Genomic DNA, 230686 nt, shown 5'->3' with positions numbered 1-230686 from the left:
CTACTATAGCAGGTGACCAAGTTCCGGTAATTCCGTTCAAAGAGGTCAAAGGTAGCACAGGAGCAGTATCTCCGCTACAAATTGGTGCCGGAGATAAGAAAGTTGGGGTAACCAAAGGATTAACCGTTATATTTCTAACCACAGCTGTAGCACATTGACCTGCATCTGGAGTAAAAGTATAAGTTCCGGATTGCGTATTGTCTATGGTTACCGGATTCCAAATACCGGTTACGGTATTGTTAGATGTTGTTGGCAATACCGGGGCTGTTTCTCCGTAACATAAGGTCGGAATGGCATCAAAATTTGGATTAATGGTAGGATTAATCGTGATAGAAACCGTAACGGGAGATGAGCATGAGTTCGTGTCCGGTGTAAAAGTATAACTTCCCGATTGAGTGTTATTGACCAAAGCCGGTGACCAAGTTCCTGTAACACCGTTGTTAGAAGTGGTTGGTAAAGCAGCAATTGTTTCGCCTTCACAATAAGGGCCGAAAGTATCAAACACCGGCGCGTCATCATTACTCACTGTGATAGTAACAAAATCTGATACGTCTTGAGGACAAAGTGCGTTACCATCGGTTGAAGTTGCCGTAATGGTGTAAACTCCGGCAGCAGTTGGCGTAAAGGTTACAGCGCTACCGGTAGTGGCACTAAGACCGGTTGTTGCCGGCAAAGAAGTCCAATTGTATGTTCCGTTTCCTCCTGTGGCGTTTAGGGTTGTATTTTCCCCTAAACAGATAGTATCGTCTGAAGTAGTGGCGTTAACCTGAGTTTGAATACCACTATTGGCGGCAATAACATAATTACAAACATCACCTCCAAATCCATCAATCATGATGTAATAAGTATTTCCGACAATCAATCCATTAGCTGAAATATTAGTAGATCCTGAAGGAACGTTGCCCGGACTCCAACAAGTAAAGTTGTTGACTGTACCTGAGCAATTGGTGGCACTAAAAATCATAATTTGAATACCGCCGTTTTCTAACGAGCTTGTTACCCAAACATCGAAAGAAATCGTAGTTGATGTTGCTACAAAAGTCAGGAAAGAGTTGTTTTCAATTGAACCGCAAAAGGCAGTGTTTAATTGTGACCAATAATCTGCAGTATAAGTAGAAGAAGTACTTCCGCAATATCCATTTAAATTACATATAGGTGTTGCCGTTTGACATGTATTTCCGGCCGGCTGATTGTTGATACAAGTCGGCGGTGGTACCGGAGTAGTAATACAAATGTTAAAGGTTGAATTTTGATTAGGTGTTGAAGTATAAGAATAAATTCGAATATAGTAAACTTGTCCTACAGTCAAATTACTGGCTGTACTTGTATTAGGATCACTACAATATAGTTGGGTTAAATTACCGCAATTACCTGTGTATAAAACATGAAATAAATCTTGAGTAGAACCTACAATGTTTTGTAATGAGATGATATGTTGAGTGCTGGTTGCGGTAAATTGGAACCAAACATCATCATCATCGGTTCCGAAACAAGTATTTCCTTGGGTCGAAGCCGTAGCACCGGTTAATGTACCTGAAGCGGTCAAAGTACAAAAAGTAGCCGGGTTAACAGGGACTATTATGGCATTAGCACATTCATCATTAGTGATCAAAGTGGTGAAAGTTACTTTGTTTGACCACAAACTAATATCAGTTGTACTACAAATGGCTCTAACATAAACGTCATAAGAAGTGGCCGAAGTCAAACCATTGGCTTGGTATGGGTTGTTTGTTGTAATAATTCCCGTAGCAGAAGCTAGTGGTGCAGGCGAACCTGCCGGTAATAACAAAACTTCCCAGGTCGTTGCGGTTCCGACTTCTGTCCATGCAATATTAGCACTGTTTTGTCCAATAGCGGAAATAGTAACTGCTGTTGGTTTCGGACAAGTTGGCGGTGGTAAACATAAAATAGTAGCGTCCCATCCGGCCAAAGTTACAGAAGTATCGGAAGTGAAAACAAAAGTCAAACAGCCGTTGACAGCACTTGAAGTAAATGAAGGTGGTAATGTAGCTCCGGTAAAAGTACCTAATAAGGTTCCGGCGGCACTATTTCCATCATAAATCCTCAAATAATCAAATCCACTTTCAAGGTTGAAGGTATTGAAGATAACTGTAATTTGATCACCAGGCGTATCAGGACAAATCACAGTAGTAACATTGGCACTGTTATTATAAACCCCAGTTGCACCACCGGTATCATAAAAATGATTTCCGGCACAATAATTTGCCGCTGTTGAAAATAAAAACGGACCAGACCAAGCACTAAAAGTACCGTTGCCGCAATCAGCTCTTACATAAAACTGATAATTGGTTCCTGATGTTAAGCTCGAAATCGGATTGGTAGTATTACTGCTGGTTTGGATTCCAGAACCTGATGGTATGGCCGAACCTGCCGTTTGCACTACGTATTCCCATGAAGTCGCACCGCCCGGATTTGCCCAACTTATATTAGCTCCATTTTGGCTAATACCGGTTGCACTTAAAGTAGTTGGCGGCGGACAGTTAACTGTTTGTAAGGTTAAAGTATAGCCGGTAGTTTGCGGCGAAGCCCAAGTTGAAATTACAATATAGTAAGTGGTACCTGCAGTAACTGTTAAATCAAAATTTCTAACACCCGTTCCCGAATTACCAATTCCGGCAACACAACTCACCCCAATGTTCGCACAACTGTTATAAACAAATATACCCGAATAAGTCGCAGTAGGTGTCATCGTAACGTTGATTACCCCATTTGTAGTAGCGGTGTAAGCATAGACAACATCGTTTCCGTTGAGGTATCCGTTGGTGGCACCGCATGTTGTTCCCGGTACACCTTCGATAGTGGTGTTATCACTGTAGTTTGCCGTGTTGTCTGTAGTCGTGTAAGGCAAAGTGCCAATAACAATAGGAGCTGAACAACTAATCCCTGGAGATGAAGTTGAAAATAAAAATGGTCCAATCCATAAACTGTTTCCACCATTAGCACAAAGTGCTCTTACATAGTATTTGTAATCTGTTGAAGGTGTAAAAGGAGTTCCTGTAGCTGTTGCGGTAGCGGTGTAAGGAAGTATTCCATTGTAAACTACTCCAACTCCGGTAAAGGTTCCGGCAGCCGGTAAAACTTCAATTTCCCAAGAAGTAGCACCACTTGGATTTCCCCAACCTAAATTAGCTGAGGTTTGTGTAATTCCGGTAGCACTTAATGTTGTTGGATCTAAACATTGCTCAATGATACTTACATTATCTACTAACCAGCGGTCACCGTCTAATGTTGTGAGTGGTTGGGTGTATATTTTTACAAAAGAAACATAAACCTGTTGTCCGGCATAAGCTGACAAACTAACCACTTTTTCTTCATAAATATTATAGGCTGTTGTCAAATCAACTTCAGACCATTGCTGAACTAGAGTATAAGCTCCGGGATCGGTTTGTGAAGCACTGGCTGGTGCTACTTTAATTTGGTATATGGTACCTTGATTACCGGTTGTAAAACTTCTGGTGTAAAAATGAAGCTGACCGTTGGTAGGGATGTTTACCAATGGTGTAGCCAAATAATCTTCTGAAGTATTTCCTTGACCTATGTTTTCTCGGTTAACATAGGCAGCATTTGTTCCTTGATAAACTATTGGGGGAGTCGGAGGTGTAGTTACTGAACTGTTGATACCCCATCGTTGCCCAAGGCCAACTCCATTGTCAAAAACAGCCCAGTTTCCAGTTCCCAGTGTCCAAGTGGTTGATGGTAAGTTGTCAGGTCCGGTGGTTGATTCAAAACCTTCCACCGCTAATTGGGAATATCCTTTCAGCGAGAGGAAGAGGATTAATACTAGTAATGTAATTTTTTTCATACGGGTTGGTTTTAGGTTGGGTAATTAAAAAAATTATACTTTAAAAATGCCTCCAAAGGCAATGATTCTTTGTAAAAAATAAAAATGCTGCGATGCTTTATCAGCAGTACTTTTGGTTGTTCTGATGTCATTCATGTCAATGTAACCTCCTTTCAATTCGGCTTGAATAAAAAAGTGTTTGAAAAAAGTAAGGTTCAATCCCATTTTAGCTGAAACACCATAACCTGCTGCGTGAAATTCGTCATATCTTTCCTTTTCCAGTAACTTGGTGTTGGTTTTGGGATACAATAATCCGGCACCTAAACCTTCTGTAATATTGACTTGAAATTTATCGGTATTTCGAATTTTAAAAAGTTTTGAAATATCATCTACTCTCGAGAATTCGGTATTTATATAATTCAATCCATCTGTATGCTCAAACGTTAGGAAATCATCGGTTAAGGTGATAGGTTCATTATTATAGTTTCCGTCAAACGCTGTTCCGTCATTGATATTTCCGGAAATGTTAACGACTTGATCCTGATTCATAACATATTTCATGTGATCAATTCCAATAGAAATATTGTAATGATCATTGATAAAATAACCGATTCTCAAATTGGTTTGTGGTATAGTCATTCGGGCCGGATTTACATAGTCTATTTGCCAACCCTTCGGTTTATCTCTTGCGGTAACATCATGCAGCGTAAAATTGTAATTGTCTCCTTTGAAATGAATATCAGATTTTGAATAATTTTCTCTATTTCCGCCCCAAAAAACATACATTTTTCCCTTGTTATGGGCAGTGTATTTATTCGGATTGGCTGATTTTTCTTGTGCTGAAACTGTTTGCGTTAAGGCATAAATCATTAAACATGAAACAAAAAATATTTTTTTCAAGGCTTGTATAAATTTTAAAATTAAAAAGAATTGATGGTTTTTCTGATGGCTACCAATCTAGTCATTAAACCTTCGAAATAATCTAAGTGCAGCATATTGGCACCATCACTTTTGGCATTGGCCGGGTCAAAATGGGTTTCGATAAAAATCCCGTCAACACCAACCACAATACCGGCTTTGGCTATTGTTTCAATCATATCCGGTCTTCCGCCGGTTACACCGGTAGTTTGATTAGGCTGTTGAAGCGAATGGGTAACATCAAGAACAGTAGTAGCGTATTGTTGCATGGTCGGAATACCTCGAAAATCAACAATCATATCTTGGTAACCAAACATGGTTCCTCTATCAGTAACCATAACGTTTTGATTGTTGCAGTCTAAAACTTTTTGCACCGCATGTTTCATACTTTCCGGACTCATGAATTGTCCTTTTTTTAAGTTGACGGCTTTTCCGGTATTGGCTGCAGCTACAACCAAATCGGTTTGTCGTACCAAAAAGGCCGGTATTTGTAAAACATCAACATATTGAGCGGCTCTATCGGCATCTTCATTGGTGTGAATGTCTGTAACTGTAGGAATGTGAAAAGTTTCCGAAACTTTGCGTAGAATTTTGAGTGCTTTCTCATCACCAATCCCCGAAAAGCTATCAATTCTGGAGCGATTGGCTTTTTTAAAAGAACCTTTAAAAACGTATGGGATTTCTAATTTGTCAGTTATGGTAACTAATTTTTCGGCAATTCGCATCGCCATTTCTTCGCCTTCAATGGCACACGGACCTGCAAGCACAAAGAAATTTCCACTATCGGTATTCTTGATTTGTGGAATGGTATTTATATTCATAAAATTTCAGGTTTTAAAAACCGCTAAGTTATGAATAATTTGATTATGTTATATAGTTATTTTGTTAAGTTATTTTTTGATAGTAAGCCCAATAGGAACAAGTAAATATCCTCTTTCATAAATGTTTATGTAAAGTTTTATCGGACTCTTTTGACCTTCCCAAGTCAACTCGTAAATGTCTAAAAAACCGGCGCCAATTTCTGTTCTTTTGGTTGGAAAAGGACAGCAGCTTTCTAATTTGGTATAAGTTATTTTTTCTCCGTTTGGTCCGGCTAAAGCTCTAAGGTATCTTTCGGCGTTGAGGTTTTCGTCTTTGGTGTTTTTGTAAAAAACATTCACGGGATAATCCGGATCGAAACCATATTTTTTGTCTTTACTGTATTCGGTTAAAACAAAAGTATCTCCTTTTAAGGTAGGAATAGGTGCGTTGTCATCTACATTTTTTAAAGTGGAACGCGTACTGACACAAGAAGTAGTCAAAGAAGTCAGTAAGGCAAAAAGAGTGAGTTTGGCCAATATTTTCATGATGGATTGTTTTTTTTTCGATAATACAATAACCGTGCAATTTATTTTTTGTTTCGAATAATTAAGGCAATAATGGCTCCGGCTATTGTTCCCATAGAGAGCACAGTGTAAATACTTTCAATGATAAAACTTCTTAAATTGAAATATTGTCGGGCCGCTTCTAACGTCATATGGTACTTGAGTAACGGACTTTTGGTTTTGTATTCAATGGCAGTTTCAAAAAAATGTGGGGTTATACTTTTATAGATAACCAACTGGGCAAAAGGAATTAATAAAGCAATAAAAAAAGACAGGATTACGCCGCTGATAAATCCTTGTGACCAGGTTATTTGGTTGTTAAAGAAGTACTTCTTTTTTTCTCTTAAGGCCAAATAGAAGAACAAAAATGCCGGTAGTGCGAACAGATTAGTGTAAATGATATATTTATCAATATGCTTATCGTGAAGTCCGATAAACTTTTCGCCGATTGCCCAAGCTAATACCAGAAGGATGAAGCGAAGCGTCCATTTTATTTCTATAGAATAGTTTTTCATTTTTAGGGTTTGTTTGATGGTCAAAAATACTTTATTTCAATAAATTTTATACCGACAACACTTTAATATTTCTATTTTTGTAAAAAAAAATCAGATGGAATTGATTACGCATACTTGGCATTGGGCCGTTTCAGGATTTTTAATCGGATTGGTGATGCTGACACTCAATTATTTCGGAAAAGTGTTTGGCATGTCTTCTAATTTACGCTCTTTGTGTGCCATGACCGGTATTGGCAAAAAAGTACCTTTCTTTGACTGGGATTGGAAATCCCAACGTTGGAATTTGGCCGTGGTAGCTGGAGCTATGATTGGCGGTTATGTAGCAGTAAATTTTTTGAGCGATGCTTCCAATGTGGCAATCAATCCAAAAACCATAGAGCAATTGACTGCAATGGGTATTGAGGCTCCTAACGGGAAAGTATTGCCGGATGCTCTTTTCGGGAGTGAAATTTTTCAATCTCCTAAAATGATTTTTATACTAATCGTAGGCGGAATTTTGATAGGATTTGGCTCGCGTTATGCCGGAGGTTGTACTTCAGGCCACGCTATTTCGGGTTTGAGTAATTTACAGTTGCCGTCTCTCAAAGCAGTTGTAGGTTTCTTTATTGGCGGATTGATTATGGCACATTTTATTTTACCTTTAATTTTCTAGAAATGAATTTATTAAGATACGTTGTAGTGGGCTTTATTTTCGGGATTATTTTAACCAAAGCTGAAGCTGTTTCTTGGTACCGAATTTATGAAATGTTCCAATTCCAATCCTTTCACATGTATGGCATCATAATGGTAGCGATCATTACAGGTTTAGTTGGAATTCAGTTCATCAAAAGAAAACAAATCAAAGACATAGACGGCAATCCAATTTACATCCAAGACAAAGAGAAAGGAAATGCACGCTATTGGATTGGCGGAATTCTTTTCGGATTAGGTTGGGCTATGGTTGGCGCTTGTCCGGGACCTATTTTTATATTGTTGGGCGCCGGTTTTTTAAGTGTGGGATTAATTCTCATTGGAGCCGTTTTAGGTACTTTTCTTTATGGTGTTCTAAAAGATAAACTACCACATTAAATCATAATCGCCTCAATTATTGAGGCGTTTTTTTTTTGTTCAATTCCTTACTGTTTTGACAATTCTTCACTAAGTGATACATTACCTAAAAGCATTCTTAGTTAATTTGAAAACAAACTAAACTTTAGGAGGTAAAACTTGTTTTTTGTTAAACATTTCATAATAAAATAGCTTGTATGGCTGTTTTAAATAGATAATATTTCGATAAAAGTCAAAAATACCCCATTAAATGCAATAAACTTGCAGTTTGTAGATTTTTTTGGTCAAACGTCGGAAAGATTGTAGGATTAGTTGCTCAGGGTTTAATTTTGTTGTGTTTTACATTCCAAATCTAATAAAACACTATTATGAAAAAGATTTTGCTGCTATTAATTGTTATTTTAAATTTTTCCTATAAAGCCTCCGCTCAATGTACTATTTCAGGCTCACCTAATGTGAATTCAAGTACAGTTTCTTGCAGTTCTTTTAGTGCTTGTACTGTTATCTATGTTGGTGACGGTGTGAATCCTACCAATTTGGTAATGAACCAAAATTTAAATTTTGGTTGTTTAGGACCAATTCAATTTGTGATCAGAAACAATGCAAATATTGATTTCTCCTCCGGAAACTACGATTTATCTCTTCCCGCCGGATCTTCAATTGTTGTTGAATCTGGTGGAAACATAGGAGCCGGAAGTAATTGTAGTGCTTCGGATTTGATTAAAATTGGTAGTATTAAAGTAGCTTCTTGTAATGGTGGCGGTGGTGCCATAACCGACTTTCCTACCTTAGTTTCAGGTGGAGGTTATAATGTTGCTATTGCTTCTGCCACTTCAATTTGCGGATCGGGAACTTCAACAATAACAGCTTCTAAAAATCCGGCACCAACATCATCTACCACATTTAAATTTTACACTGTGGCTTCAGGCGGTACTGCGGTTTACACCACTACTACTAATACAAGTCCGTATACAGTAACTTATACCACACCGGTTTTATCTGCTACAACAAATTACTATGTTGAAGCCATTACTAATTCTAACGGTGATACTACTCCGAGAAAGTTGGTTACCGTTACCGTAAATACTATCCCAACGACACCAACCGTAACGGTGACTCACCCTACTTGTAGTTTAGCGACAGGAACAATCACTGTAAATAGCCCAACTGCCGGCGGTATGACTTATAGTATTAACGGTTCTACTTATACCAATACGTCAGGCGTTTTTAGTGGTTTGTCTGCCGGAAGTTATAATGTAACAGCAAAAAGTGCAGCCGGTTGTATCTCATCAGTTGCTGTTGCAACAGTAAATCCCCAACCGACAATACCGGTGCAACCCACGCTTGGTAGTTTGACCCAACCAACTTGTAATGTTGCTACCGGGAGTTTTGTAATCACCAATTATAATGCTTCCTACTTTTATTCAGTAACTCCATCAGCAGGTGTTTTAATTTCAGGTGCTACTGTAACTGCGCCGGCCGGAACTTATACCGTTACGGCAACCTTATTGCCTTGTAGTTCAATTGAATCGAGTAGTATTACAATTTCATCTCAACCAAGTAATACTTGGAATGGTTCTGTATGGTCTAACGGCGTTCCTACATTAGGACAAAGATTAGTATTTTCAGGAAATTATTCTTCTACCGGAAATGTATCAGGATGTTCCTGTCAAGTAACTTCGGGTACAGTGGTTTTCAATGCCGGACATACTTTGACTATTGCTCATGAAGTTACAGTAAACCCCGGCGGATTATTAACTTTTGAAGACACTGCAAGTTTGGTTCAAATTAATGACACTTCAGTAAATTCAGGAAATATTACTTATAAAAGAAATACAACTCCAATGAAGCTTTATGATTATGGTTATTGGTCTTCACCAGTGAGCAATGCCACACTAAGTCAATTGGCCGGAGATTCTTATTTCTATTCATTTAGCCCAATTACTAATAGTTATGTTTATCATACCGCAGCAACCAATATGGCTCTTGGGGTAGGTTACCTTTCCAGAACACCGGAAAATTTAATTTATAATCCGACTTTGATTTTGCAGTCTACTTTTGTTGGTACGCCTAACAATGGTGTAATTTCTACTCCGATTATCAAATCAACGGCTACCAATAATTTGATTGGAAATCCTTATCCATCTGCAATTGATATAGATTTGTTTTTAACAGATCCGGCGAATTCCGGAATAGTAAACGGAACTATTTTCCTTTGGACACACAACACAGCCATTACCAATAATAATTATTCAGTGAATGATTATGCCAAATACAATTTAACCGGTGGTGTAGCAACGGCTTCAGCAGCCTTAAGTGGCGGAGCTGTGCCAACCGGTAAAGTAGCAGCCGGACAAGGCTTTTTTATCGAGGCCAATACAGCTTTAGCCAACGGAACTTATTCGGCTACTTTTAAAAATTCGATGAGAATTTCAGGAAATAACAATCAGTTTTTCAGAACAAGCAATAGCAATACGGTAAATAGTAATGATGGTGGTTCAGTTTCTCAGTCTTTAGAAAAACACAGGGTTTGGCTTTCTGTTAGTAATAATGAAGGTGCATATAACGAAATGTTGGTAGGATATATCCAAAATGCCACTAACGATTTTGATGCGCTTTTTGACGGAAAAACCACTGTGGTAGGCAATCCGGTTTCAATTTATACCACTGTCGGAACAACAGATTTAGCTATTCAAGGGAAAGCTTTACCTTTTTCGACAGAAGATGTGGTGCCTTTCGGATATGCAACAACTTTTGATGGTGAATTAACCATCAGTTTAGAGAAATTTGACGGTTTATTTGATAATCAAAACATATATTTGTTAGATAAATCAACCGGACTGTATCACGATTTAAAAGCAGGAAATTACAATTTCACAACACTTAGCGGTACTTTTAATGACCGATTTGAATTAAGATTTGACAACCAAGCTTTGGGAATTGATACGAATACAGTTTTTAATAATGATGTCAAAGTAGTTTCAAATAATCAAGGATTATCGGTTTATTGTGCATCAACTCCAATAAACAAAGTAGAAGTATTTGATGTTTTGGGCAAACTTTTATTCAGCCAAAACAATTTAGAAACCAATGCTTTTGAAGCCATTCAATGGCAAGGTGTGTCTCAAATGTTGTTGGTAAAAGTTACTTTAGAAAACGGGCAAACGCATACAAAGAAAACGTTGATACAATAACTAACCCTGTTATCTTATCAGCTGCCACCTCTATCGAAAGATTGGGGTGGTTTTTTGTTTTTTAAATAGAAAGGAATTAATCCGCTATACGACGAAGTTTGTTCTTGTCGACGATTTTGATTTTTTTACCAATCAAATCAATCCAACCGCTTTTCTTGAGTTCCGAAAGTAATCTGATACAGCTTTCGGTAGCAGTACCAATCATACCGGCTAATTCTTCACGAGATAATTGTAAACGAAGCGAACCATCGGAATCGGTGCCAAAAGTTTCTTCCAAATAAATTAAAGTTCCGGCCAAACGCTCTTTAACACTCTTCTGAGCCAATTCAACCATATGATCATCGGCCTCTTTCAAATCGCCACAAATGGTTTTCATCACACTCATGGAAAATTGATTGTTTTGGGTAAAGAACTGGATAATTTCTGCTTTTGGGATAAAACAAACTTCCATATCTTCTAAAGCCACGGCACTCAAATTGGCCGGTTCTTCACTAATCATGGAGCGTTGTCCCAACAATTCGCCCGGTTTGACCAATTTTACAATCTGGTCTTTGCCATTGGAACTCAATTTGGAAAGTTTACAAACACCGTCTTTAACACAGTAAATACCATTGGTAGTCTCTCCTTCTTCAAAAATAGGATCTCCTTTTTTGATGGTGTAAGAGGTTTTACAATCGGCCATTTTGAGCAACTCATCTTTGGTCAATGTCTTTAGCGAGCTGAATTGTCTCACGATACACTGTTCACATTTACTCATACGATGTTTTAGGTTTGTTTCTACAAAGATATTGAAAGTATGACAAATATCATATTTTAATTTTTAGACTTTTGTGACCTTTGCTTCAGGTAAAATGAGCAAATTATGAATACATCACAGTGTTTCCATTGTGGTAATGAAATCATAAAAAAAGACGAAATTCTTTTTGATGACAGGAGTTTTTGTTGCAACGGTTGTAAAACAGTCTACGAAATCTTTAGTCAGAATGACTTGTCGTGTTATTATGACTTTCAATCAGCGCCCGGCGCAACACCACTCGATATTAAAGGCAAATATGATTTTTTAGCCAATGAAGAAATTGTCAACAAACTCCTCGAGTTCCAAGAGCGTACAACACATATTGTTTCACTCTACATTCCTCATATACACTGTAGTTCGTGTATTTGGATTCTGGAAAATTTACAAAGGCTTCAACCGGGAATAGGTGCTTCTCAAGTTAATTTTCCCAATAAAAAAGTCCGCATCACTTACAATCCCGAACAGACCAATCTCAAACAAATTGTAGAGATGCTTTGTTCCATTGGTTACGAACCTTACATCAGCTTAGAAAATTTTGACGAAGGCAAAAAGAAAGTCGACAGAACACTGATTTACAAATTGGGCGTTGCTTTTTTCTGTTTCGGAAATATTATGTTGTTGTCGTTTCCGGAATATTTTGAAGTCAATGAGTTTTGGATAGAGCAATACAAAGGCTTTTTCCGATGGCTGACATTTGCATTGTCATTACCCGCGTTTATTTATTCCGCTTCGGGTTATTATGTAGCCGCTTGGAAAAGCATCAAACAAGGTATGTTAAACATCGAAGTTCCCATTGCTTTGGGTATAGTGGTGATGTTTATCCGAAGTACAGTAGACATTGTTTTCGGTTACGGACAAGGTTTTTTTGACAGCATGTGTGGGTTAATTTTCTTTATGTTGTTAGGGAAGTTGTTCCAACAAAAAACCTATGATTTTCTTTCGTTCGAACGCGATTATAAATCCTATTTTCCTATTGCAATCACCAAAATTTTATCTGATGGAAAAGAAGAAGCGGTTCAAGTATACGACATCAAAAAAGGAGATAGGCTGTTGATTCGCAACCAAGAATTAATTCCGGTAGACGGTGTTTTGATTTCCGAAAAAGCTTCCATCGATTACAGTTTTGTAACCGGAGAAGCGGTTCCGATTGAGAAAAAATCCGGAGACAAAATTTTCGCCGGTGGTAAGCAATTGGGCAAAGTCATCGAAATGGAAGTCTTGTTTTCAGTCTCACAAAGTTATTTAACCCAATTGTGGAGCAATGATGTTTTCCAGAAGAAAGTCGACCAAAAACACAAATCCATCACTGATAAAATCAGCCGCTATTTTACACCGGCGCTATTGCTGTTGTCTGTGGTGTCTTTTGGCTATTGGATTTTTATAGATGTGGCTACAGCGTTTAATGTGTTTACCGCCATATTAATTGTGGCTTGCCCGTGTGCGTTGGCTTTAACAGCTCCGTTTACTTTAGGCAATGTATTGCGCATTTTGGGCAACCGAAAATTATACCTCAAAAATGCCATCGTAATCGAGCAACTGGCCAAAGTGGATACCATAGTTTTCGACAAAACAGGGACAATCACCACCAATAAAAAGACATCCATTACTTATGAAGGCGATGTCTTAAATGATTTTGAATTAAAATTATTAAAGAATGCTCTCAGAGGTTCCAACCATCCGTTGAGCCGAAGATTGTACGATTTTATTCCGCCTCAAGATAAAATGGAGGTAAACCATTTCGAAGAAATCATTGGTAAAGGTGTTTTTGCCGAATTGGGAGAAAACAAAATCAAATTAGGTTCTTCTCAGTTTTTGCAGCACATGAGTGAAAATACCCATAAGAAAACCAAAGTCCATGTTGAAATCAACGGCGTTTACAAAGGCAGTTATGTTTTTAACAACCAATACCGAAAAGGATTGGAGCAGTTGTTCGAAAGTTTGGACAAAAAATACAATCTCATCGTATTGTCGGGTGACAATGACGGAGAGCGCAAAATATTGGAGAAAATGCTGCCGGAAAGTACCGTTTTAGTATTCAACCAAAAACCTGAACAAAAATTAGCCTATATCGACAACCTTCAACAACAAGGTAAAAATGTGTTAATGATAGGTGATGGTTTGAATGACGCCGGCGCTTTGGCACAGAGTAATATCGGAATTTCTATTTCGGAAAATGTCAATGTGTTTTCACCGGCTTGTGACGGGATTTTAGACGCGAGTCAGTTCTCCAAAATAGCTTTCTTTTTGAAATATGCTAAAAACGCCATGATAACCATTTACCTGAGTTTCGGATTGTCATTGTTGTATAATGTAGTCGGCTTGAGCTACGCGGTTACCGGTAATTTATTGCCTATAGTAGCTGCGATTATCATGCCTTTGAGCACAATAACCATAGTAAGTTTTGTAACCATTATGAGTAATGTCTTTGCCGGCAAGAAATAAAACCCGAAGTATGACAAATGTCATGTTTTAAGAATAATCGCAGAAGTAATTTTGTCTAACACAAATTAGAGGTATGAGTGTCATTTATATGTTAATCTCGATAAGTATTGTAGTCGCAGTATTCTTTCTCTATGCTTTCATTAAAGCAGTAAGAGGCGGACAATATGACGACGACTATACGCCATCCGTCAGAATGCTTTTTGACGACGAGCTCGTAAAAGAAACTAACAAAAATCAAATTAATATAACCGAAGAAAAACAATTATAATTATGGAAATGCAACAATTTCAGTATGACAACAAAATTGTAAGGAACTTCATTTATGCCAGTATCGTTTTTGGTATTGTAGGGATGTTGGTTGGGCTAATATTAGCATTTATGTTTTTATTTCCCAATGTCACCAGTGGAATTCCGTTCCTGAGTTTTGGACGTCTCAGACCTTTACACACCAATGCGGTGATTTTCGCATTTGTGGGTAACGCCATGTTCGCAGGAGTATATTACTCAATGCAACGTTTGCTTAAAGCCAGAATGTTTAGCGACTTATTAAGCAAACTGCACTTTTGGGGATGGCAATTAATCATAGTAGCAGCGGCCATTACTTTACCGTTGGGTTACACCACTTCAAAAGAATACGCCGAATTAGAATGGCCGATTGATATCGCTATCGCTTTGATTTGGGTAGTATTCGGTATCAATATGATTGGTACGATTATCAAAAGAAGAGAACGTCATATTTATGTAGCGATTTGGTTCTACATCGCGACCTTTGTTACTGTTGCAGTACTTCACATATTTAACAGTTTTGAATTACCGGTTTCTGCCATGAAATCTTACTCGGTGTATGCCGGAGTACAAGATGCCTTGGTGCAATGGTGGTACGGACACAACGCGGTAGCATTCTTTTTAACCACACCGTTTTTAGGAATGATGTATTATTTTGTGCCAAAAGCAGCTAATCGTCCTGTTTATTCATACCGACTTTCTATCATTCACTTTTGGTCTTTAATTTTTATCTATATCTGGGCCGGACCTCACCACTTGTTGTACTCTTCTTTACCGGATTGGGCACAAAATCTGGGGGTAGTGTTCTCCGTAATGTTAATAGCACCGTCTTGGGGTGGTATGATCAACGGATTATTGACCCTACGTGGTGTTTGGGACAAAGTAAGAACGGATTCCGTTTTGAAATTCTTCGTAGTAGCCATTACCGGTTATGGTATGGCCACTTTTGAAGGACCAATGTTATCCTTGAAAAACGTAAATGCCATTGCCCACTTTACCGATTGGATCATTGCCCACGTACACGTTGGTGCTTTAGCTTGGAACGGATTCTTATCCTTTGGTATGATTTATTGGTTAATCCCAAGAATGACGAAATCAAAATTGTATTCTGAAAAATTAGCCAACTTCCACTTCTGGATTGGTACTTTAGGGATTATTCTATATGCATTACCAATGTACGTAGCCGGATTTACTCAGGCTTCTATGTGGAAACAATTCAAACCGGACGGCACTTTACAATACGGTAACTTCTTAGAAACTGTAACCCAAATTATGCCAATGTACTGGATGCGCGCCATCGGTGGTACTTTGTATTTGGTTGGGGTGATTGTTTTGGTTTACAACATCATAAAAACCGTAAAACAAGGTTCTGCTATTCAAGACGAACCTGCTGAAGCGCCTGCTTTGGCAGTCATTAGTCCAAACCGTTTGAAAGGGGAGAAATGGCATGCTTGGTTGGAAAGAAAACCGGTTAGATTCATGGTTTACACTACCATTGCTATTTTAATTGGTGGTTTAATTCAAATTTTACCAACGATTTTAGTGAAATCTAATATTCCTACTATCGCTGCGGTAAAACCTTATACTCCGCTTGAATTACAAGGTAGAGATTTGTACATCAGAGAAGGTTGTGTAAGCTGTCACTCTCAAATGATTCGTCCTTTCCGTTCAGAAGTGGAACGTTATGGTGAGTATTCTAAATCGGGCGAAAATGTGTATGACCATCCATTCCTTTGGGGTTCTAAACGTACCGGTCCGGATTTAGCAAGAGAAGGTGTTCCGGGCAAACCGTTCAATGGCGGTAGAGATGACGTTTGGCATTTCAATCACATGTATGATCCGCAAAGTATTTCTCCGGGTTCTATCATGCCAAGATACCAATGGTTGATTAAAAATGAATTAGACAATTCAACTTTACAAGCCAAAATGGAAGCGATGGTCACTTTAGGTGTTCCTTATTCAAAAGAAGAAGTGGCCAATGCGGTTAAAATTTCTGACGAGCAAGCGGCTAAGATTGAAGCCAGGTTATTGGCGAATGCCGATATCAAAAAAGCTTTCGGAAACGCAACTGTTCCGTTAAAAGACAGAGAAATTGTAGCCTTGATTGCTTATCTGCAAAGATTAGGTACTGATACCCAAGTTAAATCTAAAAAATAAGTGCCATGTTAAAATATGTCAAACACAATTTAGAGACGATTACAGGGGTAGAAATTTACCCTATCATTTCACTAACGATTTTCTTTACGGCTTTTGTCTTGTTCACCGTTTGGGCCATGACCTACAGCAAAGAAACCATCAAAAGAGTAAGCAGCCTTCCGTTAGAAGACTAATAACGCAACATAAAAAGTATAAAAATGAAAAAATTATTTCCATCATACGTAAGAGTTCCGTTGATTTTCGCCTTTGTTTTTGGCGCCTTGGAATATTTTATAGACTCAGGCGACCGTCCGGCTTTTATCAAGTTTCCTATGGTAGCCTTGTTTTTAGTAGTCTTCTTATTCTTGTTGGTAGCCATAGAAATTGTGGTTAGCGCAGTTGACAGAGTGACTTACCACATGTTGACCGATGAGCAACGTAAACAATTAGAAGAAGCGCAATCTGTTTCTTTTGCAGATAGTAAATGGGTTCAGAACCTGATGAAGAAAATGACCCGTTCCAAATCTATAGAGCAAGAAGCGGATGTGATGTTAGACCACGATTACGACGGGATCAAAGAATTAGACAATGTCTTGCCACCTTGGTGGGTGAATTTGTTCTATGCTACGATTATTTTCGGGGTGATTTATTTGGTCAGATTCCATGTTATGGATGAGTATACCCAAGCCCAAGAATACGATCAGGAAGTGGCAGCCGCCAATATTGAAATCGAAAAAAACAAATTGAATTCGCCTAAAGAAGAAATTACTTTTGATAAGGTAACATTGTTAACCGATGCCGAAAGTTTGGCCAAGGGAAAAGAAATTTACACCAATGCCTGCGCCGCTTGTCACAAAGCTGATGGTGGTGGAATAGTGGGACCAAATTTAACCGATGACCATTGGATTAACGGTGGTGGCATCAAAAACGTCTTTAAGTTGATTGCCGAAGGAAGTAAAAACAACCCAACGATGGTAGGTTGGGCCAAAACATTAGGTACTAAAGAAGTACAAAAAGTAGCCAGTTATGTGTTAAGTTTACAAGGCACAAAACCTGCCGGAGCTAAAGCAGCAGAAGGAGAAAAATGGGTGGAAGAAGCAGCTCCGAGTACTGATGCTGCTACAGTAACCGATAGCACTAAAGTAGCTGTAAAATAAAAATAAGGAAAGGTTTTGGACCTTGTTCAAAACCTTTCAAAACAAACCGAATTAAATCATTAATTCAAAAACAAAATGGCAACACACAATCCTGATGAAAGTTTTAGAGATAGTATCGCTACTATTGATGAGAAAGGGAAAAGAGCATTCATTTATCCTAAAAAACCTTCGGGTCCTTTTTTTGATAAGCGAAAAATACTCAGCTATTTTCTGTTGGCCTTTTTGTTATCAGCGCCGTTTGTTAAAATCAATGGCAATCAGTTCTTACTTTTTAATGTAGTCGACAGAAGATTCAATATTTTCAGCTTTCCGTTCTGGCCTCAAGATTTTCACCTTTTCGTTATCTCTATGATTATTGGAGTAGTGGGATTGGCGTTGTTTACCGTGGCATTCGGACGTATTTTCTGTGGTTGGTTTTGTCCGCAAACTATTTTTATGGAAATGGTTTTCCGTCGAATAGAGTTTTGGATTGATGGTGACAGAGCTCAGCAAATGCGATTAGCAAAACAAGCTTGGGATGCCGAAAAAATAAGAAAGCGTGTAACCAAATGGATGGTGTTTTTCATCATCTCATTTATCATTGCCAATGTTTTCTTGTCTTATTTAATCGGAAGTGATGAACTGATACAATTCATTAAAGAAGGTCCGGCTCAAAATACCAGCACATTAGTAGCCTTGTTAATTTTTACCGCCGTTTTTTACTTCATTTATGCCTGGTTCAGAGAGCAAGTTTGTATCATCGCTTGTCCTTACGGTAGAATGCAAGGCGTTTTATTGGATAACAAAACTATCAATGTCGCCTATGACCATGTTCGTGGCGAAGGCGAAACCGGTAGAGCCAAATTCAATAAAAACGAAGACCGAAAAGCTTTAGGTAAAGGAGATTGTATCGATTGTAAAGTCTGCGTGCATGTTTGCCCAACCGGAATCGACATTAGAAACGGAACACAATTAGAGTGCATCAATTGTACGGCATGTATCGATGAATGCGATTCGATTATGGAGAAAGTCGGTTTGCCGAAAGGTTTGATTCGATATGCCAGTGAAGACGAAATCGTAAAGAAAGAACCGTTCAAGTTAACCAACAGAATGAAAGGTTATATAGCAGTTTTAGCGATTTTGATTGGTGTTTTTATCGGAATGTTATTCCTTAGAAATGATGTAGAAGCGACTGTCTTACACACGCCGGGACAACTGTTTCAACGTGATGGGGATAAAATAAGCAACATTTACAATTATGATATCATCAATAAAACTGAGAAAGAATTTGAACACGTTACTTTCAAATTAATTGAACCTAAGGGTGAAATTAAACTTGTAGGCAGTCCGTTTGCCAAAGTACAGAAACAAGGCATTAGCAAAGGAACTTTCTTCGTCAAAATCTTGGAAAGCGAATTAAAAGATGAGAAAGTAGAACTTAAAATTGAAGTCTACAACAATAATAAATTAATAGAAACAGCAACCACCAATTTTGTTGGTCCGAGAAGTTTCAACTAAAAGACAGGAATTATGAAAATGAATTGGGGAAAAGGAATTGTTATAGCGATTGCGCTGTTCATGAGCTTCATTTTATACTTTGTGTTCAAAGTACAATCTGATAGTCAATACGATAACGAAATGGTTACCGAGCAATATTACAAAAAAGAAAAACTGGTTCAAGGCAACATTGAAAGCATCCAAAATGCTAATAATCTTGTCGAGAAAGTTGCCATTACCAAAACAGTTAATGGAGTAGTGGTGAATTTCCCAAAAGAATTCGATTACTCAAAGATAAAAGGAAAAGTATCCCTGTATAGACCGTCCAACCAAAAGCTGGATTTTGAAATCCCTATTTCATTATCAGCTTCCGATTTGCTCATACCTAAAAACAATCTGGTTGGCGGTCTTTGGGGTATTACTGTGGCTTGGGAATACGAAGGTAAAACCTATTTGAACAAAGAAGAAATTTATTTCTAAAAGATCTAAGAATCTAAGAAGTCTAACAATCTAAGAAGTCTAACAATCTAAAAATGCTTTACACCGCGCTCATCTTCGGCTTAGTATCAAGTTTGCACTGCATCGGCATGTGCGGACCGATAGCGATGATGTTGCCGGTTGATCGAAATAATCCAACCAAAAAAGCATTGCAAATTCTATTATACCACGCCGGAAGATTGACTTCCTACGCGACTTTGGGTTTGCTGTTCGGATTGCTGGGCAAAGGGTTGTATCTCGCCGGTATGCAGCAGCGATTTTCAATTGTTTTGGGGATTTTAATGATTTTGATAGGGATAATTCCGGAAAGAGTCTTAATTAAGTACAACTTTTCAAAACCGATTTATCGCTTAATTTCAAAAGTAAAAAGCAGTTTAGGAAACCAATTCAAACGCAAAACAGCTGATGCTTTTTTTACTATAGGCGTGTTTAATGGTTTTTTACCCTGCGGATTGGTATATGCTGCACTCTTTGGTGCTATTGCCATGCAAAATGTTACTTTGGGCGTAACTTATATGTTGCTTTACGGTTTAGGAACCATTCCCCTAATGAGTGCGGTGGTTTATGTAAGTAGCATTTTATCGATGCCTTTCAGAAATAAACTGCAAAAAATGGTACCTTTAATAACCGTTATCATCGGGCTGTTATTTGTTCTCAGAGGCATGGGTTTAGACATTGCTTATGTGTCACCAAGTAACATGAACTTGTTTGTTCAGGCTGAAGCCAATTGCCATTAGCCAACTAACTTTTTAAACCACTTTAAAAAATACAAATACTTAAACCAATTACTCATGGAAAAACACGATTTACTACACGAATTCCCGGAACATAAAGAAAGAATTCACGAACTTAAAATCTCAGATGCTCATTTCAGAAACCTGTTTGATGAATACCACGAAATAGAACATCAAATTCACCGAATCAATATGGGTTCAGAGATTGCGAATGATAATTTTGTACATGAATTAAAAGCCAAATTGTTATTTCTCAAAGATGAAATCTATACACATTTGAATAAATAAATGCAGGTTTGTTGAGTAAGTTACCGCGTCGAAAGACGTGGTTTTTTTATAGCTTTTGGATGGTACTGAAAGCGGTAATTAAACCGGTAATGAGTATCAAAATTAAGACGATTTTTTTGAACTGTGCTTCTGATATTTTTTCCAGTATTTTTTTTCCGATATAGGTGCCAATGATACTCACCACAAACAATATCGGAATCAGGTACAAATCATCTTTATGAATAAAACCATTGAGTCCGTAAACCACGGTCCGACTCCCGTCAATGGCCAAATCAATTACAGCTGAGGTGGCAATAAAAACCTGCATTTTCAAATTAAAAGCCGCTAATGTCATCCCTCGAATAGCGCCACCGGTACCAATTAATCCGGCAATGAAACCCGAAGCTATACCACCGCTTACACTATTGAAAGTGGTAGGCTTAATCACCACAGTTTTAAAAATCAAAAAGAAAAGACTCAACCCTATAAGAAAAACAGCTAATCCCATTTCGAGCCATTTAGCATCAATAAACCGACTCAAATAAGCACCCAATACTACAAAAACTACGGCCGGAATTCCCAAACTGACCAGCAACTTCTTATCAACACCTTGCCTAAAAAAACCGATTTTGGTAAGATTACTCAATACATGAAACATAGCTGTAACACCCAACACCGAATGAAAATCGAGAAAGTAACTGGCTATCGGTACAAAAAATAACGAGGAACCAAAGCCACCCACAGTGCCCAAGATTTCCGCCAATAAGGCCAAGAGAATAAAGTAAATAAGATAGTCCAAATGGCGTTGATTTAGTATTTAAAGATACATAAAAAAGCTTACTGTTTTTCTTCTTAATGATAGTTATAGCAATACAGGCAATTTGTCAGTTGTCATTTCGCCTATTGGGCAGTCAACCTTTTTTTGAGCAGTGTAATTTGCCCCAAATGATAATAACTATGCTCAATCATGGCCTCAATATTACGCTCATAACTTCCGTATTTTTCTTCAACAAAGGCACTTTTTAATTTGTCTTCAGACATTTGTTCTACCAAAACAGCAAATGCTTCGGCATCTTTCCAAAATCGAATCAAAAAAGTATCCCAATCTTCTTGTGAAGTAATAGGAGGAAAGTCAAAACTGTAGCGGTCTTTGATGTCGAGTGTTCCCCCTCGAAAGACTTCATTCAATCCTTGAATATAATAATGAATATGTTGGGCCAAATCCGCTATGGTATTCAAAGTATCCAACTTAGTGGTGACCATTTGCCAATCGGTATTGTCTAATTGCGCTTTAAAATTAGTGTTGGCCACCCAAGTTCCGTTTAAAATAACTTCTCTGAATCTATTGGCTATTTCTGATGGTTTCATGTGGAGAGAATTTTAACCATAGCTAAAATACTAAAAATTCGTTAAGCAGATTATGTTGCTGAGGGAAAAGGGATAAGGGAAAAGGGAAAAGCAGACAACCTTTTAAACCGTCATCGAAAACAATTGTGTCTGTGGTGTTTTGCGTTTTAGTCTGAGGTCAAATGCCATACAGATATTGCGCACAAAAGCTTTGCCTTTTTCGGTTACCACCAAACTGTTGGGTTTAATTTGCAGCAAACCGTCGAGCTCCATTTCGTGGAGTTGGGACAATACTTCGGGTAAATCGTCAAAGTACAAATCATCGCTTTGCCAAGAAGTGCTGAATTGGCACATCAAGTTTAAAATATGTCGGCGAATAATCAAATCTTCTTCAGTCAAAACATGACCGCGATATACCGGCAATTCGTTTTGGGACAAACGGGCATAATAAGTTTCGAGCTCTTTTTCATTTTGAGCAAAAGCATACCAACTGTCACTGATAGAAGAAACACCTAAGCCAATCATCAGTTGGGTTTTAGATGCGGTATAACCCATAAAATTGCGGTGCAATTTTCCGGCTTTGAAAGCCTGGTACATGGCATCGTCTTCTAAAGCAAAGTGATCCATTCCTATTTCGTGGTAGCCTTTGTGTGACAGCAAGGCTTTCCCCACTTCATACAGCTTGCGTTTCTCCTCATCTTTCGGAACATCTTCGTCTTTAAAGCCGCGTTGTCCGTTGCCTTTAATCCAAGGTACGTGCGCATAACTGTAAAACGCCAGTCGGTCAGGAGAAAGCGAATTGGTTTTTTCAATGGTGTCAATTACGTTATCCAGTGTTTGAAAAGGCAATCCAAAAACCAAATCATGTGAGATGGAAGTATAGCCAATTTCTTTGGCCCAAAAAGTCACTTTGGCCACATTGTGAAACGGTTGGTGTCTGTGTATAGCGGTTTGTACTTTTTCGCTGTAATCCTGTACGCCAAAACTCACTCTTCGAAAACCTAAATCATATAGTGTTTGCAGATGAATGCGTGTGGTATTGTTAGGATGACCTTCAAAACTAAATTCGAATTCCGATGCTTTTTCAGCTTTGCTGAGAATGCCGTTGATTAATTGTTCTAAATGTTCCGGAGAAAAAAAAGTAGGTGTACCGCCGCCCAAATGAATTTCTTTGATGATGGGTTTGGCCGGAAACAAATCGCAGTAAAGTTGCCATTCTTTCAGAACGGCTGCTATATAGGGATTTTCTACTTCGTGTCGCTTGGTAATTCTTTTATGACAACCACAAAAAGTGCATAAGCTTTCACAAAAAGGCAAATGGATATACAAACTAATGCCTTCAGTCGTATTACTTTCAGTAAAACTTTGAATAAACGTTTCTTTCCATCGATTCGGGGAAAAAGAGGCTTCATCCCAATAAGGAACTGTCGGATAACTGGTGTATCTCGGACCGGGAACGTTATATTTTTGGACTAATGAAACGGACATATGACTACTTTACAAGGACAAAAGTAGCGCTAGTTTTTTCCATTAAAAATGACAATTGTCATGTGAACCTATTATTCCCGTACTATTTTGAGGGTTTGCTGATTGCATTTTAAAAAATAAGTTCCGAGGGCTATTTCACTCAAATCGAGTTGGGTTTCATTGGCCGTAATCTCAAAGCTTTTTAATTTTTGTCCCAAAATAGAATACAATGTTGCCATTCCTCTATAGCCGTTAGTTTTGAGCGTTATAAAATCTTTAGTCGGATTCGGATAAGCCACCCATGAAGTTGAGTCATTTTCCGGAAGTTGTAAAGTGGTTTGGTTTAATTTGGCCAAAAAGGGATAGTATTGAAAATTGTCCGTTCCGGCTTGCCAAGTGTCAAAAGTAATAACGTTATTGGCCATACCCGAAACCACAACACTGCCATCACTCAAAACACTAATACCATCAGCCCGGTCTTCCGAATTGCCACCGGCCGTTTTGGCCCAAAGTACTGTGCCTTGTGGAGAATATTTTAAAATTAATACATCTCTGTTAGAACCGGTTTGGGTTTGAGAACTCACATTGGCATTCCATTGAATTGCACCTTGAGTTTTACCGGTCAAGTAAATATTTCCCTGTGGGTCTAGTGCCAAAAAGTTGCGCATCCCAATTTCGGCACCACCGGTACCCGGAACTTCTCTAACCCATTGTACTGAACCGGTTGTATTAAATTTTGCCAAAAAGAAATCGGTATTATTGGTCGGACCTTCAGTAGTTATGCCACCAACAGAAAAGCCATCGAATAAGTGCGAACTAAAATACACTTCATCCGGTGTGCGTGCCAAAACCATGGGTTCCGGGCAAGTAATGTCTTCCACATAATGCATCCATTGCATTTGCCCTGTCGCATTGTATTTGACTACATAAACGTTGTATAAAAATGGTGCCGGCATTGCAGTGCCGTTGAACACAGCATTGATTTCGGCACAGGAACCTGCCGCATAAATATTACCTTCGCTATCTACACTTACGGCGCTAATAAGCTTTACTTCGCTTTGCGTAATCAATTGAAGGGTATTGCCATTGCCATCTATTTTTTCGATAAATGAATTTTGATAGTCATCATAGCCGATAAAAACGTTTTGCTGGCTATCAATAGCAATCGCATTGAAATGTTGGGTAAAATCTCCCGGAATCACCTTATGCCAAAGCAATTCGCCATTAGCATTGAATTTTAACAGCAAAGGATTCACGCTCTGTAAATTGGTGGTCAAATTAAAGTTTCCGATAGTGATTGTGGTCAAATAACCAACTGCCATATAAAGATTTCCGGCATTATCTGTGGCTAGCTTATAAGCATGAACATTCCCGTTGATGTTTGTAGTGGAAACCAAAGTACCGTTCGCATCATATTTATGCAAAGCAAGATTTCCAAAAATATCAGTATAGGAGGTAGCATTGTCTTTAAATCCGCAGATATAAGTATTGCCTAAAGTATCAGAAGCCGTCGGGTAACTAATCATCCCCGGATTCATATTAAAAGTAATACTCGGAGTACGCAGCCATTCAAAAGTTTGAGCAATTAATCCCGGTGAAAATAGGAGAACAATAGCAAGGAAGTAATTCTTTTTACTCATGCTAGAAAAATTGTTTTTTTGGTATTCGTGACTCGAGCCTGAAAGGCGAACTGATGTAATAATCTTCGATTTCATGATTTTTTTTTTGATGATTGATGTTGTAATGATGCTTAAAATCAAAAAAGGTTGCTTGGATTACGCCACGATTTAAAGTTACGAATGTAAATTTAATTTAAACAAAATTGTGAAAACTAACAATTAAGCCATAAGGCAAGTCATTTACTCAATTCTTTTGAGATAAAAAAAGGCATTCCAAACGGAATGCCTTTTCTCGGTTTTTAGTTAAATGGTGTTATCGTCTTACTACGCGAACGGTTTGTATGTTTTCACCTTGTGAAACAATAACGTTGTATACTCCCGAAGGATATCTTTCTCCGATAGGCGCTTTTTCTAAGTCGCTTACTTTTACCGTTTTCTGTTCAACCAATCGGCCTACCATGTCATACACTTTGATTTCAATTAAGGCTGTGTCAGCAGTGGTAACATCAATCATAAAGTTGTTGGTGTACGGATTCGGATAAACAGTTGCTTTGAAAGGAGTCGTTTCAATTATTCTGGCTGCCATTGGAGTGGTTACGGTACATTCTTTATCATAAGGGACAAAAGTGCCATACAATAGCATAGAAACCGCAACATTATAAGTGGTATCAGGAAGCAATCCGCTAAACATACTTAGGGTAAAGTTTGGAGTCGGACTGTCTTGGTATTGCTCATAATCTAAATCGCCAAATTCATCATAATGCGTCAACAAGAATCGGTAAAGCGTTGCTCCGGCAAATGGAGTTGCATTAATCACTTGAGTATAACTACTGGCTACCAATTCACATTGTGAGGCAATGACTGATGAGGTTGGCGGTGCAGGCGTAAAGATGGAACAAACTTGTCCATACTGTGACCAAGCAATTACATTAGCCAATTTAATTTTGATTTGAACATCTACTTTGTATTCTGTATCATAAGTTAGGAAACCTACAGGTGCAGTCAACATGGTCAAATTAAAGTTTGGTAAATTGCGCTCACCGGTATAGTAGTAAGTCGAAGGTGCATCAGCACGAGCCACTCTAAAACGATAGGTAATCGCAGAATTCACCGCATTGGCATTGATAGTAGAATTCATAAACAATAGTGTTGAACCACACTGAGAATTCACCACTTTCGTTGTGGCTACGTTAGTTGTGGTTAGGGTACAAGTATTGCCATTATAGCCTTGAACTTCACCATTAACAATGGCGGCTACTTGAATAGAGTAGGAAGTTCCGTAAGCATAAATGTCTGTATCGGTTAATTTGAAATGGTGCTGAACGGTATCAACATAATCCACTTGTCCGGTAGACAAATTAGTTACTTTAAAGCGGTAACCAATGACAAATCCTTCACCTAAATCTATTTCTGTACAGTTAATAGTATTATTCAAACCGTGATTAATACCGCCACAACTAGGAGAAAGAACATTTACCACTATTAGCGGATGACCGTCATACAAAGTACCATTACAGTTGTTGTCAATATTGTCAAAAGGAATCTCTGCAACACTTGGGTTGATTTCAAAAACCAAATCGTTACAATCATCATCATTTACAGAATAGTTAGATTCCGGTGGTGTGTCCCCATCTACAGCACACAATTGAACCGCAGTAGAACCCTCGGCACCATAACCGTCACCATCCGCATCAACAAAGAACGGGAAGGTTTCATGTCGGTCTGCCAAAGTATCATCACAATCGGTTCCGTCAACGCTGTAGCCTTCCGGGGCATTGTTAGCATCGTCAGAACACAATAGTACTGATGGTCCGGCACCATAGCCATCGTCATCATTATCCGCATAGAACGGATAAGTCAGGTAAACAACCACAGTCGTTTCAGCTGAAGCCATAGATGGACAAACACCACTTTGTACAATAGCTCTGAATTTGGTTGTTTCAGCTAAAGGTCCTGAAGTATAAGTGTTGTTGTTATTTCCAATTGGATTCCAACTTAGGAATGGTGCGGTAGAACTTTCCCATCCTAATATCATACCGGTATAATTACTTAAGGTTAGTAAAGCACTGGTTTCACCCGGACAAATCGAGGTTCCGCCACTTACGACTCCACCAACGGTTGTCGGACTCACATTAAGTGTTCCGTTGACAAAATTGGTTCCATCCCAAAATAATCCGCCGCCACTACTATAACCGCCATATTGCCATAAGCAACCATTAAGTCGGTAACGGAAAGTATAGTAATAGGTTCCGCTGGTTGGCGGTGTGAAATTATAAAAGTATTCGTCATTGGCATATCCTCCTCCAAATTGGTTGAATGAGGCAGTACTCCAATTTGACCAACCTGAAGGATTGGTATTGGTTGAACTGTATCCAAATTGTACTTCTATACCGGCGCCTTGTAAACCGGCACCCGGAGTAACACCGCTTTCATATACTTGTCCGTAAGCTGTCATACTCGAGCCTTGACAAATGGTTGCATTTGGTGGCCATTGTAAGTTAGCCCAATCCAAAGATTGAACGGTCAAAACACCACTTACATAATTGGTACCATCCCAAGTGCCGCCATCCCATTGTTGGAATCCGCCATATTGCCAAGTACAACCATTTTGTCGGTATCTGAAAGTATAATAATAAGTACCGGGAACGTTGGAACTAAAGTTATAAAAGTATTCATCATTATTTGGACCACCACCAAATTGGTTAAAAGAAGCCGGTGACCAATTGGTCCAAGTTGAAGGATTGGTATTAGAAGAATTGTAACCAAAATGTACTTCAATATTAGCGCCTTGTTGGCCATTAACAGTGGTTACATTGGGCTCATAAACTTGTCCGTAAGCCGTAAAAGTACCACCGGGACAAATAGCAGCATTAGGCGGCCATTGTAAGTTGACATGATCTAACAAATCTACTGTTACGGTAAAAGTACAACTGGTTGTATTGCCATGTCCGTCATCTGCAGTAGCCGTAACGGTTGTTGTGCCTAAGGCAAAGAATGAACCTGAGGCCGGACTGTAAGTAATGTTAGACGTACCACAATTGTCTGAAGCTGTGGCTGCAAAAGTAACTACAGCACCACATGACCCCGGATCCATATCAACATTAATATTGGCAGGACAATTAATTACCGGTGGCTGAGTATCATTAACCGTAACGGTAAAAGTACAACTCGTTGTATTGCCATGACCGTCATCTGCTGTAGCCGTAACGGTTGTTGTGCCCACTGCAAAGAAGGAACCCGATGCCGGACTGTAAGTAATAGTAGCTGTTCCGCAATTATCACTTGCAGTAGCGGTAAAACTAACATTGGCTCCACATTGATTGGCTGTATTATTCACCGTTATATTGGCCGGACAAGCAATTGTTGGTGCTTCGGTATCATTAACGGTTACCGTTTGATTACAAGAAACCGTATTACCGGAAGCATCAGTAGCTGTCCAGGTTACAGTAGTATTTCCAAACGGGAAGGTTGGCGGAGCATTGTTGCTGATGAATTGACGATTGATGGAAATGTCATCAATAATAAATCCAACGGTACCACCCCAACCGGCTGATGGTTCAAATTTTAATTGGTGTGTGGTTTGTGTGGCCACAAAGCTGATGGTTTCCGGAGTCAAACTGAATAAACCATTAGAACGGCTGACAGTTGTATTTAATGCCCCACCATCAATCGTGATTATGGTACCTACTGTTGGCGGCGCACCTGATCTTCTGGATGCTCTGAAGGTTAGCTGATAGGTTTGACCTACCACAAAACCGCTGATGTTTTGACAAAGGGTTACCGGCTCATGATCAATTTCTGCTACGGCATTAAAAGGGTTTGAGCCACCATATCCGGCTTCTGTACCATAGGCCTCTACATTATTGCCACATTGGTTCCATTGGTCACTTCCGGACGAAAAACTTCCGTTAAGGGTCATTTGCGGAGCAACAGCACAATTATCTGTAACAACAGGTGCTGTTAGTGTAGCAGTACCCGAGCAAAGTCCGGGGGTGTTGCTGATTGTGACAGGTGCCGAACAAGTTATACTTGGTGCTTCCGTATCATTAACTGTTACGGTAAAAGTACAGCTTGTCGTATTGCCATTGCCGTCATTGGCTGTAGCAATAACAGTGGTAGTTCCAACAGCAAAAGTTGATCCGGAAGCCGGACTATAACTTAAGTTAGCAGTACCACAATTATCGGAAGCCGTTGCTTCAAAAGTGACAATTTTACCGCATTGACCTGTTGTATTGGTGGTCACAATATTGGCCGGACAATTTATGGTTGGTGGTTGCGTGTCGTTTACGGTCACCGTAAACGTACAAGTAGAACTTCCCACAGTATTGGTTGCAGTGGCGGTTACGGTTGTTGTACCTACCGGGAAAAGACTTCCCGAAGCAGGAGAATAGGTAATGGTTGAAGCCGGAATACCGATTGTTTCTGTAGCGGCAAAACTTACGTTGGCACCACATTGATTCGCAGCAGTATTTACTGTAATGTTGGATGGACACGTAATTTGTGGAGGAACAGCAACAACGGTTACGTTAAACGAACATTGAGCTGTTAAACCGGCTGCATTGGTTACTTGATGCGTCACTGTTGTTGTTCCAATCGGGAAGGTTGAACCGCTGGCTAAACCGGCAATTCTTGTGGTTGTTGCACCACTACAATTGTCAAATCCCAAAGGTGTCGGATAGTTTACAACTGCTCCATTGACACTGGTAGCCATAACTCCGGTAATATTCGGCGGGCAATTTATAATTGGAGCCGTTGTATCAATTACAAGAACGTTAAAAGTACAAGAGTCAGTATTTCCGGATGGGTCAGTTGCATTTAAAGTCACGGTGTGATTACCGGGCGCCAGAGGTGTACCGGGAAGAGGTGATTGCGTGACGGAAACACTGCAATTATCTGTAGCGGCAGGACAGTTTGTAAATGCTCCTGTTGAAGTTATAGTAAAACTAACAGTTCCCCAGCTGGGTGCGGAACTTGGAATTGAAAGGGTATAAGTAGCACTTGTTCCGGGCGTCGGAGCAGGATAAGATTGGCAAACCTCTACTAAACAAGTTTCATTCACAATGCAAGCCACTCCATCATCCTCAAACACTCTAAAACATACTATTACACTGGCAGGATAGTCATTACTGCAATTATAAGATTGATTATATTGAATATTTGGCGTATTGGCAAAGCAAATTCCACTGGAAGGATAGGTTACCCAACCTTGATTATTAACATTAACTCTCCAATGTGGTTCGGGCGCACCGCCTAAAAATCCATCCACACAACTCGTCGCGGCAGAGCCACTGTTGACTCTAACGGAGAGATTTACGGCTGAAGTTGTAACATAGTCAGGTAAAGATACCAAACAATTGGATCCGACGGGTAAAGTTTGATTACCGGGACAGGTCACTACAGGAGATTCCGTATCGTTTACGGTAACTGTAAAGGTGCAAGTATCAGTTCCACAAGCATTGGTTGCTGTTGCCGTTACTGTTGTTGTACCCACAGGAAAGAAACTTCCGGAGGCCGGAGAGTATGTTAATGTTGGTGCTAAACTACCGGTTGCCGTTGCGGCAAAAGAAACATTGGCACCACATTGACCTGTTGCATTTGAAACAGTAATATTAGCCGGACAAGCAATGACCGGAGCTGTGCCAATAACAACAGTAATGTTAACCGTGGTACTGGCTGAGGGGTTGAAATTATCGGTAAAAACAAAACTAATGTTATGCGTACCTTCATTACAAGCGTCACCGGCTATAGTGACCGTCGCATTGGAAGAAGTTCCACTTGTCGTAGTTTGAGTAGTATTACACAATCCTCCGGTATTAACCACCACGGAAACGTTTTGACCCACTTCCGGAGGCAAGGCCGTTAAGTTGATAGTGCCGGTTTCTCCACAAGCAATATTAATTGTATTATTAGCCGGAACTCCTGAGACTGCCGGTTGTAAATTAGTAAGTGAACCTGCAGTTAACGGATAACAGCCAAAGTCAAGATAACTAATACCGCTTGTTCCGCTTAATGGTCCGCCGTAAGTGGTATTATTTTGATTAAAGCGACCAATCTGTATGAAGTTAATACCATCTCCTTTGTTAATTCCGGCTGTAGCAGGAACTCCTCCAAAGCCTCCGCTACCGCCATTTGACGATGCTTCTCCTGTAGTCCATTGCATATCGCCATAATAAAAGGCAACATTATTTCCTAATCCTATCAAAGGATCATTCCCATTGGTTATTACTACCTGAAAGGTATTCAGCTTGCTGATATTTTGATTATAATAACCGACTCCCGGCCAGGTAACGATTAAACTGGTTGGACTTATTTTATACTTTACGGTGTTTCCTACTCGAGTATCAACATCTGCCCAAAATGGGGCAACCATTGGTATATTAGTTGGAAACCCAACCGGATCGAATGAACCGGAGGGCGCTGTAAAAGTTAGATTTCCATTGTTATTGATAAAGACAACATTATAGTTTGTTCCGTATAAACTAAATTGAAATGGTAATGCAATTCCAACTGAACCATCATCATTTCCGGGGAAATTAGTATAAGTGGCATCTGGTGGAATGTAGCAGTTAACAGCAGTAGATTGGGCTACATTAGTGTTTGATCTGCTACTCAAATTGAATGCTTTATTCAATTGTTCGGGATTATTGGTGTTTGCCTTAATAATTGGCGTAGTGCTGCTCTTCGATGAGGAAGCTTTTGAGGCATAATGTTCCGGACCGGGCTCAATGATAGTTTGAGCATTTGATTTGTTTATCATGAATAAACAAAATAGGGTCATTAAAAAAATGTTTGGGTGTAGTTTTGCCATAGTTTGTTAATTTAATTTACCTACTCTTTGAAGGGATTTTCGGTTTCTTCCCTAATGCATAATAGAAATTAAGCCTCACTAAATAAACAAAGTGAAACACGACATGAGGAATAATTCAAACACTAGCAGTGTTCAAACAACCATTAGTAGGCACGCGAAAAAAATGTAGGTTGAAACGAAATCAAGCATCAATTTATTGGAGGAAATTGATTTCCGTTGACAGAATGAAATAGAATTAAAGCAGTTGTTTAATTCTGAAAATAAATTTAACACTACTTTGGTGGTTAAACAAAACAAATCCGATAAACTGCATTTTATCGCCGTTAAAATGACAATATTTTGTAGAACAAATGTTAATGGTTTTATAGAACTAACAGAAATTTCAAAGCTATAGCTACTCAAGAATGAAGCATAACATAAAAAAACCGCCATGATCCCTCATGACGGTTTACCTTTTTTATGTCAAAGCATTGCGGTTATCGGTTAGGACCAAAAAGGGGCTTTTGGTGAATATTTTCTTCTCTTGACCCGATAACATTGCTTATTGTGATAACAAATTTGGCACTTTTTAACCGAACTTGTGTTGCATAATTTTGGCTAATTGTTACATGATTATCATTCGCTAAACTGCTCTTGCTTATTGTTTTACGAAATATACTCAAGATTCCCAAAACTAATTGACCCTGCCGCTGCCGTGGCAAGTACCACAACTGCCCACACTGATGGTGCCGTTGCCGCGACAATAAATACAAGTGCCTTTGCCGGCATAACGACCAAAACTATCTACCTTCATCCAGGTTTCAGACTGACCGCTTCCTTTACACATAGGGCAAGTGTTGACATTATTACCGCTACCGTTACAACTGCCGCAAGTGCGACCTTGACTATAACTTTGTTGTTGCTGTTGCTGTTGAGCCGTTTGATTTTTAGCATCGTCAAGGCTTTTCATCATTACTTTAAAATCGGCTATATAATCTTTGGATGAAAACTCCCTTTTTTTAAAGTCATATTCACCAAAATATTCGGTGCCATCTGCTTTGTAATAAGTACAGCCTACAGCATATTCATGGTGAAAATAACTGCTTTCAATACGCTCTCCATTGGTGAAAAAGTATTTCCCGGCGCCACGCATTCCGGTTTCGTTGAATTCGCCTTCGTAACGTTCTTTGTTGGGGAAAGTCATACTTCCGTTTTTAGGTAATTCGTTTTGGTAGCTTCCGTTAAAAATCCGACCGTCTTCAAAGGTTTCCATCCCACTCACTTTTATCCCTTGGGCATACTTTCCAACGAAACTGGTTTTGCCGTCAACGGTGGCCTCCATATAGTCGCCATCCACTAAATAATTCACCAGTTTTCCTTTGCCATAGGCTATTACGTTCAATTCGTGGTCATAGGTGGTTCGGGTGGCATCGCCTTGTAGTTGTCCGTCTTTAAAAGTGCCTTTGGTGATGTAAAATTTGGGTATGTAATTCCAATCCGTTTCAAATAATTCACAATTACCGTTGACCCCATCGCCTTTGTAACAATACACCACATTGCCGTTTTTATTCACCTTGCTAATCGACGGTGCAATCATTTTATTGTTGATAAAAAAGGCTATTTGTGCTGTTCTTTCTAATGGGGTTACATCTACTACACCCAGTAGTTTTCCTTTGTTAAAGTAGGCACTTTGCACTTGTTCGTTCTTTTGGTTGTAGCCAAGCCACCAACCATCAGGAAGGCTTTTGGATAATTTTCCTTTGTAAGTAACTCCACTGGGATGGTAATAGTTTACATAACTGTTAGGGAGCAAGTTTCTGGTTTTATGGCTAATAGAACCATAATAGTGAGCGCCTGTTTTAGGGTAAAAATGAAATCCCACTTCGTCATCATAATAGTCAACCACGCATGAATCTCCGTTTTGGTAATGATAAACTCCTTTTACATTCTCGTAGTACTGAATCTTACCGGGTTGGTGTGAAAATACCAGCTTAATACCGTTCTTAAAAAGATATGTACCGTTGGTATAATAAATCCCGCTGTTATTGGTAAAATCGCCTTGGTAAACATCGCCGTTGGTAAACGTATAGGTTCCTTTTTTGAGTTTAAATTCTTTCTCTTTCTTATTATACATCACCACACTGCCTTCATAAGTGCCGTCGCTGAATTTAACCTTAGCCGGTTTGCTTTCTTTTAAATCGCCTTCTATGGTTATAGCCGTGTTGCCTTTGCGCACAAACATATACGGATTTTTCAATTGTCCGGGCATTTCAGGTGTTTTGAGGTTGTATAAAAAGTCAAACATTCCGCCTTCGGGGGTAGCAGGATCTTGGGCATAATTACTGTAAAAGATACAGCAAAAGAGTAGGGAATAAAGTGTTTTCATGACAAACAAATAGGAGTAAAACTATACACCCAAATATAGTTTTTTTCAGTTGATGTTACATAAGGCAAATGGCGTATTTTTAGGGTAGGAATGTTACCCCAACTCAAAACTGGTAATTCCAAATACTTTTTCGACAGCAACTTTAGGTGGCTTGCCATAATACATTCGGGCACATTCAAAGACATAAGTAGCTTTGTATTGTTGTACCAAATTCACGGCGGCTTCGTTACAAACCGGGATGTCTAAATATACGGGCTCGTCAATCGCTTCAGTAAGACAGCGCTCGTAAAGTGCGGCCGCAACAGTCTCATTTTCGGCAAACAAAGGACCAATTTTATAACCGGTTTGGCATGGTCTGATTACGGCAAAGCCTAATAAATGATTGTGGTCAGTATACTGAAAAGCCTTAGCATTTGAAGCCTCGAGCCAAAGTTTTAAAAAGCGGGTACGTCCTACGCCAAAACATTCCAAGTCTAAGGCACAGATAGCTTCCCAATCTTTTTCGGTAACCTTTTGTACCAATGGATTAATAGGATAGGGCTTTCCTGTTTTTTCATAACGCTCATCGCGATAAGCAATTTCAAAACCGCCTTTTTGGTAAAAGGGTTGCATGGCTACCACACCGTCCATCCCTATGGAAGCATCGGGTTGCAAGCGCGACAACAAAGTATCTCGACGTTGTTGCCAAAGTGTTCGCCCAATGCCTTTTGCCCTGTAATTAGGATGCACTATAAAGAAACCCATAAAACCAAACTGTCCGTCATAAGCAACAATAGAACCACCGGCAATGAGTGTTTCCTTGTCAAAATAACCGTAAAACCCTTCCGGGTCAGTGGCCCAAAAAATAGCCGCATCCTCCAAACCGGGATTCCATCCCTCCAAAGCCGCCCATTGCACCAGTGTTTGAAACTCCTCAAAAGTAAGGCGTCTGAAAAGTAGTTCGCTATCATTCATAGGCTAAAATTATCAAAAATCTTTCAAATAAACCTAACCTTTACTTCGAGTCTTCTGATAGCTATAGTGATGTATGGAGAAGCCTCGTTTTCACAACGGTTCTCGATACTCTCGAGACTTCGGGATTATTCCACTGCGTTCCATAAAAACCACTCGAACTGACGAAAGGTGTATAACATGATAAAAAAGCTAGACCGTCACTTCGAGTGATTTATAAATATAAAAACGCTAGTTTTTGTATTTGTAAATTGTATCGAGAAGCTCGCATAAACAACGGTTCTCGATACAATTTTTTATTCCACTGCGTTCCATAAAAAACCACTCGAACTGACGGTAACTGCTAAATACACTATAAGTCTTATAACCTCAGGGCAGTCACTTCGAGTGATTTTTAAAGTTAAAAGCGACAGCTTTTGAGTTTAAAAATAATATCGAGAAGCCTCGTTAAAATAAATTATTTCTTACTTTTACAATATGCAACAATCCTACGTATACATATTAAAATGTTCCGATGGCACTTATTATACAGGAGTGACAAGTAAACTTACCCAAAGATTATTCCAACATGATATAGGTTTTTATCCCGATTGTTATACCTGTAAAAGAAGACCGGTTACTTTAGTTTTCTACGCCGAGTTTACCGATATAAACTTTGCCATAGAAAAAGAAAAGCAAATTAAAAAATGGTCAAAAGCTAAGAAAGAAGCTTTGATAAAAGGTGATTATGATGATTTACCTAATTTGGCAAAAAAAAAGTTCAATTGAAACAACGGTTCTCGATACTATTTTAAAAACTGAAAACTAGCGTTTTCAGTTTTTAAAATCACTCGAACTGACGGGACAATGCAACGATAGTAACTTTAGTTTAAACCACTCGAACTGATGGGACTGTGCCGGGTTAGGGACTTTAGTTTAAACCACTCGAACAGACGTTAAGTGCATAACTTGATAAAACAACCAAACCGTCACTTCGAGTGATTTATAAATATAAAAACGTTAGTTTTTGTATTTGTAAATTGTATCGAGAAGCCTTGTTCGCACAATGGTTCTCGATACTCCCGAGACTTCGGGATTATTCCACTGCGTTCCATAAAAAACCACTCGAACTGACGGTAACTGCTAAATACACTATAAGTCTAATAACCTCAGGGCCGTCACTTCGAGTGATTTTTAAAGTTAAAAGCGACAGCTTTTGAGTTTAAAAATAATATCGAGAAGCCTTGTTTGCACCACGGTTTTCGATACTCCCGAGACTTCGGGATTATTCCACTGCGTTCCATAAAAACCACTCGAACTGACGGGACTGTGCTGGGTTAGGGACTTTAGTTTAAACCACTCGTCTTCAACGCGTCACTTCGAGTGTTTTTGCGCAGCAAAAATGTATCGAGAAGCCTCGCACAAACCCAACGCCTTCCTCACGTCACTTCGAGTGATTTTTAAAGTTAAAAACGCTAGTTTTTGTATTTGTAAATTGTATCGAGAAGCCTTGTTTGTACCACGGTTCTCCATTTCCTTCGGCAGTCGGCTTCGCCTCGTGTGCTTCGCTCAATTCAGCTAAAGCTTCGGGTCACTTTTTATTCCACAAATACGACAAAAAAAGGGTCAATAATGACCCTTTTTTTACTCAATGTTATTCCTTTATTGCTTTAATGTGTTGCACACTTCCATCTTGCAGGGTCATCGTCAAAATATAGAGCCCCGAATTTAAATCGCCTAAATAAATCGCCTCTTGCGGTTGTTGGATAGTTTGTACCAATTTCCCTGTGAGGTCTGTAACAGCAATAGCGTTGACCTCTTGCGCATGATCAAGATGAATGACATCGGTAAACGGTATCGGATAGATTTTAATTTTTGGCGCTGTCACATCTATTGTCGATAACGCTTGCGTTAGGGTAACAGTGATTTTCCAAGTGTTGTTGTCAACCCTGTTATAATCAGCATTGCAACCGGAACCGCCATAGGTTCTCCAAGCCCTAAGGTCGAAACTAACCGTGCCGGTAAGACCATTGGCAATCGTTAATCCGGTTCGGTTATAAGCATACGTTCCTGTTGTAGTACCTACACCCGAAGCAATTGCGGCCTCCGTAGTATTGTTAGTATTACAAACTAAAAGTGTTCTTTGCTCACTCATCCAACCATTGCTGGCTGTGGTCATGGTGTAAGCAACATCGGTTGACGCAATTTGAAACCCTGCCGGAATGTTTAAAGACAATGTCCCCGGACAGGCAGTACTACTAGTGATAGTTGGTCCTGTTGAAAACTCGGTATTGATATCCCCAACAGTATAAGTAGCTTCCATTTGTCCGGTAGTAAACATTTTCATTTGCCAAAAACCTTGCAGGGTATCACAATTGGATCTTACCCAAAAGTAATAAGTAGCTCCCATAGTAAGCCCTGTAAGCGTTGCTGTAGTTACTCCGGCAGCCACACTCCCGGTTGGAGTAGTAGAAGCTGTTGGCGGTGTTGCAGAAGCACTGTAATAATAGTCATAACCCATTGATGGCGCACTTGTCGGTGCCGTCCAGTTAAAAGTACCCCCGTCATTAGATGAGGTAAAAGTTATGTTACTGGGAGCAGGACAACTGGTATACGCATCTACCGAAAAAGCAAAGATGTTAGGAATTCCCCCTCCGGCTTTAGTCACAGTAACACTTTGTACCAATTTAGCTTGATTGGCTACACTGATGGCCAACGGAATTTGATAGAGTCTCGGATTGGTTCCCCCTCCGGTTTCTAACACATCATTCGTAATGTTGATTCTTCCAATCCCTTGAATGGCAAAATTAGCACCGCCATACCAGTCGGCAATAGCAATCCCGGTAAAGGTTTCAGAAGTAGCATCGGCAAAATTAACGGTTGCGTTTACCGTACAAGCACCACTTCCTCCGGTAGCCAGCATGTATAAATTAACAGCCGCTATGGGAGTGGTAAAGGTCAAAGTCCCCGAGTCATTAACGTTTTGAAGTCGCAAACTGTTATTGCCACTATAAGACGCCAATTGAAAACTAAGCCCGGCAGGTGCCGCAACCACACTATTAATCAGTCCGTTTACAGGTAGCCCATAAGTTAAGGGTGTACTGCCCGTAGTCAATTGAAAGTCTCTCGAGATAAAAGCATAGTTTACTCCATCAACATCCGTTGAGGTCGAAGATGCCGAGGTTCCTACACCATTAGCCACCACATCGGCATTAAACCCACTTTGTATAGCAACAGTTTGTAGATTTTGTGCCATCGCTTTTTGAGTCATAAACCCAAAAAACAATATAGCCACAATAAATAGTAATGTTTTTTTCATAAAAAAGGTAGTTAGATTAATTAGCCACCTAATTTACAATTTATCAGCAAACAAATCAAGTGTTTTTTAAAAATAGGGTGGTTATTAAACCCAAAGGGCTAACTGCGTAATACCTTAACCCTGAGTGTCTGGTCTTTTGGGACGAGCTGTATCTAGAAGCTAATCCTCATCCTCAAAAAAGTCATTGATATCAAAATCAGTATCTTCATCACTAGGCGGAATAGCTCCCGAAGGATTAAACAAACCCCAATCATCCCAGAGGTGATTGTTGGTATCAAAACTTTCAACCCATTCAATAAAAAGTATTCTAAACTCCTCCAACTCTTTGCGAATAAGTTTTATATATTCTAAGTCCTTGTAATTGTCATGAAACGCTAAGCTGCCTACTTGAACATACAAGTGCATCGCATATTCCCTGATGAGTGCTGCATTTTGCATCCTGATGCTGTATAAATCACCGGCTTCTGCACCTACTATTTTAGCAGGGATAATCATAGCATCTTCAAGCATCAGGTGTTTGGTGTCTTGAATGTAGTCATCATCCTCCGGTAAAGATGCTACTAAACTTTCTACCAATTGGAAAATCAATTCCGCTTTTTGGTAAATGGGGAGGGATTTGTATCGGTCAATTTGTGACATGATTTATCGTTGTAAAGGTTTTGTTTTTTAGTCTTAAATTTAGTAGACTTTTTGAAGATAACGTTTTGTTACTCTAATTTTATCGTTTGTGTGCATTTAGGGTAATTGCTGCAACCTAAAAAATCACCAAATTTTCCCTCGCGAAGTATTAAGCGGCCACCGCATTGAGGACATTTGTCTTCTCGAATTGAATTTTCTCGTTTTTCAATTCTTTGTTTAATGGATTTGATATGTTGGCGTTTGTCATAGGTAGCAATCCTATTCAAACCACTGATTTTACTAAATATATTTTCTTTTTCGATTTCAGTGAGGTTGGTGTCTGAGTATCGTTTGATGGTGCTAACAAGTTGGGATGAATATATAACATCTGTTACCGTATTAACTTTAATGGCTGCTCTTGAAGAAAAAACAATAATCGATTTGTATTCTACATTAGAATGTTCACTCAAACATTTTCTCAAAGTTTTAATGTGACCTAAGTTTTGTCGTATGGGATTATACAGCTTTTCTTTGCGTTTGTATATCACTTGAGTCCAATATTCAGAGTGTTCATTGCCAAGAATCCAACCTTTGTAATTTTTGGTTTCTATGACAAAAACGCCATAATCTGAAATGACTATGTGGTCAATTTGTGAAGTATAGTCGCCCGATTGCAGTACTACATTATTAATAACTTTATACTTTGATTTGTCTAAGAAACGTAAACGTAAAGAAATGTTTTGCTCTCCAATGGCTCCTTTAATGTCCGCTTGGTAGATTTTTAATAATACAATTAATGTGATAAACAATATTAAGAGTACTAAGGGCATAATGATTATTCTTTTATTGTAATTCTAAATGTTCTGGCTGCGTCACTTCGAGTGATTTTTTAAGTTAAAAGCGCCAGCTTTTGACTATAAAAATTGTATCGACCCGAGCGTAGCGAACTGAGCGTAAGCTAGAAGCTCGCTAAAGCTAACAGCCCGTAAAGGGGTAAGCATGATAATTAAATTATTTAATTGCAAAGTTTTTTTACCGCGAGATAATCCTCATCGGCTTGAAAGTGCCGGTTGGTTTCTACCTTGAGTTCTTGTGCTTTTTTAAAGTTTTCACAAGCTTTGGCTTTGTTGCCCATTTTCTGGTAAATTTCTGCACGGTTCAAATAGCCCAAATCATAGTCGGGTTTAATTTCCAGTGCCTTGTTGATGTCGGCCAGGGCTTTATCAAATTGTTTTAAATCAGAGTACAAATTAGCTCTGTTGTTGTACACTATGTGCAGGTCTTCGGCATCGGGAAAATCTTTTAATAACCTTTTATAATCGGCTAAAGCTTCCTCTTTTAAATCGAGTTGTTTTTTCAAGTTGATTAGATTGGCTAACGATTTAAAATCTTTTGGAGTCAGTTCCAATTGCTTCTCCATATCGCGCATAGCCTCTTGATATTTTTTTTGCATGATATACGAATAAGCCCTGTCAAAATAGATATCACTAAACGTAGGTTCTAGATTGATGATGGCGGTATAATCCGCTTGTGCCTTCTCATACTGCTCCATATCCATATAGGTATTGGCTCGGGCATAGAGTACCTGTATGTTGGGATACAAAGCATAGGATTGGGTATAGTCACTTACAGCTAATTCAAATTGTCCTTGTTGTCTGTACACATGACCACGGTTGGAATAAGCACTCGAAAAGTTAGGGTCTAAAACGATGGCTCGGTTAAAGAAGTCAAAGGCGGTTTTAAGGTCTCCTTTTTGGGCCCATTCAATTCCCTTGGTGTTGAGTTCTGCACTGGTTTGGGCCTGAAAGGAAAGGGCAACTAAAAGGAATAAAGCGGTTAGGGTGGTTTTCATAGGGTGGTTGGTTTTAGAGGGGTTAATTTATAGCTGATGGTGTTAAGATTAATTTATGTGTTAAAAATCTTTGCTGTCTTATTTTATTAATATTTCTCCCCACACTTAGGACAAGCAACCCATTCCTCTTTCATTGGAGCGTGACAGTTTTTACACTCATTTTGGCGGAAATTTGTTTTGGTTAGTTGTTTGCTCTTTGAAGTGTATTCAGCCGGAATTTCATTAAGAAAACTCGATTCGTTTCCTCTTTCGGTAATTAAATAGAGTTTTTCTTTGGCTCGGGTAAGTGCTACATAAAAGAGCCTTCTTTCTTCTTCCAATAACAAATTGTAGTCGGCTGTCTTAATAATTTGGAATAGTCTGTCTTCTAACCATACATCAGGAAATCCTCCTTTGCCATCAGTCAATCCAACAATAAAAACTACTTTAGCTTCCAATCCTTTGGAGGCATGAATGGTTTTTCCGTTTACATAAAACTTATGTTGCTTAAACTCTTCTCTATATTTATAAAACATATTATTCCTGCGGTAAAGGAATAAAATATCATCCTTAGCATAGCCTTCTTCCAATAACTCTTCTACCTTTTCGACACAATACCTAACATTATCTTCCTCATTGTTACCATGCTGAATAATGATTTTTTGCTGGGTGTCCTTGGTGGCTGAAATATCTTTTTCAATCTTGTGCTTGTTGTATTTGATTACTTCGTTACTGGCCTCAACTATATTTCGCTCACTTCTGTAATTCTGGTTGAGTTTGATAAGTTGTGCGTTTGAAAAGTACTTTTCAAAATTGATAATATATTCTACATTAGAACCTCTGAAGCCATAAATACTTTGCCAATCATCACCTACACAAAACAATTGTGTCGATGGTTTAATAATTAGCTTTATCAATTCTACTTGAAGGTTGTTTACGTCCTGAAACTCATCGACTAAAATATATTGGTATCTGTCTTGATACCGTTGTCTAACATCTTCATGGTTGGTAAATAGATTAGCTGTTTTTAGAATCAAATCGTTAAAATCCAAATATGATTTATTGGTAGTATATTCGATGTAATCTTTAATTATTGGAATGGCTAACTCATAAAACACTCTAACTCGCTCATGCTGGTCTTTTGCCGCTCTTGCGATTACTTCATCTAAAGTGATATTTTCCACCTTTATCATATCGCAAATCCTTATGATTTGTCGAACCAAATCTTTTACCTCTTCATAATAACCATTAAACTCCTCCAAATAGTTTAATTTTTTATCACGATGGAAATCCATAGGTAATCGGCTCTTCACAATTTGATCTAGCGTATGATTAAAAATAGCAGAATCTTGTGTATTCCGTTCAAATGTTTTAGCATACAAGATATTTCCTTTGGCAAACTGTTTTTCTTTGTCTTCCATTGGGTAACTTAAATCACTTACGTGTTCCAAGTACAAATTGGCATCAGGAATAAAAAAATCAGGGTGAAAATCAAAATCCTTCACATTTAAAAGGGGTTCGTATACAAAGGGTATACTATGACGATAAAGCCAATCAGCTATATATTGTTCCGACTTAGATTTTACTTTTGTACCATTTAAAGTAGTATAAAATTTTCCATCAGTAATTTTAGGCGATTCATATTCTTTTGGGATATGAATTTTATCCACCAAATAGTCCAGTATGTAACGTTTGGTTTTTAATAAAAAATCATTGCTTTCGCATTTTTCAATAAACAAACGGTGGAATACTTCAAAGACAGTTTCACTGGCAATGCGGTTAGAGATGTCATCTATATCGGTTGATTTTTCATCGCCAATAATCTTGAATTTGTTGTCAAACTCTTTCACGCCGTCAGTTCGCAAAACAGTATAACAAAAGCTGTGAAATGTTCGAATAGTTAATCCTTCAATCCACTTATACTTGCGCTTCCAGTTTCTGCGCTCTGCATCTTTTTCTAACTTCGTTAATTCTTTACTGAAAATAATTCGTTCATAAAAACCACTACTATCTGCCGAAACTATCAAGCGGTCTATCATTTCGTTGGTGGCATTTTTGGTGAATGTGATAGCCAAAATATTTGAAGGTTGCACTTTTTTTTCTTCTATTAAATAGATGATTTTTTGCAAAAGCGTTTTGGTTTTACCCGAGCCTGCTCCTGCTAAAACCAACAGTCGTTTGTTATCACTAACCACAGCTTCTTGTTGGCGGTCGTTTAATCCTTCTAATATAGTATCGCTTTGACTTGACATATCGTTTTATTTTCTTCCAAAATCAGCAGGGTTTTCTCCCCAAGCTTTCGTTTCCCATTTTAAGATTGGGTTTTCATATTCGTTGGTTTGTAGCCATTTTTCGGCTCTGCCAAGTATATCAAATAATTTCTTATTCTTATCGCTGACAGCATGTTTAGTCTTTGCTCTTTTATCTTTTACCCATCGAATAGCAGTTTTACTGTCTGTATAAATAGGTACTTTCCAATGCCATTCTTTACACAATGCCAAAGCATGTACAATAGCCAAAAATTCCACAATGTTGTTGGTGCCGTCTTCATATGGCCCTTGATGAAATAAAACTTCAAAGGTCTTATTATATATACCTTGATATTCTACCATTCCAGTTTCAGTATTCCAAGCACCATCTACAACAATACTGTCTTCAATGGGGTCTCCAATTAATTGCTTTTCCTCATTAGACAATTTATTTTCTGCTGTCTTTTTTCTTCTAATATAATTTGAACTTTCATCTGCAAAGGCTCTTTCCGCAGTTTCTCTAGATAAAAATGATTTAAAGACTGCCCCATGAAAACCTGCAGTCTGTAGCTTACAAGCTTCCCAAGAGTCAAAAACTCCAGTCTCACGTCCCTGCCATACAACGTAATATTTGGGTTGTTTTGCCATAACAACTCAGTTTTATTTTTTTACTTAACCTAAAAAAGTATAGTAAACACTTAAACTAATTTAATATACTTTTCATAAACCAAACGCATCTTTTTTTTAGAACCTACTTTATCTCCCTCATATTTCTTGATTAAATGCATAAAGGTATTTAGTGATTTACCCAATTGTATTTTGCCGTAATCTTTATGAATATTGTCAAGAAAACAATCATAAGTATAACTGCTTAAACCCCACAAAGATCCTTCGCCGCTAATTAAAACTTTAAACAGTTTAGGATAATCTTTTGCCGAACCCACTTTTATACCATGCTTCTCGTGTATTTTATAGGTTGCTTCATCTGAAGTTATTTTTCCTTCATAGGCAGCTTTGGCATATTTGTAACAATCAGGAATTGTTTCTTTAGGGATTTTCATGTTTTAATGATTAAAATTTTACAACGAAAAATAATATTCCTTAATCTTTTGCGCCATCAATTTGCGTCGTAGTTCCAAGAAGTGATTGTAATCCTCAATGCCCATAGTCATAATTTCTTGTGGGACACAATTGGCCTTTAAATTATCTTGTAACTCTTGGTGGGTTGATAAACCACTAACCAATCTGTTATCCTTCTCCATTTGTGAAACTATTAATTCAAAATAGTCTTTAGGGGGTTTGTTACCCACCTTGATATTGATTTCCGATTGCATGAATACATAGTTAGCAATTTGATTGTATTTTCCTCTTTCTAATCCGTTCTTTTTTAGGAAATCTCTAGGGAATAAGTGGTGTATATCTCCTCTAAGCGAAATCAAATCACTCACCAATACATCTTTGGATAAAAAGCCTCTATCATTGGCTTTTACTTGTGCTGCTAAGAACACATTAAAATAAGGGCTACTGGCTACCGAAGTATCTAAACTTTGTATCAGAGAGGCATTCCAAAAACCATCGGATAGTTCGCCTTCTTCTTTTTCTTTTAAGTACTCTTCAAATGGTCGGTTGTGTATTTGTTTGATGTCAAAGTCAAATACCGATTCAGGAGAACCGGAATACCTCCCGGTTAGTACCGAAAACACAAACCAACGCTTAACATAGCTTTCAATAGCTACTGAATTCACGCCAAGCTCTCTTAACTTAAGGTATAAGATGTAAGCAAAGTTCAACGCATTTTGAGAACGTATTAATTTTGGCGAAATAAAACCAGCCGATTTGATAATCATCAAGAAGCGTTTGAAGTTGGTTTCATTCATAAAGTTCATTACACCCATCTTTAATTTTTCAAACGATTGTTCAGCTATAGCATCTTCAAAAGTTCGGGTTTCAAAGTTTCTACCGGAGAGTAAACTCACCAAATCCGATAAGCGACCGCGATTGAATTGCGAGGTAAATGCTACGCGAATCAAATCGGTATATTCGGGGTCGTATAAGTCCTCGTTTTCTGATTTAAGCCATTGCATTTTACTAAAAAACTCTGTCGCAGCAAATTCTTTGTCATTGTCCACAATGTGTTTGTAAAACTCTGGCGATATGGCCAAATGACAAAAATAGTCAATGGCTTTGCGTAAAGTGTTCCCTTGATATTCAGTATTGGAAGCTATTTTACTCATGGCAAAATCGGCCTGACTTAAAACCACTCCTTTAGAGTTGATGCGGATGAATATTTCAGTAACTGTCTCGATGTCTAAATCGTGTGCCAATTCAATAATCCCAATTTGTTTTTTCGGGATATTGATTAAGTTGGTAAAAGCTTTTTCTACTTGATCTTCATCGGCTTCAGGATTAAACGATAAATAGTTTCGCACCAGTTTTAAAATACTGATTTCCCCACTTATAGCTTCGGATATGTTGGGTATCCAACTGTGGTCTTTTAAAATAGCCGGGTTTTGCACCTCAAACCTTTCTAAAATAGGGTTAAAAGCTATTTTAATTTTTACCCTTTGATAGGTTTTGTCAATCACATATTCGCCCAGTAGGGCAGCGGTTAATGCTGTAACACGTTGTTGACCGTCAATTAATATTTTTTTGCCCTCGCTTAAGCTACCGTCTTTTAATCTCACATTAGGATTACGCCACGCTATAACATAGCCTACCGGAAAGCCTTGGTACAAACTATCCATTAAGTCCCTTACTTTAGAACTGTCCCAAACAAATGGACGTTGGATTTCGGGGATGGCTATTTCGCCCGACTTTACCCAGGTTAAAAGCGTTTCTATTAAGTGTTGGTTTACGGAGTATTTTTGCATTTTGTATTGTATATTTTTATTTTTCTGTCATACTAATTCATTTCAACATCTCATTACTAACTAATCTAACGCGAAAGTATTCTCGCAAAAACTAGGGGAAATGTTAACAGACATTATTCGTCCACTCTGTTTTAGTATCATATTAGTTTTTTTAAATCTCGAAATCACCCCATTCAAACAATTCTCCTTCACCTGGTTTAATTGAATTTATAAAATTTTTAAAGTGTTCTCTTGCAGGTTCTGCATATTTTACCTTGTTAATTGGTAAATTATGAAGCATTCTATATTTTGTTAAATATCCTTCATTTTCCCAATCTTTTCCAAACCCTATTCTATAATTATAATATAACATAAGTTGTTCATCATTTGACATTTGGGATCTTAATACTTTCAAGTATTCTCTTGATTTATCATAAGTAATTAGACCTTCTTTTTCTTTATTAACAACATATTTTACTGTACTATAAAGATGTCTATAATAATGTCCTAATCTGTTTTCATGACCTGTAAAAGGGCTATATTTTATATAAAGTTCAATTTTTTTGTTTAATCCAGAAAAAACATTTTTTCTACTATATGAATCCCTATGTCTTTTTCTATACTTTTTAAATTGTTTTTTTACTTCTTTGATAAAATCATCTTCAATTTTATCAGAAACAATTAAATCAGAATTGGAACCAAAGAAAAATATTCTATATGCTAATTTTAGTAAATCATCTTTCTCATGCTTAATTTTCCAAGTACTATTTATCAGCTCTAAAAATTCATAACAGCAAATTAATTCAACCACCATTGAAACAAAAACTTTTCTCCCTTCAATTATTTTAGTGTTATGTGACCTAGTTATTTCTAGAATTTCTTTTCTATGATTTAATCTTTCTTGTGTAACAGAATCATAACCTGATATTTTCATTTCATTAATGTTTTCTTTATGGAGTCTTAACATTTCATAGAACTGACTTTCAAATTGTTGAATTTTAAATTGGTTTTTAATATCATCGTTTGCAATTTTTTGAATATAGAAAGCTATAAATGTCAATACAGCTCCAGCAAGTGCAATGAATGGATTCATAATGCCACCAAGAGTATCACCAGTCCAACCTGTTGTTGCATCAAATACTAATGACTCCCCAATTTCTTTTTTAGTAAAGTAATATGGCGAAAGAAAAGAAATGATTATTAAAATTACACTTATTACAATTAATGGTGTAATGATATAGTTTTTATTTACCCGTTTAAAATAATTATCTATAACATTTTTGAAGCTTAACATTGATAAAAGCAGAAAAACAAATATTATTAAAATACAGGTTAGTAATATGTTGTATGTACTCATAAAACCCTAATTATTAAGTTTTATAAATCCATCCTTTTTATCTCTCCACCTAGCTCTTACTAAATCCTTGTCAAAATCTGCATTTATTAATTTTAATTTATCTGCGTGATCGGTTATGATTATTTGAGGTTCAATTCCTGTTTCTAATAAAGTGTAATTACAAAATTCAACCAATTTATCAAAAAGATTTGTGACTGCATTTATGTCATCATCGTATTTAGTTTCTTCATTTGATATTTTTTTTAACTTTTTTCCATCAAAAACTTCGTCATTATCAATTTCAGTTGGAAAATAAACTTGACTAGGCTGGTCTAAAAACAATATTGTAGGAATTAAAGATTTATCCTTTAAACTACACGAATAATATAATAAACTAGTAAAAAGTGCCACATGGCTTGAAAGCCAATTAGCACCACTACCCATAGACCTTAAATAAACCTTTTTATCAGGATACCCTTTAATTAAAGTCTGTTGATACAATTCAAATGTCTTTGAATCAAATTTTAAATTTAAATTATCTTTATATATTTCTTCAAATTCTAACTCTTTACCAATTCTAATCATTTGTTGATTAATTTGACGCTCTGCTAAATTTAATTTATTATCAACATTATAATCAGTTTTCAAGTTTTGCTCAATAATTGAAATTGAATTTTCTAAATTATTAATTTTAGTTTCAATTTCTGTCAAACTATTTGTCTTAATTGTTTCTAGGAAAGCTTCTATTTGGATAACTACTTTGGTAGCTTGATATTCTATGCTTTTATTTTTTTCAAGTGAAGTAATAACTTTATCTAATACGTTTAGTTCATTTTTAATCAAATTAGCTTCAACCATTAATTTTTTCAGTTTTACTTCGTATTCTTTTTTATTACTAACAAAAGATTCAATAGTATATTGCGATTTATCCATTTCGCTATTAAACCATTCTATAGCTTCTTTTAGTTTGTTTTGTTTATCTATTAACTTAATGTTTTTATTTCCACAAAAAATACATTCACAATTACTTAAACTAGATTCATTAGCATGAGATATATTTGATTTTTGTTCGACGAAATCTTTTGCATAAATAATTGAAACATCTATTTCACTAATGATATTTTGAATTTTTCTAATATCTGAAACAATCTTATTATAACTAGTCTGTAAATCATTTTTCTTCTTTATATTCTGATTTGAAAAATCATTACTTATAATATTTTCTTTACTAGAAATAAAATTGTCTAAATATTCTAAACTTTCATTTGGTCTATGTAGAATTGAGTCAATATTTTTTTTAAAAAGTCTTTTATTTGTAATAAGTTCAAATTCCTCTAACAAAAATTTTAATTTTTCTTTGTTCTCGTTAATGTACTTTTTAGTACTTTCTTTTATAAATTCTAATTGCTTTAATTCTCTATTTAATTCAGCTAATCTTTGTTTTAATGGGAAGTACTCAGAATCAACAAAACTTAAAAAAATTTTAAATTGTTCAATTACTTGTTCTTTTTTTTCTTTTTCATCAAATCTGTAAAAAAGAGCATGTTTATTAGCAATTAAATTCTGATGTTGAAGCATGAAAGAAGTGAAATTTCTGTAGGATGGAGCAGCTTTTTTTGCATTATTATTTCTAAATTTTCTATCCTCTAAATCTTCATCAGTATCATCAATGTCAATTTTAAAATATTTATTTAATTCTTTTCTAAAATCTTTTAAAGTATATTTATCTAACGAATGAAAATATTCAATATTAAAATTACTTATGTTTTCAATAAATGAATTATCAGATGTTGAAGCCAAAAAACAATCTTTTTTGTTCTTGCTTCTACCTAATATTAAATAAATTTCTTTTAACTTTAATACGACAAAATAAAATACAGTATTATTAGTTATTACACCATCTGGAATTATAAATTCTGAACTTCCAAAACAATAATCGAAAACTTCTAAAATCGCACTTTTACCCGTAGATGAGCGTCCTGTAATAACATTTACACCTTCTTTAAAATTAATGTGATGAATTTTTTCATCATAAGTTATTACTCCTATATATTTTATAAATGCTTTCATATTTTTTTTATACCTAATCTCATATAAACATGAGTGATTTTCTCATTTTTAAATATTAATGCTAAATTTTGTGAAGCCTTAAAGTTTTCAATTAATGTTTTATCAACTTTAAAATCATTTTTAATAAATGTTATTGATAAATCTTTATTCAATCTTAAAGAGCCTGTATCAAAAGCATATTGCAAACATAGATTTGTTAACTCTTTAAAATCTTCAACTCTCCCAGGCAAACCATACAATTTATCACTTTTTCTAATTTCAGTTTTATTATTTTTTATATCTTCTTTTTGAACAAAATTTATAAATGTTCGCAATTCTTTCTTTTTATTTTTTAAAACTATCTTGCTATATTCATATAAGACTAATGGTAGTATTAAATATGCGAGAAACATATCTTTACCTTGTTTTCCTTCATATTTTTCATAAAACGTTATTATTATAGGTGTTAATATGAAAGGATTATTATATAAAATATTTAAATTTTGAATCGCTTTACTCATTTGATTTATTTTTTAATTTCCATATAATTTCATCTTTTTCATCTGCTAAAATATGATACATACCTTTTTTAAATATAAGAGGTGTATTATTAAAAATATCTATATTAATTATCTCTTTTTCCATTATAATATCAAAGAAATCTTGAGATTTACTTTCAATTTCTAAATCATTACAATTTCTTGACATACGATCATAAACACTAGAGTATTCATCTATTAATTCGTCTTGAAATTGCAGAAGTGATTCAACTCGTTGTGTTCTTGTTTTAAATTCATTATTAATAGTATTAAATGTAAACCAATAATGGTTTAAGCTTCTTGGAATAACAGATTCATAATTAATTTCCTTAATTTTTTTAATAAAATCATATTCAACAAATTCCTTTTTTTTACTTTCTGGAATTATTGTTAACTCTTTATCATATGGAAACAACACTGAATTAATCTTATATTTATTATTTAAATCAATTAGTTCTTGTGAGAAATTATCATAACTAATCTCCCAACCTTTATTATATTCCTCACTTTGTATAATATATCCCAATAAAGAATTTAAAACACTTTCTCTATTTTCTTCATCAAAAGATTTTAATTTAACATTTTTTAATTTAACTATTAACTCATTTCTTTTAAGAACTGAACTATCTATATATACTTTATCGATTATATCAAGTAATTTATCATCATTAGAAAAAACTAATCTCATTAATTTTAATGATTCTGGGATACCAGCTTTATCATCTTTTGTAAAAGCTTTTTTGTATCTATTTTCTGCATCTGTCAATATATTATTTAATATTTCTAATCTTTCATTTTTACTTGAAGTATTCCATTTTTGAAGATATGAATTGTTTCCAATTTCTTGAGTAGTGGCTAAAATTAAAAATTTGTATTTTTTGGAATCAAAATTTGATGACAACCAATTATTTAATGTATTCCAAAAGTTTAAATGTGAATCGGTAAGATTATCTTTTTCTGAATACTCTTTTAGTTCTGTTTGTATTCCATTTTCTTTATCAATTCTATTTATTAAACTAACATCACCATCCTTTTCAATATAAATACTTTCATTTTTATCCATATCAAAACATTTCTCAAGTGCTAAATAGAATTGAGATATTATTGCTCCTGTTGGAGCTGGTGATGAAAATTTAACTTTTTTTCCCATATTTAACTATTTTCAACAATAAGAATCTCCTCCTCACTCAACCCATACAACTCATAAACCATAAAATCAATTTCACGCTCTAAAGCTGAGGTATCGGCTTCAGGGTTGTCTAATTTATGAGACATTATATTATTAACAAGTTGAGTTAAGATGTTTTCATAATTATTGTTTAAAAGAAAGGGAAGGTTATCTATTTCATATCCATTAACATTACTGCTAGTACTTCTAGTCTTGAATAAAAAATTATATAATTTAGAATTTAATAATGCTACCAATAATTCTAAACTATAGTCTTTTGGCTTTAGTATATAGTTACAAGAATTAGCGAGAAATGAATTTTCATTTACAATAACAGCTTTTATTCTTCTTCTTTCATTAACACCTGTTAATCCTTGTAGAGCAATTCTTTTGGTATAAGAATCATTAAGTTTTTTTTCTGAAACTATAGTTTTTAAAACATCTAAATTTATGTACTCAATTTCACCTTGAGATATCTCATGATTTTCAGTTTTTAAAATAAATCTGTCTAATTGAACACCTTTAATCAAAATTGGTTTTGAGTTGTCCTTTGTTAATGCTGGTTTACCAAAAGTCATATCAATTTCACCTGTTAAACAAGATGATAGTTTACCCAGCTTAACCAAATCTTCATTTTTATAAATTTTTGAAAGTAAAGCAAATGATTTTGAGTCAGTTAAAGGTATTTGTAATAGTTCTGAATTCAATTCTTTTAAGTCACTTACAGTAAATTTTGACCGATTCTTCTGTATGCTTCTTTCGTAAGAAATACCTATGTCAAATTTGTTTACGTTATCAATTTTAGTAGTTAAAATTATAGCTGTGGACATTTTTACATCTTCAAAAACTCTTCTACTACTATTGTCTCTCTCAGGAAACGCATCAACTTTTAACAAAGAATTTTTCTCAAAAATATATTTTCTTAAATTGACAGAAGTAGTGTCAGTTAAAATACCATAGGGTATAATCATACATTGGAAACCAGATTCTGAACTTATAGAAAATCCTAATGCATAAAATATTTTTGCAGCATTTATAATTCCACCACTCGCTTGTGGAAAATTCTCTTTTAGATATTTTATTGAAAGTTCATCAGTTTCTAATGAGATTTTTTGGTTTTGTTTTTTATTGAAAAGACCATAAGGCGGATTCCCAATCACCACATCAAACCCTACAAAATCTCCTGTATCGTTTAATACTTCAGGAAACTCAAAGCGCCATTCAAAGGCATTTTCATATATCTTATTGCTTTTTATTTCTTCGAGCTCGGTTTCTAATTTTTTAACATCAGCCGCTAAGGTGTTGGTGCGCTTGTTCCATTCGGTTTGCTCTTTTTTAGATAGCTCAAACATACCCACTTGTTGGGTTTGGTTAAAGAGTTGTCCTTTCAGTTTTTCCAGTTTTAATTTTTTAGGGTCGTTACTGGCTATTTCGCTTCTAAAATTGCCTTTAATGTCGGCAATCAATTCCTCCATAGTGCGTTTTTGCTCTTTACTTTCCGCATTGCGGTAGGTTGCTACGGCCAGTTTGTAACTTTCAATATTCCATTTGCTTTGTTTTAGTGCCTTTTTTAAATCGGCATCCAAAGTAAAGCGCGAGATTAACGAGTTCCCGCATTTAATGTTGATGTCAATATTCGGTAAGGTTTCTAATTCGGTTTCGTTGCGGTAGTAAGCATTTTTCAACAACTCAATCCACAAACGCAAACGGCATATTTTAACAGAGTTTGGGTTAATATCTACCCCAAACAAACAATTTTCTATAATGGTTTGCTTTTCATGAAACAAGGTTTCTTGCAAGCGTTGGCTTTCTTTGTTTTTTGGGTTGTAAGTAAAGGGTAGACCGTCTTCATCGGTGACAATTAACTCATCGTTTACAATGTCTACTTGGTATTCTTTTAGACGTTTGCCTTCGCGGTCAACCAACACTTTTAAGTCGTGCTTAATCGCAATCATTTCATTCAAGGCAGAAACCAAGAAGTGCCCGGAACCCACTGCTGGGTCGCATATTTTTACGCTATTGATAATGGTGTTGGCTTCATTTAAGGTAAAGTCTTTGTTTTGTAATTCTAAAAAGTCTTCACAATTCCAACCTTTAGTTTCATTAAACTTTTGGACCACCGCACGGCGTATAGTTTCTTTACACATATACATGGTAATGAAACTAGGGGTATAAAACGAACCGTCCTTATAGCCATTAATCTTTTCAAAAATTAATCCTAGTACCGAGGCGTTAATTAAGGTTTTGTTGTCTTCTTGTATTTCCTCACTGCCTTCGCTGGCAAAATCGTAAGCGTCTAAAAAGTCAAAGAAATAATCAATGGCTTTATGCGTGCCGGTTAATTTTTTACCGTTGACATCCTTTATAACTGTTCCGCCTAATAATTGTAAAGGGATGTCGTCTTCTAAACCGGAAATAAATAAGGTTTGGTGCTCTAACTCGGTAGGCTCAAACAACGAACTATTCAAATAAGGTACTTTAGCAAACACCGTTTTAACTCGGTCGTTGCGTTCTTCGGGTTTCTTGGCTAACACCATAAAGAACAAGGCATTCAAATTGTCATAATCGTGCAGCAAGCCTTTGTGCAGAAACGCATAACTTTTGTCGCCTTTGTGGTAACTAATCAACTGAGCTTCTAACAACTTTAAAAACAGAATACGATTTACCCACGTAATGCACAATTCTAAACCAATCGTAAACAAGCGTTCTTCGTGGGTGTCGCCATATTGTTTTACATTGGGTAAACGCGATAATTTATCCAAACTATCCAATTGGTTAATCACATTTTCCAATAATGAACCGGCATTCCTTTGTCCTGCTTTAGAGCGTTCAATGAGTTTTTTACCACCTTCTTTGGTTTCGGTTAAACCAATCAAATGCAGTAACTCGTTGTAAAAGTTTTTGTCTAAGGAGTTGCTGTCATTGGCAAACGATAATTTTAATAAATGCTCGGGTGACAATAGTTTGTATAATACAATCAGTTTAGTATCATCGGTTTTGTCGGCATTGCGTAAAATTTTATCGTAAGTTGCTAAATCAAAATAAGTATATTCCAATTTATCCAGTACGGTATCAATGAAAGGTTTGGCAATTTCTTTATAGAAAAAGTCGGTATTGGTCCCCGAAAGTTTACCTTCTTCAAAATCTTGAAATTGTTTGACTAAACCTTTATTCTGAGCAAAAAGTTTATCGAATAATTGAGCATCAAAAATGTACCATTCGTTTACATTGGTAGCGACAACATTTTTTACTTCAAGGTTTTTATGGGTAATGCGCTCGCGCAAGAAATACAAAACCATTTCTTGCAATGCTTTACTGTTGATGTTTTTTTGAGAAAGCATTTCTGCTTTATTCGAAGGGCTTTTGGCTTCTATAATAACCCCAACATTGGTTTTGGCTTCTTTGCCGGTATGAATTACTAGGTCATTTCTTCCTTTAGTATTGATGAAATGATTAGGCGAATAATAGGTATTCTTTAAAAAATCAGAAATTAAGTTCTTATGAAACTCTTCCGATTCTTTTTCTTTGATGCTGTCTAAAAGAAGAATTAAGTTTTGTTTAAACAACTCAATCCCAGTTCTATTGGGCTTTATTTTTAAAAAGGCCTTATTAAGTGCTTTTCTTGGTTCTATTAACATTTGTTTTATTTTCTTGAGTCTTCCAAACATACCAAATTTCCCACACATAAACAATCCCCATTAATGGGGATTATCAACAAGTATTCTAAAATAAAATTCTTACGAGTAGCTTGTTTTGGGGATGTTGGAAGGTAAATATACTTAGGTAGCTTGTTTGGTTTTTACGGTTTTCCGTATTACGAGTAAATAATCATGGGGCTATTCACAACTCGAACTTTCAACCCGCATCTCATTGTGCATACTTTTCCGTTTTGAAAAACATGCACACGATAAAAGTGCATACTTTTCACTTTTGAAAAACATGCACACGAGTCAGGTGCATACTTTTCCGTTTTGAAAAACATGCACACGATAAAAGTGCATACTTTTCACTTTTGAAAAACATGCACACGAGTCAGGTGCATACTTTTTCGTTTTGAAAAGCATGCACACAATAAAAGTGCATACTTTTCCGTTTTAATAAACATGCACTTCCCTTTTATGGCTTGATAATTAGGGTACTAACCAAAGATCTATGAGGAGAAAATCTCAGGAAATTAAGGGCTTGCTGGGGTTTTCCCAAGAGGAAATGGCCCAGATTTTACAGCTTCACCGCAATACCGTGTCTCGTTTTGAGTTGGGTCACACTATAATCCCACAATCTTCAACCATACTATTGGGCGCTATGTTGCGGTACAGCCAATCGCCCGAAGCCAAGGCTGCCCTGCCCGCAGCGCTGGAAGAGCAGGAGCTAAAGCAGGCGACAAAGCTTCAAAAACTGATTAAAGAAAACGAGTACCAATACGAGCGGTTGAGCCGAAAACTGATTAAGGCCCAGGCTGCTTATGCTAATAATGAAAATGCTGTGAAGCTCCTGTATTTCCTGCGGGAACGCGCTGCAGAGCTGCCCGAAGTCTCCCCCGAGGTGCTACAGATGTTGGAGAATAGGGTGGAAGCTTCTTTTAAAAAACTGAGTAAGGACGATGTGTTAGCTTTGGAATTGCAGGTTGATTTATTGGTTTACCAAAAAATGCTTTTGGAAAGAAAACAATACCAAATTGGTGCTAAGGCTAATGAGAATAATGCATTACAAAATTTAAAAGATTAATAAATTGATAGTTTTTATGTTAAAATAATGATAAATAATTCTTAAAATATAATTTTCGGCACAGTGTTCGTCAATGGGTTTTGCATTATTAATCATTAAATTTTTAAATCATGAATTATTCAATTTCAAATTTAACGTTAGTTGCCGATTGTAACTCGTTATTAGCCTGGGCGGCCAGAGAAAAAGCCGACTTGAATTACAAGAAGATTACTATTGAGCGTGTGGCTCAGAAATATGCCGAGACCTCGGTAGGACTGGATGCCGAAATCCAGGGAGTGATTGCGGAGATTGCCGCTAACGACACCATCATTTCGGTTTTACCCGAAGGGCCTACTAAGGAAGAAGCGTTAGACAAGAAAGTCAGACTCGAGTACAAAAAGTTTGTCTTAGAAAACCGTAAAGAGAATTACGGCACTGTAGCGTTGCTGCAGAAAGAATCAGAATTGGGTCGTATAGACCAGCAAATTCTTGAAGTTGACGCCTTTGTGGCGGCAGTAGAAGCCAGAGTACTTGCCTTAGCGGCTTAAGTTAGAGGAGCGCCCCCCCGCGGGGGGCGCTTTTTTTTATGTAAAAAAGTATCCATCCTAAATTATACTATTATGAACCAATCCCTAAACATAAGAAAAACACTGGGAATTAGCCAAAAGGAGTTAGCCGATATTCTGAATATCAGTTGTAAGCGCCTATCGCAATATGAAAATGAAACCGCAGTAGTACCCAAGGAATTGTATAACGAATTAGACCTCATTTACAGCTATATGAAGTTGGCCATATCCTACAGGGTTGATTTAAACACCATGTCCGACTGTATGACACAGCGTAAAGCAGTAGAACAGCTGCTTAAAGAAAATAAAAAGCAACGCGACCAGATTTCAGACCACTTGACAAAAGTGGAACTCAAGTACAAAGAGGAGTTGGCTAAAAAGAGTATGCTTTGGCTGTTTGCAAAAGATAAAAAAGACCATCTTTTCTCTAGTTACCAAAGGTTAGAGGATTACTTGAAAAAGCCCTCCGATTTTCCTCAAACGGAAGTTATGATCTACAAGACTAAATTAAACGTTCTGAATTTCGAAAAGGGAAAGCTAGAGGCACAGTGGCGCATGTTAGAATCGAGCATTGAGTACTTGGAAAGTAATCCTGACGTTGATGCGGCAGGGGCAGGGAAGTGAAAAAGGGATATATAAAAATGGGTTTAGATTGAAAAGGGTTGTCCGAGAGGGCGGCCTTTTTTTGTGTTCTCGGTTCTCGATACATTGCTTCGCAACACTCGAACTGACGATAACTGCTTAAAGCAAGATAAGTTTAAAAACCTCAAAACCGTCACTTCGAGTGATTTTAAAAATTAAAAGCGCTAGCTTTTGAGTTTAAAAATACTATCGAGAAGCCTCGCTCGCACAACGGTTCTCGATACATTGCTTCGCAACACTCGAACTGACGATAACTGCTTAAGACAAGATAAGTTTAAAAACCTCAAGACCGTCACTTCGAGTGATTTTTAAAGTTAAAAGTGCTTAGCTTTTGAGTTTAAAAATACTATCGAGAAGCCTCGCTCGCACAACGGTTCTCGATACATTGCTTCGCAACACTCGAACTGACGATAACTGCTTAAAGCAAGATAAGTTTAAAAACCTCAAAACCGTCACTTCGAGTGATTTTAAAAATTAAAAGCGCTAGCTTTTGAGTTTAAAAATACTATCGAGAAGCCTCGCTCGCACAACGGTTCTCGATACATTGCTTCGCAACACTCGAACTGACGATAACTGCTTAAGACAAGATAAGTTTAAAAACCTCAAGACCGTCACTTCGAGTGATTTTTAAAGTTAAAAGCGCTTAGCTTTTGAGTTTAAAAATACTATCGAGAAGCCTCGCTCGCACAACGGTTCTCGATACATTGCTTCGCAACACTCGAACTGACGATAAGTGCAAAACACACCATAAGCGTAAAGACATCAAAACCGTCACTTCGAGTGATTTTAAAAATTAAAAGCGCTTAGCTTTTGAGTTTAAAAATACTATCGAGAAGCCTCGCTCGCACAACGGTTCTCGATACATTGCTTCGCAACACTCGAACTGACGATAACTGCTTAAAACAAGATAAGTTTAAAAACCTCAAGACCGTCACTTCGAGTGATTTTTAAAGTTAAAAGCGCCAGCTTTTGAGTTTAAAAATACTATCGAGAAGCCTCGCTCGCACAACGGTTCTCGATACATTGCTTCGCAACACTCGAACTGACGATAACTGCTTAAAACAAGATAAGTTTAAAAACCTCAAAACCGTCACTTCGAGTGATTTTTAAAGTTAAAAGCGCTAGCTTTTGAGTTTAAAAATACTATCGAGAAGCCTTGTTAGCACAAATGGCTTCCCTCAACAACTGTAATTTACTTTGGTACATATTTATCAATGATGTACTTAGTAATAGGACGTAACGATTTATTTAATACAGGATGGTACCCGTCTCCACTGCCGTTGAAATAGTCAATTTCAGTATCACTTATTTTGCAATACCAAACAATGGCTTTTCCTTTCTCAAAAAAGAGTGTTTTGTTGTTGACTTCAATCTTTTTAAAGTCTAAAAGCTTTTCATCTATAGGTTTGATGCTGTTTGTGGCATACAAGCTATTCACTTTGCTATCACATTCCATTACTTCATAATGATCTTTTTGCCATTGCATGCATTGTTTTTCAGGGGCAATAAAACTTTTTAGAACATATCCAATTGATAACAAGGATATAAAACCAAGAATCAGGTACAATACTCTTTTGTATAATGTTGTCGTGGGTTTATTTTCCTTTTCAGTAAATACTTGGTTTGTTGGTAATGGGGTACGGCTTACTTTTCCATCTTTAGCCATTCCCAGATATTTGGCATAGGGTCTTGGGTTAAAATCAATAATGATCGCAGCAAGTCCAACCCGGATTTGGTTTTCGGTATCTTTTTCTCTTTTCAAGAAAGAAATTATGGGTTTGAACTTATCAATATTACAACGAGATATGGAGTGCTTTAAACTTTCATCAGGCTTTGTTTCAAAAAACGCTTTCATCAATTCTTCATCCGCCTTAGTCAAATCCTTATCACATTTCATACTACAAAAATCCCTTAACTGAGCCGGTGTCGGCGTCGCTAAAATCCCTGAAAGATCTTCGAGTTGAGCCAGAGAGTATCGCTCTAAAATAGCTTCTTTATAAGATTTAAAAGTATTTTTTTTCATAAAAGAAATTGAATTTTCGGAATTACACGGAAACATCGGAAATACCGGAATTCCCTATAAACACTGCAACAAAAACCCCATTCCTTTGCTTCAGAATTAGTTCTTGTTCTGTTTCGCGATAAGAACAAATGTACAAAACTAGTTCAAACAAAGTGACGCTATACAGTGCCGAATTTTTATTCGGGAAGTATAAAATGACGGTTCTGTAGCAGCGCACTTCACTTCCCAAAACGGTATTTCAAATACAATGATTCCGCAATGGCATTTGCCTTTGCCAAGGCTTCGGGCAGCACCCGAACAGCCACTCCTATGTCAAATTTTTAACAAACAAGATTATGAAAAAAATACTTTTATTTTCGTTTTTTATCGTGTCATCATTGGGAATGACTTCGTGTACAACAGACTCAGTTGCTGAAACCGCACCTGAACTAACTACCACAGCGGATGATACGGGAGGGCAATCCGGAGGATTATTACCACCGCCTCCACCAAAACCGTAATTTTTCAGCAGAAATTATAACGGTCTGAATTAAATTGAATAATTTCGGGAAATGATACTCAAAAGGTTAATTTTCCCGATTTTTTTATTTGGTATGCTGATGCTGTCTTGCGATGGTGGTAATACTGTAGTGCCTAATGAGGAGAAGGAAAGCTATAGTCAATTGGTCGAAAAGGCTTTTCTTCAATCAAATGCCCAAAAATACGACAGTGCTTTCTACTATTTTGAAAAAGCCAATGGCGTCGCTACCAGTAAAGAACAAAAGGCCTATGCTTTGTATCAGATGGCAGAATTACAAAGGTTTTTTTGTGATTTCTCCGGTGCCGAGACTACTGCTACAGCAGCCTATGAAAACTGTGATAGTCCAAAGTATCTACCTTATGTATACAATACTTTGGGGATAGTGTACCAAGAGTTATACAACTACGATGAGGCCATTAAATATTTCAACAAATGTTACAATGACACTTTGAATGAAGTCAATAAGTGTATTGTAAAGAATAATATTTCTCTTGTTTATCTTGACAAAAAAGATTTTAAAACAGCCATCAACATTCTAACGCCCATCTCTCAAAACGATTCTCTTGTAAACGAAAAGTTGGTTTATGCCAAAGTACTCGACAATTTGGGATATGCTTATTTTAAAACAAATAATCCCAAAGCTAAGGATTTGTTAAACCAATCTTTAACCATTAGGGATAGTTTAAACAATGCCCTCGAGTTGACTTCGTCTCTAATGCACATGGCGGAATATTATCAAAAAAGCAATACAGCACTCGCGTTTGATTTTGCCCAAAGAGCATATGATGCCGCACAAACGGTACAAAGTCCCGATGATAAGCTCGAAGCGCTAAAGTTTATGATTTCAACCAGCGAACCCGGTAAAGTTAAGGCATTGGCATTACAGCAAATTGAGCTGTCGGACAGTTTGACCAAAGTGAGGCAAACCGCTAAAAATCAGTTTGCCAAAATTAAATACGATTCCCAAAAGGCATTAGAGGAGAAAGAAAAATATAAAACCCAGAAAGAGTGGTCTATTGTGATTGCTATGTTTGTAGTGTTGGCATTTATGGGCCTTATTTACTTCATCCGAAAACGAAACAAAAAAAGAGTATTGGCTTCTGTACATGAAACCGAAAATAGGATTGCCAAAAAAATTCACGACGAATTGGCGAATGATGTCTTTCAAACCATGACTTTTGCCGAAACCCAGGATTTGCAAAACCCGGAGAAAAAAGAGTTGTTGATAGAAAATTTAGACGCTATTTATGGCAAGGCAAGGGATATTTCGCAAACTAACAGTGAGATTCCTACCGATGAAAGATTTGGAGCTGTTTTACTCGATTTAATTACCGGATTCAACAGTGAAGAAGTCAATATTATTACAAAAAACAGCTCGGCAATTGATTGGGGTAAAATCAATCGGGAGTCTAAAAATGCGGTATACAGAGTTATTCAAGAGTTGTTGGTTAATATGAAAAAACACAGCAATGCTGATTTGGTAGTATTGGTTTTTTCGAATGAGCCTAAGAACATTGCAATAAAATATACCGACAACGGAAAAGGATTGGCCACGGCAGAAATCAACAAAAAAGGATTGCAAAATGCGGAAAACCGTATTCATGCAGTAAAGGGAACCATTATTTTTGACCATGAAATCAATAAAGGATTCAGAGTTATTATCCAAATACCCAAGTGATTATGTTTAAAAGAGTATTAGTTGCCGAAGATATTGACAGTATTAATATAGCCGTAATGCAAACCTTAACCGATTTGCAAATCGAGCATATTGACCATGTTAAATATTGTGACGATGCGCTACTCAAGATAAAAAAAGGGCTCAACAGCGGCGAACCCTATGACCTTTTTATTTCGGATTTATCCTTTGAACCCGATCACCGAGAAGTTCGAATCCAATCGGGCGATGTGGCTATTGAGCAAATCCGTGTGCTCCAACCCGAAATCAAGATTATTGTTTATTCTATAGAAGACAAAGGCTTCAAAATAAAATCGTTATTGGAACAAAGCAAAGTGAATGCATATGTCCACAAAGGACGCCACAGTATCGACCAATTAAAAGCGGCTATTTTGCAAGTCTCAAAAAGTGATGAGATTTATTTGTCACCCCATTTGGCCCACGTTCTAAGAGACAAATCCACCAGAGAAATTGATGATTTTGATGTGGAATTGATCAAGCAACTATCCATAGGGATCACCCAAGACGAATTGGAAAACCGATTCAAAGAGTTAGGCATCACCCCCAATAGTAAAAGTACTATTGAAAAAAGATTGAGCAAACTCAAAGACCACTTCAGAGCCAACAATACGGTTCATCTTATTGCTATTGCTAAAGACTTAGGAATAGCGTAATTACCATTTCTTGATTTATTATGCTCTTTACGGAAATCCGTAAGGAATACTTTTTTATTAGCCATAAGTTTGATTATTAATTCAAATAATCAACGACATGAAAAAAATTACTTCCCTATTATTGCTGTGCCTTTTGGCATCGTGTAACGTAGTTACAACTTATTATCAGATTTATGAAACTAAATCAGAAACGGTAAAAGCTTCAGGAAATGCAATCGTATTTGAAGATAACAATTGCAAAATAAGCTATAATCTTTGGTCTGAAAGTGGAAATGCTGGCTTCAATTTTCACAACAAAACCAGTGAAGTGATATACTTACAACTTGACGAAAGTTTTTATGTAATCAACGACAAAGCCTACGATTATTACCAAAACAGAATCTTCATAAACTCGAGCAATACAGCTTCTAAAACAACCAAAACAACTGGCTTCTCACAATTGGGTTGGTTGGCTTTGTCCGGTTATAACTCAACTACTTTGGCTACCAACAGTACAAGTGGAGTAGAGGTAATAGAAGTGAAGTCAATAGCTGTTCCTCCAAAAACTTCAAAAACCATATCCGAATTCAATATCAATCAAACAGTTATCAGAGATTGTGACTTACTTCGTTTTCCATCTTCAAAACAAACAAGTACCAAAACATTTTCAGAACAATCAACCCCAATTCGTTTCTACAACAGTATCACCTATAAGTTAGGCGATAAAGTCAACAAGGTTAAAAACGATTTTTATGTTTCACAGATTACTAATATAGCGTCAAAAGATGCTGTTAAACTAGAGAAGAATGCTTTTTGTAATCAAAAAAATGGCGGTGAAACAAGCGTTTTTAAAGATAGTTCTCCTGCTAAATTCTATGTTACTTACACTAAAACCCAAGCTGACACTTGGAAATATTAGTTTTCGATTGATGAAAATAAGACAATTGCTGATAGGACATTTACTGATGCTTTGTCTTGGTAGTTTTATCTATATATTTTTTAGGACCACCGATTTAAAAATGTTTCAATGGATTGATTACATCGGTTTTTCAAAACAGTTACAAGAGATAAGACAAACACTAGCTCCGGTTAAAATGATAATTCCGGAATGGATACTCTTTGCTTTGCCCGATGGTCTTTGGATGTTTTCTTATATGAGTTTAATACTATTGGTCTGGGAAAATAATATAAGCAAAGAAAACATAGTTTGGATATTTATTATCCCTTTTATTGCTCTACTTTCAGAAGTATTACAGATAATAGAGATAATACCGGGAACCTTTGACAAGCTCGATTTAGCTATGTATTTACTGGGGGTAGGCTTGCCATTTATTTTTTATAAAAAAACAATAACACTAAAATTAAATTAAGAATGAAAAAAAGAATACAGCATTTAGGTTCTGCCCTAATTTTCGTTGCATTTTTAGTAATGGCTTTTGGAAGCGAAGATGATAAGCAAGATAGTTTCAACTCGGACGGAACTCCCAAGACCGAAAGACAGATTGAATTAGAGAAACAGTTTAGCGCGTGGGATGGTTCACATCCTGGACTTACTAAAATGATTAAAGAGGCAATGAATGATCCCGATAGTTACGAGCATGCAGAAACTAAATATTGGGATATGGATGATCATTTAATTGTCTTGACTACATATAGAGGGAAAAATGCATTTGGAGGCGTAGTTAAGAATTTTGTAAAAGCAAAAGTTGATTTGAATGGGAATGTAGTTGAAATAATAGAGGAAGGACCATAATGTTTTTTTGTGTTTACGGATTTCCGTAAAGAATACATTTTTATTGGATTTAGGTTTGTACAACATCCAATGGTTAAAAACGCTTAATCCATATTGAAGTCATAAATCAAGGTTAATATGAACAGAAAACACAGTACAGACCGTAATGGCGCACCTTGGTCAGAGGAAACCAAGCAATTAATATGGAACAAGGCCACAACCATTCCCAATTATCCGCCCGAATTATGGCGAAGAGACCTTTGTGGCTTTGCCATTCGATATACAGACCATGGCGATAGAGACTCTATGTATGGTTGGGAGATTGACCATATTTACCCGGTAGCTATGGGAGGCAATGATGATTTAAATAATCTTCAAGTCCTCAACTGGAAAAATAATGCCGAAAAAGGAGACAGCCTTATTTGGTCGTGTCCCCGATAATATAATTGTGGATGCATTTGTGCCGGGATAGTTATGCATACGGCTGTTCCGGTGGCAAGTGCTAAAGAATTTAATACTAACTTTTAATACACAAAAAAATGAAAAAAATCATAACCATTCTATTGATTGCATTACTCACGTCAATAAGTTCATACGCTCAGGATGTGAAAAAAGAAATCGAAAAGGAAAAAACAAAAATGGATGTGTTTGCTTCTAAAACTGGAACGATTATAAAGTTTACCGACTATAATCTTAACAGAATTAAAACTTCTTATGCATCTTCTGAGGCGAGAATTAGAAAAATTAGCTCTGGAACTTCTTCAACTTATTTTTTTCAAATTGTAAAATCCGGACAGTATAGTAATTCAACAGCATCAATTGAATACTCAGATTTATTAGAGGTCATAAAAGCCTTAAGTTCTTTAAAAAATGAGGTTGAAAAAGATATTACTGCTAATCCTGATTATTTAGAAAACAAGTTTACCACTGTAGATGGCTTTAAAGTTGGGTATTTAATTAGTAAAGGAAAAGTAACTTGGTATATCCAATTAGAAAAATATGGTTCAGATAATACTTTGTTTATTGATAAAGTAGAAACTATTGAAGCCTCATTTGAAGAAGCAAAAAACAAAATGGAAGAACTTAAAAAATAACAATATGTATTTATTCTTTGACACAGAAACAACAGGTTTGCCCAGAGATTGGAAAGCACCTGTAACAGATTTAAACAATTGGCCTAGATTGGTTCAGTTAGCTTTTTTACAATACGACAATAATGGTAATAAAATTTCAGAAGGAGATTTTATCATTAAACCTAATGGATTTATGATACCAAAAGAATCCTCTGATATTCATGGAATTACTCATGAAAAAGCGCTGAATGAAGGTGTTGATTTACAAAGTGTTTTAAATCATTTTCATTCTCTTATAAATAATTCAGAAACATTAGTGGCTCATAATATGAGTTTTGATGAAAAAATTATGGGTTCAGAATTCTTACGATCCGGTATGAATAATAGCATACCCGCAAAAAAGAAAATTTGCACTATGCAAAGCACTACAAACTTTTGTAAAATAGAGGGCTACTATGGCTACAAATGGCCAAAATTATCAGAGTTACATTATAAATTGTTTAACTTTGATTTTGATGAAGCACATAATGCTGCTGTAGATATTAACGCTACTGCAAAATGTTTTTGGGAGTTAAGAAGGCAAGGTATAATTTAATAACAAGGTAATGAAAAATATAATTATCGAAGCAGGTCGGAACTTAAAAACTATATTAATAGATTATACAGAAAAAGATGGTTCTAATGAAGGCTGGAGAGAAGTTGAACCATACAGTTTTAGAGAGAAAAATGGAGTTTATTTTTTTTATGGTTTTGACATTAAGAAGAATGGAATCAGAGGATTTTTATTTGATTCAATAAATGATGTACAGATTACTGAAAATAGTTTTAAACCGAGGTGGGAAGTTGAATTTTAATAATTAGTAATTTTTAATGGAAAGATATAGAAATTCAAGTGGAAATTCTGGAGTGTACGGTTATGAAATAGGAAATGATTTTATTAAAGTCAAATTCTCATTTTCTTCTAAGATATATATCTAAAATTTTGGAAAAGCTGTAAGCTATCATGTCGAAAAGATGAAATTTTTAGCAAGAAATGGATCTGGCTTAAATTAATAAATTAACAATTTTGTAAAATACAATTATGATTAAAAGGATTGAAAATATTTCAAATTTTGGCATTTACAAAAATTTCAATTGGAACTCAATTTCTGGTTTGGTAGATTTTAGCCAAAAAAACTTATTCTATGGTTGGAACTATTCTGGAAAGACTACACTATCAAGGATCTTTAGCTCACTTCAAAACAAAAAAATATTTGATAGTTATTCTTCAGGTGATTTTAAAATTATAACTGACACAAATTCTTTTAATAAAAGTAATTTAGAGACATTTCCTTTTAAACTATTGGTTTTCAATTCTGACTACATAAAAGAAAACTTAAAATGGGAACTTGACAATAATATAAATGCCATTTTCTTTGAAGTTGGTGAAAAAGCAAAAATTTCAGAAAAAATTAATGTGTTAGAACGGGAAATTTTAAAAATAAATGGAAGTGATGAAGTAAAAGGAGAACGGGAAAAATTTAATAATGATATTAATGCTTTTGAAATTTTTGAAGACAATCTATTTACAAATGAATCAAGAAGAATTAAAAATGAGGTGTTCTCAAGTCTAATTGAGTTTAACAAAGGGCATTTCAAAAAACAGTTGTCACTCGTTGCACAAAATATAAGCAGCTTCAATTTAAAAAAGGATGAAATTGAAAGGCTAAATAAAATTGTGAAAATTGAGAAACCAAAACCTGAAATTGATACAGTTGTTTTTGATTTTCAAATAAACTATCTAATTGATGAAGTAAACAAAATGTTAATTTCAGAACCTAGTAAACAAGACGTTTTGCAAATATTAGATAATAGTTCAGATGCTTTTCAATGGGTTAAAAAAGGATTAGAAATAAACAAGGAAGATGAAAAATGTTTGTTCTGTGATAATATCATTTCTAAAAATAGAATTGATATTCTTAATAGATATTATCAAAATCAAGCTGCTAAACTAAGAAATTCCTCTCAGCTAATACTAGAAAGAATTAAGGTAGAAAAAGAAAGTTTGAAGAATATAAATTTTCCCAAAAGTATTCAAGAAATTAATGATGGATATCAAGAACAATATGCAAAATCAAAAAAAGTTATAGATAAAGAGATTACAAAATATATTAAAGAATTAGTAAAGGCAGAGAATCTACTAAGCCAAAAAATTGAAAATAAAATTTACGAGAAAGTTCATCCTTTAAACAATTATGATATTGCTTCCATCCAAAAAGCAGCAGAAAATATTAACGAAATATTAAATCAGAATAACAAATTTTCTAGAGAATTCGACGATCTGATTCAATCTGAAAGAAACAAATATATTAATCATCTAGTTGGACGGTTTTTAAAAGAAAATCAATATCTATCGAAACAACTAAAATATGAGAAGTCATTAAAAGAAATTGAAAAACTAAATGCTAAAATAGATACTAATCAAAAGGAAATTGAAAGATTAAAGGCCCTGAGGAATAGTGCAGAAGAAGGCAGTTTACAATTCGATTATTTCATTCAAAGTTTTTTAGGGAAAGAAGATATTAGAATTAAATATAACGAAAGTGTACAAAAATACAATCTATATAGAGGTGATGAAATAGCAAAACATTTAAGTGAAGGTGAAAAAATGGCAATTTCATTTTCACATTATTTAGTTACCCTTAAAAGTCTTGAATTAAAAAATGAACTAAAAGACACAATTTTATTTATTGATGATCCTATTTCAAGTTTAGATGGAAATCATATTTTTCAAATAAATGCATTATTGAAAGACTTTTTATATAAGAAAGTAGATGACCCTAATAATGTTAATCAAAAAATGTGGATTCAGAAATGCAAACAACTATTTATATCGACTCATAACTATGAATTCTTTAATCTTTTAAAGGAAATGCCAACTCAAAAAGGTTATAGATATAAACGTGATGAATCAAGATATTTTATTTCTAGAAAATTAAATGAATCAGGAATTGTAAATCTTCCAAAAGTTTATGATGATTTTAAATCAGAATATCATTATCTTTTTAAGTTAATTACTGAGTTCAGTGCTGAATCTACTTCGGAGAACGTTCTTATTATGCCAAATGTTTTAAGAAGATTTTTAGAAATTTATACTCTTGCAAAATATCCTAGTACTGAAGAAGTAGATGATAGAGCTACTGAAATATGGAATACTGAAATTTCTAAAAGAATTTGTAAACCTTTCCACTATTTCAGTCACTTTAACAATATTGACAGAATTGGTCAACATAGCGAATTACTAGCTGATATAAGTCAATCTTGTAAGGAACTCATTAAGCAACTCAAAAAGGATAAAACACACTATAAAGCGTTACAAGCAACATTATAATTATGTCAACAATAAAACTCAACCAACAACTAAAACGTCTCGAAATACAGGAATTCGAAATCGAAAACCAAATCGTCTTCAACTATTTTGACAATTTACCATCAAATGAAAGAGATGACAAACTTCTGCGTGCTATTTATATTGGTGTTTTAGCATTAATGGAAGACCGAATTTCAGCCTTCCTTGCTAAAACCAATAACGAACTGGGTACAGAATTGGAAAGTCTCAAAATGATTTTCGAGATGAAAAAGGAATTGTTCTATAAGTCAACAATTAAAGGAGCACTGGCTGAAGATGATATTGCAGAGTACTTGAATAACTATTTCACGGAAAAGCGATTAAAAGATCGGGCTTTTTTAACTGGAAATGCAGCGGGTAATTTGTCAAGGAACAAAACAGGTGATATCATTTGTGAAGTAAATGGTTCCTCAGATTTAAAGATAGCCATAGAATGTAAATTTGATAAAAGCATCCGTTTCGGTGAGATTGAAAATAAAGAAATTTTTACCCGTAAAACAGATACCGCTTGGAGTCAGTTGATAGAAGCACAAGCAAATAGAGACGCAAAAGTCAGCATGATTGTTTTCGACATTTCATTGGTTGACAATTCTATTCTCAAAAATTTTGACAACGTCGGTTATATACCTGAAATAGGTTTTGTAGCTATTATCAATTCTCAGAAAGGCGACTACTCCAATCTCGCAATTGCCTACATGTTGGCTAGGGACATTGCCCTTAATGCAAAAAATGTCGAAATAGAAAAAGATGTTTTGGCAATGATAGTAAACCGTATCATAAAGGATATCAATCAAATACTCTCTGTTAGAACATTGGTCCATGCTAATATCGAAAACAATAAAGAAATATTAAAGCAACTGGAAAAATCGATGTTGCTGATGGAATTTAATCAAGAGTATTTAAAACGGTTTTTAATTCAAGGCACTTTGACAAAAAAGGACTTATTGGATTTTTACATGGGTGATGATATTAAAGATAAATACAAATTAATTGAGAAAGATATTGATGGATTGTAGATTTGTAAATGAGAAAAAATCTTTTGATTACAAGCTATGAAAATCAAATTACTATTTCTTCACCTTATACTCGGGATTTTTGCAAACGCCCAAGTCAAAATCCTAACTTGGAACGTTGAAAACCTCGGCAGCTCTAAGTCAGACAGCACCATTACCTATATCGCCAACACAGTTAAAGATTTTGATATAGTCGCCTTGCAAGAAGTAGTTGCCGGCTACGGCGGTGCTCAAGCGGTTGCCAAACTAGCTGACGAACTCAACCGTAAAGGCGCCAAATGGGATTATGCTATTAGTGACCCAACGAGTAGCTCAGCCTACAAAACAGAGCGTTATGCTTTTCTTTGGAAAACGGCTAAAGTTAGATTGGTTAATAAACCTTGGTTGGAGGAAAAATTCAGTTTGTTAATTGACCGTGAACCCTATTATGCCACGTTTGAATACAATAAAAGACAATTCACCTTAGCTAATTTCCATGCTATAACCAAAAGCAAACAACCCGAAACTGAGATTAAACATTTCAAAAACCTTCCTTTGCAATACCCCAATTTAAATATTGTTTTTGTAGGTGATTTTAATTGCCCACAATCACACACTGTTTTCAATCCATTAAAAAAGATGGGATACAAACCTGCTTTTGAAAACCAAAAGACATCACTAAAAAAGAGCTGTGAAAATAATAATTGTCTTTCCAATGAATTTGATAACCTCTGGTACAATAGCACTAAAATAGCGGTAAAGAACCCCAAAGCCATTCATTTCTATAAAGATTTTAATGATTTTGCCAAAGCCAAAGCCGTTTCAGACCACATTCCTTTGTCACTGGAGTTAGAAATTAAGTAAACCATTTGACATGATAAAAACAATACACAACTTAACTCGAGTCATTATAATCATTGTCTTGTTTACGCTTTTTAGTTGTAAACAAAAAGAGCAGGAACAAAGACAAGGCTTTGTACCCGCTAACTCAGAAGAATTTACCGATGAAGAATTAAAAACGGTTCATGTAGACAGTAGTTACAAATACGAATACAGAACCGGAACTAGTGGTGATTACGGTTATAATTATGACGTTTCAGGCTATGATGCAAATGGAGACGAAGTTACCGGTAATGTAAGTATGGAAGATAAATATGGTACCGGAACCATTACCAATACCGATGGCGAAGAAATTGACGTGGATGTTGAATGGGTTGATTATGGCGAATTAAAAGCAACAGACCCAGACGGAAACGAATACGAACTCACTGTTGATTAAATTCTTATCTTTATAAAACTTTAAAAGTCGTCCAATGAAAAAAGCAGTCTTACTTTTGGTTTTCGTAACCTTAACTTCATTTAATGGTATTGCTGATAATGTATACATCTGTAACAGTAAAGGAGCCAAGAAATACCATTTAAAGGAATTCTGCCGAGGATTGAGTGCTTGCAAGCATGAAGTCATCAAAGTGACTCTTAAAGAAGCCAAAGAAAGAGGATTAGATTTATGTGGTTGGGAAGATTAGTAATGTTCTTTTCTAATCTAAAGTTATCAAAGTAGCTCCAATAGCTTCTCTCAGTTTAGGGGTCACTTTGGTTTCTTCTGCAAAAGAAGCCCAATTTTTTATAACATCACTGGTTTGCTGAATGATATCAGACGCTTTTTTAATATTCATTGATTTAGCCACAGTCAACATATCCTCTTTCATAATATTACTTCTTTTCCCGTTAATGCTCAAGGCATGTTGACTTACCCATTCGCTACCCGGTCTGTAGGCGTGGCAAATGTCATAGGCTGGAGCTAATTCCCAAGCTTGGTCTTTTTTCATACGAAAAGCAAAATTTTTGGTATGGTCATCGCAGTTGCGTGCCATAACATTAAAGACCATTCTGCGGAACATTTGTTCGGCTTGAGGATAGGGAAGTCGCAACAGTCGCATGGTTTGGAACAGTTGTTCGTAGCTGTAGCTATTTACATTGTTGAAGTCAAAGTGTTGCATGGCACAAAAGGTTTGAATGTGGTGTTTTATATCGCCGTCTTCACGGTCAAAACGTTGTGTCATGAAGTGTGCTCTACCATTTTCTTCTAACAATCGGCAGGCTGTCATTTCAATTTTGCAGGCTTTGGCCATAAGATAATAGGCCATTTCTACGCGACCATATCCTGTTGAAGCGCCAAATTGACTATCGCTTACACCATCTAATTTGATTAACCAATGGTTGAATCCTTTGGGTGCTTTTGCTTGCCCTGATTTGATTACTCCCGTTTTTTCATTGTAGGCAATAATGGCTTTTGGCCGAGCACCACCGGCAGAAGTTCCAATTTTCAGGATGTCCATTAACGCTTTTTGTTCATCGTTGTTCAGGTTGGTTTCAAAATCATTCCGGTTGTTGACCACTTCTTGTGTTATTTTGACCAAGTTGTCCATTTCGATAGTGAAGGCAGTTTGATTGGATTTGAAGTTTACCGGTTCAAACTCTAAAGCACCCATCCCACGCGTACCAATAAAACACAATAACTCCACCGGATTTAAACTGTTTTCCGGACGGCCATTTTGTGCTAACCATGCATTTATTAATTGATTCCCATATTTGTCGGGCATTACATCGGCGAGTAATCCCGGTAATCCTTTGAAGGTTGCATTTCTAACTAAATCAGGGAAGGAAAAAATTCGGCTTGCTTGGTTTAATGGCATTTTTAAAGGAGCCACTTCCCAATTGTTTGCTATGAATTTTGGATCATATTCGAAGTTGGCCGTTTGGGTGTTGGCATCCCATGCTACAGCGCCCACCCGTTCATTCCAAAGATTTATAAAGGCGGTTGTAATCATTACCAGTCGGATTTATTGTCGTTAGAATTATTTTTGCCTCTAGCCCTTTGTCTTTTGTTTTGTTCCAATTTGGCCAACTGCAATGGACTAACTTGTTCTTGCACTTTAAACACGTCCATGATGTAGAGTAGATTTAAGACTCTGAGGACTTGCAGTAGGGATTGCAGTGTTATTTTCTCTCCTTTTTCGATTTGGGTTATGGTTGAACGGTTGATGCCTGCTTCTGTTGCCAGTTGCTGTTGGGTTTTATTTTGTAACAAACGATGATGTTTTACAAAAGCCCCAATAGTTTCTACTAAAGCGGCATCACTCATTGCTAACCAATTATTGCTTGAAAAATCCATCATAAAAGTCTTTATTTGCACTTAATGCTGATTATTTCCAACAAAAATATGAAAAAAAATACAAATATGAAGTTTTTTATCATTTATTATTGTTGAATGGTTTATCACGGTCATTAATGCGGTGATTACGCTTCATAATTACCGCATTTTTGCGGTGAAAAGTAATATCAATTTAGTATGAGGTTTTAATTGTAAACATCGAGTTGAGCACGGATTATAAATCTGCGCCATCGGGCTTCAGATTTGATATTAAGAGGAGGAAGCCCGGTGGGCTACAAGTACCCGAACTTTAGTTCGTGATTCATAGCAATAAATCTCGGGATTACTTGCGGTGATCCCTTGAGGGGGAACCTTGCAAAGGAAAACCCTAATGCCTTTGAAAAAGGCATTGGTTTTTTAATTTTACAACGGCTTACAAAAGCGAGCTTTTGACACCGCTATAAAATTAAAAAACCCGAAACGAAAGTTTCGGGTTTTCCTTTGCGGAGAAAGAGGGATTTGACTACCTATTTCAACATATTCTATAACAGCTCGTTACAATTGAATTTTTATTTGGGTAACCGATTTTACCCCCTTTTTAATCGTAAATAATTCATTTCATTTGTGAGTTGTAAATATACTCATTTGCAATGATATAGCAAATTAAAATTCAATAAACATTACTAAAAATTGAACAAGTTGTTCAAGTATTTGATTGTGCATATCTTGATTATAATCTTTCTGAAGTATTTTTCAATTTTAACCAAAAATCAAGTGAGTTACTTGTTCATATTTTATGCCACTATATGTACAGAACTCTTCAATAGTTAGAAACTCATTTTCGAACTTATTGAGGTCTTTTTTTATCTTTTGCATTAATCTAGTACTTTGACGATAACTCTTGCCTGTTATTCGTTGTATGTCCTTCGGATAGATGCATACCCTCTGATTATTCAATTTCATACTTTATCTGTATGTCTTCAAACTAAAGTGGACTTTTCCTTAGAGAGTATTTAGTTAATAATTCAAAGATAAATGATTTTGTTTTTTGTTGTCAATTTTGTTTTTTGGTACTCATTTCTGCGATTCATAATCGCAATTGTCTTTAATCTTTCGCGTTCTTTTAAAATCAATTCTCCTCTTCCAAAATAGACATCTGCCGGGGTTAAGTTGTTTAATGATTCATGATAACGTTCATTATTATAACGATAAACAAATTTTTCTAAAGCTGCTTCTAATTCTTCTGGAGCGAAGTAATTATCGAGTTTTACCACGTTTTTCATGGTTCGGTGATAGCGTTCAATTTTTCCTTGTGTTTGCGGATGATTGGGTCTGCCGTGAACCTGATCCATTTGATAATTGTCTTTTAAATACGATTTTAATTCGCTTGCAATGTAACACGAGCCATTGTCTGACAAGAGTTTAGGCTTTTGTTTAGTTACCAATTTTGCTTTTTTAATGGCGGTATCAACCGTCCGCTTTACATCATCGGCTTTCATAGTTGAACAAAGCTCCCAGTGCACGATATATCGGCTGTAATCGTCCAAAACTGTACTGAGGTAATACCAACCCCATCCCAAGATTTTAAAGTAGGTAAAATCGGTTTGCCACATTTGATGTACGAAGCCTGTTTTATCTTTAAATTCATCGGCTGCACTCAGAAAAATATGAGCCGGAGCCGTTATTAATCCTCTCGCTTTCAAGATGCGATAAACACTGGATTCGGAGATAAAAATCTGTTGTTCATCAGTCATTTTATAGGCCAATTCACGGGATGATAAGTCGGGATAATCCAACGCTAATCTTACCACTAGGTTCTTCTGCTCTTGCGGAATACTATTCCATTGCCTGTTTGCAGTTCGTTTAGTTGGAATCAATCCATCCACACCATTTTCACTGTAAGCGTGATACCAATTGTAAAAAGTACTTTTGTTGATTCCAATCTCACGAAGTGTTCGATTAACCCCAATTTCAGAACGAGTAACCATGTGAATAATCTCTTGTTTTTCGGATACTGTAAGACACATATATCTCTTGACTTTTACAGTGAGTCCAGCATGGACAAGCTTTTTTTTACGATATCATAGCGCAATACTAAATCAGCAACCATTTCCTTTAATCGTTGGTTTTCACGGCGGAGTTCTGCTACTTCATCACTGGTAGCTTCTCTTGTTGTATCTCCTGATAATCGTTTCTTCCTGCTTCTAAAAACTCTTTATTCCATTTGTAAAACTGCGATTCATTAATAGAATATTTGCGACATAATTCAGCAACAGACATCTCAGCTCGTAAGGCTTCCATAACAATTTGGATTTTCTGTTCCGAGGAAAAGATTCTTCGGGTGTTTCTGCGAATTTCTTTAATGTAGTTTTCGGTAGTTTGTTTCTTTGGTGTTTTCATGATAATTCAAATTTAAGGATTTTGAAAACACACTCTTAGTTTTGACCTAAATCAGTACACTTTTTGCTGACGATTTACAGGAGTTGCAACTTCAATTGTTGTTGGTAATTCGGGAGATGAGATAAGTCCTTTTCTTTCACGTTCCCATTTTAAGTTTACATTATAAATGTGATTTTCCATTTTTTAAATTTATTTGCAAAGTGCTATTTTTTAGTTATCAAATTTTATGATTTCAATCATGGTTTTATTTTTTATGAAATAATTATGATTAAATTGATAATGATTAAAATTGTTATTGTTGAAATTTTCCAAAAAGAATGCGCTTTTTTAAGTTCCATAAACTGAAATGCAACTAATAAAAACTTAACAGAAAATAGTGCTAGAATTAAGCATTTTTTTATGAAAGAATCTAAGGGAAGATTGACTATTAAAAAAGTAGCAAATGTCAACAATAGTAATAATGCGAACGTATATGTTAGTTCCTTTTTCATAGTTAAAAAATAAGGTATAAAACAGGAAATAACAATAGCCAAATCAAATCACACATGTGCCAAAAAGCGGCAGAAGCTTCAACATCTTCTATGGATGTTTTTGTAATATTTCGGTTTAAAACAAATAATATGACCAAGCCAACCACAACATGAATTATATGAAACCCAGTTAAAAGCCAATAAAATGTAAAGAAACTATTGGTATCTAACAAATAACCAGCTTCAATTTTTATATAATATTCAACACTTTTTAATACAATAAAAAGCAAACCTCCAACCATTGTAATTTTGAACTGAAAAGAAGCTTTTTCAAAATTATTTTCTTTGAAATTATGAACCGCATTTGCAATAAAAAAACCACTTGCAAGTAATAAAAATGTATTAATAGTTCCAAAAGTTCTATTGAGATGCAAACTAGATTCGTGAAAAAGTTGCGGATTCTCTTTGGAACTAAAAGCCAACGCAACAAGTGCCATTCCGAAGGTAAAAAGCTCTAAAAAAATAATTATCAACATCAAGATTCCTCCTGGTGGATAGTAAAAATTTTTGTAATTTATTTTTAGGGGTTTTATTTCCATTCTAATAATCTTTTTTCGCCATCAACTTGTTTAATATCAGTTATGTCTTGCGACATTTCAATGACTCCTTTATATTCTTTTTCTGAATTTCGCACAGCAAAATAACGGATGTATATTAATCGATCTTTATAGTTTATCCAAAAAGAAGCTTCGTTTTGTTCTCCTTTTCTGAAAGCTTCTAAAATTTTTAAAACAGTATCAACACTTTTTGGTGGGTGACAAAAGCGAACTTCTCTTCCAATAATCCCAGCACTTCTTGGGAAAACTCTTTCTTCACCTCGGTTATAAAAAATCACCTTATCATTTTCATCTACATAGGTTAAATCAATAGGTAAAGTTTTAAAAAGTAAGTTTGCTTGTTCTACAGTCATATATCCTTCATCATAATGTGCTGCTTTTTCATCAAAAACGACTTCAGTTCTTCTTTCAGTATCTTGTGATGGATGAATGTACTCAGGTTCGTTTGGATAGTTTGGTGGAACATCGGCTAACATCCAACCAATTTCATCTTCCCCTCTTCGCATTAACTTCCAGTCATCATCAGATAAAATTTCTAATGCATTAAGAAATAAAACGATTTCTTCCACTTCCAATAATCTATTTATGTTTTGTATTGCTAATTCGGTATTGTGTTTTGCTGAAATCAAATTTTTGTCTTCAATGTTTTGTCTAACAATTCTAAAGATTTGTCTAATAATATCATGAAAAGACCACATATTTCGTGATGGTCCAGTCCAATCTTTTTGTTCAAGAAATGGGAAAAGTTGATTTTCTTTACGTTCAAAACGCTTTTCAATTGTTGCCAGTTGGTTGAATAAATTATAAAACTTCTGAAAGTCATTATTGATGTCAACGTGAATAAGGTCATCTGTAATAGAATGAATTAGAAGTGTTTCATCTAAATAATTTTGAATTGGATGTCCTTTTTCTAATTTTTTATTTTGGAATTCTGATGTCATTTTAATTTTGTTTTATTTTTTCGTACAACTTTACCATTGATTGTAGTAATTCTGTTGGTGTTGTTAGAATTTGATAGTGATTTTGTCCAAACATTTGAGGTAAATAATATTTAGCTTGTGCTTCAATTGCCAAGGCATAGGAACTAATATCTCTTTGATTTAATTCTCGTAAGGCTTGTTTCACATCGTTAATTCCATATTTGCCTTCATACTTATCATAGTCGTTTGGTTTACCATCAGAAATTAGAATGATCCATTTATTTTTGGTATTTCGAGTGTCTAATCTTGCGCCTGCATGACGCAATGCAGCACCAATTCTTGTATAGCCAGATGGTTCAATTGCACCTACTTTATTTTTGGCAATAGCCCAATTTTCATCAAAATCTTTAACAGTTAAATAGGTCGAAAAATTTCGTGTTTTGGAGTAAAAACTATCAATTGAAAAGTCGATATTGAATTCGTTTAATATTTCGCCAAACAAAATAGAAACTTGTTTTTCAACATCAATTACTCGGTTTCCAGCTGCATAACTATCACTTGATAAACTAATGTCTAAGAGTAATAAAATGGACAAATTTTTTTCTTTTTTCCGGTTGGAAAGATAAATTTTATCGGAAGGTGTTTTTTTCGAATGAACATCTACGTATAAATCTGTAATAGCATCAATATCAAATTCTTCGCCTTGGGTTTGACGTTTTTGCTGTTGCATTTTGTTGTTCAAATTGGTCAAAATTTTTCTTAAATTTAATAGTGTTGAATTGTTCTTTAATATTGTATTTTGATAGTATTTGGAATCTATTTTTAGTTGAATTTTTGGATATACTTTACAGAAATGGTCTTTGTATTTTCTTTTTTCGAAATCCCATTCGTCATAAGTTAAATGAAAACCATTAGAATCGATTTCGGCACTTTCAGAGATTGAAGTGTTTTCAGTAAATTCCGCTTGATAAACAGAATGAGCAGTATCGTCAACACGAACAGTGAATTTCATATTAAGATCTTCAATAGCGTTTTCGTGTTTTTCTAAATCGTCGGAACCATCAAAATCACGCCAGTTTCCATTGAACTCTTCGGCAGTTTCTACTTTCTCAAAGCTATGAAGCAATACATAATCTTCTTGTTGTTTTTTATCTATTTCAACGGTAGTTATTTCTTCAACAGCTTTTGCTTGCAATGTTGTAGTAATTTGTTCTGAATTAGATTTTTTTACTAAATCCGAAAAATTTTCTATTGTTGTTTGAGTGTTTTCTTCATTATCATTTTGCATCAACTTGCCATAAATCCATGAATAATCGGCTGTGTTTTTTGGAGTTGTTTTAGCTTCAAAATGCGATTTTAAGTTTTGATAAATAACTTTTGAATTGGGATATTTTTGAAACAATAAGGTTAAAATATCCTTCTTATTTTGTTCAGACAAAACTTCATCTAATGTTAAATTTATTTTTAATTCAGATTGAACACTTAGAAATAATATTCTAAAAAAATAAAAACCTAAATTGGCTTCTTTTGTAGCAAATTCATTAAAATAAATAGGAAGAAAAAAATTGTTATTTTTATAACCACCTTCTCGTTCAGCAGGAAAAAGTTCAATGGCATTTCCTGTAATTGCTCTTGCTAAAATGGTCAAACGAGGTTTAATATCCTTTAAGAAAATAGCATTATTATCTAACAGAATTTTATTCTTATTTCTTTTTTTGAAATATTTAGAAACGGTTCCAAAAAGTAGCTCGTCTATATCCATTATTAAGTTTTTATGGCTGATTATATCATCAAATTACACAAATCTTTCAATGACTGAACGGTTTGCAAATCGTCGGTTAATGGCTCCACTATTGCAATGTGAGTAGAAAGGCGTTTGGGTAATCCGCTTTTAATTAGCGTTGCCGCATTAACCAATAGTCGTGTCGAAACAGTTTCGGTTAATCCAAGTTCGGTTAGATTTCTTATTTTTGAACCAATCGCAACTAGTTTTTTAGCATTTTCAGCATCAATTCCAGTTTCGTTAATAAGAATTTCTATTTCTTGTTTGGTTTCAGGATAATTGAACGAAAGCGCCGAGAAACGTTGTTTTGTTGAAGGTTTTAACTCTTTAAAACCACGTTGATAACCAGGATTAAAAGAGGCAACAAGCATAAAATCTTCATGTGCTTTTACAGTAATTCCTAATTTATCAATAAACAACTCTCTACGATGATCAGTAAGTGAGTGGATAGCAACAATAACATCAGGTCTTGCTTCTGCAATTTCATCTAAATAAATAATTGCGCCTTCTTTTACGGCTGTGGTCATTGGTCCGTCAACCCAAATAGTTTCGGCTCCTTTTATGATATATCTTCCAATTAAATCGGTTGAAGAAGTCTCTTCATGACAGGCAATGGTGATGAGTTTTTTTTCCAATTTATGCGCCATGTATTCGATAAATCGAGATTTTCCAGTTCCGGTTGGCCCTTTTAGGAGTAACGGAATTTTATTGGAATAGGTGTGAGAAAAAATTTCTTCTTCCTTTCCGATAGCATGATAATATGGAATAGTTTGTGTCATTTGAAGGAGAATTATAGTTTTGCTTCGACTTTATTTGAAAATAAATTGGGATTAATTTTTATGGAAATAAATGCCCAATTGTTACCAGCATTTTTATTTCCCGCTTTTAAAACTTCCATTGATGAAGAGGCAAACATTTGTGAAAATCCAGCATCGAAAGTCACATTATCATACATTTTATACCCTAATGTAAAATCTAATTCAGTGCCTAGATAATTGTCTTGTTTTTCTCCAGCGCTATAAATTGAAGCTGCTGAAGCAAAATAATGAGGTGTTAATTTTGCTGAAAATTTGTTTTTTTCATAACCTAATGTTGCATAAACATCTGTTAATCCAACGGAATTTGTATGATTTCCAACATAAAAATAATCCATGTAGCCATTGAATTTATGGTTGGTTCCATACAATGGATTAAACGATTTTACATCGGTTGAAGTGTCGTTTTGATCTTTTCCAGAAAGCATTTCAAAACCAACGCTGGTATTGAAATTTGTGGTTGCTTTATAATTGATGCTTGCTGAAAAATAAGTAGCATTTACTGAATTGTCGGCAATTTTTCCTGTTTGCAAATAAGCTGCGCCATCAATAGAAAGAGCACCATTTTTGAAAACCAATCTTGAACCAATAGTTTGACTATAATCTACTTTTTCTTCCGTTCCAACAAGATAAGGCATTCCATTATTTAATGCTAAAACGCTTAAATTTATTTTATCAAAATCGGTATGATACCAAAGATATTGCAATGATTTGTATTGCGGAATAGTATAATTTTCATAAAAATTAGTTTCTTTATTTGCATTTAATGCCAAACCAAAATGAATTTGATTTTTGGTGTTTGGATTGAATTTTAATAAAAACGCATCATGACTTCTAGCTTGCATAGCCCAATCAACATTTCCAAAAATACGAGCGTCGTCATAATTAATTTCTTGTCTTCCTAATTTGAATGACAATTTTTCATTCATTTTTATTTCTCCATACGCTTCATGAAAGGCACTGTTTGCATCTGTTTTTGAATTAGTTGCTACATCGCCCCAAGTTTTTACATTTTGTGGAGAAACTCGTAATTTGATGTTTTTAAAAGAGTAATCAAAGACTAATCGAGTTCTTTGAGATATAAAAGAAGTGGCTTTTTCGGTGTCTGGTTTTAAGGTTCCATAACCGTTTCTGTTTTCAAATCTTGCACGCAAATCGGCATTGATGTCAAATTGTTGTGCAGAAATAGTTACTGTTGATAATAAGGCAATAACTGCGGTATAAATATATTTTGTCATTTTGTTAGTTGTTAACGGTTTCAATTATTTTATCAACAGTTTCTTTGTTGTTTACACCCAAACCTTCTTGCTGATGCAACAATTCTCCATCTTTATTAAAAACACTGATAATATTAGAATGAGAAAAATCCATAGGAGCAATTTGTTTGTATTTTACAGCTAGCACATTAGCAAATTCTTGAACTGTAGATTTTGTTCCTTGAAGAAAAGTCCAATGTGGCGCATACATATAGTTAGCTTTCGCAAAAGCTTTTAATCTTTCTGGCGTGTCAACTTCGGGATCGATACTTACTAAAACAAAGTTTAAATCGGATAGTTTGTCTTTGGGCATTTTAGATTCAATATCGCGCATATCTGCTACTAATCTTGGACAAGCGGCTTTGCAACTGGTATAAATCATTACCATTACGGTCACTTTTCCTTTTAAATCTTTTAGCTCTATGGTTTTGTTATCTTGAGTTTTCCATTTGCTAGTTAAGTTGTAAATAGATTCTTGAGATATGGAATTATTTTTTGGCTCTGTTGTTGTTTTTTTACAGCTAAAAAGTAATATTGCTATAAAAAAAAGGATTATTTTTTTCATGGTTTTTTTGTATTTAAAGTGTCTTTGACACATCTAAAACCTAAATTTTTCACTGCATAATTTGCTTTTACACTTCCTCGGAAAGCATATCTAATGAACGCAGCATAATTCATTAAATCGGAAGCATTTAGTGAACCACTTCCACAGAATAAATCTTTATCTGTAGTGACATCACTCCGGGATTCACCAGTTAATAAAATTGAATTAAAATCGGAAGTCCATTCCCAAACTAAACCGTGTAAATCATATACACCATAATAGTTTTTGAAGGTTTTTCCAATTTCATTGTTAAACGTTTTTGGTTTTTCGTACCAGTCTAAAATATATTGATTGTATGTTTTTATTTTTCGAGCATCTGCCATTTCTTGATTTGCCATAGCTACAAATTCCCATTCGTCAACGGTTGCAAGTCGTTTACCTTGACATTCGCAATAAGCATTTGCCGCATACCAAGAAACGTTTGTAACTGGACTCTTTGGTTTCATATCTGTTGTTAAAATTGTATCGTTTTTCCAATTATTTAGATAATTATCATCTGCAAAAAGTTTTTTTACTTCGGATTTTCTCCATCTTTTGTTTTGTTTTACAAAAGCTAAAAAGTTTTCGTTTGAAACAGGATAGACATCCATAAGTAAATCACTTACTTCTACAGCTTTATTTTTTTTTCCGTAAAGAGGAACATATTTTCCGCCTTTTATAGAAACCATCGGTGTTTCCACTCCAAAAGAAACGTCATTTGGAGTAGAAACTGATGGAATAGTTATATTATCTAGAGTATTCAAATCCTTGTCTTTAGAACAAGAAACAAACACAATTACGACAAACAGAAAACATAACTTTTTCATGTTAAACAAATTATTTTTTACTTCTAACAGCTTTAACCATTGCTGGTGTAACTTCTTTTTTAGAATTGCCCCAAGTACTATAAACATAGGTTAACACATTGGCAATTTCATCGTCAGTAAGCGTTTGAGCAGTCATCACACTGTTGTATTTTTTACCATTTACAACAATTTCGCCCGTTTTTCCTTTAAGTACAATTTCGATGGCTCTATTCACATCAGCATTTAAGTAATCAGACTTGGCTAAAGGAGGAAATGCATTCGGCAAACCTTCACCAGTTGCTTGATGACAGGCAAAACATGTTTTGGCATAAATTGATTTTCCCTCAGCAATTCGTTCAACAAGAGTTACTGCTTTTGGAGCTTTAGCGCTTGTTTCATTTGGCATGGTTTGAATGGTACCTCCTTCAGGATGATAAACTTCATCCGATTGAGTTCCTGAATAAATCGTTTTGTTTTCGTCTCCACTAACATTTATTAAACCTAAACTACCTTTGTTAAAAGTTCTAAAAATAGAATGGTCTACTATCACTAATGATCCAGGAACATCAACTTTAAAGTCAACAATTGCAGCTCCACCAGCAGGAACAAGCGTTGTTTGTACATCATGATTTACGAGTGAACCACCTTCTACATGAACATTGTCAAAAATTTCTCCAATAACATGGAATGAAGATACTAAATTAGGACCACCATTTCCAACAAATAGACGAATAGTTTCACCAACTTTAGCTGTAAGTGCATTATCACCAGTTAACGAACCTGTTTTCCCATTAAATACTACATAATCTGGTTCTTCTTTAACGGCTTTTGCCATATCAAAAGGTTGTAGTCCTTTTTCTCCGTTAGCACCTTTAGTATAAAAATCACCTTGCATAACGTAGTATTCTTTATCTACAGGAGGCAAACCACCTTCTGGTTCAACCAAGATAAGCCCATACATTCCATTAGCAATATGCATACCTACAGGTGCAGTTGCACAATGGTAAACATACAATCCTTGATTCAATACCTTAAAAGAAAAGGTTACTTCATGTCCAGGAGCAACAAATGAGGACTTTGCGCCACCACCAGGGCCAGTTACTGCATGTAAATCAATATTGTGAGGCAGTTTATTATCAGGATGGTTTTTTAAATGAAACTCCACTTCATCACCAATTCGAGTTCTGATAAAACTTCCAGGTACAGAACCTCCAAAGGTCCAATAAACATATTTTACTCCATCTGCCATTTCGCCTTCTTTCTCAATAATTTCCATATTGACAATTAGTTTTTTGGCAGGTCTATCTCCAACTGGTTTTGGCACAAATGGCGGAGCTGTTAATTCGGCATTCATACTTCCTTCAACTTTTATTTGTGATGCATCTACTTTTTTGTATTCATCATTTTGTTTGCATCCGATAAATGTAACTGAAGCAAAAATTAGGATAAATATTTTTTTCATTTCTTTTAATTTTTTAATTATTTTCTATTTCTAAAGCTTCATCTGTTGGTTTGCCATATTTAATAAAATCATATATAAATAGACTTATACCAACTGTAAACATTGTTGCGCAAATAAGTAACACAACAAAATGAATTTCAGTTTCTTTTTGAACCTCCATAAACTCCATTTTTAGTTTGCGCTCCATATATACTTGAGCAACACCAGCAACACCAAATGCAACAGTCATTCCAAGGATTCCAATATTTGACAGCCAAAATGCAGCATTTCCTTGTACGCTATTGTAGCGTTTTCTGCCAGTTAAGTTTGGCAAAGCATAACTAATAATTGCTAAAACAATCATTGCATAAGCACCCCAAAAAGCATAGTGACCATGCATTGCAGTGACTAATGTTCCGTGTGTGTATAAATTTGTTTGTGGTAATGTATGAGCAAATCCTAATAATCCTGCACCAATAAAAGATACAATTGCTGAACCAATAGTCCAGAATAATGCAATTTTGTTTGGGTGGCTTTTTTCTCCTTTTCTATACATATTAACTGCAAATAATGCCATTGCAAGGAATGCTAATGGTTCCAATGCAGAGAATATTCCACCTACGATTAACCAAATTTTGTTAACACCAATATAATAGTAGTGATGTCCAGTTCCTAAAACTCCTGAAAGGAAAGTTAAACCAATGATTACATACAACCATTTTTCAATAACTTCTCTGTCAACTCCCGTTAGTTTTATTAATAAATATGATAAAATACCACCCATTATTAATTCCCAAACACCTTCAACCCATAGGTGAACAACCCACCAACGGAAGAATGAATCCATTACTTGGCTATCAAACCAAATCATTCCAGGCAAGTATAGCAATGCTGCAAATAATAATCCCATTGATAAAACCAAGGCAGTTGTTGTTTTGCGTTTTCCTTTGAATAGAGTTCCTAAAATAAGTCCTAAAAACAATAATACATTTACAACAACTAGAAAGTCTAATTCTCTAGGAATTTCAAGAAATTTTCTTCCTTCCCAAAGGTTGAAGTGAAAACCAATTACGGCTACAACACCTACAATAGCTAATGAAATAAGCTGTATATAAGCCCATTTTACGCTTATCAATTCTCGTTGTGCTTCTTCAGGAATGATGTAATAAGCAGCTCCCATAAAACCTGTTAGTAACCAAACTACTAATAAATTAGTGTGTACTGCTCTAGCAGTATTAAATGGAATGATGTCATGCAGTCCTTGCAATCCAATTCTATCAAAGCCCATGATAAAGCCATATATTATTTGTAATGAAAATAATAACATACATAAGGCAAAAAACCAATAAGCTATTTTTTGTGATTTATATTTCATAATATTAAATTTATTGTTTGTCTTTTGCTAATGGAGAAACTATTCTGTCGAATCCATTCAAATCGATTTTTCCAATCCATTTAAAGTAAGCAATTACAGCTTCTGCTTCTTCATCGGACATTGCATAAGCAACCATTTTTCTACCTCTAGGTTGCCAAGGTTCTTTAGACATTAGAACTGCTTTTACATAAGCATCTCCTCTTCGGTCTATAACTTTTGTTAATTCAGGAGCATAATAAGCTCCTTCTCCAAGAATAGTGTGGCAACCCATACAATTGTTGGATTCCCAAATTTCCTTCCCTTTTACAACTTGAGCATCAATTTTGCCATAGTTGGTTTGGTCATTTTTTGGCATGAAGGAGTAGATAGTTAGCCCAATAAAGACTAAGAATGTTACCACGGTTCCACCTAGAAAAAATGCCCTTGCTTGTGATTTTGATAGCATAAATTTTAGTTTTAGTTAATTAATTTGATAAAAGATAATAATGTCCTTTATTAATTCTTAACAAAATTCCGAATAGATGTTCTTATAAAGCATGATAAAAATCATAACTGTTAAATAAAAGATAAAATTGTCTTTTATGATGCTAATTTAATATTTTTGAAGAAAAAAGATGTTTTCAAAGAGTTGTGAGTATGCTATTAGAGCAGCCATTTTTATTGCAACAAATTGTTGTAAAGAACGAAAAGTGGGCTTGAAAGAAATTGCTAAAGAAATTGATTCTCCAATTGCCTTTACTGCAAAAATTTTACAAGTTTTAGTTAAAAACAATATTGTTAAATCTAGTAAAGGAGTTGGTGGAGGTTTTATGATTTTAAAAGATGAACTAAAAAGCATTAAGCTAGTTAATATTGTTAATGCGATTGATGGTGATTCCGTTTTTTTAAGATGTGGTTTAGGGTTAAGCAATTGTTCTGAAGATCATCCCTGTCCAGTTCATGAAAAATTTAAATTTGTAAAAAAAGATTTAATTTACATGCTAGAAAACACAAACCTTGAAGAATTATCGTTAGGTATAAAAAAAGGGCAAACTTTTTTGAAATATTAATTAAGAAATATTAATTAAGAAATATTATTTGCTGTTTTGTTTATGTTCTTAAAGAGAGAGAATTTATCTTTTAATACTATCATGTCTTCACTAATTTTCTTATCTAGAATTTTAGCATAATGTTGGGTAGTTTTCAAATTGGTGTGCCCTAACATTTTACTGACGGTTTCCAACGGTACACCGTTAGACAACGTTACTGTTGTCGCAAAAGTATGTCGGGCAATGTGAAAGGTTAAGTCTTTTTTAATACCGCATACATCAGCTATTTCCTTTAGGTAGGCGTTCATTTTTTGGTTGCTTAAAATAGGTAGTAATCTGTTTTCATTAACACAAATCGGATGATTCTCGTATTTGGATATTATTTTCTGTGCTGTTGGCAGCAATGGAATTTTTGAAGCGGTATCCGTTTTTTGACGGTTTTTGAATATCCACTTATCGCCATCTATTCCCAAGGCGATGTTGTCTGTAGTAAGCTGCTGCACATCGATATAGGCAAGGCTGGTGAAGCAGGAGAAAATGAATATGTCGCGGACAAGTTCCAACCGCTCAGTTGTAAATTGTTTATTGATGATTTCCTCTAATTCTTTTTCGGTTAGAAACTCTCGAACGACTTCTTTAATTTTGGCTTTATAATTGACAAATGGGTCCTTTTGCAGCCATCCATTAGCCAAACATTGGTTTATTATTTTATGGAAGTTCTTGATGTATTTAACAGCGGTATTGTTTGCACATTTTCTAACACTTCGTAAATAAAACTCATATTCAGTAATAAATGCATGGTCTATCTTGTCGATATTGATATCTGAGATGTTGTATTTCCAAAACAGAAATTCTTTAGTGTGCTTTAATGAAGTTTCATATCGCTCCAAAGTTCCGGCAGCATATTCATGGCCGACCAATTCTTTAATTTTGCGATTGTGCTCCACGAAGATAGGGATGAGCATACGTTCACGTTCCTTCTTGCCCAGGAACTCGTTTTTAAAGTTCTCAAAGTTAATTTCAGTTTGGTTCATGAATAACTTCTTCTGAGTTTCATAAACCTGAGCTTTTATCATTTCAAGCTGACTATTAATGATACGAGCTTCTTCTGAATTCCCTTTGATTTTGCTTGTCTCCTTAGACCATTTATCCTCTTGAATAAAAAATCCGGAACTAATATCCAAGCGTTGTCCGTTAATTGTTATTCTTTGATAAATCGGCATTTGCCCTTGTGCATTGACTTTTGATTTTCTTAAGTAGAAAAGTACTGTGATTTTTGCATTCATGTTGGTAACCTTTAAGTTGATAATTAATTTACATTTATTATCAATACAGGTCAAGATGTTCATTAGTTGAACCCCTTATTTTACTGGTGTTGAGGTAAAATTCGGTGCACTTTTTTACTCGGTTACAAGGTGCACCGATTGTGCACCTTTACTTTGAGAAAACTTGAATAATTTGGTTATTCGGTGAAACGAAAAAACCCTTTAAACGTTGAGTTTAAAGGGTTTTACATCATTTTGATAAATTATCAGCGGAGAAAGAGGGATTTGTCTACTACAAAAGCCACCAATAAAATCAATACTTCTCAAAGCATATTATTTAAGTGACACCTTGACTGACACCTCTTTTATAAGGTTACTATTATTCTAAATTCAAAGTAGTCAAATATAAGGATAAATATTTGAATATTAAAGTATCAAGGCTAAAAATTGAACTAGTTGTTTAAGTGTTTACTGGTACTTTTCTTGATTTAATTTTTTTTTAGCATTTCTTCTAATTTAACCAAAAATCAAGTGAGTTACTTGTTCATATTTTATGCCACTATATGTACAGAACTCTTCAATCGTTAGAAACTCATTTTCGAGCTTATTGAGGTCTTTTTTTATCTTTTGCATTAATCTAGTACTTTGACGATAACTCTTGCCTGTTATTCGTTGTATGTCCTTTGGATAGATGCATACCCTCTGATTATTCAATTTCATACTTTATCTATACCTTTGATATAGCTATGCTATACTTCTGACGTGCAGAAAATCTTTTGCAATTTAGTTATAATTTTTCATACTTATTTATTGGTTTTTTATGTTCATTTAAGACACTTGTGTCGATTTTGGACATATGGTACACTTGTTACTTTTTCTTTAGTGAAATGCTTTGTAAACTTTGCTTTAATCATTCAAAATGTGGTTGCAACTGATTGAAAGAATGAAGGAGTTTTAAAATGAATGTTTAACAAAATTTTGAAGTTATGGCTAGACAGAAAGGCATAATTAAATTGAAAGGTACTATTGGGGATATTACTTTTTATAAAACGCAAGATGGGCACTTAGCAAGAGAAAAAGGAGGAATTGATGCAAGTAGAATTGCTAGTGACCCAGCGTTTCAAAGAACTCGTGAGAATGGTTCCGAGTTTGGTAGAGCTGGTAAGGCAGGAAAAATGCTTAGAACCGCTTTAAGACCATTGCTTTTAAATTCTGCTGATGGTAGAATGGTGAGCCGTTTGACACAAGCTATGGTGAAAGTTATTCAAGCGGATACTGTCAGTGAGCGTGGTTTGCGTAACGTGATTGATGGAGAAGCTGAATTGTTATTTGGTTTTGAATTTAATATTCGTGGTAAGCTTGGTACCACTTTGTTTGCTCCGTTTGTGGCAACTATTGACCGAGTAGCTGGTGAAATTACTGTGGATTTGGCATCATTTATTCCTACGAATATGATTGCTGCTCCAAGTGGAACTACACACTACAAAATCATTTCTGGTGGAGCTGAGATTGATTTTGAAGCTGAGACCTATGTGGTTGCTACTTCTGAAACGGCAATTTTGCCTTGGGACGGAACTGCTACTGCTCCAATTAATCAAGTGAATGCTGTTACCGCTAACTCAACTAAGCCATTATTTTTGGCTTTAGGTGTTGAGTTCTACCAAGAGATTAATGGGCAAATGTATCCGTTGAAAAATGGTGCTTTTAACCCATTATCGATAGCAAAAGTTGATAGTGGTGTGTAATGGTTATTTGGTTAACTAGAACTTATTTCCCTGAAGGAACAAATGGTAAACTCGAATGCGAAGGCAAATTGATTTGTAATACAATTGAATTGCCATGGAAGATGAACGAAACGAAGGTTTCCTGCGTTCCGGAAGGGAAATATTTTATTAGAAAGCGATACAGTGCAAAATACAAATGGCATTTGGAAATAGTAGATGTACCCAATAGAAAGTTCATTCTTTTTCATCCTGCCAATAATGCTCAAAAGGAATTGCAAGGCTGTATTGCTCCTGTTACTAAACTTTCTGGACCTGGCTTAGGTTTAATCTCGAGAAAAGCTTTTACGAAGCTAAAAGACTTTGTTTACAAAGCTTTGGACAATAAAGAAAGTGTTGAATTAATTATCCAATCTTAAAAATAGATTATGAAAAAAATCATTAATAGAGCAAAAGCTCCGACACCAAAATTTTTCAAAGTGCTTCGAACTGTTGGGTTGGCATTAGCAGCCGTTGGTGGAACTATTTTAGCTGCTCCAATTGCTTTACCCGCGATTGTAACTACCATTGGTGGTTATGTAGCAGTAGCTGGAGGAGTTTTGTCAGCTGCAAGTCAGCTTACTACAACTGATGATAGCAAATAATCCCACGTTGATGGGAACTGCTGGAGGCACATTTTTAAGTATTGTACCTAATCTTTCCTCTGATGATATTGCCAAAACGGTTATCTTAGCAACTGTTGGAGCTGTGGTCAGTTTTACGATTTCGTTATTGCTTAAAAGCCTAAATAAGAAGCACAAAAAATAAGTTTAGCCCTAGTTGTGGTGACCTTTGGGTTAAACAAAGTGAAAGCCAAGTCGTGAGACCTGGCTTTTTTCATTTATATCCTATAAGGAACTTCAGAAGGAATTATTTCAACATCGGAATAACCATTTTTTGAGAGGAAATCTTTAATAGAATGTTTGTTTAATTCTGAGTCCAAAGATGGACCAATAATAATATGACTAATAGGAATTTTTTTAACCCTATATTTTTTATTTTTTTCTAATAATTCCAAACTTGCTTTATCATCCTTTGCTCTTTCTTTTTCAAAAGCATAGTCTGTTTTTAAAACTTTATAAGGAACTAAAAGATTATTTTTTCCAACTCTGTAAGAAATAGATTCTAAGGATGTGCTAAATTGTTTATCTGTTGACATTTCGAATCTAAATTCCTTTTCTTCTTCAAATGAACTATGCTTGAAAAGACCAATATATTTATCCAATAATTCATTTATTTCTTGTGCTATTTCTTTAAAAACATCTTCATCACTTTTTAATCCAAAAATTAAATCAAAATGTTCAAAATAGTATTCAGTGATTGTTTCTATTAAATTATTTACTAATTCTAATTGATTGTTTGAACCATATTCAATATAAAATCCACTAGCAATATTTTCAAAACCTTCAATAAGTTTTTTTCTATCTAAACCTATTGCAATTCCTTTTCCATCATTTGCATATGCTCTCCATTGGCTTAATAAATCTCCTTCAAGCGAAAAACAAGTAGCAAAATGGTTTGATATGTTTTTTTCTTTTAACTCTGTTAAAACGGCAGATACAATATTAAATGAAGTATCATTTTTAGGATTATTAGCTATTTTTTCAAACTCTTTTTTAAAGAGATCTAACCCGTAATAATATTCTTTTTTATCATTTAAGTAGGCTGAATTACTACAAAAAAAGGATTGATTTTCAACAATTGCTTTTAGACTATGTAAATCCGTATAATGATATAATGTTTTACTATTTTTTTTAGATTTAAATGAAGGGAAGTTTTCAAGAATTGAAGATATTTTCTTTTCTAAAGGAATTTTTAAAGCCTCTAAAACGGTTCTTCTATTATTTAACTCAACCATGACCTACTTCTTTTTATCACTGGTTAACGCACCCAATAGAAGTAATGCAGCTCCAACACCTAAAAGTATTTCTAATCCACTTGCCCCTTCTTTCTCTTTTATGCTCCTAACAGGCTTGATTTTCTCAAACAAATCTCTCTTGAATTGCTCAATACTATTTAAATTATAATCATCAATAAACATTTCAATAGGTTTGTTGTTTGGGAAATCTATGTTTTTTCCAAAATGTTTAGAATAGATCACAATTATATTGCTGTCTTTTTTTGAGTTAAAAGCATATTCTATCTCATCTTTTACTGTTTCGGAAAGTTGAGATGTTGAAAAAATTACAAACCAATTTGCAGAGTCAATATTTAATTTTGTTTGTTGGCTAATTCTTGAAAAATAATTATTTCGTTCAGGTAAATATATAAAATATCCATTTTGCTTGCCCTTTTTATACAGGTCTAGTGCAATATTTTTTTCATTATCCGAATTCGGATTATAAGTGATAAAAACGCTCTCTTGCATGGTTATTTTATATTTTCACAAAAATACAAAATCTTAATACATTTTTGTCATTTATTAACATATCTATATAAAATTACTCTGCGTATATCGTTGATAAGGTTTATATTTTTGTGAAATTGTTTTTCTTTTAATTCAAGAAGTTTTAAAGCTTCAACATGCTTCAAATGTGCTTCGTGTTCATCCATCAAGAGTTTTGATTTTGGAAAAAACTCTCTTTTGAAATCAGGAAGGCGCAAAAACGAAATCACAGAACCAACTAAATGCTGGTGCCAAAATTTAGATTTCCACAAGCTATAAGCAATCCAAAAAATATTTTTGCAATCAGTTTCATTATCAAATATGATTACAAAACTATTTGTGAATGGCTCATTTTGAGGCTTTCCGCTGTTCATTCCTTTGTTTAAAATGAAAAAATGCGGTTTGTTGTAAAAGGTGTCCTTCTTGTGGGTTTTAACGATAAAATTCATCATGGCTTCGGATTTAAAAATTAGGTTTTCTTCTAATTTTCTGTTGAGTTTCTGATAAATGCAGATGTGCCTCGCTACGCTCCGTCCATTAAATTTTTCAAAAGAAAAAAAGAAAAAAAAGAAAGCCATTCGTCTAGTGTAAGGTTTCAAAAAAGCAAGTTTTTCAGAAAAAATACTACCCGATACGTGATTGAAATCGGCAGCGTCAAGTCAGAAGTTAAATGTGTTTTGAAACTTTTTGGGTGGAGATTTTTTCTGAAACCCGAAGGGCTTGAACTTGCTTTTTTGAATACCTGGAACTTATCTTTGCTTCCTTTTTTTATTTATTTTTTTTGAAATTTTCAATTCTTTTTTATTTGTTTTTTAATCGGAAATTGAGAATAGCCATTTTTATTGAAATCGGAATTTTATTTTTAGTTGGCTATTTCCAATCAGATATCCTTGTTTAATCGGATTTAATTTGAAGGATTGGGAGTTGATTTGAAAGATGGTCGTCTTCGGAAAGGGTATCAAATTCTTTGGATGGATGAATAAACCAAATAAAAAATATAAAAGCTATTTATCCGGCCAAAGAATTTGATACTCTTTCTTGGATTTGATTTTTGAGGATGCCTGAAAGTCAGTTAGCAGTCGCAGTGTTCAGTATTCAGCAGATTATCTTAAAAAACGTTATGGCATCAGCTTTTTCGCTGGAGCAATAACTGTGGGGTTTCTGGCAAATAAAAAATGATACTCTTACTGGGAATTTTGGTTTTGTGGGTAATAAAATGGCTTTTACCATAGGCAAATTAACTAAAATTAAAAGCCATTTTATTACTTACAAAAGCAATGCAAATACTTCCTATTTAAACACAAAGCTGATAAAAACAGTTACCGAGAACGTTCATAAAAGCGATGGTAACCGAAAATATTCCTATGAAATGGAGAACGTTGTTAAAGACAGTGGCGAAGGACGGTGTTTTTTGTAGCTGGGTGATGCGATGGGAGCTGCAAAAAATGTTGTCCTGGAGCCACTGGCAAGCGCGTTGGGTGAGCGGCTTTTTTACATAATGTTATTATAGGGCATTGAAAAACAAAAAAAACAATAACTACGCTTTTAATGCCCTATAATGCCACATTATGTAAAGAAGCTTTGGAAAAAAAATTACTGGCATGAGTTGCGAAGCGTACGTGTTTTTGTTTTGTGCGTTGGGCAAGCTCTTTGGCTGATGGCGTGCAGGATTTTTCAATTTACGTATAATTTTCTTGCCAACAGGCAAAGTGCTTGATGAGCGTTGGGACAAAAACCATGACAGTAATTTTTTTTGGAGCGTTGGGAAGGAGTGGCAATTTGGATAAAAACATGTCAATTGCTGTCAAAATGGCTTGATTTTAAGTTGTTTGTAAATTAGAAACATTTTTTTATGGTTTTTTTGACAGAAAAAATGTAAGGCACATTATTTGAAAGTACTTGTTAAATAATTCTATATATTTTGATAAAAATATATTAAAATTTTGAAGCTAAAAATAAAATATTAATTAAATAAAATACAAAACATGGCTGTAGCAAATAATCCACAAATTAAATATTATCCAGTAAAAAATGGCGATATGTCCTTAATTACACTAGAAGATAAAACAACTATACTAGTAGATTGTAATATTAAAAACGCCTCAAAAGATGAAAATGATAAATCTGCTTATGATGTAAAGAAAGATTTATTAGACTCAATACAATACAGAAATGGAAATCCATACATTGATGTGTTTATTTTGACTCATGGTGATCAAGATCATTGTTTAGGTTTTAAGGATAATTTTTATCAAGGTAACCCGAAAAAGTATTCAAAAGAAGATAAAGAAAATGGATTAATTATTATGGACGCCATGTGGTTTTCTCCAATGATTGCTGAACAATATACTAATGATAATGAAGATGCATATCAACAAGAAGCTGAAAGAAGATTGGCATTGCATTTAAAAGAAGATGATGATAAAGATTTGCCTGGAAATCGTATTAGAATCATTGGATATGATGGAGATAAAAAATATGCTGAATTAGATTATTTGAGAACCAAGCCTGGAGAAATTGTTACAAAGTTTAATCATGTTGAACAAACTACCTTTTCAGTATTTATTCATGCACCTTTTAAGATACACCTTGATTCACCAGAGAAAGATAAAAATTCAGCAAGTATTGTTTTTCAAGCTAGATTTAAAGAATATTCATGGAGTACTGACTTTTCTTGTTTAGCTATGTTTGGAGGCGATTCTGATCATACTACTTGGGAACAAATATTGGAGCGAACAAAAAGATTTAAAAACGATATTACACATAAAGCGTTGGATTGGGATTTATTTGAAGCACCTCATCATTGTTCTTGGACATTTTTTAATGATACTAGTGAAGAAGAGCCTAAAGCTACTTCATTAGAAGCTTTAGATTATGCTAGACAAGGTGCTTATATAATTGCATCAAGTAAAAAGATTATTAATGATGATGATAATCCACCTCATTATGATGCTAAAAAGGAATATTTAAAAAAGATTGAATCAAAAGAGAAATTTTTAAATACTGCAATTGAGCCTAAAGAATCAGAGCCAAAACCAATCATTTTTGATATTACATCAAATGGGCCTGCAAGAAAAACTAATCAGTCAACTAGCGGAGCATTAACATCATCTGGAGGAAGTGGTGCTGCTTCCACAATAATTTCTCAAGGATAATGCTCTATAGTGATTCTTTAAAAAAATATGAAGGAAAGTTTAAACCTCAAGTTGCGAAAGCTATTCAAGAAATAGAATCTTATTTTAAGAAAGGTTCTTTAAATGTTTTTGAATGGGATAAATTTAATATTGTTATTTCAGCAAAATATGAAGTATCTCTTCCATCAAGAGGTTCTGTCGATAATTTTATATTATCAGAAGAACCTATATTAATAAAAATTTCTTTAGCTAAATATCCTGATGTAGCACCAAGGATTATGTCTGACAGAAAAGATTTTCCAAAGAATAAATTGCCACATTTATACTTTAGCCCAGAAGATAAACCAGCAATATTATGTTTAGTTAGAGATAATTTAAATCAATGGTTTGCAACAGTAACTATTTCAGATTTTTTATTTATTGGTTCTCAATGGTTTTATAAAGCTGCAACAGGAACATTACTAAAAGATAATAATGAATTTGACCCTATCAGATTAGAAAAAAACTATGGTGGTAAACATATTTATAAATACGATTCTTTTCATGAAGTAGTCATAAATAATCAAAGATTTATTCCTGACACCTCCATGGCTTTGTTTTTAAGTTGTCTTTATAAATCTGAAGTATCAAAAAAATATACTTTTAAGTCAATAACTGCAATACCTTATTTAGCTCTTGAAAAAATTAAAGAGCTTGTAAAAGAAACAATGCAGAAACTATTTTCATTAGAAGGTAATAGTGATGTTTTGCCATTATACTCAATTTTAGTTTGGGATTCAGAAATGACAATAGAAAGTAATTATACAACAAACTTACCTTCAAATTATTTTGAACTTAAATCCTATCTAAGTCTTAAAGGAATAGATATTAATAAAATTATTTTAGGTTTAGAAAGTACTAATTTAGATTTTGGAGGAATAATCCCAGTTATACATGCCGTCAAAAGGCCAAAGAAAATTATTGGATACAATGGTGATTTTGAGTTTTTTACATTTGTAATAATAATTCCAGAAAAAGGAATTAAAAATTTGAATGATGACTGTGAAGTATATATGACTTCTCATTCAGAACCTTTTAGTTCAGAATTGGCTTCAATTTTAAGTAATGAAAAAAGAGAAATCAACACATTGTACATAGGTGCAGGATCTTTGGGTTCTAAAATGATTATGCATGATGCCAGAATTGGAAAAAGCTCAATTGGTGCAGTTGATAATGATAATTTAGAACAGCATAATTTGGGAAGACATAACTTGTTTTCAAATAGCATTGGTAAAAATAAAGCTGAAGCAATTATAGATGAAATAAAATCATTTTATGAATTAGATACTACAGAAAAATTAATAGCTTATAATAATCTTATTTCTGAGTTAAATGACGTAATAATTAATAAATATGATTTATTGGTTGACACAACGGCTAGTCAATTAGTTTTGCAAAATTTAATTCAAAAAGAATTAAAATCTAATACTTTGTATGCAAAATGTGAACTAGTTGATAATGGACAGGTAGGACTACTTTATATAGAAGGAAATGAACGAAATCCTAGAATGGATGATTTAGTCAATTATGCATGCTATTTGGCAACAACTAATTCAGAATTAGAAAATTGGCGGAGAGCTGATGCTTTAAGGGAACCAGACACTTTAAATATCGGACTTGGATGTAATTCAATTACTACTGTTATGCCTGATGATTTAATAAGTTTTCATGCCAGTACTTTTTCTCAAATACTTGCTTCAAATCCTAGAGAAAAGTTCGATGAAAATGGTTTGCTTTATTTGAGTGTATCAAGAAAAAAGAATCATTTACCAAAAATATCCAATGAATACTTTGAAGTTAATCCTTTTGAGATTTATGAATGCGGGAATAATAGTGGTTGGACAGTTAGAATGTTTTCAGGATTAAGTAATAGATTATTAAATTTATGTAGTCAATATGGTAGAAAAGAAACAGGTGGAGTTCTGGTAGGTGTAGCTAATTATAAAACTAAAGTCGTTCATGTTTTTGATATAATAGAACAACCTATTGATAGCAATGGATCTCCTGTTGCTTTTACTCGTGGAATTGTTGGATTACCAAAACAAATTGATGAAATTAAGTTGAAAACAGGAGAAGTTATTGGTTATATTGGTGAATGGCATACTCATCCAATGAATTTAGAAACTTTGAGTGGAACAGATTTAAACACTATAGAACTACTTAAAGAAATAAATAAGAAAACACCAATACCAACCTGTGCTATAATAATTACTCAAACAAAAATTTTGCCTTTTATTTATGAATAAAAATGATATAACAAAGAAACGACTTGGATTAGCTTTGTCAGGTGGAGGTTATCGGGCAGCTGCATTTCATTTAGGAGTTTTAAGAAAATTAAATACTCTAAAAATTCTTGATAAAATTGATGTAATATCTACTATTTCAGGTGGTTCTATAATTGGAGCATATTATGTTTTAAATAGAAATAATTTTGAAAGTTTTGAAGCTTCATTTAAACAAAATTTACAAAAAAGTTGTATAAAGAAAATAGTTACTAATTGGAGATTTTTGTTTCCTGTTATATTTTATATTTTTTTTGGTTATATAATATTTTTTGATCCATTTAATTTTAATTTTTCTGCATGGATAATATCAATCTTAGTTGGATTATATATTTTACTACCACTAATATTTCAATTTCGATTTATATCATTTACCTCTTTAAAAATTAAAGCTTATAAAGCTATTTTTTTTGGAGAGAAAACATTATCTGATTTACCAAGTTATCCAATAATTGCAATTAATGCAACTAATTTGTCAACAGGAACACTTTGGACATTCTCTAAAAATAAATCATCAGATTCTAGTTACGAGTTCCCAAAAGATGGCGGAAATTCCATTAAATTTGAATGCGGTGAATTTCCAATAGCAATTGCTGTCGCCAGTAGTACAAGTGTTCCAGTTCCCTTCAATCCAGTTACTATACCTTCAAAATATTTTAAAAATATTGAAGATTATAGTAGAGTAAAACCAATGCTTATTGATGGTGGTCTTTATGACAACCAAGGAATTCATAAATTATCTCAATTTAATTCATCTTATTCATGTGATATAATCATTGCTAGTGATGGTTCTCAACCATTCGGAAAAGAATATAAATCAGGAAATACATTCTCAATTTTATACAGAGGAATTGATGTCATGATGAGAAAAATAAAAAATTTACAATTTATTAGAGATGTTTACAGTTCAGATAGAGAAATAGCCTATTTTTCTCTTGATTGGAAATATGAACAGTGTGTTGTTGAATTTGTAAAAGCTGCAAAAAATAACTTAGTTCCCAAAGATGTATTACTATTTCACCAATTAAATAAAAATGATCTAGAATCTCCCGTAAACGAGATAGTAAAAGTTATTAAAGATAGAATAGGATTAGAAGATATAATTAAAAATGGTCTTAATGAAAAAGAAATAGATTTTATTAGTAAAATAAGCACTAATTTAACTGCTCTTAAAAAAAATCAAATTGATTTATTATCGAAGCATGGTGAAGTATTAACTGAAATTCAAATAAAATTATATTGTCCAACTATTTTTTTATAAAAATACTACCTTTATTGATTATTTTGCAAGTTTAGAGACCGTTTTTTAATTTATAATGGTAAATCAAAACCTAAATGTTTACATATTAATTTTGCTTTTTTAATTGTAGCATCCCAACCACCACAACATTCAGGACTTAAGCAAATTGTGATAACAGCTATGTGCTTTCTTGCCTCGTTAATATTTTTACAAAGTTCTATGATGTATTCATCAGTAAGCATTTGGTATTTTCCATTTTCTGAAGTAGCAAAAAAATAATCTATATCTAAATTTAGAATCCATTTGTTTTCAATTTGGCTCATCCAATATTCAACATTAGTAGAAAGATCTTTAATTTCATATTCACGGTCAATAAAACCTTCGGGAACTGTGCCTTCATTATGTGTAGCAAAGTATTTTATTCCAAATAATTTAGGGTAAACTAGATTTAGATTTCCAATATAATTATCCCATCTGAATAAAGCCGCGTCTTGACTTCCTTTCATTGGTTGTCTTAGTGCTATATATTCATCTAAAGATAGCTTATGTAATTGTACATCAGCTTCAATTATTTGAGTTTTTACAGTATTTGGAAAATGCAATAAATCGTAATGTCTGTCAATATGAAAAAGATTATGTACTTTCTCAACATCAATACTATCCATCCAACACCAACTTGCCGCTAAATGGTTGTCCATTACATAAATGTTTTCATGTTTAAAAACAAAGTTTAATGTGTCATGATGGGAAACACCCAAAGGAAAATTAGGTTCTTTTATCCACATTTTTATAAGTTGTTAAATACTCCTTTTAGTATTAATAATTTTTTTAGCAATTCTTCAAACTCCAATGTTTCACCATAAATCATAAATTCTTGCATGGCTTGATAGTCTTTTTTCCAAAGTTCAGTTACTTCTGCTGGTGGAATAAAATTTATTGTTTGTGGTGTGTGTAAATCATAAGAAATTCCTCTTACAGGTGTATATTTACTTCGGTGTTGGACTAGTGTTTCGAATAGCTCTTTATTTTTTATTGCTTCTTTTCCATAATCGTGGTCCATTAATTTTTCTATATCGTAAAGATGTCTTGACATTCTGTAATGTCTTATGTTTTCGGTTGGCTTTAGAAATTCTTCGTGCAACAACATTATTTTTTCTAAAAAGGTTTTGGTTGGCACTACTACAATTACTTCAAATGGTTGAATTGTAAAAGCTTGTTCCGGATAAATCTGACCAATAATTGATTGAATTGTTTTCTGTTCGTTTGGTTCTAGTAAAGCTCTTGCTCCTAATTCAATGATAACCCTTTGCGGAATGTATTCTCCTGGTTCAACTATTGAGTTGTATTCTAATTCTATGCGATGAGGATCACTAGTATCATCTATTTCATCGTCAAAGATTAAATTATAAGTATCTTTATTTACTCCCAGCTTTTCTAGTTCTGAAATTAATTCCTCTTTAAATTCTCCAACTATAAAATGACCTGAAGCTTTACGAAGTTTTTTTATTTGTGTTTTTGATAACTCGCCTTCAAATCCTAACATAGTTCTATCAATTGATAAGTCAATATCTTCCGAGAAACGTTCTATTAAGTTATAGGCTTTACTTAGTGATGTTCCGCCTTTAAAAACTAAATGTTGTGCAAATTTTGATGAAAATATTGCTTTTAACGTAATGGTTACCCACCAATCTTTTTCTATTGCATCGGTTGGAAGTCCTGTTTGACTATTGACTTGATTTAGTATTTCAAGCCGTCTTTTTTCGGATAGTTTAAGCCACTCGTTCATATTAGTCTTTATTTATTAATTCAAGGATTGTATTTCTAATCCATGTTGGTGCTGCAACACTATCTTCTTTTATGCTTTCAATTGACATTTGGTGCAATACTTTTTTAATTTTTTGTTTAGCATTTTCATCTACATTGTCTTTACCTAACTCTTTTAATCCTTGGATTACAATGTTGAGTTTTTTATCTTTAATGGTCAGGTTTTTGGGAGTGGTTTTTTTGAATGTGATGGTTCTTTTGCCAACTTTAATTTTTCTTGGTGCTCCATCAGTCAAATAGACTACATTCATAGGTACTTGTGTTGATAAGCCAAGTTGTTGCAATGCTTGTACACCTGTAGAAATTATTCTTGCTTTATCTCTTTTTGCTATGGCAACTGCAATTTCTTCGGTTGAAGGGTATAGGGTTCCAAGGATTTTATCGTTTTTGGGATATAGATAAATACCGTGTGCTAAACGAATTAAAACTTCTTTTTTTTCTAATCGCAATAGTACCTTTTTTACATTTTCGGCAGTACCGAACTCTATAAAATCGGCTATAAATAGAATACTTCCTTTTTTTAAAGATTTTATTTTTTCTTCTATTTGATTGTGAATAGATTGTGGTTTCATTTTGATGTTATGTTTGTCCCAAATTTAGTAAAAAAATGGGACAAAAAACATTTGATATAATTATTTTTGTTAAGTAATAGACGTTTTAAAAAATATAAGTATTTATATCTGATATTTTAGAGTGGTTGTTAGAAGAAAAAGACTTGATATATTCATGAAATTTTATTTAATCCCATTCACTTATAAATTCTTCTCTTCTTTCCCTTTCTATGCTTGCTTTTGCATACATTATATTTCTTTCAATGATCTCAATAAAATTAAGGTATTTAATGTCTTTTTGGTCATGGAGAAATTTTAAAACTTTTTCATATTGGGTTAACTCAAACTGTAAATTTGGTAATCTACTTCCCATTGTTACTCCAGCTGATGTATAAAAATCAAGTCTTTTAAATAGCTCAATATCACAATCCTTTTCTAAAATTATTTTAAGAAAATCAAGCATTTTATCTCTATAAATAGTTGTTACAATGTTGAATATTAATTCAATCATTTTATTATCTTTTGTTGCTATTAATTTCTTATTTAAGAAGTCAATTTCTTTTGGACTATAACCTTTAAATGCTTTTGAAATTTCTGAAGCACGATGAAGAAAAATCCTTTTAAACCTAACTAAATAATCAATCATATTGTCAAAAACAACTTCATAGTTATCCAATTCCCACAACCGCTCAAAATCATTGTTATCAAAATCTCTCATTGATAAATAATCTTTTTGATCATAATTGTATTTCAATAAATCAGTTATAAATTTTGGATTGTAAGTCAATATGATTTTTAAAACTTCTAAATCATAGTCAAAGTGTCTTCTTTGATTATCAAAATACAGATAGATTTTTTCAATCTTTTTTAAAAATTTTAAGAATAATGAATTATAATTATCATGAATAATTTTGAAAAATTCACAATGCATGTAGAGATTTTCATAATGTTGAATTTTAAATATTATAACATCAAGTAATTTATCTATTTCAGATTCAACATCTAATTCTATGTCTGGTATTCTTCTTATCAAATGGTCTATAAACCAAACATTTTTATCATCTGACTTACTTATAACTTCGACAAGATAATAATAGTCCTCAACTTTAAGGAATTGTTTTGGAACCCTTGTAAAAAGTTCCATCAAATAGAATTCACCATTTTTAGCAGGTTTAAATACTGATTTTAGTTGATCTAATCTTTCTTCACTATAATCCTGATGAGATAATATTTTTCCAAAATATAAACGGAATGAATAATCATATTTAAGTGCATATTCTAAAACTTCTATAAATAATGGAAAATTTCTACATCCTAAATCTTGAAGTACATCTGATACCGGGCTTAAAACAGTTTCAATACAAGAAGATGACCCACTTTTATTTTCAGAAATGCGATTTAATGAATCGAAAAAATCTTTATAATCTTCAAATTTGAAATCAATAAATTCACTTAATACTGGTTCATCACGTTCAAACTTTCTATCTAATTTTAACCATAAATTAAAATCCTTGGAATAGATAAGCTTTTTAACTTCTTTTCTATATCTAACCTTTGAAAAATGTAATGTTCTTAGATAGTTTTTTATTATCAACGACTCTCTAAATGTTGCTTCTTTGAAATTAGCTAGAAAAAATGGTACAATTAAATTTTTATCAAATGAAATCACACACTTTTCCCTTTCACGTCCGTGAGAATAATGATGTCTTTCAAAAAAAGCCAAAACATGTTCTTTTAACTGTTCTTGTTTATAACAATCGAATATGAAATTAAACAACTTCCTTCTAAATTCCTTTTGAGCATCAGTTAGAATAATACACATATTTCCAAAGTAAATACTTCGACCGTCTCCACCTTGGTTGTATTGGTATGCATCGACCAAAAAAGGGTCTGCAATAAACATTATAATCTTTGAGTAAAGAATTGGGTTTTGCGGAACTTTTGAATATAGAAAATCAAAAAGCTGGATTTGTGCTTGATATCCATACTCGTAACTGTATCTTTCATAAACAAAGGATTGCTTGAAAGCTTTCAAGACTTTGGTGAAAATTAGTGTATCTGAAAGTCCATATTTTATTAATAAATCTAATGCAAATTCAAACTTTTCAGGTATGTTATGAAAATTAACCAAAAGACTAATTAATTTATCATCGTATGATTTTATATGATTGTCTTTGTATAGCTCAAATTTAAGGTAATCGATTTCAATTTGCTTTAGTTGGTTTATCTGTGAGTTTGAGAATACTAAGACTTCGGTTTGCATATAAAACCAGAAACTGTCCAAAAAACGAATGGCCTTGTCATTGTCATTTTTTAGAGTATTCCATTTCGTGTTTAAATCTTGAATTATTAATTCTTTAGTTTCGTTAAAACCATAATTACTGACAATAGGATTTAGCAAACGCATTAATGAAATCTTATGTTCATCAAAATATAAATCTAACAATTGAGTGAAAGGAATATACTTTTCTTTGATGAAAACTAGATAAAAAATATACTCACCTAAAATTTGGTCTGCTACTTTGTATGTTGATTTAAATTCATCAGCTAATTCATTTTCAACTAATAAAGTCAACTTCTCAATAATAACATTATTTTCTATCTTAAAATAATTGCTTATTTCATCAAGCTGTTGACGATTAGCCACATCTATTGACCTGAACATACTCAAGATACCAGCAACTTTTAAAAGTGCTAAATCATCTTTTATAGTAACATTAACCGAAGAAAAATATTCTTCAAGAATTAATGAGGCTTTATTAAGTTTTTCAATGTCTTTATTTATTCCTGCAATTGCTGCCATTAAGGCAATGCGTGGATTACCTTTTGAAATAGAATAAATTCTATCAACATAGTAATTTGTAATATTGTATTCTGGTGATTGAAGAATATTAGACAATTCTGCTTTATCAAAATTATTCAATTCGATTTCCTCAAAATTTTTTAGTTCATTTTCTACTTCTTTTTTAAGATAATTTCTAACAGTTAAAATAATTTTTATTGAGCCTTCATTAAACTCATCTTTGAAATTAACTATTGAAGATAAATTACTTCTTAATTTATTGGCATCATCTACAACAATCAAATATTTTTTGTTCTTTACAATTTGGACTTTTAAATCCTCCCAAATTAATTGATTATTATTTCTTATATATTTGATTATATATTGTGGATTTTCTTTATGAAAGTTACTTGCCAACTCAAGTGAGAATTTGGTTTTTCCGACTCCAGCCGAACCAGTTATAATTAGATAATCTTTAAGTTTTAAAAGATTGTTACTCTTTTCTAAATCATCTTTTCGATTGTAAAAAGCATTTGATAATGGAGTTGCAAATTTTGATTTTTCGTATTGTGTAATGAAATCACTCATTTCTAATATTTGGCCAGAGTCGATAGGCAATCCTAAATCTCTTGCTATTGATGGATAATCTCGAAAAATAATTGTGGAAAATGCATCTATGCCAATTAATTCAAGATCTGCAACATTATTAAATGTGTTTTTGTAATCTGCAATTTCTTTATGAATTATTGTATTAATTTCTTGATTGCAGATTAAAATAATCTTTGATATACTAGCTGTGGGGATATCCTTTTGAGCAAAACAATGTTTGATATCATTTTTCAGCTTTTTTATTAACTCTTTTTTATCGATGGTAGTAACCTCGTTGAAAATAAAATTATCCCCATCAGTAATAAAATTATCAGGAGTTCCTTTTTTTGACTTTTCTTTACCAACCACCAAACCTGTTGCGTTAACTATTGGAAATCTATACGCAAGATATAGTCGGCATAAGTTTGCAAACTTATCTGGATTACATCTTTGAAGTGCTTGTTCTATTGCTGTTATCATTGTAAATCATTAATTTACAAAAATAATCATATTTCTTATGTAGAATTACAATAATCGATGTAAGATTTTAGATTGAACAATTCAATTTGGTTTTCATCGTCTCCTTCTAATTGTCCAATCTCAATAAAAGCAATATCATTGGCAAAAGATTTTTCACCAATTAGATGTTCGATATGAATGTAAACCGCTTCTCTAAGTCTTGGGTTGTCTTTGTGGACAATGTAGTTTTTGAGTAGCACTTTTATTCCTAAATCGGTTGGTTTATTTGGGTTTTCTAATGGGATAAAATACATTTCGCTTATTCGTAAAGTTATGCCGTAATATTCTAGTGGTTTGTCGGTACCGTTTTCGTATTTGGTTAGGTTGGTTTCGGGTTGGAGGAATGCAGTTATTTTCCAACGTTCTACAAGTGGTGCATGATGAACTAGTAATTCAACTTCTTTGAAAAGGTAGGGATTTCCGTTTGCTGTGATGATTAATTCTGCACCGTTTGTTTTGTTTTTATGATGAGGTCTAGATCTTTGTTGTATTGATGTAGTATGTCGAGTAATTTATCGAAATGAATTTTTAGTTCGTCTTTTGAGATTTCGTTTAGCAGTAAGAAAACGAAGTTGTTTTGTTGGAAGTAGTTCCAAAAGTTGGTTATTGTTTTCATGTTGTTCTTTTTTTTAACCGCAAAGAGCACAAAGAAGGCACGAAGTTCGCAAAGCTTTGTTATCTCTTGTCTGGTGTTGATTTATCATAAGCTATCAAGTTTACCATCTCTCTTAATCTGGAGCGAACTCGGTTGCCGTAATGTTTTTCTATTTCTGTGGCGGATAGGTTTGTGGTTATGTGGGTTAGGAGTTTTTTTGAAATGAATAGATCATATCTGCTTAATAGAATTTCTGCCATTACATTGCATTCGTTTCCGAAGTATTTTAGGTTGTTTTCTGTTCCTAAATCGTCAAAGCAATAGGTTCTTGGTTCGGATTGGTATAGTTTGCCGATGCTGTATTTGTGAATTATTTGGTAGCCGTCCTGGATAAATTCAAAGCTTATGTCTCGACAGGGTTTTACGAAAAACTTATGTTCTGTTGCTGTTAGGTATTTCATTAAGTTCATCAATGATGTTTTTCCGCATCCGATTGGTCCAGTTAATAGAATTCCTTTGTTGAGGTTTATTCCATATTGAAAACAAGTTGGTTCGTCTTTTAAGAAATAAGCGATTAGTTTGTATACAATTGGATAATCGGTTTCAATGATTTTGAAATGATTACCGTATAGTTCAATTCCTTTGTTTTCTAACCAAATGATAACCTCATCATAGCTATAATGGCTCTGAATAGTCTTTGTCGGTTGTTGTGTTGAGTTGTTTTGCTCTGTTGGGCTGTTCTGCATTTGAAATAAATTTTGGTGCGTTAATCATCCAATTTTGTGCTGCTGCTTGCCAATCGACCATTGGTGTTTTACCTCCGACTAACCAACCGACACTTTTGAAGTAATTGTAGAATTTTTGAGCTTCTTGTTCCGGAAAGTTATTTTCTTGGAAATAGGTTTTAACTTCTTCGATTAATGGATGTAACTTTTCTTCTTTTTTCGCGGAACTTTTTTCTTCTTTTGAATTTTCATTTTCTAAATTGTAATTATTTATTTCTTCAAAATTTTTTGTGAGCTTTTCCAAGTTTGAAACGTTTTTATCGTTTAAAATGTTTGTATTGTTTATATAGTTTATAGAAGGTACTACTGCTTGTTCAGTACCTGTTTCACTACTAGTACAAGACTTGTTCAAAGCTTGTTCAGAAACAAGTTCAATAAGTGGTTCATTTTTTGGTTTTCTTTCGGATTTTGGTAACGGTTTTAAATCTTCCGAAAAGTTGAATAAAATGACATGACTTCCTTTGAATGGATTGTATGATGGTTCGTAATTGATGTAACCCAAACTATGCAAGTTCTTCAGACATTTGTGATAGGTTGCTTTGGAACTAATTTTACTTATTCTCATCACCTCATCGCGATTTATGCTTATTGGATTTTTGAAGCGGTTGCAGTTCCAAAACTGAAATAAAGCAATGTACAAGCTTACGTGTGTTGGGTTGAGCGTTTTATCAACGGCTACTTTTTCGAAGAAACCTGTTAGGTGTTTGATATAATTCATTTACTAGTGATTAGTAATTAGTGAAAAATGATTAGAAAAGATTGCATTGTTCCTCGCAATGACTTTACTTGAATAGAGTAGGTAAAGCATTAACCTTATTTCCATTTAATAACTTATCAATATCTGAATTGTCGTAGTACATTATGCCGCCTATTTTGGTATAGGTTAGTGTTCCGTTGATGCGGAGATTTTGTAAAGTACCAGGAGAGATGTTTAACAGTTTGCGGACTTCATTGGATTTGAGCCATTGTTTAGTTTGTTGAGGTTTGGATTGAATGATTTCTTTTAAATCGTTCAAAAGTAGACTTCTGAATTCGTTTAAGTCTTCGCGAGTGATAACTTCGATTGCCATAACGTATGTTTTAGATTGTTATGGTACAAATTTGTTTGTTTTGAATAAATAAAACTCACAACGCAAACAGAGTTGTGAACGATTTTATTTAAAATAGGACAAATCTAAAATTAAATTGGTTCGTCAGAATTATTCATTCTTTTCTCTAAAGTTTCTTTTAAAGTATTTAAAAATTTGGTTCTTTCCGTCTTGCGAACTCGAATTTCAAGAAAAGTTCTTCGGTATTGTCCTAAATCAACATTGAAAATATTTTCGAGATATTCAGCTATTTCTTTAAGATCAGTTGATCCATTGTTGAAAACTTTTTCTGATTGTAATGCGTAAAGTAATTCAATTAGTGCAACTTTAGGAGCTGTCCAAGTTAGTTTTGCGTTGTGATTGTGTTGTGATTTTTCTTTAACACTTTTGTTGTTTATTTCTATTAATTTATTTTCTAAATATACTTGTACTAAATCATGTGCCAAAATTTTAGCTACTTTAAAATCATGAGAAGTTGAAAAATTATGATCAACTTCAAAAAAGAAACTATCTATGGTTAGTTTTATATCGAATTTACCACGAACAAAATATTTAAAATCAAGATAGTTATTACCTGTTCTATAATATTTATAAAAGTCTAAATTATTATCGAAATATGTTTTTAGTTTTTGTAATTCGTTGTTGAGGTATTTTTTTACAATTCTTTCACCACCATAAGGTTTTTTTGTTTCGATTTTATAAATTATATTATAGTATATAAATTTTGAAGTAAACTTTGGTTTTATATTTTTGAAAAAATCTATTTCTTGTTCTTGATTTTTAAATTTTTCTTTGAGAAACAAAATTTTAAGTTTTTGAATTGAAACTATTATAATATCAATTGCTTTTTCGCATCGATTAATTGTATCATCAATTTCTATATCTATAAAATTCAGCTGTTCATTTAAGTCTGAAAGTAATGTGTTTATTTTTAAATTCAATTCTAAAATATTTTAAAAACGTAAAACCTCTGTCATAATACCAAAACGGATTGTATTGATTTGATGTTGAAAATAAATATTATAATAATCCATACCATGATAGAATTGAACAAAAAAGCCAATATCTTCTAAGAATTTTGGGTGATAATAGAGAATTAGACTTGCATTTAATCTTTTGGCGTCAAAATAGTTCCAATTATTAAAATTATCTAACATTATTGTCGTTTCAGCTTTAATTGAGAAGTTTGCTCTTTGTTTTTCGTTTGGAAGTGGATTTGTTTTCATAGGAAGTTTATAAGCTAAAAAGGTATTGTGCCATCGCAATCCGCTATATTGACCATGAAGTTCCTCTAACATCCAACTCTTTGGGTGGATTTCAAATGAGCTTTTTATAAATTTGAAAGCTTTCAAGTTTTGACTATATGATGATTTTAAAAATCCAAGTTCTATATAATTAGTTGCAAAGTTTCCTGATTGTAAATTGATATCTCCATTTTCGGTATAGAAATTTCCGTTTTGACCATTCGAATGATGTGCAATTTTACCAAAAAGTGTTAATTTATTGGCTGATTCTTTATGTCCTGTTAGAAAATAAAATGCTATTTGAGGAATATAACTGGGTGTTTTTACTGGATATGAATATTCATCAAACATTCTTATAATGATTTGAGAGGTAAGTACTGCCATTAATCTTGAATCTTTACGTTCTCGAATTTTAAAATTAGGACTAACATTTGCTTCAAATAGTAAGGGTTCTAAATTACCAATATCAAAAGGAAATGTAACATAACTTTCTCCTTGGTTAACTTGTGCTATTTTATCTAAAGATAGAATTGCTGTTGTATCTACTTTAGTTTGAGCTGAAGTTATGGTCGTTATTACAATAATAAAAACTAATACTATATTCTTTTTCATATTTTATTGCTAATTCGTCTATATTTTCAGATATTTTACAAGAAAGAAAATAATATTTTTCTACATTTTAGTATTAATTAAAAAAGACATAGACAAGAATTGTTTTAATTTTCTAAAAACCACCATTTTGGTTTATATTGTTTATTTACTAACCCAAATTTTTTGATTGCATGCGTTTCAAGATGTGTAATTAAATCAGGAATAGAATCAGTTACAAAAAGGAGCTTCATATCTTCTGGACTGATGCTTTCATTTTCAAGCATAATTTTAATATGATGACAAAGTTCTTTATGATAATCTGAATCAAAAATAATTATCGGAAAGTTTTTAATTACTTTAGTTTGTATCAATGTAAGTGCTTCAAATAATTCATCTAAAGTACCAACTCCACCTGGCATTACTACAAAGGCATACGAATATTTTATCAGAACAACTTTACGAACAAAAAAATAAGGAATATCTATCCATTTATGTAAATATGGATTTGGTTTTTGCTCTCTTGGCAATACAATATTACAACCAACAGAATAACCATCATTTTCAAATGCTCCTTTATTTGCGGCTTCCATTATTCCTGGTCCGCCACCTGTCATTATTGTAAAACCTAATTTAGAAATTTCTGCACCAATTTTTTCTGCGTTTTTATAATGTTCTGATTCTGGTGTAAATCGAGCCGAACCAAAAATAGTTACGCATGGACCAAGGAAATGTAATTTTCTAAATGCTCTTATAAAATTAATTTGAACCCTAAATGTGAATATTAGCTCTTTAAATCTCGATAGCGGACCTCGAAAGAATAAAGATTCATTCGTAACTAATTTATTACCATTCATTTTTAATACTTTTTAAAAACTTAAACTTCTAATTTGATTTTTTATAACTCCAAACCGCCATGCCGTTTACAAATACTGCAAATCCGGTAACAATTAATAGATTTGGTAATACTTCATAAAATCCAGATCCTTTTAGTAGAACCATTCTTATGAACTCTACAAAATATCGAATAGGGTTTAACAATGTTAAGCTTTGTGCCCATTTTGGCATACTTTCGATAGGTGTAAATAAACCACTCATTAATATGAAAATCACCATAAAGAACCACGCAATAAACATAGCTTGTTGTTGGGTTTCGGTATGATTAGATATGTATAGTCCGAATCCTAAAATTAATAGTAAATACATTGATGTAAATCCATAAACAAGGAAAATATTACCTAGCATAGGAACATTAAAAACAACTTTAGCTATAAGTAAGCCAACAGTCAAAATCACTAATCCAAGCACCCAAAACGGAAATAATTTTCCAATAATAAACTGATATTTTTTTATTGGTGTTACATTAATTTGCTCCAATGTACCTAACTCTTTTTCTCTAACTATATTCATTGATGACAGAAATAAAGTAAGCATGGTAACCAATAAAACCAATATACCTGGAACCATAAAGGTTTTGTAGTTCAAGGTTTTGTTGTACCAAAAAGACGGTATAACCATAATATTTTGAGGTATTTCTTTGTTTCCTGAAAAATAGTTGGACTGCATTTGAATATTTTGATTGTATGTATTTATGATTTGTGTTACATATACATTTTCAACACCTGCTGTTGCAGCATCTATAGCATTAATACTTACTGAAATAGTTGTTTTTTGGTCTTTTTGAAGGTCACGATCGAAGTGAATTGGAATATTTACAATAATGTCGGTTTTTCCTTTTTGCATTTCTTGGATAGCTTCTTTTTCAGAAAAATAGGGTTCTGTAACTTTAAAATAGGTTGAGGATTTAAACGAATTTATTAAATCTCTTGATTCCCGACTTTGGTCATTGTCAACAAAGGTTATTACAATATTTTTAACATCGAATGTGGCTGCATTTGACAAAATTAATAATTGTAAAATGGGCAAAATAAATATCAGTTGTAGCATACTTTTATCTCTAAAAATTTGCTTGAATTCTTTTTGTATGATGAATAATATTGTTTTCATTGTTTGATTTTTAGCCCTGATTGCAGTAGAAATCCTTTTCTTTTTAAAATAGAAAAGATTGGAGCGGAAAGCAGGAAATAGCTCCTAAAAATTATTCTAATCTAATTTTATATTTTTTGATACTTAATGTTATAAAAAACACGGTCATTCCAATTAATATAAGGGTTTCTTTCCATATATATTGAATTCCGACTCCCTTGAGCATAATGGCTTTTACAATAATAATGAACCATTTTGCAGGTATGATGTTACTGATTATTTGCATGGGTAAAGGCATACTATTTATAGGAAATATAAATCCTGATAGAATAATTACTGGTAGCATCAAACCCATTAATGATAACATCATTGCGGTTTGTTGAGAATTAGAAACGGTAGAAATTAATATCCCCAATGAAAGAGCAGAAATGATAAATAATATACTTTCAAAAGCTAACAAAAAGATGCTTCCATTTATAGGCATTTTGAACACAAAATAGCCTAATGTTAATATTACGATTGCATTGATAATGGAAAGAAAAATATAAGGAAATACTTTTCCAATAATTACTTGAAATGGTTTTAATGGAGAAACTAAAAGAATTTCCATAGTGCCTAATTCTTTTTCTCGTGTGATAGAAATAGAGGTCATCATAGCTGAAACAAGCATTAGAATAACGGTCATTACACCTGGAACAAAATTAAAAACACTTTTGAGTTCTGGATTATAAAACATTCTCGATTGTACTTCAACCTTTACCGGATTACTATTGGATTGTTTTTTTTGCGATTGATAATTTTGTATAATTGCTGAGGTATAATTTGCAATTGTGTTGGCAACATTAGGTTCGGTCGCATCGGTAATTGCTTGAACTACTGCTACTTTTTTGGTTTCTAGATTTTTACTAAAATTTGGTTCGAAAATAAGAACTGCCTTGATTTTTCCTTTTTTAAATTCTGATTCTATGTCGCTTTCTTTTTCAATTTGGTTTTCAACATTAAAATAGGGTGATGCTTTTATTTTATAGATAATTTTTTGTGTTTCTATATCATTTGATTGGTCTAAAATGGCAATGTCAACATTGTTAATTTCATTTGTTATGGCAAAACCAAACAATAAAATTTGGGCAATCGGCATACCAAACAGAATAAACAAAGAACGTTTATCTCTGAAAATATGGTAGAATTCTTTTTTTACAAATCCGATAAATCTTTTCATTTGTTTTTTGTTTCTAGTTTAAGTTTCAAGTGTTGTAGTGATTTATTATTCTATATTCCTTGCTAATTTTAAAAAAACATCATTCATAGAATCTACTTTGAATTGTTGTTTTAAATTTTTTGGGGTGTCTAAAGCTTCAATAGAGCCGTCAACCATAATAGAAACACGGTCACAATATTCTGCTTCATCCATGTAATGTGTGGTTACAAAAATGGTAGTACCTTTATAAGCTTGTGTATAAATCATTTCCCAAAATTGTCTTCGGGTTATTGGGTCAACGCCTCCTGTTGGCTCATCGAGAAAAACAATTTTTGGCTCGTGCAGTAATGCAACTGAAAATGACAATTTTTGTTTCCAACCCAATGGTAACGAACCTACTAAATTATTTGCTACTTCTTGAAGTTCTAATTCTTCTATTAATTGTGCGATTTTTTGTTTGATTTGTATTCTTGATAATCCATAAATTCCACCAAAAAAAGTAATGTTTTCTTTAATAGTTAAATCATCATACATTGAGAACTTTTGGCTCATATAACCAATACTTTTTTTTACCATATCGGCTTGTGAGTGAACATCAAAACCTGCAACATTGGCTTCACCTGAAGTAGGATTTGAAATTCCAATCAACATTTTCATAGCTGTTGTTTTCCCTGCTCCATTGGCTCCTAAAAAACCAAAAATTTCTCCTTTATAAACATCAAATGAAATGCCTTTTACAGCAGTAAAATGGCCAAACTCTTTTGTTAAATTTTTTACAGATATTATTTTTTCTCTTTCCATTTTTTTGTTTATAAGTCCATGAAAACATCTTCAATGGTTATTGTAGCAGGTTTAATAATTATATCCGTATGATTTTTATTTTTCAAATAGGTTTGTAAATCGTTTGGATTGAAAGTTGCATTTTTATCTATGTAATGTACAAACTCACCAAAAGCATAAACACTGTATTGATTAGGATAATTTTTTAAATCGTGAATCAATCCGTGTGTGTTTTTTGCTTGTACATCATAAATTACTTTTTCGTAGTTGTTAATGATATTTTCTGGTGTTTCTATTTTTAAAATTTTGCCTTTTTGAATTAATGCAATTCTATCGCAAAGAGAAGCTTCATCCATATAGGGTGTTGAAACTAATATTGTAATGCCTTTTTGTTGCAATCTTTTTAGCATTATCCAAAATTCTTTTCGAGAAACGGGATCAACTCCTGTAGTTGGTTCGTCAAGAAATAATACTTTTGGAGCATGAATTAACGCACAACATAATGCTAATTTTTGTTTCATTCCGCCCGAAAGAGCACCTGCTCTTCTGTCTTTGAATGGTTCAATTTGAATGTATATGTCTTTAATTAAATCATAATTTTCCTCAATTGTGGTTCCGAAAATAGTGGCAAAAAAATGTAGATTTTCTTCAACAGTTAAATCTTGATATAGCGAGAATTTTCCTGGCATATAGCCAATAGAGTTTCTGATTTCTTTGAGTTGTTTGACTACGTCAAAACCTGCTACTTCAGCACTTCCTTCATTGGCAACTAAAAGCGTAGTAAGTATTCTGAAAATAGTTGTTTTTCCTGCGCCATCAGGTCCAATTAAACCAAATAATTCTCCGTCATTTACATTAAAAGTAATGTTTTCGACTGCTTTTAATTTTTTGTAATATTTTGATATGTTGTTTACAGCAATACTCATTATTTCATCAATAAGAAATTACTTTCATCAATTGCTTTTATTGCGTGTTTTACATTTTCTTCAATCATTACATAAGTGCCTGAATTGAGATTAACGACTGTTCCTTTATCATCAGTAAAAACAGCATTTCCTGTAATGCAAACTAACAATGCAGGTATTTTTGAAACGTGCTCTTTAAGTGTTTCGCCTTTTGCTATTTGCAATGAAATTACTTTAGCGTCTTTTGGTTCAAATAATAATTGTGTTTGAACTGGTTTATTTTCGGTATGTAAGTTTTTTAAAATCATTGGAAATATTGATTAAATGTTTTAAACGAATTTTGAATTTCTGTAAACTGATTTGCTGATTTTTCTTTAGAAAACGAATCGACTAATTCTATATATGGAACTAACCATTTGTGAAGTTCGTCATGAGCTTGTCCTTTCATGGTACAATTTGATGTTAGTATATCAATATTTGTCTTTAATTTATTAGCTAATAATGAATAATTAGTGCCTTTTTCTTGGTCAAAATGGACTACATCTTTTTCCATATTACGAATGTGTAGCATCATATTATCATCTACCTTCCATTTTTCACCATTGTTTAATTGAATTGTTTCGCTTTCAGAATGTTGGTGTTCTTCAGTTTTAATTTCAGTAGTTTTTTCTTCTTTTGATTTCGTGTTACAAGAGAAAATGAGTAATACAACTGTAGCTAAAAAGGCAATTTTTATTTTTAACATTTCTTGTAATTTTTTAATTAATATTTAATCCACATTTCTGCTGGCATTCCGATTTTTAGTCTGCCATCATTTTTTACTTTTACCTTTACGGCATAAACGAGATTTACTCGTTCTTCTTTTGTTTGAATAATTTTAGGAGTAAACTCTGCCGAAGATGCAATCCATGAAATATTTCCTTGATATGATTTCATATCTTTTTCAGCATCAATTTTTACCGATACATTTTGTCCAACTTTTATTTTTGACAACTGTGTTTCGCTTACATAGATTCGCAAAGTCATTTCAGAAATATCAGCTATCTTGTATAGTGGTTTTCCAAATGCTGTTATTTCGCCTGGTTCAGCATACTTAGTTAAAACAGTTCCATTAATAGGATTAATAATTTTACTTTTTGCTATTTGATCATTGATTCTAGCAATTTGTACATCTATCGATTTTAAGTCATTTAAAATAGGTGCGTTTTGAGTTCCGACACTTTTAATTTGCTCTTCGATAACTTTTACCTTTCCTTCAATTTCATCTACTTGTCGTTTAGTTGCAGCATTTTCAGAATACATATTACGGATTCGGTTTTTCTCTAATTTAGCTGTTTTTAATTGTTCATTTAAGACGCTTTTTTGCGATATTACATTTGCGGATTTTGACGATATGGTGCTTTTAGAGGCAATTAATTGTTGTTTCGCAAAATGTAATTGTAATGTATCAACTAATCCTACTTGTAATTGAGATTTTAATTCATCTCCTTCTTCGACTTTTAAAAACTCTATTTTACCGTTAGCTTCTGAAGAAATAGTTATTTCAGTTGCTTCAAAATTCCCATAACCGTCAGCTTTGTCGTTATTTTTGTTACAAGAAATTAGCCCTATCGTTGCTAAAATTATTATGCTTATTTTTTTCATTTTTTTAAATTTTTCGGGTACTATTTTATTTTCCTTTAATTATTTCGTAATTTGATTTAGCAGCTGCTAATTGAACTTCATGCGTTTTCAAAATATTTTTTGCTTCAAATAAATTGGTTAATTCTATAAGATATTCAGACGATGTTATCACACCATTTTTTAATTGAGCATCTGAGGATTTAATAACTTTTTCACGTATTTGAATTATTTCGGTATCAGAAAGCAGCAGTTGTTCTAATTTTTTAATTTCAAAATCTTGCTCTTCTAATTGTATTTTGTTATTTAATTCAAATGTTTCTTTCTCAGATGTTACTATTTCTTTAGATATATCCAATGCTTTTTTATCTATTTTGGTTTTGCCCCAATCAAAAATATTCCAATTCGCTTTTAGGCCAACAACATAAAATGGTTGAAAAGAATTGTCTAACATGTTTAATCCAGGATTACCATAACCCGCTTGACCAAAAGCATTTATTTTTGGAAGATTTGATTTAGATAGTACACTTTTCGAGAACTCTAATTGCTGATTTTGTAAATCATAAAAAGCAATTTCAGGTCTTGTTGTATTAGTGCTATTTGGATATGATACTGGTTGTATTAAAGTTGTTTCGGTATCAATATCTGAAAAAGTTAATTCTGAAAGGTTATTTAATAATTTGATGTTTTCAAATTTAATTTCGGTTAACTGCTGGTTTATTTTAATAATTTCTGCTTCTAAAACCTGTTCTGATGATGGAAGAATTGCTCCAAATTTGACTCCTGATTTCACTTCCTTAACTTTGGAAGTTAATAACTCTTTTTTTGAAGATAGTAGTGCCTTTTTTTCTTGAAGTAACAAAACAGAAAAGAAATATTGATTAATTCGAGTTTTTATTTGATATAAGCTAACTTCAATTAGTTGCTGTTGTGTTTTGGTTTGTGCTTCTTTTAATTTAGTATTTGCATCAATTATTCCACCATTGTATACTAATTGATTTACATCTAAAGTTGCTCTATATTGATCTTTATTTAAAGATTGAACTCCTGGTAGTGAAGTAGGTAATCCTATTACTTCAGATTGATAAGTTGCTTGTGCATTTACATCGATTTTTGGTAATTTTCCTTTGCTTAATGCTTCAATTTCATAACTTGATTTTTGTTGTATTAATCCTGTTTGTTTTGATAAAGGATAATTTTTTGTAGCTAATGAGTAACAATCTTCCAAGGTTAAAGTCTGTTGTGCATTAGCATATATTGATATAGACAATACTATCAGTATGATTAACTTAGTTTTCATAATTTATATTTTTATTGAATTAATGATAAACTCAGCCACTTCCGTTTTTCTATTTTCTAGTATTTTATTATAGCTTTCTTTATCCATATTAACAAGTGCCATTAATAGCGGTTCTCCGATAAAAGGAAAAATATTTAAAGAGATAATATTGATAAATAGCTGTTCGGCTTCGATTGGTTTGATAATTCCTTGATTTATAGCATCACTTACTTGAAGTTTAAATTTTTCAATGGAAGGAAAATTTTTTTCAGAGCGAAGCTTTTGAACAAATTCTGGGTTTTTATTTAATTCTTGTATTACAAAATTTGGTAAATAGGGATGTTTGATTACAAACGAAACATAATTTTCAGTGAACTTTCGTATTTTTTCAAATAAGTCACTATCATCATTTAGCACTTTATTTAATTGTGGTGCTAAAAGCGAAAAAGCACTTTTGAAAACAGCTTCAAATAATAATTGTTTGCTTCTATAATAATAATGTAATAATGCTTTATTAATTTTTGCTTTATCTGCTATTTCTTGCATTCTTGCACCTGCCATTCCTTTTTGCTGAAAGATTTCTTTTGCAGCTATTAATATTTCAGTTTCAGTATTTTCAGTTTTAATTTTATCCATATTGTTTAATTATATAGTTTAACTATTTGGTTAACAAAATTACTAAAATAAAGTTACTAAAATGGTGTTTATGCTTTTTTTAACAAATAATAAAGTCTTAATAGCTTTAAATAGCATTGATTACTAGAAATGTTTAGCTTGTGACTGAAGATTTTTTCAATATATTATTGTCTAAAATTGAAAATTTATCTTTTAAAATCTTCATATCATCACTAACTTTTCTATCTAAAACTTTAGCATAATGTTGTGTAGTTCTTAAATTTTTATGCCCAAGCATTTTGCTCACACTTTCAATTGGAACGCCATTGGTAAGTGTCACAGTAGTAGCAAAAGTATGTCGAGCAATATGAAAAGTTAATTCTTTTTCAATTTCACAAACTCCGGCTATTTCTTTTAGATAAGCGTTCATTTTTTGGTTGGATAAAATAGGCAGTAGTTTATCTTCGTTATTACATTGCGGATGATTTTTGTACTTGTCGATTATCATTTGAGTAACTGGAAGGATTGGAATTTTGGATGCACTTTCTGTTTTCTGTCTGTGAGTGAATATCCATTTTTCGCCATCAATACCGAAGCTTATATGCGACTTTGTTAGGTTTTTGACATCAATGTATGCCAAACCTGTAAAGCAGCTAAAAAGAAAGATATCACGAACTAGTGATAGTCTTTCTGTTTTGAAATCTTTTTCAATTATTGATTGGATTTCTGCTTCAGTAAGATAAACTCTTTCAACATCTTTGACTTTTGATTTATAGTTTGCAAATGGGTTTTTATCAATCCAATCATTGGCTAAACAAAGCTTGATTATTTTATTGAAGTTTTTAAGGTATTTAACTGCTGTGTTATTAGCACAGTTTCTGACACTTCTTAACCAAAACTCGTAATCGGTTATAAAGGCATGATCAATCTTTGTGATATCTATATCGGAAATATTGTATTTCCATTGCATGAATTCAATAGTATGCTTGAGTGAAGTAGTGTAGCGTTCTAATGTTCCCGGAGCGTATTCTTTTCCAACAAGCTCTTTTATTTTGTTGTTGTGGTCTTGGAATATTGGAACTAGCATTCTTGCTCTTTCATCAACTCCTAATAGTTTGCTTTTAAATATTTCGGTTGTTATTGTTATCTTTTTATAGATTAACTCCATTTCAGCATCTCTGATTTGATTTTTAAGTAAATCAAGATGATTATTTATTGAACGAGCTTCTTCTGAAGTCCCTTTCATTTTACCTGCTTCTGTTGACCATTTTGAAATTTCTATAAATCGGTTTGTACTTAACTCGATACGCTTACCGTTGATAGTAATTCTCATGTAAATAGGAATTAAACCGTTTGCAGCTGCTTTTGCTTTCTTTGCATAAAAGAGAGTTGATACTTTTGTTTTCATTGTGGTGACCTTTTTAGTTGTTATTAAATTTAACTTCAATATGACTAATCCACAAGATGTACAGTTTTTAAACTGGTTGTTGAACTGGTTGTAAAGCCTTGTGAATACTAGTCTGAAATAAAAATCGGTTACCCAAGTTTTGGATTTTTTAGGGTAACCGATTTTATCCCTTTAGGTTCACGAATGAATGAATAATTTGATATGTGATAAAAAGAAAAAACCCTTAAAATCATACGATTTTAAGGGTTTTAATTTAATTTGTCTTTCGGCTGGCGGAGAAAGAGGGATTGATTAAAATCATTATACCCCTTGTATTTATTGACTTCGCAGTATCTATCAGAATGAGTGCACCGAATTGTGCACCTTTAAATTTAACTCAATTTAGTACCTGTATTGATATTTCAAATATACAAAAATCCGTTTGATTAGTCATCATTTTACAGTCAAAAAATGAACTAGTTATGATAGAATTAAAGAAATTGAAAAGCTATTTTAATCAATAATTAAAGTCATTACTTGTTCATATTTCAAGCTTGTGTAATTACAGAACTCTTCAATGCTCACTAACTCATTCTCGAGCTTGCTAAGGTCCCTTCTTATTTTATTGAGTAGTCTTAGACTTTGGCGGTAACTCTTGCCGGTTATGCGCTGTATATCCTTTGGGTAGATACACAATCTCTTATTTTCTGATTTCATACTTTATCTATGCTTTTGATATGGCTTTGACTAGGATTTGAATACACTGTGATAGAATCCTTTTGATGTTTAAAGTTAGTGAATATTCCTTTTGATTTTAAGTGTTCGTTTTTGATGTTTTGAGGTGAATTTTAGGTGACTTCTTTGTTTAATAATGTCATTTATTCCATTAGTTGACATTTGGAATAGTGATGCATTTATAATCATTATTTTAAGTGTAAACTTTGTTCTCGAATCAGTCGGAAAGTGTTGCAACAGGATTTGGATTGACGGAGTTTGAACATTAGTTATTAATTAAAATTTTAAAGTTATGGCCAGACAGAAAGGCATAATTAAATTGAAAGGTACTATCGGAGATATTACCTTTTATAAAACCCAAGACGGACACTTGGCGCGTGAGAAAGGTGGCATTGATGCCAGCAGAATCGCGAGCGATCCTGCGTTTCAAAGAACCCGTGAGAATGGTTCGGAGTTCGGGCGAGCCGGGAAAGCCGGAAAGCTTTTGAGAACTGCACTGCGCCCATTGTTGCTTAACTCTGCCGATGGCAGAATGGTAAGCCGATTGACGCAAGCCATGGTAAAAGTAATCCAAGCTGACACGGTTAGCGACAGAGGATTGCGAAATGTTATTGATGGAGAGGCTGAATTGTTATTCGGTTTTGAATTCAATATCAGAGGTAAACTGGGAACGAGTTTGTATGCACCTTATGTTGGTGCTATTGACCGCGCCTTAGGTGAAATCAAAGTTGATTTAGCATCATTTGTTCCTTCAAATATGCTTGCAGCTCCTAGCGGAACCACTCACTTTAAAATCATCTCTGCCGGTGCCGAAGTGGATTTTGAAGCTGAAACGTATGTGGTTGCGACCTCTGAAACAGCAATTTTGCCATGGGATGCTACTGCAACTGCTGCTATTAGTCAAACTAATGCAGTAACAGCTGCCAGTACAAAGCCATTGTTTTTGGCTTTGGGAGTTGAATTCTTTCAGGAAATCAATGGGCAAATGTACCCTTTGAAAAATGGTGCATTCAATCCGTTGGCTATTGTGAAAGTTGACAGCGGTGTGTAATGGTTCTTGAATTGACCAGAACTTATTTCCCCGAAGGAACTAATGGAATACTCAAATGTGAGGGCAAAGTAGTTTGTAAAACAATTGAATTGCCTTGGAAAAACAATGTGAGGAGAGTTTCCTGTATTCCGGAGGGGAAATATTTTATTAAAAAGCGGTACAGCACTAAATTTGGTTGGCATATGGAAATTATTGGAGTTGAAAACAGAACTTTGATTTTGCTTCACCCTGCCAATAATGCCTTAAAAGAATTGAATGGCTGTATTGCTCCTGTAACGAAACTTTCAGGTCCAGGATTAGGATTATTGTCCCGTAAAGCATTTAATCGCTTAAAAGACATAATTTACAAGTCACTAGACCAAAATGAAAGTGTCGAATTGATTGTTAAATCTTAATTCCATTTATATGAATGTAATTAAAAGAGCAAAGTCGCCGACTCCGAAATTTTTTAAAGTGCTTCGAAATATTGGTTTAGCATTGGCAGCTGTTGGTGGAACCATTTTGACTGCTCCGATAACTTTACCTGCAGCAGTAATTACTGTTGGTGGTTATGTGGCAGTAGCCGGAGGAGTTCTCTCGGCAGTAAGTCAGCTCACAACAAAAGAGGAACATCCTCAAAAAGTGGAGCATGACAACTAATAATTCTACTTTTATAGGTACGGCCGGAGGAACATTTTTAAGTATAGTGCCAAATATTCACTCTGCAGATGTTCTTAAAACGATTGTTTTAGCCGGATTAGGCGCCGTTGTCAGTTTTACAGTGTCTTTAGTCCTAAAGAGAATTTTAAAGAAGCACAAAGAATAGTTTAACCTTAGTTGTGGTGACCTTTGGGTTAAACAAGATGAAAGCCTAGTCTAAAGAGACCAGGCTTTTTTTATTGGCATTCCTCACATAAGTTCAGAATTACTTCCTCGATTACGACTGCAGAAGTATTAGTAACTAGTCCGTGATATCTTGCGCAGTCAGTTGCTTTTGTTCGACAGTCAAAAACGCCAAAGAAAACGCGAGAGGTTTTCGATTTCCAAATGTCCGTTTGGTATAAAATGAATAGTGTCATAGTGTGTGTTTTTAGTTGATTATTTGCAATAGCGGTATAGAATTACTCTCCTCATTTCATTTATAAGGTTTATATTTTCGTGGAACTGCTTTTCTTTTTGTTCCAACAGTTTCAAAGCTGCAATGTGTTTCAGGTGCTGCTCGTGTTCCTCCATCATAGTTTTGGCTCTTTCATTGAATTCTTTTTTAAAATCCTTTAAGCGCAAAAAAGGAATGACAGAACCGATTAAAAATTGGTGCCAAAATTTTGTTTGCCACAAGCTAAAAGCAACAAAATAGTAGTTTTCGCAATCCTCGTCTTGTTGGAATATGATAACGAAACTGTTCGCGTAAGGCTCTTTATTGGGCTTTCCGCTGTTCATCCCTTTGTTCAGGATGAAAATGTGAGGTCTTGAGTAAGAAGTACCCATTCTGTGTGATTTAATGATGTAATTCGTCATGGTTTCGGCTTTACGTGAAGTGCTCCGCTATGCTTCGCACACAAAATTTTTTCAAAAGAAAAAAGAGAAAAAAAGAAAGCCGGTCGTCCAAGTGGAGGGTTTCAATAAAGCAAGTTTTTCGGGTAAAATACTACCCGAGTGGTGAACGAATCAGTAATCGTCTAATTGAAATATAATGTGTTTGGAATTGTGTGGGTGGAGATTTTACCCGAAACCCGAAGGGCTTGAACTTGCTTTTTTGAATACCCGGAACTTACCTTTGCAGTCTTTTTTTATTTTTTTTTTGATTCCGAATTCATTGTTGTTTTGAAAGATGGGTGGGAATCCATTGCAGGGTTTGGGAAAGGGTATAAAATTCCGGTACGGATTTTATACTCTTTCCTTTGTTAGGTTTTATGTGTGCCTTGAGCAATGTTCAGTAATCAGAAGGCAGTATTTAGCAGTATAGTTGTAATGTACTCGGGAAGGCACTCATAAAAGCTATGCAAATACTACCTATTTTTTTCAGCGGTGGTTCTGGCAAGTGTATAATTTTTTATTTGCTTACTGTGGGGTTTCTGATTGATTTCGTGGGCAGCCGATGCCTTGTCATAAGTTTAGAGTTTGCAGTGTTCTGTAAACAGAAAGTATGTTATGAAATGTTGAGGCATCGGCTGGCCGTGGAAGCAATTTATGTGGTAGTTCTGAGCAAATGAAAAATGATACTCTTGCTTGGTATTTGGTTTTATGGGTGCCGAGAGTAGTGTTAAGAAATCAGAGGGAAGTATACAGTAGTTTTGTTGTAAGTTAAACGGGAAGGCACTCATAAAAGCAATGCAAACACTACCGATTTAAATGGTTAGCTGATAAAAACCGCTACCCGATACGTGATTTGAATTGCTAATAACCGAATTGACTCAACTGAAATAGAAAAGGTTGTCAATGGCGGTGGCGAAGGATGGTTTTTTTAAAACCGGGTGGTGCGAGGAAGTTTTAAAAAAAGTTGTCCTGGAGCCACCGCCTTTCGTTCTCGTTAAGCAGAGAGTGCGCGGCTTTTTTACATAATGTTGTTATGGCTCATGACAAGGTACTTCTAGAAGCAGGGTGTTCATAATGAGCCATAACGCCACGTTATGTAAAGAAGCTTTGGAGAAAAAATTACCGGCGCAAGTCACGCAGTGTACGTGTTATTGTACCAATAACTGTGACGGTAATTTTTTTAGGAGCGTTGGGAAGGAGTGGCAAAAGAAAGCTATTCGTCTCTTTCTATAATGTTTCGAGTTCATTACTGATATTTAATCTTGCCTGTTTTTCGTATTTTTCGAAAAAATAATCTGTTTTGTATATGGCGTCCATTTGAAGGAAATGTTGAAGGGCTTTTTTTCTTCCGTTGTTATACATAAAATCGGGATAGATTGAATATTCTTCCCGGATCTGCTCGGTATATTTTTGATATTCATATTGACCTCTGCCTAATATAGCTAAATCAGCGTCTATAAAGTAATTTGTATCATTGTCTTGAGATATTTCGTGTAGTTTGGTTGCCAATATCATGTTGGCGCATTTTGCAATTTTTTCAGCTGGGTAACCAATTTCAGAAAGCTTTTGCATTGCCAGTTTTGCGCTGTCGCCTTCATTGGTACTACTCGATGCTTTGTAGATTATATCATGGTAAAAAACCGCTAACAGCGTAGTATCCCAATCTTCAATCTTGTCTTTTATTTCGGTCAAATCAACAATTATTGCTTCTAAATGATCAATAGTATGGTATTGCCTCTTCGGGTCAGAATATTTTGTGAATATTTCCAACCACAGATTAGTGGCCAATTCGTTATTATTGGAATATTTGTTTACGAGTTGTAAAAATGTATCTGTTAGCATTAGAAAAGAAAGAGGGTAAAGTTACTCTTTAATGATGAATTAAAAAACGCTCCATGTAGGTGGAGCGTTTTTTTGATTAATAAAAGATTAATGAGCAATGTTATGGTGTGATACCACTATAGAATCATGTTGATGGTGGTGCGTTTCATTGTGCTGTCCGCCGGAATGATGATGTATGGTATCACCGTGATGGTAATTATTATGCTCATGTACATAAATTGAATCATGGTGATGAAAAATACTGTCATGATGATGGTATAAAGGGCCACTGTGGTGAATGTTCAATTGAACATTAGATTCAACCATTTTATTTAAGGATACTGTCATAGCTTCTGCTGCGGCAGTATTTTCTGTTTCAGCGTCGTCGGAGCTATTGCAGCTTGCTATAAACATGACTGCAAATGCTGTTGCGATGATTGAAGTTTTTTTGTATTTCATAGGTTTTTTTATTGATTATTAATCAGTTAGCTAATATATAAAATTTTTAATTTCCATATGATTTTTGAGAGTCTTTATTAAGAAGTGTGGAGTCACAATTCATCAATAATTCAAATTCAAACCGACACCAAACCCCATATCGCTGTCGTAATGGGTTCTGGCACTTAAATTCCTTGTGAAGATGTATCGCAATCCTGCCATGTATTCTTTATCAGTATTCCACATCAAATCCATTCTTATTCTTTTGGAGACTGGGATATCCGTTCGTTCTAATTGAAACCTAAAATTACCATCAGTAAATACCTCGGCCTGTGCTTTAATTAGCATTGGTAAAGTATATTCAATACCCGCGCTTAAAACAGCACGTTTGTCTTTGGTATTGGATTGTCCGAATATGTTTCTTTCCATATCACCTTCATCCATTTTGCGGTAGCGCCAATCGAAACCAATGAATGGCATCAACCATTGCATTTTGCCAATATACCTACCAATATGTGTTTCTGTTTCGTAACCATGATGGTCATTGTAACCCAATCGCCATTCTGTTCCGATACTCCAACGCGTATTACTAAACATTGCCATACCGTCATTGCCGTTAGTGGCAAAATCGTTTTCGGCCATGAAATGAAATTTTCGGTCATCGGCAAATAATTTTCGTTGTGCCAATTTTGGGTTTGGGATTTCGGGGTTTGGAGGTGAATTTTCATAGCTAAAAACCCTGCCCATTCCGCTCATCATGTGATACAAAATATGGCAATGAAAAAACCAATCCCCTCCATCTTCACTTGCGGCAAATTCAATTGTATTGGTTTCCATTGGCATAATATCCATTATGTTCTTCATAGGTGCATAATCACCATTGCCGTTAATAACCCTAAAATCGTGGCCATGCAGGTGCATTGGGTGGCGCATCATGGAATTGTTATGTAGAACAATGCGCAAAATCTCGCCTTTTTTAATCAGGATTTTATCGGATTCTGAAACTACTTTGTTATCCAGGCTCCACACATAGCGGTTCATATTGCCTGTAAGTTCAAATTTGAGTTCCCTAATTGGAGCATCTTTTGAGAGTGCAGTACTTGTTGGAGATTTTAGCATTGCATAATTTAATGTTACGATATCGGCAAGCTCATTGGGGTTGTACTTGTTTTCCATATTGTGCATGTCGTGGTTCTCGGAGGGCTTATCTTTGCTGGGAGTTTCTTCATTAATTTTCTCCTTTTTCACATCTACTGGCATTTCTTCGGAATCTTTTTTTTGAGGGCCTGTAATCTCGGGATACATTACGGCATTCATGTCCATTTGGTTCAATGACATCTGCATTCCCATATCGTCAAGGTCTCCATTCATTTTCATCATATCGTTCATCATTTGCATTCCTTCAAAATATTTCAATTTGGGTAAAGGCGAAATAAGTTGCTTGATACCATTGCCAATGTATATTGACGCAGACTTTGTCCTGTCTTCGGGTGTGGCTAAAAATTCATAGGATGTATTCTCTGCGGGAATGGTTAGGATAACATCATAGGTTTCAGAAACTGCAATTAGCAAACGGTCTACTTCAACAGGTTCAACATCATTACCATCACTTGCGACAACAGTAATTTTGCCTCCGGCATAGGTAAGCCAAAAATTACTGGAAGCTCCGCCGTTTGAAACACGTAATCTTACTTTATCGCCTGCTTTAAACTGTGAAAGCTGACTTTCATTTTTACCATTGATTAAAAACTTCTCATAATACACATCGCTTACGTCCATGGCGTTCATTCGTTTCCATTCATTAACAATTTTGGTCTTGAAATAACCTTGTTTTATGGCTTCGGCATAGCTTTGGGTCGTGCCTTTTTTTATTGCAAACCAATCTGAGGCATTGTGGAGCATCCTGTGAACATTTTCAGGTTTGATATCGGTCCATTCGCTTAATACAATCGGAATTGTCGGGAGGTCGTCTATTCCCTCTCGAAAATTGGGATCGGAGTTTCTTTTATTCATTACAAACGAACCATACATGCCTATTTGTTCCTGTAATCCGGAATGGCTATGATACCAGTGGGTGCCGTGCTGACGGATTGGAAAAGAATACTTGTAAGTACTATGGGGTTTTATTGGCATTTGGGTAAGGTTAGGTACACCGTCTTCCTTATTAGGTAAAAACAAACCATGCCAGTGTAACGAGGTTTCTTCATCGAGTTCGTTATGGACATAAATCTCTGCAGTGTCCCCTTCGGTAAAGGTTAAGGTAGGCATTGGTATTTGCCCGTTTACCGCTATTGCTCTTCGTAATTTTCCTGAAAAATTGACGACTGTATCGCGAATATACAAATCATACCTTACCACTTTTGGTGGCTCATCTTTTATCACTCTTTTTTTGGCAGGAGGCTTAACAGCCTCCTTTTCCATGTTTTTCATGTCGTGGCCTTTATGTGCATCTGTTTTATCGTCAACAGACTTTGCCTTTTGGGGTTCTTCTTTTTTAACAGGTGCAGCGGCTTTTGGTTTTTCTTTTACCAATGCCATTCCGCATTTTGGGCATTTGCCAGGCTTAGGAGAATGGATTTCGGGATGCATTACACAAGTATAAAAAGTTTGTTGTGGTTTATCCTTTTCCATATTGTTAATATCGTGTCCTTTGGCCGGTACTGCTTTTTCTGCGGCAGGAGCTTTGGTTTTTTCAGGAGCCGGCTTTTTAACGGGTGCAACGGTTTTTGGTTTTTCCTTTACCAATGCCATTCCACATTTTGGGCATTTCCCAGGTTTGGGTGAATGGATTTCGGGGTGCATTACACAAGTATAAAAAGTTTGTTGTGCATTACCCTGAGCCGTAACAAAATGATTTATAAAAAACAGAAAAACGATAATTGATAGTTTGGTTTTCATGACTTTATTTTTTTAACAATATTTCCCAATCCGCAATTCGCTTATTTAGTGTCTCGATGGTAGTTTTCATTTTTTCCTTATCAGCTAAAGCAATCGCTCTTTTTGCTGCTGCTATTGCATTAGTGTAATCTTTTAATTCGGATGCTATTTTTTGTCTTAAATTTGGGTAATAGAAATTTTCAGGGTTCAATTTTTCTGCTTCCAAAAGCCAAATTATTGCCTGTTTATAATCTCTATTTGTGCTGTAATAATAATTAGCTGCCTGAAACAATAAATTGGCATCCTGGGTTTTTCCTTTTATGATATGTTGGTCTATCAATGCTACTATCGTATCATCTTCTTGGCTTTTTATTGGTATTTTAACCATCGTATTTTCCCAAAGTATTTTCAGGAATGCTTCACCCTTACTGTTGATGTCATTTAAATCGATTGTAAATGTTTCATAGAAGTTAGTGCTTTTTTCGACAGGGACTTTGAAACGCATTACATCCTTTTTTTCATCATAACCAGTCTCGCCATGTAAAGTGGTGTCTGTGTTGATGATAATAGTCCACTCATTGATTGAAGGAATTGTGAATATTGAGTAACTACCTGTTTTTAATACATTGTTGCCAAATGAAATATCTTCGGAAGTAGTTATTACAGTACAATCACTTGCCCCTGTTCGCCAAAGTTTATCAAATGGTACTAACTCCCCAAATATTTTTCGTCCTCTGACTAAAGGTCTGCTATATGAAATTTTTATTTTTGCGCTACCCACTTCTTGCTCATACGATGCTGCAGGGCTAGCTGCAGTTACTCTAATTTGAACTTTGTCTTGTGCTGACAGTATTACAGATTGCAAAAGCATAAAGCTTAATAGGATGTTTTTTTTCATTTATTTTAATTTTTAAATATGTTGGAATATTAATCTAATTCTTTAAGCTTAGCTTTCATTTTGTTAGCTTCCGCATGCTGCCCTGTACTATTTTTAGCAGCACTTTTCACCTGATTGAATAGGTGGACATTTTACAGTGCCATAGCTGCAATAAACACAACAATCACCTTGTTTAGGTTTCACTATTTTTTTACAGTTTTCGCATTCATAGAAGAATTGACAAGCATCAGTAGGCATCATTTCTTCTTTTTTGTGACCGCAATGTGGACATGTTATTTTTGATTTCAGTTCTACTGATTTACCGTTGTACATCGTGCAAGTATTACAGCCATAGTGAAGTTTGTTTCTATGATAATTGACTATTGTAGCGATAAGAAGCCCGAACATACCAGTATATAAAAAATAGGACTGATAATCATTATTACAAAAGTAATAGCTGTAAAAAATGATTATTGTACTTGGAATAGCTATCAACAAAGGATATAGGCATCTATGCAGGCGATAGGAAAGAAAAAAGCCAACTAAAGATAATAGGACCATCCCTTGAAAAATCCACATTGTCCAACCTCCAAAAAGTTCAAAACTACCTAAACCTAAAGCAGATGCTACAAATGCAAAAAGAGGGAAACAGCAAGGCGAAAGCAATGCTGTAAAGAACATCCCGATTGTTCCTAATTTATCTATGTTATTTTTTAGTTTCATTCGTGTTATCGTTAATTATTATAGTTTTAAACCTCTTAGTCTCAAGGCATTGATAATAACAGATACGGAGCTGAAAGACATTGCCAAAGCTGCAATCATAGGAGATAGTAAAATTCCGAAAACCGGATATAACACACCAGCTGCAATTGGGACACCAAGTACATTATAGAAAAAGGCAAAAAATAGATTTTGTTTAATATTTCTCATAACAGCATGGCTTAAATTCTTGGCTTTTACGATACCCTGTAAATCGCCTTTGACCAGAGTTATTTTGGCACTCTCGATAGCTACATCTGTTCCTGTTCCCATAGCAATTCCTATGTTGGCTTGTGCTAAGGCCGGAGCATCATTAATGCCATCACCTGCCATGGCCACAATTTTGCCTTCAGCTTGTAATCTTTTAATCTCTTTGAGTTTATCTTCGGGTAAGCATCCTGCTTTGTATGAAGCTAATCCCAATTCATCTGCAACTGCTTTGGCTGTATTGACATTGTCACCAGTCATCATGATTACTTCGACACCTTGGCGCATTAACTCTTTTATGGCATCTTTGCTGGAGGTTTTAATGGCGTCTGTTATTGATACAAAACCAACTGCAATGCCATCAATAGCAATGTATGAAACGGTTTTACCTAATTTTTGTTCGGTAATGATTTTGCTTTCTAAATCGGCAGCGACTGTTGCTTTGACTTGTTCCATTAATTTTTTATTACCCAATGCTACTTTTTTACCGGTAACTGTTCCTGTAACTCCTTTACCGGCAACAGCTTCAAAATCTTTTACCTCGATTAAAACAATGGATTTTGATTTAGCATAATTGACAACAGCCTGTGCTAATGGGTGTTCGCTATGTTGATTTAAAGAAGCGATACTTTGCAATAGTTCGTTATCATTGTTGTTGGATGCATAAATTTTTTCGACAGATGGTTTTCCTTCGGTGATGGTACCAGTTTTATCGGTAATTAAAACATTAACCTTATTCATGTTCTCTAAAGCTTCGGCATTCTTTATTAAAACGCCTGATTGTGCTCCTTTGCCAACACCAACCATTACTGACATGGGAGTTGCCAGACCCAGAGCACAAGGACAGGCTATGATTAATACAGCAATTGCATTTATAAAACCATAGACTAAGGCCGGTTCGGGACCAAATTTTGTCCAAACAAAAAATGTTATTACTGATATGATAACCACAATTGGCACAAAGTATTTGGATATACTATCTGCTAACTTTTGAATTGGTGCTCTGGAACGTGAAGCATCATTAACCATTTGCACGATTTGAGAAAGCAGGGTTTCTGAACCCACTTTTTCGGCAACCATTACAAAAGATTTGTTTCCGTTTATTGTTCCGGAAATTACGTTATCGCCTTTCTTCTTATCAACAGGTATTGGTTCGCCGGTAATCATGGCTTCATCGATACTACTTTCACCATCGGTTATTTTTCCGTCAACCGGAATTTTATCTCCGGGTTTTACCCTCAATAAATCGCCTTTTTTGATGTCGTGGATTGATATTACTTTATCACCGCCATCAATAACCAAAGTAGCTTCAGTTGGCGCAAGTTTTAATAATTCTTTGATAGCTCCGCTGGTTTGGCTGTGTGCCCTTGCTTCGAGTAATTGTCCTAACAAAACTAAAGTCAGAATAACTGTTGTTGCTTCAAAGTATAATAATACAGTTCCGTGTTCTGTTTTGAATTCACTTGGAAAAATATCCGGAAAAAACATTCCGACTAAACTAAATAAAAATGCCACTCCCGTTCCAATTCCGATGAGTGTGAACATATTCAGATTCCAAGTAATAATTGATTTCCAGGCGCGGACAAAAAATACCCAACAGGCATAAAAAACAACAGGAAGAGATAAAATAAGCTGTACCCAGTTCCATTTGTCCGCATCCATTAGTTGCAATAAAGGATTATTGTGTGCCATTTCAATCATGGCAATGGCGAAAATGGGAACTGTAAACACAACTGCTATTTTCATTTTCTTAACCAAATCTTTATAAGTCCTTTGGTCTTCGCTTTCGCTTGGTTCCATTGGTACTAAATCCATACCGCATATAGGACAGGAACCCGGAGTTTCACTAATTACTTCGGGATGCATTGGACAAGTATATAGTGTCTTGTTTACGGTTAGTTCAGGTGCTTTGACTAGATCCATTCCACACACAGGACAATCGCCCGCTTTGTCATAGACTTTTTCGCCTTCGCAATGCATTGGGCAATAATATTTACCAGCGGCGTTGGTTGGTATAACAGCCTCTTTTTTATAATTATGCTCATGAGTAGAACAACATGACTTTGCAGCGGATTCATTAGTTGTAGTATCTTCTGTAGTTTTATCATTGCTCATTTCTATGGTGTATTTTCCAACAGTCGTCAGTGCTTCCTGCAACTTTGATGTTGGAATGTGTTTGTCCATAGTAATTATGGCCACTGGTGGGCTTAATGAAACTTTTGCTTCAATACCATCAATAGTATTCAATGCTTTCTCGACTTTAGAGCGACAACCATCGCAAGTCATTCCGGTAATGCTGTAAGTATGTATCATTTTTTATATTATTTTAATACAAATTTCTATCATAACTGCTTTTTGTATTTGCAAAATTTTGGGTTTGATTTGCAAGATTTATAAGTCTTCGATTTGCTTTCGTTTAATGGTTTTTATATTCTTAAAGTGTGTTGGTGAAAAGCCGGTTACTTTTTTGAATTGATTACTTAAATGTGAAACGCTACTATAGTTTAAAGAGTAAGCTATTTGGCTTAGGGATAATTCATCATAGATGATCAACTCTTTTACTTTCTCAATTTTCAGATTAATGAAGTATTTTTCAATTGTTGTGTTTTCTACTTCGGAAAAGAGGTTGCTCAAGGTATTATAGTCTTGGTGTAGCTCTTGGAATAGAAACTCGGATAGATTTGTTTTTAAATGATTGTTTTTATTTTGAACCAAATCAATAATCAATGTTTTAATCTTATCGATAGTTTTGCTTTTCCTATCATCAATCAAATCAAAGCCTACAGCATGAAGCTTTTTTAATAATTCGTTTTTTTGGATTTCCTGAATGTCATTTTTCAATTCAACTTCACCTAAATCAACTGAAACAGGATTGATGCCCATATTTTCAAATACAGATTTTACTACTATCTTGCAGCGGCTGCATACCATATTTTTAATGTGTAGCTTCATCATTGAGTTATTAAATTGTTTTTGCTATTTTATCCATGATCGAATGGTCTGTACCGAATTTGCAAATTGCATCACAATTGGTTCTTAGTTCTGAAAAGAGAATGTATTTAATATTCATTTTTGAATTTTTTATAACAGGTCTATTGAGTTGCTGAATGACATCTTTTTCGCGACTGTCAGGGATTATGATATAAAATACTTCATCACCATCAGAAATACTGAAATAAAGATCTGAAAGACGCAAAATCCCAGAGTAAATACTAGTGCTTTTTTCTACTTCAAATGCTCCGATAATGTTGTCAGTTCCTTTTTCAAACCATAAAACATCTATGAGTTTGATGGTGTTCTGAGTGTCTTTGTCACAAGGTAATTCAGGGAATTTATTTATAGAGATAAAAGAAAAATTTTGTCCGTTGAAAGCTTTGCTTTTATCATTACTTGCCGGTGTAACATCGAATCCTAATGATGCCCCAATTTTCAATAGATGGTATTGCATTTCACTATGCAGATTATCTTCTTTTTTTTCTTCGATAATTTCTTTTTGGCGTTTTACTATGTTTTTTTCGAATTTATGACGCTCTTCTTCACTCAGATAATCATCATTTCCTATTAGCATTTTTTGAGTCCCAATTTCAAAACACAATCCTGCGATTGCACCTAAATCATTGGATAGTTCCGATTTGAATTTTGAATTTGTTTCCAGTAGTGTCTCTCTAATTTTTAAGTATTCACTCCAGCTCCCCAATTTTTTTTTATCCTTGAATAAAAAATTAAAACCATTTACAATTGCCGTGTTGAAAGGAGGAAACCACGTTGGGTGCAAAAAATACAAAATACTGGCAACGGCCGGCCCCAATCCTTTGATGCGTAATTCGTCCAGTTTAACAATTTCTTTAAGTACCTGTTCTTCATTTTTTGCGTTAATACAATTTTCTAAGAATTGGCCAAAAGCAATTTTATTGGTTTGATTTTCATAGATATCAGGAATTCGGAGTTTTGGTTTCCAATAAAAAGGATGTGAAACCCCAACAAATACCTGTTTTTGCTCGGCAATGCAATTCAGTACAAATTCTAAGCTGCTATTTTTAAAATCGTTTGGGAATGATTTGTTTTTGATATCTTCAACAACCTGAATAATTCCGCGGCGGATAGTTCTGAATGCCTTTAACCGTTGGTCATTGTCAACAAACCAAGTATTATAAACACTCTCTGTATCGTTTTTGTATTGCTGTATTATTTGATTAAAATTGTTCATTCTTACTATTTAAATTACATTTTCATTCCTTCCATCGGGTTACTGCCTTTGCGGAATTTATATTCGCTATTGATGGCATAGGCACCCGTTATCACTACTTTTTGACCATTGGCAATTTTTGTTTTGATTTCTATCAGTCCATTAGTTTCAATTCCTGTTTCTACCATTAGATTTTCATAAACACCCGGTTTTTTTTCTACCCAGATGTAGGATGCGTTTTCTTCTCTAATTACTGCATCGGTGGGAATGTATATTCCTTTACCGCCGGAAATCATCAATTTTGCAATGGCCTGCATTCCCGGTTTTAAAATTAGATTTTGATTTGGTATTTCAAATCGAATCAAAAGTAAACGGGTTTCCGGGTTTATTTCAGGATTGATAAATGAGATTTTAGCGCTTATTGATTTATCAGGGAAATCGACAAATGTTATTGTAGCAATTTGGCCTATTTTGAGGCTTTTGAAGTAGTTGATATTAACTTGTGTTTCAAGCCAGAGTTTATTCAAATCAGTTACTTTGATGATTGGTTCGCCTTCCATGATATAGCTTCCTTCAGCAGTACTTATTTCTGAAACTGTGCCGCTGACAGTGCTATAAAATGTGGTATATGGGGAAACATCTTTATTACTTTTAATATTCTCAATTTGAGTATTGGACAAACCATAGAATAAGAGTTTTTGTTTGGCGGCATTCATTATATTTTTTGCGTTTTTTCCAAAATTACCGGGCATTTCCAGTTGTTTAAATGCTGTATAATAGTCTTGTTTTGCTATTGCAATATCCTCACTGTATAATTGAAAGACAGGCTGGTTTTTGGATAGGTAATCACCAGTGGATTTGAAATATAATTTTTCAATTCTACCCATTGCTTTTGAAGAAAAGGTTTTAGATTTTTCTTGATTGAATGTTAAAACACCTGTGTAGTTTTGTTCTAAATTGTTTTGTGTTTGTCCTATAACTTGAGTTGTGATATTACCAAGTTGAATTTGTTGTTTACTTAAACTTATTTGGTTAACCTCACTATCATCCTGTTTTATGGGTGTTAACTCCATGTGGCAAATAGGACACTTGCCGGGTTTATCTTCTTTTACTTGAGGATCCATAGAACATGTATAAAAAGTAGTTTCTTTATTTTTATCATGTTGAGAGTGGTCTTCTTTTTTATTCTCATGCTGAGAATGGTCTTCTTTTTTAGAAGAATTACAAGCTGTAAATATTAGGGAAAGCAATAAAAAGATGCCTATTTGATTTAAATTTTTCATACTTACTCCGTTTTAATAAAGCTTTCGCTATCGATTAAATATTGTGCATTTTTTGCAATAGTATCACTAACAGAAATACCTTTAATGATTTGAATATAACCGTTCAGTTCAAACCCTGTTTTTACCGGTGTTGCTTTAAAACCATTGTGAGATTTAACAAAAACAATTTTTTTATTACCTGTACTTACCAATGCGTTTTTTTGTATCCAAAGACCGCTAATTGACCGTGTTTTTATAATACCTTGCAATCTCAAACCTATCGGCAATTTGAGTGTATTGTTGTTTAAATAAACCCTAATTCTATTGGTTTTGTCGGTAGCATTAAATTGTGTTTCAATAAAATTTATTTTCGCTTCTATTGATTCTTCAGCATTGAGTTCAGAAGTTATTTTAATGGCTTGATTGACTTCAATAAAACTGCTGCTTTCCTGAGTAATGTTGAATACTCCCCAAACTTTATCAGTATTTACTAATTTAAACACAACTTCTCCTTTTTTGACATAGTTTCCTTCTTTTAACTCAAGTTTTTCAGTACTGTTATTCATACTTTGCATTGCAGAATTTGATGGAGTAACCATTGTTTCTGACCCTATGACAATTCCATTAGAAGGACTGTAAATGGCTATTTTAGGATTGGCTTTTTTTGAATTAGCTAAAGCACTTATTTGATTTTGAGTCATACCGTAAAGCAACAACTTTTGTTTTGATGCCTCAATAATTGAGCTGTTATCAATATCATTTGAAAGTAAATAAATAAAGTTTTCTTGCTCAGTTAAAAGTTCAGGGCTATATAAATCAAATAATTTTTGTCCTTTATTAATTCGTTGGTATTTAAAATTCACATATATTTTTTCAATTCGGCCACTTATTTTTGCTGCAATATTTACCGCTGAATTTGGGTCATAAGCGACAGTGCCAGGAAGATTGATTTCACCACTTAAAGTTGAATCTATTGCTGTTATAGTTTGAAATTTACCCACTACAAAGTTATCTGTTGGCTTGATGACATTTTCAATATTATAATCTTCAATAGCATGATTGTCAATTACTTTTTTTACTAAAGTCATTCCGCAAATAGGGCAGTTTCCAGGTTTATCTCTAATAATTTGCGGATGCATTGAACAGGTATAGACAACGTTTTGATGAGAGCTTGCGTCATGTACTTCAGGTTTTATGACATAGAAATAAATAGCAGAACCGATTATTGCTATTATACCTAGAATCAAACCATATTTTATATACTTATTCATAGTTACTTAATTTCGAGTTGTTTTTCGATTTCGACCTGAGTGTTTAGTATGGACTGCAATTTGTCGAGAGCGTCCATTTGGGCCATGTTCAAAGCTTCCCATGCGTCTAAGACAATGAACAAATCACCAGTGTTATTTTGCCAAGCCAAAACGGCGGTATCATAATTTTTGCGCAATGAAGGGATGATGCTTTTTTCGGAGATATTGTATTGTTTATTGAGGTTAGAAAGCTCTGTATTCATGCCCGAAATCATTCCAACTGTTTCATTTAAAATCATTTGTTTTTGCCAATTGAGACTTTCATTTTTAATTTGAAAGCTACTGATATTGGCTTTGTTCATTTTTGTTGACCAAGGCATGGGGATAGTCATCATGCCCATTAGTGAGAATTGCTGTGGCTGTTGTCCAAAAGCAAACATGTGGTCATATTTAACTCCAAATTCGGGTAGAAATTTTGATTTTTCTGCATCAATTTTCAGTTGGTTTACTTCCATGGTTCTTTTGATGGCATTTATATCACTTCTGTTTTTGGAAATTGATGAGGTGTCCAATAGTTGTGAATTGTATTCCTTTAGTTCGAATGCTTCTTCAATTTCAAACACCATATTTTTATCTCTTGACATTAGAGTGTTGAGCATAATTCTTTTTTGTGAAATATCATTCTGAAGCATTATAATCATACTTTCTAACTCATTATATTGAGATTTTGCTTTATAATAAGTGGGGAGTTTATCCATATTGTACTGGTATCTTATTTCCATGCTTTTTATCATGTATTTTAAGAGTAGTAAGTTATCATTGGCCACTTTGACTTTTTTGTTTAGTACAAGCCATTGATAATAATTTGTCTTGGCTATAGCATAAAGCTGATTTAAAGTGTAATTTTTGTTTTCTTTTTCAACAGATGACATTGCGTTCATATACTTGTATTCGGCATTTTGTTTTTTTGAATTGGGAATCATTTGTGAGACTCCAATCATATAACTGCCCATGCCAGGACTCATATCATCTGCTTTCCACATTTTGGTATTGTAGGGCGTCATAAAAAAACCGGTTTCTACTTGAGGTGCCATCCAGCTTTTAGCCCCTTTTGCAGCAGCATCCATACTTTGGATATCGGCATCATACATTTTTAGCTGTGGATTATCGGTTTTGATTGTGTTCAAAATATTTTCCAACGAAACTACCTGTGCATTAGCCGTTGTAAAGCTCAAAATCAGAATGCTTAAAACGATATGGTATTTATTCTTTAACATCTATAAGTTCTATTTTGCCTTTAGTTTTTAATTCGTGAAGTTTCACCATTTCAAAAACTATAGGAGTTACTAATAATACATAAATTGTAGAAGTGATAGTGCCACCAATAAGCGGAACTGTGATGGGTAGCATCACATCGGCACCCGTACCTGTTGCCCAAAGTATCGGAATAAGACCAAACAAAGAAACCGAAACTGTCATTAGTTTTGGTCTTAACCTTTTGGCTGAGCCATCGACGATATATTGTTTCAAAATGTCTTCAGTAATGGTTTGTGAACTGTTCCCATGTTTTTCGACCATTTTGTTCATCGATTCATTCAAGTAAATAGTCATTAACATGGCAGTTTCAATGGCCATTCCGAAGAGGGCAATAAAACCAACTGCAACTGCAACAGATAAATTTATTCCGTAGAAATAGACCATAAAAACACCACCGATTAAAGCAAAAGGCACTGTTATCATTGTAATGAGGGATTCTTTCATGGAGTGGTAAGTAAAATATAAAATAAGGAAGATAATTATCACCACAATTGGTAGTATCATGCTTAGCGTTTTATTGGCTCTTAGCTGATTTTCCCACTGGCCACTCCATTCGATGTAATAGCCTTTAGGCATTTTAGACATCATTGCATTTAATTTTTCCTGCGCTTCTTTTACAGTACTACCTAAGTCCCGGTCACGAACATTAAAAAGAACGCTGCCTCTAAGCATGGCATTTTCACTATTTATCATAGGTGGTCCATCGCTGATTTTTACCTCTGCAACGGTTTCTAAAGGAATTGGCCCATATTGCATGGTTTGAACTTGTAATTTTTTAAGTGCATCAATACTGTTTCGATATTCCTGCGCATACCTGGCATTTACCGAAAAGCGTTGTCTTCCTTCAATTGTAGTTGTGAGTTTCATTCCTCCGATAGCTGCTTCAACAACTGCATTAATATCGTCAATTGAAAGGCCGTATCTGCCCAAAAGCTCCCTCTTTGGCTCAATGTCAATGTACCTTCCACCAGTTATTGGCTCCGCATACAAATCTTTTACACCCGAAGTACCTTCGAGTGCTTTTTTGATTTTTTGAGATAGTGCATTAATGGTATCTAAACTTTCTCCATAAACTTTAATTCCAACATCTGTTCGAATACCAGTAGATAGCATGTTTATTCTATTAATGATAGGCTGTGTAAAGCCGTTGGTTACTCCCGGAATTTGGAGTTTATTATTTATTTCGGTTATAATATCATTCTTTGTTTTTCCTTCTCTCCATTCACTTTGAGGTTTTAATAAAATGATGGTTTCAATCATGCTAATAGGGCTATTATCTGTAGCAGTATTGGCTCTACCAGCTTTTCCCAATACATGGTCTACTTCGGGAATTGATTTTATCAATTTGTCTTGAACCTGCAATATTCTTTTTACTTCCGAGTTTGAAACATCGGGCAAGGTAACCGGCATGAAAAGTACTGAACCTTCATCCAATGGTGGCATAAACTCGGAACCTAAACGAGTAAACATGACTAAACCGATTAGTAAAGCTACTACATTAATTCCTAAAACCGTTTTCCTCCATTTCAAACAAAAAACCAAAATAGGAGTGTATACACTTTCCAGTTTTTTATTGATTGGATTTTTATTCTCAGGACGAAGTTTACCTTTTAATAAAAAGCTTATAAGCACCGGTGTGAGTGTAATGGCTAAAAAAGCATCAACGATTAGAATGAATGATTTTGTCCAAGCCAAGGGACTAAATAATTTTCCTTCCATACCTGTGAGTAAAAAAACCGGTAGAAAAGACGCAATTACGATCAGTGTTGAGTAAAAAACACCCGGTCCTACTAACTTTGATGATTTTTCAATTAGTTGAAGTTTTTCATCAGAGGATAAAGGGTCGTGTTCCTTTTTAAATAAATTTTTAATTTTTTCTATCATCATACCAATTTACTTGTTATCAATCATTTCTTCTTGTTTCTCTGAGATTGTCCTGTAGGCGTTTTCAACCATTACAATTCCATCATCCACAACAACTCCAATAGCGAGTGCAATACCGGTTAATGACATAATATTAGATGAAATACCAAATGCTTCAAGCAATATGAAGCCAATTGCTACGGATATAGGAAGTTGAATTAAGATTATAAGGGCGCTTCTCCAATGGAACAGAAAAATTAAGATAACGAGTGAAACTGCTATCATTTCTTCTATAAGTGTTCCCTTGACAGATTCAATAGCTTTTTCGATTAACTCGCTTCTGTCATAGGAAGTTTTAAATTTCACTCCTTCGGGCAATCCTTTTTCAACTTCTTTCATCTTTGCTTTAACCGCTTTGATGACTTTATCAGCATTTTCGCCGTAACGCATTACCACTATACCGCCTACGACTTCCCCAGTTCCGTTTTGGTCAAAAATTCCAAGGCGTAAATCTCCACCCATTTGTACTGAACCTATGTCTTTTACCTTCACAGGGATAGAATTGTAATTTTTAATCGAAATATCCTCGACATCTTTACTGTTCTTTATGTAGCCTAAACCTCTAATGATATAAGACATATTACTCATTTCAAACTTTCGGCCGCCTACATCATTGTTATTAGCCTTAACAGCATTCATTACTTCCATCATACTGACATTATAATACTGCATTTTTAGTGGATCTAAAACCAATTGATATTGCTTTTCAAAACCTCCGAATGAAGCAACTTCTGCTACACCGGGAACAGTTTGCAGTGCAAATTTCACATACCAATCCTGTAAGGCACGTTGTTCCCCAAGATCCATTCCGTTAGCTTCCAAATGATACCAAAAAATATGGCCAACACCTGTACCGTCTGGTCCTAAAGATGGAACTACATTTTGAGGTAATAACCGTTGTGCATAGTTTAGTCTTTCTAAAACTCGTGTTCTTGCCCAATAAACATCAACATCATCTTCGAAAATTATATAGACAAAACTCATCCCAAACATAGATGCTCCACGAATGTTTTTTACTTTCGGGATTCCTTGTAAGTTGGAAACCAAAGGGTATGTTACTTGAGCTTCTATAACCTGTGGACTTCGACCCATCCACTCTGTAAATACAATCACTTGATTTTCGGATAAATCAGGAATTGCATCGATAGGGTTTTGTCTTACGCTGTAGATTCCCCACACAAATAATCCTGCAGAGACCAGTAGCACAATTGCTCTGTTTTTTAGTGAGAATGTTATTAGTTTTTCTACCATATTTCCTTATTTTTCAGATAAACTGTTTTGTTTTATTGAATTAATCCAGGTTATTAATTCCTGTTTTTGGACTTCATTAATTATTGCATCGCGATGTAATAGGGTATATGAAGTTAATGGCATTTCATCCGATTTAATTTGTTTACCGATGGCTTCTAGTTTACTTTGCTGCTTTCGATTTGAATAACTGCCAAACTCATTAAAATTTAACTCTTTTTTCCCATCAGTAATATGTGTTTCTACAAACATTCTAGCTGGTTGAATGTAATCATACCAGAGATACTGGGTGTTATTACTATGGCAATCGTAACAAGATGTCTTTATTAGTTTTGAAATATTTGTTGGTGCATCGGTCGTGACCAGAAAATCATTTGTATAATCCTGCCCTGGATTTTGATTCAGGGCAGGCTGATAGAATTGTATTGCTATCAATACCAAAAAAAGTACTATACCTACTTTCTTTAATCTTCTTTTCATTTTATAACGTTTTTTTCAAACTACCACAAGTAAGCATCTTAGAGCCATAATATGGATTTTTGATTTCTTTGGATTCGCTGATCCAAATAGCGCCTTTACCGTCGTCATACATTGGACAATGGTCTTGATACAATTTTTTGTTTGAGCCTAAAAGTTTTATTAAATCATTGATGTCTTTACTTAGTATTGCAAAATGTTCACGTTGATGGGCTATTTTTCCTGCGTTGTCTCCGATATGCTCAGCATGTTCCTTAGCATCGCCAGCAATGTCTGTATATTCCTTTTTCTGGGCAGCCGTTAAACCGGATGCGTCAGCGGAATTGAACGTTTTATACAATTCTTTACCTGCGGTGGCAGCACCGTTTGCATCATCTTTGGTGAGTGCATTCTTGATTTTTAGATAGTTTGCAATGATTTCGTCGGTAGAGAATGCAGATGTTGCATTTGCTGCAGTTTCATCAGCTGTGGGTTGAGCCGCATCATCATGGGTGCTATCATGGGCCGGCTGACCTTGTGCAACCGGCTCTGTTAATTCCATACCACATTTGGAGCATTTTTCTCCTTTTTTTCCTGTTACTTCAGGGTGCATTGGACAGGCGAATAATTCGTTTGAACCTGCTTGGGTTTCTGTTGCATTGGTTTCTGTTTCTTTAGCTTTATTGTTACACGATACTATTGTTATCGCTAAAAAAGCTGTTAAAAAAAGTGTTTTCATGATGTAATATTTTTTAGTTATTAATTATTTTTTCTGCTTTATAATAAGAATAAGTGCCTATTGATGTGTTTATATAATCTACTTCCAGAGCATTTTTAAATCCTGTATCAGTAATGTATTTTATCATTAATCCATTTACATTATCAGTGGTAGTTTTGAAACCGTCTAATAATTGAACTAAGTAAAAGGAAAACCGCATCCATTTTGTTTTTGCTTTACCCCAATCTCCAATGATTAATTCTCCATTAGGTTTAAGTATCCTATTAATTTCCAGCAAGCATTTTAATTTTGTAATCCTATCTAACTGATGAAAAACAAGCGAACTATATACCTTGTCAAATGAATTGTCTTCAAATGGTAGTTTATTTCCATCATACAAAAAAAGCTGAGCCTTAATTCCGTACTTTTTTAATTTATACTCTGCTATTGACTTAATCTTAGGATCGATGTCAACGCCTTGTATGTTACAATTAGGAAAGCGCTGTTTTAGAATAATGATGTTTTGTGCGGTTCCAAAACCAAACTCTAATATTTTCTCATTCTCTTGAGGATTGACAAAATCTACTAACTTGTTTCTGAATTTTTTCTCAGGCATAGTTAATTTGATTGCTAAATCGTAATAATCGCTTAAAAAATCATAACCTAATGCCGGAATAAATTTTGTTGTACTCATCTTGGTTTTATTTTGTTAAATCGAAAAAAGTATAGTACAGATTGAAATAAAATCCATTCGGTGCTGAACGTACCATTGAACTTAGCAGTTCTTGGCGGTATGCTAAGTCCAATCTTGCCTGGCTATTGAAAATAAATTGTATTGCAGGTACCACATCTAAATAGGATTTGCCATTTTCGTTAATTGTTTGACCAACAAATTCTACCATTACATTAATATTTGTTTGCTTGTAACTGGTGTATTTTTTTGGATACATCAATTTTCCAAATGATAAGGTATAATTGGTGGCATTGTCACCCATATTATCAGGGAAAGGATAATCAGGTTTGTTGTCAAATGCTTTTTCAAAACTTACTGAAGAACTAATTGCCAGTTTTTTAATCAACTTAGTGGCTACAAATCCACCTTCGAAGCCTGTGTTGTGTCCTAAGATTTCTATTTGCTCTTGGTGAATGTCAGCATTATTGAAACTATATCTTCCAAATGCTGCCATCCGGAAATGACTGTTGAGGTCATCGGAGGAATAGAAACGATATTTTGTGTAAAAACTACCTCCTTCGGTAACCAGTTGGTTGCTTCTGTTACTTATAAAAGCAGAAGCCCGGAACATGATGTTCTTGTTAAGTCCATAAGTTACTTCGGGCATGAAATGGTAATTGTAGCCTGATTTCATTTCTTCTTTGAAAAGCGACTGCATCACATTAACTGCCAAAGAATTTGCCGGAACATTACTGGCCGGATCAGTTACCACGAATAACTCCTGACTAGTAATGTTTTGGCTGCTTATTGAAATTAAAAATAAAATAATCTTTCTCATTAATTCAGAATTTTAATGTGGAAATCATCTTCATTGTTTGAAGCATACGTTTCAACATTCTTGTATGATTTGGATAATTTTTTGAATTCCTTTTCAGTCACATAGCCTTTGTCTACTACCTGAAATTGTATTTCGGTGCCGTTGGCCGTGTTATTATTAACCAAAATATAAGTACTTTGGGTTATGGTTTCAGGTTTTGCTGTCAATACTAATGTTCCGATAAAAAAACCTGCTTTCTCTACTTTTTCCTTAAATACTTTTGGGCTTAGCGTATTGCCCTCAGTAAGGGTTACTGTAAAGGTATTGGTATTTAAATCGGTCTCTACTTTAACTACTTCCGGAAGTGTTTTTAACTGTTTGTTTATGGCATTGGAGCACATAGAGCATGTTAAACCCGTAGCCCTGATTTCGGCTTTCACAATTTGTGCATTACTTTTCATTGAAAACATCAAAGCGATTGATGCTGCTATTACATAGACTTTATTTATTTTATTCATCTGTATTTAATATTTGTTTTTTAATTGAAGATGGAACGCCTACTAAATCTCCTTTATATCTAAATAATGTTAATGGGCGTTTCATTTTACTCTTTTATTAATTTTATTATTTCTTCATCTGTTGGATTTTTTGCTAGTAGAATGCCATCGGGATTGAATAAGTACTTTGATGGTAATTCTTCTACTCCGAAAACTAAGGCTGCCTTAGCCTCAAATCCATTTGGGTCGATCAATTGAGTGAATTTTATTTTGTCTTTTTCAATTGCTTTTAGCCATTTATTGATATCGGTGTCTATTGATATGCCTATTATTTCAATTTTGCCTGAATTAATCTCATTATGCAGTTTCACTAATTTTTTATTTCCCAATCGGCAAGGTGCACACCAAGATGCCCAAAAATCGACAAGCACATATTTTCCTTTAAAAGATGAGGTAATTACCTCACTATTAGTATTGCTTTTCAGTGTAATTGATGGTATAGAATCACCCACTTTAATCTGTGCTTTAGTTGAAAACGTGAAGATTATAAATAGTGTGATGAAGTATTTTACTTGATTTTTGATTAACATAATAGTACCATTGTTTTTTATAAAACTAAGCCCTATGCCGACATAAGGCCTAGTTTGTTAAAGTGTTACATTTTTATAACAATCCCGTTTGGCTTTCTTCCAACGTTAATCGTTTTTGTTACTGAATGATTGGTGGTGTTGACTACTGAAACTGTATTAGCCGTTTGATTAGTCACATAAGCAGTATTACCGTCTGTTGTGAATGCTATTGCATGTGCACCGGCACCAGTATTAAAAGAACTTCCATGCATCCACATATTCATTCCTGCATCCCAAGTCCAATAATGCACTTTTCCAGCCATTGGATCTGAAACCCATAATTCATTTTTAGGACCGTTATATGATGCTATTCCGGGCATGAAACCTAAAGTAATTGTTTCGTCTACCGAGTTTGTAGCTACATCAATTACAGAAATAGTTTGTCCATCTTCGTTGTCTACATACATTTTATTATTACTTCCTGTCCAGGCACCTACAGGATTGTCTCCAACAGCAATTGTTGTGATTATCGCTTTTGTTGAAGTATTTATCACTGTTACATTGTCATCATCACCATTTGCCACATAGGCTTTTGTGCCATCGGAAGAAAATGTTAGTTCAGCAGCCATCATTCCGACATCGATTGTATTCAATAAGGCATTAGTAGTAGCATCATATACCAAGACTTTGCTATTCATTTCATCCATTTGAGGTACCCAAATTTCGTTTCCGTTAGGAGAATAAATAGAATTGTGGTTCATTAACGGAAGGTTGATGTTTTTTATAATTGACCCATCCATGGCATCAATAACTAATAATTTACCATTCATCCCTGATGTATTTAATCCTGAATGCCCTGCACTCAAATCCATTCCAGGAACACCAATTGCCAGATGATCTTGGTGTGATGAAATGTGATGTGGCCACATAATCATATCTGAACCGCTACCCATTAATTCTATAGTTCCGGTTACTTCATTAGTACTTAACTTGACTACTGAAACGGAACCATCTTCTCCGTTTACAATGTATGCCGCCGGATAATCGACATTTAATGTCATATCCATATTGTCATCGTTGTTATTACAAGAGGTTAAAAATAGTGCTCCAATAAATGAAGCTATCATTGATAAATTTTTCATATTTTTTTAGGTTATTTAATAGTTTCTACTGTTTTTCCACAGTTTAGCATCATTGACCCATAATATGGGTTTTTTACCGCGTTTTCTTTGCTCAACCAATTGGCTCCTTTACCATCGTTATACATTGGGCAGAATTGAAAGTAAACAGGGACTTCGTATTTTGCTGCTTTGATTAATGTGTATATGTCTTTTGACAATGTGGTAAAGTGATCACGCTGGTGTTTTACATCTTTTGTATCAGCTATGTGTTCAGCATCTTCTTTTATTGGGTTTACAACTTTCATCCAAACCATGTGCGCTTCCATATCAAGCTTGTCCATTTTGACGTTATTTACAGCTGTTAAAAGTTCTTTAGAAGCTGCTGCAGCTTTTGTTCCATCAGAAGTAATCAAAGCATCTTTCAATAAAAAATAATTATCAAATACTGCTTTTAATTGATTTTCATTTTGAATTACATTAGTAGTTGTTTCAGAATGGTTCCCGTGATTGGAATGACTATCGGTGCCAGCAGTAGTTCTGTTTTCTTCTTTTACAGGAACTTTTGCTACTCTATCGTATTGACAACAGCCGTGAAGATTATTGTAAACCTCATCAGGGGCAAGAAATTTATCACTGTCATAACCTGCTAACGCAATTCTTTTAAGTATTTCATCCTGATTTGTTACACTAGCATCATAAGTTAATGTTGCCATTTGGGTTTCCTGGTTCCAATCTACTTTAGCAATTTTTTTAATACTTCCTGCTTTTTCGATTGTAGTTTCGCACATTCCACAGTTACCATAGACTTTAACTGTTTCGGTTTTTGCATTTTTTATTTGTGCGTTGATAGAAGTTGATAGCAACATTACAGCTGCTATCATTATTTTTATAAATGAGCTTTTCATTTTAAATAATGTTTAAGTAATCAAAGTAGTTTACCTTGATTGATTTGTTAAATAATTTTGAATAAATAACAGTTGTGAAAGCAATGGTATTACAACCCAAATAATGGCGTAGCAAAAGGTATTCTAAAACTGTTGTTAATTGGATAGCAAAACGCTATGAATTTGACACACTTATGGCTGTCAAAAATTGGATTTAGCTTATTTTAGGGATTAGCCAAATGGAATAAAAACCATCGGAGATTGATGGTGTAGTATATAAAAAATTGATTTTTTCGAATGAAGGAAAGTTAAAGGCAGTCAGCTGAAAACTAATTTCGGGTACGAAGCTTACCGATGAAGTAGGGCAAGTTGATGAACAACCGCAACCGGAATGCCCGCATTTGCCGCCACAACCCTTGTTGTCTTTATCTTTTGTATTTTCATCAGCGCAACAGCTCTTTTTTTGTGTTTTATTGGATGAAATTTCTTTTTTGCAGGAACTCTTTTCTGAACCTTTACCACAAGCAAAAGCATTATTAGGCATGAGGAACATGCCTAGTAAAACTACAAGTATGATGTGGTATTTTTTCATATAAATATTAAAACAATACAAAACTAACTAAAAATTATTGCTTTATGTTAAAATTGATGTTAAAATCTCATTCTTTGAATTCTGACCGCATTAAGAATTGCTAATAAAGCTACACCTACATCGGCAATTACCGCTTCCCATAAAGTGGCTATACCGCCTGCACCCAATCCTAAAACTATCAGTTTTACAACCATTGCCATTATGATGTTTTGCCACACAATCTGTTTGGTCAGTTTTCCCACTCTGATTGCGGTAACGATTTTTGATGGCTGGTCATTCTGGATTACGATATCAGCGGTTTCAATGGTAGCATCACTGCCTAAACCACCCATAGCTATTCCCGCATCGGCAAGAGCAACAACAGGCGCATCGTTGACACCATCACCGACGAAGGCAATGTGTTTGCCGTGGTCTTTTAATGCCTGGACTTTCTCGACTTTTCCTTCGGGTAATAAATCTCCATACGCATTATCGATGCCTAACTTTTTGGCCACTTCATCTACAACACTTTGCTTATCACCGGAAAGCATAACCGTTTTAATATTTAAGGCGTGCATGCTCTTAATTGCCTGTACTGCATCTTCCTTAATTTTATCGGCAATTGTGATGTGACCTTTGTATTTTTTATCGACAGCAACTACTACAATTGTATAAACAATGCTATCTATTTCGGCAGGATATTCGATGTTGAATTTCTTCATCAGTTTTGTATTTCCTGCGAGTACTTCCTTACCGTCGATTTTGCCTTTTAACCCATGTCCTGAAATTTCCTCAACCTCAGCAATACTTAACTCGTTTACTTTCTCTTTGCCGGCATGTTCAACTATTGCCATTCCGATTGGGTGTGTTGACTGGCTTTCGATGGCCGCTGCAAGTTTTACCAAATAAGGCTCCTCTATGTCTTTAGTAACAATTTCCTGCACCTTGAAAACGCCTTCAGTAAGTGTGCCGGTTTTGTCCATCACAACAGTATCTATAGCCGTCATAACATCGAGAAAATTGGAACCTTTAAACAAAATACCGTTTCGCGAAGCCAATCCAATACCACCAAAATATCCTAATGGTATTGATACGACTAAAGCGCATGGGCAGCTTATTACAAGGAATACCAATGAACGGTAAAACCAATCATTGAAATTGTAATCGTTCACAAAAAAGTACGGTACAAAACAAACGGCAACTGCCAGAGCAAATACTATTGGCGTATAGATTTTTGCAAAACGACTTATGAATAGTTGTGTTTGTGATTTACGGGCAGTTGCATCCTGCACCATTTCGAGAATCTTGCTTAATTTACTATCAGTAAATAATGAGGTTACCTTTATCTCTGTTACGGTGTTTAGGTTAATCATTCCTGCATAAACTGCATCGCCTTTGGCTTTAGTGTCGGGCTTGCTTTCACCGGTAAGCGCTGCGGTGTTGAAAGAAGCTTTTTCTGAAATCAATTCGCCATCCAATGCTACCTTTTCACCAGGTTTCACTCGAATAATTTCATTAAGTACAACATCTTTTGGATTTACTACTTCAACATTATCCTTGCGTACCACTGAAACTTCATCAGGCCTGATATCGAGTAACGCCTTGATACTCCTTTTTGCGCGATTTACTGCAGCATCCTGAAACCATTCCCCAATAGAATAGAATGCCATAACCGCAACGCCTTCGCTATAAGAACCAATAGCGAAAGCACCAATGGTTGCCACGCTCATTAGGAAAAATTCATTGAAGAAATCCAAGCGGATTGCTTTGCGCCAGGCGAGGTAAAGCACATTATACCCGGAAAGCAAGTAGGCAATACCAAAAATTATAAAGTTGACCGGAAATTCCGGCACATACATAAAGCCAAATTCCAAAGTGAGCATTGCAAACAATATCATGAGAGCCAAAAGCAATTGCCAGTGGCCTTTCCATCCTGTATTGTCCTTGATTACAACAGCCTTTTTATCATCGGCCTGTTCTCCCACGTGGTTATGTTCATGTTCCATAAAATCAGGCTTTACAGCATCCGTCCAGAGAGGCAATTCCTTCAGGTGTGGCTTTCACATCATCGGCATCATAACCTAGTTTAGAAATAGCTGTTTTAATTGCCTGCAAGTCGGTTTTCTTCGGATTGTAATAGATAGTAAATGTCATTTTCTTATCGTCTAACTCATACATTTTTACGCCTTTGATTTTAAGCATTTCGGTTTTGAATTTCAACCCACAGGTTTCACATTCTTTACAGTGGTCACAGTTTAAAATAGTTTTAATCACTACTTTCTGATTGGTTTTTTGTGCCATTGCAACATTGGAAATTAAAAACACTGTTACTACCAACAGTACTGATTTTAATACATTTTTCATTTTGATATTTTTTAAGTTTATAATTATTTATTAATGTTCGTGTTCACCGCCGCCTTTTGATGTTGCTAATAAATAGAAAGCACCTTTGATTACAATTTTTGCATTGGCTTGAATTTCCTCAACCAGTTTGACTTCGGTATATCCTAAATCGGTTGTTCCGGGCATTACTTCGATGGCTTTGAAGTGCACTTCATTGTGGCCTTCTTTTTCTCCTTCTGTGTGTGCTTCTCCTTCCTTATGCTTGTGTTCTTTCTTCTTTACTTTTGGTTCTTCTTCCTGATGTTCTTCCTGAACGTAAATATAATATTTGTCGCCATTTCTAACAATAGCATCTTTTGGCAATGCCTGAACGGTTTGATTGGTGATATTGATATTGGCGGCTACATACATGCCGGATATTAAATCCTTGGCATCACCTGGATTAATTTTAGCATGAACTGCTACCGTTTTACTTTCGTTAGAAAATGATTTATTGATTCCAAATATTTTTCCTCTGATTGATTTATTGGATTGATTGGTCAATACAAAATCGACTTCCTGACCTACAGAAATTTTACCTAAATCTTTTTCAAAAACATTCAAATCTAAGTGCATTTGGCTGTTATCGACCACTTCAAAAAGTGTCACTCCTGTTTCTGCAAAAGCTCCTTTGGTAATGCTAATTTTACCCACATAACCGCTTATAGGCGAAACAATAGGAATTAAAGAAGTGCTACCTTTTAAACTAACATTCAAAGCCTGCAGCTTGTTTTTTGCGGCTTGTGCTCTTGCTCTTTCAACTGCTAACTTTGACTTAACTTCTTGGAATGTTTTACGCGGATTTACATTTTCATCACTCAACGTTTTTTGGCGGTTGTATTCTAATTGTAGGTATTCAATATTGGCAATTGCCGAATTATAATCTTCCTGCATTTCTGTAACTTCCAGATTTTGGATGGTTGCCAATGTTTTCCCTTTGGCCACATAAGTACCTTCTAACACATAAATATCTTTGACAACACCGCCAATTAAGGTTGATATGTTTGCCATATTCTGAGGCGGAACTGCAGTATATCCGTTGGCTTTGATTACCGTATTGAGGTTTTTCATTTCAATACTACCTGTTTCTATACCAATGGTTTTAAATTGCGCTTCGGTTAAGGCTACTTCGGATTCTGACTTTTCTTCTTCGTGGGTTTCTTCGGTTTTCTTTTCGCCACAAGATGTTAGAAGCAAGAAACAAGAAGCAAGAAGCAAGAGATTGAATTTAGTTCCTGTATTTGAACTGTTATTTATAAATATATTTTTCATCGTGAGAATTATTTATTGTTAGAAAATGATGGGAACTGCAATTGTATTGCACTTTGATTGTACGTATTAACTGCTTCAGCGTTTTGCTTTTTGATATCAATGGCTTGATTCAGAAAACTGATGTAGGTCCAGTAACTCATATCGCCATTGGCATAACTTTTTTGTGCTGTTGTTATAATCTGTTCTGCGTATTGCAATCCTTCGTTTTGGTAATATACTAGTGCTTTTTTCTGTTTTTCGAACTCATTTTGCAGTTCTTCTTTTTGCAATTTTAAAGTCAGTTTGCTTTTATCCGATTCTAACTGTGATTGTGAAATACTTATCTGCGATGCTTTGGCTTTAGCGGTATTTGCTCCGCCAAATAATGGTATCTGCAAACCTGCCGTGAATCCTTGGAAATAAGATTTAGTATCAATGGTTTGCCCGAAATAACCCAATCCTAATTTTGGAGTTCGCAACGCTTTAAACGTATTGGCTTCTTTTTGATATACTGCAATTTGCTGTGTGTAATAGTCGTTTACCAATACTTCTACTTTAGAACTACTACTATCCGCTAAATAGGCGTACTGCAAAGGTGTTGAAGCATCAGGTACCACATTTTCATCGGTTTGAATGAAGTACTGCAATTGTTTTTGATATACTACCAAATCATACTCTAATTGTGCTTTTTGGGTTTCGATTTCCTTTACTTTGGCTTTGGCACTAATTACTTCGATATTACCACTTTCACCTGTTTGAAAACGAAGCTCTGCATTTTTTAGAAATTTGGAATAAATGTCGAAAAGTTCATTATTCAGTTTTTGAATGGAGACACCATATAAATATTGATAATAGGCAAGTGTTACCGCTTTTTCGATTTCATATTCTGTTAATGCTTTTCGCTTTTCAGCCAATTTTGCCAATTCTTCCTGAAGCTGGCGGTTGGCTTTTGTGATTTTACCAATAGGAAAGTATTGCTGAATGGAAACATTGTGGTCATAATCGACACTATTGAACTGTCCGCCTTGGTATTGAACCTGCAAAGGATCTACTTGAAAGGCTGTCTTTTTGAGAGCGGTTTGTTTTTCAATTTCCTTGTCGGCAATTTTTAAATCGATGTTACTGGATTTAGCTTTTTCAATGGCTTTTTCCAGCGTTATGGTTTGGCCGTTTTGAGCAAATGAAAAGCTACTGATTAATAAAACGATTATTGTTACGATTGGATTTGACATTTTTTTTCTTCTTTTAATTCCTTTCTCAAAGAGTAAATATAAAATTGGTAATACGATTAATGTTAGCAATGTTGCTGAAACCAATCCGCCAATTACTACGGTGGCTAATGGTTTTTGCACTTCGGCACCGCCACTGGTTGACAATGCCATTGGAAGAAACCCTAATGAAGCTACGGCAGCTGTCATTAATACCGGTCTAAGTCTGGTTTTTGTTCCGATTAAGACACGTTGTAACGGGTCGGTTATTCCTTCTGATTTGAGTTGGTTGAAATACGAAATCAGTACGATTCCGTTTAAAACTGCTATACCGAATAATGCAATAAAACCAATTCCGGCCGAAATACTAAACGGCATTCCGCGCAACCATAAGGCAAAAACTCCACCAATAGCTGATAATGGAATGGCTGTAAAGATTAATAGCGATTGTTTCATGCTATTGAAGGTGAAAAACAATAAAACCATAATAAGCCCTAAAGCAATTGGCAATGCCACTGAAAGGCGCTTGTTGGCTTCGACTAGATTTTCAAATTGCCCACCATAAGTAACATAGTAGCCAGCAGGAAGTTTGAAATTGGTTTCTAACTTTTGTTGGATTTCTTCGACTACGCTTTTTATATCGCGACCACGAACATTTAAACCAACAGTAATTCTTCGTTTTCCATCTTCACGGGAAACTTGAACCGGACCTTGCTCATAATTGATTGCAGCTACTTGTGAAAGTGGCACTTGTTGGCCGTTAGGTAATGGAATAAATAAATTACTAACATCTGTAATATCACTACGGTTGTCTTTATTTAAACGAACGACTACATCAAAACGTTTGCTTTCTTCATAGATTTTACCTGCGCTTTCGCCCGCAAAAGACGAGCGGATTATTTGATTGATATCAGCAATATTCAAACCATACAAAGCGATTTTATTGTAATCGTACTTGACAGTTATTTGAGGCAATCCGGTTACTTTATCGGCTTTTAAATCGCCAATACCTTCAATTTTGTTAATCTTTGAAATTAATTCGGTGGCTTTGGTATCTAAAACCTCTAAATCATCCCCAAAAATTTTGATGGCAATATCGCTTCGGCTTCCCGTCATTAATTCGTTAAAACGCATTTGGATAGGTTGTGAAATTTCGATATTGGCACCCGGAATGGCTTCCATTTCTTCTTTCATTAAATTGGCTAAATCTTCCCAATTATCAGCAGATGTCCATTCGGATTTGTCTTTTAAAACAATGATTAAATCGCCACTTTCTATTGGCATTGGATCGGTTGGAATTTCACCGCTACCGATTTTGGTAACAATCGTTTTTATCTCAGGGAATTTGGCTTTTAGGATTTTTTCGTATTTGGTTGTTGTTTCAACCATTTGACTTAATGAACTTCCTGTCATTATGGTAGCATTGATGGCTAAATCGCCTTCTTCGATAGTTGGAATAAACTCGCCACCCATATTTTGAAAAGTAACTACTGCCAAAACAAACAATCCTAGCGAAATACCTAAAACCGCTTTTTTCAAACGCAATGCTCTATCTAAAAACGGGGCATATATTTTTTCGAACCATGCCATCATTTTATCGCTAAAATTGGTTTTGTGTTCGGTATTTTTTGATAAGAACATGGCGCTCATCATTGGTACATAAGTTAATGACAAAATAAATGCTCCGATAACTGCAAAACCCACTGTCATTGCCATTGGTTTGAACATTTTACCTTCGGTGCCTACTAATGCTAATATTGGCAGGTATACTATTAAAATGATGATTTCTCCAAATGCTGCACTGTTACGGATTTTTGAAGCTGATTTATATACTTCACTGTCCATTTCAGCCTGGGTTAAATTCTTTTGCCGTTTGAGTTTTTGCAAATGGTGCATAGTAGCTTCAACAATGATTACCGCACCATCGACAATAATACCAAAATCGATAGCCCCTAAACTCATTAGGTTACCACTTACACCAAAGTGGTTCATTAGAATTACGGCAAAAAGCATTGATAATGGAATTACTGATGCTACAATTAGTCCGGCGCGAAGATTACCAAGAAATAATATCAGTACAAATATTACTATTAAGGCACCTTCTAATAAATTTTTAGTCACAGTTCCGATGGCGTTATCTACCAACTTTCCTCTGTCAATAAAAGCTTCGGCTACGACACCTTCGGGAAGTGTTTTATTGATTTGGACCATTTTTTCTTTTACTCTTTCTACAACAGCGCTTGAGTTTTCGCCTTTTAACATTAAAGCTAAACCACATACAATTTCACCTTTACCATCTTTGGTAGAAGCACCATAACGCAAGGCAATACCTTCCCGCACTGTTGCGACATCACGAACTAAAACCGGAGCGCCGTTTCTGTTTTTGACTACTACATTTTCTAAATCTTTGATGCCCGTTGCCATACCCACGCCTCGAATGAAATAGGCGTATTGGTCTTTTTCAATATAGGCACCTCCTGTATTTTGATTGTTTTTTTCTAAAGCATCAAATATTTCAGTAATTGTAACACCCAAGCTATTTAAAGTGTTTGGGTTTACTGCCACTTCGTATTGTTTTAGTTTTCCGCCCCAGGTACTTATTTCGGCAACACCTTCGATGCCTTGTAATTGCGGAATGATAATCCAGTCCTGAATGGTTCTTAATTTAATAGCATCATACTTGTCTTCATATCCTTTTTTGGCATAGACATCGTATTGATAAATTTCGCCTAATCCTGTTGATATTGGTGCCAATTCAGGCGAACCTGCATAAGCCGGAATGTTTTCTTTGGCTTCTGCAAGTCTTTGAAAAATTTGTTCTCTTGCCCAATAAATATCAACATCATCTTTGAAAACGACGGTGACTACCGAAAGGCCAAAGCGGGAAATACTTCGCAGCTCGATAACCTTTGGGATGGTTTTTACCGATTGCTCTAAAGGATAGGTAATTAATTGCTCTACTTCCTGACTTGCCAGTGTTGGGGCAGTAGTTATAATCTGAACCTGATTATTGGTAACATCAGGCAAGGCATCGAGTGGTAATTGTTTAATGGAATAGCTACCGAATGCTATTAGAACTAAAGTAAATAAGAGTATTACAAACTTGTTCTTTATACTGAACTGTATTATTTTATCTAACATTGAAATATTATAATGAATTAGAAAATCAGCAAAATTTATTTTTGCTATTATTTGTAAAAGGTTACAACTTTCTAACCCGAATCCCGAAGTTTCGGGACGGGCATCATTATGCTATCTGAGGTGGTTGCCAAATACTTCCGTAGAAATTGGAAGTGAATTTAGAAGTGTACGAAGGTAACTGTGTTTTAATATTTTTGGAAACTACTGCAAAATTTACAGTTAAAATCTTAAAATAACTTACTATTTGAGAGCCACAACAATTACAACTGCAAAAAGGAGAACATAAATCCTTTTCTTTATCGTGGTTATGGGATTTTTCATTGTGATTAGATGAAACCTCTGCAGCTTTGTGTGCTGCACTACTTACTTCCATATCTGCACAAGGCAAACAAGATAGTGCCACTAGATAGATTGATAATATGTAGTTTAAGAGTTTCACGAGTGTAAAAATAGTTAATTTTTATTAAGTACTATAAAAATTGTATTCGTTTGTCAAACTTATTTCTTTTGATATTTTTTTTCAAGATTTTTAAACTTCTTTGGTTACTTATCACTGCATAAAGGATTAATCAACTTTAAAAATCGGTATGTTGCACGCATTCAAAGAAAAGATAGATTAACGTTTGTCTTTTGAGGTTGTTGGAAAACTGATGAGGTTGAACATGTTTCTCATTCGGGAGCGTAGCCGGTTGCCATAATGTTTTTCAATTTCTGAGGCAGATAGATTGGTTGTTAAATGCGTGATGGATTTGTTATATATAAATTCCTCATAACGACTTATAAGTATTTCGGCCATCACGTTACATTCATTTCCAAAGTGCTTGATTTGTTGTTCGGCGCCTAAGTCGTCGAAGCAATAACCTGATAATCGGGATTGGTTGTTGTTTCTTTTTGTATAAGGTTCTAGCACTTCGTAACCGTGTTTTGCAAACTCGAATGCTATTTCTCGACAGGTTTTAATTTTATAATCGGATACTTGAACCGCGAAAGGCCGGATAAGGTGCATGATGGATGTTTTGCCACAACCAATTGGCCCGGACAACAATATACCTTTTGACAAATCGATTTGGAGTTTTTGGGCCTCGCTTTGGTCTTTAATCATGTAAATTAATAACTTGTAGAATGTTGGACAATCGTTTTCGTTAATTTTAAACGATTTTCCGTATTGAACTTTTCCATGGTATTCGATGTAATCTAAGCATTTTTTAAAATCATATACTTTGTCGTTACCATCAACCGTAAAAGTATCTGTGATGAATTTACAATGGTTCGTCATAGTTTTTCTGATTTGAGGTGTGTAAATGATTGGGCTGAGGTGCGCTGTTTTTTGGGTTGAACTTTTCTGTATTGATTATCCAATTATTGGCTGATGCTTTCCAGTCTTTCATTTTGGACTTGCCACCAACTAACCAACCTTTGCTTGTGTAATAATTGAAAAACTTTTCGGCTTCTTGAATGGTGCTGCTTTTTTCGATGAAGTAGTTTTGGAGGTCTTCGAAGTTTGGTGGAATATCATCGGGGTTGTACCTTTTTTTTTCGCGCAACTTTTTTTTTGGTTCTGTTTCGTTTGTAAAATCCGGTTGAAAATTTAATTTTTCAATTTTTTTTGATTCGCTATTTATATCGTTTAAACTGTTTGTATTGTTTATATTGTTTGTATATATATATACCTGTTCAGTACTTGTATCATTACTAGTACAGTGCTGGTTCAGTACCGGTTCATCAACTTGTTCATTTTTTAGTTTTTTGGCTTCCTTGCGGGTGATGGGTTTTGTATAAAAATCGAGTTCCAATATTTCCACCATGCTGCTTTTGTATGGGTTGTAAGACGGAGAGTAGATTATATAGCCGTTTTTAACCAGATCCTTAATGCATTTGTGGTAAGTTGCTTTGGAACTTATTTTACTAATACGCATTAATTCGTCCCGGGAGATGCTGATGGGATTTACAAAACGGTTTTGATTCCATACTTGAAATATTGCAATGTAAAGACTTATGTGTGTAGGATTAAAGTCGTAATCGAGCACTACTTTTTCAAAAAAGCCGGAGAGGTGTTTTATGTAATTCATGGTAGTAGTATTAAAATTGAATTTTTAAGAATTATGACTTTTATACAGTCACATGCTTCGCATGTTCCGTTGCATTGGTTTGATGGTTCCATACTATTTCTCGAGCATTTTTTTAATGTCTTCGTATTTGTAGAAAATGATGCCGCCGATACGTTTGTAGTTGAGTGTACCATTGATGCGTAAGTTTTGTAAAGTGCCTGGGGAGATTTTGAGCAGCTTGCGGACTTCCGCTGATTTTAACCATTGTGCCGGTTGTTCTGTTTTTCCGAGCATTTCTTGAATTTCAGACAGTAGTACATGACTGAAGTTTAATAGGTCCTTTTTCGTGATTGGTTGATGACTTAGTAGCTCTAAATTATCAACTTCCGGAAACAATTTTCTTGGGTGTAAGTTCATAATGAAAGTGTTTTATTTGTTATGTGACAAAACAAATTCATTTGCTAATTTTTTATTCCCAAGTTGAACCCAAGTTGGGAACGATTTTAAGTCAAATTAGATTAAACACTTTGATTTTATTGGGGTTTCAGATTTATAATTTCACTCCTTTGAAATAGCTTGATTGGTAGAACAGTACAAAAAATAATCAAAACTGAAAGTAGATAGTATTTTCCCAAGTTGTTCCCAAGTTGGGATAAATTAAAACCCTAGTCGCAGACCAGGGTTTTAATTGTCTTCCTCAATCATCTTTTGGTTGAGGTTTTCTGAAAGTGTGTTCAGAAATTTTGTTTTGTTGTTCTTTCTTGCTTTGATATCGAGATATGCCCGATACAATCCATCTTCAATATCAACGTTTAACATCCTACCTAAACACATTGCAATCTCTTTGATGTCATTATTGCCATGGTTGATTGCTTTGGATGCATGAAGCGCATAAACAAGCTCGATTAAGTCGACCTTAGTACCGGTCCAATTAAGATTTGATTTGGTGTTATAGAATAAGCTTTTGGAAATATTTGTCAGTTCCTCTATTCGTTCTTCGTAGAATTCAATAAGATTATCGTTGGCCAAAATTAAGGCCACATTATAATCGTATAAACTGCAGCGCCTAACATCAATATAAATTCTAGCAATGTGTTTGTTGATTGATTGTTTGGTTCCATACCTCGTAAAGTACATGTGATCATAATGTGTAAAACCGCTGCGGTAATACTTGTAAAACTCTTTATCCTTGGTTGATGCCTGATGACATTTGACAATTACATCTTTGTAATATTTGATTTTTAGTTTCCGGCTGGTGTTAGGTGCCTTGGATTCTATTTCCAGAATTTTGTGGTAATAAATGTATTTTGAGGTTAGTTTGCTTTTTAACTCCTTGAAAAAGAAAATTTCCTCTTCGATGTTTTTAAACTCATAACCCTCCAGCCAAATAAATAACTCATTGAGCTTTTCTTCCAAATAATTTGACAAATGTTTGGCTTGGCAAATTGGGGAATTATAAGTCGTTTCAGTTCTTAAAATTTCAGAATCAACCTTGCAAAAGAATTCACCACAAAATGATTGCATGATGTATAGTTTATATTGATTTGGTTTGTTTTGTGCTAAAATACTGTAATTTATAAAATAAAAAAGTACACAAAAAGTGTACTTTAAAACAATATTATTTGATATGGTTTAAAACCAAATCAGGTTCCTGATTTATGAGTAATTAAGTATGAGTTAGTCCCGAATTTAGATTTTAAAGCTATCATGTCTTCACTAATTTTCTTGTCTAAGATTTTAGCATAATGTTGGGTAGTTTTCAAATTGGTGTGCCCTAACATTTTACTGACGGTTTCCAACGGTACACCGTTAGACAGCGTTACTGTTGTCGCAAAAGTATGTCGGGCAATGTGAAAGGTTAAGTCTTTTTTAATACCGCATACATCAGCTATTTCCTTTAGGTAGGCGTTCATTTTTTGGTTGCTTAAAATAGGCAGTAATCTGTTTTCATTTATACAAACCGGATGATTCTCGTATTTGGATATTATTTTCTGTGCTGTTGGCAGCAATGGAATTTTTGAAGCTGTATCGGTTTTTTGTCGGTTTTTGAAAATCCACTTATCACCATCGATACCCAAAGTAATATTGTCGGAAGTAAGTTGTTGAACATCGATGTAAGCTAAACCGGTGAAGCATGAGAAAATGAAAATGTCGCGAACAAGTTCTAAACGTTCAGAAACAAATTTCTTGTTTATGATATCCTCGATTTCCTTTTCAGTAAGAAACTCACGAATGACCTCTTTCATTTTGGCTTTATAATTTACAAATGGGTCTTTTTGTTGCCAACCATTTGCGATACACTGATTAATTATCTTGTGGAAGTTCTTAATGTATTTTACCGCTGAATTATTTGCGCATTTGCGAATACTTCGAAGATAGAATTCATATTCCATGATAAAGGCATGGTCTATCTTTTCAATATTGATATCAGATATGTTGTATTTCCAGTAAATAAAGTCTTTAGTGTGTTTTAGTGAGGTCTGATATCTTTCCAATGTTCCGGCAGCATATTCTTGGCCGACCAATTCTTTAATTTTACGATTGTGCTCTTCGAAGATAGGTATGAGCATTCGTTCACGTTCTTTTTTGCCCTGGTATTCGTTTTTAAAGTTCTCGAAGTTAATTTCTTCTTGGTTCATGAATAACTTCTTTTGAGTTTCATAAACCTTCGCTTTAATCATTTCAAGCTGACCATTAATGATACGAGCTTCTTCTGAATTTCCTTTGATTTTGGTAGTTTCCTTAGACCATTTTTCCTCTTGAATAAAAAAGCCGGAACTAATATCTAACCTCTGTCCGTTAATTGTTATTCTCTGATAAATCGGCATTTGCCCCAGGGCATTGACTTTTGATTTTCTTAAATAGAAAAGTACTGTGATTTTAGCATTCATTTTGGTAACCTTTAAATTGATAAATAATTTACATTTATTATCAATACTGGTCAAGATGTTCATTCTCTAAACTTCTTGTTTTACTGGTGATGAGGTAAAAATAGGTGCACTTTTTTTCTCGGTTTCAAGGTGCACCGATTGTGCACCTTTTATTTGAGAAAACATGAATAATTTGGTTATTCGGTGAAACGAAAAAACCCTTTAAACGTTGAGTTTAAAGGGTTTTAATTCATTTTGATAAAATATCAGCGGAGAAAGAGGCTCCGGATATCTTTGAACAATGTCAGTATTTTCAAGGCTTTACAGAGGACTGATTTTATAGGTGCACCTATAGGGCAACTACTTTACTACTTTGTAATAAGCAAGGTAAAATTACAAAATTTGCTAATAGAATTCTGCATTTTTTTGGTTATTATTTAAAATAATGATTACTCTATAATGCAATACAGAAAATTACCAATTCGTATAACGAATTAAATTTCTTATCACACAAATAACTTTGATGGTTTTTTATTAGTAATGAAATGAGATAGAAATTAATTGTTTTGTAATTCGTTTGCAATATGTTGTGTTTTCAATTTTTGAAATCACTTTTTTATTTTTAGTACTCATTTCTGTATTATTTTTTATCAAAAAAGGTAATAAAAAATTTTTTCTTACAATTTTTTATTATATTCGTAATCAAATGGAACTAAAATACCACTTCATAGTTCCATCAAGCCCATCTTTTCATTAGACAGGGTTCGTCCAATATTTTTTTTATAGTGCAGATTTACCTGCTTTTGTTTTGAATTTTAACAGAATGTGCTCGTGAAAGAGTTACACTACAGTTGTCTGTATTGTTTTTTTCGAGCAATCTTTATAACTATACCTATGAAAAATCAATTCTTAAAAAAGTATTTGCTTAATGCTATTCTTGTCTTATGTTTTTCAACAATTTATTCTCAAGAAAATAAGCAAATTTTAGACTGTAGACTATGGATTAAATCTTTGGATATTCCTCAAAAGTTTTCCAGTGAGGGTTCTTTAAATAAAGAAAATGAGTTAGTGCACTATTTTAATTTTAATCCGATTGTGGATTTTTCAAAAAATAACATTCAAAAAAGGTTTAAAAATATAGTTAAAAAAGAATCTACACTTTTTACGGTTATTAAAAGTCCTGCTAGTGAAGATAATGCAGTTTTAACCATTGAAAAAGATGGTAATAAAACACTTTTTACTACCAAAAAAATTGTTTCTGATAAAGATTTATTGCTGAATAAAGATAATTCTGAGAAGGGAATGCTGATTACTTATGCCTGTAATAAGAACTCTACTTTGACAAAAAAGAAAGGGAGTATAGCTATTGACGATTTATTTTATGAAGATGAAGAAGGGAAAAACATGATGATGGAGTTGATTTATTTCCCAAGATATTTAAATCAGTTAGAGCAAAATATGATAGAGAGTTATCTATCTATTAAATATGGTATTTCACTAAAAGGTGATAAAGATTATTATAATTCAAGTAAAGAAAGGATTTGGTGTTTCAAAGACAACAAAGATTATAGTTACAGGGTTTCCGGAATTGGTAGGGATGATTTGTTTGAACTCAATCAAAAGCAAACCGGCAACTTTGAAAAAGACGGATTGTATATTGGATTCAATAAGATTGAAAAAAGTAACGAACTCAACAAGGAAAAGATTGAGGACAAGACTTTTATAATTTGGGGAGACAATAATCAAACTACTTTGATTAAAGAGAATGAGGGACATTATAAAAAGATGAACAGAGTTTGGAAACTAGAGTCAAGAGGAAAATTAAATACTGTGTTTACGACTCAAATAATTTTGAATAAAGAAGAAATGGTTATTGACGATTTAAAAAATGAGGGCTACTCTACTAATGATATAGTTTGGTTAGCTATAGATACAACTCAGAGCGGTACATTCAATTTTAAATCAGCACATTACATCAAATCTGAAATTAAAGAAAATAATTTGGTTTTTAACAAGGTGTTATTGAAGAGCAATACTTCATTCCTGATGACTTTTGTAAAGGCATCTGATTTTATTGTTAAAGAGGAAATAGAAGCTGCCAATTGTAGTTTGGGACAATATGGTAAAGCTAAAATAACGATTGTTGGAGGTAATGCGCCTTTTAAATTAAAGTTGTTTTCTGATCATTTTTCCAAAGACTATTATTTAAATGATGATTTTTTAGAGGTAGACCATTTAAAAGATGGTAATTACCAACTTGAAATTACTGATGCTACTTCAAAAGTCCAAAAATCATCATTCACAGTAGATGGTTTTGTTGACAGCCCAGTTTCTTTGTTTAAAGAGTGGGTACTAAATGACGAAGGCAATGTTATAATAAAGCCAGAGACACAAAATATAACTTCTATAAAAGGTTTTGAATGGTTTAATAATACAAAATTGGTATCATCAGATAAAGAAATGTTAGCAACAATTCCCGGGGAATATAGTTTAGTGTTAACCAATGAAAATGGTTGTATAAAGACATTTGATTTTACTGTTCGTGAAAATCTAAAAGGAGTTATTGATAATTGGAAGATTTATCCAAATCCGACCAAAACTAATGAGAATTTTACTATTAGTTTCACATTTGAAAAAAGTGAAAACGTTACTGTAACCTTACTAGATGTTAATGGCAGAAACATAAAGAAAACAGATTTAGGAGCCATACAACAATTTGAATATCGCGACAATTTAAGTGTATCGGGAACCTATTTTGTTATCATAACTAAAGAAGGTGTTTCGTATACCAGTAAGTTAATTATCCAATAATAATCCTTTAATATTATATTTTATGCAAAACAGAGCTACGACTTTTGGAATTAAAAGAAATGTATTAAACACTATTCATAGGATAATGTTATTGGCTATGCTTCATAATAGTTTTATAGCTCCTTCTCAAAACTTGATTATTGCGTCTTTAAATTACAAAGAGCCATTACACTATAAAGGATATTTACTAAATAATGAAGAGTCAAGAATTAATGTTTCTGACAATTCGATTTTAAACAAAAAAAATCTTGTTAGGGAAACCAATATACCAATGTTGAAAAGCAATGATGATGGGGTATTGAAAAAAGTAGGTATTACAACTAATTACACAGTGTCCTCGGATATTACTTCAGGATTTATTGGGGTATCAAAGGAAAGACCATTGGATGACTCCAGTGATAATTTATTTAAAATTTATCTCAAAGACTTACCGGATTCAAACAGTAAAGTATATCTCACTTATGATTTGTTTGGTGCTCAGGATTATACCGCCGTTTCAAGAAGTATTAACAGTCGATTATCAACCGGAGGGTATCTTATTAAGAAACAGATGGGATGGACTTCCCAAAGGGAAGAGATTGATGTTAATTGGTTAAAAACAGGAGAAAATAAAATTATGTTTGGAATACCTGCGGGAGCCTTTTATAATTACCAAGTTAAGAATTTAAAGATTGAAGTTGAGGAATTTAAAGGCGGTGTCTCTCCCAAGTTAGTAGTTTCAAATTTAACCACGACTTATTTTAAAAATAATCAAGTTTATGTCAAAGGTTTTCTGAGAAATTCAGTTTCTAATGATGTTAAAATACACTTTGAAAACGATTTGGTATCCTATACTGATGGAGAATTTGAAGGTTTTTTAACCTTAACGGAAACTTTAAAAAAGCGAGGATTCATTATTGTTAAAGCTACAGATGAAAAAGGGCTGATAGGACAAGAGATTATTTCTTTAGAAAACATAATTGAGGCTGATAAAATGTTTCCTATTGAGAAAGTTGAAGAAAGCGTTTCTCGCTTTTTTAAAGCTCGACAATCAAATTTTTTGCAAACTAATGGTGCTAAAATAACTCTAAAAGATAGTTCTTTAACCGAGGACAGAGAGATTACTATAAAAAAATTACGTTCAATAGATATAGCACCGATGAGTTCGGGAATGATTAATGTTACTAAAGGAGGGTTCGGTTATCGGTTTTTGCCTGATGGGACAAAATTTGAAAATCCGGTTGTGCTATCCATTGCTTATGATGAAAACTTAATTCCTAAAGGTTATACAGCAAATGACATTAAGACTTTTTATTTTAATACCGATTCTAAAAGTTGGGTTGCTGTTAAAAGAGATACAATAAACACAGAAGAAAAGATTATCCACTCGTTAACGAATCATTTTACAGATTATGTAAACGGAATAATACAAACTCCAGAAAGTCCGGAAACCGCTGGTTTTACCCCCACGATGATGAATGATATTAAAGCAGCAGATCCGTCTTCCGAAATGACGCTTATTAGTCCGCCGGAAGTATCGCAAAAGGGAGATGCCAACTTTAGTTATCCTATTAAAATACCTGCTGGAAGAAAGGGGATGCAACCTCAGCTTGCTGTTCAATATAGTAATGAAGGCGGAAATAATTGGCTTGGGAATGGTTGGAATATTAGTGTGCCGGCTATTACTATTGATACCCGCTGGGGTGTTCCAAAATTAGATCCCGATCATGAAACAGAAATTTATACCTTAAATGGTGAACAGCTCATGTATCCTAAAGTAAACGGACAAGATTGGATGCCAAATCGACATCAAGAAATTGGAGGATTCTATGATACCACCCCAGTACCACGAATGAATGATGCCATTTTTACTCCAAGAAAGCAGGGTAGTTTTGCATTGATTCAAAGACTTGGTGATAATCCAACCAATTATTATTGGAAAGTTACCGCAACAGACGGAACAGTAAGCTGGTATGGTGGTAAAGATGGTGTAGTGAATAACTCGGTTATAAAAAATTCAGCCGGACAAATTGTGTATTGGGGTATCTATATGACCGAAGATGTATTTACTAATAATGTTAAGTATTATTACGAGAATAATGCCAACTTTTCCGGTAATGGTTCACCCTCTCAAGCCAATTTGGTTGGAGGTCAAATATTTAAAATAAATGTTATAAAGTATACAGGATTTAACAACGTAGATGGATCATATGAGGTAAAATTTTTAGCAAAAGAGCTTCGTCCTGATATTACAATCAACGCTCGCTTGGGCGTAAAGCAAATTGATCCATATTTGCTAACCGAAATAATAGTAAAAAAAGCGGATAGCATTAAGCCTATAAGGAAATATGTTTTTGGATATAACCCTACTTTGAGCAAGTTTAAAAAGTCTCAACTTATATCGGTTGCAGAACTCGATAAGGATGATAAAGAATTTTATAAACATACATTTGAGTATTATGATGATTTATCAGATGGAAATGGGAATGATGTATATTTTTCAAGCGGGGTTGATCAAACAATTTGTTTCGAAAATTCAACGAATGAATGTCCTGATAAAGATGGTGATGGAGTTTGTGATGCTGCTGATCAGTGTGTTGATGTTCCCGGATTACCCGAAAATAACGGATGTCCGCCGTGTGCTGATATGGATAATGACGGTGTTTGTGATGTCGATGATAATTGTCCAGAGGTAGCCGGTAATTTGGATAATAACGGATGTCCAACAACTTTAGGTTGTGGGCAGTATTTGGCTGTAACTGATGGTCAAACCGGTGTTTATAATTATGTTGTTGAAGTAGGAACAGGAACAGGTAATTTTGGTATTGACTACAATGCTTTTGGAATACCGGATAAATTCGAAGTTTCCTGGAATGGTGGCACTGCAACAAATGGTGGCGCATATAGTACATCACATTATGTTGGATCATACGGTAGTAATGGATCTACGAGTTATTATCAAATGCTTTTAAATTTAGGAATTCCAGCCTCTGATATCAATTTAGTTACCCCCACAAGTACTGCAATAGGAACTCTATTAATAAATAAAACCAGTGCTTATCCTACCACCATAAATGTAAGAGTTACGGCGCCGTTATTGGAAACCTTTTGGAGTATTAAAACAGTGTGTCCTACCACATCTAACCCAAATACCGGCGGAAAAAGCAATAATGTAAAAACTATTGTTGGCGAAACTGAAAGCAAAAAGTGTTATAGTGTTAGTTTTCCATTCCCAAAAAATTCATCTCTCGGAAATGATTTTTCAACTACTGTTAAGATTAATGATATACCTGTAAATCAGTTTAATAAGGGATATAGTTTTGATTCTAAACAATCTATTGGAAGCACAAATTATAATTTAGCTGATTTTGTATCTCATATTGAGAACACTTTTGGGTGTAAAGTAATTTCAGATGAAAATACATTAACAATTACAGCTACTAATTCTTATATGGGATTTGATACTATTAATTTAGTATCAAGTAATGGTGAGTCTAAAAGTTATTCCTTTACTGAATTGGACTGCAATACTTTAAAAGTAAAATCATCAGGAACTCTTAAAAAGCTTTCTTCAATAACCAATACTCAATCGTTATTTGGTGCAAAAAAGGAATTTAATCCGGCAGATAGTATTTTTAAAGAAAAAGGGAAAGGTACATTAAATAGAGGATTATCAACCAACAGTGATTATTTCCATAATTTGTTAGGGAATCACACTATCAGTTTTGAAGGAGTGGGTAACACTATTGATCCAGATTGTCCTCCACTTTATAATTCAAGTTTCTTCATCAACGGAATTATACCATCTTTTGTTAGTGTAGGAGCGATTTTAGGTTCTTCTTCGTCATCTTCTTTCAATGCCGGTGGACATCTTGGTTTTGGAATTGATTTTGAATGGAATAACGGGCATAAATTAATGACTATTGGCGGTGGCTTTAGTCATAGTTGGGAGAACAGCGAATCATTATCAGCCCTAATTGATATTGATGGTGATGGTCTTGAAGATTGTGTTTATAAATTTAATAACAGGTTGTATTGGAAAAAACACTATGTTACCAGAACTTATGATGCTAACAACGAGCCTGTTATTACGCATTCTTTCAGTGGTTTTAAAAATATTACCAGTATTGACGGTTCCATCACAGACTTTTATAAGTCACATGGTGAATCTTCAAGTTACAATATTCAGTTAAATGCCGGAACATCGGGAGGAAGTGCTATTTTTGGATGGGATGGTTCCAATAATAAATCAAGAAGTAATGTCTATTTTACTGATGCTAATGGTGATGGATTGATGGATATTGAAAGTTTTGGTACTGTTTATTTTAACAGAATTCAAGGCGATATTCCTTTTTTTGAACCTGAGAGTGAGCGAACTGAGAATATGATTATTAAAGCGGCACCCAACGAAATTACTCCACCGGATGAGGTCTTAGAAGATGTAACGCCGGCTTATGATGTTGTGAAAGTTTGGGAAGCACCTGCTGATGGAACGATTAGAATTGATAATGTAATTGAAAATACAGACCCTACCAAGGAAGCTATAGCAACAATTGAAATGGAGCTATATCAAGAGCCAAAATGCTACACCGTAAGTTTTCCTCTTCCGAGAAGTGTTTTTAGAGATTTTGAAATAGCCAAACATCTAGGTCAATTTAATGAAGGTTGGAGTAATTATGACAGGGATGGCGCTGAAAATGTTTCATTAAGGTTAACTTATTTAGTTGGTAGTTCTCTTTATAATCTGGCTACTGGAATATTCCCACCTTTTGCAACAGCTCATCCTTTGTATATGTCTAATGGAGATTATTCGGGGCCTACTTTTTTAGGAAGAACGTTTAATTATATTAATGCTAACGGAACAAATCATGATATAATTTCAAGTGATTTTGTATATAGAAATGAGGATGTGTTAGTTGATTTAGAGTCGGCTTTTCCGGGCACATATCAAGGGAGTATCACTTTGTATGATGCCTATCAAGCTATTGGTATTGATTACGGTTATTGTACCCAAACTTTGATAGATGGTGTCTATTATAAAAAACATTTATATTCGAGTAATGAACAATTGGATTTTTTGTATGTTGATGACAATTGGGTCTCATATGTTGAAGGTGTTAATTTACCTATAAGTTGTAATGGTGGAGAGGCTAATGGTGACCCAATTCCAATTTGGCCAGTTGTAACTTCAGCAGGTATTTCAACCAATATTTCCATTAATAATCAAATTATTCAATATTCCCCATTAACACTTTACAATAATACAGATTATCAAATATTTAAAAATTACATTGAAAACCAGTATCCAAATTCAACCGTATCTTTAAATACAAATCCACAGTCTGGAAATTCTACAGTAACTGTGACAATAAGTGATACTTATGAAACTCTAAATACCATTTCGTTTACATCAGTTGATGGTACTATTTCAAATATCTACAATTTTTCGCAAGTAAATTGCGCTCAAAATTCTCTCAAGTTAGCTAATGATGTATCCAATAATGATGATTGGAAAAATTATAAGTTCTCTAAAAATGAATTAGAGTTGTTTTATAAACAATCGATAGCTAATGGCAATGAATTGAATGAATTAAATTCATTAGGTATACCATTCATGATGGAGTTAAACGATAAAAAGTATACTATAAAAAAAACTATTAATGGACTTAATTGGTACTATAGTAATGGTGTTTTAATCAAAAATGAAAAGGAAATTAACGAGCTCAATGAAAGTTTAACATCAGAGTTCATCACAAACTATAATAGTTTATCTGATTCGTTTATCAAAAAGCAAACTGAGGAAAGAACTAAAGCTCAGATTGAAGCAAGAGGTTGGCTCGCAGAGTATTATGAGAAGATTAATGAAAATAATTTAAAGAATATAACAAACAGAATAACTAATACAAATACTTGCCATTATACCCCGTCATCTGATTTGTGTTTATTATATGGTATAAAGTTAAATGCAGGTAATAGCAATACTCCTATAACTCATAATATAACAACCGCAAGTACAGCGTGCAATCCAGAAGGAGGGCTATTAACTGTTAGAAAAGGGGATCGTATATATTTTAGAGTGCATTCAATTTCTACCGGTAATCCTGCGGTAAACTGGGATCCAAAAGTTTCTTATACGGATTCGGCAATGTTGGCAACTACAGATCAAAACGGGTTAAAGCCATATTCAAGTAGTTACAGTGAGGGTTTTATTCTTTCTCAGAGTGCTCCGGTAACTTTTCCGGGTAATGGCACAGCTCAAATCACCTGGGACAACATAACCGTAGATAATCCTTCGGATACCGTAACCTATGAAATTGTTAAAAGACAAGCCAATAGTCAAACCAGTAATTACCCTATTGTATATCCTGAGACTGTTATCTATTCAAAAGTGTGTCAGCCCGGGTCTACGACCATCGTATCACCTACACCTGCTTTGAATTCCATTTCGGCAAGTTCTACCACTAGTGCTGTTATTGCAGCCAATTCACAGGCACAATTTTTATTTAGAGTGCGTTCAACATCTAACGTTGATTGGAAATCATTTGAATGGAGACCAAAAATTATTTGTACAACCTCTCAAAATGTTATTGCGACAGCAGGAGGAACATCAGAAGGTACAGTTACGGATGCAGAGACTAAATACCCTATAGTGGATTACAGTATTTACAAACCTTTTAACTGTGGTAGTTACTATAAAACAATAGATATAAGTTCCTATAGTGGTTCCAGTTTAACTATCCAACCTGTTATTCCTAGTTCATTATTCAACTCTAATATTTTCCAACCTCAAAGTGGAGATAATGGCGTATTTAATTTTGTTGTAAAGCGAGGAAATACACTTGTTGGGAAAAGAATTATTAATGTTTCTAATGGTTCAGTGACTATTTTCAACGCAGACGGACTTACCGTTGCTACAGGTCCTATTCTTATCACCGGATCAGGTTCAGCCATTGAAGTAGGTATTTATACCGATGATTCTTCCAGAGTAGTAAATCATCCGACTGATGTTTCATTGCTATTCAGATTGATGAATGCCGGTACAATTGCCACAATAATGAACGGGTCAACACCTGTAAGTGTATCTTCTAACAGTGTTAATTTTATGCATAAACCATTGAGTCAGTTTGGACCAATGTATCGTCAATGGGGCCAATTTTTTTATTGTCCAGAAAAAGCACAGAATTCTGTTGTAGATCCTGTACTTGGAGTCAAGTTGATTAAAGAAGAATTGTTGACTATTACTGATGCTCAAGCAACTCAATTGCAGACAGCCTTAAACAATAACAGTATAGTTAATCAGCCGGCTATTAACCCGCAAGATCCTGCTGCGACCACAACGATGTATAATAATTTAAATGCATTGGTAGGTCAAACGGGCATTAATAATTTTCCGTTTTTGATGGCAAACCCTGTAAGGAGTAGTGCTGAAAACACCATAGTTGAAAAATGGATAGGGTTTCACAATGAAAATTATGCTACAAGTGATGCCTTTAGAGCTGCAACATTAGCTCAGTCTTATGTGTTTCCAAGCGTTACAACTATTACACAGGGATTATATGAAACCGGAGCTATAGGAATTGACAGAGTAACCAAAGGAAAGGGACAAAATATTACAGCCGGTGGTGGCCTTGGTAGTTTTCAAGCTTCTGCCGTTTCTTCCTTGGGAGGAAATTCAAATACATTAACGGATTATATTGATTTAAATGGAGATCGTTATCCGGATATAGTTACACCAAACAAATTACAGTATACTTTAAAAACCGGTGGACTATTTAACTCTATTAACAGAAGTATAGGAGGATATATGTCTGATGATGATAACGGAAATTGGGGTATTTCAGCTTCCGGTACTTTTAGTAAAGCCGGTAAGCCCATTGCCGCAGACGCAGTTAAAAGAAATGGGACAGACCATATTGGTAAACCCGGAACTTTTGCTTTTGGAGGTGGAGGAAACTCTACCGGGATATCAGGAAGTTTTGGTTCAGGAGACAATAATACCACTCGTATGTGGGCTGACATCAATGGCGATGGTCTTCCTGATATAGTTAAAAGGACTATGAGTGGTTTGGTGGCCAATGTATCTATTGATTTGAACTTAGGAAACAATATTTTTAGTGCTCAGAATTATTGGGGTAATTTTACCTTAGCGGCAGGTTCAAGTACCACTATTGGTGGAGGATTGGGGTATAATTTTGCCAATGGCAGTATCGAAGCGGGGTTGTCCTTAGGAAGAACAGATTCTGATACAAATAATACTCTTTTCGATATTAATGGAGATGGATTAATGGATAAAGTATCTTCAAATGGTTCATCTCTTAGCGTTGATTATAATTTAGGAAATAATTTTGCCAGTAATGTAACCCAGATTAGTAATCAATTTGGTTATAGCAATAATGCTGAGACTGTAAATTCAGGTATAAATGGTTCAACTACATTTGCTGTTATATGGCCGTTGTACTTGATATTAGTGACCATACCTCTTAAAATTCCTGATGTTACTGTAACGGCTTCTTTAGGTTCCTCGACCAATAGAACTAAAAAAACACTAACTGATTTTGATGGTGATGGTTATCCAGATTTTGTTGAAGAATTAAGTCCCGGATCGGTTAGGGTTTACTCCTCAAGAATCAGACGAACGGATATGCTTAAATCAGTAACTAACCCTTTAGGTGGTAAGTTTACGATTGATTATAAAGTTCAACCTGTAGATTATGATAATCCACACGCCAAATGGGTGATGAGTGATTTAATAATTGAAGATGGCTATGACAAGATTAACGACGGAAGGGATGTTTATAAAAAACGTTTTGTTTATGAAGGAGCTCGTTATGACCGAAGAGAAAGAGAGTTTTATGGATATGAAACGGTAAAGACCCAAGATTACGCAATGGATACAGATAATCTGCCTACCAGTGTATACAGAACATCTGTTTCTAAATTTTATAATCAAAGTTATTTCTTGAATGGGTTGTTAAAAGAGTCTTATGTTGTCAAAGGCGATGATGATAATGCTAAGTATTCACGAACTGAGAATATTTATGAATTGAGAGAATTAAATGGGGATAATACTGAGCTCACTTCAAATGTTTTGCCTAATAATTTTGATGTCGGTGGAAGAGAGGGAAGAAGAACCGCCGGTGTTGTTATGACCAAAACGTTCAATTATTTATATGAGTTGGCCCCGACACCACAATTGATTACAGAGGTTGACTTTACCTACGACGAAAAGGGCAGGGTTAAAATGTATGAAAATAAAGGAAATATAATTGATGCCACTGATGATTATTCTTCTAAAATTGAGTATCATGATGACCCAGCATTACTTGCCCATAATATTCGTATTGTTCCAAAGTCAATTGCTGTCAGCGATGCATCGGGATTGAAAAGACAAAGAACTACAACGGTTGACACTGCGACCGGAAATATTGAATCGATAAGGGCATTAATTTCAACGGGTGTTGAAACTCAAACCATGATGAAGTATGATGTATATGGTAATTTAGTTCGTATTGAGTATCCTGAAAATCACAACGGTCAAGTTATGTATTATGATTATACTTACGATACTACTTATAATAAATATATAGTTGGCATTAAAGATGCCTTTAATTATTCATCGTCGGCTACCTATGATTCCAATTTTGATAAAGTGACAGAAACTCAAGATTTAGCAGGAAATCTGATGCGTTATCAATATGATTCTTTTGGAAGGACTACTATTATACTAGCACCAAAAGAAATTGAAGTAGACGAAAAGTACACCATTAGGTTTAATTATTTTCCAACCTATGAGACCGTAGCAAACAGTCCGTTGAGGGACTGTGTTGATGAGAATCTTTTTACTCCTTTTGCAATAACAAGACATTATGATGTACAGCATATTGGTAATGCTATAGAAACGGTTACTTTTATCGATGGTTTAGCTCGACCAATTCAAGTTAAAAAAGACATTCAATTGAATGTTGGTTCTGCTCAACAACCCACTTATGAAGAGGCTATGTCTGTTTCAGGCAAATCATTACTTGATGATTTCGGAAGGGTAATTAGCCAATATCATCCTTATTTTGAAGCTAAAGATTGTAAACTGAATTATATAGTCAATGAATATGATTCTCCATATTATTCTAAAACTATCTATGATGAACTTGACAGGCCAACCCAAACAATAGATCCTGAAGGTAATACAAGTATAATGGAGTATAGTATTGCCACAGATGTAGACAATACTCTGGCTATTAAAACTAAAGCGATTATTGATCAAAATGGAAATCAAAATATCATTACTGAAACATTTAAAGATGTATCGGGCAAAGTGATTTCAACAAAAAACGAAGGCGCAACAGACCTTTGGACACGATTTAATTATAATGCAATAGGTGAGCTATTGTCTTATACCGATGCTGAAAGCTTGGTGACTAGTTATAACTATGACTTATTGGGTAGAAAAACTTTAGTGAACCACCCTGATAACGGCGTAACTGTTTTTGAATATGACAAAGCCAGTAATTTAATTCAGTTGCAGACAGCCAATTTGGCAAATGACACCTCTTTAAGTCCAGTTGATCAATACATTAAGTACTACTATGACTTTAACCGACTGGAAAAAATTATTTATCCGAATACTTTATCAGGGGATAATATTAGTAATGTTACGTATAAGTACGGAAGTACGGGTAATGAGACCGGAAGATTAATTTATCAACAAGATGCTACCGGGATTCAGGATTTTGAGTACGGTAATATGGGAGAAGTGATTTATAACAGAAGAGTTGTAGTTGGACCTAATATCCCGACTTTAACTTATGAAACTCACTTTGCTTATGACAGTTGGAATAGGCTTCAAGCCATGAAGTACCCTGATGGGGAAAAGATAGCCTATAACTACGATTTAGGTGGTAACTTGTTTAAAATGACCGGTGAAGTTGATGCTGCTCCTTATAATTATATAGAACGAATAGATTATGATTATTATGAACAACGTCAATACCTATTGTATGGTAACCAAACAGAGACCCTATATGAGTATTCTCCTTCACTGAGACGACTTAATGTGTTGAATGTAAAATTATCGAATGGTCAGGATTTGTTCAATAATCAATATGAATATGACAAGGTGGGTAATGTGCTTAGTTTGAACAATACAGCAACTGCCACTCCCAACGGTATGGGAGGCAAGTACAGCCACATTTTCAAATATGACAACTTGAACCGACTTGAAACTGCCTATGGGTCGTTTACAGGTGATCAAGCATCTCAGCTACCTTTAGGGAATGACTATAGTAGTAGCTATGATTTATCGATGAAGTACAACAGTACACACGGAATTCAACAAAAAGAGCAACAACATATCAAGAATGGGGTAGCATTTGCTCCTAATACTTATCAGAATGATTATGAGTACTATAATGGCACTCACAAAGTGCATTTTGTGACTGATAATAACTCTGCTACTCAAGAGGTATTTAATTATGACTTTAATGGAAACCTGGTTGTTAAATTTGACAATAACGGGAATAACAGGCAAATGCTTTGGGATGAGTCTAACCGTTTGCGTGTGGTGAATGAGAATAGTGGTATGCAACATTATATTTATGATGCCAATGGTGAAAGGGTATTAAAAGCCAATACAGATATTGAAGCGGTTTATCAAAACGGCACATTGGTGACCAATCCTGTGACCATTAATGGTTATACCACTTACCCAAGTGCCTTTGTAGTTACTAATCAACTGGGTATTTACAGCAAGCATTATTATGCCGGAAGTCAACGAATAGTAAGTAGAATTGGAGACGGAAATGCTAGTATAGTTTTTGGAAATAGTACCCCAAGAATGAGTGGGAATACTACTTTTGATGATAAAAAATTACAAAAAGCACAAATTACCGATGTAAAACAACTGGCAGAAAAAGTAGGTAGGAAAAATGTATTCTTCAAGGAGTTTAAGCCTTACACCATGGAAGAAATACAAGAGCTATTAGATGAAGAAAATAAGGATGAACATAAATCTACTACCGAGGTACAAAGAGCGCCAACGCTGCAACCCTTGTACTTTTACCATCCTGACCATTTGGGCACCAGCACCGCTTTAACAGATATAAATGGCGATGCTTACCAATTTTTCTTAAATTTACCTTTTGGAGAAACTATGGCAGAGCAGTTGCCAAGCAGCTACTACCAAACGCCTTACAAGTTTAACGGTAAGGAATTGGATGAAGAAACGGGATTGTACTATTATGGGGCGAGGTATTATGATCCTAAGATTAGTATATGGTATAGTGTGGATCCTTTAGCGGAGAAGTATCAAGATATGTCTCCATATAATTATTGTATGCAAAACCCACTTAATGTTATAGATCCAGATGGAAGGGAAGTTGTATGGTTAAATTGGGGAGGGAATTATTCGAAGATTATAAAAGCATTAAATAGAACTTCGACCTTTAAGACAATTTTTACTCGATTTATAAAAAATCAAGACAATGTTTTTATCAATCCTTCTAGTGGTGGATACTTTGGAATGGCTCCATCAGCGAGAGGTGCAAATGGTTACAATATTAAAGTTGGGCATAATGGTTTTCTCAAGAATGGAATGCTAACTGCAGATCCAACTATGATAGCGAAAGTAATAATGCATGAAGGGTTACATAGTAGATATCATATGGCAAGGGCAGAGGGAAACCAAGCTGATTATCCTACCCTTGATAGACATATGAGGATGCAAGCTACCACAAGTGGATATGAAGGTGATCACGAAGCAATGGCGGAAGGAAATATTGGAACTTTGATTCAAGGGATGAAAGAGTTTGATAGTTCATATGGTACCAGACATTCGGAAGATTGGTATAACGCTATGGCTTGGTGGGGTAGTTTAAGTCGCGCAACAGATGATTGGAAAAACCTCGATGCTTCAACAAAAGCAACTTATACATCAATACAGAACAATGAAGCAAAATATATGAATTATTTAGATGCAAAAGCTACTTATCAAGGAGATAGATCATCAGCTAATAAAGCTGCATTAAGAGCTGCAAAAAAATCAGTAGATTGGAAATTATATCATAAAACTAGAAGTTAATATTTTAATATGGATAAAATACGATTAATATTAGTATCATTATTTTTAATCTCTTGTAATTATAAGCACAACAATGATGATAAGATTTTAGCTGAAGACAGTATGCAAGTAATTAAAAACGATGCAATTGTATTATCAGATAGAATGCCTTCACTAACCAAAAAGTGGATTCAATATAAAAAAGTACCAACGATAAATCAGTTAGATACTTTACCTTATAGGGATTGCTATATTACCATAAGTGGTGAAGTATTTTCATATTTTAAAGAGGGTAAACTAGTAGAAAAAAGAACACTCATTCGAGATAGAAATTTTAAATATGAAGTGTATAATTTTAGAGAAAATCCGGATGATTATTTACAGTATCTTGATATTAAAGGAAAAAAAGTAGTTTTAAAAAGAGATAATTATGAAGGCGAACAAGAGTATTTTATATTAACGGATAAGTGATAATATGCATATTAATTCCAATACGTTAAAGTAAAAGTGATTGTTAAGTTGAAGAAAAAAAAGATTAAAAATAGTGATTTAATTATGGTCTTTATCTTTACTCTTTGTAAATGATTGTATAATTTGTTCAACCTTATCATGTAAATAGTAACTTCAAAAGATTTGTTTAATTACTTTTTTTTAATAAATTATTTTAATCATATGTAATAGTATAATTCATTCATGTAAGTTTAAGTAAAAAATGTAAAGATATATTTCAATTAATAGTAGAAACAACTATCAACAGTAGTATAAGTTTATTTTGAGAATGAATTACGAGATTTGGATATATGTATTTTGATTAAGATTAATCATAAAGAAATTGTTATCGATAGTTATGCTAAATTGAAAAGCCATATTGTTGAAGTATTAAAGATGTTAATCAAAAACGACCTAATTGATTTAGAAAATAACAACCCCAAGCATTATTGCTTGGGGTTGTTTTATTTTAAAGTTATTTAAAAACTACTGTAAAAACAGCATTAATTTTTGACACAACGCACTGCGAGACCGGCGTTAAATCTGATAGAACTTCTAGTTATAGAGTTTGTGAAGCCTACATTTAATGTGTAAGATGAGGTCGAGCTTGCCTGAGTTGAACTCCACCAATAGGCTACTTTACCCATAAACATGAAAGGATCTTCGCCTGTTGGTGTTACTGTAATGAAGCTTCGTCCGCTAGGAAGAGCACTAAAACCTGATTGGTTTGTTGCTATAGCAGATTCCGGAGCCCAAAGTGCTCCTGTATCTCTTAATTTGGCACCTGCAACCGTAGTGTTTCCTCCTAAAAATGTGGTTAATGCTGTCCATTCTTGATCGGTTGCAACATGCCAACCTGCAGGTGCTAATCCTCTTGGGTCATTGACTGCGTACCAATTGTATAATTTTCCATAAGTAGTTCCGTTGGCTGTTTCGTTGGCGTAGTAGCACCATGCTCCCGTGGTTAAATCTTCCCACTGTGTTGGGTCAGTTACCTCGGGTATTACATCCCCATTTCTGTATTTACTTACATTCAGATTTTCTTTCATCCACTGCTTGTTGTTGATTATGATACTCGGATAAGTATTTCCATCAATATCAGTAACTGAACCAGCATTTGTAAATAATTGACCTAATGTAGTTAGGGTAATTTGTTCACCATAAAACGTTCCCTCAGCGTTTGTAGCATAGGCTCTAACGTAGTATGTTGTATTTTGAGAAAGGGAAATTAAGTTACTATAGAAAACTCCAGAAGTAGCGCTGATGTTTGTTTCTGTTGTATGAGGTCCAGCAGTAGTTGGCTCAGGGGATAAACCATAACATATACCGTAAGCGGAAACCCCAGCTATATAAGTAGGACCAAAACGTCCAAAAACAGTTGCTGATTGGTGCCCTAAATTATTAACTGAGGATGTTTCTACTCTAAATAAATCCTCCGGATTGACTGAGCTTGAATCGTCTTCACTGCTACAACTAATTACTAAAAAAGTAACTAGTGTTAAGATTAGCATTTTTTTCATAATTTGATTTTTTTCAATAAAAGCAAATGTAATAAAAACTTACAGTTACTGAATATTTTTTTCAAAATAAATTTAAAACCTTAACATCAAACTTAATTTTTATATATCATTGGTTTACACAATAAAAGTTTTTTTTTAATAAGTGTTATCGTCCAAAAGGAGAATGTAATTAAGCTAAGAGATAGCCTATGATTAAAAGAATTGCAAACTCAAATTATTAAAGTCAATAGACAAATAGACATTTGTAATGAGAATATTTATAGATCCACAATGGGTATGACTTTTTACCAACATATAATAAATCTAAAAAAATGCAAAAAAAAGAAAGTTTGAAGAGTCGTCCAACTTTTTTGAAGAGAACAAAGCAATCTTGGAAAAATTAGAAGAAAAAAAAATCGATACTTGAAAAGGATATTTATGATTTAATTAAATATTGTGCTGGCTTCAATAAAACTCTAAGTTCAAAAAAATTATGTCACTAAGAAAATTAAAAGTTAAATGTTGTAACATTTAAAAAATCAAATTTTACATCAAATTAACAGGTTATTCAGTTTGTAATGAATAATAAGACATTGCGTCAGGTGTTAAATGCCCGCGATGGTCATCCAAGAACATTTTGAGTGTAAATGACTTGTAAATTTAAGCAAAAACAAAAAGCAACTTACTTTTAGTATACAAAGTTGTTTTCATTTATGATGCAAAGGATATTGTTAATAATGCCAGCGATGATATATTGGTTATTGAAGAAGTTATGGAAGGTAATCCTACCGGCTTTAAGGTTCTGAAAATTGAGCATCATTAATCAATTGCTATTTATGGCAGTGAATAAAAAAAAGTACTCTTAAAAAGGTTTTTCGTTACTGGTATAATGACAATTGGATGGGAAAACCAACCAAACTTCTGTTTATAAAATATCCTTGTCCGTTAGATTAAGTAAATCAAGAGCATCATTAATCAGTCCATATCTTTTTGCATCTGCTTCCCCAAGTCGGGTTACATTCCCCCAAAAATCTTGTAGTGCTTTTGTTACAACAGGATTACTCGATATTGCAACCAATGAAGCTGTTAGCCCATTAACCTCTGGTATAAATTTTCTATTTACAGCAACGGGATCACTGTAAATATCAACCTTGCTTACAGTTTTCAATTTATCTTTTGCATCTTCGAAACCCTTTTCCATTGATAATAAGTCAATGGCACCATCATGGCCGGCTCCTATATCTGCATCTAAATAATAAACTGCCTTTGTACTTCCGTCATGGCCTCCAAAAAACTTAGCCATTCTGAATCCTGTAAATGGATGGACTCCATTTTTATATAAATCCATAGCTGGTATCAAAAAATTGGAAGTGCTGAAAGAATCACCATAAGCTATTCTGTGATTTTTTGTAATGTCGCTTATTTTAGTTATTCCCGAGCCAACATGTGCAAATAACTGACCTAAATAGGTGTCAGATTCCACGCCTGCAATTTGACGCCAGGCAACAGCGCCCACATCTAAATTTTGATTTTTCTTTTGAGCCAAAATATATGATACAGGTTTCATCAACGCAATAGCGCACTCATTTTGAGAATCCGCCATATAATTAGTCTGGGTTTTTACGTCCATTACAGGCATCACATTTATTTTAATTTCTTCTCCAATTCGTTTGCTGTAATCTTCTGCTAATAAATCTGAAAAGACAATAACGGCTGCACGTATTTCCTCCTGAGAACGGTACTGGGTAATATCAGGATAATAGGAAAGATTAATTGTTTTCATAGAGATAACTATTTAGTCGTTTAAAATTTTGGGATACAGCAGAAAGAGCAAAATTCGACACATCCTCGCTTAATGATTCACATCTTTTATCTAGCCCGTTAAAACACTCTGAAATAAGGACCATGGCAACATCAAAAGAGTCCGGGAGCACAACATGACGTGACATTGTAAATGCAGGCCCCGCCGTTTTACCGGGATATTCAATCCCTGCAGGTAATTGCATTAAAATATCTCCAAGTGGTTTAATAATCATCGGCATCATTCCTATAGAAAATTTTGCCAATCTTTTTTTATCGACTACATCTATAGATACAGACCCAAAAATAAATTGCAGGCAACGTAACATTAGATTATAAGTGTCATCAAATAAATCTGCAACTTCTAAAGAGAAAGAATCTGTAATAGGTAGACTTTCTTCCGATTGTTGATCACCTCTAGGATAAACTGAAGGGTTTTGAATGCAGTTTCGCACCGGTTCGAAACCTAGCTTTTGCTTTTCTAATTGAAATTCATTTAGCATATCACCAAAAATAGCATAGTGACAATTTTCATGAAGATTAGACAATCCTTCGCCTTGCTCCATGATTCTTCTTATGGCTTCTTGAGCTGTTTCATTATTTGTTACTTTTATTATCTCAGGAAAATCTATTTCTTCTTGGCCTAATTGCAATTTTTCATCACCAATAAAAAGCGCAGACTCTTTTTTTGATAGCATATCTATACCATCAGCAATCATTTTATAAAGACCACCAACAGTTTTATAATCAAATGGAATACTTTCAAAAGACTTTTGCAAATAAACAACATTATCTTCCGCCATATCCTGTGGTAATTCATACATCATAAATCTTTTGAGGCTCGTTTCCGAAAAAGGTTGCAGTGCTAATGAAACACTAATTGGGTAATACTTGTTATTTTGTGGAAAATTAGGACGTAGATAATAAGGGCTACCACCAATGGCCGATAGTAAATTCCAGGCCTGAGACAAATGAAACATTTCTTGCGATGCAACAAGATAAATTTGTGCTGCCCATTTGCGAACCAAATGCAACTGCTGCCAGTCCATACCTCCTTCACTTAACTCCTGTTTTAGTGAAAATGCAGAGTAAAGATAGCTACAGGCTAAACCATGTTCCAGCTCACAGGCTTCAGTTAAAAGTGTCAATAAATCTGACCTGTCCTCAACAACCGTTTTATATTTTTGGTTTATCATTTCTGTGCTCTTAATTGTTCATTAATTTTTCTAGCCGTTCTTATTGATAAAGCTGCGGCTGTAAGAGTTGGATTCGCTGTGCCACTCGTTACAAAAACACTTGGTCCCACTATATAAAGGTTTCGATGTTCATGGCAGCATCCAAAAGAATCTACAACCGAATTTTCTTCGTCTGTCCCCATTTTGGTAGTTCCCATAATGTGCCCTGCACCGGAATAGGACGTAACCTGTGACTTTTCTTCATCAACTTTACAATCAGCCAATTCAAAAATCCTTTTACAAACTTCAAAAGCATATTTCATTGCTTTTTTGTTATAGTCTTCAAACTTAAAATTAATGACAGGCTTTGGTATCCCTATTTCATCCATTTCAGTTGCACTAAGTGTTACTGAGTTATCTTTCTTAGGAAGCATCTCGGTCGAAAAACTAATTCTTGTCATACATATAACGCGATTTGAAACCCTGTCTGCCAATTCTCTTCCAAAAAAACCTGAGTTCAGATTGTCCCACAGCGTATTAAATGGTGATTCTATTCTCCCCCAGCCATCATTGCCTATCGAGAGTCTAAATGCTCCAAATTCATTCCGATAACCTCCATCTCTAAACACATCGATACCCGATGTTGTTATTGGCCCTCTGAAAGGGTAAACAGGATTTTTACTTATTGCAACACAATAACCCTGCAAGTGGTCCATAAGGTTTTTACCTACTTGATTACTTTTTGTGGCTAAACCGGAATGCAACAATAATCTTGGCGTTTCAATGGCATGTGCTGCCAATACAACAATCTTACCTGTCGTATCAATTTTCACATTTTTTTTGGTAGTACGGTCTAAGTAAACAATTTCTGTAATCTGGCCATTATCATCTTTGATAAGTTTTTTTACAACACAATCTGTTTTCAAAGCTGTACCTTTTTCAATCGCCTTCTTTATATGGACCGTCGCATCATACTTAGCCTGTATAGGGCAAATCGGCACACAGGTAGAATTACCAGCGCATGCTGGCCTGCCGTTATAAGCTGTTGCATTCCGGGCTTGTGGTGTCCCCATAATTTTGATTTCCTTTTCAAGTACAAATTGTCCGTTCACTTTTTCAATAAAAACAGAATCACCATAGGCCTGCCAAATTTTCTCCATTGGATATTTCTTTGATCGATGAGCACCCATATAATCATTCCATTCTTTATGATCCCCAGCAACACCTATTTCCATTTCTGCGGTACAATAGTCTTCCTCGATATCATCATACGTCAATGGCCAATCATCACCAACTTTATACAATTCATTTAATCTAAAATCAGATGGTAAAAAACGAGGGACATTCCCAAGGAAATGCCATGTAGTTCCTCCTTTAATTCTTAAAAAGGTACTCTTAAATTTATCAGAGTTTGTTTCGTGAATATAATATTTGTTGTCATTATCTGGACCACTTATATACCCGGGACCCGCAGTTGCATAAGGTGATCCGGGATGCTTTTTTACTGCCGTAGCATAATTACCTGCAAAAGCGATGCGGTCGGTTTGGCCCGTTCCTGCCTCCAACAATAAGACTTTATGATTTTCTTCAGCAAGCTTGTAAGCGGTGATGGCACCACAAATACCTGCACCTATAATTACAACATCAAAATCATCCTGCTCCATATCATTAATTTTCAGGTTCATATTTCCAATAGCCATAGTAACCACCACTTAATCCTGGCGGATGTGCCCTTATTACTTTCCATATCAATCCACTATAGTATTGCTCTACAGTTCCTCCTATTCTGTTTTCGCTAAGCACAGATCCCGAAAGCGTTTGCGCATTTATAAGTTCCGATGTATACCATAAAAAAGCAATCCCCTTGCAATAATTCTTCTGATCACCTGATAGTTTCTCTAAAAACTTATTGCCGTCTCTACTTTCTTGTACGATTTCCAATAGCTGCTCTAAATTATCTTTATAGCCATTTGCATCCATTAGTCTTTTTATATAATCTTCACCAATGGTTTTTGGCAAATTTGGATAATCTGTAAGCCAGAAAGACAATTTTAGAAACAATTCTATTTTAGTGTTTTCTTCCATAAGTAATTAAGTAATTAGATTTTAGCATTACAGAAACCTGCCTTGATTTTTCTTCGCTGTATTTTAACTGAAATATTCGTCCCAATCTACTCTTACCATTTTTCGTGGAATAAATGACTCCAATTTGGTCTCATCCAAAGAAAATAATTTAGCTCTTTTTATTTCAATCCTGTTCTCCCAGTCGTGTTCAAAAATTTCTTGATAATATTGTGCTATATCCTCATTGTAAATAAGTAAACTAGCATCCCTGTTAAATTCAACTCCCGAATTTGACCAATTGTGACTGCCAAGCAAGATGCGTTCTCCGTCCACGATAATTCCTTTAGTATGTGTGTTTGGCATAAATTTAATGGAGTCCATTCTAAATCCTATTGCCTGCAAATCATTCAGCATTTCCATTCTGTCAGCTGAAGAATATGGGGTACGTAAAAGAATCTTACAGTCAATTGCAGGATTTTTAGTAACATCACGAAGCAATCCTAAAAGTTCATCATAAGCAGCAGTTATATTTTCACCCTTTCTGGTAATATATTGGTTTTGAAAATACAAAGAATGCTTTGCTGATTTGATTAGTTCTTTTGCATGCTCTATATAATTATCCGGGGTAAGAATAGGCTGAACCTTCAATGGGTTATCTTCAGCAAACGAAAATTCCTTTGGTTCAAATAGTCTTATATTATCAGCTTTTATCTCTTGAAACAACTCAACCTCAGTATAAACCTCAGGCAAAAATGTGCTCCTAAATTTTTTTGGGACTGGTTTCTTCCCGCTTTCTTTGTAGTCATAGTCAATAAATTTATGAAAAATCGTAGCGAGCTTTTCGTTTGACACAACCAAATGCCACTCCCTGTTATAATTTACCGTCTCATTTGGGTCTGCTGTAAAGTCAAGAGCTGGCTGGTTCGATGTCTGCCAGTTACCGCTTGAAAGCCAAAAGCTCTTTTTGTCCCTAACAGCAACTTTCGTGTGATAGGCCAATTTACAAATTCCTGCTTTGCCAATCCATGCCTTCATATTTTCAAATTTATTATCTGGTATAGACTTCCAATCCTCAATCGTTACATGCTCATGGATATCATTAATTTTAGTCCCTTTCCCCAGCTTAGAAGCTTTTTTTCCATCATAGACTAGTTTAAGACTCTTATTATCTTCAAGCAATGTACGTATTGTCCCCGTTATATGTGGAGCAGTAAAATCATAGATTGCAACTTGTAAATGGTTTTCCACACCTTCAAGAAACGGCTTTAATGTTTTCCATCCCCCTTCCGGACTCACATGGCATAATATAGTCATTGCAGCATTAACCTCTTCTAGTTTTATGTTTGTCGGTGGTTTATATCCTATCACTTTACTATCGGCCTCTAATGTAAAAACTTCAAGTTCACTTTTCTCTAAAACCAAAGATTCTAATGTAGAAGGTTCCAACTGGGAAGCAAAATCCGAAATCAAAGATTTATTATAATATGGCTGAAAGCGTATTTTCTCTTTAGGAGAGGCTTCCACTACTTCTATGTCATAACCTTGAAACTCATCAGGGAGCTTCTCACTCTTAGTCAAATTATTAATCATTACCTTTTCAGAAACAGTTACCAGAATTGCAGGTATATTAGTAATCTCACCCTCAACATACTTGTAACCTGGTTTAGCAGATAAAAAATTTGAAAAATTACTATGAGTAGCCTTAAATTCTTTTACAGTTGCTACTAAATCTCGCAGGCTTCTTTTATCATTTTTAGAAAAAGGTCTATCAAGACTCTCCATTATTAACGAGTTGGAATTCATACAAGGTAATTTAAAAATTGGACAAAAGTTAGAATGCTAAACATGAAATAACACGCTGCAATACAGTTACATAAATATATAATTTTATGTGTAAACCTTTATAAATAGTATCTTTATAATCGGCTAAATACATTATTTACCGCCTAACTGCAATATTTGCATATGCGAAATGTTTGCCCCATCAGTTTGTAGAAAACAATTACTACTTTAGTCAAAACCCCTAAAATTGTTAATCTATTAGAGTGATATAAAAAGAAACAAGCATTAGTAGATTGGAGTTAAATAATACATTAAAGCAAAATATTAAAGGAATTGGAATCATCATTTCAAATCTTTTTTTGCATATTCATTTGTTACCGTCTATCAAGGTTATAATAAATTTAACTGTTTGAAGGAGGAAAGCACTCCGGAACCCTTGAAAATTTTTTAATGTTTATAGGGTTTTACAATGGTTGGTTTTAATAGGTACACTTATGAGGCAACTATTGAAACAGAAGACACTACTTCAAAACAATTTTTGTCTTTGTAGCTTTGTTTTCACCTTTAGGAAAAATTAAAACAAAAGAATTATATGAATTGCCAAAGTAGTGGTAGGTAAAATCAACATTCCCGTTAAGGGTCTTTAGATTAATTGAACCATTTACTTTCCATTTCTTTTTTAAAAAAAGATGGTCCTTTATAAATTCCCATTTATAGCCAAAGTTTTCTGGCCATTCTAGCGAACCGAAATTGCTCAAAAAAGACTCTGAATGAAAAGAATTTCGAAAATCACCGTTTGCTACTTTCCCTTTCTCAGACAAGTTTTTAAGTATTAGCAATGCACATCTGTATTTTGTGTTCTCCACATACCTTCTAAATGTGGCATGCACCGAAGCACCGAAATGATTTGATAATTGTACAACAGAAGGCATTCCTAGCTCAAATCTTTTGGCATGATTATCAAAACGGTCATTTTGAAAAAGGGTTACAGACGCAAAATAGTTTGCTTCCATTTCAAATTCCTCTTGAGTGTCTGGATCTAATGTTTCATCATCGTCAAGAAATTCAAGGGTTTTGTTTTGCCAAGGAAGTACGTTATGACCAGTTTCATGCAGCGTAACAAAATTCTGCCTGCTACCAATTTGATCCATATCAAGATAGATAACCTTTTCACGACGATCCAAAAAACCTCTAATTTTTGACAAACCAGATTTTAGTGCTTCGGAGAAATGCGAACTCTTATATTTTTTCTCTAAGGATTTTAAATCAATACCGCCCGCAATGTAGAGTTCTGAATGCTGGACAATTTTTTCAATCGGAGTTGGAAAAATATCAAGTGACTTTGAAGATTTTAAAATGTCATATGAAATATTGTCGATATCATTTTTAGAGGGTAGAATCATTTGCTTTCTTATACCTTAAAAATTTAATGAAATCGACAACGTCCTGTGCTTCCTCATCAGTAAGTTTATCTTTGTAAAAAGCTATTTCTCTTTCGAAAAGCGTTTGCTTCGGTGGCTCGCTATCATCACTCTTTTCAATAATACCAGCTGCATGAAGTAATACGTTTAGATCAATTTTATAAACATTCGCTAACTTATATAGTATACTAGCGGATGGTTTTTTAATTTTTTCATTCTCTAACTGACTTAGATAAGCATTAGATATACCGGTTGCGTTTTCAACGTCCTTAAGAGTTAGGGAAACGTTTTCACGCGTACTTTTCAAGGTTTTGCCTAAAGTTTCCATGGTTATATTTTTTACAAAGTTATTAAAGATATTAATTATATCAAAACTTATGTTAATTTTTTTTAGAAAATTTTATCAAACTACTTGTTTGATAAAATTAGATTATGTATATTTGCATCATAATATTTACTTAACCCCTAAATTAGCTATGTAAAATGATAACAAAATAAAATAAAAAAAAACCCAGAACCGTTTGCTCCGGTGCTGGGCTACATACGAGGGATAAAGTTTTTGCGGACTTCTTATTGACAGGCTTATCACCTAAGTCAACCCTTCTTTTCGTGGTTACAAAGTTAGACGTTTATTTAAACTGTACAAGTTAACCTCGATTTTTTAGCACTTTAGGGCAAAAAAACAACTCCGTCCTAATGTAAAAATGGAGATAACTAAATAATTTAAAAAAGTTGAAAGACATAAAATTTAGAAATTATGAAAAACAAGTTTAAATTAAACGACAAATTGTTTGAATCAGAGAATTCAAAAATTACAGGGAAAGAAGTTCTTCTAAAAGCTGGACTAGTGCCAGTGGAAGATTTTGAATTACTTATTAAAGTCAATGAAAATGGTTTCGAACCAATTGAATTAACGGAGGTTACAGACTTGCATGAGCCTGGTCTTGAAGGGTTTTATGCCAAGCCTTATGGGAAACTGACTATCTATGTCGATGATATTGAAATCGAAGTAGAAGAAACGTTCCTTACACCAAACAAAATCTTAGCACTTGCAGGAAAAGTGGTTAAAGATTTTTATTTAGTGCAAATTGATGGTGAAATTGAAATCGGTTACAAAAATGACCGCGAACACAAAGTAGCTGTGAGAAACGGGTCGAGATTTGTTTCTTATGAAGTTGAAATTATCGATATTCATGAACATTGCCAAAATGACCAACCGGTTCCGGAAAATTGCAAATATAGAATTTTAATCGACCGTGAACCTTATGTTGTAGATGTAGCATGTCTCACTGGAAAGGAAATTCTTTTGTTGACACACAAAACCCCGCCAGACAGGTTCCAATTACGTCAAAAGTTTAAGGATGGTAGAGTTGTCACTATTAAGAACGACCAAAAGGTTTGCTTCACTGAACCTGGTATTGAAAAATTTAAAACTATTCCTCTCGATCAGACTGAAGGTGAAGATATTTTTTTAAGAAGAGAATTTGAGTTATTAGAAGAGGATGAAGCTTACCTTGCAACGCTTCAACTCCCATGGGAAACAGCCAAATTAGCAAATCAAAATTGGGTATTGGTTCATGACTATCCAATAGTTGAAGGCTATAATGTTAAAAAAGCAACTATGGCTATTAGGATGATTGGAGGTTATCCGACCTCGGGATTAGATATGGTTTATTTTTATCCAGCCTTAAGTAGAATAGATCAACAGCCGATAGGTGCATTGACTAGTCATCCGCTTGACGGCAAAACGTATCAGCAATGGTCACGTCATCGCACTGGTGCAAATCCTTGGCGTGTTGATATTGATAATTTGAGCACTCATATTCCGCTAGCTGACTTTTGGCTTTCAAATGAATTTGTAAAAAGACCTCAACGTGCGTTATCAGCTTAAGATTGCTGGTAAGCACTTCAAGAGTCTTCAGCAGCACCTCTTTCCCGGCGACGGGATGGAGGCAGTTGCTGTTGTCTTATGTGGAAGGTATGAAAGAGATGGAATTTCCATCTTGCTTACCCATAAAATAGAACTCATACCTCACGACGAATGCAATCGCGACCCTAATTTTGTTCATTGGAAGACCGAACGAATTATACCATTACTGGAGCAAGCAGAAAAACAAAACTTGGCAATTTTAAAAATACATAGTCATCCTGCTGGCTATCTTCAATTTTCAAAAACTGATGATGAGTCGGATAACGAATTATTTCAATCGGTTTTTGGTTGGTGCGATTATGATGGTGTACACGCTTCTGCGGTTATGCTTCCTGATGGCAAGGTCTTTGGAAGAATTTTTACGCCGACCATGGAAACTTTTCCTATCGATAAAATCTCGATTGCGGGTGATACAATTAGAATCATTGAAAATGAAACTGTAATTGAAGATGATTTTTCATTAAGAACCCGACAAACCTTTGGCGATGCTACTTACCAAAAGCTTAAGCAAATGAAAATAGGAATTATAGGATGCTCGGGGACAGGCAGTCCTACCATTGAGCAGTTGGTGCGTCTAGGTGTCGGTACAATTGTAATTATCGACCCCGATATTGTTGAAAATAAAAATCTTAATCGGATTTTAAACACAACTATTGATGATGCTGAAAAGGCGAGATTGAAAACGGATGTATTATATGATACTGTTAATAGAATCGGATTGGGTACAACGGTAATAAAATACGGCACAAATATTTATGACAGCCGAGAAGCATTAGATGATTTGATTACCTGTGATGCAATATGTGGCTGTGTTGACAGTGTTGATGGCAGGCATTTGATGTCACAGTTGACCAACTTTTATCTTGTTCCCTACTTTGACATAGGTGTTCGATTGGACGCTGATGGTTCGGGCGGAATTAAGGCTATCACAGCCAGTATACATTATATTCAGCCGGGGTGCTCAACCTTATTTAGCAGAAAATTGTATACTTCAAAAAGGTTGGCTGATGAAAATCTTCGTAGGCAAAGTCCAGAAGATTTTAAAGAGCTGGAGAAACAGGGTTATGTTCATAATGCAAATGTTGACAGGCCCGCAGTAATAAGTATTAATATGCAAATAAGTAGCATGGCTGTCAATGAACTATTGAATCGTCTGCACCCATTTAAAGACGAAACTCCGGAAAATTACGCCAAAGTGACGATGGATTATACAGGAGGATGTATTATGAATGAAGCTGAGAATGATTTTGAACAAGACACTAATTCTGAGAAATGGGTTGGACGGGGAGACTGTAGACCATTTTTAAGATTAATGGAATTACAATGAAAAGAATACTAGGTTTTTTTAAATGGTTAAGTAAAGTTTCGGGCTACTTTACAAACAAAAAACCGCAAAATAGTAGAACTGACGTTGATGATTCGATAGGTATAGACCCTTCCCGATTTCAAATCGATGTAGTCGATGATATTCCTGAGCTTATTTCAGATAAAACAATCTTTATTGTGCAGGATGGAAATGCTCCTGAACTTTTAGCCTTTAAATGCCCTTGTGGTTGTAATGCAGATATAGTTCTGAATTTGTTAGAAGATGCTAGTCCTTGTTGGAGTTACGAAATAATGGATGGAAATACAATAGATATTTATCCATCTATTTGGCGAAAAGCGGGTTGTAAAAGCCATTTTTTTGTGACAAATGGAAAAATAAGATGGGTATAATTGGTTTATATAGAGAGCTTCATCTGTAAATGACTCATAAACGTGATTCGCTATAATAATATTTTAAATAATTAAATAATATATCTTTGATGTATTGCAAAATGAATCAGAACTAAATTACAGAAAATAACACTTGTAGAAAAGTATAAAATATGGAAAATAACGCTGCGCACAATTTGACCAATATTACATTAAAGAGTGGATGGTATGTCAGAGGAAAAATTAAAAGAAAAGATAATCATTCAGGTTCAAATTTCTCTGTAGGGTACCTTGTTGAAAGAAATGATGAAATAGCCTTTATGAAAGCTTTTGATTTTGCTGGTTATTTAGCGATAGCAATTCCTAAAGAAGATGAAGAAGAAATTGATGTGGTAGATGTAGTGAATGATATGACAACAGCTTTCATTTATGAGAGAGATTTGTCAAAACACTGCCGAGATAAGCATGTTACAAAAGTTGCTTTTGTTAAAGAGTCTGGACAAGAGTATGTAACTGGGCCTTATTCAATACCTATAGTTCCGTACTTAATCTTTGACCTTGCTGAAGGAGATGTAAGGAAGGTACTCGATTTTTCCCATGATCTCAATTATGCATGGCGACTTAAGTCTTTACATGATGTTGCAATTGGGATAATGCAACTTCACAAAATTGAAGTTTCACATCAAGATTTGAAACCCTCTAATATATTGGTTTTCGAAAATGAAAGTAAGCTTGGTGATTTAGGACGATCAATATCTCGCGATTTAGATGGCCCATATAACAAGAGAGTTTTTACTGGAGATAGGACTTATGCTCCACCAGAGATTCTTTATCGATATTACGACAGCGATTGGCAAAAAAGAGTATTTGCGACCGATTGCTATATGTTAGGAAGTTTGATTGTTTTCCATTTTTCAGGGATTAGTATGTCTGTCTTAATGGCAAAATATACCCCTGACAATTTTAGTTGGCATAGATGGAGAGGAGAATTTCAAGATTTAGTTCCTTATTTGGAGAATGCATTTGCAAAAGCACTTGAGGAATTCAAAACTAATATTAATAATGAAAGTTTAAAGTGCGAACTTACAGAATTAGTTAGTTATCTATGCAATCCTTTTCCAGAAAGAAGAGGACATCCAAGGAATATCATGTTCGGACAAAATAAATATAATATGGAGAGGTTCGTTACAATATTGGACGTACTCAAAAGGAAGGCTGAAATCAAAATAAAAAGTTTTTAAGGTGGCTAATTTATTCGAAATACAAGACAGACGTGTTGTTCCTAGTTGGAGAAGTTTCAATCAGTCAATTAATCTTGGTGAATTGAATTCTTTTCAAATTGTCGGTCAAAATTTTCAGGAGAGCTACAATCTTAGTAATTATATTAGTGAATGGAAATTAAACAAGACTGTTACTTTTGCGGCCGAATTGGTAGGAGCAGCAATTGTAAACAACAAAGAAGATGTTATTGAAGCACTTGATGCAGCAAATTATATTTTGTCTAATGAAAAGTCGGCAACAAAATCACAAATACTTTTAGCATCAAAGTTGTTACATGACGACTCTAAAAAAGACTCATTTCAAGAATATAATAATGTCACTACTGAAAATTTACTTGAACTATTTTATCCTGAATTAGTGCGAGTGAAAATTCGGGAGGCAAAAAAATCGTTACTATCCTATCCAGCTAATCCAATTTTATATGTTGAACTTTCAAGGTATTATTCAATTTTAGGACAAAGGGACAAAGCAATTTCGAATATGAAGTATGCACTCTCTCTTGCTCCTAATAACAGATTTGTTTTACGTTGTGCAAGTCGTCTATTTGTACATAATCAAAATGATAAGGATTATGACCACGTAGAATTTATCCATGATGTATTACGAAAAAGCCCAGCGACAAAATACGATCCATGGTTAACCTCCGCTGAAATCTCAATTGCAACAGTACGAGGTAGGAATTCTATGTTTATAAAAGGAGGATTAGACCTTATCAACTCTAAAAATATTGCCCCTTTTAATTTTACTGAATTAGCAAGTAGCATTGGAACTGTTGAGCTTTTAAATGGGAGTAATAAAAAAAGTCGCGAATTATTCAAGAAATCCTTAATTAGTCCGAATGATAACACTTTAGCTCAAGTCGAGTGGGCAGCAACTAAAGATAAAAATCTTGATGTAGATGCTTCCGGCTTTAACGTAGAAATGAATTTTGAAGCTTTAGCTTTTGAAAACTTTCAAGAGAAGGATTACGGTAAAGCGGTAGATTTCTCTGCAAGGTGGTTTATTGACATGCCATTTTCGAAACGACCTATATTGTTTGGAGCAAATATAGCAACTATACTACTTAGGGATCAAGATAAATCTATATCCTTACTTAGAGCCGGTTTAATTAGCCATCCTAACGATGCGCAATTAGTAAATAATCTTGCATATTCGCTAGGCCTTGATAACAGAGCAACTGAAGCACTTGATGAGTTAGATAACCTCAGAATTAATGATATTGATAAAACAACTGAAATTTGTTTAACTGCAACTAGAGGGCTGGCATATTTTCGTCAGGGAAAGCATAACATAGGTAGAGCACTGTATTTGGAGGCAATAGAAGAATCAAAACGTATAAATAATCGTGAATTGAACTGGATTGCAATTCTTAATTATGCACGAGAAGAAATTTTTGCAGATTCAGAATATATTGAAGGTATAATGGATGCTGTTGATGATATAGTCCCAATGGAACATGAGAAAGATATAGCTGCCCTTAAAGATGATTTAATCACAACATATAGCAAGTATAAGCAAGGACTAAGAAAATAAATCTATGAGAGTTTCAGAAGCGGATTGCTATCCAAACCTCTTTTGGCGTTAGTTTATTCTACTTGAATAACTTCACAACCAGGATAATTTTCTTTTAACATTTGTATAATCCATGGATTCATCCTCCACATTACAAATATTAGTTTTTTTCCTTTCTCTTCCAGTCCAATAAGTTTATTTCCTAATAAACCAATATCGCTAGGAGAGATGTACTTTGGAAAAACAATAAATAGTTCTTTGCAAGTTTCACTGATTTCAAACTCAATGCTGCCTTTTCTAAAATCACTATAATCCATTTGATGACTACAGGGAGTAATTTCAAGAACATCTTCAGGATTACTTAATTTAGATATTGTAAGTATGTTATTGTTGCCTTCTCTTTCGGAAATTAAAATTAGATTTGACCCAAAATTTTTCAATAATTGAGTTATTGAGATAGTTCCGCCAGATTTTTTATTCGAACCAAGTAAACTTTTGCCATCAAATTGAACGCCATCGTCTATCAAGATTAGTTTGCTTTTCTTGGTTTTGAATTCTATTTTTGTCGCGTTTCCATGCTGAAAAGCATTTCTGCTATGTTCGACTAAAAAATCTCGAATAGCATTAGTTATGTCCCTACCCCATATATATTCAACACCGCAATCATGAAGAACATCACCTATTAAAATATTTTCCTTTCCTATACCTTCAATTAGAATCGAGTCAGTAATCATATCTTTGGATTTTGCAGCATGTAATGCTTGCTCATATGTCAAATTTCTTTCGACCATTAGTTGCGCTACAATTTCAGCAATTTTTTTCCAAGCTCTTAAAGTATCTGTTGAAAACCGCGTTTCATCAGTATCTATTATTTTTCCATGCGTATAGCACATCCAGATACCATTGCTTGCACTTTTTCGCTCATCAGATTTCATATCTGGGTCATAACGTCGAGCACCAATTCCTGCTGAAGCAGCTGATATATGACAGGCCATTCCTGAATTTGTAGACGAAGATTCACTTTCCGCACTTGGTCCCATTGTTGCTGCGCCACAACCAAGAAAAGAGCATTTATATCCGGCTCTATTGGCTAACTCAATTTTAACAGCAGATGTAAAATCGTCAATTCTAGGCATATTCCTGATTTAAATTACCGTCAACGTTCCGCCGCTTAGCGAAGTAGCGGCAAGTTAAAGAAAAATGTAATAAGAAATTCTGATGTTCAAAGTATCTTCGAAAAAAGATAAACCAGCTATTACGCCAAACGGCTGTTAGGCGACGTCACTTCACGCTATTTTCATAACTTAAAAATAAATATTCCGAAATAGTTTTGGCTAGATTAACCGTGAGAATTGCATGCCGTTCGTCAATTTTATATCCAGCCTTGGCCTTGGAAGGCGAAGTGCCGTGAGAATCGCTGTATGCGTTTCTTAACCCTGAAACTCCATTTACAATACTAAATACTCCTGATAAAATTTGTTTTAGAAATTCGTCTTCATAGTCTCCAGGCGACATGTGTAAAATAGATGCTACTGCTTTGTAGAGTTTAACCATATTTCCATCATACTCATGCTTTTCTCCAGTTTTAGATTCTAAGATGAACAGACAAATAGATTCAATTAAATTTCTAGCGCTTGTCACTGCTCCATCGAAATCTTTTTCTGCGATTTTACTATTGCACTTTTTAATTTGCTCATGTATATATTCAAATGAAATTCTTTCAAGCTCTTTGACTTCTACCAAATCGTGAGCTTCAATGTCAAAATCCGGATAAAAAGTTATTTCAGTAATTTCTGGTTCGTTATCTTTAACAGGAAACACAACCATTACCGCCTTCTTAATTTCATCAATATCTTCTTTTGGAAGTTTATCAATCTTTTCTTGAATTTGTGGATGCGACTTAATTTCAAAGCTACTCAAGCGCGAATACCACCGACTTCCAAATGTAGAAGATTCGTCTAGGGTCGAGGTAGAATGTCTAAGCAAATCTGCTAAATCTTCTCTTCCTTTATATGTTAAAACTCTTCTGATTTTTTTTATAGTGTTGTCTTCCATGCAAGGTGTGGTGTGTGATGTTTCCTAACTTATTTATATTCTCAACTATTTACATTTTTATTGAGCATATTCGGCCAAAAGAGACAGGATATATTTAGCTCTAGTTGAGTTCTACTTATTTTTAATTATCCAACTTATAACTTTTATCAATTAAATTAGGTGTTTTAGGTCCTCCTGATGTTAGCCACCTGCCATCATTTTCATCATCATTACCATCCTTTATCTTGACAACTTCAACGCCAATGCACACTTTCTTCATCGGTGTGTTATTTTCGGGATTGAATGTACTAAAATATAACCTTTGGGACATGCCGTCTTGAACAATTCCAATATAGTGATCCTGATAATATTTTCCTGAACTATCAATTTCCAAAAGAAAATCATGCACTTCAATTAATGTATTATCCATTCCCTTCAAGGATGCAATAATTTTAACCTTTTTGGGACTTTCTTTATTAGGAACAAAATGTAAAAAGGCATAAGTGCTGGTTTTAACCAAGGGGTCAAAGCAAAACCAATCTCTTCCTTCATCCCACGAGAAGCTCATAACATTAAAAGTGTCCATAATTTGTTGTTTTTCAATAAAGATAGAAAAATCTATAATTGATTAATAAATTCATTGAAAATATAAGCACCTATCAATTAAATTTGAAATAATTATAAACGTATTCCATTCGTATTGATTTAAATAAATGCGTATTAATTTGGAACTGTATAGAAAATAAAAACTCATTTTTCTTTATTTTGCTCCTGAATATTGTAATTAATAATACCGGCCGCAATTATAATTACCAATACAGAAAAAAGCACAATTGTAGTGTTTTTTAGTTTATGGTTGGTATCTATCAAGGACTGTCGTTCAATATCCGGCGTAACCATTTCTATGTGTCTAATATCTATCATTTTTTAAAATTTTAATTTGTTGGTTTATAAGTATTATAATCATGTACTCATAGACGCAAGGGTAATTTTTACCTTCCCATTTATCAAAGTGGGTAGTTAGGTGAAAATTATATCCCCGGCCTCGTAAGAACTCTTCATGGACAATAACTTCGTTTTTATTATTTAATAACTCTAAAAGTATAGCCTGGTTCTTATGCAATGGTTTGTCTACGAATCCTCTTTTAAGTCTTGTTTGACTAGCTTTCTCATTATTGTATTTGATTCTGTTTCCAGGAGTAGCAAATCGTTGTGAAACTTTTTTAGGTATAAATTCTTCACCGGTTAAAGGGTCTTTTCTTTTATCTGTTTTCATAATGCAACTCGATTAGCTTTTAAAATCCCTTCTATTTCTTTAATATCATATAAGTAGATGTCACCAAATTTGGTATGAGGCAATATGCCGGTTTCACGATACTTAATGATGGTATTACTAGACAGACCGAAAATCTTTTTCAGGTCTTGGTTTCGATAGTATTTTGTGTGGCCTGTGTTAACTTGCTTTTTATTGAGGGTGGTGTCAATATTATCAAGTCTCGAATAGATGGGCTCTAATAGTTTTTTAATATTTCCAACAGTTGGAATTATCAATTCTTCTTTGGTATCATTCATAACTCATTATTTAGAAATGAGTTACAAACTTTGATAAAAACATTTCTAAAACAAAGTCTTTAAAGCGAATTCGGAGCGAATTGTTAGATTACGTCTTCTTTTTGGATTCTAATATTTTGATGAAGTCATCAATCACCTTATTATAATCACTTTTATTATATAACTTAAAATCTGATATCTCACGGTTAATTTTTGTTATAGACTCTTGTTTTGAATTTAAGGATTTATAAGTGAAGTTATTTTCAATAAATTTTTGAATTCGAATTTTATCCGCTTTTTCATCAGAAGAATCTATGAAGATAATTTTATCATATATTAAAAAACTGAAGAATTTTGCAGCTTCTACTTTGCTCAAATTCAAATTACATTTTACTGCCTGAACAATTGGCTGAAACTCTATTTCCTCAATTTTAGAAAAATCAATTTTATCGAAATTATAAATGTAGTGGTCTATTAGTCCTAGTAAGTCGAACAAAATCTCACGGTAACAGTAAATACAATTCAGTAGCTTAAGATTTTCAAATTGCTGCCTACTTGGGGTTGTATCATTCTTTTGAAAGTTTTCGAACAAATTCGATAAAGATTCGAACAATAATTGGAATTCAATATTTCCGCTTTGAAACTGTTTAAGAAATTTTTCATTAGATATCAGCTTCTCGAAAAATTCATATGTATAAAGGTCAACAGAAATATAATCCGGGTAAGCCGAACTATACCTTATTTTCAGATTTGATTTAGACAAATTATCAAAATCATCGTAATAGATATCATATAAAAAATTATAAGCCTTCCTAATTTCTAGCTGAAGTTCAGACAAAAAGGTTTTATTATCCAAGCCATTTTTCAATTGCCTGGATAATAAGTGCTCTAAGTTTTTAGCCTTTTCCTGAATATCTTTTTCAAAATTTGATGAAGTCCAAACACCTTGGAATTTATATCGTATTTCATTTTGATTAAAATAAATAGACAGATCCAGGAAATCATCTAATGCGTCTTGAAATTCTTTTAAATAATTTATCATAATTCATTTTTAACATCGTTAAAATTAATGAATTATAGTGATTATTTATACTTCTCCATTAGTTTACTCATGTCATGCATAACACTTGCATCTAGGACTTTTGCATAATGTTGGGTTTGCTTAATATTTGTATGTCCCATCATAGCTGATACATTTTCGATTTTAATACCATTGCCCAATGTTACAGTAGTAGCAAAAGTATGCCTAGATACATACCAAGTCAAATTCTTGTCAATGCCGCACAAATCAGCTATTTCCTTTAAGTAGGCATTCATTTTTTGATTCGATAGTTTTGGAATTAATCCTACTTCGGAATCCCTGTACTTATCAATAATTTTTTGAGCAGGCGGTAAAACCGGTACATTTGCTCTAATACCCGTTTTAACTCTATCAGTTTTTATCCAATAAAGTCCATTACTATCTTGCATCAAATTCGACAATGTTAAATTACAAGCATCAATAGGAGCATATCCTGTGTAGCAACTAAATAAAAAGATATTCTTTACCTTCTCCAAACGTTCTGTACTAAATGTTTTCGATTCAATTAGATTTAATTCCTCCGTTGTTAAAAAAGTAGCATCCCTAACTTTCAATTTTCCATCATATTTATTGAATGGATTTTTATCAATTAAATTTAGCCTTATGCCGAAGTTACACATGGTTTTAAAGTTTGTGAAGTATTTCACAACTGAATTGTTTTTTATTCCAACAACGCCTTTAAATTCGCTTTCGTACTTCAAATAAGATTCAAGATTGTAAATAAATGCACCGTCAATTTCATCTATTTCAATATCGTCTTTCCGATAAGTTTTCTTGATGAAGTTTTTCATCAAGTCTAATGAACGGTTATATTTCTGCAACGAAGCCGCTGCTCTTTCATTGTTGTTTACTTTTTTCGCAAAATCAATATTATGTTTCTCAAAAATGCTCAATATCAATATAGATTTCCGATGCTTTACTTTTCCTGATATTTCTTCCTTCAATATCGACAAATCAATGTCAGGATAGATTTCATAAATTTCATTGAACTTTTTGTTGAGGTTCAATACAAGTAAATCAAGGCTCTTTTTGAGCACTTTTTCCTGTTCTAGTTTCAGTAAATTTCGCAGTTTGTTTGTAAATAACCATCTTTCAGAGGAAATATACTTTCCGGTACTAATAGTGATGTTTTGATTACCCAGGGTAACTTTGGCATAAATTGGGGCTTCGCCGTTTGACTTAACTTTTTCGGCTCTGATGTAAAAGAAAATTTTTAGCATAACACATTTCTTTAAATTAAACAAAATTGATTTAAAACGCTTAATTCAAAGGGATTTAGAAGCGAATTCGGAGCGAATTCTTTCCATTTAGTGCACCTATTTTTCTTTAAAAATCATAGGTGCACCTATAGGTGCACTGTACTATGATCTTTTATGTGTTTTTTGACACACTGACCAAAATTGAAAAACCCTTTAAACACTGATGTTTAAAGGGTTTTGAAGTTTTATGTTTCTTTTGAAACATGCTTTCTGCGGAGAAAGAGGGATTCGAACCCCCGGACCTGTTACAGTCAACAGTTTTCAAGACTGCCGCAATCGACCACTCTGCCATTTCTCCAATAAGTCGGGCATTAATTGCTTAATGCGGTTGCAAATATAGCAACCTTTTTCATTTTGCAAAAAGATTTAAGGTAAAAAATACACTTATTTTTTCGCTTCAAAGCTATTCCTTTCACTAACTGCTATTTAGTCCCTAAAATAACTTCTTCCAACCTCAAACTTCCCACTTCATACTCCCCACTTCGTACTTCGTACTGTCAAAGAAGCAACTAATATAAAATACAATCCCAAGCTTTTGATTATTAACCTATTGTGTGTATTCAAAAGATTGTTAAATTTACGGTTGACTAAGAAATAATTCATTAACCTAACCCAAAAATTTATGAAAGCAAAAGTATTAAGTCTTTTTCCGATTCTGTTTTTATTACTCTCTTGCAGTAGTTCTGATGAGGAAGAAGTAGTGTATGCAACAGCACCTGAAACCAAGCCTGAGTTCGACAATACGGCTTTTGGGGTTTACAAAGGAATCATTATGGGCATGAACGGTTCGCTCAAAATTGTAATCAATAATGGCGATAATATTGCGCAAGCTTACATTTACCAAAACAATAAAATTACCCAAACCTTAACCACAACTTATAACTTTACCCTAGGAGAAGACATTACCAATGCGGAGTTCAGCAACAGTCAGGTTTCTTTCCGCTTTTCGGTCAGTGCCAACGGCAGTAATCCGGTAATCAGCAGTTATACTTATATTGGTATCTCCAATCCTCAGGCTTTTGCCATCCATGAACTCTCTTATTCACAGGTGCTTTGTTATGAAGGCACTTTTAAAGGCGATGATAACGGCATATTCAAATGCATGGTGAATAACGGCGTATTAACCGGCTATGTCTTAAGCAGTGGCAGTGATGAAACCTATACCACTTCAGCGGTTGTAACCAACAATCAATTTAATGCCGTATTTGGAAACGTGAGTTCTGGAGCCAGTTTTGACGGGCAAATTACCACGATAAGTTGTGCCGGTAACTGGAACAATCCAACGTTTGGGGAAAGCGGTACTTTTAGAGGGAAACGAACACTTTAATAAAGGTTCTTACTGATGAAGATAACCAATAAAAAAACCGATTAGTTTTTAATCGGTTTTTTTATTGAGATTAATACGCCACATACTCCGTAATCTCCAATCCATACCCAATCATTCCCACACGCTTGGTTTGGGTAGTGTTTGAGATTAATCTAATCTTCGCGATGTCGATGTCGTGGAGTATTTGGGCACCAATACCAAAGTCTTTGATGTCCATTTTAATCTGTGGTGCTTTTAAAATACCTTCTGATTGCAGTTGTTTGAGTTCGGTTAATCGGTTTAGTAAATCCGATGAGTCTTTCTCAGGGTTTACAAATAGGATAGCGCCTTTACCTTCCTGGATGATGCGGTTAAATACATCGTCCAGCTTTTTATCCATACTATCCGTTAAACTGTTTAGGATATCGTTATTGGCTTGGGTCGAAATGATACGGGTTAAGATAGCTTCGCCGGTATTCCAACTGCCTTTGGTCAGTGCCAAGTGCACTTGTTTGTTGGTCGTTTGTTGGTAAGCTCTCAAACGGAACGAACCAAAACGGGTTTCTATTTCAAAGTCTTCTTTCTTTACAATCAGACTGTCGTGTTGCATGCGGTAGGCTACCAAGTCTTCTATGGAAACCAATTTCAAATCAAACTTCTTAGCCACTTCTACCAATTCGGGCAAACGTGCCATGGTTCCGTCTTCGTTCATAATCTCCACAATCACTCCTGCCGATTTGAATCCGGCCAGTCTAGCAAAGTCGATAGCGGCTTCGGTATGACCGGTTCTTCTCAAGACACCGCCTTGCTTAGCCGTCAAAGGGAATATGTGTCCCGGGCGCGCTAAATCATGTGGTTTGGTATCTTCATTCACCAAGGCCAAGATTGTTTTAGCCCTGTCGGCTGCCGAGATACCGGTAGTAACCCCATGACCCTTTAAATCTACCGAAACGGTAAACGCGGTTTCCATGTGGTCGGTGTTGTTCTTCACCATCGAGTGCAGTTCCAATTCGTTACAACGACGCTCTGTGAGCGGTGCACAAATTAGGCCTCGGCCGTGGGTAGCCATAAAGTTAATCATCTCAGGAGTTACTTTTTCGGCGGCTGCCAAAAAATCGCCTTCATTCTCACGGTCTTCATCATCTACTACGATAATGACTTTGCCTTGTCGAATGTCTTCAATGGCTTCTTCTATAGTGTTGAGTTGTATTTTAGTGGTGGTGTCCATCAGACCGTTGTGTTAGTTGTTGTAATAAGTTGTTTGACTAATATCCTGTTGTAAACATAAAACAAGACGTAAAAAGGAAACCCTGCTGCCAATAATGCCAAAAGCGGTATGTCTGCTTTCTTATTAGCCTTGGCGGCCAAAGTTCTTAAGGCTTGCTGGGCTTTATATAGGCTAAAGAATAACGCCATAGCGACTACTGCGGCTATGATGATTATAACTAAAGTATCGGGTTTGCCCCAAAAGAAAACACCCAATAATATAAGATTACTCAATAAGCCCACCAAGCTAAACAGGTTGTACTGTTGCAAGAGGGTTTCCACCGAACGATTATCGGTAGGCAATACTTTCTCTTCAACAATGGCTTTAGGCTTACTGTCGGCGGGTAGCGTATTCAAATATTGGTGTACTTCTTGTGCGTCTATGGCCAAGTCGGGCGTAACGCCTTGGGTCGCCAATACCGGCACCGTTTTATCGGGGAAAATGCGGTTGAAGAAATTACTCAGCCAATCAAAGTTCATACTGAAACCTTTATCGTCTGTGGCTCTTTTGGTCAAGATGATGGCCAGCGGTGTCAAGACAAACGACGACATCCAACAACCCAAGAAAGGGGAAATTTCATCCTGTTGGGCCACCTTTTTACCAAAAGTATTAATGAAGTGGAAGATAATAAAGATGAGCACCGCAAATACAATAGGCAATCCCAAACCTCCTTTTCGAATAATGGCTCCAAGCGGCGCACCGATAAAGAACATCAGCAAACAGGCATAGGCAATTACAAATTTATCGTACAAGGCTATCCAATGTTGGTTGATGTTTTTTTGTTTGTCTTGGAGTTCGTATTTGGAAGTCTCCAACGAGAAGTTGACCGCATCTATATTGCTGTTGGCCACTCTTAAAATATGCATTCTATCGCTTTCAGAGTAACTCTTCAGCAAATCGGTTTCATCGAGTTTAGGGGCTATACTGTCTTTGACTAAATTGCTGAGGGTCATACTCGAGCGTTGGCTGATGTTTTCCGTATAGGAAACAATATCTTTAGCAAAGTTATTTTGCAGCGAGTCAAGCGTATAAGAAAGTTCACTCACATTCAACATGGTGTTGGTGTTGGTGATTTTTTCTTCGTTGATGTTAGTATTGTTGAGTTTCGATAAATCAATATTGATGACATACCTTTGGAATTCACTCTTGGCAAACGGCATTTTGTCGCGGTCTTCAAATTTCTTTATCGGAATGTCTTCATAATAATTACCGTCATTGAGGACCAGTTTCAGCACATTAGAATCTTCACTGCTTACCAATTCTCCTTTTTTGGCTTTGATAACCGTATTGCTTCCGGCTCCTAATTGTGATTTTTTGTGAATGGTAACCTGACTAAGGTAACGACCGTTGTCACCCGATTTCTTTTCTACTTTAATATTGTAGGCACCAACTTCGCTAAACTGTCCTTCGGCTATCGCCATGGCGGGCTTCACCTGAGCTATGTTTCTTCGGAAGTTGATAAACTTATATTCGGCAAACGGAATGACATTGTTGGCAAAGAAAAAGGCAACAATACTGAGTAGTAATATAAATGCCGTCAGACTGCGCATGGCGCGTTGCAAAGAAATTCCCGAAGACTTCATAGCGGCAAACTCATAGTTCTCGGCCAAACTACCAAAAGTCATGATAGAAGCCAACAATACAGAAAGCGGTAAAACCAAAGGAATGATACTCGGCATTTTGAAAAGTAAGAACTTAAGAATCATAACGATGTCTAAGTCTTTTCCGGCCAATTCGGAGATAAAGAGCCAAACTACTTGGAGTACGAATATAAAAAACAAGATTACAAATACCGTAGTAAATGTAATCAGGAAAGATTTTAATAAGTACCGGTCAAGTATTTTCACCTCGAGCTTAATCTATTTTGTTGATGTAGTAATTGGGATATTTACTCGCTGCAAAGGTAAACTGATTTTTTGATAATGGCTGATTGGTTTTAAAAGAATTAACAGTCAAAGTGGTTTTAGTTCCGTTTTTCCCCATTTCAATCACGTTGTAGATGTTTTTGGTTTGAGAATCGATACCCAGCAACACTTCTTTGCGTTGGTCTTTGGCATTGGTAGGTACCAATTTAATGTACTGTATTTTACGTCCTTTAACGTCTTGAAGTATATCCCAGTAGTATTTGTAACCACTGTTGAAAAAGGTAAGCATTTTGGCTGGTGTTACGGCATTTTCATCTTTGTCATTCACACTCGAAATAGTTACTTCTTCATCTTCGGGTACGATGGTGTAGCTTTTTTTACCGTCATATATTTTGGTAACGCCTAAGAAGTTCAACACATATTTGTTGCCTTCGAGCACCAAATTGCCTTTACTTTCTTTATTGATGTTTTCTTTACTGTTGTAAAGAGTATATTTAAAATCGATGGAGATATTCTTATAGGTTTTTACCTTAGCGGTAACTTGGTCTAACAAGTCTTTGGCTTTTTTATCTTGTGCATTAGCAGTAAAACTCAAGAATAGGAGTAATGCAATAGATAGAATCTTGTTCATTTTAATGGTTATTTTGTTCATTGTTAAAAAATTGTTCCAAAGAAGCCAAGTCGGTGATGTTCACACTGCGGGCTTTGCTTCCTTCAAACGGACCTACAATTCCGGCGGCTTCGAGCTGATCAATCAGTCTACCGGCGCGGTTGTAACCCAGTTTCAATTTTCTTTGCAATAATGATGCCGAACCTTGTTGGGCCGTCACTATTATTTCGGCCGCTTCTCTAAACATGCTGTCTCTTTCTGAGATGTCAAATTCTAAATTCACGCCACTGCCTTCTTCGCCAACGTATTCCGGCAATAAATAAGCACTGGCATACGCTTTTTGGGAACCAATATAGTCAACAATCTTTTCTACTTCGGGTGTATCCACAAAGGCACATTGTACACGTACCAAATCATTACCGTTAGAATACAACAAATCTCCTCGGCCTATTAATTGGTCAGCCCCTTGGGTATCCAAAATTGTTCTCGAATCAATTTTAGAAGTAACTCGGAAAGCAATACGCGCCGGGAAGTTGGCTTTAATAATACCGGTAATCACATTTACCGAAGGTCTTTGCGTAGCAATAATCAAGTGAATACCGATGGCACGGGCCAATTGTGCCAAACGCGCAATAGGGGTTTCTACTTCTTTACCGGCGGTCATGATTAAATCGGCAAACTCATCCACTACCAAAACAATATAAGGCAAGAAACGGTGACCGTTCTCCGGATTGAGTTTACGGGATTTGAATTTCTCGTTATACTCTTTAATGTTACGCACCATAGCGTCTTTTAATAAAGAATAACGATTGTCCATCTCCAAACAAAGCGAGTTCAAAGTATTGATTACTTTGGTGTTGTCGGTAATGATGGCGTCTTCTACATCGGGTAATTTGGCCAAATAATGACGCTCTATCTTGTTGAATAGAGTTAGTTCTACTTTCTTCGGATCCACCAAAACAAACTTCACTTCCGCAGGATGCTTTTTGTACAATAACGAAGTCAATACGGCATTCAATCCCACCGATTTTCCTTGTCCGGTAGCACCGGCCATCAACAAGTGAGGCATTTTGGCTAAATCAACCACAAAGGTTTCATTGGAGATGGTTTTTCCTAAAGCGATAGGCAATTCCATTTCCGCTTCTTGGAATTTAGCCGCAGAAATGACACTCTTCATCGGTACCATAGTCGGGTTCTTGTTCGGTACCTCAATACCAATGGTTCCTTTTCCGGGAATAGGTGCAATGATACGAATCCCTAAAGCAGACAAAGACAAAGCAATATCGTCTTCCAAACTTTTGATTTTAGAAATACGAATCCCGGCTTCGGGTACGATTTCATACAAAGTCACCGAAGGACCGACAGTAGCTTTGATTTGGGCAATATCGATTTTATAATTGCGAAGGGTTTCTACAATACGGTTTTTATTTTCTTCTAATTCCTCCTGATTGATGGTAATGCCTACAGAAGTATATTCTTTGAGCAAGTCAATCGTTGGGAATTTATAGTTGGATAATTCTAAGGTTGGGTCAAATAAACCAAAATCTTCTACCAGTTTGGCCGCCAAGTTTTCCTCCATAACATCTTCATCTGCTGCTTTTTCAATTACAAAAGCTTCATCATTGGTTTCAATAATTTGCTTGGCAGGTTCAGGCTGTGGCGTAGGAGTAACGGTTTTAATGGTAGGTTCCAAATTGATTTCCGAAGCATGTTCAATGGTAGGTTTGAGCGCTTCTTTATTAATTTCAAATTGAGAAGTGACCAAGGTGGGTTCTGCTATTTCCTCTTCCGTTTCTTCGTTTACGGCAAACTCTTCAAGATTGTAATCTACGCCTTTGTCATTGGCACCGGCCATGCTGCTGATGTCTTCTTTGAGGTCTTTGTGTTTCTTTTCGAAGAAAGACTTGATGGCATCGGGAGAGATTTTTATTTTAAAGATTAGGTAAACAATGATGGAGAAAACCAATAACAAAGCCGTTCCGGTTTTTCCGATATAATCTTGCAGGAACAAGTTCATTTCGTAACCGATGGTTCCGCCTAATTCGGGTAAAGTGTAAGCAAAGAAGCCAAACAATATGGATAAAACCACTAAGGCAAACAAGTCCCAAAACCAAGTGTTCTTTAATTTGTGTACCGGTAAATCCAAAACCAAGAAAGCACCACTCAAAAAGAACAATTTGACAAATAGGAAAGAAGCTACACCAAAACCACGGTAGATAAACAAATCGGCCAAATAGGCGCCAAATTTTCCCAACCAATTTTGCACTGCTTCATTCCTGTCAGTGAGGGCATCCACGGCGCTTTGGTCAACACGACCATGCAGAAAGAAAGAGATAAAGGAAACCAAAAAGGCTATAGACAACAAGACCAACACAAAGCCAAACAGCATTCGGTATTGTTTTTTAGTCTTTAGTATTTTGAGCTCCAGATTAGGGTCTTTTTCCTTTTCTTTAGTTTCTTTCTTTACTGTTTTTGCCATTGGTGATGTATAACGCTATAAAAATAGAAATTAAATCGACTATTTATAAAAATTTCGGAACATAAATGAGTAAACCTACAGCAATTGCAGCTAAGGCGGCAAATAGTACGGCACCGGCGGCTATATCTTTGATAAAACCAATTCGGTCATGAAATTCAGGATGCACAAAATCGGCTATTTTTTCCACAGCGGTATTCAAGCTTTCAATGCCTAATACCAAGCCAAAAGCCAACATTTGCATCATCCACTCGTAACGGTCGATTTCAAAGTAAAATCCGGCGATAATCATGATGATAGCCAATGAAAACTGCACCATCACACTGTGTTCGGTAGTAATGAGTTTTATCGCCCCTTTAAAGGCATAACCAACACTTTTTAATCTTCCGGTGATGAAGGAATTGTCTTTTTCAAAGGCCATGGGCTTACTTATAGTGCTGCTAAAGCAGATTCATAGTTAGGTTCGTTGGCTATTTCTGCAACCAATTCGGTGTGTTTTACCGTGCCGTTTTCGTCAATTACAACTACAGCTCTTGCGTGTAAACCTGAGAAAGCACCTTCAGTGATTTCTAAGCCATACGTTTTCCCAAAATTTCCGGTATTGAAATCGGAAAGATTGATGACGTTGTCTAAACCTTCGGCACCACAAAAGCGTTTTTGGGCAAAAGGCAAATCTCGGGAAATACACAATACTTTAGTGTTTTCTAAAGCACTCGCTTTAGCGTTAAAAGTTCTCACTGAAGTGGCACAAGTACTGGTATCAATGCTGGGAAAAATGTTTAATACCAATTTACTTCCGGCAAAATCAGCCAAAGAAGCGATGGCTAAATCTTGTTTTACTAATTGAAATTCAGGGGCTTTTGACCCTACTTTTGGTAACGAACCATTGGTGTTTATGGGGCTTCCGCCCAAGGTAACTACTGCCATTTTTTTACAATTTTTGAATGCCAAAAGTAATGAAAATATTGGGAATTACGAATTACGAATTATGAATTACGTATGGGAAGTTGAGATAATTGAAAAAACATTTGGTTTGTATTATTGTTTTATCGTAATATTGCAATATAATAATTTAAAGAAATCATGGGCGCATCAAAATCAGAATCATTTTCAGCAGAACACAACGAGATGGCAACCTTGTTTAAAGCACTATCACATCCGGCGCGAATTGCTATTGTCGATTATCTGTTGACGGTTGAAAGTTGTATCTGCGGCGATATTGTCAACGAATTACCCTTGGCACAACCAACCATTTCCCAGCATTTGAAGGAATTGAAAAACGCGAACATCATCAAAGGAACCATTGAAGGAACCGCTATTTGTTATTGCATCAATCCGGATACGATTGATAAAATCGAAAACCATTTTGGTATGATTCGCCACAAACTCAAAAACAAATGTTGTTAATTATAAGGGAAAAGGGAAAAGGGAAGAGTTTCTTTCTAACAATCTAAGAAGTCTAACAATCTAAGAAGTCTAACAATCTAACAATCTAATTATGAAATTATCACAAATTAAAAAAGAATTAAAAAGCCTGTCAACCATAGCTTTCCAATTGCCTAACGGTGACTTGGTTCCCAATCATTTTCACGTAACCGAAGTGGGCAAAGTGACCAAACATTTTATCGATTGCGGTGGCGTAGTTCGAAAGGAAGAAGTAGTGAATTTTCAACTCTGGGAAGCCAATGATTATGACCACAGATTACATCCAGAAAAGTTGGTCCATATTATAGAATTGTCAGAAGCCAAACTTCAAATTCCCGATTTAGAGATAGAAGTCGAATACCAAATGAAGGACACTATTGGTAAATTCAATTTAGATTTTGACGGCACTAATTTTTTATTGACTTCAAAACAAACCGATTGTTTGGCTAAAGATAATTGTGGAATTCCGGCAGAAAAAATTAAAACTAAAATAGGCGAGTGGAAACCAAAGGAAACTTCTTGTTGTTCGCCTGATTCGGGTTGTTGTTAATTAAATAGTCTTAAGTTCACCAATAAAATTATAATAAACAATACGAATATGTTCGAAAATTTATCAAAAACTATAAAATCCATTGCTGAAATTGCTGTTTCAAATGATCGAAAGGAGGTTTTGAATCCCTTAGTGGATTATATTCAAAACAAAGTGAATTCTGAGGATGAGATTCGTTTGAATTTTATTTGCACCCACAATTCGCGCAGAAGTCATTTGTCTCAAATTTGGGCTCAAACGATGGCATCTCATTTCGGAATTCAAAAGGTATTTTGCTATTCGGGCGGAACCGAAGCTACGGCGATGTTTCCCAAAGTGGGCGAGACGTTGTCCAATCAAGGCTTTCGAATCCAAAAGTTGAGTCAGGAATCAAATCCGGTTTATGCGGTTAAATTTTCGGATAATCAACATCCGATTGTTTGTTTTTCTAAAGCTTATTTCGACGAGTTTAATCCGAAAACTCATTTTGGTGCCATCATGACGTGCAATAATGCCGATGAAGGTTGTCCGATGGTTTTGGGTGCCGAAGCAAGATTCCCCATAAAATATGATGATCCGAAAGCCTTTGACGGTACGGACTTGATGGATGAAAAATACGCAGAGCGCAGTTTGCAAATTGCTTCTGAAATGTTTTATGTTTTTTCCAAATTAAAAAAATAAACCTATGAAAAAAAGACTGGGATTTTTAGACCGATTTTTAACGTTGTGGATTTTTTTAGCCATGTTACTTGGCGTCGGTATTGGCTATTTTATTCCGAATTCTGATGATTTTATCAATTCGTTTTCTTCCGGTACGACTAATGTTCCTTTAGCGATTGGGTTAATCCTAATGATGTATCCGCCGCTGACGAAAATCGACTTCTCGAAAGTCCCGCAAATGTTTAAGCAGCCTAAATTACTAACCGCTTCCTTTTTGATCACGTGGATAGTCGGACCTTTTTTGATGTTTTTACTGGCAACATTTTTCCTCAAAGATTATCCCGAATACATGACCGGCTTAATCATTATTGGCATTGCGCCTTGTATTGCGATGGTGATTGTTTGGAACGAATTGGCCGAAGGCAACCGTGAATTAACGGCCGGTTTGATTGGGATCAATAGTTTGTTGCAAGTTTTTTTCTTTAGTTTATATGCTTATTTTTATTTAGAAATCATGTTGCCGTTATTTGGCATAAAAGGATTAGAACTAAATATCACAATAGCCGAGATAGCCCAAACAGTTGGGATTTACCTCGGTATTCCTTTTGTTTTGGCGGTTGTTAGTAGGTATGCCATTAAGCAATTTATAGGTGACAAATGGTTCAACCAAAAGTTCCTTCCGTTTGTTTCACCAATTACTTTAATTGCATTGCTTTTCACTATAGTAGTAATGTTTAGTTTGAAAGGCGAAATGATAGTCGATTTACCTTTAGATGTTATTCGAATAGCCATTCCGTTAGTTGTTTTTTTTGCTGTAATGTTCTTCTTGATGTTTTTTGTCTCGAAGAAAATTGGTGCGAATTACCGAGATGCAGTTGCTTTATCATTTACCGCATCAGGTAATAATTTCGAGTTGGCGATAGCGGTTTCCATCGGCGTGTTCGGGATTAACAGCGGACAAGCATTCGCAGGAGTAATTGGTCCGTTGGTGGAAGTACCGGCGTTAATTATTTTAGTCAATGTGGCTTTCTGGCTTAGAAAAAAGTATTTTACAAAAAACATTTAAATCTTATGGAAAGAAAAGAACATTGGGAAAACGTATTTTCCACCAAGACTGAGAAAGAGGTGAGTTGGTATCAGCAATATCCTAAAACTTCCGTTGATTTTATAACTGCTCTACACTTGCCTTTGGATGCAAAAATCATCGATATTGGCGGAGGCGACAGTTATTTGATGGATGCTTTGTTGGATTTAGGTTACACCAATTTGACTTTGCTCGACATTTCGGCGAATGCTATTGAAAGAATTAAGAATAGGTTAGGCGAAAAGGCAGCTAAAGTTACTTTTATCGTTTCGGATGTTCTGGATTTCAATCCTTCGAAGCAGTATGATTTTTGGCATGACCGAGCTTGCTTTCATTTTTTGACCCAAGTTAATGATATAGAGAAGTACTCAAGTATTGTTAGTCGGGCTTTAGCCAATGACGGAAAGCTTTTTATAGGTACTTTCTCGGATAACGGACCAAAAAAATGCAGTGGTTTGGAAATTTCACAATACAATATGGAAAGTTTGCGTTTGGTGTTTGAAAAAGACTTTGACTTAACGGGCTGTTTTGCCGAAGATCATCCAACGCCTTTTGATACTACACAGAACTTTTTGTTTTGTGGCTTTAAGCGAAAATAAACATGAAAAATATATTAGTTTTATGTACCGGTAACAGTTGCCGAAGCCAAATGGCACAAGGGTATTTGGCACATTTTGCCAATCCCGATAAAGTAAGGGTTTATTCAGCCGGAGTAGAAACTCATGGAGTCAATGCTTTGGCTAAAGCCATCATGAAAGAAGATGGTGTTGATATTTCGAAACACACTTCCAATAATGTAGATGAATATTTTGACATTCCGTTTGATTATGTAATCACGGTTTGCGATAATGCTAAAGAGCGTTGCCCTTTTTTTCCAACCCAAGCCATAAAGTTGCACCACAATTTCCCTGACCCATCGAAAGTAAAAGGTTCTACGATGGAAGTGATAGAAGAATTTAGGAGAGTAAGAGCAATGATTAAAGACTATTGCAAAACCTTTGTAAATGAAAACCAACTCAATTGAGTTGGTTTTTTATTTTAAACAGTACCAAGTTTATAAATCATATTTTTCACTAAATTTGATAGTGTAAATAATTGATTATGAATATTCTTTATAGGTTTTTAATCATTGCTTTTCTGTTGGTTTTGGGCTCTTGTAAAAAGGCAGAAACTGATGAAGCAAAGCCTTTGGTCGGTAAAACAATTTATGGCTGTGCACCGGCAATAACGGATGCAGAATGGTTTAAATCGAATAAAGTGGCTCCGTTATTTAAAGGAATGGAAGTACTGCATTACCCGGTTACTACTACCGATAAAAAAGTACAGCGCTATTTTAACCAAGGATTGGCTTTGGCCTATGGTTTTAATCACAATGAAGCCGCGAGGTCATTTTATTATGCAGCAAAACTAGATCCCAATTGTGCCATGGCATATTGGGGTTATGCTTATGTTTTGGGCCCAAATTATAATGCGGGTATGGATCCTGATAATTATCAAAAGGCTTATGATGCCATACAAAAAGCGATAAAATTAGCGGATAAAGTTACTCCCAAAGAAAAAGATTTGATTACGGCTTTGGCCAAAAGATATACTGCCAAACCCGTTGATGACCGTAAACCGCTCGATTTGGCCTATTCAAAAGCTATGCAAAGGTTAACCGATAAATATCCCGAAGATTTAGACATTGCCACTTTGTATGTTGAATCGGTTATGGACATGCATCCTTGGGATTTGTATGATAAGTCGGGGAAACCCAAAGAATGGACTCCCGAAATCGAAAGCTTACTCAATAAAATCTTAACCAAGAATCCGCGTCATATTGGTGCCAACCATTTTTACATCCATGCGGTAGAATCCTCCGACACGCCCGAAAGAGGAAATACTGCGGCCAAGCTTTTTGATGAAGGTCTTTTTGCCGACTCGGGACATTTGGTACACATGTCATCACACATTTATATCCGTACGGGAGAATACCACAAAGGAACTTTAGCCAATATCAACGCGGTTAAAATTGACAGCGCTTATGTAACATTGTGTCACGCTCAAGGGGCTTATCCATTGGCTTACTATCCGCATAATTATCACTTTTTGGCTGCCACGGCAACTTTGGAAGGAAATTACCATTGGGCCAAACTAGGCGCAGCACAAACCGCCAAATTGGTTCATCCTCAAAACATGATTCAACCCGGTTTGGGTACACTTCAACACTATTATGTGATTCCTTATTTTGTGGCGGTAAAGTTTGGGAAATGGGAAGATATCCTTAAAATGAAATTGGTTTCGGATACTTTGACTTATCCGTCTGCTGTGGCGCATTATGCAAAAGGAATGGCTTTTTTAGGAAAAAAGAATATAAACAATGCCAAAAAAGAATTGGCCACGCTTGAAAAATTAACTCAAAACCCAATGATGAAACAAATGACCATTTGGGAAATCAATTCGATGGCGGATATATTGCAAATTGCGGTTCACGTTTTGAGAGGAGAAATTTTGGCTTCAGAAAAGAAATACAATGAAAGTATAACCGAACTTAAAGCGGCCGTTGTTATTGAAGACAAACTGAATTATAACGAACCGCCGGATTGGTTTTTCTCGGTGCGGCATCATTTAGGTGCTGTACAAATGGAAGCCGGAAAATACAAAGAGGCGATTGTAACTTATCAGGAAGATTTGAAGCAACTCAAAAATAACGGTTGGGCGCAACACGGCCTTTTGTTTGCTTACCAAAAACTCAATGACCTGAAAAAGGTAAAAGAAACTCAGACCTTATTAACCAAAAGCTGGGCCACGGCAGACATTAAGATAGAAACCTCCAGAATAAAATAAAAAAAGCCGACTCTTTTGAGTCGGCTTTTTTTATTTGTTTGCATTGATTATACGTGTAATGCTCTGTTGTCTGTAGCGGCTAAAGCTGCTTCTTTAATGGCTTCTGCGAAAGTCGGATGCGCATGAGACATTCTGGATATATCTTCGGCTGAAGCTCTGAATTCCATTGCGGTTACGGCTTCAGCAATCAAATCGGCACAACGTGCACCAATCATGTGAATGCCTAAAACTTCGTCTGTTTTGGCGTCGGCTAAAATTTTAACGAAACCGTCAATATCGCCACCGGCACGAGCTCTTCCCAAAGCTTTGAAAGGGAAACTTCCGGCTTTGTAGTTAACTCCGTCAGCTTTTAATTGCTCTTCGGTTTTACCCACAGCAGCTACTTCAGGCCAAGTGTACACTACACCCGGAATTAAGTTATAATCGATGTGTGGTTTTTGACCTGCTATGATTTCAGCAACAAGCGTTCCTTCTTCTTCGGCTTTGTGGGCCAACATGGCACCGCGAACTACATCACCAATCGCGTAAATATTCGGAATATTGGTTTGTAAATGATCGTTTACTTCAATCATACCTCTTTCGGTAACTTTTACACCGGCTTTATCGGCAGCCAATCCGTCAGTATAAGGACGACGACCAACGGCTACCAAACAATAATCGCCTTCAAAAGTTACGGTATTGCCTTTAGCATCATCGGCTAAAACCGTTACGTTTTTACCTTTTCGGGTTACTTCTTTTACCTTGTGAGAAGTGTAGAATTTCATGCCTTGTTTTTTCAGAACTTTGGTTAGCTCTTTAGACAAACCGCCATCCATACCCGGAATAATTCGGTCTAAGAATTCGATGACCGAAACTTGAGCGCCTAATCTTAAGTACACTTGTCCTAATTCAATTCCGATAACGCCACCACCAATGATGATTAGGTGTTTCGGTACTTCAGGTAATTTCAAGGCTTCGGTAGAAGTGATTACTCTTTCTTTGTCTAATTTGATAAACGGCAACGTTGATGGTTTTGAACCTGTTGCGATGATGATATTTTTTCCTTCGATTACATCTGATGAACCGTCGGCTTTGGTTACTTTAACATGTGTAGCATCTTCAAATGAACCTAATCCTTCGAAAACGGTGATTTTGTTTTTGTCCATTAAAAACTTCACACCACCGCTGGTTTGGTCCACTACCGCTTGTTTGCGGGCAATCATTTTTTCTAAATTTACTTTTACTTCGCCCGAAACTTCGATACCGTGGTCAGCAAAGTGTTGCAATTCTTCATAATGATGAGAAGAGGCTAATAAAGCTTTGGATGGAATACAACCTACATTCAAGCAAGTTCCTCCTAAAGTACTGTATTTTTCAATGATAGCGGTTTTGAAACCCAATTGGGCACAACGAATAGCCGAAACATATCCGCCCGGCCCTGAACCTATGATGACAACGTCAAATGAACTCATGATAGTATATAAATTAGTGTGTTTTATTTTTTTGCGTCACAAAATTACAGTTTTTATTTCACTAAAAAGAGAAATTCTTTGCTTAAAAACTATAGTTCATTTCATATTGTAAATGCCGTGGTATTTTTAACTTCCCCAATCATGAAAGTGCTGTGTGTACTGCCAATGTGTTGCAGTGTAGTCAGTTTGGTTACCATAAATTCGCGGTAAGCTTCCATGTCTTTGACACATATTTTTAAGATATAATCGTAATCACCACTAACGTGAAAACACTCTAAAACTTCGTCAAGTTTTACTACTTGGTGTTCAAAAGTGGTTAAGAATTCTTTGGTGTGTTGAATCAATTTGATATGACAAAAAACTACAAAACTTTTATCAATTTTATTCCGATTCAGTAAGGCTACATATTGATCAATGATGCCTTCGCGTTCGAGTTTTTTGATGCGTTCGTATACGGCAGTAACGGAAAGATTTAGTTTTACCGACAGCTCTTTGGTGGTTTTTTTAGTGTCTTGTTGGAGCAGGGCGAGGAGTTTTTTATCAGTAGTGTCCATTTAAAGAGTAATGAGTTTGGTTTTAGTTTTAAAATCTAGGATTGATTGAAATTTACATCAAATATAGTATTAAAAACTAACTTTCGTATTAAAGATAGATTTTTATTCTATAAATAAATATTTGTATTGATTATTAATCTATATATGTTCAATTTTGAATTGTTAAATATATATCCTAATGAACTACGAACAATCTACTTTAGAACCTTTTCATCCTGCCGATAAAATCCAGGATTTGCAATACTTCGGAGAGTTTGGAGGCGTGAATCCTTCTATCTCTGATAGCTCGACTTATACTTTTCTTTCGGCCAAAACCATGTTTGATACTTTTGAAGGCAATGCCGAAGGTTGTTATTTATACTCACGCCATTCTTCGCCTATGAATTTGTATTTAGGACAAGCTTTGGCTGCGATGGAAGGTACGGAAAGTGCCAACGTTTCAGCCTCCGGTATGGGTGCGATTACGCCTGTTTTGCTCCAGTTGTGTGCTGCCGGAGATGAGATTGTCTCCAGCCGCACCATTTACGGAGGAACGTATGCTTTTATGAAAAACATGTTGCCCAAATGGAATATCAAAACCCGTTTTGTGGATATTACCAAATTGGACCAAGTAGTTGCCGCGATTACGCCCAATACAAAAGTGTTGTATTGTGAAACGGTAAGCAATCCGTTATTGGAAGTAGCCGATATAGAAGCTTTAGCGATTATTGCCAAAGAGCACAATATTAAATTAGTCGTTGACAATACTTTTTCGCCTTTATCTGTCGCTCCTGCTAAGTTGGGTGCCGATGTAGTAATTCACAGTTTGACTAAGTTTATCAACGGCAGTAGTGATACCGTTGGTGGCGTGGTTTGTGCTTCGCAGGATTTTATCAATGATTTGAAGAATGTAAATGACGGTGCGAGCATGCTTTTGGGGCCAACGATGGACAGTCTTCGGGCTTCCAGTATTTTAAAAAACTTACGCACATTACACATTCGCATAAAACAGCATAGTCATAATGCCTTGTATTTGGCTCAAAAATTTGAACAAGACGGTTTGAAAGTCGTTTATCCCGGTTTGCCGAGTCATCCGAGTCACGAATTGTATGCGAGTATGATCAATCCCGAATACGGTTTTGGCGGCATGATGACGATTGATGTAGGTACTTTGGATAAAGCCAATGAATTAATGGAATTAATGCAACACAGAAACTTGGGTTACTTGGCGGTAAGTTTGGGCTTTTATAAAACACTATTTAGCGCTCCTGGAACTTCTACTTCGAGTGAAATTCCTATGGAAGAGCAACAAGAAATGGGGTTGACAGACGGATTGATCCGTTTCTCTATTGGGTTAGACAACGATATTGAACGCACTTATCAAATGATGAAACGGTGTATGACTGAACTGAACGTTTTTTAAATTTATAGTTTGAATTGTTAAAATATTGGACTGTCGACTTTAGTCTTTAATTTCTTTTTTTAACAAAGCAATTTCGGCCTCTGTGTACCCTAAATCTTTAGCGGCCTTGATAACTTTTTGAGTGTTTAGCTCCTTTAGAGGCAAATAAAAAACATAGTCAGAACCCAAACCGGCAAACGGTGAATCTGATTGTTTTTTTTCTTGAGAAAGTAAACCTTTTGTTATTTTTAAAACTTCTTTTAAACCTCTTTCTTCATCAAATTGGATAATGAGTTCGGGCATATTAGGTGGAATTAAGGTTGATGGCATATTGGCTATGTTGGGAAGATATTCAACAAAAACGTTCCAGGAACTTTCGTCTTTTACTGTAGCCATAATTTCTCCCAAATTAGAAACTGTACAGGTTGAAATATCGGTAAATAAGAGTTGGTGTGTTTTATCTAAAGCCGGTTTGCCTATTTTTTGAAGAATTTTGGTAGCTTCTGTTTCTAAACCATTGCCATGATTGGTATGGATATTTAATATTACCAAGCAAATATTAATCAAGATTTCCTGAGGTTGATTTTTTTGAATGTCTTTTAATTTTTCTGATTTTTCCTTGGCAGGTATTTTTCCGTCTCCAAAAATACTTACCATATTAAAATTTTCAGGAGTATAAGGGAAATCTAAAAAGTTAGGTACACAAGTAAAGTAATAAGCCAGTTTTTCGTAGTGTTCTTGTTGGGTAGCTTTATTTTGCTCTTCATAAAAGCGCGCTATAGCTCTCAGTATTTCAGGTTCATCGGGTTTGATTTCTAGAAGGGATAAATACTCATTTTCGGCCTTGTCGTATTGTTTTAAACTATTGTAGTTTTGTGCCAAATTGTATTTTGCTACCAAACTATAATCCGGTACTTGGGTCAGTTTTTCAAATACAATATTCGATTTTTCGAATTCATTTTTGGTTTGCAGTACTCGCCCAAACAGGTATTGATTGTTGAAATCATCAGGTAAAAGAGAAGTCAGGTACTCCAAATCCGTTAAGGCGTTATTCAGATTTTCGCTTTTGAATTGTTCTTCCTCAAAAGGTAGGGCATTCTTTCCGGAAGTGAAGATACTATTACCGTCAATATTTTTTTGGCCAACACCATTTTCATACAGTTCCAATTGCATCGATATTCTTTGCTTAATCAAATCAGGAAAACTGCCAAATTTTGAAATGGCTTTGTCAATAATTTCCAATCCTTCTAAAACCTTTCCGTTTCTAAATAAACTCATCCCGTAAATCAAATGCGACTCAGTACAATTTTCATGAGTGTCATAAATTGCTTTGGCAATCAACACCGCTTCGGAACTGTTATACTGATTGACAGCATTGATGGCTTTGTCTAATTCTGCAAGTACTGTATCATCACACTTTGCGTAACTATAAGGCAGTTGCTTGTAATCAAAAACGGTTCTTTTAAAGGGTTGAGAAAAAATAGTATTACTGATATTGGTTAGTAATATAAGGTAAAGTATTTTTTTCATGTTGAGGTGCTTATGTCTTAATTTAATTTGACTCCAAAATAGATAATCAAAACCAAATATAGTTATATTTTACCCCGGAAAAATAAAATACTTTTTTCAAAGATTATTATTTAGTTGTAATTAAATACTTCACCAAATTGTATAACTTTATCATTTGTAAATAATTAGCTTGATGACTAAAAGTTACTTCTGTTGTATTTTCCTTGTATTGTGTTTGTGCACTCAAGCACAAATAATCAATTTTCAGGATATCAATTTTAAAAACAAGCTGTTGACAGCCACCGTAAATAACGGAACTGCGGTTGGTAGTGACAACAATTTTATAGTAATTGATGCCAACAACGATAACGAAATTGAAGCGGCTGAGGCCATGGCAGTTTATCAACTTGATTTGAGTAATTCCTCAATTGTTTCCTTATCGGGAATAGAAAACTTTATGAACCTGAGTTGGTTAAATTGTAACTATAACAATTTGACTTTATTACCGTTAGGCAGCTTAAATAATTTAAACGGAATCAGTTGTATGAATTGTGGTTTAACATCGCTCCAAGGCATTGAGAATCTGCCCCATTTGCAAAGTATTAATTTTTCCAATAATCCAATAACGGCTGTGGATTTGCAAAACCTCCCCGCATTGTGGAGAATTTGGGGCGAAAATACTTCGCTGACTACCATTAACCTTTGCGGAACACAAGTTCGATTTTTATGGATTGCAAACAATCCCTTTTTAACCAGTTTGTATCTAAAGAACGGAATAGTGTCTAGTGATTTTGCCAGATATGGCAGACAAGTGCCGCCACCGTTGCACAATTTTGAGTTTGGCAACAATCCGTTGCTGAATTATATTTGTTATGATGAAGGTGAATTCGATGCCGTGTTTTACGGGATTAATTTTAATACGACAGGCAAAACCCTAACAACAGATTGCAATAGCACTTGTGCTTTATCGGTTCCCAATACTCTCAGCACAGTTAACTTTTCCATTTATCCCAATCCAACCAACGGAAAGTTGAATCTGGTCTTATCACCTCAAACAATTGTTAAAGCCGGTTTTATTTATGATATGTTAGGTCAAAAAGTAGTAACTTTCGATAGTGTTGCTATCGATGTTGGTTTCTTATCCCAAGGCACTTATTTCATTACCTTGGAAACCAACCAGGGAATGGCAACCCAACCCTTTGTGAAATTATAATTAAACGAAATGAAAAAGTGCTTTGTACTCTTAACCATGATGGGGGCAATATCAGTAACTGCCCAAACCGATAGTCGCTTTTATGCTATCATTGACGCTGTTTCTGCCCAGCGCCTTGAAAAAGACATCCGCACTTTAGCCGATTTTGGTACCCGAAATACCTTTAGTGACACGCTTTCCAATACACGAGGGATTGGAGCAGCGAGACGTTGGATCAAAGCCGAATTTGATAAGATAGACAAGGAGTGTAAAAATTGTTTAGATGTCTTTTACCAAAAGGATTTGGTTACGCCTAAAGACGGCAGCAGAATTCCCAAAGAAGCCTATGTTGTGAATGTGGTGGCTATTCAAAGAGGAACCAAATATCCCAATCGTTTTGTGATTATGACCGGCGACATCGACAGTCGCAATTCTGATACAATGGATTATACCAATGATGCGCCGGGTGCCAACGACAATGCTTCGGGCATGGCCGGAACTATAGAAGCCGCCAGAGTGTTGTCTAAATACAGTTTTGAAAATAGTATTATTTACTTAGGATTGTCAGGTGAAGAACAAGGTTTGTTTGGCGGAAAAGGTTTTGCGGAATTTGCCAAAAAGAACAATTGGGAAATTATAGGTGTTTTAAACAACGATATGATAGGAAACATTGAAGGTGTAGACGGCGTAATCGACAATAGAACTTTCCGCATATTTTCAGAGCCAACACCGGTAACCGAAACCGAAAAAGAAAGAAACCAACGCCGTTTTTATGGCGGAGAAGTAGATGGGATTTCCCGTCAATTGGCGCGTTACATTCATAAATCAGTGACGACCTACATGCCCGAAATGAATCCGATGATGGTGTATCGTTTAGACCGATTTGGTCGTGGCGGACATCACCGTCCGTTTAATGATTTGGGTTATCCGGGTGTTCGCATTATGGAAGCCCACGAAAATTACAATCGCCAACACCAAAATACCAGAGTTGAAAACGGAATTAATTATGGCGATGTTATTGAAGGCGTCAATTTTGAATATGCCAAAAAGCTCACCGCTGTCAATGCTATTGTACTAGCCGGTTTAGGTTGGTCACCACCGGAACCTAAAAATGTCACTATTGGCGGCGTTGTTGAACCTAATACCAAACTCAAATGGGACAAAGTGGCCGATGATTCCGTGATAGGCTACAAAATTTATTGGCGTTTGACCACTGCTCCACAATGGGAAAATAGTCGGTTTGTTGGTAACGTGGATGCCTTTGAATTGAAAGGAATTGTAATTGATAACTATTATTTTGGGGTAGCCAGCGTACACAAAAACGGACAAGAAAGTGTTGTAGTTTTCCCATCGGCAGTAATGCGCAGTACCGGTAAATAATGATTATTGGTTCAAATAAAATTCCAGCTTTTCTTTAATGTTGTACAACGGCGTAGCAATCGCATTCACATATTGAAAATTCCCATCACGTTTGTTATCAATCGATAATTGAATCGGGCAGGCTTCACTTTGAATGGCATTGACTTTAAACTCATTTTGCAATTCATCATAAACCAAATAAGGCGCGCCGGAAGAACCAAAGCGGAAATAACCTTTAATCAAATAACGCAAGCCTTCGAGTATATAATTGCCGCCAATCCTTTCAGGGAAAATCGCAAAATGCTCCGTAAAGCCTTCGATTTGGGCTTTGTTCAATAGTTTTCCGACTTCACTGGTAGGCGAATTTTGCAGGCAATAGTAATGTTCCTGGACATCATTCAAAATCGCATAATCAATGGAAACACTAGGCATTGCGTGAATAATTTCTTTTGGTGTATTTACAATCCGGTACAATGCTATATCATCAGCGTAAAAAGCTTCCACTAGTTCCACTTCGACTAAAAATGTATGACGGTTAATGGCCGGTTCCGCAAAATAGTTTGCCGAAGAAAAATGCGCAGAAAGTTCGGGTTTATGATAAAAATGCTGGTCTTTGAATTGGACAATCAAATGGGCCTTGCAAATTTTTTTTTCCAAAAAAGTAACCCAACGTGTATCAAAATTAATTTGTTTGAGTGTCTCAACAGCAAACTGATAATCGCTTGGGTTATTGCTATTCCAATATCTTTTTTGAACGCTTTCGTCTAAGAGAAAGCAATTTAGAAATAACTGCTTTTGGGCTTCATTCAACTGAGGAAGAATTTCGTGGATAAAAATTCGCTCTTCAATCGACTTAAAAATCTTAGCTTCTGTCTTTAAATTGTGAGCCACAGAAAGAATGTAACCATTCCCGATATGAAAGGCGCAAATGTTGTTTTCAAAATGTCTTCTGTTGGGCTCATGACTGTTCTGGGTAAACATGATACGGAACAGTGGAGAAGTTTGCTCGTGAGTAAGTTCTAGTTGTTTCAAGAGTTTACTATTTTTCATAGGAAAGCGATTCGATGTTATAACTCAAATATACCAAACATATTCACTCAGCCGTTTTTTTGACCGATTATCTTATAAGTAACTGATTAATAATGGTTAAATAAATATATTAGAAAAAAAAGTGTTAAATTGCCATTGCCTCAAATTGTCAGTGGAGTCCAGAAACCACTCAAATCAACGGGGCAATACCGAAAAGCCACAAGAGTAGGAGTTTATTTAAATTAGAATCTTATGCCTAAATTTATTATCGAAAGAGAAATTCCGGGTGCCGGAGATTTAAACGCTGACCAATTAAAAGGAATTTCACAAGCCTCCTGCAGTGTTTTAAAAAACTTAGGTCCCGATATCCAATGGGTGGAAAGTTTTGTAACCGGCGATAAAATTTATTGTGTTTATTTGGCTCCGGATGAACAACTAATCTTAGAACACGCCAAGCAAGGTGGTTTCCCCGCTAATAAAATCTGTAAAGTGGTTAATACCATAAGTCCTATGACTGCTGAATAACCGGAAAACAGCAATTTTAAAATTTAAAGTTGCTGTTTTTTTATGCTTTCGAGTATCCTATATTTTTCAAACCAACCAATAACTATATAAAATGAATTTAAAACAATCACTACTCATTGCTGTGCTGATTAGTGCAGTAAGTCTGGGCGCTTGGGAAGGCTACTGGCGTTCACAGGGTTTCTACCCCAATATTGATGACAACAAAGATCTCTGGGCTGTGCAAAGGGACAAGGTCAAAAGTTTAACCAATGACGATGTCATCTTAATTGGTTCTTCTCGTGTTCTTTTTGATGTTCAAGTGGACGAATGGGAAAAAAGTACGGGAAGAAAACCCCTTCAGTTGGCTTCACCCGGTTCCTCACCCTTGCCGATTTTTCACGATTTAGTAGAGAAAACCGACTTCAAAGGAACGATTCTCGTAGGTGTCACACCCGGATTATTTTTTTCTACCACTTATCCTGAAGCTTCGCCTTGGAAGCGTCCGCAAACCAAAGTCGATTATTTTCACAATCGAACTTATGCCCAACAATTGAATCATTATATCTCCTTGCCTTTACAAAGTAATTTAGTAATGATGTCGGGCAGCGAAGAGGAATGGTCTGATGATATAGATTTAAAAGCTTTGCTGGGCCGAATCAAAATAGGGAACCGTACCGGAGAACCCGATTTTCCGCCTTTTTATAATTTTAATGATACCCGTGTCGACAGAAATACAACCATGACCGAACGTACCGCCAAAGACACTGCTTTTGCCAATTCTATTAAGAGAGTTTGGGGATTTTTTGGTAAAAGTGCGCCACCACCGGATAAAAAAAGTACTATGGCTTTCTTTTTAAAAGATTTAGAAAAGTTTAAAGCCAAAGGCGGAAAGGTAATTTTAGTCAGATGTCCATCTAGTGGAATGCTCAAAAAAGGCGAAGATATGGCTTTTCCTAGAGCTACTTTCTGGGATGAATTGGTAAAACAAGCACAGGTTAAAAGTTACTATTTTGAAGATTACAAACAACTACAGTTTGACTGCCCGGAATGGTCTCATTTATCTGCTCCCGACGCTCGAAAGTTTACCGTTGAGCTTCTTAAAATTATCAATGCCGATAATGGATTGTCTAACCCTAAAACCAATTAACCATGCTATTTAATTCTTTAAGTTTTGTCGTTTTTTTGGTCATAGTGTTAGCCCTGTATTATGCCAAATTTTTTAATTGGACGTTTAAAAAACGAATGTTACTTTTTGCCAGTTATGTTTTTTACGGATTGTGGAATCCGCCTTTGGTAATCTTGTTATGGATATCAACAGTAATCGATTGGATCACCGGAAAAGAATTGGCCGTAGAAGAAAACAAAAGAAAGCGATTATTTTGGTTGCTGCTCAGCATGTTTGTCAATTTGGGCTTCTTGTTCTTTTTCAAATACGGTAATTTTTTACTCGAAAATTTCACCGCCTTGGTGAATGCCATGGGAATGGATTACCATCCGCTTCCGATGGATATTATCTTGCCCATGGGTATTTCTTTCTACACTTTTCAAACGATGTCCTACACCATCGATATGTATTGGCGAAAAACAGAAAGGGTCAAAACTTTCTTGGACTTTGCCTTGTATGTGACCTTCTTTCCACAGTTGGTCGCCGGACCAATTGTTAGAGCAGGCGATTTGGTAACCCAATTTTATGAAGAAAAAAAAGCTACAGTCAACCAATTTATCTGGGGTTTGTTTTTGTTGACTATAGGCTTGTTTCAAAAAGTAGTCTTAGCCGATACCTTATTGTCTAAAACCTCGGATACCGTTTTCAATTCGGATAAAGTACTGAATACTTGGGATGCCTGGACCGGAACACTAGCTTTTTCCGGACAAATATTTTTCGATTTTGCCGGGTATTCTACTTGTGCTATCGGATTGGCCTTAATGCTGGGTTTTCACCTTACGGATAATTTTCGATACCCCTATGCAGCCATTGGTTTCTCTGATTTATGGCGAAGATGGCACATCTCTTTGTCGACTTGGTTAAGAGATTATTTATACATTCCGCTTGGCGGCAATCGAAAAGGCGTAGTGCGTATGTATGTCGCTTTAATGCTTACCATGTTATTAGGTGGTTTGTGGCACGGAGCAGCATGGACATTTGTGATTTGGGGTGCTTTGCATGGTCTTTTCTTGGTGGTTGAACGTTTGTTGAAGAATGTAATTACTATTAAAATAAACTTTTGGAACGGAATCATTTTGGCCTTGGCTACTTACATCTGTGTCAATTTTACTTGGGTTTTCTTCAGAGCTCGAAAGTTTGAAACCGCACAAAATATGATAGAGTCGATGTTGTTTATGCATGCTGATGGAGCGAAGGTTTTAGATACATTTTCGATTGTAAAAGTTTTTATGCTGATAGGCATAACTTTTATCTGTCATTGGATCATGAGAAATACTTCAATGGAAGCGGTCGCTCAAAAGAAGTCGCCTATAGTTTTAGGTCTGGTTTGGGCAGTAATGTTCTTCTTAATTGCTATAGCGCAGGGCAGTGGTGAGCAATTTATTTACTTCCAATTTTAATGGAATAGTACTGACAAAAAAGTCGCTTTTAAGCGGCTTTTTTTGTTTTATTATGGGTTGATATTAAGTAGTTTGGATTCATTCTTAGGTCTTTTTGAAGTACCTTTATAGTGATTTAAATCTATATAAAATGATTAGTCTTAAGAGTATCCAAACCGAAGTAGATGTATGTTATCTCTACAAAATTTTAGCGGAGCATGAAGAAGATGAAAATGTAGCTCATGTTTTCAGGCAGATGAGTGAGATAGAGCACAGTCATGCCTTGGCTTTTTTGGCCAAAAACAATTTAGAGGAATCGCATTTGCCCAAACCATCCGGAAGGGCTCGCACATTGCATTTGATCGGTAAGGTATTTGGCTATGATTATATTTTGGGTGTTTTATTGGACACCGAAAAAAGTGTTTCTTCTTCTATTATCAAAGCGCGAAAACAAACCGGAACCAAAGAATCTCTATCCGATACAGCTCATGTGACTATTTTAAAAAACATCCTAAGCAACAATAATCAGGTTTCCGGTGCTAATTTAGCTCGATTTGAAAAACGCCATCGTTCAGTAGGGGGAAATGCTTTGCGAGCCGCAGTCTTGGGAGGCAATGACGGTTTGGTGTCCAATTTTAGTTTGGTCATGGGAATTGCGGGCGCCACCAGTGGCCAAGAAGAAGTTTTATTGGCGGGTATGGCCGGCTTATTGGCCGGTGCGCTTTCAATGGCTTTAGGTGAATGGATATCGGTAAAGAGTTCACAGGAACTTTATGAAAACCAAATGCAACTGGAGTTGGAAGAACTGGAAACCAATCCGGAAGGAGAACAAAAAGAATTAGCACTCATTTATATGACCAAAGGTATCCCGGAAGTACAAGCCCAACAAATGGCTGCCGAAATCATGAAAAACAAAGGGCAAGCTCATGAAATGCTGATTAAAGAAGAGTTAGGCATCAACCCGGAAGATTTAAAAGGTTCTGCAATGGAAGCAGCGGTAACTTCTTTTTTACTTTTTGCTATCGGAGCCATTATCCCGGTATTTCCGTTTTTCTTTTGGGGTGGCATGCAGGCGGTCATTATCAGCACAGTTATGAGCGCCATCGGTTTGTTTTTAATTGGTGCGGCCATTACTTTATTTACCGGGAAAAGTGTATGGTTTTCCGGTTTTCGTCAGGTAGTTTTCGGATTGATAGCAGCTGCCATTACTTTCGGAATCGGAAAATGGATTGGGGTTTCCGTTATGGGATAAAAAAAGAGGTCTGAAAAGACCTCTTCAACTGTAAATTATTTTTATGCATTCAGCGTATAGCTTACACTGATTTTGGTATTCAATAGTTTTGAAATCGGACAGTTGGCTTCGGCATCTTTGACCAATTCGTCAAACTTTGCGTTGTCAATTCCGTCTACTTTTGCGGTCAGCGTTAGATTGGAGGCTACAATTGTTCCGTCTTCAAAAACAATTTCTGCTTCTGTTTTTAATTCGGTTGCCGTGAAACCGGCTGCTTGTAAGTTGAAAGCCAATTTCATCGAAAAACAGCCCGCATGTGCTGCACCTACTAATTCTTCAGGATTGGTTCCGACTCCTTCTTCAAAACGAGAACCAAAAGAATATTGTGTCTGATTTAAAACCGTACTTTGCGTAGTCAAATGACCTTTTCCGTCTTTACCTGAGCCGTTCCAAACGGCAGTTGCTCTTCTTTTCATACCTAAATTGTTATAATGTTATTTTGAAAGCCCTAATTTACTAAAAAGGCAACGTAGTAGCTGTTAACTTTTAATTAATTAAAATTTGCCTTAGTATTTTCCACTCAGCAATTCACCGCCAATAGCCGATTTAGCTTCGATGCCTAACTTCTTCATCATTTCATAGGTAGTACAAACGGCTGCGGAAGTCACCGGTATACCACATTCTGCCTGAATCAAATCAACCGCTTCCAACGATGGCATTTGCACACAGGCTGAAGCCACTATGACATCAACACCTGTTAAGTCTAAGCGTTTGTAGATTTCCAATAAATTCATCGGGTCTTGTGCCGCAACTTCCAAATTATCGGGTATTTCCAAAGCAATACTGTCGACTACTTCAAATCCTTGATGCTCGATATAATCTACAACCAAGTCAGTCAATGGTCGCATATAAGGCGTAATAATAGAAACTTTTTTAGCTCCCAATACTTTTAAACCGTTAATCAAAGCGCCGGCCGAAGTCACGATAGGCGTAGGGAAATCATTGGCCACTGTTTCTTGGTGTAAATTGACTTCCGAAACACAATGATACCCGCGTCCCATACTCATGATGGCTACCAAACAAGCATAACCCATCACATCAACGTGTGCATCCGACAATTCCTGAGCGCACTTCAAACTCATGGCATCCATGGCTTCGAGTTCTTCCTTGGTCACTTTTTTCATCCGCATGCGGCTGCTGTGAAACGTAAAACGCTCCGGTAATATGGTTTCTCTGGCCCTGAAAATGGCCGGTATTTCGGTTTCCATCGTCACGTTTGAGGATGGCACTATTTGTCCTATTCTGAATTTTTTGTTCATTTTGTTTCAAGTTTAAAGTTCCAAGTTGGTTACTGAGAACTTAAATGTTTGGGCGTTTCCCTATCGGGTCGGGCTTTCCGTTACAATCTTTTTAAAATACCACGGGTTTAAACCCATGGAAATTTAAAAAGGATTTTCACTACAATCCCTAACGCAACTTTTATTTATACCTGACAGCCACTGGCTGTCCTCCTCTTAATATCAAATCTAACGCAGTCTGTTTTTACTTAGAAATCTCTTTAACTGTATTCACTATTGTTCCTATTCCTTCCACCGTAGCTTCTACTACATCGCCATCGTGCAACCATTCTTGCGGATCACGTCCGGCACCAACCCCGGCCGGAGTTCCGGTCGCAATGATATCGCCCGGTTCTAAGGTGAAAACGATGCTCAAATCTTCAATCAAATCGTTGATGTTGAATAGTAAAAACTTCGTATTGGAGTTTTGTTTTTCCACACCGTTTACTTTTAAGGATAAGTTCAAATTGTGCGGATTTTCGATTTCGTCTTTGGTGACTAATATTGGTCCCATCGGCGCAAAAGTATCTTGTCCTTTGGAAACAATCCATTGACCTTCTCGGCGACAATCACGTGCCGAAATATCATTGATCACCGTATAACCGAAAACATAATCCAAAGCTTCTGCTTTAGGAACGTATTTTCCTTGTTTACCAATGACAACCGCCAATTCTACTTCCCAATCCAATTGCGAAGTCAGTTTGGTGTTCTTAATGATTTCGGTATTGGTTCCGGTAACCGTAGTGGGCGGTTTCGAAAAAATAATCGGTTTCTGCGGAAGCTTTCCTGTTGTGTCCAGTGTACGAGCGCTTTCCGCTACGTGTTCGGTATAATTCAAACCAATCCCAATAATGTTCTTTCTCGGTTTTTGAATGGGAGCAAGGAGCGTTACTTCGTCTAGGGAATAGCTTATTTCTTCAAAGAAATTTTCCGGTGTATCGGCTACCATATCGTTTAATTCTTCCACGATTTCAATGCCCATATCAATCAAATCGAGCATGTCACACGGAAGCGGGAAATTGGAAATCTCACCAAAGTCTTCCATATCGATGACTTGATTGTTGTGGAGGAAGCCTAAACGGGGTTCGGTGTCGGCAGTTTGATAGGTAAGTAGTTTCATCTAATATCAATTTTAATTGTGGTGGTTTGATTGTCTTTAGTTCGAATTTCTAATTCGTATGGTGTTTTATTATTTCTAAAATTTTTCAATTCTAATATATCACAAAAATCCATTTCACTTAAGATAAAATCACCTACTCGAATGATTTCATCTCCAAAGTGTAACTGATCTTCATAAGCTTTATCCCAAACATGACCAATGACAAACTTTTGATTGATAAGTGTTGGGGAATAAACGGGAAACACAGTGTCCAACAGTACTGTGGGAGTTGACTCTAAGTAAAACTTTTTATTTTTAAAATCAATGATAATATCACCGTATTCCAACAAATCCAAACCCAATCTTGAATTGTCATCATCCATAGTAGTTGTGATTAAATTTTCAAAGTCTGTTTGATTAATTCTTAGTGATTTGGCGCTCAATAGTATTTGTGCTTTAGGTGGTGGCGCACCAAACAAACCAATGTTAGAAGTCCCAAAACTTTTGTAGCGCTCAGATACGATTTTTTCTTTTGAAAAAGTACTATAAGCTCTATTTGACATTTCGTAAAATCCATCCATACCGGTATCTATCAAGGCATGTTCATATCCTTTTTCACCATTTTCACCGGTCAGGATTATTTCTATAAAGGGTGATTTTTGCTGGCCCAATAATGTTAGCTTAGTTCCTTTGGATTTTACATTGAGTTTTCGGATGTTATCAGTAACGGTTATTTTTTTATTTTTTAAACTAACTTTTAAAATAGAATTTTTGAATAAGTTACTGCCAATAAAACCATCTATTTTATAGCATTTAAGGATAAAATGTTCCTCCAAGTCAGTTACAAGAACCGCATTGTTTTCAAAATTAAGGTTGTTTAGTTTAATAGATTTAATAGAAACCATGTTCATGGTGTCGACCTGATTATTAGCGTCACTAATCGGAATTTTTTTAATATTTTCAGGGTTAATTTCTTTTGCCAATCTACTGGTTATCAAATTTGGTGCTCCGGTGTCTAATAAAAATTTGCAGACTTTGTTGTTAATGGTTACCGGAATTATGATTTTATGGTGAACCACTTCAATATCAATCTCCTCATAATATTCTTTTTCTTTGATACTTCCTTGGTCAAAAGATAGCGATTGGGCATTGATTTTAACGCATAGTAAAAAGAAAAGCACTAAGGCTTTCAATGACTTCTTATTTGTTACAAAGGACCATGCTAACTTGACAAACATTTACTTCTTTTTAAATAATTTTATAAGTGATAGTAACAATATGATTGAAAAGAAAACAATGTTGGCATAACCAACCACTACAGCGTTTTGATCTTCTTTTTGAATCAGATATATACCCAATAGAACAAAGCCAAAGGCTATGATTACTGAAAGAAGCAGTTTAAAGTTATTCATTTTTTAAGTGGTATAATCTGTGATTAACAAAGTTTTAAGGTGTATTTTTAATTATTTGATGTCCGTTGTTTTCTTCATATACTCTTCCTTGAAATAAGCCTAAGCCTTCAATCACCGGCAAATCGTTGAAGTTGAACAAGCAGGCATCTTCAGTATCCGATGCATTATGGTGTTCGTGCCAAGCCCAAGACGGAACACAGAAAATATCGCGCTCTTTCCAGTCAAAACGTTGTCCGTTAATAATGGTGTAACCGCTTCCTTTAGCACATTGGTATACAAAAGAACCGGTATGTTTGTGGGCTTTGCCTTTGAAACCGGCCGGTAACAATTGCATGGCCGCACCCATAGTTTGCATCACATGACCTCCGGTTAACGGATTGGAATATTGCATCAAAATTCCGTCGAAAGCATCAGGATGGTTGACAACTTGAGCGTCTAATAAAGCCGGATAGACTTTGCTCCAAGAATATTTAAATAAGGGTGAATAAGGTTTGTCCCATGATTTATCGGCAGGAATTAAACCTGCACAGCTGTAACTCAACGGCAAGTGGTTGATAGGTGCTACCAAAGGTTGCTTCCCGTCATACACCGCATAATCATTGGCTTCCAAAGCATTCACTAACGGAATGTCTAAACCGTCTTGCCAAATGCAGGTTTGGCCGTCTTCTTCTACGCCGTGTTCATGCCACGCTGAGTTTGGGGTAATCACAAAGTCGTTGACTTCCAACATTATTTTATTGCCGTCCACTACCGTGTAACCTTTAGAACCTTCCATGATAAAACGTAGGGCAGAAGCGCGGTGTCGGTGAGCTGAAGTGCTTTCGCCCGGGCGTGTAACCTGGATTCCGGTATATAACCAACCTACAGCAGCAGAAACGTCTTTGCGTTTGTCGTTGATTAAATAGACTACACGTCTTCCGGCTTGTTCGGGTGTTACGAGTTCGGAGGATTTTAACACCAGACTTCTTAAATCTTCATATTTCCAAAGCATTGGAACCGAATTGGCTCGAGGTTCCCAAGGTTCGATGTCGTTGGCTACTGTCCAAAGCGCACCGGCACCAAGGGCTTCGAGTTCTTTATAATAAGCTTCGAGTTCGGGGGTGTCTTGTACTCGGGCACGACCGATAACGTCGTCTGAATAGTTATTTGTTTCCATAGTTTTACTACTATCTTTTATTAAACTCTTCGTGATTGTCTACAAAGGTAATCTTTCTCGTTGGAGCGGTATTGACTCTTAAATCAAAAATATCAAAGCGGTTGTAATGTCCGAGAATGTCGTGCATTTGTTTCGGTTGGATGCATTTTTCTAAATCGATATCCGCATAAATAATACCTTCGTCATCAATTAGCGGTTCGCCAATCACAGCGCCATTCGGACCAATAAATCCTGAGAAGGCTGAGCTTTTACGCGTTAACAATTCATCCACATTCGGTACATCTTCGCGCAAAGCGTCTTTGATTTCTTGAGAAATGGTGGAACACGAAACAATCGTGAATAATTTACCCTCGAAAGAATGGGCTGCGGCTCGAATCTTTATTGCTTCCGCCATGTCATAATCGGGTGGCGCAACAGGTAGCGAAATATAGTTGGCAATGTGTACCAATTCGCCTTGTGATAATAAAGTAAATCGCGCTAAGGTATTTGTGTTTTCACCACATGCTAAGGTTCCAACCGGACCAACTTCAGTATCATACACTTTCAAAGAAGAACCGTCGCCTGAAGTCCACGTTAGTTTTTCGGCCCATGTTGGGACAAGCTTTCTGTGTTTACCGATGAGGTTTCCTTTATTGTCTATAATCAAATTGGTATTGTAAATTTCGCCATAGCTATCACCGCGTTCGTTGATACCAATAATAATGTGCATATTGTGGTCTTTCGCGGCTTGGAACAACGGTTGCATGCTTTCATCAGTAACGGCTACCGAGTTTTTATACAATTGCTCGTACCATTTACTGCCTTGCACCGGTGTCATAATCCAGTTCCAATAAGGATAACCGGCAATGAATACTTCGGGGAAAGCGATGAGTTGAGCACCATTTTCACCGGCTTCTTTAACGAAGGAAATTACTTTTTCAATCGTTTTTTCTACGTTGAGAAAAACGGGTGACGTTTGTACGGTGGCGGCTTTGAATTTTTTGAATTCCATTCTAAAATTATTTTAAATTATGAATAAGGAAAGCTTTTTCTTCATTTCCTCGTTGAAAGGTTCCGCTTTGATAGCATCTCTACCATTGCTGATGGCGACGTTGACCAACGTTACTTCTCCTTCCAAACAAGTGTTGCCTTGTTCGTCTTCAAAACGGAAACCGCAATTTACGGAGGCGCCGCCGAGTTTGATAACCCAAAGCTTTTTGGTTAAGACTTCGCCTAAGCGAGCCGCTTTTTTGAATTGGACTTTCAAATCGACCGTCGGAATCCCATTGGTTTCATGGATTTTGGAGAAAGGTCGGTCGAGTGCTTCTTCGAACCAGTCTTCGACTAAATCATTTAGCATTTCCAAGAATCGTGGATAGAAGACAATTCCGGCGTAATCGACGTGTTTGAAACGTATTTTTTCAGTTTTGGTAAAATAGTTGTTCATATATCTTTTTTTAGCCCCGATTATCTCACAATACTCTTATCTTTTATTTGAGTTCGATGAACACTTCGTGTTTGAAGTGGAAATCCTCGAAGAGATTGCAACGTATAGCGGGAAATAGCTCCTAATTTTTTAATTTAAATCGTTGTATTTTTCCGGTCTCTGTTTTAGGTAAAGCTTCGGTAAAATA

General features: G+C 35.0%; 196 protein-coding genes, 1 tRNA gene and 4 pseudogenes (2 of these 201 cut by a window edge). 65 read left to right on the top strand and 136 right to left on the bottom strand.

All coding sequences use genetic code 11. The features are described from left to right. From P7V56_RS11220 to P7V56_RS11200, 5 genes are all read right to left on the bottom strand, one after another. Positions 1–3823 carry the 5' portion of a T9SS type B sorting domain-containing protein gene (locus tag P7V56_RS11220; RefSeq protein ID WP_171221903.1) on the bottom strand. The gene continues 3077 nt to the left of window position 1, outside the view, so only the first 3823 of its 6900 coding nucleotides appear in the window; its start codon is at positions 3821–3823; the stop codon falls past the left edge of the window. A 33-nt stretch (positions 3824–3856) separates the two neighbouring features. After that, complete coding sequence (locus P7V56_RS11215) at positions 3857–4672, bottom strand: hypothetical protein (RefSeq protein WP_171222007.1); 816 nt, start codon at positions 4670–4672, stop codon at positions 3857–3859. A 50-nt stretch (positions 4673–4722) separates the two neighbouring features. Continuing rightward, positions 4723–5541, bottom strand: coding sequence for a 3-deoxy-8-phosphooctulonate synthase (kdsA, locus tag P7V56_RS11210; protein WP_171221902.1), 819 nt, complete (start codon positions 5539–5541; stop codon positions 4723–4725). 69 nt (positions 5542–5610) lie between these two features. Then, positions 5611–6066, bottom strand: a complete 456-nt coding sequence (locus tag P7V56_RS11205; RefSeq protein WP_171221901.1) for a 2-dehydro-3-deoxyphosphooctonate aldolase — start codon at positions 6064–6066, stop codon at positions 5611–5613. Between the two features lie 41 nt (positions 6067–6107). After that, a complete protein-coding gene (locus tag P7V56_RS11200; RefSeq protein WP_171221900.1) occupies positions 6108–6599 on the bottom strand; it encodes a DUF4199 domain-containing protein in 492 nt (163 codons plus the stop codon). Positions 6600–6693: 94 nt separating this feature from the next. Here P7V56_RS11200 and P7V56_RS11195 point away from each other — a divergent pair, with 94 nt between their 5' ends. From P7V56_RS11195 to P7V56_RS11185, 3 genes are all read left to right on the top strand, one after another. Continuing rightward, positions 6694–7251 (top strand): YeeE/YedE family protein, encoded by a 558-nt coding sequence (locus P7V56_RS11195; protein WP_171221899.1) that lies wholly within the window; start codon positions 6694–6696, stop codon positions 7249–7251. 2 nt (positions 7252–7253) lie between these two features. Next, a complete protein-coding gene (locus P7V56_RS11190) occupies positions 7254–7667 on the top strand; it encodes a DUF6691 family protein (RefSeq protein ID WP_171221898.1) in 414 nt (137 codons plus the stop codon). 347 nt (positions 7668–8014) lie between these two features. Further along, positions 8015–10840 (top strand): RemA C-terminal-like gliding motility protein, encoded by a 2826-nt coding sequence (locus P7V56_RS11185; RefSeq protein WP_171221897.1) that lies wholly within the window; start codon positions 8015–8017, stop codon positions 10838–10840. Between the two features lie 76 nt (positions 10841–10916). Here the strand turns inward: P7V56_RS11185 and P7V56_RS11180 are convergent, their stop codons facing one another. Further along, positions 10917–11597: a Crp/Fnr family transcriptional regulator gene (locus P7V56_RS11180; protein WP_171221896.1), complete on the bottom strand. Its 681-nt coding sequence runs from the start codon at positions 11595–11597 to the stop codon at positions 10917–10919. Between the two features lie 105 nt (positions 11598–11702). Here P7V56_RS11180 and P7V56_RS11175 point away from each other — a divergent pair, with 105 nt between their 5' ends. The 9 genes from P7V56_RS11175 (at position 11703) to P7V56_RS11135 (ending at position 20652) form a co-directional block, all read left to right on the top strand. Continuing rightward, positions 11703–14078: a heavy metal translocating P-type ATPase gene (locus P7V56_RS11175; protein WP_171221895.1), complete on the top strand. Its 2376-nt coding sequence runs from the start codon at positions 11703–11705 to the stop codon at positions 14076–14078. A gap of 73 nt (positions 14079–14151) precedes the next feature. Further along, on the top strand, positions 14152–14346 hold the full coding sequence (gene ccoS / locus P7V56_RS11170) for a cbb3-type cytochrome oxidase assembly protein CcoS (RefSeq protein WP_121313422.1): 195 nt from the start codon (positions 14152–14154) through the stop codon (positions 14344–14346). A gap of 2 nt (positions 14347–14348) precedes the next feature. Further along, positions 14349–16520, top strand: coding sequence for a cytochrome-c oxidase, cbb3-type subunit I (gene ccoN / locus P7V56_RS11165; RefSeq protein WP_171221894.1), 2172 nt, complete (start codon positions 14349–14351; stop codon positions 16518–16520). A gap of 5 nt (positions 16521–16525) precedes the next feature. After that, positions 16526–16693, top strand: a complete 168-nt coding sequence (locus P7V56_RS11160) for a CcoQ/FixQ family Cbb3-type cytochrome c oxidase assembly chaperone (protein WP_171221893.1) — start codon at positions 16526–16528, stop codon at positions 16691–16693. A gap of 24 nt (positions 16694–16717) precedes the next feature. Then, positions 16718–17656 (top strand): cbb3-type cytochrome c oxidase N-terminal domain-containing protein, encoded by a 939-nt coding sequence (locus P7V56_RS11155; RefSeq protein ID WP_171221892.1) that lies wholly within the window; start codon positions 16718–16720, stop codon positions 17654–17656. Between the two features lie 75 nt (positions 17657–17731). Beyond that, positions 17732–19153, top strand: a complete 1422-nt coding sequence (gene ccoG / locus P7V56_RS11150) for a cytochrome c oxidase accessory protein CcoG (protein WP_171221891.1) — start codon at positions 17732–17734, stop codon at positions 19151–19153. Positions 19154–19165: 12 nt separating this feature from the next. Next, on the top strand, positions 19166–19612 hold the full coding sequence (locus tag P7V56_RS11145) for a FixH family protein (protein ID WP_171221890.1): 447 nt from the start codon (positions 19166–19168) through the stop codon (positions 19610–19612). Positions 19613–19665: 53 nt separating this feature from the next. Then, entirely contained in the window at positions 19666–20367 is a 702-nt protein-coding gene (locus P7V56_RS11140; protein WP_171221889.1) for a sulfite exporter TauE/SafE family protein, read from the top strand. A 54-nt stretch (positions 20368–20421) separates the two neighbouring features. Then, complete coding sequence (locus P7V56_RS11135; protein ID WP_171221888.1) at positions 20422–20652, top strand: HP1242/YdcH family protein; 231 nt, start codon at positions 20422–20424, stop codon at positions 20650–20652. 46 nt (positions 20653–20698) lie between these two features. Here P7V56_RS11135 and P7V56_RS11130 read toward each other — a convergent pair whose 3' ends face one another. The 7 genes from P7V56_RS11130 to P7V56_RS11100 all read right to left on the bottom strand — a co-directional run bounded on the left by P7V56_RS11130 (position 20699) and on the right by P7V56_RS11100 (position 35191). After that, entirely contained in the window at positions 20699–21430 is a 732-nt protein-coding gene (locus tag P7V56_RS11130; protein WP_205959342.1) for a sulfite exporter TauE/SafE family protein, read from the bottom strand. Between the two features lie 101 nt (positions 21431–21531). After that, entirely contained in the window at positions 21532–21999 is a 468-nt protein-coding gene (locus P7V56_RS11125; RefSeq protein ID WP_171221887.1) for a DinB family protein, read from the bottom strand. 102 nt (positions 22000–22101) lie between these two features. Beyond that, positions 22102–23466 carry an oxygen-independent coproporphyrinogen III oxidase gene (gene hemN, locus P7V56_RS11120; RefSeq protein WP_171221886.1) on the bottom strand — a complete coding sequence of 455 codons (1365 nt, stop codon included), beginning with the start codon at positions 23464–23466 and terminating at the stop codon, positions 22102–22104. 71 nt (positions 23467–23537) lie between these two features. Beyond that, positions 23538–25160 (bottom strand): T9SS type A sorting domain-containing protein, encoded by a 1623-nt coding sequence (locus P7V56_RS11115; RefSeq protein WP_171221885.1) that lies wholly within the window; start codon positions 25158–25160, stop codon positions 23538–23540. 217 nt (positions 25161–25377) lie between these two features. Continuing rightward, positions 25378–31821, bottom strand: a complete 6444-nt coding sequence (locus P7V56_RS11110; protein ID WP_171221884.1) for an HYR domain-containing protein — start codon at positions 31819–31821, stop codon at positions 25378–25380. Positions 31822–32545: 724 nt separating this feature from the next. Further along, positions 32546–34237, bottom strand: coding sequence for an MORN repeat-containing protein (locus P7V56_RS11105; RefSeq protein ID WP_171221883.1), 1692 nt, complete (start codon positions 34235–34237; stop codon positions 32546–32548). 93 nt (positions 34238–34330) lie between these two features. Continuing rightward, complete coding sequence (locus P7V56_RS11100; RefSeq protein WP_171221882.1) at positions 34331–35191, bottom strand: GNAT family N-acetyltransferase; 861 nt, start codon at positions 35189–35191, stop codon at positions 34331–34333. A 474-nt stretch (positions 35192–35665) separates the two neighbouring features. Here P7V56_RS11100 and P7V56_RS11095 point away from each other — a divergent pair, with 474 nt between their 5' ends. Continuing rightward, a complete protein-coding gene (locus P7V56_RS11095; RefSeq protein ID WP_171221881.1) occupies positions 35666–35956 on the top strand; it encodes a GIY-YIG nuclease family protein in 291 nt (96 codons plus the stop codon). 865 nt (positions 35957–36821) lie between these two features. Here P7V56_RS11095 and P7V56_RS11090 read toward each other — a convergent pair. From P7V56_RS11090 to P7V56_RS11030, 13 genes are all read right to left on the bottom strand, one after another. Then, positions 36822–38486 (bottom strand): T9SS type A sorting domain-containing protein, encoded by a 1665-nt coding sequence (locus tag P7V56_RS11090; RefSeq protein ID WP_171221880.1) that lies wholly within the window; start codon positions 38484–38486, stop codon positions 36822–36824. Positions 38487–38645: 159 nt separating this feature from the next. Continuing rightward, positions 38646–39125: a hypothetical protein gene (locus P7V56_RS11085; RefSeq protein ID WP_171221879.1), complete on the bottom strand. Its 480-nt coding sequence runs from the start codon at positions 39123–39125 to the stop codon at positions 38646–38648. A 68-nt stretch (positions 39126–39193) separates the two neighbouring features. Beyond that, complete coding sequence (locus P7V56_RS11080; RefSeq protein WP_171221878.1) at positions 39194–39934, bottom strand: NERD domain-containing protein; 741 nt, start codon at positions 39932–39934, stop codon at positions 39194–39196. A gap of 185 nt (positions 39935–40119) precedes the next feature. Beyond that, positions 40120–40956 (bottom strand): tetratricopeptide repeat protein, encoded by an 837-nt coding sequence (locus P7V56_RS11075; protein WP_171221877.1) that lies wholly within the window; start codon positions 40954–40956, stop codon positions 40120–40122. 86 nt (positions 40957–41042) lie between these two features. Further along, positions 41043–43187: an ATP-dependent helicase gene (locus P7V56_RS11070; RefSeq protein ID WP_171221876.1), complete on the bottom strand. Its 2145-nt coding sequence runs from the start codon at positions 43185–43187 to the stop codon at positions 41043–41045. A gap of 6 nt (positions 43188–43193) precedes the next feature. After that, complete coding sequence (locus tag P7V56_RS11065; protein ID WP_171221875.1) at positions 43194–43832, bottom strand: ribonuclease H1 domain-containing protein; 639 nt, start codon at positions 43830–43832, stop codon at positions 43194–43196. A gap of 50 nt (positions 43833–43882) precedes the next feature. Further along, positions 43883–44245, bottom strand: coding sequence for a hypothetical protein (locus P7V56_RS11060; RefSeq protein WP_171221874.1), 363 nt, complete (start codon positions 44243–44245; stop codon positions 43883–43885). An 18-nt stretch (positions 44246–44263) separates the two neighbouring features. Next, positions 44264–46054: a GmrSD restriction endonuclease domain-containing protein gene (locus tag P7V56_RS11055; RefSeq protein WP_171221873.1), complete on the bottom strand. Its 1791-nt coding sequence runs from the start codon at positions 46052–46054 to the stop codon at positions 44264–44266. Between the two features lie 151 nt (positions 46055–46205). Further along, positions 46206–47390: a putative phage abortive infection protein gene (locus tag P7V56_RS11050; RefSeq protein ID WP_171221872.1), complete on the bottom strand. Its 1185-nt coding sequence runs from the start codon at positions 47388–47390 to the stop codon at positions 46206–46208. Between the two features lie 6 nt (positions 47391–47396). Further along, the gene (locus P7V56_RS11045) at positions 47397–49439 is read right to left on the bottom strand and encodes a DUF3732 domain-containing protein (RefSeq protein ID WP_171221871.1); all 2043 of its coding nucleotides are present in this window, start codon (positions 49437–49439) and stop codon (positions 47397–47399) included. Continuing rightward, on the bottom strand, positions 49436–49939 hold the full coding sequence (locus tag P7V56_RS11040; RefSeq protein ID WP_171221870.1) for a three component ABC system middle component: 504 nt from the start codon (positions 49937–49939) through the stop codon (positions 49436–49438). Before P7V56_RS11040 ends, P7V56_RS11045 begins: the two co-directional genes overlap by 4 nt. After that, entirely contained in the window at positions 49932–51107 is a 1176-nt protein-coding gene (locus P7V56_RS11035) for an ABC-three component system protein (protein ID WP_171221869.1), read from the bottom strand. The genes P7V56_RS11040 and P7V56_RS11035 overlap by 8 nt, the downstream gene beginning before the upstream one ends. 2 nt (positions 51108–51109) lie before the next feature. Next, entirely contained in the window at positions 51110–54763 is a 3654-nt protein-coding gene (locus P7V56_RS11030) for a DUF7149 domain-containing protein (protein WP_171221868.1), read from the bottom strand. Positions 54764–55277: 514 nt separating this feature from the next. Here P7V56_RS11030 and P7V56_RS11025 point away from each other — a divergent pair. The 3 genes from P7V56_RS11025 (at position 55278) to P7V56_RS11015 (ending at position 57019) form a co-directional block, all read left to right on the top strand. Beyond that, positions 55278–55850 carry a helix-turn-helix domain-containing protein gene (locus P7V56_RS11025; protein ID WP_171221867.1) on the top strand — a complete coding sequence of 191 codons (573 nt, stop codon included), beginning with the start codon at positions 55278–55280 and terminating at the stop codon, positions 55848–55850. A gap of 110 nt (positions 55851–55960) precedes the next feature. After that, positions 55961–56377: a hypothetical protein gene (locus P7V56_RS11020; protein WP_171221866.1), complete on the top strand. Its 417-nt coding sequence runs from the start codon at positions 55961–55963 to the stop codon at positions 56375–56377. Positions 56378–56449: 72 nt separating this feature from the next. Beyond that, complete coding sequence (locus P7V56_RS11015; protein WP_171221865.1) at positions 56450–57019, top strand: helix-turn-helix domain-containing protein; 570 nt, start codon at positions 56450–56452, stop codon at positions 57017–57019. A 1210-nt stretch (positions 57020–58229) separates the two neighbouring features. Here P7V56_RS11015 and P7V56_RS11010 read toward each other — a convergent pair. Further along, positions 58230–59060 carry a hypothetical protein gene (locus P7V56_RS11010; RefSeq protein WP_171221864.1) on the bottom strand — a complete coding sequence of 277 codons (831 nt, stop codon included), beginning with the start codon at positions 59058–59060 and terminating at the stop codon, positions 58230–58232. Between the two features lie 335 nt (positions 59061–59395). Here P7V56_RS11010 and P7V56_RS11005 point away from each other — a divergent pair, with 335 nt between their 5' ends. From P7V56_RS11005 to P7V56_RS10935, 15 genes are all read left to right on the top strand, one after another. Then, positions 59396–59560 carry a hypothetical protein gene (locus P7V56_RS11005; RefSeq protein ID WP_171221863.1) on the top strand — a complete coding sequence of 55 codons (165 nt, stop codon included), beginning with the start codon at positions 59396–59398 and terminating at the stop codon, positions 59558–59560. Positions 59561–59611: 51 nt separating this feature from the next. Beyond that, complete coding sequence (locus P7V56_RS11000; protein ID WP_171221862.1) at positions 59612–61258, top strand: tetratricopeptide repeat-containing sensor histidine kinase; 1647 nt, start codon at positions 59612–59614, stop codon at positions 61256–61258. Positions 61259–61260: 2 nt separating this feature from the next. After that, a complete protein-coding gene (locus P7V56_RS10995; RefSeq protein ID WP_171221861.1) occupies positions 61261–61929 on the top strand; it encodes a response regulator in 669 nt (222 codons plus the stop codon). Positions 61930–62026: 97 nt separating this feature from the next. Next, the gene (locus P7V56_RS10990; protein WP_171221860.1) at positions 62027–62827 is read left to right on the top strand and encodes a hypothetical protein; all 801 of its coding nucleotides are present in this window, start codon (positions 62027–62029) and stop codon (positions 62825–62827) included. A 100-nt stretch (positions 62828–62927) separates the two neighbouring features. Beyond that, positions 62928–63278, top strand: a complete 351-nt coding sequence (locus P7V56_RS10985) for a hypothetical protein (protein WP_171221859.1) — start codon at positions 62928–62930, stop codon at positions 63276–63278. A 2-nt stretch (positions 63279–63280) separates the two neighbouring features. Further along, positions 63281–63661, top strand: coding sequence for a hypothetical protein (locus P7V56_RS10980; protein ID WP_171221858.1), 381 nt, complete (start codon positions 63281–63283; stop codon positions 63659–63661). A gap of 117 nt (positions 63662–63778) precedes the next feature. Then, a complete protein-coding gene (locus P7V56_RS10975) occupies positions 63779–64081 on the top strand; it encodes an HNH endonuclease signature motif containing protein (protein WP_171221857.1) in 303 nt (100 codons plus the stop codon). 98 nt (positions 64082–64179) lie between these two features. Then, complete coding sequence (locus tag P7V56_RS10970) at positions 64180–64734, top strand: hypothetical protein (protein WP_171221856.1); 555 nt, start codon at positions 64180–64182, stop codon at positions 64732–64734. Between the two features lie 4 nt (positions 64735–64738). Then, positions 64739–65308, top strand: coding sequence for a 3'-5' exonuclease (locus P7V56_RS10965; RefSeq protein ID WP_171221855.1), 570 nt, complete (start codon positions 64739–64741; stop codon positions 65306–65308). Positions 65309–65318: 10 nt separating this feature from the next. Then, entirely contained in the window at positions 65319–65567 is a 249-nt protein-coding gene (locus P7V56_RS10960) for a WYL domain-containing protein (protein ID WP_171221854.1), read from the top strand. Positions 65568–65794: 227 nt separating this feature from the next. Then, positions 65795–68083, top strand: coding sequence for an AAA family ATPase (locus P7V56_RS10955; RefSeq protein WP_171221853.1), 2289 nt, complete (start codon positions 65795–65797; stop codon positions 68081–68083). Positions 68084–68085: 2 nt separating this feature from the next. Beyond that, entirely contained in the window at positions 68086–69117 is a 1032-nt protein-coding gene (locus P7V56_RS10950; protein ID WP_171221852.1) for a hypothetical protein, read from the top strand. 36 nt (positions 69118–69153) lie between these two features. After that, complete coding sequence (locus P7V56_RS10945; protein WP_171221851.1) at positions 69154–69957, top strand: endonuclease/exonuclease/phosphatase family protein; 804 nt, start codon at positions 69154–69156, stop codon at positions 69955–69957. Between the two features lie 10 nt (positions 69958–69967). After that, the gene (locus P7V56_RS10940) at positions 69968–70372 is read left to right on the top strand and encodes a hypothetical protein (RefSeq protein ID WP_205959340.1); all 405 of its coding nucleotides are present in this window, start codon (positions 69968–69970) and stop codon (positions 70370–70372) included. Between the two features lie 34 nt (positions 70373–70406). Beyond that, a complete protein-coding gene (locus P7V56_RS10935) occupies positions 70407–70619 on the top strand; it encodes a hypothetical protein (RefSeq protein ID WP_171221850.1) in 213 nt (70 codons plus the stop codon). Between the two features lie 12 nt (positions 70620–70631). Here P7V56_RS10935 and P7V56_RS10930 read toward each other — a convergent pair whose 3' ends face one another. The 15 genes and pseudogenes from P7V56_RS10930 to P7V56_RS10860 all read right to left on the bottom strand — a co-directional run bounded on the left by P7V56_RS10930 (position 70632) and on the right by P7V56_RS10860 (position 85068). After that, the gene (locus tag P7V56_RS10930) at positions 70632–71924 is read right to left on the bottom strand and encodes a type II toxin-antitoxin system HipA family toxin (RefSeq protein ID WP_171221849.1); all 1293 of its coding nucleotides are present in this window, start codon (positions 71922–71924) and stop codon (positions 70632–70634) included. After that, the gene (locus P7V56_RS10925; RefSeq protein WP_171221848.1) at positions 71924–72271 is read right to left on the bottom strand and encodes a helix-turn-helix domain-containing protein; all 348 of its coding nucleotides are present in this window, start codon (positions 72269–72271) and stop codon (positions 71924–71926) included. The genes P7V56_RS10930 and P7V56_RS10925 overlap by 1 nt, the downstream gene beginning before the upstream one ends. Positions 72272–73272: 1001 nt before the next feature. After that, positions 73273–74647: pseudogene (locus P7V56_RS10915) on the bottom strand (IS3 family transposase). A 51-nt stretch (positions 74648–74698) separates the two neighbouring features. Then, a complete protein-coding gene (locus tag P7V56_RS10910; RefSeq protein WP_262887771.1) occupies positions 74699–74827 on the bottom strand; it encodes a hypothetical protein in 129 nt (42 codons plus the stop codon). 71 nt (positions 74828–74898) lie between these two features. Beyond that, positions 74899–75138, bottom strand: a complete 240-nt coding sequence (locus P7V56_RS13750; RefSeq protein ID WP_112112160.1) for a cytochrome C oxidase subunit IV family protein — start codon at positions 75136–75138, stop codon at positions 74899–74901. Between the two features lie 2 nt (positions 75139–75140). After that, positions 75141–75716, bottom strand: a complete 576-nt coding sequence (locus P7V56_RS10905) for a cytochrome c oxidase subunit 3 (RefSeq protein ID WP_171221847.1) — start codon at positions 75714–75716, stop codon at positions 75141–75143. Beyond that, positions 75707–76675: a PAS domain-containing protein gene (locus tag P7V56_RS10900; RefSeq protein ID WP_171221846.1), complete on the bottom strand. Its 969-nt coding sequence runs from the start codon at positions 76673–76675 to the stop codon at positions 75707–75709. The genes P7V56_RS10905 and P7V56_RS10900 overlap by 10 nt, the downstream gene beginning before the upstream one ends. Before the next feature lies 1 nt (position 76676). Further along, positions 76677–78416, bottom strand: coding sequence for a nitric oxide reductase activation protein NorD (locus P7V56_RS10895; RefSeq protein ID WP_171221845.1), 1740 nt, complete (start codon positions 78414–78416; stop codon positions 76677–76679). A 20-nt stretch (positions 78417–78436) separates the two neighbouring features. Further along, positions 78437–79216 (bottom strand): CbbQ/NirQ/NorQ/GpvN family protein, encoded by a 780-nt coding sequence (locus tag P7V56_RS10890; protein WP_171221844.1) that lies wholly within the window; start codon positions 79214–79216, stop codon positions 78437–78439. Positions 79217–79227: 11 nt separating this feature from the next. Beyond that, the gene (locus P7V56_RS10885) at positions 79228–80490 is read right to left on the bottom strand and encodes an alginate export family protein (RefSeq protein WP_171221843.1); all 1263 of its coding nucleotides are present in this window, start codon (positions 80488–80490) and stop codon (positions 79228–79230) included. 4 nt (positions 80491–80494) lie between these two features. Further along, the gene (locus P7V56_RS10880; protein WP_171221842.1) at positions 80495–81073 is read right to left on the bottom strand and encodes an SCO family protein; all 579 of its coding nucleotides are present in this window, start codon (positions 81071–81073) and stop codon (positions 80495–80497) included. Next, positions 81070–81918 (bottom strand): formylglycine-generating enzyme family protein, encoded by an 849-nt coding sequence (locus P7V56_RS10875; protein ID WP_171221841.1) that lies wholly within the window; start codon positions 81916–81918, stop codon positions 81070–81072. The genes P7V56_RS10880 and P7V56_RS10875 overlap by 4 nt, the downstream gene beginning before the upstream one ends. Before the next feature lie 10 nt (positions 81919–81928). Next, the gene (gene nirK, locus P7V56_RS10870) at positions 81929–83359 is read right to left on the bottom strand and encodes a copper-containing nitrite reductase (RefSeq protein WP_171221840.1); all 1431 of its coding nucleotides are present in this window, start codon (positions 83357–83359) and stop codon (positions 81929–81931) included. A 13-nt stretch (positions 83360–83372) separates the two neighbouring features. After that, complete coding sequence (locus P7V56_RS10865; protein WP_171221839.1) at positions 83373–84713, bottom strand: cbb3-type cytochrome c oxidase subunit I; 1341 nt, start codon at positions 84711–84713, stop codon at positions 83373–83375. 10 nt (positions 84714–84723) lie between these two features. Continuing rightward, the gene (locus tag P7V56_RS10860; protein WP_304986223.1) at positions 84724–85068 is read right to left on the bottom strand and encodes a c-type cytochrome; all 345 of its coding nucleotides are present in this window, start codon (positions 85066–85068) and stop codon (positions 84724–84726) included. A 259-nt stretch (positions 85069–85327) separates the two neighbouring features. Here P7V56_RS10860 and P7V56_RS10855 point away from each other — a divergent pair, with 259 nt between their 5' ends. Beyond that, complete coding sequence (locus tag P7V56_RS10855; RefSeq protein WP_171221837.1) at positions 85328–85762, top strand: RrF2 family transcriptional regulator; 435 nt, start codon at positions 85328–85330, stop codon at positions 85760–85762. Between the two features lie 14 nt (positions 85763–85776). Here P7V56_RS10855 and P7V56_RS10850 read toward each other — a convergent pair whose 3' ends face one another. Next, positions 85777–87027, bottom strand: coding sequence for a site-specific integrase (locus tag P7V56_RS10850; protein WP_171222005.1), 1251 nt, complete (start codon positions 87025–87027; stop codon positions 85777–85779). A 965-nt stretch (positions 87028–87992) separates the two neighbouring features. Between P7V56_RS10850 and P7V56_RS10840 the strand changes: the two genes are divergently transcribed. Genes P7V56_RS10840 through P7V56_RS10830 form a run of 3 tightly spaced genes read left to right on the top strand, consistent with a single transcriptional unit; the run spans position 87993 to position 89371 of the window. Next, positions 87993–88751 carry a hypothetical protein gene (locus tag P7V56_RS10840; RefSeq protein WP_171221836.1) on the top strand — a complete coding sequence of 253 codons (759 nt, stop codon included), beginning with the start codon at positions 87993–87995 and terminating at the stop codon, positions 88749–88751. Beyond that, positions 88751–89146, top strand: a complete 396-nt coding sequence (locus P7V56_RS10835) for a DUF5675 family protein (RefSeq protein WP_171221835.1) — start codon at positions 88751–88753, stop codon at positions 89144–89146. The genes P7V56_RS10840 and P7V56_RS10835 overlap by 1 nt, the downstream gene beginning before the upstream one ends. Before the next feature lie 9 nt (positions 89147–89155). Beyond that, positions 89156–89371 carry a hypothetical protein gene (locus P7V56_RS10830; RefSeq protein ID WP_026725702.1) on the top strand — a complete coding sequence of 72 codons (216 nt, stop codon included), beginning with the start codon at positions 89156–89158 and terminating at the stop codon, positions 89369–89371. 236 nt (positions 89372–89607) lie between these two features. Here P7V56_RS10830 and P7V56_RS10825 read toward each other — a convergent pair whose 3' ends face one another. The 3 genes from P7V56_RS10825 to P7V56_RS10815 are packed head-to-tail and all read right to left on the bottom strand — an operon-like array spanning position 89608 to position 91730. Then, positions 89608–90624 carry a DUF2971 domain-containing protein gene (locus P7V56_RS10825; protein ID WP_171221834.1) on the bottom strand — a complete coding sequence of 339 codons (1017 nt, stop codon included), beginning with the start codon at positions 90622–90624 and terminating at the stop codon, positions 89608–89610. A gap of 3 nt (positions 90625–90627) precedes the next feature. Continuing rightward, positions 90628–91134: a hypothetical protein gene (locus P7V56_RS10820; protein WP_171221833.1), complete on the bottom strand. Its 507-nt coding sequence runs from the start codon at positions 91132–91134 to the stop codon at positions 90628–90630. Positions 91135–91181: 47 nt separating this feature from the next. Further along, positions 91182–91730, bottom strand: coding sequence for a DUF6943 family protein (locus tag P7V56_RS10815; RefSeq protein WP_240976606.1), 549 nt, complete (start codon positions 91728–91730; stop codon positions 91182–91184). A 1407-nt stretch (positions 91731–93137) separates the two neighbouring features. Here P7V56_RS10815 and mblB point away from each other — a divergent pair. From mblB to P7V56_RS10800, 3 genes are read left to right on the top strand one after another with little or no spacing between them, the layout of a single operon-like run. Continuing rightward, positions 93138–94307 (top strand): anti-phage 6A-MBL system MBL-fold protein, encoded by a 1170-nt coding sequence (gene mblB / locus P7V56_RS10810; RefSeq protein ID WP_171221832.1) that lies wholly within the window; start codon positions 93138–93140, stop codon positions 94305–94307. Then, complete coding sequence (gene cap2-3, locus P7V56_RS10805) at positions 94307–96571, top strand: anti-phage 6A-MBL system cap2_3 protein (RefSeq protein WP_171221831.1); 2265 nt, start codon at positions 94307–94309, stop codon at positions 96569–96571. Before mblB ends, cap2-3 begins: the two co-directional genes overlap by 1 nt. Beyond that, positions 96564–97868 (top strand): patatin-like phospholipase family protein, encoded by a 1305-nt coding sequence (locus P7V56_RS10800; RefSeq protein WP_171221830.1) that lies wholly within the window; start codon positions 96564–96566, stop codon positions 97866–97868. The genes cap2-3 and P7V56_RS10800 overlap by 8 nt, the downstream gene beginning before the upstream one ends. A gap of 50 nt (positions 97869–97918) precedes the next feature. Here the strand turns inward: P7V56_RS10800 and P7V56_RS10795 are convergent, their stop codons facing one another. The 22 genes from P7V56_RS10795 to P7V56_RS10690 form a co-directional block, all read right to left on the bottom strand. Continuing rightward, entirely contained in the window at positions 97919–98632 is a 714-nt protein-coding gene (locus tag P7V56_RS10795; RefSeq protein WP_171221829.1) for a peptide arginase family protein, read from the bottom strand. 2 nt (positions 98633–98634) lie between these two features. Further along, positions 98635–99633 carry a nucleotidyl transferase AbiEii/AbiGii toxin family protein gene (locus P7V56_RS10790; RefSeq protein ID WP_171221828.1) on the bottom strand — a complete coding sequence of 333 codons (999 nt, stop codon included), beginning with the start codon at positions 99631–99633 and terminating at the stop codon, positions 98635–98637. Between the two features lies 1 nt (position 99634). Continuing rightward, positions 99635–100243, bottom strand: coding sequence for a DUF6088 family protein (locus P7V56_RS10785; protein WP_171221827.1), 609 nt, complete (start codon positions 100241–100243; stop codon positions 99635–99637). A 166-nt stretch (positions 100244–100409) separates the two neighbouring features. Next, a complete protein-coding gene (locus P7V56_RS10780) occupies positions 100410–104072 on the bottom strand; it encodes an nSTAND3 domain-containing NTPase (protein WP_171221826.1) in 3663 nt (1220 codons plus the stop codon). Positions 104073–104107: 35 nt separating this feature from the next. Next, positions 104108–104365: a hypothetical protein gene (locus tag P7V56_RS10775; protein WP_171221825.1), complete on the bottom strand. Its 258-nt coding sequence runs from the start codon at positions 104363–104365 to the stop codon at positions 104108–104110. A 182-nt stretch (positions 104366–104547) separates the two neighbouring features. Then, positions 104548–104727: a hypothetical protein gene (locus tag P7V56_RS10770; protein WP_171221824.1), complete on the bottom strand. Its 180-nt coding sequence runs from the start codon at positions 104725–104727 to the stop codon at positions 104548–104550. A gap of 59 nt (positions 104728–104786) precedes the next feature. Then, positions 104787–105452: a P-loop NTPase family protein gene (locus P7V56_RS10765; protein WP_171221823.1), complete on the bottom strand. Its 666-nt coding sequence runs from the start codon at positions 105450–105452 to the stop codon at positions 104787–104789. Beyond that, positions 105382–106209 (bottom strand): transcriptional regulator, encoded by an 828-nt coding sequence (locus P7V56_RS10760; protein ID WP_171221822.1) that lies wholly within the window; start codon positions 106207–106209, stop codon positions 105382–105384. The genes P7V56_RS10765 and P7V56_RS10760 overlap by 71 nt, the downstream gene beginning before the upstream one ends. 64 nt (positions 106210–106273) lie before the next feature. Further along, the gene (locus tag P7V56_RS10755; protein WP_064715049.1) at positions 106274–106561 is read right to left on the bottom strand and encodes a helix-turn-helix domain-containing protein; all 288 of its coding nucleotides are present in this window, start codon (positions 106559–106561) and stop codon (positions 106274–106276) included. 110 nt (positions 106562–106671) lie between these two features. After that, positions 106672–107520, bottom strand: a complete 849-nt coding sequence (locus P7V56_RS10750) for an RteC domain-containing protein (RefSeq protein WP_171221821.1) — start codon at positions 107518–107520, stop codon at positions 106672–106674. A gap of 12 nt (positions 107521–107532) precedes the next feature. Beyond that, the gene (locus P7V56_RS10745; protein ID WP_171221820.1) at positions 107533–108435 is read right to left on the bottom strand and encodes a hypothetical protein; all 903 of its coding nucleotides are present in this window, start codon (positions 108433–108435) and stop codon (positions 107533–107535) included. Between the two features lie 104 nt (positions 108436–108539). Further along, a complete protein-coding gene (locus P7V56_RS10740; RefSeq protein ID WP_171221819.1) occupies positions 108540–109268 on the bottom strand; it encodes an LOG family protein in 729 nt (242 codons plus the stop codon). A gap of 28 nt (positions 109269–109296) precedes the next feature. After that, positions 109297–110418 carry an ABC transporter permease gene (locus P7V56_RS10735; protein ID WP_171221818.1) on the bottom strand — a complete coding sequence of 374 codons (1122 nt, stop codon included), beginning with the start codon at positions 110416–110418 and terminating at the stop codon, positions 109297–109299. Between the two features lie 91 nt (positions 110419–110509). After that, positions 110510–111616 (bottom strand): ABC transporter permease, encoded by a 1107-nt coding sequence (locus P7V56_RS10730; protein ID WP_171221817.1) that lies wholly within the window; start codon positions 111614–111616, stop codon positions 110510–110512. A gap of 45 nt (positions 111617–111661) precedes the next feature. Then, the gene (locus tag P7V56_RS10725) at positions 111662–112396 is read right to left on the bottom strand and encodes an ABC transporter ATP-binding protein (protein ID WP_112112173.1); all 735 of its coding nucleotides are present in this window, start codon (positions 112394–112396) and stop codon (positions 111662–111664) included. Between the two features lie 8 nt (positions 112397–112404). Beyond that, positions 112405–113301 carry an ABC transporter ATP-binding protein gene (locus P7V56_RS10720; protein ID WP_171221816.1) on the bottom strand — a complete coding sequence of 299 codons (897 nt, stop codon included), beginning with the start codon at positions 113299–113301 and terminating at the stop codon, positions 112405–112407. Next, positions 113301–113588, bottom strand: a complete 288-nt coding sequence (locus P7V56_RS10715) for a cupin domain-containing protein (protein WP_112112175.1) — start codon at positions 113586–113588, stop codon at positions 113301–113303. The genes P7V56_RS10720 and P7V56_RS10715 overlap by 1 nt, the downstream gene beginning before the upstream one ends. Next, positions 113585–114025, bottom strand: a complete 441-nt coding sequence (locus P7V56_RS10710; RefSeq protein WP_171221815.1) for a hypothetical protein — start codon at positions 114023–114025, stop codon at positions 113585–113587. Before P7V56_RS10710 ends, P7V56_RS10715 begins: the two co-directional genes overlap by 4 nt. A 17-nt stretch (positions 114026–114042) precedes the next feature. After that, entirely contained in the window at positions 114043–114924 is an 882-nt protein-coding gene (locus P7V56_RS10705) for an HlyD family secretion protein (RefSeq protein WP_171221814.1), read from the bottom strand. A gap of 25 nt (positions 114925–114949) precedes the next feature. After that, positions 114950–116200 carry a TolC family protein gene (locus tag P7V56_RS10700; RefSeq protein WP_171221813.1) on the bottom strand — a complete coding sequence of 417 codons (1251 nt, stop codon included), beginning with the start codon at positions 116198–116200 and terminating at the stop codon, positions 114950–114952. Positions 116201–116203: 3 nt separating this feature from the next. Continuing rightward, the gene (locus P7V56_RS10695; protein ID WP_171221812.1) at positions 116204–116815 is read right to left on the bottom strand and encodes a TetR/AcrR family transcriptional regulator; all 612 of its coding nucleotides are present in this window, start codon (positions 116813–116815) and stop codon (positions 116204–116206) included. Between the two features lie 133 nt (positions 116816–116948). Then, on the bottom strand, positions 116949–118202 hold the full coding sequence (locus P7V56_RS10690) for a site-specific integrase (RefSeq protein ID WP_171221811.1): 1254 nt from the start codon (positions 118200–118202) through the stop codon (positions 116949–116951). A gap of 1006 nt (positions 118203–119208) precedes the next feature. On the opposite strand from P7V56_RS10690, the gene P7V56_RS10680 reads away from it, so the two are divergent. From P7V56_RS10680 to P7V56_RS10665, 4 genes are read left to right on the top strand one after another with little or no spacing between them, the layout of a single operon-like run. Then, entirely contained in the window at positions 119209–119967 is a 759-nt protein-coding gene (locus tag P7V56_RS10680) for a hypothetical protein (RefSeq protein WP_171221810.1), read from the top strand. After that, entirely contained in the window at positions 119967–120362 is a 396-nt protein-coding gene (locus P7V56_RS10675; RefSeq protein WP_171221809.1) for a DUF5675 family protein, read from the top strand. The genes P7V56_RS10680 and P7V56_RS10675 overlap by 1 nt, the downstream gene beginning before the upstream one ends. Positions 120363–120372: 10 nt before the next feature. Then, positions 120373–120606, top strand: a complete 234-nt coding sequence (locus tag P7V56_RS10670) for a hypothetical protein (protein ID WP_171221808.1) — start codon at positions 120373–120375, stop codon at positions 120604–120606. Then, complete coding sequence (locus tag P7V56_RS10665) at positions 120596–120772, top strand: hypothetical protein (protein ID WP_171221807.1); 177 nt, start codon at positions 120596–120598, stop codon at positions 120770–120772. The genes P7V56_RS10670 and P7V56_RS10665 overlap by 11 nt, the downstream gene beginning before the upstream one ends. Before the next feature lie 272 nt (positions 120773–121044). On the opposite strand, the gene P7V56_RS10660 is transcribed toward P7V56_RS10665, so the two are convergent. From P7V56_RS10660 to P7V56_RS10505, 33 genes and pseudogenes are all read right to left on the bottom strand, one after another. Beyond that, positions 121045–121464, bottom strand: coding sequence for a DUF6943 family protein (locus P7V56_RS10660; RefSeq protein WP_171221806.1), 420 nt, complete (start codon positions 121462–121464; stop codon positions 121045–121047). Between the two features lie 1245 nt (positions 121465–122709). Beyond that, positions 122710–123324 carry an HD domain-containing protein gene (locus P7V56_RS10655; RefSeq protein WP_171221805.1) on the bottom strand — a complete coding sequence of 205 codons (615 nt, stop codon included), beginning with the start codon at positions 123322–123324 and terminating at the stop codon, positions 122710–122712. A gap of 87 nt (positions 123325–123411) precedes the next feature. After that, on the bottom strand, positions 123412–123762 hold the full coding sequence (locus P7V56_RS10650) for a hypothetical protein (RefSeq protein ID WP_304986222.1): 351 nt from the start codon (positions 123760–123762) through the stop codon (positions 123412–123414). A 102-nt stretch (positions 123763–123864) separates the two neighbouring features. Then, positions 123865–126639 carry a multicopper oxidase domain-containing protein gene (locus P7V56_RS10645; protein WP_240976601.1) on the bottom strand — a complete coding sequence of 925 codons (2775 nt, stop codon included), beginning with the start codon at positions 126637–126639 and terminating at the stop codon, positions 123865–123867. Between the two features lie 4 nt (positions 126640–126643). Further along, the gene (locus P7V56_RS10640) at positions 126644–127516 is read right to left on the bottom strand and encodes a DUF2911 domain-containing protein (protein ID WP_171221803.1); all 873 of its coding nucleotides are present in this window, start codon (positions 127514–127516) and stop codon (positions 126644–126646) included. Positions 127517–127609: 93 nt separating this feature from the next. Then, positions 127610–127828 carry a GDCCVxC domain-containing (seleno)protein gene (locus tag P7V56_RS10635; RefSeq protein WP_229658308.1) on the bottom strand — a complete coding sequence of 73 codons (219 nt, stop codon included), beginning with the start codon at positions 127826–127828 and terminating at the stop codon, positions 127610–127612. Between the two features lie 51 nt (positions 127829–127879). Beyond that, positions 127880–128218, bottom strand: a pseudogene (locus tag P7V56_RS10630) (MerC domain-containing protein); the annotation flags it as partial. 18 nt (positions 128219–128236) lie between these two features. Next, positions 128237–130774: a heavy metal translocating P-type ATPase gene (locus P7V56_RS10625; RefSeq protein ID WP_171221802.1), complete on the bottom strand. Its 2538-nt coding sequence runs from the start codon at positions 130772–130774 to the stop codon at positions 128237–128239. Between the two features lie 78 nt (positions 130775–130852). After that, a complete protein-coding gene (locus tag P7V56_RS10620; protein ID WP_026726771.1) occupies positions 130853–131413 on the bottom strand; it encodes a helix-turn-helix domain-containing protein in 561 nt (186 codons plus the stop codon). Between the two features lie 10 nt (positions 131414–131423). After that, the gene (locus P7V56_RS10615) at positions 131424–132668 is read right to left on the bottom strand and encodes a type II restriction enzyme NmeDI-related protein (protein WP_026726772.1); all 1245 of its coding nucleotides are present in this window, start codon (positions 132666–132668) and stop codon (positions 131424–131426) included. Between the two features lie 14 nt (positions 132669–132682). Beyond that, complete coding sequence (locus tag P7V56_RS10610) at positions 132683–133930, bottom strand: efflux RND transporter periplasmic adaptor subunit (protein WP_026726773.1); 1248 nt, start codon at positions 133928–133930, stop codon at positions 132683–132685. A 2-nt stretch (positions 133931–133932) separates the two neighbouring features. After that, entirely contained in the window at positions 133933–135180 is a 1248-nt protein-coding gene (locus tag P7V56_RS10605) for a heavy metal-binding domain-containing protein (RefSeq protein WP_026704795.1), read from the bottom strand. 2 nt (positions 135181–135182) lie between these two features. Next, complete coding sequence (locus P7V56_RS10600) at positions 135183–136436, bottom strand: TolC family protein (protein ID WP_171221801.1); 1254 nt, start codon at positions 136434–136436, stop codon at positions 135183–135185. Continuing rightward, a pseudogene (locus tag P7V56_RS10595) lies at positions 136423–139650 on the bottom strand (efflux RND transporter permease subunit). The gene P7V56_RS10600 and the pseudogene P7V56_RS10595 overlap by 14 nt, the downstream one beginning before the upstream one ends. Positions 139651–139656: 6 nt before the next feature. Further along, positions 139657–140127 carry a heme-binding domain-containing protein gene (locus tag P7V56_RS10590; RefSeq protein WP_171221800.1) on the bottom strand — a complete coding sequence of 157 codons (471 nt, stop codon included), beginning with the start codon at positions 140125–140127 and terminating at the stop codon, positions 139657–139659. A gap of 1 nt (position 140128) precedes the next feature. Next, positions 140129–140842 (bottom strand): DUF3347 domain-containing protein, encoded by a 714-nt coding sequence (locus tag P7V56_RS10585; protein WP_171221799.1) that lies wholly within the window; start codon positions 140840–140842, stop codon positions 140129–140131. A 13-nt stretch (positions 140843–140855) separates the two neighbouring features. Continuing rightward, entirely contained in the window at positions 140856–141515 is a 660-nt protein-coding gene (locus P7V56_RS10580; protein WP_073364502.1) for a class I SAM-dependent methyltransferase, read from the bottom strand. A 7-nt stretch (positions 141516–141522) separates the two neighbouring features. Then, complete coding sequence (locus tag P7V56_RS10575; protein ID WP_073364504.1) at positions 141523–142332, bottom strand: hypothetical protein; 810 nt, start codon at positions 142330–142332, stop codon at positions 141523–141525. Then, positions 142332–142829, bottom strand: coding sequence for a heavy-metal-associated domain-containing protein (locus tag P7V56_RS10570; RefSeq protein WP_073364507.1), 498 nt, complete (start codon positions 142827–142829; stop codon positions 142332–142334). Before P7V56_RS10570 ends, P7V56_RS10575 begins: the two co-directional genes overlap by 1 nt. A gap of 86 nt (positions 142830–142915) precedes the next feature. Next, positions 142916–143398: a TlpA family protein disulfide reductase gene (locus P7V56_RS10565; RefSeq protein WP_073364510.1), complete on the bottom strand. Its 483-nt coding sequence runs from the start codon at positions 143396–143398 to the stop codon at positions 142916–142918. Positions 143399–143463: 65 nt separating this feature from the next. Continuing rightward, positions 143464–144519 (bottom strand): YncE family protein, encoded by a 1056-nt coding sequence (locus P7V56_RS10560; RefSeq protein WP_073364512.1) that lies wholly within the window; start codon positions 144517–144519, stop codon positions 143464–143466. An 11-nt stretch (positions 144520–144530) separates the two neighbouring features. Further along, the gene (locus P7V56_RS10555) at positions 144531–145403 is read right to left on the bottom strand and encodes a DUF3347 domain-containing protein (RefSeq protein ID WP_073364515.1); all 873 of its coding nucleotides are present in this window, start codon (positions 145401–145403) and stop codon (positions 144531–144533) included. Positions 145404–145596: 193 nt separating this feature from the next. Further along, positions 145597–145974, bottom strand: coding sequence for a hypothetical protein (locus P7V56_RS10550; protein WP_073364518.1), 378 nt, complete (start codon positions 145972–145974; stop codon positions 145597–145599). 59 nt (positions 145975–146033) lie between these two features. After that, positions 146034–147959 (bottom strand): heavy metal translocating P-type ATPase, encoded by a 1926-nt coding sequence (locus P7V56_RS10545; RefSeq protein ID WP_171221798.1) that lies wholly within the window; start codon positions 147957–147959, stop codon positions 146034–146036. Positions 147960–147963: 4 nt separating this feature from the next. Then, positions 147964–148317: a heavy-metal-associated domain-containing protein gene (locus P7V56_RS10540; RefSeq protein WP_171221797.1), complete on the bottom strand. Its 354-nt coding sequence runs from the start codon at positions 148315–148317 to the stop codon at positions 147964–147966. 30 nt (positions 148318–148347) lie between these two features. Then, positions 148348–149607, bottom strand: a complete 1260-nt coding sequence (locus P7V56_RS10535) for an efflux RND transporter periplasmic adaptor subunit (RefSeq protein WP_171221796.1) — start codon at positions 149605–149607, stop codon at positions 148348–148350. A gap of 8 nt (positions 149608–149615) precedes the next feature. After that, a complete protein-coding gene (locus P7V56_RS10530) occupies positions 149616–153935 on the bottom strand; it encodes a CusA/CzcA family heavy metal efflux RND transporter (protein ID WP_171221795.1) in 4320 nt (1439 codons plus the stop codon). Positions 153936–154041: 106 nt separating this feature from the next. Beyond that, positions 154042–154374: a DUF6660 family protein gene (locus P7V56_RS13745; RefSeq protein WP_317174649.1), complete on the bottom strand. Its 333-nt coding sequence runs from the start codon at positions 154372–154374 to the stop codon at positions 154042–154044. Between the two features lie 177 nt (positions 154375–154551). Continuing rightward, complete coding sequence (locus P7V56_RS10525; RefSeq protein ID WP_171221794.1) at positions 154552–155211, bottom strand: P-loop NTPase family protein; 660 nt, start codon at positions 155209–155211, stop codon at positions 154552–154554. Beyond that, positions 155195–156004: a transcriptional regulator gene (locus tag P7V56_RS10520; RefSeq protein ID WP_171221793.1), complete on the bottom strand. Its 810-nt coding sequence runs from the start codon at positions 156002–156004 to the stop codon at positions 155195–155197. Before P7V56_RS10520 ends, P7V56_RS10525 begins: the two co-directional genes overlap by 17 nt. 93 nt (positions 156005–156097) lie before the next feature. After that, complete coding sequence (locus P7V56_RS10515) at positions 156098–156400, bottom strand: helix-turn-helix domain-containing protein (protein ID WP_073364540.1); 303 nt, start codon at positions 156398–156400, stop codon at positions 156098–156100. A 267-nt stretch (positions 156401–156667) separates the two neighbouring features. Continuing rightward, positions 156668–157507, bottom strand: coding sequence for an RteC domain-containing protein (locus P7V56_RS10510; RefSeq protein WP_073364541.1), 840 nt, complete (start codon positions 157505–157507; stop codon positions 156668–156670). Between the two features lie 119 nt (positions 157508–157626). Next, on the bottom strand, positions 157627–158874 hold the full coding sequence (locus tag P7V56_RS10505) for a site-specific integrase (RefSeq protein WP_171222001.1): 1248 nt from the start codon (positions 158872–158874) through the stop codon (positions 157627–157629). Between the two features lie 873 nt (positions 158875–159747). Here P7V56_RS10505 and P7V56_RS10500 point away from each other — a divergent pair. Genes P7V56_RS10500 through P7V56_RS10490 form a run of 3 tightly spaced genes read left to right on the top strand, consistent with a single transcriptional unit; the run spans position 159748 to position 175165 of the window. Continuing rightward, entirely contained in the window at positions 159748–161664 is a 1917-nt protein-coding gene (locus P7V56_RS10500; RefSeq protein WP_171221792.1) for a DUF8202 domain-containing protein, read from the top strand. A gap of 22 nt (positions 161665–161686) precedes the next feature. Next, positions 161687–174715, top strand: coding sequence for an RHS repeat-associated core domain-containing protein (locus tag P7V56_RS10495; RefSeq protein ID WP_171221791.1), 13029 nt, complete (start codon positions 161687–161689; stop codon positions 174713–174715). Between the two features lie 9 nt (positions 174716–174724). Next, on the top strand, positions 174725–175165 hold the full coding sequence (locus P7V56_RS10490) for a hypothetical protein (protein ID WP_171221790.1): 441 nt from the start codon (positions 174725–174727) through the stop codon (positions 175163–175165). Positions 175166–175686: 521 nt separating this feature from the next. On the opposite strand, the gene P7V56_RS10485 is transcribed toward P7V56_RS10490, so the two are convergent. From P7V56_RS10485 to P7V56_RS10450, 8 genes are all read right to left on the bottom strand, one after another. After that, complete coding sequence (locus tag P7V56_RS10485; RefSeq protein WP_171221789.1) at positions 175687–176703, bottom strand: fibrobacter succinogenes major paralogous domain-containing protein; 1017 nt, start codon at positions 176701–176703, stop codon at positions 175687–175689. Positions 176704–177607: 904 nt separating this feature from the next. Next, the gene (locus P7V56_RS10480) at positions 177608–178465 is read right to left on the bottom strand and encodes a phosphate/phosphite/phosphonate ABC transporter substrate-binding protein (protein ID WP_171221788.1); all 858 of its coding nucleotides are present in this window, start codon (positions 178463–178465) and stop codon (positions 177608–177610) included. Further along, positions 178452–179678, bottom strand: a complete 1227-nt coding sequence (locus P7V56_RS10475) for a ferritin-like domain-containing protein (RefSeq protein ID WP_171221787.1) — start codon at positions 179676–179678, stop codon at positions 178452–178454. The genes P7V56_RS10480 and P7V56_RS10475 overlap by 14 nt, the downstream gene beginning before the upstream one ends. Then, entirely contained in the window at positions 179675–181357 is a 1683-nt protein-coding gene (locus tag P7V56_RS10470) for a GMC family oxidoreductase (RefSeq protein WP_171221786.1), read from the bottom strand. The genes P7V56_RS10475 and P7V56_RS10470 overlap by 4 nt, the downstream gene beginning before the upstream one ends. Beyond that, the gene (locus P7V56_RS10465) at positions 181326–181742 is read right to left on the bottom strand and encodes a sugar dehydrogenase complex small subunit (protein ID WP_171221785.1); all 417 of its coding nucleotides are present in this window, start codon (positions 181740–181742) and stop codon (positions 181326–181328) included. Before P7V56_RS10465 ends, P7V56_RS10470 begins: the two co-directional genes overlap by 32 nt. Before the next feature lie 63 nt (positions 181743–181805). Further along, complete coding sequence (locus tag P7V56_RS10460; RefSeq protein ID WP_171221784.1) at positions 181806–183524, bottom strand: phospholipase D-like domain-containing protein; 1719 nt, start codon at positions 183522–183524, stop codon at positions 181806–181808. A 500-nt stretch (positions 183525–184024) separates the two neighbouring features. Next, positions 184025–184906 carry an ImmA/IrrE family metallo-endopeptidase gene (locus P7V56_RS10455; protein WP_171221783.1) on the bottom strand — a complete coding sequence of 294 codons (882 nt, stop codon included), beginning with the start codon at positions 184904–184906 and terminating at the stop codon, positions 184025–184027. Next, complete coding sequence (locus P7V56_RS10450) at positions 184890–185252, bottom strand: helix-turn-helix domain-containing protein (RefSeq protein WP_171221782.1); 363 nt, start codon at positions 185250–185252, stop codon at positions 184890–184892. The genes P7V56_RS10455 and P7V56_RS10450 overlap by 17 nt, the downstream gene beginning before the upstream one ends. Positions 185253–185681: 429 nt before the next feature. On the opposite strand from P7V56_RS10450, the gene P7V56_RS10445 reads away from it, so the two are divergent. The 5 genes from P7V56_RS10445 (at position 185682) to P7V56_RS10425 (ending at position 191363) form a co-directional block, all read left to right on the top strand. After that, on the top strand, positions 185682–186815 hold the full coding sequence (locus P7V56_RS10445) for a multiubiquitin domain-containing protein (protein WP_171221781.1): 1134 nt from the start codon (positions 185682–185684) through the stop codon (positions 186813–186815). Next, positions 186799–188181, top strand: coding sequence for a ThiF family adenylyltransferase (locus P7V56_RS10440; protein WP_171221780.1), 1383 nt, complete (start codon positions 186799–186801; stop codon positions 188179–188181). Before P7V56_RS10445 ends, P7V56_RS10440 begins: the two co-directional genes overlap by 17 nt. Beyond that, a complete protein-coding gene (locus P7V56_RS10435) occupies positions 188178–188570 on the top strand; it encodes a ubiquitination-like system serine protease family protein (protein ID WP_171221779.1) in 393 nt (130 codons plus the stop codon). The genes P7V56_RS10440 and P7V56_RS10435 overlap by 4 nt, the downstream gene beginning before the upstream one ends. Before the next feature lie 152 nt (positions 188571–188722). Beyond that, positions 188723–189790 (top strand): protein kinase domain-containing protein, encoded by a 1068-nt coding sequence (locus P7V56_RS10430; protein WP_171221778.1) that lies wholly within the window; start codon positions 188723–188725, stop codon positions 189788–189790. Between the two features lies 1 nt (position 189791). Further along, positions 189792–191363, top strand: a complete 1572-nt coding sequence (locus P7V56_RS10425; RefSeq protein WP_171221777.1) for a hypothetical protein — start codon at positions 189792–189794, stop codon at positions 191361–191363. A 53-nt stretch (positions 191364–191416) separates the two neighbouring features. Here P7V56_RS10425 and P7V56_RS10420 read toward each other — a convergent pair whose 3' ends face one another. The 9 genes from P7V56_RS10420 to P7V56_RS10380 all read right to left on the bottom strand — a co-directional run bounded on the left by P7V56_RS10420 (position 191417) and on the right by P7V56_RS10380 (position 197565). Continuing rightward, on the bottom strand, positions 191417–192478 hold the full coding sequence (locus P7V56_RS10420; RefSeq protein WP_171221776.1) for a hypothetical protein: 1062 nt from the start codon (positions 192476–192478) through the stop codon (positions 191417–191419). A gap of 145 nt (positions 192479–192623) precedes the next feature. Beyond that, a complete protein-coding gene (locus P7V56_RS10415; RefSeq protein ID WP_171221775.1) occupies positions 192624–193397 on the bottom strand; it encodes an abortive infection family protein in 774 nt (257 codons plus the stop codon). A gap of 121 nt (positions 193398–193518) precedes the next feature. Further along, positions 193519–193962 (bottom strand): hypothetical protein, encoded by a 444-nt coding sequence (locus P7V56_RS10410; protein ID WP_171221774.1) that lies wholly within the window; start codon positions 193960–193962, stop codon positions 193519–193521. A gap of 164 nt (positions 193963–194126) precedes the next feature. Next, complete coding sequence (locus P7V56_RS10405; RefSeq protein ID WP_171221773.1) at positions 194127–194300, bottom strand: hypothetical protein; 174 nt, start codon at positions 194298–194300, stop codon at positions 194127–194129. Next, a complete protein-coding gene (locus P7V56_RS10400; RefSeq protein ID WP_171221772.1) occupies positions 194287–194652 on the bottom strand; it encodes a hypothetical protein in 366 nt (121 codons plus the stop codon). Before P7V56_RS10400 ends, P7V56_RS10405 begins: the two co-directional genes overlap by 14 nt. Further along, the gene (locus P7V56_RS10395; protein ID WP_171221771.1) at positions 194649–194948 is read right to left on the bottom strand and encodes a helix-turn-helix domain-containing protein; all 300 of its coding nucleotides are present in this window, start codon (positions 194946–194948) and stop codon (positions 194649–194651) included. Before P7V56_RS10395 ends, P7V56_RS10400 begins: the two co-directional genes overlap by 4 nt. 88 nt (positions 194949–195036) lie before the next feature. Continuing rightward, on the bottom strand, positions 195037–195969 hold the full coding sequence (locus tag P7V56_RS10390; RefSeq protein ID WP_171221770.1) for a hypothetical protein: 933 nt from the start codon (positions 195967–195969) through the stop codon (positions 195037–195039). 41 nt (positions 195970–196010) lie between these two features. Continuing rightward, on the bottom strand, positions 196011–197228 hold the full coding sequence (locus P7V56_RS10385; RefSeq protein ID WP_171221769.1) for a site-specific integrase: 1218 nt from the start codon (positions 197226–197228) through the stop codon (positions 196011–196013). Between the two features lie 252 nt (positions 197229–197480). Continuing rightward, a tRNA-Ser gene (locus P7V56_RS10380) sits at positions 197481–197565 on the bottom strand. 324 nt (positions 197566–197889) lie between these two features. On the opposite strand from P7V56_RS10380, the gene P7V56_RS10375 reads away from it, so the two are divergent. Then, a complete protein-coding gene (locus P7V56_RS10375) occupies positions 197890–198594 on the top strand; it encodes a hypothetical protein (RefSeq protein WP_171221768.1) in 705 nt (234 codons plus the stop codon). Positions 198595–198664: 70 nt separating this feature from the next. Here P7V56_RS10375 and ribB read toward each other — a convergent pair whose 3' ends face one another. The 6 genes and pseudogenes from ribB to tpx form a co-directional block, all read right to left on the bottom strand. Then, on the bottom strand, positions 198665–199801 hold the full coding sequence (gene ribB, locus P7V56_RS10370; protein ID WP_171221767.1) for a 3,4-dihydroxy-2-butanone-4-phosphate synthase: 1137 nt from the start codon (positions 199799–199801) through the stop codon (positions 198665–198667). Between the two features lie 476 nt (positions 199802–200277). Continuing rightward, positions 200278–201687 (bottom strand): annotated as a pseudogene (locus P7V56_RS10365) (LptF/LptG family permease); the annotation flags it as partial. A gap of 7 nt (positions 201688–201694) precedes the next feature. Beyond that, positions 201695–202336, bottom strand: coding sequence for an outer membrane lipoprotein periplasmic chaperone LolA1 (gene lolA1, locus P7V56_RS10360; protein ID WP_240976598.1), 642 nt, complete (start codon positions 202334–202336; stop codon positions 201695–201697). Position 202337: 1 nt separating this feature from the next. Next, positions 202338–204794 carry a DNA translocase FtsK gene (locus P7V56_RS10355; RefSeq protein WP_171221764.1) on the bottom strand — a complete coding sequence of 819 codons (2457 nt, stop codon included), beginning with the start codon at positions 204792–204794 and terminating at the stop codon, positions 202338–202340. Between the two features lie 43 nt (positions 204795–204837). Beyond that, complete coding sequence (locus P7V56_RS10350; protein ID WP_171221763.1) at positions 204838–205212, bottom strand: diacylglycerol kinase; 375 nt, start codon at positions 205210–205212, stop codon at positions 204838–204840. An 8-nt stretch (positions 205213–205220) separates the two neighbouring features. Beyond that, the gene (tpx, locus tag P7V56_RS10345) at positions 205221–205718 is read right to left on the bottom strand and encodes a thiol peroxidase (protein WP_171221762.1); all 498 of its coding nucleotides are present in this window, start codon (positions 205716–205718) and stop codon (positions 205221–205223) included. 156 nt (positions 205719–205874) lie between these two features. Between tpx and P7V56_RS10340 the strand changes: the two genes are divergently transcribed. The 7 genes from P7V56_RS10340 to P7V56_RS10310 all read left to right on the top strand — a co-directional run bounded on the left by P7V56_RS10340 (position 205875) and on the right by P7V56_RS10310 (position 211315). Beyond that, positions 205875–206198 (top strand): ArsR/SmtB family transcription factor, encoded by a 324-nt coding sequence (locus P7V56_RS10340; protein WP_171221761.1) that lies wholly within the window; start codon positions 205875–205877, stop codon positions 206196–206198. A 91-nt stretch (positions 206199–206289) separates the two neighbouring features. Next, positions 206290–206766, top strand: a complete 477-nt coding sequence (locus P7V56_RS10335; RefSeq protein ID WP_171221760.1) for a DUF6428 family protein — start codon at positions 206290–206292, stop codon at positions 206764–206766. A gap of 48 nt (positions 206767–206814) precedes the next feature. Then, positions 206815–207426 carry an arsenate-mycothiol transferase ArsC gene (locus tag P7V56_RS10330; protein WP_171221759.1) on the top strand — a complete coding sequence of 204 codons (612 nt, stop codon included), beginning with the start codon at positions 206815–206817 and terminating at the stop codon, positions 207424–207426. A gap of 4 nt (positions 207427–207430) precedes the next feature. Continuing rightward, positions 207431–208471, top strand: coding sequence for an ACR3 family arsenite efflux transporter (arsB, locus tag P7V56_RS10325; protein WP_171221758.1), 1041 nt, complete (start codon positions 207431–207433; stop codon positions 208469–208471). A gap of 5 nt (positions 208472–208476) precedes the next feature. Next, entirely contained in the window at positions 208477–209088 is a 612-nt protein-coding gene (locus tag P7V56_RS10320) for a class I SAM-dependent methyltransferase (protein ID WP_171221757.1), read from the top strand. A 2-nt stretch (positions 209089–209090) separates the two neighbouring features. Then, a complete protein-coding gene (locus tag P7V56_RS10315; RefSeq protein WP_171221756.1) occupies positions 209091–209513 on the top strand; it encodes an arsenate reductase ArsC in 423 nt (140 codons plus the stop codon). A gap of 77 nt (positions 209514–209590) precedes the next feature. Then, positions 209591–211315 (top strand): tetratricopeptide repeat protein, encoded by a 1725-nt coding sequence (locus tag P7V56_RS10310; RefSeq protein WP_205959336.1) that lies wholly within the window; start codon positions 209591–209593, stop codon positions 211313–211315. Between the two features lie 47 nt (positions 211316–211362). Here P7V56_RS10310 and lpdA read toward each other — a convergent pair whose 3' ends face one another. Further along, positions 211363–212766: a dihydrolipoyl dehydrogenase gene (gene lpdA / locus P7V56_RS10305; protein ID WP_171221755.1), complete on the bottom strand. Its 1404-nt coding sequence runs from the start codon at positions 212764–212766 to the stop codon at positions 211363–211365. Between the two features lie 101 nt (positions 212767–212867). Beyond that, entirely contained in the window at positions 212868–213320 is a 453-nt protein-coding gene (locus P7V56_RS10300) for an Lrp/AsnC family transcriptional regulator (RefSeq protein WP_171221754.1), read from the bottom strand. Between the two features lie 178 nt (positions 213321–213498). On the opposite strand from P7V56_RS10300, the gene P7V56_RS10295 reads away from it, so the two are divergent. Continuing rightward, entirely contained in the window at positions 213499–214722 is a 1224-nt protein-coding gene (locus P7V56_RS10295; protein WP_171221753.1) for an aminotransferase class I/II-fold pyridoxal phosphate-dependent enzyme, read from the top strand. Between the two features lie 39 nt (positions 214723–214761). On the opposite strand, the gene P7V56_RS10290 is transcribed toward P7V56_RS10295, so the two are convergent. Further along, the gene (locus P7V56_RS10290) at positions 214762–216231 is read right to left on the bottom strand and encodes a tetratricopeptide repeat protein (RefSeq protein WP_171221752.1); all 1470 of its coding nucleotides are present in this window, start codon (positions 216229–216231) and stop codon (positions 214762–214764) included. Between the two features lie 271 nt (positions 216232–216502). Between P7V56_RS10290 and P7V56_RS10285 the strand changes: the two genes are divergently transcribed. Both P7V56_RS10285 and P7V56_RS10280 read left to right on the top strand, forming a co-directional pair. Continuing rightward, positions 216503–217423: a T9SS type A sorting domain-containing protein gene (locus P7V56_RS10285; RefSeq protein WP_171221751.1), complete on the top strand. Its 921-nt coding sequence runs from the start codon at positions 216503–216505 to the stop codon at positions 217421–217423. Positions 217424–217432: 9 nt separating this feature from the next. Next, entirely contained in the window at positions 217433–218782 is a 1350-nt protein-coding gene (locus P7V56_RS10280; RefSeq protein WP_171221750.1) for a M28 family peptidase, read from the top strand. Between the two features lie 3 nt (positions 218783–218785). Here P7V56_RS10280 and P7V56_RS10275 read toward each other — a convergent pair whose 3' ends face one another. Further along, positions 218786–219811, bottom strand: a complete 1026-nt coding sequence (locus P7V56_RS10275) for a hypothetical protein (protein ID WP_171221749.1) — start codon at positions 219809–219811, stop codon at positions 218786–218788. A 231-nt stretch (positions 219812–220042) separates the two neighbouring features. Between P7V56_RS10275 and P7V56_RS10270 the strand changes: the two genes are divergently transcribed. From P7V56_RS10270 to P7V56_RS10255, 4 genes are all read left to right on the top strand, one after another. Next, a complete protein-coding gene (locus P7V56_RS10270) occupies positions 220043–220315 on the top strand; it encodes a DUF4242 domain-containing protein (protein ID WP_171221748.1) in 273 nt (90 codons plus the stop codon). Positions 220316–220406: 91 nt separating this feature from the next. After that, positions 220407–221441, top strand: coding sequence for a hypothetical protein (locus P7V56_RS10265; RefSeq protein WP_171221747.1), 1035 nt, complete (start codon positions 220407–220409; stop codon positions 221439–221441). A gap of 95 nt (positions 221442–221536) precedes the next feature. Next, on the top strand, positions 221537–222859 hold the full coding sequence (locus P7V56_RS10260) for an MBOAT family O-acyltransferase (RefSeq protein WP_240976595.1): 1323 nt from the start codon (positions 221537–221539) through the stop codon (positions 222857–222859). Between the two features lie 130 nt (positions 222860–222989). Next, positions 222990–224090, top strand: a complete 1101-nt coding sequence (locus tag P7V56_RS10255) for a VIT1/CCC1 transporter family protein (RefSeq protein ID WP_205959333.1) — start codon at positions 222990–222992, stop codon at positions 224088–224090. Positions 224091–224131: 41 nt separating this feature from the next. On the opposite strand, the gene P7V56_RS10250 is transcribed toward P7V56_RS10255, so the two are convergent. The 8 genes from P7V56_RS10250 to P7V56_RS10215 form a co-directional block, all read right to left on the bottom strand. Beyond that, entirely contained in the window at positions 224132–224545 is a 414-nt protein-coding gene (locus P7V56_RS10250) for an OsmC family protein (protein WP_171221745.1), read from the bottom strand. Positions 224546–224635: 90 nt separating this feature from the next. Beyond that, on the bottom strand, positions 224636–225388 hold the full coding sequence (locus tag P7V56_RS10245) for a maleate cis-trans isomerase family protein (protein WP_304986220.1): 753 nt from the start codon (positions 225386–225388) through the stop codon (positions 224636–224638). 223 nt (positions 225389–225611) lie between these two features. After that, positions 225612–226526 (bottom strand): fumarylacetoacetate hydrolase family protein, encoded by a 915-nt coding sequence (locus tag P7V56_RS10240; protein WP_171221744.1) that lies wholly within the window; start codon positions 226524–226526, stop codon positions 225612–225614. After that, positions 226523–227743: a retropepsin-like aspartic protease gene (locus tag P7V56_RS10235; protein WP_171221743.1), complete on the bottom strand. Its 1221-nt coding sequence runs from the start codon at positions 227741–227743 to the stop codon at positions 226523–226525. The genes P7V56_RS10240 and P7V56_RS10235 overlap by 4 nt, the downstream gene beginning before the upstream one ends. A 208-nt stretch (positions 227744–227951) precedes the next feature. Next, positions 227952–229073, bottom strand: coding sequence for a cupin domain-containing protein (locus P7V56_RS10230; protein ID WP_171221742.1), 1122 nt, complete (start codon positions 229071–229073; stop codon positions 227952–227954). Positions 229074–229083: 10 nt separating this feature from the next. Beyond that, positions 229084–230064 carry a carbon-nitrogen hydrolase family protein gene (locus P7V56_RS10225; RefSeq protein WP_171221741.1) on the bottom strand — a complete coding sequence of 327 codons (981 nt, stop codon included), beginning with the start codon at positions 230062–230064 and terminating at the stop codon, positions 229084–229086. A gap of 12 nt (positions 230065–230076) precedes the next feature. Further along, a complete protein-coding gene (locus tag P7V56_RS10220; protein WP_171221740.1) occupies positions 230077–230499 on the bottom strand; it encodes an acyl-CoA thioesterase in 423 nt (140 codons plus the stop codon). Positions 230500–230620: 121 nt separating this feature from the next. Beyond that, positions 230621–230686, bottom strand: the end of a protein-coding gene (locus P7V56_RS10215; RefSeq protein ID WP_171221739.1) for an AMP-binding protein. Its footprint extends 1527 nt past the window's final position; the window shows 66 of its 1593 coding nt (coding positions 1528–1593); the start codon falls outside the window, past its right edge; its stop codon occupies positions 230621–230623.

Source organism: Flavobacterium sp. IMCC34852, assembly GCF_030643905.1.
GTDB lineage: Bacteria > Bacteroidota > Bacteroidia > Flavobacteriales > Flavobacteriaceae > Flavobacterium > Flavobacterium rivulicola.
Note: the sequence above shows the minus strand (reverse complement) of the source record. Positions and strands in the feature narration are given on the sequence as shown.

Bases quoted from the DNA above. Each gene is read 5' to 3' on its own strand.
- P7V56_RS11215 (WP_171222007.1), bottom strand. From the start codon at position 4,672: ATGATTTATGCCTTAACGCAAACAGTTTCAGCACAAGAAAAATCAGCC.
- kdsA (WP_171221902.1), bottom strand. From the start codon at position 5,541: ATGAATATAAATACCATTCCACAAATCAAGAATACCGATAGTGGAAAT.
- P7V56_RS11205 (WP_171221901.1), bottom strand. From the start codon at position 6,066: ATGAAAATATTGGCCAAACTCACTCTTTTTGCCTTACTGACTTCTTTG.
- P7V56_RS11200 (WP_171221900.1), bottom strand. From the start codon at position 6,599: ATGAAAAACTATTCTATAGAAATAAAATGGACGCTTCGCTTCATCCTT.
- P7V56_RS11195 (WP_171221899.1), top strand. From the start codon at position 6,694: ATGGAATTGATTACGCATACTTGGCATTGGGCCGTTTCAGGATTTTTA.
- P7V56_RS11190 (WP_171221898.1), top strand. From the start codon at position 7,254: ATGAATTTATTAAGATACGTTGTAGTGGGCTTTATTTTCGGGATTATT.
- P7V56_RS11185 (WP_171221897.1), top strand. From the start codon at position 8,015: ATGAAAAAGATTTTGCTGCTATTAATTGTTATTTTAAATTTTTCCTAT.
- P7V56_RS11180 (WP_171221896.1), bottom strand. From the start codon at position 11,597: ATGAGTAAATGTGAACAGTGTATCGTGAGACAATTCAGCTCGCTAAAG.
- P7V56_RS11175 (WP_171221895.1), top strand. From the start codon at position 11,703: ATGAATACATCACAGTGTTTCCATTGTGGTAATGAAATCATAAAAAAA.
- ccoS (WP_121313422.1), top strand. From the start codon at position 14,152: ATGAGTGTCATTTATATGTTAATCTCGATAAGTATTGTAGTCGCAGTA.
- ccoN (WP_171221894.1), top strand. From the start codon at position 14,349: ATGGAAATGCAACAATTTCAGTATGACAACAAAATTGTAAGGAACTTC.
- P7V56_RS11160 (WP_171221893.1), top strand. From the start codon at position 16,526: ATGTTAAAATATGTCAAACACAATTTAGAGACGATTACAGGGGTAGAA.
- P7V56_RS11155 (WP_171221892.1), top strand. From the start codon at position 16,718: ATGAAAAAATTATTTCCATCATACGTAAGAGTTCCGTTGATTTTCGCC.
- ccoG (WP_171221891.1), top strand. From the start codon at position 17,732: ATGGCAACACACAATCCTGATGAAAGTTTTAGAGATAGTATCGCTACT.
- P7V56_RS11145 (WP_171221890.1), top strand. From the start codon at position 19,166: ATGAAAATGAATTGGGGAAAAGGAATTGTTATAGCGATTGCGCTGTTC.
- P7V56_RS11140 (WP_171221889.1), top strand. From the start codon at position 19,666: ATGCTTTACACCGCGCTCATCTTCGGCTTAGTATCAAGTTTGCACTGC.
- P7V56_RS11135 (WP_171221888.1), top strand. From the start codon at position 20,422: ATGGAAAAACACGATTTACTACACGAATTCCCGGAACATAAAGAAAGA.
- P7V56_RS11125 (WP_171221887.1), bottom strand. From the start codon at position 21,999: ATGAAACCATCAGAAATAGCCAATAGATTCAGAGAAGTTATTTTAAAC.
- hemN (WP_171221886.1), bottom strand. From the start codon at position 23,466: ATGTCCGTTTCATTAGTCCAAAAATATAACGTTCCCGGTCCGAGATAC.
- P7V56_RS11115 (WP_171221885.1), bottom strand. From the start codon at position 25,160: ATGAAATCGAAGATTATTACATCAGTTCGCCTTTCAGGCTCGAGTCAC.
- P7V56_RS11110 (WP_171221884.1), bottom strand. From the start codon at position 31,821: ATGATAAACAAATCAAATGCTCAAACTATCATTGAGCCCGGTCCGGAA.
- P7V56_RS11105 (WP_171221883.1), bottom strand. From the start codon at position 34,237: ATGAAAACACTTTATTCCCTACTCTTTTGCTGTATCTTTTACAGTAAT.
- P7V56_RS11100 (WP_171221882.1), bottom strand. From the start codon at position 35,191: ATGAATGATAGCGAACTACTTTTCAGACGCCTTACTTTTGAGGAGTTT.
- P7V56_RS11095 (WP_171221881.1), top strand. From the start codon at position 35,666: ATGCAACAATCCTACGTATACATATTAAAATGTTCCGATGGCACTTAT.
- P7V56_RS11090 (WP_171221880.1), bottom strand. From the start codon at position 38,486: ATGAAAAAAACATTACTATTTATTGTGGCTATATTGTTTTTTGGGTTT.
- P7V56_RS11085 (WP_171221879.1), bottom strand. From the start codon at position 39,125: ATGTCACAAATTGACCGATACAAATCCCTCCCCATTTACCAAAAAGCG.
- P7V56_RS11080 (WP_171221878.1), bottom strand. From the start codon at position 39,934: ATGCCCTTAGTACTCTTAATATTGTTTATCACATTAATTGTATTATTA.
- P7V56_RS11075 (WP_171221877.1), bottom strand. From the start codon at position 40,956: ATGAAAACCACCCTAACCGCTTTATTCCTTTTAGTTGCCCTTTCCTTT.
- P7V56_RS11070 (WP_171221876.1), bottom strand. From the start codon at position 43,187: ATGTCAAGTCAAAGCGATACTATATTAGAAGGATTAAACGACCGCCAA.
- P7V56_RS11065 (WP_171221875.1), bottom strand. From the start codon at position 43,832: ATGGCAAAACAACCCAAATATTACGTTGTATGGCAGGGACGTGAGACT.
- P7V56_RS11060 (WP_171221874.1), bottom strand. From the start codon at position 44,245: ATGAAAATCCCTAAAGAAACAATTCCTGATTGTTACAAATATGCCAAA.
- P7V56_RS11055 (WP_171221873.1), bottom strand. From the start codon at position 46,054: ATGCAAAAATACTCCGTAAACCAACACTTAATAGAAACGCTTTTAACC.
- P7V56_RS11050 (WP_171221872.1), bottom strand. From the start codon at position 47,390: ATGAGTACATACAACATATTACTAACCTGTATTTTAATAATATTTGTT.
- P7V56_RS11045 (WP_171221871.1), bottom strand. From the start codon at position 49,439: ATGAAAGCATTTATAAAATATATAGGAGTAATAACTTATGATGAAAAA.
- P7V56_RS11040 (WP_171221870.1), bottom strand. From the start codon at position 49,939: ATGAGTAAAGCGATTCAAAATTTAAATATTTTATATAATAATCCTTTC.
- P7V56_RS11035 (WP_171221869.1), bottom strand. From the start codon at position 51,107: ATGGGAAAAAAAGTTAAATTTTCATCACCAGCTCCAACAGGAGCAATA.
- P7V56_RS11030 (WP_171221868.1), bottom strand. From the start codon at position 54,763: ATGTTAATAGAACCAAGAAAAGCACTTAATAAGGCCTTTTTAAAAATA.
- P7V56_RS11025 (WP_171221867.1), top strand. From the start codon at position 55,278: ATGAGGAGAAAATCTCAGGAAATTAAGGGCTTGCTGGGGTTTTCCCAA.
- P7V56_RS11020 (WP_171221866.1), top strand. From the start codon at position 55,961: ATGAATTATTCAATTTCAAATTTAACGTTAGTTGCCGATTGTAACTCG.
- P7V56_RS11015 (WP_171221865.1), top strand. From the start codon at position 56,450: ATGAACCAATCCCTAAACATAAGAAAAACACTGGGAATTAGCCAAAAG.
- P7V56_RS11010 (WP_171221864.1), bottom strand. From the start codon at position 59,060: ATGAAAAAAAATACTTTTAAATCTTATAAAGAAGCTATTTTAGAGCGA.
- P7V56_RS11005 (WP_171221863.1), top strand. From the start codon at position 59,396: ATGAAAAAAATACTTTTATTTTCGTTTTTTATCGTGTCATCATTGGGA.
- P7V56_RS11000 (WP_171221862.1), top strand. From the start codon at position 59,612: ATGATACTCAAAAGGTTAATTTTCCCGATTTTTTTATTTGGTATGCTG.
- P7V56_RS10995 (WP_171221861.1), top strand. From the start codon at position 61,261: ATGTTTAAAAGAGTATTAGTTGCCGAAGATATTGACAGTATTAATATA.
- P7V56_RS10990 (WP_171221860.1), top strand. From the start codon at position 62,027: ATGAAAAAAATTACTTCCCTATTATTGCTGTGCCTTTTGGCATCGTGT.
- P7V56_RS10985 (WP_171221859.1), top strand. From the start codon at position 62,928: ATGTTTCAATGGATTGATTACATCGGTTTTTCAAAACAGTTACAAGAG.
- P7V56_RS10980 (WP_171221858.1), top strand. From the start codon at position 63,281: ATGAAAAAAAGAATACAGCATTTAGGTTCTGCCCTAATTTTCGTTGCA.
- P7V56_RS10975 (WP_171221857.1), top strand. From the start codon at position 63,779: ATGAACAGAAAACACAGTACAGACCGTAATGGCGCACCTTGGTCAGAG.
- P7V56_RS10970 (WP_171221856.1), top strand. From the start codon at position 64,180: ATGAAAAAAATCATAACCATTCTATTGATTGCATTACTCACGTCAATA.
- P7V56_RS10965 (WP_171221855.1), top strand. From the start codon at position 64,739: ATGTATTTATTCTTTGACACAGAAACAACAGGTTTGCCCAGAGATTGG.
- P7V56_RS10960 (WP_171221854.1), top strand. From the start codon at position 65,319: ATGAAAAATATAATTATCGAAGCAGGTCGGAACTTAAAAACTATATTA.
- P7V56_RS10955 (WP_171221853.1), top strand. From the start codon at position 65,795: ATGATTAAAAGGATTGAAAATATTTCAAATTTTGGCATTTACAAAAAT.
- P7V56_RS10950 (WP_171221852.1), top strand. From the start codon at position 68,086: ATGTCAACAATAAAACTCAACCAACAACTAAAACGTCTCGAAATACAG.
- P7V56_RS10945 (WP_171221851.1), top strand. From the start codon at position 69,154: ATGAAAATCAAATTACTATTTCTTCACCTTATACTCGGGATTTTTGCA.
- P7V56_RS10940 (WP_205959340.1), top strand. From the start codon at position 69,968: ATGATAAAAACAATACACAACTTAACTCGAGTCATTATAATCATTGTC.
- P7V56_RS10935 (WP_171221850.1), top strand. From the start codon at position 70,407: ATGAAAAAAGCAGTCTTACTTTTGGTTTTCGTAACCTTAACTTCATTT.
- P7V56_RS10930 (WP_171221849.1), bottom strand. From the start codon at position 71,924: ATGATTACAACCGCCTTTATAAATCTTTGGAATGAACGGGTGGGCGCT.
- P7V56_RS10925 (WP_171221848.1), bottom strand. From the start codon at position 72,271: ATGATGGATTTTTCAAGCAATAATTGGTTAGCAATGAGTGATGCCGCT.
- P7V56_RS10910 (WP_262887771.1), bottom strand. From the start codon at position 74,827: ATGGAAAATCACATTTATAATGTAAACTTAAAATGGGAACGTGAAAGA.
- P7V56_RS13750 (WP_112112160.1), bottom strand. From the start codon at position 75,138: ATGAAAAAGGAACTAACATATACGTTCGCATTATTACTATTGTTGACA.
- P7V56_RS10905 (WP_171221847.1), bottom strand. From the start codon at position 75,716: ATGGAAATAAAACCCCTAAAAATAAATTACAAAAATTTTTACTATCCA.
- P7V56_RS10900 (WP_171221846.1), bottom strand. From the start codon at position 76,675: ATGACATCAGAATTCCAAAATAAAAAATTAGAAAAAGGACATCCAATT.
- P7V56_RS10895 (WP_171221845.1), bottom strand. From the start codon at position 78,416: ATGGATATAGACGAGCTACTTTTTGGAACCGTTTCTAAATATTTCAAA.
- P7V56_RS10890 (WP_171221844.1), bottom strand. From the start codon at position 79,216: ATGACACAAACTATTCCATATTATCATGCTATCGGAAAGGAAGAAGAA.
- P7V56_RS10885 (WP_171221843.1), bottom strand. From the start codon at position 80,490: ATGACAAAATATATTTATACCGCAGTTATTGCCTTATTATCAACAGTA.
- P7V56_RS10880 (WP_171221842.1), bottom strand. From the start codon at position 81,073: ATGAAAAAAATAATCCTTTTTTTTATAGCAATATTACTTTTTAGCTGT.
- P7V56_RS10875 (WP_171221841.1), bottom strand. From the start codon at position 81,918: ATGAAAAAGTTATGTTTTCTGTTTGTCGTAATTGTGTTTGTTTCTTGT.
- nirK (WP_171221840.1), bottom strand. From the start codon at position 83,359: ATGAAAAAAATATTTATCCTAATTTTTGCTTCAGTTACATTTATCGGA.
- P7V56_RS10865 (WP_171221839.1), bottom strand. From the start codon at position 84,713: ATGAAATATAAATCACAAAAAATAGCTTATTGGTTTTTTGCCTTATGT.
- P7V56_RS10860 (WP_304986223.1), bottom strand. From the start codon at position 85,068: ATGCCAAAAAATGACCAAACCAACTATGGCAAAATTGATGCTCAAGTT.
- P7V56_RS10855 (WP_171221837.1), top strand. From the start codon at position 85,328: ATGTTTTCAAAGAGTTGTGAGTATGCTATTAGAGCAGCCATTTTTATT.
- P7V56_RS10850 (WP_171222005.1), bottom strand. From the start codon at position 87,027: ATGAATGCAAAAATCACAGTACTTTTCTACTTAAGAAAATCAAAAGTC.
- P7V56_RS10840 (WP_171221836.1), top strand. From the start codon at position 87,993: ATGGCTAGACAGAAAGGCATAATTAAATTGAAAGGTACTATTGGGGAT.
- P7V56_RS10835 (WP_171221835.1), top strand. From the start codon at position 88,751: ATGGTTATTTGGTTAACTAGAACTTATTTCCCTGAAGGAACAAATGGT.
- P7V56_RS10830 (WP_026725702.1), top strand. From the start codon at position 89,156: ATGAAAAAAATCATTAATAGAGCAAAAGCTCCGACACCAAAATTTTTC.
- P7V56_RS10825 (WP_171221834.1), bottom strand. From the start codon at position 90,624: ATGGTTGAGTTAAATAATAGAAGAACCGTTTTAGAGGCTTTAAAAATT.
- P7V56_RS10820 (WP_171221833.1), bottom strand. From the start codon at position 91,134: ATGCAAGAGAGCGTTTTTATCACTTATAATCCGAATTCGGATAATGAA.
- P7V56_RS10815 (WP_240976606.1), bottom strand. From the start codon at position 91,730: ATGGCTTTCTTTTTTTTCTTTTTTTCTTTTGAAAAATTTAATGGACGG.
- mblB (WP_171221832.1), top strand. From the start codon at position 93,138: ATGGCTGTAGCAAATAATCCACAAATTAAATATTATCCAGTAAAAAAT.
- cap2-3 (WP_171221831.1), top strand. From the start codon at position 94,307: ATGCTCTATAGTGATTCTTTAAAAAAATATGAAGGAAAGTTTAAACCT.
- P7V56_RS10800 (WP_171221830.1), top strand. From the start codon at position 96,564: ATGAATAAAAATGATATAACAAAGAAACGACTTGGATTAGCTTTGTCA.
- P7V56_RS10795 (WP_171221829.1), bottom strand. From the start codon at position 98,632: ATGTGGATAAAAGAACCTAATTTTCCTTTGGGTGTTTCCCATCATGAC.
- P7V56_RS10790 (WP_171221828.1), bottom strand. From the start codon at position 99,633: ATGAACGAGTGGCTTAAACTATCCGAAAAAAGACGGCTTGAAATACTA.
- P7V56_RS10785 (WP_171221827.1), bottom strand. From the start codon at position 100,243: ATGAAACCACAATCTATTCACAATCAAATAGAAGAAAAAATAAAATCT.
- P7V56_RS10780 (WP_171221826.1), bottom strand. From the start codon at position 104,072: ATGATAACAGCAATAGAACAAGCACTTCAAAGATGTAATCCAGATAAG.
- P7V56_RS10775 (WP_171221825.1), bottom strand. From the start codon at position 104,365: ATGTATTTTATCCCATTAGAAAACCCAAATAAACCAACCGATTTAGGA.
- P7V56_RS10770 (WP_171221824.1), bottom strand. From the start codon at position 104,727: ATGAAAACAATAACCAACTTTTGGAACTACTTCCAACAAAACAACTTC.
- P7V56_RS10765 (WP_171221823.1), bottom strand. From the start codon at position 105,452: ATGCAGAACAGCCCAACAGAGCAAAACAACTCAACACAACAACCGACA.
- P7V56_RS10760 (WP_171221822.1), bottom strand. From the start codon at position 106,209: ATGAATTATATCAAACACCTAACAGGTTTCTTCGAAAAAGTAGCCGTT.
- P7V56_RS10755 (WP_064715049.1), bottom strand. From the start codon at position 106,561: ATGGCAATCGAAGTTATCACTCGCGAAGACTTAAACGAATTCAGAAGT.
- P7V56_RS10745 (WP_171221820.1), bottom strand. From the start codon at position 108,435: ATGAAAAAGAATATAGTATTAGTTTTTATTATTGTAATAACGACCATA.
- P7V56_RS10740 (WP_171221819.1), bottom strand. From the start codon at position 109,268: ATGAATGGTAATAAATTAGTTACGAATGAATCTTTATTCTTTCGAGGT.
- P7V56_RS10735 (WP_171221818.1), bottom strand. From the start codon at position 110,418: ATGAAAACAATATTATTCATCATACAAAAAGAATTCAAGCAAATTTTT.
- P7V56_RS10730 (WP_171221817.1), bottom strand. From the start codon at position 111,616: ATGAAAAGATTTATCGGATTTGTAAAAAAAGAATTCTACCATATTTTC.
- P7V56_RS10725 (WP_112112173.1), bottom strand. From the start codon at position 112,396: ATGGAAAGAGAAAAAATAATATCTGTAAAAAATTTAACAAAAGAGTTT.
- P7V56_RS10720 (WP_171221816.1), bottom strand. From the start codon at position 113,301: ATGAGTATTGCTGTAAACAACATATCAAAATATTACAAAAAATTAAAA.
- P7V56_RS10715 (WP_112112175.1), bottom strand. From the start codon at position 113,588: ATGATTTTAAAAAACTTACATACCGAAAATAAACCAGTTCAAACACAA.
- P7V56_RS10710 (WP_171221815.1), bottom strand. From the start codon at position 114,025: ATGTTAAAAATAAAAATTGCCTTTTTAGCTACAGTTGTATTACTCATT.
- P7V56_RS10705 (WP_171221814.1), bottom strand. From the start codon at position 114,924: ATGAAAAAAATAAGCATAATAATTTTAGCAACGATAGGGCTAATTTCT.
- P7V56_RS10700 (WP_171221813.1), bottom strand. From the start codon at position 116,200: ATGAAAACTAAGTTAATCATACTGATAGTATTGTCTATATCAATATAT.
- P7V56_RS10695 (WP_171221812.1), bottom strand. From the start codon at position 116,815: ATGGATAAAATTAAAACTGAAAATACTGAAACTGAAATATTAATAGCT.
- P7V56_RS10690 (WP_171221811.1), bottom strand. From the start codon at position 118,202: ATGAAAACAAAAGTATCAACTCTCTTTTATGCAAAGAAAGCAAAAGCA.
- P7V56_RS10680 (WP_171221810.1), top strand. From the start codon at position 119,209: ATGGCCAGACAGAAAGGCATAATTAAATTGAAAGGTACTATCGGAGAT.
- P7V56_RS10675 (WP_171221809.1), top strand. From the start codon at position 119,967: ATGGTTCTTGAATTGACCAGAACTTATTTCCCCGAAGGAACTAATGGA.
- P7V56_RS10670 (WP_171221808.1), top strand. From the start codon at position 120,373: ATGAATGTAATTAAAAGAGCAAAGTCGCCGACTCCGAAATTTTTTAAA.
- P7V56_RS10665 (WP_171221807.1), top strand. From the start codon at position 120,596: ATGACAACTAATAATTCTACTTTTATAGGTACGGCCGGAGGAACATTT.
- P7V56_RS10660 (WP_171221806.1), bottom strand. From the start codon at position 121,464: ATGACGAATTACATCATTAAATCACACAGAATGGGTACTTCTTACTCA.
- P7V56_RS10655 (WP_171221805.1), bottom strand. From the start codon at position 123,324: ATGCTAACAGATACATTTTTACAACTCGTAAACAAATATTCCAATAAT.
- P7V56_RS10650 (WP_304986222.1), bottom strand. From the start codon at position 123,762: ATGAAATACAAAAAAACTTCAATCATCGCAACAGCATTTGCAGTCATG.
- P7V56_RS10645 (WP_240976601.1), bottom strand. From the start codon at position 126,639: ATGAAAACCAAACTATCAATTATCGTTTTTCTGTTTTTTATAAATCAT.
- P7V56_RS10640 (WP_171221803.1), bottom strand. From the start codon at position 127,516: ATGAAAAAAAACATCCTATTAAGCTTTATGCTTTTGCAATCTGTAATA.
- P7V56_RS10635 (WP_229658308.1), bottom strand. From the start codon at position 127,828: ATGTACAACGGTAAATCAGTAGAACTGAAATCAAAAATAACATGTCCA.
- P7V56_RS10625 (WP_171221802.1), bottom strand. From the start codon at position 130,774: ATGATACATACTTACAGCATTACCGGAATGACTTGCGATGGTTGTCGC.
- P7V56_RS10620 (WP_026726771.1), bottom strand. From the start codon at position 131,413: ATGAAGCTACACATTAAAAATATGGTATGCAGCCGCTGCAAGATAGTA.
- P7V56_RS10615 (WP_026726772.1), bottom strand. From the start codon at position 132,668: ATGAACAATTTTAATCAAATAATACAGCAATACAAAAACGATACAGAG.
- P7V56_RS10610 (WP_026726773.1), bottom strand. From the start codon at position 133,930: ATGAAAAATTTAAATCAAATAGGCATCTTTTTATTGCTTTCCCTAATA.
- P7V56_RS10605 (WP_026704795.1), bottom strand. From the start codon at position 135,180: ATGAATAAGTATATAAAATATGGTTTGATTCTAGGTATAATAGCAATA.
- P7V56_RS10600 (WP_171221801.1), bottom strand. From the start codon at position 136,436: ATGTTAAAGAATAAATACCATATCGTTTTAAGCATTCTGATTTTGAGC.
- P7V56_RS10590 (WP_171221800.1), bottom strand. From the start codon at position 140,127: ATGAAAAGAAGATTAAAGAAAGTAGGTATAGTACTTTTTTTGGTATTG.
- P7V56_RS10585 (WP_171221799.1), bottom strand. From the start codon at position 140,842: ATGAAAACACTTTTTTTAACAGCTTTTTTAGCGATAACAATAGTATCG.
- P7V56_RS10580 (WP_073364502.1), bottom strand. From the start codon at position 141,515: ATGAGTACAACAAAATTTATTCCGGCATTAGGTTATGATTTTTTAAGC.
- P7V56_RS10575 (WP_073364504.1), bottom strand. From the start codon at position 142,332: ATGAGAAAGATTATTTTATTTTTAATTTCAATAAGCAGCCAAAACATT.
- P7V56_RS10570 (WP_073364507.1), bottom strand. From the start codon at position 142,829: ATGAATAAAATAAATAAAGTCTATGTAATAGCAGCATCAATCGCTTTG.
- P7V56_RS10565 (WP_073364510.1), bottom strand. From the start codon at position 143,398: ATGTTAATCAAAAATCAAGTAAAATACTTCATCACACTATTTATAATC.
- P7V56_RS10560 (WP_073364512.1), bottom strand. From the start codon at position 144,519: ATGAAAAATTTATCAATGATAGCTTCATTTATTGGAGCACTATTTTTA.
- P7V56_RS10555 (WP_073364515.1), bottom strand. From the start codon at position 145,403: ATGAAAAGCTCATTTATAAAAATAATGATAGCAGCTGTAATGTTGCTA.
- P7V56_RS10550 (WP_073364518.1), bottom strand. From the start codon at position 145,974: ATGAAAAAATACCACATCATACTTGTAGTTTTACTAGGCATGTTCCTC.
- P7V56_RS10545 (WP_171221798.1), bottom strand. From the start codon at position 147,959: ATGGAACATGAACATAACCACGTGGGAGAACAGGCCGATGATAAAAAG.
- P7V56_RS10540 (WP_171221797.1), bottom strand. From the start codon at position 148,317: ATGAAAAATGTATTAAAATCAGTACTGTTGGTAGTAACAGTGTTTTTA.
- P7V56_RS10535 (WP_171221796.1), bottom strand. From the start codon at position 149,607: ATGAAAAATATATTTATAAATAACAGTTCAAATACAGGAACTAAATTC.
- P7V56_RS10530 (WP_171221795.1), bottom strand. From the start codon at position 153,935: ATGTTAGATAAAATAATACAGTTCAGTATAAAGAACAAGTTTGTAATA.
- P7V56_RS10525 (WP_171221794.1), bottom strand. From the start codon at position 155,211: ATGACGAACCATTGTAAATTCATCACAGATACTTTTACGGTTGATGGT.
- P7V56_RS10520 (WP_171221793.1), bottom strand. From the start codon at position 156,004: ATGAATTACATAAAACACCTCTCCGGCTTTTTTGAAAAAGTAGTGCTC.
- P7V56_RS10515 (WP_073364540.1), bottom strand. From the start codon at position 156,400: ATGAACTTACACCCAAGAAAATTGTTTCCGGAAGTTGATAATTTAGAG.
- P7V56_RS10510 (WP_073364541.1), bottom strand. From the start codon at position 157,507: ATGCAATCATTTTGTGGTGAATTCTTTTGCAAGGTTGATTCTGAAATT.
- P7V56_RS10505 (WP_171222001.1), bottom strand. From the start codon at position 158,874: ATGAATGCTAAAATCACAGTACTTTTCTATTTAAGAAAATCAAAAGTC.
- P7V56_RS10500 (WP_171221792.1), top strand. From the start codon at position 159,748: ATGAAAAATCAATTCTTAAAAAAGTATTTGCTTAATGCTATTCTTGTC.
- P7V56_RS10495 (WP_171221791.1), top strand. From the start codon at position 161,687: ATGCAAAACAGAGCTACGACTTTTGGAATTAAAAGAAATGTATTAAAC.
- P7V56_RS10490 (WP_171221790.1), top strand. From the start codon at position 174,725: ATGGATAAAATACGATTAATATTAGTATCATTATTTTTAATCTCTTGT.
- P7V56_RS10485 (WP_171221789.1), bottom strand. From the start codon at position 176,703: ATGAAAAAAATGCTAATCTTAACACTAGTTACTTTTTTAGTAATTAGT.
- P7V56_RS10480 (WP_171221788.1), bottom strand. From the start codon at position 178,465: ATGAAAACAATTAATCTTTCCTATTATCCTGATATTACCCAGTACCGT.
- P7V56_RS10475 (WP_171221787.1), bottom strand. From the start codon at position 179,678: ATGATAAACCAAAAATATAAAACGGTTGTTGAGGACAGGTCAGATTTA.
- P7V56_RS10470 (WP_171221786.1), bottom strand. From the start codon at position 181,357: ATGGCTATTGGAAATATGAACCTGAAAATTAATGATATGGAGCAGGAT.
- P7V56_RS10465 (WP_171221785.1), bottom strand. From the start codon at position 181,742: ATGGAAGAAAACACTAAAATAGAATTGTTTCTAAAATTGTCTTTCTGG.
- P7V56_RS10460 (WP_171221784.1), bottom strand. From the start codon at position 183,524: ATGAATTCCAACTCGTTAATAATGGAGAGTCTTGATAGACCTTTTTCT.
- P7V56_RS10455 (WP_171221783.1), bottom strand. From the start codon at position 184,906: ATGATTCTACCCTCTAAAAATGATATCGACAATATTTCATATGACATT.
- P7V56_RS10450 (WP_171221782.1), bottom strand. From the start codon at position 185,252: ATGGAAACTTTAGGCAAAACCTTGAAAAGTACGCGTGAAAACGTTTCC.
- P7V56_RS10445 (WP_171221781.1), top strand. From the start codon at position 185,682: ATGAAAAACAAGTTTAAATTAAACGACAAATTGTTTGAATCAGAGAAT.
- P7V56_RS10435 (WP_171221779.1), top strand. From the start codon at position 188,178: ATGAAAAGAATACTAGGTTTTTTTAAATGGTTAAGTAAAGTTTCGGGC.
- P7V56_RS10430 (WP_171221778.1), top strand. From the start codon at position 188,723: ATGGAAAATAACGCTGCGCACAATTTGACCAATATTACATTAAAGAGT.
- P7V56_RS10420 (WP_171221776.1), bottom strand. From the start codon at position 192,478: ATGCCTAGAATTGACGATTTTACATCTGCTGTTAAAATTGAGTTAGCC.
- P7V56_RS10415 (WP_171221775.1), bottom strand. From the start codon at position 193,397: ATGGAAGACAACACTATAAAAAAAATCAGAAGAGTTTTAACATATAAA.
- P7V56_RS10410 (WP_171221774.1), bottom strand. From the start codon at position 193,962: ATGGACACTTTTAATGTTATGAGCTTCTCGTGGGATGAAGGAAGAGAT.
- P7V56_RS10405 (WP_171221773.1), bottom strand. From the start codon at position 194,300: ATGATAGATATTAGACACATAGAAATGGTTACGCCGGATATTGAACGA.
- P7V56_RS10400 (WP_171221772.1), bottom strand. From the start codon at position 194,652: ATGAAAACAGATAAAAGAAAAGACCCTTTAACCGGTGAAGAATTTATA.
- P7V56_RS10395 (WP_171221771.1), bottom strand. From the start codon at position 194,948: ATGAATGATACCAAAGAAGAATTGATAATTCCAACTGTTGGAAATATT.
- P7V56_RS10390 (WP_171221770.1), bottom strand. From the start codon at position 195,969: ATGATAAATTATTTAAAAGAATTTCAAGACGCATTAGATGATTTCCTG.
- P7V56_RS10385 (WP_171221769.1), bottom strand. From the start codon at position 197,228: ATGCTAAAAATTTTCTTTTACATCAGAGCCGAAAAAGTTAAGTCAAAC.
- P7V56_RS10375 (WP_171221768.1), top strand. From the start codon at position 197,890: ATGAAAGCAAAAGTATTAAGTCTTTTTCCGATTCTGTTTTTATTACTC.
- ribB (WP_171221767.1), bottom strand. From the start codon at position 199,801: ATGGACACCACCACTAAAATACAACTCAACACTATAGAAGAAGCCATT.
- lolA1 (WP_240976598.1), bottom strand. From the start codon at position 202,336: ATGAACAAGATTCTATCTATTGCATTACTCCTATTCTTGAGTTTTACT.
- P7V56_RS10355 (WP_171221764.1), bottom strand. From the start codon at position 204,794: ATGGCAAAAACAGTAAAGAAAGAAACTAAAGAAAAGGAAAAAGACCCT.
- P7V56_RS10350 (WP_171221763.1), bottom strand. From the start codon at position 205,212: ATGGCCTTTGAAAAAGACAATTCCTTCATCACCGGAAGATTAAAAAGT.
- tpx (WP_171221762.1), bottom strand. From the start codon at position 205,718: ATGGCAGTAGTTACCTTGGGCGGAAGCCCCATAAACACCAATGGTTCG.
- P7V56_RS10340 (WP_171221761.1), top strand. From the start codon at position 205,875: ATGGGCGCATCAAAATCAGAATCATTTTCAGCAGAACACAACGAGATG.
- P7V56_RS10335 (WP_171221760.1), top strand. From the start codon at position 206,290: ATGAAATTATCACAAATTAAAAAAGAATTAAAAAGCCTGTCAACCATA.
- P7V56_RS10330 (WP_171221759.1), top strand. From the start codon at position 206,815: ATGTTCGAAAATTTATCAAAAACTATAAAATCCATTGCTGAAATTGCT.
- arsB (WP_171221758.1), top strand. From the start codon at position 207,431: ATGAAAAAAAGACTGGGATTTTTAGACCGATTTTTAACGTTGTGGATT.
- P7V56_RS10320 (WP_171221757.1), top strand. From the start codon at position 208,477: ATGGAAAGAAAAGAACATTGGGAAAACGTATTTTCCACCAAGACTGAG.
- P7V56_RS10315 (WP_171221756.1), top strand. From the start codon at position 209,091: ATGAAAAATATATTAGTTTTATGTACCGGTAACAGTTGCCGAAGCCAA.
- P7V56_RS10310 (WP_205959336.1), top strand. From the start codon at position 209,591: ATGAATATTCTTTATAGGTTTTTAATCATTGCTTTTCTGTTGGTTTTG.
- lpdA (WP_171221755.1), bottom strand. From the start codon at position 212,766: ATGAGTTCATTTGACGTTGTCATCATAGGTTCAGGGCCGGGCGGATAT.
- P7V56_RS10300 (WP_171221754.1), bottom strand. From the start codon at position 213,320: ATGGACACTACTGATAAAAAACTCCTCGCCCTGCTCCAACAAGACACT.
- P7V56_RS10295 (WP_171221753.1), top strand. From the start codon at position 213,499: ATGAACTACGAACAATCTACTTTAGAACCTTTTCATCCTGCCGATAAA.
- P7V56_RS10290 (WP_171221752.1), bottom strand. From the start codon at position 216,231: ATGAAAAAAATACTTTACCTTATATTACTAACCAATATCAGTAATACT.
- P7V56_RS10280 (WP_171221750.1), top strand. From the start codon at position 217,433: ATGAAAAAGTGCTTTGTACTCTTAACCATGATGGGGGCAATATCAGTA.
- P7V56_RS10275 (WP_171221749.1), bottom strand. From the start codon at position 219,811: ATGAAAAATAGTAAACTCTTGAAACAACTAGAACTTACTCACGAGCAA.
- P7V56_RS10270 (WP_171221748.1), top strand. From the start codon at position 220,043: ATGCCTAAATTTATTATCGAAAGAGAAATTCCGGGTGCCGGAGATTTA.
- P7V56_RS10265 (WP_171221747.1), top strand. From the start codon at position 220,407: ATGAATTTAAAACAATCACTACTCATTGCTGTGCTGATTAGTGCAGTA.
- P7V56_RS10260 (WP_240976595.1), top strand. From the start codon at position 221,537: ATGTTACTTTTTGCCAGTTATGTTTTTTACGGATTGTGGAATCCGCCT.
- P7V56_RS10255 (WP_205959333.1), top strand. From the start codon at position 222,990: ATGATTAGTCTTAAGAGTATCCAAACCGAAGTAGATGTATGTTATCTC.
- P7V56_RS10250 (WP_171221745.1), bottom strand. From the start codon at position 224,545: ATGAAAAGAAGAGCAACTGCCGTTTGGAACGGCTCAGGTAAAGACGGA.
- P7V56_RS10245 (WP_304986220.1), bottom strand. From the start codon at position 225,388: ATGAACAAAAAATTCAGAATAGGACAAATAGTGCCATCCTCAAACGTG.
- P7V56_RS10240 (WP_171221744.1), bottom strand. From the start codon at position 226,526: ATGAAACTACTTACCTATCAAACTGCCGACACCGAACCCCGTTTAGGC.
- P7V56_RS10235 (WP_171221743.1), bottom strand. From the start codon at position 227,743: ATGTTTGTCAAGTTAGCATGGTCCTTTGTAACAAATAAGAAGTCATTG.
- P7V56_RS10230 (WP_171221742.1), bottom strand. From the start codon at position 229,073: ATGGAAACAAATAACTATTCAGACGACGTTATCGGTCGTGCCCGAGTA.
- P7V56_RS10225 (WP_171221741.1), bottom strand. From the start codon at position 230,064: ATGGAATTCAAAAAATTCAAAGCCGCCACCGTACAAACGTCACCCGTT.
- P7V56_RS10220 (WP_171221740.1), bottom strand. From the start codon at position 230,499: ATGAACAACTATTTTACCAAAACTGAAAAAATACGTTTCAAACACGTC.